At 71.2% G+C, this 228,038-nt stretch carries 198 protein-coding genes, 1 tRNA gene and 1 pseudogene (2 of these 200 running past the window's edge); 100 read left to right on the top strand and 100 right to left on the bottom strand.

Annotated elements, in window-relative coordinates; genetic code table 11:
• Both ABZ434_RS01280 and ABZ434_RS01275 read right to left on the bottom strand, forming a co-directional pair.
• A protein-coding gene (locus ABZ434_RS01280) for a molybdopterin oxidoreductase family protein (RefSeq protein WP_359131183.1) crosses the window boundary here: on the bottom strand, positions 1-1,623 show its 5' portion. 702 nt of this gene lie to the left of the window's left edge; 1,623 of the gene's 2,325 nt are visible here — the first part of the coding sequence; it begins with the start codon at positions 1,621-1,623; its stop codon lies off the left edge, out of view.
• Complete coding sequence (locus ABZ434_RS01275; RefSeq protein WP_359131182.1) at positions 1,620-2,771, bottom strand: MFS transporter; 1,152 nt, start codon at positions 2,769-2,771, stop codon at positions 1,620-1,622. Before ABZ434_RS01275 ends, ABZ434_RS01280 begins: the two co-directional genes overlap by 4 nt.
• Before the next feature lie 374 nt (positions 2,772-3,145).
• Between ABZ434_RS01275 and ABZ434_RS01270 the strand changes: the two genes are divergently transcribed.
• Both ABZ434_RS01270 and ABZ434_RS01265 read left to right on the top strand, forming a co-directional pair.
• Positions 3,146-4,288, top strand: a complete 1,143-nt coding sequence (locus ABZ434_RS01270; RefSeq protein WP_359131416.1) for a P1 family peptidase — start codon at positions 3,146-3,148, stop codon at positions 4,286-4,288.
• Between the two features lie 133 nt (positions 4,289-4,421).
• Entirely contained in the window at positions 4,422-5,192 is a 771-nt protein-coding gene (locus ABZ434_RS01265) for a DUF6227 family protein (protein ID WP_359131181.1), read from the top strand.
• 90 nt (positions 5,193-5,282) lie between these two features.
• Here ABZ434_RS01265 and ABZ434_RS01260 read toward each other — a convergent pair whose 3' ends face one another.
• Positions 5,283-6,824: an MFS transporter gene (locus ABZ434_RS01260; protein ID WP_359131180.1), complete on the bottom strand. Its 1,542-nt coding sequence runs from the start codon at positions 6,822-6,824 to the stop codon at positions 5,283-5,285.
• 62 nt (positions 6,825-6,886) lie between these two features.
• Between ABZ434_RS01260 and ABZ434_RS01255 the strand changes: the two genes are divergently transcribed.
• Entirely contained in the window at positions 6,887-7,867 is a 981-nt protein-coding gene (locus ABZ434_RS01255) for a YafY family protein (RefSeq protein WP_359131179.1), read from the top strand.
• Between the two features lie 122 nt (positions 7,868-7,989).
• Here ABZ434_RS01255 and ABZ434_RS01250 read toward each other — a convergent pair whose 3' ends face one another.
• Positions 7,990-8,988, bottom strand: coding sequence for a sigma-70 family RNA polymerase sigma factor (locus ABZ434_RS01250; RefSeq protein WP_359131178.1), 999 nt, complete (start codon positions 8,986-8,988; stop codon positions 7,990-7,992).
• Positions 8,989-9,135: 147 nt separating this feature from the next.
• Between ABZ434_RS01250 and ABZ434_RS01245 the strand changes: the two genes are divergently transcribed.
• Entirely contained in the window at positions 9,136-9,690 is a 555-nt protein-coding gene (locus ABZ434_RS01245; RefSeq protein WP_359131177.1) for an N-acetyltransferase family protein, read from the top strand.
• 71 nt (positions 9,691-9,761) lie between these two features.
• The gene (locus tag ABZ434_RS01240) at positions 9,762-10,802 is read left to right on the top strand and encodes a questin oxidase family protein (protein ID WP_359131176.1); all 1,041 of its coding nucleotides are present in this window, start codon (positions 9,762-9,764) and stop codon (positions 10,800-10,802) included.
• A 48-nt stretch (positions 10,803-10,850) separates the two neighbouring features.
• Here the strand turns inward: ABZ434_RS01240 and ABZ434_RS01235 are convergent, their stop codons facing one another.
• The gene (locus ABZ434_RS01235) at positions 10,851-11,633 is read right to left on the bottom strand and encodes a class III extradiol ring-cleavage dioxygenase (protein ID WP_359131174.1); all 783 of its coding nucleotides are present in this window, start codon (positions 11,631-11,633) and stop codon (positions 10,851-10,853) included.
• Positions 11,634-11,767: 134 nt separating this feature from the next.
• Between ABZ434_RS01235 and ABZ434_RS01230 the strand changes: the two genes are divergently transcribed.
• Positions 11,768-12,280, top strand: coding sequence for a MarR family transcriptional regulator (locus ABZ434_RS01230; RefSeq protein ID WP_359131172.1), 513 nt, complete (start codon positions 11,768-11,770; stop codon positions 12,278-12,280).
• Between the two features lie 106 nt (positions 12,281-12,386).
• Here the strand turns inward: ABZ434_RS01230 and ABZ434_RS01225 are convergent, their stop codons facing one another.
• Both ABZ434_RS01225 and ABZ434_RS01220 read right to left on the bottom strand, forming a co-directional pair.
• Positions 12,387-13,919: an MFS transporter gene (locus ABZ434_RS01225; RefSeq protein WP_359131171.1), complete on the bottom strand. Its 1,533-nt coding sequence runs from the start codon at positions 13,917-13,919 to the stop codon at positions 12,387-12,389.
• Positions 13,920-14,115: 196 nt separating this feature from the next.
• The gene (locus ABZ434_RS01220) at positions 14,116-14,775 is read right to left on the bottom strand and encodes a TetR/AcrR family transcriptional regulator (RefSeq protein WP_359131170.1); all 660 of its coding nucleotides are present in this window, start codon (positions 14,773-14,775) and stop codon (positions 14,116-14,118) included.
• A gap of 294 nt (positions 14,776-15,069) precedes the next feature.
• On the opposite strand from ABZ434_RS01220, the gene ABZ434_RS01215 reads away from it, so the two are divergent.
• On the top strand, positions 15,070-16,347 hold the full coding sequence (locus ABZ434_RS01215) for a M6 family metalloprotease domain-containing protein (protein ID WP_359131169.1): 1,278 nt from the start codon (positions 15,070-15,072) through the stop codon (positions 16,345-16,347).
• Here the strand turns inward: ABZ434_RS01215 and ABZ434_RS01210 are convergent.
• On the bottom strand, positions 16,334-18,070 hold the full coding sequence (locus tag ABZ434_RS01210) for a class I adenylate-forming enzyme family protein (protein WP_359131168.1): 1,737 nt from the start codon (positions 18,068-18,070) through the stop codon (positions 16,334-16,336). The two genes, ABZ434_RS01215 and ABZ434_RS01210, sit on opposite strands and share 14 nt — an antisense overlap.
• Before the next feature lie 137 nt (positions 18,071-18,207).
• Here ABZ434_RS01210 and ABZ434_RS01205 point away from each other — a divergent pair, with 137 nt between their 5' ends.
• Positions 18,208-18,831, top strand: coding sequence for a glyoxalase (locus tag ABZ434_RS01205; protein ID WP_359131167.1), 624 nt, complete (start codon positions 18,208-18,210; stop codon positions 18,829-18,831).
• A 73-nt stretch (positions 18,832-18,904) separates the two neighbouring features.
• On the opposite strand, the gene ABZ434_RS01200 is transcribed toward ABZ434_RS01205, so the two are convergent.
• Complete coding sequence (locus ABZ434_RS01200) at positions 18,905-19,339, bottom strand: hypothetical protein (RefSeq protein WP_359131166.1); 435 nt, start codon at positions 19,337-19,339, stop codon at positions 18,905-18,907.
• Positions 19,340-19,445: 106 nt separating this feature from the next.
• Here ABZ434_RS01200 and ABZ434_RS01195 point away from each other — a divergent pair, with 106 nt between their 5' ends.
• On the top strand, positions 19,446-20,339 hold the full coding sequence (locus ABZ434_RS01195) for an alpha/beta hydrolase (protein WP_359131164.1): 894 nt from the start codon (positions 19,446-19,448) through the stop codon (positions 20,337-20,339).
• Between the two features lie 98 nt (positions 20,340-20,437).
• Here ABZ434_RS01195 and ABZ434_RS01190 read toward each other — a convergent pair whose 3' ends face one another.
• The 4 genes from ABZ434_RS01190 to ABZ434_RS01175 all read right to left on the bottom strand — a co-directional run bounded on the left by ABZ434_RS01190 (position 20,438) and on the right by ABZ434_RS01175 (position 34,658).
• Entirely contained in the window at positions 20,438-21,517 is a 1,080-nt protein-coding gene (locus ABZ434_RS01190; protein ID WP_359131163.1) for an alpha/beta fold hydrolase, read from the bottom strand.
• On the bottom strand, positions 21,514-23,925 hold the full coding sequence (locus ABZ434_RS01185) for a thioester reductase domain-containing protein (protein WP_359131161.1): 2,412 nt from the start codon (positions 23,923-23,925) through the stop codon (positions 21,514-21,516). The genes ABZ434_RS01190 and ABZ434_RS01185 overlap by 4 nt, the downstream gene beginning before the upstream one ends.
• Positions 23,926-23,960: 35 nt before the next feature.
• Positions 23,961-32,768 (bottom strand): SDR family NAD(P)-dependent oxidoreductase, encoded by an 8,808-nt coding sequence (locus tag ABZ434_RS01180; protein ID WP_359131160.1) that lies wholly within the window; start codon positions 32,766-32,768, stop codon positions 23,961-23,963.
• 129 nt (positions 32,769-32,897) lie between these two features.
• Positions 32,898-34,658 carry a fatty acyl-AMP ligase gene (locus ABZ434_RS01175; protein WP_359131159.1) on the bottom strand — a complete coding sequence of 587 codons (1,761 nt, stop codon included), beginning with the start codon at positions 34,656-34,658 and terminating at the stop codon, positions 32,898-32,900.
• Positions 34,659-34,827: 169 nt separating this feature from the next.
• Between ABZ434_RS01175 and ABZ434_RS01170 the strand changes: the two genes are divergently transcribed.
• The gene (locus ABZ434_RS01170; protein ID WP_359131157.1) at positions 34,828-35,469 is read left to right on the top strand and encodes a TetR/AcrR family transcriptional regulator; all 642 of its coding nucleotides are present in this window, start codon (positions 34,828-34,830) and stop codon (positions 35,467-35,469) included.
• 28 nt (positions 35,470-35,497) lie between these two features.
• On the opposite strand, the gene fabI is transcribed toward ABZ434_RS01170, so the two are convergent.
• The gene (gene fabI / locus ABZ434_RS01165; protein ID WP_359131156.1) at positions 35,498-36,277 is read right to left on the bottom strand and encodes an enoyl-ACP reductase FabI; all 780 of its coding nucleotides are present in this window, start codon (positions 36,275-36,277) and stop codon (positions 35,498-35,500) included.
• The gene (locus ABZ434_RS01160; RefSeq protein WP_359131154.1) at positions 36,274-37,137 is read right to left on the bottom strand and encodes an alpha/beta hydrolase; all 864 of its coding nucleotides are present in this window, start codon (positions 37,135-37,137) and stop codon (positions 36,274-36,276) included. Before ABZ434_RS01160 ends, fabI begins: the two co-directional genes overlap by 4 nt.
• Positions 37,138-37,286: 149 nt before the next feature.
• On the opposite strand from ABZ434_RS01160, the gene ABZ434_RS01155 reads away from it, so the two are divergent.
• Genes ABZ434_RS01155 through ABZ434_RS01115 form a run of 9 tightly spaced genes read left to right on the top strand, consistent with a single transcriptional unit; the run spans position 37,287 to position 46,078 of the window.
• The gene (locus ABZ434_RS01155) at positions 37,287-37,460 is read left to right on the top strand and encodes a hypothetical protein (protein ID WP_359131153.1); all 174 of its coding nucleotides are present in this window, start codon (positions 37,287-37,289) and stop codon (positions 37,458-37,460) included.
• Positions 37,457-38,407, top strand: coding sequence for a hypothetical protein (locus tag ABZ434_RS01150; RefSeq protein WP_359131151.1), 951 nt, complete (start codon positions 37,457-37,459; stop codon positions 38,405-38,407). Before ABZ434_RS01155 ends, ABZ434_RS01150 begins: the two co-directional genes overlap by 4 nt.
• A complete protein-coding gene (locus ABZ434_RS01145) occupies positions 38,404-38,754 on the top strand; it encodes a ferredoxin family protein (protein ID WP_359131150.1) in 351 nt (116 codons plus the stop codon). The genes ABZ434_RS01150 and ABZ434_RS01145 overlap by 4 nt, the downstream gene beginning before the upstream one ends.
• Positions 38,738-40,546 (top strand): fatty acyl-AMP ligase, encoded by a 1,809-nt coding sequence (locus ABZ434_RS01140; RefSeq protein ID WP_359131148.1) that lies wholly within the window; start codon positions 38,738-38,740, stop codon positions 40,544-40,546. Before ABZ434_RS01145 ends, ABZ434_RS01140 begins: the two co-directional genes overlap by 17 nt.
• Positions 40,543-40,809, top strand: coding sequence for a MoaD/ThiS family protein (locus ABZ434_RS01135; RefSeq protein ID WP_359131145.1), 267 nt, complete (start codon positions 40,543-40,545; stop codon positions 40,807-40,809). The genes ABZ434_RS01140 and ABZ434_RS01135 overlap by 4 nt, the downstream gene beginning before the upstream one ends.
• A gap of 6 nt (positions 40,810-40,815) precedes the next feature.
• On the top strand, positions 40,816-41,646 hold the full coding sequence (locus ABZ434_RS01130) for an acyl-CoA thioesterase (protein WP_359131144.1): 831 nt from the start codon (positions 40,816-40,818) through the stop codon (positions 41,644-41,646).
• Positions 41,643-43,385: an acyl-CoA dehydrogenase gene (locus ABZ434_RS01125; RefSeq protein ID WP_359131143.1), complete on the top strand. Its 1,743-nt coding sequence runs from the start codon at positions 41,643-41,645 to the stop codon at positions 43,383-43,385. The genes ABZ434_RS01130 and ABZ434_RS01125 overlap by 4 nt, the downstream gene beginning before the upstream one ends.
• A 9-nt stretch (positions 43,386-43,394) precedes the next feature.
• The gene (locus tag ABZ434_RS01120) at positions 43,395-43,700 is read left to right on the top strand and encodes an acyl carrier protein (protein ID WP_359131415.1); all 306 of its coding nucleotides are present in this window, start codon (positions 43,395-43,397) and stop codon (positions 43,698-43,700) included.
• On the top strand, positions 43,697-46,078 hold the full coding sequence (locus tag ABZ434_RS01115; protein WP_359131142.1) for an acyl-CoA dehydrogenase family protein: 2,382 nt from the start codon (positions 43,697-43,699) through the stop codon (positions 46,076-46,078). Before ABZ434_RS01120 ends, ABZ434_RS01115 begins: the two co-directional genes overlap by 4 nt.
• A 223-nt stretch (positions 46,079-46,301) precedes the next feature.
• Here ABZ434_RS01115 and ABZ434_RS01110 read toward each other — a convergent pair whose 3' ends face one another.
• The 15 genes from ABZ434_RS01110 to ABZ434_RS01040 form a co-directional block, all read right to left on the bottom strand.
• Positions 46,302-46,700, bottom strand: a complete 399-nt coding sequence (locus ABZ434_RS01110) for a PaaI family thioesterase (protein ID WP_359131140.1) — start codon at positions 46,698-46,700, stop codon at positions 46,302-46,304.
• Between the two features lie 55 nt (positions 46,701-46,755).
• Positions 46,756-47,190 (bottom strand): nuclear transport factor 2 family protein, encoded by a 435-nt coding sequence (locus tag ABZ434_RS01105; protein ID WP_359131139.1) that lies wholly within the window; start codon positions 47,188-47,190, stop codon positions 46,756-46,758.
• 78 nt (positions 47,191-47,268) lie between these two features.
• Entirely contained in the window at positions 47,269-48,453 is a 1,185-nt protein-coding gene (locus ABZ434_RS01100; RefSeq protein WP_359131138.1) for an FAD-dependent monooxygenase, read from the bottom strand.
• 1 nt (position 48,454) lies between these two features.
• Complete coding sequence (locus ABZ434_RS01095; protein ID WP_359131137.1) at positions 48,455-55,774, bottom strand: amino acid adenylation domain-containing protein; 7,320 nt, start codon at positions 55,772-55,774, stop codon at positions 48,455-48,457.
• 40 nt (positions 55,775-55,814) lie between these two features.
• Positions 55,815-56,816, bottom strand: coding sequence for an acyl-ACP desaturase (locus ABZ434_RS01090; protein WP_359131136.1), 1,002 nt, complete (start codon positions 56,814-56,816; stop codon positions 55,815-55,817).
• Between the two features lie 109 nt (positions 56,817-56,925).
• Positions 56,926-58,377: a DHA2 family efflux MFS transporter permease subunit gene (locus ABZ434_RS01085; RefSeq protein WP_359131135.1), complete on the bottom strand. Its 1,452-nt coding sequence runs from the start codon at positions 58,375-58,377 to the stop codon at positions 56,926-56,928.
• Between the two features lie 106 nt (positions 58,378-58,483).
• The gene (locus tag ABZ434_RS01080) at positions 58,484-59,344 is read right to left on the bottom strand and encodes an alpha/beta hydrolase (protein WP_359131134.1); all 861 of its coding nucleotides are present in this window, start codon (positions 59,342-59,344) and stop codon (positions 58,484-58,486) included.
• Entirely contained in the window at positions 59,341-60,795 is a 1,455-nt protein-coding gene (locus tag ABZ434_RS01075) for an adenylosuccinate lyase family protein (protein WP_359131133.1), read from the bottom strand. Before ABZ434_RS01075 ends, ABZ434_RS01080 begins: the two co-directional genes overlap by 4 nt.
• Positions 60,792-62,765 (bottom strand): FAD/NAD(P)-binding protein, encoded by a 1,974-nt coding sequence (locus ABZ434_RS01070; RefSeq protein ID WP_359131131.1) that lies wholly within the window; start codon positions 62,763-62,765, stop codon positions 60,792-60,794. Before ABZ434_RS01070 ends, ABZ434_RS01075 begins: the two co-directional genes overlap by 4 nt.
• Positions 62,766-62,832: 67 nt before the next feature.
• Entirely contained in the window at positions 62,833-63,729 is an 897-nt protein-coding gene (locus ABZ434_RS01065; RefSeq protein ID WP_359131129.1) for a prephenate dehydrogenase, read from the bottom strand.
• Positions 63,729-64,646, bottom strand: coding sequence for a phytanoyl-CoA dioxygenase family protein (locus ABZ434_RS01060; protein WP_359131128.1), 918 nt, complete (start codon positions 64,644-64,646; stop codon positions 63,729-63,731). Before ABZ434_RS01060 ends, ABZ434_RS01065 begins: the two co-directional genes overlap by 1 nt.
• Positions 64,647-64,720: 74 nt before the next feature.
• The gene (hppD, locus tag ABZ434_RS01055) at positions 64,721-65,785 is read right to left on the bottom strand and encodes a 4-hydroxyphenylpyruvate dioxygenase (RefSeq protein ID WP_359131126.1); all 1,065 of its coding nucleotides are present in this window, start codon (positions 65,783-65,785) and stop codon (positions 64,721-64,723) included.
• A gap of 17 nt (positions 65,786-65,802) precedes the next feature.
• Positions 65,803-67,068 (bottom strand): beta-ketoacyl-[acyl-carrier-protein] synthase family protein, encoded by a 1,266-nt coding sequence (locus ABZ434_RS01050; protein WP_359131124.1) that lies wholly within the window; start codon positions 67,066-67,068, stop codon positions 65,803-65,805.
• Positions 67,065-68,714 carry a class I adenylate-forming enzyme family protein gene (locus tag ABZ434_RS01045; protein ID WP_359131122.1) on the bottom strand — a complete coding sequence of 550 codons (1,650 nt, stop codon included), beginning with the start codon at positions 68,712-68,714 and terminating at the stop codon, positions 67,065-67,067. The genes ABZ434_RS01050 and ABZ434_RS01045 overlap by 4 nt, the downstream gene beginning before the upstream one ends.
• 177 nt (positions 68,715-68,891) lie before the next feature.
• The gene (locus ABZ434_RS01040; RefSeq protein ID WP_359131120.1) at positions 68,892-69,155 is read right to left on the bottom strand and encodes a phosphopantetheine-binding protein; all 264 of its coding nucleotides are present in this window, start codon (positions 69,153-69,155) and stop codon (positions 68,892-68,894) included.
• Between the two features lie 17 nt (positions 69,156-69,172).
• On the opposite strand from ABZ434_RS01040, the gene ABZ434_RS01035 reads away from it, so the two are divergent.
• Positions 69,173-69,841: a 4'-phosphopantetheinyl transferase superfamily protein gene (locus tag ABZ434_RS01035; protein ID WP_359131119.1), complete on the top strand. Its 669-nt coding sequence runs from the start codon at positions 69,173-69,175 to the stop codon at positions 69,839-69,841.
• A 5-nt stretch (positions 69,842-69,846) separates the two neighbouring features.
• Here ABZ434_RS01035 and ABZ434_RS01030 read toward each other — a convergent pair whose 3' ends face one another.
• Positions 69,847-71,124 (bottom strand): fatty acid--CoA ligase family protein, encoded by a 1,278-nt coding sequence (locus tag ABZ434_RS01030; protein WP_359131118.1) that lies wholly within the window; start codon positions 71,122-71,124, stop codon positions 69,847-69,849.
• A 532-nt stretch (positions 71,125-71,656) separates the two neighbouring features.
• Positions 71,657-72,814, bottom strand: coding sequence for an alpha-hydroxy acid oxidase (locus tag ABZ434_RS01025; RefSeq protein WP_359131117.1), 1,158 nt, complete (start codon positions 72,812-72,814; stop codon positions 71,657-71,659).
• 67 nt (positions 72,815-72,881) lie between these two features.
• Between ABZ434_RS01025 and ABZ434_RS01020 the strand changes: the two genes are divergently transcribed.
• The 11 genes from ABZ434_RS01020 to ABZ434_RS00970 all read left to right on the top strand — a co-directional run bounded on the left by ABZ434_RS01020 (position 72,882) and on the right by ABZ434_RS00970 (position 82,084).
• Positions 72,882-73,526, top strand: a complete 645-nt coding sequence (locus ABZ434_RS01020; RefSeq protein ID WP_359131116.1) for a TetR/AcrR family transcriptional regulator — start codon at positions 72,882-72,884, stop codon at positions 73,524-73,526.
• A 46-nt stretch (positions 73,527-73,572) separates the two neighbouring features.
• Positions 73,573-74,523, top strand: a complete 951-nt coding sequence (locus ABZ434_RS01015; protein WP_359131115.1) for an alpha/beta hydrolase — start codon at positions 73,573-73,575, stop codon at positions 74,521-74,523.
• A gap of 4 nt (positions 74,524-74,527) precedes the next feature.
• A complete protein-coding gene (locus tag ABZ434_RS01010) occupies positions 74,528-75,871 on the top strand; it encodes a PLP-dependent aminotransferase family protein (protein WP_359131113.1) in 1,344 nt (447 codons plus the stop codon).
• A 132-nt stretch (positions 75,872-76,003) separates the two neighbouring features.
• A complete protein-coding gene (locus ABZ434_RS01005) occupies positions 76,004-77,452 on the top strand; it encodes a cytochrome P450 (protein WP_359131112.1) in 1,449 nt (482 codons plus the stop codon).
• Between the two features lie 219 nt (positions 77,453-77,671).
• Complete coding sequence (locus tag ABZ434_RS01000; RefSeq protein ID WP_359131110.1) at positions 77,672-78,274, top strand: TIGR03086 family metal-binding protein; 603 nt, start codon at positions 77,672-77,674, stop codon at positions 78,272-78,274.
• A 79-nt stretch (positions 78,275-78,353) separates the two neighbouring features.
• Positions 78,354-78,614 carry a hypothetical protein gene (locus tag ABZ434_RS00995; protein WP_359131109.1) on the top strand — a complete coding sequence of 87 codons (261 nt, stop codon included), beginning with the start codon at positions 78,354-78,356 and terminating at the stop codon, positions 78,612-78,614.
• Between the two features lie 25 nt (positions 78,615-78,639).
• Positions 78,640-79,605 (top strand): hypothetical protein, encoded by a 966-nt coding sequence (locus ABZ434_RS00990; protein ID WP_359131108.1) that lies wholly within the window; start codon positions 78,640-78,642, stop codon positions 79,603-79,605.
• On the top strand, positions 79,595-79,933 hold the full coding sequence (locus ABZ434_RS00985; RefSeq protein WP_359131107.1) for a holo-ACP synthase: 339 nt from the start codon (positions 79,595-79,597) through the stop codon (positions 79,931-79,933). The genes ABZ434_RS00990 and ABZ434_RS00985 overlap by 11 nt, the downstream gene beginning before the upstream one ends.
• Positions 79,930-80,355 carry an acyl-CoA thioesterase gene (locus tag ABZ434_RS00980; RefSeq protein WP_359131106.1) on the top strand — a complete coding sequence of 142 codons (426 nt, stop codon included), beginning with the start codon at positions 79,930-79,932 and terminating at the stop codon, positions 80,353-80,355. Before ABZ434_RS00985 ends, ABZ434_RS00980 begins: the two co-directional genes overlap by 4 nt.
• Positions 80,352-81,869: an AMP-binding protein gene (locus ABZ434_RS00975; protein WP_359131103.1), complete on the top strand. Its 1,518-nt coding sequence runs from the start codon at positions 80,352-80,354 to the stop codon at positions 81,867-81,869. Before ABZ434_RS00980 ends, ABZ434_RS00975 begins: the two co-directional genes overlap by 4 nt.
• A gap of 142 nt (positions 81,870-82,011) precedes the next feature.
• Positions 82,012-82,084: transfer RNA gene (locus tag ABZ434_RS00970), tRNA-Arg, on the top strand.
• A gap of 479 nt (positions 82,085-82,563) precedes the next feature.
• Here the strand turns inward: ABZ434_RS00970 and ABZ434_RS00965 are convergent.
• The 7 genes from ABZ434_RS00965 to ABZ434_RS00935 form a co-directional block, all read right to left on the bottom strand.
• The gene (locus tag ABZ434_RS00965) at positions 82,564-83,097 is read right to left on the bottom strand and encodes a hypothetical protein (RefSeq protein ID WP_359131102.1); all 534 of its coding nucleotides are present in this window, start codon (positions 83,095-83,097) and stop codon (positions 82,564-82,566) included.
• Between the two features lie 94 nt (positions 83,098-83,191).
• On the bottom strand, positions 83,192-84,997 hold the full coding sequence (locus ABZ434_RS00960) for a hypothetical protein (RefSeq protein WP_359131414.1): 1,806 nt from the start codon (positions 84,995-84,997) through the stop codon (positions 83,192-83,194).
• Between the two features lie 179 nt (positions 84,998-85,176).
• Entirely contained in the window at positions 85,177-86,337 is a 1,161-nt protein-coding gene (locus tag ABZ434_RS00955; RefSeq protein ID WP_359131101.1) for a 5'-methylthioadenosine/S-adenosylhomocysteine nucleosidase, read from the bottom strand.
• Positions 86,338-87,081 carry an NUDIX domain-containing protein gene (locus ABZ434_RS00950; protein ID WP_359131100.1) on the bottom strand — a complete coding sequence of 248 codons (744 nt, stop codon included), beginning with the start codon at positions 87,079-87,081 and terminating at the stop codon, positions 86,338-86,340.
• 1,287 nt (positions 87,082-88,368) lie between these two features.
• Entirely contained in the window at positions 88,369-88,518 is a 150-nt protein-coding gene (locus tag ABZ434_RS00945) for a hypothetical protein (RefSeq protein ID WP_359131099.1), read from the bottom strand.
• Positions 88,487-90,511, bottom strand: a complete 2,025-nt coding sequence (locus tag ABZ434_RS00940) for a hypothetical protein (RefSeq protein WP_359131097.1) — start codon at positions 90,509-90,511, stop codon at positions 88,487-88,489. Before ABZ434_RS00940 ends, ABZ434_RS00945 begins: the two co-directional genes overlap by 32 nt.
• Before the next feature lie 29 nt (positions 90,512-90,540).
• Positions 90,541-90,813, bottom strand: a complete 273-nt coding sequence (locus tag ABZ434_RS00935) for a hypothetical protein (RefSeq protein ID WP_359131096.1) — start codon at positions 90,811-90,813, stop codon at positions 90,541-90,543.
• Positions 90,814-91,860: 1,047 nt separating this feature from the next.
• Between ABZ434_RS00935 and ABZ434_RS00930 the strand changes: the two genes are divergently transcribed.
• Positions 91,861-92,922 (top strand): GDSL-type esterase/lipase family protein, encoded by a 1,062-nt coding sequence (locus tag ABZ434_RS00930; RefSeq protein WP_359131095.1) that lies wholly within the window; start codon positions 91,861-91,863, stop codon positions 92,920-92,922.
• Positions 92,923-93,255: 333 nt separating this feature from the next.
• Positions 93,256-95,343, top strand: a complete 2,088-nt coding sequence (locus ABZ434_RS00925; RefSeq protein WP_359131094.1) for a restriction endonuclease — start codon at positions 93,256-93,258, stop codon at positions 95,341-95,343.
• A 77-nt stretch (positions 95,344-95,420) separates the two neighbouring features.
• Here the strand turns inward: ABZ434_RS00925 and ABZ434_RS00920 are convergent, their stop codons facing one another.
• From ABZ434_RS00920 to ABZ434_RS00905, 4 genes are all read right to left on the bottom strand, one after another.
• A complete protein-coding gene (locus tag ABZ434_RS00920; protein ID WP_359131092.1) occupies positions 95,421-95,645 on the bottom strand; it encodes a hypothetical protein in 225 nt (74 codons plus the stop codon).
• Positions 95,646-95,719: 74 nt separating this feature from the next.
• Complete coding sequence (locus ABZ434_RS00915) at positions 95,720-96,586, bottom strand: adhesin (RefSeq protein WP_359131090.1); 867 nt, start codon at positions 96,584-96,586, stop codon at positions 95,720-95,722.
• Positions 96,587-96,733: 147 nt separating this feature from the next.
• Positions 96,734-98,560 (bottom strand): MFS transporter, encoded by a 1,827-nt coding sequence (locus tag ABZ434_RS00910; protein ID WP_359131089.1) that lies wholly within the window; start codon positions 98,558-98,560, stop codon positions 96,734-96,736.
• 253 nt (positions 98,561-98,813) lie between these two features.
• Positions 98,814-101,432 carry a serine hydrolase gene (locus ABZ434_RS00905; RefSeq protein ID WP_359131412.1) on the bottom strand — a complete coding sequence of 873 codons (2,619 nt, stop codon included), beginning with the start codon at positions 101,430-101,432 and terminating at the stop codon, positions 98,814-98,816.
• Between the two features lie 194 nt (positions 101,433-101,626).
• Here ABZ434_RS00905 and ABZ434_RS00900 point away from each other — a divergent pair, with 194 nt between their 5' ends.
• From ABZ434_RS00900 to ABZ434_RS00890, 3 genes are all read left to right on the top strand, one after another.
• Positions 101,627-102,349: a GPP34 family phosphoprotein gene (locus tag ABZ434_RS00900; RefSeq protein ID WP_359131086.1), complete on the top strand. Its 723-nt coding sequence runs from the start codon at positions 101,627-101,629 to the stop codon at positions 102,347-102,349.
• A gap of 261 nt (positions 102,350-102,610) precedes the next feature.
• Positions 102,611-103,480: a helix-turn-helix transcriptional regulator gene (locus ABZ434_RS00895; RefSeq protein WP_359131085.1), complete on the top strand. Its 870-nt coding sequence runs from the start codon at positions 102,611-102,613 to the stop codon at positions 103,478-103,480.
• 242 nt (positions 103,481-103,722) lie between these two features.
• On the top strand, positions 103,723-103,929 hold the full coding sequence (locus tag ABZ434_RS00890) for a DUF397 domain-containing protein (protein WP_359131083.1): 207 nt from the start codon (positions 103,723-103,725) through the stop codon (positions 103,927-103,929).
• 143 nt (positions 103,930-104,072) lie between these two features.
• On the opposite strand, the gene ABZ434_RS00885 is transcribed toward ABZ434_RS00890, so the two are convergent.
• A complete protein-coding gene (locus ABZ434_RS00885) occupies positions 104,073-104,957 on the bottom strand; it encodes a hypothetical protein (protein WP_359131082.1) in 885 nt (294 codons plus the stop codon).
• A gap of 79 nt (positions 104,958-105,036) precedes the next feature.
• Between ABZ434_RS00885 and ABZ434_RS00880 the strand changes: the two genes are divergently transcribed.
• On the top strand, positions 105,037-105,819 hold the full coding sequence (locus ABZ434_RS00880) for an SDR family oxidoreductase (RefSeq protein WP_359131081.1): 783 nt from the start codon (positions 105,037-105,039) through the stop codon (positions 105,817-105,819).
• 368 nt (positions 105,820-106,187) lie between these two features.
• Positions 106,188-107,768 (top strand): sodium:solute symporter family protein, encoded by a 1,581-nt coding sequence (locus ABZ434_RS00875; RefSeq protein ID WP_359131080.1) that lies wholly within the window; start codon positions 106,188-106,190, stop codon positions 107,766-107,768.
• 93 nt (positions 107,769-107,861) lie between these two features.
• Here ABZ434_RS00875 and ABZ434_RS00870 read toward each other — a convergent pair whose 3' ends face one another.
• Positions 107,862-108,977, bottom strand: coding sequence for an ADP-ribosylglycohydrolase family protein (locus ABZ434_RS00870; protein ID WP_359131079.1), 1,116 nt, complete (start codon positions 108,975-108,977; stop codon positions 107,862-107,864).
• 129 nt (positions 108,978-109,106) lie between these two features.
• Positions 109,107-109,415, bottom strand: a complete 309-nt coding sequence (locus ABZ434_RS00865) for a hypothetical protein (RefSeq protein WP_359131078.1) — start codon at positions 109,413-109,415, stop codon at positions 109,107-109,109.
• 139 nt (positions 109,416-109,554) lie between these two features.
• Here ABZ434_RS00865 and ABZ434_RS00860 point away from each other — a divergent pair, with 139 nt between their 5' ends.
• Positions 109,555-110,379, top strand: coding sequence for a helix-turn-helix transcriptional regulator (locus ABZ434_RS00860; protein ID WP_359131077.1), 825 nt, complete (start codon positions 109,555-109,557; stop codon positions 110,377-110,379).
• Positions 110,376-110,576 (top strand): DUF397 domain-containing protein, encoded by a 201-nt coding sequence (locus ABZ434_RS00855; protein WP_359131076.1) that lies wholly within the window; start codon positions 110,376-110,378, stop codon positions 110,574-110,576. The genes ABZ434_RS00860 and ABZ434_RS00855 overlap by 4 nt, the downstream gene beginning before the upstream one ends.
• Before the next feature lie 78 nt (positions 110,577-110,654).
• On the opposite strand, the gene ABZ434_RS00850 is transcribed toward ABZ434_RS00855, so the two are convergent.
• Positions 110,655-111,383 carry a hypothetical protein gene (locus tag ABZ434_RS00850; protein WP_359131075.1) on the bottom strand — a complete coding sequence of 243 codons (729 nt, stop codon included), beginning with the start codon at positions 111,381-111,383 and terminating at the stop codon, positions 110,655-110,657.
• Between the two features lie 128 nt (positions 111,384-111,511).
• Here ABZ434_RS00850 and ABZ434_RS00845 point away from each other — a divergent pair, with 128 nt between their 5' ends.
• The 4 genes from ABZ434_RS00845 (at position 111,512) to ABZ434_RS00830 (ending at position 115,240) form a co-directional block, all read left to right on the top strand.
• Entirely contained in the window at positions 111,512-112,018 is a 507-nt protein-coding gene (locus ABZ434_RS00845) for a carboxymuconolactone decarboxylase family protein (protein WP_359131074.1), read from the top strand.
• A gap of 62 nt (positions 112,019-112,080) precedes the next feature.
• A complete protein-coding gene (locus ABZ434_RS00840; protein WP_359131073.1) occupies positions 112,081-112,989 on the top strand; it encodes an aminoglycoside phosphotransferase family protein in 909 nt (302 codons plus the stop codon).
• 84 nt (positions 112,990-113,073) lie between these two features.
• A complete protein-coding gene (locus ABZ434_RS00835; RefSeq protein WP_359131072.1) occupies positions 113,074-114,165 on the top strand; it encodes a tyrosine-protein phosphatase in 1,092 nt (363 codons plus the stop codon).
• A 148-nt stretch (positions 114,166-114,313) separates the two neighbouring features.
• Positions 114,314-115,240: an SDR family oxidoreductase gene (locus tag ABZ434_RS00830; RefSeq protein WP_359131071.1), complete on the top strand. Its 927-nt coding sequence runs from the start codon at positions 114,314-114,316 to the stop codon at positions 115,238-115,240.
• A gap of 20 nt (positions 115,241-115,260) precedes the next feature.
• On the opposite strand, the pseudogene ABZ434_RS00825 reads toward ABZ434_RS00830, so the two are convergent.
• Both ABZ434_RS00825 and ABZ434_RS00820 read right to left on the bottom strand, forming a co-directional pair.
• Positions 115,261-115,879: pseudogene (locus ABZ434_RS00825) on the bottom strand (hypothetical protein).
• Positions 115,880-116,095: 216 nt separating this feature from the next.
• A complete protein-coding gene (locus tag ABZ434_RS00820) occupies positions 116,096-118,678 on the bottom strand; it encodes a bifunctional FO biosynthesis protein CofGH (RefSeq protein ID WP_359131070.1) in 2,583 nt (860 codons plus the stop codon).
• 116 nt (positions 118,679-118,794) lie between these two features.
• On the opposite strand from ABZ434_RS00820, the gene ABZ434_RS00815 reads away from it, so the two are divergent.
• Positions 118,795-119,481: an HAD family hydrolase gene (locus tag ABZ434_RS00815; protein ID WP_359131411.1), complete on the top strand. Its 687-nt coding sequence runs from the start codon at positions 118,795-118,797 to the stop codon at positions 119,479-119,481.
• Between the two features lie 87 nt (positions 119,482-119,568).
• Here ABZ434_RS00815 and iolD read toward each other — a convergent pair whose 3' ends face one another.
• From iolD to ABZ434_RS00785, 6 genes are all read right to left on the bottom strand, one after another.
• Positions 119,569-121,425 (bottom strand): 3D-(3,5/4)-trihydroxycyclohexane-1,2-dione acylhydrolase (decyclizing), encoded by a 1,857-nt coding sequence (iolD, locus tag ABZ434_RS00810; protein ID WP_359131069.1) that lies wholly within the window; start codon positions 121,423-121,425, stop codon positions 119,569-119,571.
• On the bottom strand, positions 121,422-122,252 hold the full coding sequence (gene iolB, locus ABZ434_RS00805) for a 5-deoxy-glucuronate isomerase (protein WP_359131068.1): 831 nt from the start codon (positions 122,250-122,252) through the stop codon (positions 121,422-121,424). Before iolB ends, iolD begins: the two co-directional genes overlap by 4 nt.
• Before the next feature lie 11 nt (positions 122,253-122,263).
• Positions 122,264-123,139, bottom strand: a complete 876-nt coding sequence (locus tag ABZ434_RS00800; protein WP_359131066.1) for a deoxyribose-phosphate aldolase — start codon at positions 123,137-123,139, stop codon at positions 122,264-122,266.
• Positions 123,132-124,076, bottom strand: a complete 945-nt coding sequence (gene iolC / locus ABZ434_RS00795) for a 5-dehydro-2-deoxygluconokinase (RefSeq protein WP_359131410.1) — start codon at positions 124,074-124,076, stop codon at positions 123,132-123,134. The genes ABZ434_RS00800 and iolC overlap by 8 nt, the downstream gene beginning before the upstream one ends.
• Positions 124,077-124,141: 65 nt before the next feature.
• A complete protein-coding gene (locus ABZ434_RS00790) occupies positions 124,142-124,999 on the bottom strand; it encodes a TIM barrel protein (RefSeq protein ID WP_359131408.1) in 858 nt (285 codons plus the stop codon).
• Entirely contained in the window at positions 124,999-125,997 is a 999-nt protein-coding gene (locus tag ABZ434_RS00785) for a Gfo/Idh/MocA family oxidoreductase (protein ID WP_359131065.1), read from the bottom strand. Before ABZ434_RS00785 ends, ABZ434_RS00790 begins: the two co-directional genes overlap by 1 nt.
• Before the next feature lie 172 nt (positions 125,998-126,169).
• Here ABZ434_RS00785 and ABZ434_RS00780 point away from each other — a divergent pair, with 172 nt between their 5' ends.
• Positions 126,170-126,913, top strand: coding sequence for a GntR family transcriptional regulator (locus tag ABZ434_RS00780; RefSeq protein WP_359131064.1), 744 nt, complete (start codon positions 126,170-126,172; stop codon positions 126,911-126,913).
• A gap of 45 nt (positions 126,914-126,958) precedes the next feature.
• Here the strand turns inward: ABZ434_RS00780 and ABZ434_RS00775 are convergent, their stop codons facing one another.
• From ABZ434_RS00775 to ABZ434_RS00765, 3 genes are all read right to left on the bottom strand, one after another.
• Positions 126,959-127,594, bottom strand: coding sequence for a DUF47 family protein (locus tag ABZ434_RS00775; RefSeq protein ID WP_359131063.1), 636 nt, complete (start codon positions 127,592-127,594; stop codon positions 126,959-126,961).
• Positions 127,591-128,568 (bottom strand): inorganic phosphate transporter, encoded by a 978-nt coding sequence (locus ABZ434_RS00770; RefSeq protein WP_359131062.1) that lies wholly within the window; start codon positions 128,566-128,568, stop codon positions 127,591-127,593. The genes ABZ434_RS00775 and ABZ434_RS00770 overlap by 4 nt, the downstream gene beginning before the upstream one ends.
• A 72-nt stretch (positions 128,569-128,640) precedes the next feature.
• A complete protein-coding gene (locus tag ABZ434_RS00765) occupies positions 128,641-129,948 on the bottom strand; it encodes a phytase (protein ID WP_359131061.1) in 1,308 nt (435 codons plus the stop codon).
• Between the two features lie 289 nt (positions 129,949-130,237).
• Here ABZ434_RS00765 and ABZ434_RS00760 point away from each other — a divergent pair, with 289 nt between their 5' ends.
• From ABZ434_RS00760 to ABZ434_RS00710, 11 genes are all read left to right on the top strand, one after another.
• Positions 130,238-131,455 (top strand): ABC transporter substrate-binding protein, encoded by a 1,218-nt coding sequence (locus ABZ434_RS00760; RefSeq protein ID WP_359131059.1) that lies wholly within the window; start codon positions 130,238-130,240, stop codon positions 131,453-131,455.
• Between the two features lie 93 nt (positions 131,456-131,548).
• A complete protein-coding gene (locus ABZ434_RS00755) occupies positions 131,549-133,441 on the top strand; it encodes an iron ABC transporter permease (protein ID WP_359131057.1) in 1,893 nt (630 codons plus the stop codon).
• Positions 133,442-133,445: 4 nt separating this feature from the next.
• Entirely contained in the window at positions 133,446-134,657 is a 1,212-nt protein-coding gene (locus ABZ434_RS00750; RefSeq protein WP_359131055.1) for an ABC transporter ATP-binding protein, read from the top strand.
• Complete coding sequence (locus ABZ434_RS00745) at positions 134,645-135,448, top strand: HAD family hydrolase (protein ID WP_359131054.1); 804 nt, start codon at positions 134,645-134,647, stop codon at positions 135,446-135,448. The genes ABZ434_RS00750 and ABZ434_RS00745 overlap by 13 nt, the downstream gene beginning before the upstream one ends.
• Positions 135,438-136,265, top strand: a complete 828-nt coding sequence (locus ABZ434_RS00740; RefSeq protein WP_359131053.1) for an HAD family hydrolase — start codon at positions 135,438-135,440, stop codon at positions 136,263-136,265. The genes ABZ434_RS00745 and ABZ434_RS00740 overlap by 11 nt, the downstream gene beginning before the upstream one ends.
• A 28-nt stretch (positions 136,266-136,293) precedes the next feature.
• Entirely contained in the window at positions 136,294-137,130 is an 837-nt protein-coding gene (locus ABZ434_RS00735; RefSeq protein WP_359131052.1) for an inositol monophosphatase family protein, read from the top strand.
• Positions 137,127-137,939: an HAD-IIB family hydrolase gene (locus tag ABZ434_RS00730; protein ID WP_359131050.1), complete on the top strand. Its 813-nt coding sequence runs from the start codon at positions 137,127-137,129 to the stop codon at positions 137,937-137,939. Before ABZ434_RS00735 ends, ABZ434_RS00730 begins: the two co-directional genes overlap by 4 nt.
• Positions 137,940-138,077: 138 nt before the next feature.
• Positions 138,078-138,782, top strand: a complete 705-nt coding sequence (locus tag ABZ434_RS00725; protein WP_359131049.1) for a VanZ family protein — start codon at positions 138,078-138,080, stop codon at positions 138,780-138,782.
• Between the two features lie 9 nt (positions 138,783-138,791).
• Positions 138,792-139,487 (top strand): response regulator transcription factor, encoded by a 696-nt coding sequence (locus ABZ434_RS00720; protein ID WP_359131048.1) that lies wholly within the window; start codon positions 138,792-138,794, stop codon positions 139,485-139,487.
• On the top strand, positions 139,480-140,586 hold the full coding sequence (locus ABZ434_RS00715; protein ID WP_359131047.1) for a HAMP domain-containing sensor histidine kinase: 1,107 nt from the start codon (positions 139,480-139,482) through the stop codon (positions 140,584-140,586). The genes ABZ434_RS00720 and ABZ434_RS00715 overlap by 8 nt, the downstream gene beginning before the upstream one ends.
• Positions 140,579-140,941: a hypothetical protein gene (locus ABZ434_RS00710; RefSeq protein WP_359131046.1), complete on the top strand. Its 363-nt coding sequence runs from the start codon at positions 140,579-140,581 to the stop codon at positions 140,939-140,941. Before ABZ434_RS00715 ends, ABZ434_RS00710 begins: the two co-directional genes overlap by 8 nt.
• 131 nt (positions 140,942-141,072) lie before the next feature.
• On the opposite strand, the gene ABZ434_RS00705 is transcribed toward ABZ434_RS00710, so the two are convergent.
• Positions 141,073-141,657 (bottom strand): winged helix-turn-helix domain-containing protein, encoded by a 585-nt coding sequence (locus tag ABZ434_RS00705; RefSeq protein WP_359131045.1) that lies wholly within the window; start codon positions 141,655-141,657, stop codon positions 141,073-141,075.
• A gap of 72 nt (positions 141,658-141,729) precedes the next feature.
• Between ABZ434_RS00705 and ABZ434_RS00700 the strand changes: the two genes are divergently transcribed.
• Together ABZ434_RS00700 and ABZ434_RS00695 are read left to right on the top strand one after the other, a co-directional pair.
• A complete protein-coding gene (locus ABZ434_RS00700; protein ID WP_359131044.1) occupies positions 141,730-142,308 on the top strand; it encodes a dienelactone hydrolase family protein in 579 nt (192 codons plus the stop codon).
• A gap of 75 nt (positions 142,309-142,383) precedes the next feature.
• A complete protein-coding gene (locus ABZ434_RS00695; protein WP_359131042.1) occupies positions 142,384-142,839 on the top strand; it encodes a VOC family protein in 456 nt (151 codons plus the stop codon).
• 46 nt (positions 142,840-142,885) lie between these two features.
• On the opposite strand, the gene ABZ434_RS00690 is transcribed toward ABZ434_RS00695, so the two are convergent.
• The gene (locus tag ABZ434_RS00690) at positions 142,886-143,776 is read right to left on the bottom strand and encodes a LysR family transcriptional regulator (protein ID WP_359131041.1); all 891 of its coding nucleotides are present in this window, start codon (positions 143,774-143,776) and stop codon (positions 142,886-142,888) included.
• Between the two features lie 152 nt (positions 143,777-143,928).
• Between ABZ434_RS00690 and ABZ434_RS00685 the strand changes: the two genes are divergently transcribed.
• A complete protein-coding gene (locus tag ABZ434_RS00685; RefSeq protein ID WP_359131040.1) occupies positions 143,929-145,134 on the top strand; it encodes an alpha/beta hydrolase in 1,206 nt (401 codons plus the stop codon).
• Between the two features lie 204 nt (positions 145,135-145,338).
• Here ABZ434_RS00685 and ABZ434_RS00680 read toward each other — a convergent pair whose 3' ends face one another.
• The 3 genes from ABZ434_RS00680 to ABZ434_RS00670 all read right to left on the bottom strand — a co-directional run bounded on the left by ABZ434_RS00680 (position 145,339) and on the right by ABZ434_RS00670 (position 147,645).
• Positions 145,339-146,541, bottom strand: coding sequence for a serine/threonine-protein kinase (locus ABZ434_RS00680; RefSeq protein ID WP_359131406.1), 1,203 nt, complete (start codon positions 146,539-146,541; stop codon positions 145,339-145,341).
• Between the two features lie 58 nt (positions 146,542-146,599).
• The gene (locus ABZ434_RS00675; RefSeq protein ID WP_359131039.1) at positions 146,600-147,214 is read right to left on the bottom strand and encodes a DUF4333 domain-containing protein; all 615 of its coding nucleotides are present in this window, start codon (positions 147,212-147,214) and stop codon (positions 146,600-146,602) included.
• A gap of 296 nt (positions 147,215-147,510) precedes the next feature.
• On the bottom strand, positions 147,511-147,645 hold the full coding sequence (locus ABZ434_RS00670; RefSeq protein WP_359131037.1) for a hypothetical protein: 135 nt from the start codon (positions 147,643-147,645) through the stop codon (positions 147,511-147,513).
• A gap of 219 nt (positions 147,646-147,864) precedes the next feature.
• On the opposite strand from ABZ434_RS00670, the gene ABZ434_RS00665 reads away from it, so the two are divergent.
• On the top strand, positions 147,865-148,776 hold the full coding sequence (locus ABZ434_RS00665) for a helix-turn-helix domain-containing protein (protein WP_359131035.1): 912 nt from the start codon (positions 147,865-147,867) through the stop codon (positions 148,774-148,776).
• Here the strand turns inward: ABZ434_RS00665 and ABZ434_RS00660 are convergent.
• On the bottom strand, positions 148,752-149,516 hold the full coding sequence (locus ABZ434_RS00660) for a MerR family transcriptional regulator (protein ID WP_359131034.1): 765 nt from the start codon (positions 149,514-149,516) through the stop codon (positions 148,752-148,754). The genes ABZ434_RS00665 and ABZ434_RS00660 overlap by 25 nt on opposite strands.
• A 129-nt stretch (positions 149,517-149,645) precedes the next feature.
• Here ABZ434_RS00660 and ABZ434_RS00655 point away from each other — a divergent pair, with 129 nt between their 5' ends.
• Complete coding sequence (locus ABZ434_RS00655; protein ID WP_359131033.1) at positions 149,646-151,145, top strand: hypothetical protein; 1,500 nt, start codon at positions 149,646-149,648, stop codon at positions 151,143-151,145.
• A 39-nt stretch (positions 151,146-151,184) separates the two neighbouring features.
• Here ABZ434_RS00655 and ABZ434_RS00650 read toward each other — a convergent pair whose 3' ends face one another.
• Positions 151,185-152,030 carry an LLM class F420-dependent oxidoreductase gene (locus tag ABZ434_RS00650; protein WP_359131032.1) on the bottom strand — a complete coding sequence of 282 codons (846 nt, stop codon included), beginning with the start codon at positions 152,028-152,030 and terminating at the stop codon, positions 151,185-151,187.
• A 97-nt stretch (positions 152,031-152,127) separates the two neighbouring features.
• Here ABZ434_RS00650 and ABZ434_RS00645 point away from each other — a divergent pair, with 97 nt between their 5' ends.
• Complete coding sequence (locus ABZ434_RS00645; protein WP_359131031.1) at positions 152,128-152,478, top strand: hypothetical protein; 351 nt, start codon at positions 152,128-152,130, stop codon at positions 152,476-152,478.
• Positions 152,479-152,526: 48 nt separating this feature from the next.
• On the opposite strand, the gene ABZ434_RS00640 is transcribed toward ABZ434_RS00645, so the two are convergent.
• The 9 genes from ABZ434_RS00640 to ABZ434_RS00600 form a co-directional block, all read right to left on the bottom strand.
• A complete protein-coding gene (locus tag ABZ434_RS00640) occupies positions 152,527-153,366 on the bottom strand; it encodes a hypothetical protein (RefSeq protein ID WP_359131029.1) in 840 nt (279 codons plus the stop codon).
• A 108-nt stretch (positions 153,367-153,474) separates the two neighbouring features.
• Positions 153,475-154,938: an aldehyde dehydrogenase family protein gene (locus tag ABZ434_RS00635; RefSeq protein WP_359131028.1), complete on the bottom strand. Its 1,464-nt coding sequence runs from the start codon at positions 154,936-154,938 to the stop codon at positions 153,475-153,477.
• Entirely contained in the window at positions 154,935-156,674 is a 1,740-nt protein-coding gene (locus ABZ434_RS00630; protein ID WP_359131026.1) for a D-aminoacylase, read from the bottom strand. Before ABZ434_RS00630 ends, ABZ434_RS00635 begins: the two co-directional genes overlap by 4 nt.
• A 226-nt stretch (positions 156,675-156,900) precedes the next feature.
• Positions 156,901-158,022 carry an LLM class flavin-dependent oxidoreductase gene (locus ABZ434_RS00625; protein ID WP_359131025.1) on the bottom strand — a complete coding sequence of 374 codons (1,122 nt, stop codon included), beginning with the start codon at positions 158,020-158,022 and terminating at the stop codon, positions 156,901-156,903.
• Between the two features lie 126 nt (positions 158,023-158,148).
• Positions 158,149-158,934: a glucose 1-dehydrogenase gene (locus tag ABZ434_RS00620; protein ID WP_359131023.1), complete on the bottom strand. Its 786-nt coding sequence runs from the start codon at positions 158,932-158,934 to the stop codon at positions 158,149-158,151.
• 10 nt (positions 158,935-158,944) lie between these two features.
• On the bottom strand, positions 158,945-159,898 hold the full coding sequence (locus ABZ434_RS00615; protein ID WP_359131022.1) for an LLM class F420-dependent oxidoreductase: 954 nt from the start codon (positions 159,896-159,898) through the stop codon (positions 158,945-158,947).
• Positions 159,899-160,047: 149 nt separating this feature from the next.
• Positions 160,048-160,632, bottom strand: coding sequence for a class I SAM-dependent methyltransferase (locus ABZ434_RS00610; protein ID WP_359131021.1), 585 nt, complete (start codon positions 160,630-160,632; stop codon positions 160,048-160,050).
• Positions 160,633-160,784: 152 nt separating this feature from the next.
• Entirely contained in the window at positions 160,785-162,698 is a 1,914-nt protein-coding gene (locus tag ABZ434_RS00605) for an AMP-dependent synthetase/ligase (protein ID WP_359131019.1), read from the bottom strand.
• 96 nt (positions 162,699-162,794) lie between these two features.
• Positions 162,795-164,063 carry an acetyl-CoA C-acetyltransferase gene (locus tag ABZ434_RS00600; protein ID WP_359131018.1) on the bottom strand — a complete coding sequence of 423 codons (1,269 nt, stop codon included), beginning with the start codon at positions 164,061-164,063 and terminating at the stop codon, positions 162,795-162,797.
• Between the two features lie 85 nt (positions 164,064-164,148).
• Between ABZ434_RS00600 and ABZ434_RS00595 the strand changes: the two genes are divergently transcribed.
• Positions 164,149-165,468: a 3-oxoacyl-ACP reductase gene (locus ABZ434_RS00595; protein WP_359131016.1), complete on the top strand. Its 1,320-nt coding sequence runs from the start codon at positions 164,149-164,151 to the stop codon at positions 165,466-165,468.
• Between the two features lie 5 nt (positions 165,469-165,473).
• On the top strand, positions 165,474-166,346 hold the full coding sequence (locus ABZ434_RS00590; protein ID WP_359131405.1) for a MaoC/PaaZ C-terminal domain-containing protein: 873 nt from the start codon (positions 165,474-165,476) through the stop codon (positions 166,344-166,346).
• Here the strand turns inward: ABZ434_RS00590 and ABZ434_RS00585 are convergent.
• The 6 genes from ABZ434_RS00585 to ABZ434_RS00560 all read right to left on the bottom strand — a co-directional run bounded on the left by ABZ434_RS00585 (position 166,294) and on the right by ABZ434_RS00560 (position 171,717).
• Positions 166,294-166,929 (bottom strand): TetR/AcrR family transcriptional regulator, encoded by a 636-nt coding sequence (locus ABZ434_RS00585; protein WP_359131403.1) that lies wholly within the window; start codon positions 166,927-166,929, stop codon positions 166,294-166,296. The two genes, ABZ434_RS00590 and ABZ434_RS00585, sit on opposite strands and share 53 nt — an antisense overlap.
• Positions 166,930-167,221: 292 nt before the next feature.
• Positions 167,222-168,568, bottom strand: a complete 1,347-nt coding sequence (locus ABZ434_RS00580; RefSeq protein WP_359131015.1) for a dicarboxylate/amino acid:cation symporter — start codon at positions 168,566-168,568, stop codon at positions 167,222-167,224.
• A gap of 419 nt (positions 168,569-168,987) precedes the next feature.
• The gene (locus ABZ434_RS00575; protein WP_148022106.1) at positions 168,988-169,242 is read right to left on the bottom strand and encodes a DUF4229 domain-containing protein; all 255 of its coding nucleotides are present in this window, start codon (positions 169,240-169,242) and stop codon (positions 168,988-168,990) included.
• Positions 169,243-169,400: 158 nt separating this feature from the next.
• Positions 169,401-169,925, bottom strand: coding sequence for a GNAT family N-acetyltransferase (locus tag ABZ434_RS00570; RefSeq protein ID WP_359131014.1), 525 nt, complete (start codon positions 169,923-169,925; stop codon positions 169,401-169,403).
• Between the two features lie 123 nt (positions 169,926-170,048).
• Positions 170,049-171,212 (bottom strand): aminofutalosine synthase MqnE, encoded by a 1,164-nt coding sequence (gene mqnE / locus ABZ434_RS00565; protein WP_266786235.1) that lies wholly within the window; start codon positions 171,210-171,212, stop codon positions 170,049-170,051.
• Between the two features lie 49 nt (positions 171,213-171,261).
• Positions 171,262-171,717, bottom strand: a complete 456-nt coding sequence (locus tag ABZ434_RS00560) for an Lrp/AsnC family transcriptional regulator (RefSeq protein WP_311311891.1) — start codon at positions 171,715-171,717, stop codon at positions 171,262-171,264.
• Between the two features lie 132 nt (positions 171,718-171,849).
• Between ABZ434_RS00560 and ABZ434_RS00555 the strand changes: the two genes are divergently transcribed.
• Positions 171,850-171,984: a hypothetical protein gene (locus tag ABZ434_RS00555; RefSeq protein ID WP_359131428.1), complete on the top strand. Its 135-nt coding sequence runs from the start codon at positions 171,850-171,852 to the stop codon at positions 171,982-171,984.
• Positions 171,985-171,995: 11 nt separating this feature from the next.
• On the opposite strand, the gene ABZ434_RS00550 is transcribed toward ABZ434_RS00555, so the two are convergent.
• The 4 genes from ABZ434_RS00550 to ABZ434_RS00535 all read right to left on the bottom strand — a co-directional run bounded on the left by ABZ434_RS00550 (position 171,996) and on the right by ABZ434_RS00535 (position 175,950).
• Positions 171,996-172,661 (bottom strand): UbiX family flavin prenyltransferase, encoded by a 666-nt coding sequence (locus tag ABZ434_RS00550; protein ID WP_359131402.1) that lies wholly within the window; start codon positions 172,659-172,661, stop codon positions 171,996-171,998.
• Positions 172,662-172,743: 82 nt separating this feature from the next.
• Complete coding sequence (gene mqnP / locus ABZ434_RS00545) at positions 172,744-173,661, bottom strand: menaquinone biosynthesis prenyltransferase MqnP (protein WP_359131013.1); 918 nt, start codon at positions 173,659-173,661, stop codon at positions 172,744-172,746.
• A complete protein-coding gene (locus tag ABZ434_RS00540) occupies positions 173,658-175,115 on the bottom strand; it encodes a menaquinone biosynthesis decarboxylase (RefSeq protein WP_359131012.1) in 1,458 nt (485 codons plus the stop codon). The genes mqnP and ABZ434_RS00540 overlap by 4 nt, the downstream gene beginning before the upstream one ends.
• Before the next feature lie 124 nt (positions 175,116-175,239).
• A complete protein-coding gene (locus tag ABZ434_RS00535; protein WP_359131010.1) occupies positions 175,240-175,950 on the bottom strand; it encodes a lytic polysaccharide monooxygenase in 711 nt (236 codons plus the stop codon).
• Positions 175,951-176,316: 366 nt separating this feature from the next.
• On the opposite strand from ABZ434_RS00535, the gene ABZ434_RS00530 reads away from it, so the two are divergent.
• From ABZ434_RS00530 to ABZ434_RS00520, 3 genes are all read left to right on the top strand, one after another.
• Entirely contained in the window at positions 176,317-176,715 is a 399-nt protein-coding gene (locus ABZ434_RS00530) for a PLD nuclease N-terminal domain-containing protein (protein WP_359131009.1), read from the top strand.
• Between the two features lie 148 nt (positions 176,716-176,863).
• Entirely contained in the window at positions 176,864-178,984 is a 2,121-nt protein-coding gene (locus ABZ434_RS00525) for a hypothetical protein (protein ID WP_359131007.1), read from the top strand.
• Positions 178,977-180,542: a hypothetical protein gene (locus ABZ434_RS00520; RefSeq protein ID WP_359131006.1), complete on the top strand. Its 1,566-nt coding sequence runs from the start codon at positions 178,977-178,979 to the stop codon at positions 180,540-180,542. The genes ABZ434_RS00525 and ABZ434_RS00520 overlap by 8 nt, the downstream gene beginning before the upstream one ends.
• 69 nt (positions 180,543-180,611) lie before the next feature.
• On the opposite strand, the gene ccsB is transcribed toward ABZ434_RS00520, so the two are convergent.
• The 7 genes from ccsB to hemL form a co-directional block, all read right to left on the bottom strand.
• Complete coding sequence (gene ccsB / locus ABZ434_RS00515) at positions 180,612-181,691, bottom strand: c-type cytochrome biogenesis protein CcsB (protein ID WP_359131005.1); 1,080 nt, start codon at positions 181,689-181,691, stop codon at positions 180,612-180,614.
• Complete coding sequence (locus ABZ434_RS00510) at positions 181,688-183,475, bottom strand: cytochrome c biogenesis protein ResB (protein WP_359131002.1); 1,788 nt, start codon at positions 183,473-183,475, stop codon at positions 181,688-181,690. Before ABZ434_RS00510 ends, ccsB begins: the two co-directional genes overlap by 4 nt.
• Positions 183,476-183,482: 7 nt before the next feature.
• Positions 183,483-184,244: a cytochrome c biogenesis protein CcdA gene (locus tag ABZ434_RS00505; RefSeq protein ID WP_359131001.1), complete on the bottom strand. Its 762-nt coding sequence runs from the start codon at positions 184,242-184,244 to the stop codon at positions 183,483-183,485.
• A gap of 4 nt (positions 184,245-184,248) precedes the next feature.
• Positions 184,249-184,857 carry a TlpA disulfide reductase family protein gene (locus ABZ434_RS00500; protein ID WP_359131000.1) on the bottom strand — a complete coding sequence of 203 codons (609 nt, stop codon included), beginning with the start codon at positions 184,855-184,857 and terminating at the stop codon, positions 184,249-184,251.
• A gap of 67 nt (positions 184,858-184,924) precedes the next feature.
• Positions 184,925-186,187 carry a hypothetical protein gene (locus ABZ434_RS00495; RefSeq protein ID WP_359130998.1) on the bottom strand — a complete coding sequence of 421 codons (1,263 nt, stop codon included), beginning with the start codon at positions 186,185-186,187 and terminating at the stop codon, positions 184,925-184,927.
• Positions 186,188-186,682: 495 nt separating this feature from the next.
• A complete protein-coding gene (locus ABZ434_RS00490; protein WP_359130995.1) occupies positions 186,683-187,384 on the bottom strand; it encodes a histidine phosphatase family protein in 702 nt (233 codons plus the stop codon).
• Complete coding sequence (gene hemL / locus ABZ434_RS00485; RefSeq protein ID WP_359130994.1) at positions 187,381-188,697, bottom strand: glutamate-1-semialdehyde 2,1-aminomutase; 1,317 nt, start codon at positions 188,695-188,697, stop codon at positions 187,381-187,383. The genes ABZ434_RS00490 and hemL overlap by 4 nt, the downstream gene beginning before the upstream one ends.
• Positions 188,698-188,826: 129 nt before the next feature.
• On the opposite strand from hemL, the gene ABZ434_RS00480 reads away from it, so the two are divergent.
• From ABZ434_RS00480 to ABZ434_RS00470, 3 genes are read left to right on the top strand one after another with little or no spacing between them, the layout of a single operon-like run.
• Positions 188,827-189,414, top strand: coding sequence for a hypothetical protein (locus ABZ434_RS00480; RefSeq protein WP_359130993.1), 588 nt, complete (start codon positions 188,827-188,829; stop codon positions 189,412-189,414).
• 54 nt (positions 189,415-189,468) lie between these two features.
• Positions 189,469-190,233 (top strand): helix-turn-helix domain-containing protein, encoded by a 765-nt coding sequence (locus ABZ434_RS00475; protein ID WP_359130992.1) that lies wholly within the window; start codon positions 189,469-189,471, stop codon positions 190,231-190,233.
• A 48-nt stretch (positions 190,234-190,281) separates the two neighbouring features.
• The gene (locus ABZ434_RS00470; RefSeq protein WP_359130991.1) at positions 190,282-190,818 is read left to right on the top strand and encodes a DUF3291 domain-containing protein; all 537 of its coding nucleotides are present in this window, start codon (positions 190,282-190,284) and stop codon (positions 190,816-190,818) included.
• A 422-nt stretch (positions 190,819-191,240) separates the two neighbouring features.
• Here ABZ434_RS00470 and ABZ434_RS00465 read toward each other — a convergent pair whose 3' ends face one another.
• Positions 191,241-191,813 (bottom strand): TIGR03086 family metal-binding protein, encoded by a 573-nt coding sequence (locus tag ABZ434_RS00465; protein ID WP_359130990.1) that lies wholly within the window; start codon positions 191,811-191,813, stop codon positions 191,241-191,243.
• A gap of 89 nt (positions 191,814-191,902) precedes the next feature.
• On the opposite strand from ABZ434_RS00465, the gene ABZ434_RS00460 reads away from it, so the two are divergent.
• The 4 genes from ABZ434_RS00460 (at position 191,903) to ABZ434_RS00445 (ending at position 195,700) form a co-directional block, all read left to right on the top strand.
• On the top strand, positions 191,903-192,724 hold the full coding sequence (locus ABZ434_RS00460) for a helix-turn-helix domain-containing protein (RefSeq protein ID WP_359130988.1): 822 nt from the start codon (positions 191,903-191,905) through the stop codon (positions 192,722-192,724).
• 29 nt (positions 192,725-192,753) lie between these two features.
• The gene (locus ABZ434_RS00455; RefSeq protein WP_359130987.1) at positions 192,754-193,284 is read left to right on the top strand and encodes a GNAT family N-acetyltransferase; all 531 of its coding nucleotides are present in this window, start codon (positions 192,754-192,756) and stop codon (positions 193,282-193,284) included.
• Between the two features lie 757 nt (positions 193,285-194,041).
• Positions 194,042-194,881 carry an NAD(P)H-binding protein gene (locus tag ABZ434_RS00450; RefSeq protein WP_359130985.1) on the top strand — a complete coding sequence of 280 codons (840 nt, stop codon included), beginning with the start codon at positions 194,042-194,044 and terminating at the stop codon, positions 194,879-194,881.
• A gap of 63 nt (positions 194,882-194,944) precedes the next feature.
• Positions 194,945-195,700, top strand: a complete 756-nt coding sequence (locus ABZ434_RS00445; protein WP_359130984.1) for a Mut7-C RNAse domain-containing protein — start codon at positions 194,945-194,947, stop codon at positions 195,698-195,700.
• Positions 195,701-195,714: 14 nt separating this feature from the next.
• Here the strand turns inward: ABZ434_RS00445 and ABZ434_RS00440 are convergent, their stop codons facing one another.
• Both ABZ434_RS00440 and ABZ434_RS00435 read right to left on the bottom strand, forming a co-directional pair.
• Positions 195,715-196,203, bottom strand: a complete 489-nt coding sequence (locus tag ABZ434_RS00440) for a MarR family transcriptional regulator (RefSeq protein ID WP_359130983.1) — start codon at positions 196,201-196,203, stop codon at positions 195,715-195,717.
• Between the two features lie 176 nt (positions 196,204-196,379).
• Positions 196,380-196,955: a TetR family transcriptional regulator gene (locus ABZ434_RS00435; protein ID WP_359130982.1), complete on the bottom strand. Its 576-nt coding sequence runs from the start codon at positions 196,953-196,955 to the stop codon at positions 196,380-196,382.
• 107 nt (positions 196,956-197,062) lie between these two features.
• On the opposite strand from ABZ434_RS00435, the gene ABZ434_RS00430 reads away from it, so the two are divergent.
• Complete coding sequence (locus ABZ434_RS00430) at positions 197,063-198,541, top strand: FAD-dependent oxidoreductase (protein ID WP_359130981.1); 1,479 nt, start codon at positions 197,063-197,065, stop codon at positions 198,539-198,541.
• 119 nt (positions 198,542-198,660) lie between these two features.
• On the opposite strand, the gene ABZ434_RS00425 is transcribed toward ABZ434_RS00430, so the two are convergent.
• On the bottom strand, positions 198,661-199,182 hold the full coding sequence (locus ABZ434_RS00425) for a hypothetical protein (protein ID WP_359130979.1): 522 nt from the start codon (positions 199,180-199,182) through the stop codon (positions 198,661-198,663).
• Between the two features lie 89 nt (positions 199,183-199,271).
• Here ABZ434_RS00425 and ABZ434_RS00420 point away from each other — a divergent pair, with 89 nt between their 5' ends.
• Positions 199,272-199,607 (top strand): YnfA family protein, encoded by a 336-nt coding sequence (locus tag ABZ434_RS00420; protein ID WP_359130978.1) that lies wholly within the window; start codon positions 199,272-199,274, stop codon positions 199,605-199,607.
• 54 nt (positions 199,608-199,661) lie between these two features.
• On the top strand, positions 199,662-200,420 hold the full coding sequence (locus ABZ434_RS00415; RefSeq protein WP_359130977.1) for an SDR family oxidoreductase: 759 nt from the start codon (positions 199,662-199,664) through the stop codon (positions 200,418-200,420).
• Between the two features lie 129 nt (positions 200,421-200,549).
• On the opposite strand, the gene ABZ434_RS00410 is transcribed toward ABZ434_RS00415, so the two are convergent.
• Positions 200,550-201,743, bottom strand: coding sequence for an RtcB family protein (locus ABZ434_RS00410; protein WP_359130976.1), 1,194 nt, complete (start codon positions 201,741-201,743; stop codon positions 200,550-200,552).
• Between the two features lie 170 nt (positions 201,744-201,913).
• Here ABZ434_RS00410 and ABZ434_RS00405 point away from each other — a divergent pair, with 170 nt between their 5' ends.
• From ABZ434_RS00405 to ABZ434_RS00345, 13 genes are all read left to right on the top strand, one after another.
• Positions 201,914-202,765 (top strand): DUF3558 domain-containing protein, encoded by an 852-nt coding sequence (locus ABZ434_RS00405; protein ID WP_359130975.1) that lies wholly within the window; start codon positions 201,914-201,916, stop codon positions 202,763-202,765.
• Positions 202,766-202,892: 127 nt separating this feature from the next.
• Positions 202,893-203,684 carry a DUF3558 domain-containing protein gene (locus tag ABZ434_RS00400; RefSeq protein ID WP_359130974.1) on the top strand — a complete coding sequence of 264 codons (792 nt, stop codon included), beginning with the start codon at positions 202,893-202,895 and terminating at the stop codon, positions 203,682-203,684.
• 169 nt (positions 203,685-203,853) lie between these two features.
• Positions 203,854-205,290 carry a DUF2637 domain-containing protein gene (locus tag ABZ434_RS00395; protein WP_359130973.1) on the top strand — a complete coding sequence of 479 codons (1,437 nt, stop codon included), beginning with the start codon at positions 203,854-203,856 and terminating at the stop codon, positions 205,288-205,290.
• 417 nt (positions 205,291-205,707) lie between these two features.
• Complete coding sequence (locus ABZ434_RS00390; protein ID WP_359130972.1) at positions 205,708-206,760, top strand: SMP-30/gluconolactonase/LRE family protein; 1,053 nt, start codon at positions 205,708-205,710, stop codon at positions 206,758-206,760.
• Positions 206,757-208,193 carry an MFS transporter gene (locus ABZ434_RS00385; protein WP_359130971.1) on the top strand — a complete coding sequence of 479 codons (1,437 nt, stop codon included), beginning with the start codon at positions 206,757-206,759 and terminating at the stop codon, positions 208,191-208,193. The genes ABZ434_RS00390 and ABZ434_RS00385 overlap by 4 nt, the downstream gene beginning before the upstream one ends.
• Positions 208,194-208,318: 125 nt before the next feature.
• Complete coding sequence (locus ABZ434_RS00380; RefSeq protein WP_359130970.1) at positions 208,319-209,329, top strand: AfsA-related hotdog domain-containing protein; 1,011 nt, start codon at positions 208,319-208,321, stop codon at positions 209,327-209,329.
• A 9-nt stretch (positions 209,330-209,338) separates the two neighbouring features.
• Positions 209,339-209,995, top strand: coding sequence for an HAD-IA family hydrolase (locus tag ABZ434_RS00375; RefSeq protein ID WP_359130969.1), 657 nt, complete (start codon positions 209,339-209,341; stop codon positions 209,993-209,995).
• Positions 209,996-210,089: 94 nt separating this feature from the next.
• On the top strand, positions 210,090-210,794 hold the full coding sequence (gene fabG, locus ABZ434_RS00370; RefSeq protein WP_359130968.1) for a 3-oxoacyl-ACP reductase FabG: 705 nt from the start codon (positions 210,090-210,092) through the stop codon (positions 210,792-210,794).
• A 79-nt stretch (positions 210,795-210,873) separates the two neighbouring features.
• Positions 210,874-211,308, top strand: a complete 435-nt coding sequence (locus ABZ434_RS00365; protein ID WP_359130967.1) for an ester cyclase — start codon at positions 210,874-210,876, stop codon at positions 211,306-211,308.
• A 70-nt stretch (positions 211,309-211,378) separates the two neighbouring features.
• Entirely contained in the window at positions 211,379-211,645 is a 267-nt protein-coding gene (locus ABZ434_RS00360) for an acyl carrier protein (protein WP_359130966.1), read from the top strand.
• Positions 211,638-212,861 (top strand): beta-ketoacyl-[acyl-carrier-protein] synthase family protein, encoded by a 1,224-nt coding sequence (locus ABZ434_RS00355; protein ID WP_359130964.1) that lies wholly within the window; start codon positions 211,638-211,640, stop codon positions 212,859-212,861. The genes ABZ434_RS00360 and ABZ434_RS00355 overlap by 8 nt, the downstream gene beginning before the upstream one ends.
• A complete protein-coding gene (locus ABZ434_RS00350) occupies positions 212,858-213,982 on the top strand; it encodes a beta-ketoacyl synthase N-terminal-like domain-containing protein (RefSeq protein ID WP_359130963.1) in 1,125 nt (374 codons plus the stop codon). Before ABZ434_RS00355 ends, ABZ434_RS00350 begins: the two co-directional genes overlap by 4 nt.
• Before the next feature lie 91 nt (positions 213,983-214,073).
• Positions 214,074-215,750, top strand: a complete 1,677-nt coding sequence (locus tag ABZ434_RS00345; protein ID WP_359130962.1) for an NAD(P)/FAD-dependent oxidoreductase — start codon at positions 214,074-214,076, stop codon at positions 215,748-215,750.
• Between the two features lie 89 nt (positions 215,751-215,839).
• On the opposite strand, the gene ABZ434_RS00340 is transcribed toward ABZ434_RS00345, so the two are convergent.
• Positions 215,840-216,610 (bottom strand): 3-oxoacyl-ACP reductase family protein, encoded by a 771-nt coding sequence (locus ABZ434_RS00340; RefSeq protein ID WP_359130961.1) that lies wholly within the window; start codon positions 216,608-216,610, stop codon positions 215,840-215,842.
• Between the two features lie 256 nt (positions 216,611-216,866).
• On the opposite strand from ABZ434_RS00340, the gene ABZ434_RS00335 reads away from it, so the two are divergent.
• From ABZ434_RS00335 to ABZ434_RS00300, 8 genes are all read left to right on the top strand, one after another.
• Entirely contained in the window at positions 216,867-217,883 is a 1,017-nt protein-coding gene (locus ABZ434_RS00335; RefSeq protein ID WP_359130960.1) for a Gfo/Idh/MocA family oxidoreductase, read from the top strand.
• The gene (locus tag ABZ434_RS00330; protein ID WP_359130959.1) at positions 217,880-219,094 is read left to right on the top strand and encodes an ATP-grasp domain-containing protein; all 1,215 of its coding nucleotides are present in this window, start codon (positions 217,880-217,882) and stop codon (positions 219,092-219,094) included. The genes ABZ434_RS00335 and ABZ434_RS00330 overlap by 4 nt, the downstream gene beginning before the upstream one ends.
• Before the next feature lie 39 nt (positions 219,095-219,133).
• The gene (locus ABZ434_RS00325; RefSeq protein WP_359130957.1) at positions 219,134-220,417 is read left to right on the top strand and encodes a hypothetical protein; all 1,284 of its coding nucleotides are present in this window, start codon (positions 219,134-219,136) and stop codon (positions 220,415-220,417) included.
• On the top strand, positions 220,404-221,681 hold the full coding sequence (locus tag ABZ434_RS00320; RefSeq protein WP_359130956.1) for an MFS transporter: 1,278 nt from the start codon (positions 220,404-220,406) through the stop codon (positions 221,679-221,681). The genes ABZ434_RS00325 and ABZ434_RS00320 overlap by 14 nt, the downstream gene beginning before the upstream one ends.
• A gap of 56 nt (positions 221,682-221,737) precedes the next feature.
• Positions 221,738-222,337, top strand: a complete 600-nt coding sequence (locus tag ABZ434_RS00315) for a phosphoribosylanthranilate isomerase (RefSeq protein ID WP_359130954.1) — start codon at positions 221,738-221,740, stop codon at positions 222,335-222,337.
• Between the two features lie 186 nt (positions 222,338-222,523).
• The gene (locus ABZ434_RS00310) at positions 222,524-223,936 is read left to right on the top strand and encodes an AMP-binding protein (RefSeq protein ID WP_359130952.1); all 1,413 of its coding nucleotides are present in this window, start codon (positions 222,524-222,526) and stop codon (positions 223,934-223,936) included.
• Entirely contained in the window at positions 223,933-224,655 is a 723-nt protein-coding gene (locus ABZ434_RS00305; protein ID WP_359130951.1) for a hypothetical protein, read from the top strand. Before ABZ434_RS00310 ends, ABZ434_RS00305 begins: the two co-directional genes overlap by 4 nt.
• Positions 224,652-225,923 (top strand): amidohydrolase family protein, encoded by a 1,272-nt coding sequence (locus tag ABZ434_RS00300; RefSeq protein ID WP_359130949.1) that lies wholly within the window; start codon positions 224,652-224,654, stop codon positions 225,921-225,923. The genes ABZ434_RS00305 and ABZ434_RS00300 overlap by 4 nt, the downstream gene beginning before the upstream one ends.
• 23 nt (positions 225,924-225,946) lie before the next feature.
• Here the strand turns inward: ABZ434_RS00300 and ABZ434_RS00295 are convergent, their stop codons facing one another.
• The 3 genes in view from ABZ434_RS00295 to ABZ434_RS00285 are tightly spaced (each overlapping or abutting the next) and all read right to left on the bottom strand, a layout consistent with a single transcriptional unit that may run on beyond the window.
• Positions 225,947-226,612: an NAD(P)H-dependent oxidoreductase gene (locus ABZ434_RS00295; protein ID WP_359130947.1), complete on the bottom strand. Its 666-nt coding sequence runs from the start codon at positions 226,610-226,612 to the stop codon at positions 225,947-225,949.
• The gene (locus ABZ434_RS00290; protein WP_359130946.1) at positions 226,582-227,181 is read right to left on the bottom strand and encodes an aminodeoxychorismate/anthranilate synthase component II; all 600 of its coding nucleotides are present in this window, start codon (positions 227,179-227,181) and stop codon (positions 226,582-226,584) included. Before ABZ434_RS00290 ends, ABZ434_RS00295 begins: the two co-directional genes overlap by 31 nt.
• Positions 227,178-228,038: the 3' portion of an anthranilate synthase component I family protein gene (locus ABZ434_RS00285; RefSeq protein ID WP_359130944.1), read on the bottom strand. The gene runs 633 nt beyond the window's last position; only the last 861 of its 1,494 coding nucleotides appear in the window; the start codon falls outside the window, past its right edge; its stop codon occupies positions 227,178-227,180. The genes ABZ434_RS00290 and ABZ434_RS00285 overlap by 4 nt, the downstream gene beginning before the upstream one ends.

Genomic DNA, 228,038 nt, shown 5'->3' with positions numbered 1-228,038 from the left:
GTCGGCGAAGGCGAACTTCTCGCCCGCGCCGAGCCGCCTGGCGAGTTCGCAGATCACCCAGGTGTCGGTCCGCACGCCGGGGGGCGGGTCCTGGGCCTTGTTGTGCTTGACCACCCGGGCCTCGGCGTTGGCCATCACCCCGTTGTCCTCGGCCCACGTGGTGACGGGGAAGACGACATGCGCGTTGGCCGCGGTCTCGGAGAGGAAGAAGTCGAACTGAGCGTGGAACTCGGCTGTGTCGTACCCCTCCTTGACCACCTTGTAGTTGGGCAGGGAGACGAAGGGGTTGTTGCAGATGCCGATCAGTCCGCGGATCTCGCGGCGCTGCATCTGCCAGACCATTTCCATCATGGAGGTTCCGGCGGGCGGGAGCTCGGACTCCTCGATGCCCCAGATCTCGCAGATCTGCCGGCGGTGCTCCTCGTTCATGATCGACCGGCCGCCGGGCAGGAGATCGGCCTTCTGCCCGTGCTCGCGGCCCCCCTGTCCGTTGCCCTGGCCGGTGATGGTGCCGTAGCCGGCACCGGGCTTGCCGATGTGTCCGGTGGCGGCGCAGAGGTTGATCACGGTGAGGCAGTTCTCGACGCCCTGCGAGTGGTGCTCGATGCCGCGGGCGTGCCAGGCCATGGCCTTGGGCGCGCGGGCGAAGGTCCGGGCGACCTGCACGATCTGCTCCGCGGGGATCCCGCAGATCTCGGCGGCCCGGGACGGCGGGTACTCCGCGACCTTGGCCTTCACCTCCTCCCAGCCGGTGGCATGGGCGGCGAGATAGGCCTCGTCGGTGAGGCCTTCCTCGATGACCACGTTGAGCACGGAGTTGAAGAACGCCGCGTCGGTCCCGGGCTTGAGGGCGACATGGATGTCGGCGGTCCGGGCGATGGCCGTCTCGCGCGGGTCGACGACGATCAGGCTGGCGCCGCGGTCCCGGGCCCCCCACACGTACTGGGTCATCACGGGGAAGCACTCGCCGACATTGGATCCCGCGATCAGGAGGCAGTCGGTGAGCAGGATGTCGGAGAAGGGGTTGCCGGCCCGGTCGATGCCGAAGGCGAGCTTGTTGGCGCCCGCCGCGCTGACCATGCAGAGCCGGCCGTTGTAGTCGACGTGCCGGGTCTTGAGGGCGACCCGGGCGAACTTGCCGACCAGATAGGTCTTCTCGGAGAAGAGGCTCGCCCCGCCCAGCAGCCCGAAGGCGTCGTTCCCGTAGGCCTGCTGGATGCGCTTGATCTCGGCGACGGTGAAGTCGAGCGCCTCGTCCCAGGAGACCTCCCGGAACTCCTCGTCCCGGGACCGGCGCATCAGCGGGGCGGTGAGCCGGTCGGGGTGGTTGACCTGCTGGTAGGCGTTGATGCCCTTGGGGCACAGGCGCATCCGGTTGATGTCGTGGTTGCGGGGTTCGACGCCGAAGACCTTGCCGCCGCGGTCGACGCGCAGATACATCCCGCACTGCACCCCGCAGAAGCAGCAGTGGGTGGGGACGAGCGTCTCGCCGTTCTGGTCGGCGTGCCACTTGTCGGCGGGAATGCCGCCGGCGTCGCGGAAGGCACGGGTGCCGGGCGGGGCGAGGGAGGGGTCTAGGGGGACGAGCGGCCGGGATTCGGCGGCTCGCGGGTCCGTGGTCACTTGAAGCCCTTCTTCACCTGGGAGAGATAGGCGTTGCCGCGCAGTACCCGCTTGCAACGCGGGCAGTACTCGGCCCATTCGTCGAAGTCGAGGCTGAGGTCGCGCATGGTGCCGCGGAGGTTCTCGACGTACGGGGTGGTGTCGATGGGCTCCTCGCAGCGGCGGCAGGCGAAGACCTCCTGGTCCTGCCGGCCGGTGTACTTGAAGAGCTGCATACCGACGGCCGCGGGGCGCTGCACGATGTGGAAGAACTTCCCGAACGGGATGTAGATGAGAGTGAAGACCACCGACACCATGTGCAGGATCGCCAGGAACTCGTATCCGCCGCCGTGCAGGAAGATCGACGAGAAGGTGAGGAGCAGGCCCGTCACCGAGATGACGATCAGCGCGATGAGCGGCACGAGGTCGTAGCCGAACCGCTGGCCGGTGATGGCCCCGCGGTCCTTCATCCGGCGCCACAGGAAGTAGGAGGCTCCGGGGATGACGAGGACGGCGGCGATGTCCAGGCCGTGGAACATCAGCCAGCCGAGGATGTCCAGGGAGTCGAAACCGATGATCTTGAAGCCCCAGATGCGCATCTCGTAGCCGGGCCCGGATCCGGTTCCCGAGGTGAAGGTGAACCAGCCCCAGGTGAGCGGGAAGGTGATCAGTGAGGCGAGGATGCAGCCCCAGAAGATCAGCTGGTGGGCGGCCCAGCGGGCGTGGGACCGGGCGCCGAGGAACTTCTGGAAGCCGAGGTAGGTGGCGATCATCTTCGGCAGGGCTGTGGGCGCCTGGCGGAAGTTGGCGGCCGAGAAGAGGCTGCCCCAGCCCTTCTTGAAGAGCCGTCGGGCGCCCGGTGCGGAGACCCAGACCGTGTAGCGGTAGGCGACGCCGAAGGCGAGGAAGACCGTGGCCACGGCGTACGGCAGGAGCGCGGAGTCGAAGTTCTCCAGGAGCCTGCTGCCGAGCACGATGGCCACGATCAGCAGGAGGGAGACGATCACGCCGGCCGCCGTCGCGCGGGCGGTGACGGACCGGGGGACGGCGGTGCCGGAGCGGGGGGACCCGTCGGCGGACGGCGGCGCGGCGGGCGCGCCGGTGGTACCGGCGCCTGCACCGGGGGCGGGCTGCGCTGCTGCGGCAGAGGCTTCTGGTGGCTCGGTCACCCCGTCAGCGTAGGGCTGTATGGGGATATTAGTCCTGTTTTATGGCCCTACGGGTGAGCGCGTCGCAGTCCGCCGGCTCCCGGGCGACGAGCCGGACGATCGCTCACACGTCCGGCAGCCCGTGCGAGGCGAAGATCTCGCAGGCGGCGACCGCCGGGCTGGACGACGGGGCGTCATACAGGGTGAACGGCTTCCCGGCACCCGCCGCTTCGCCCGGCGAGCTCGCCCAACGGGAGGACGCCGACGCGCGAGAGACTGCCGAGCGGGCCGCGAAGCCCGCGGCTCCGTCGTCGTCGGCGGGGTCCTCGGTCGGCCCGGGTACGTTCACCGCGAAGGGCCCCGCAGTCAGCCACCCGCACCTCGAGGAGCACCGGATGACCGGCCAGGACAGCACAGACCCCACCTCGTCGTCACCGCCGTCCCGCCGCAGGGACGCGCTGACCGATGTCGCAGGGGTGCGCGTCGGACACGCGCGGGTCCCGGGCGAAGGAGCCCTCAGCGGCACCACCGTGATCCTCGCGCCCCCAGGCGGGGCGGTCGCGGCGGTCGACGTACGGGGCGGCGGCCCGGGCACCCGCGAGACGGACGCCCTGGATCCGCGCAATCTGGTGCAGCGCATCGACGCCGTGGTCCTCACCGGCGGCAGCGCGTACGGCCTCGATGCCGCGTCCGGGGTGATGGCCTGGCTGGAGGAGCAGGGGCGCGGCGTGCGGGTCGGCGCCGATCCGGCCCAGGTGGTTCCGGTGGTCCCGGCGGCCTGCGTCTTCGACCTGGGACGGGGCGGCGACTGGCGGGCGCGGCCGGATGCCTCGACCGGCCGGGCGGCGGTGGAGGACGCGGCGCGCACGGAGCCGGGCGCCGCGGTCGCCGAGGGCTGCGTCGGCGCGGGCACGGGTGCGGTCGCCGGGCAGCTGAAGGGCGGGGTGGGCACGGCAAGCGTCCTGCTGCCCTCGGGGATCACGGTGGCCGCACTGGCCGTGGTGAACGCGGCGGGCTCCGTACTCGACCCCCGCACCGGGGTGCTGTACGGGGAGTACGGCAGCACCGAACCGGCCGTCACACCCGCCCCGGAGGTCCACCGGGCGGCGCGACAGCGCCTGGCACAGGCGCACGACGCGAACACGCGCCCCCCTCTCAACACCACGCTCGCCGTCGTCGCCACGGACGCCGAACTCGGTCGCGCACAGGCGCAGAAGCTCGCGGGGACGGCGCACGACGGGCTGGCGCGCGCCATCCGGCCCGTCCATCTGATGAGCGACGGGGACACCGTCTTCTCCCTGGCCACGGGCGGCCGGCCACTGGACCGGGCCGACCCGCTCGCGCTCGACGCCCTGCTGGCGGCGGGTGCGGAAGCCGTGACACGGGCGATCGTGAAGGCGGTGCGGGCGGCCACGGGCGTCAACGGCCGCGCGGGCGGCGGCACATACCTCGCGTACGGCGATCTCTACGGCACACCGGAGCAATCGGCACAGTCGCGGGACAATACGGAACGCCGAGCCGACTCGCCCCAGGAGTAGGCAAGTTGGAGCGAGCCGAGGGAACGTTCTGCGTGCGTCGTACGTTTTTCTCAACCCCGGTCACGATGTCAGACCCAGGGACTACGTTGAGCACGCATCAAGTCACACGCGGCGACGGCCTGGAGACAGCACCTTGAGCGATCCGTACGAGACAACCGAGCAGCACCTCGAGCGAATCCTGCGACGGGCTCTCAACTCGTTCGACCTGCCCGACAGCACGGTCGAGCGGCTTGGCACCGCGCTCGCCCACAGCAGTTCCCTGCACTCCTCGCACCACAGTTCCGCCCTGCACCGCGAGACCTACCGGCACACGTACCTGCTGGCCGACGGCACGCCGCTGACCCTGTGGGAGCTGGTGCACTGCGGCCCGCGCCACGCCACGGACCCGAGGCTCGGCGCGCAGCCCGGCCCGCGCCTGCACGAGCTGTACGACGACGAGGCCGACGCCCACCTCGCGGCGGCCCGGCTGACCGGCGGCTTCTGCGACGGCCCGGTCTTCGGCAACGACGGCACGCAGTCCGATCTGGAGATCATCGACGCCCTGATGGCGGCGCCCCCGGCCCCACTGCCCCGGATGTACGCCCCGGACAACTCCGCGGACCACGCCCGCCGGGTGCTGCGCCGGGCGGAGAACCGGAACGTGCCGGGCGAGGAGACGGCCCTCCTGCTGCGGGCAGCCTTCGCCCACCACATCACGCAGATCTTCGGCCGGCAGTGCCAGGTGGACGGACGGGACGCGGGGTTCACGCTGTACGAGCACGCCTTCCTGCTTCTCGACGGCAGCGAGACGAGCCTGTGGGAGGTCGAGCACACCGCGACGCCGGACGGCCGCCACATGTGCGAGGTGTACGGCGACGAGGAAGCCGCCCGCGGAGCGATGGAGAGCCGCACCCGCATCTGCTGACATGCGGTCCGGCCCGTACGAGCACGACCGTGCCCGCACCCCGGCGGGGGTGCGAGCACGGTCGGTTCTTCCGCTCCGCGTGCTGCCTGATCAGTGCGACAGCAGGGGCTCCTTGACGGGCTCCTCGAACGGCTCGGCGCTCTCGTCGCCGGCCTCCACATGCTGCTTCGGGCGGGCCGGCAGCGCGAACATCACCAGGAAGATCGCCGCGAGCACGCCGGCCACCCACCACAGCGAGTGCTCGAACGCGTCGGCGAACGCCGGGCCGACCTGCGGCGGGGTCAGCTTGTCGCCCATCGTCCCGAAGAAGACGACCGAGACGAGCGCGAGCCCCAGCGCGTTGCCCATCTGCTGCACGGTGTTGAACAGCCCGGAGGCCGATCCCGCGTGTTCCCTGGGCACCTCGGACAGCACCGCGTCGGCCAGCGGCGCCACGATCAGGCCCATGCCGACGCCCATGACCACCAGCGGCAGCGCCATCTGCCAGGACGTGATCGCCATGCCGTAGCGGCCGGACTCCCAGATGTAGAGCAGCAGACCGGCGATCATGAGCAGAGCCCCTGCCTGGAGCACCTTGCGCCCGAAGCGCGGCACCAGCTTCTGTACCGAGATGCCGGCGGCGAAGGAGACGGCGACCGAGAACGGGATGCCGGTGGTACCGGCCCGCAGCGCGCTCCAGCCGAGCCCCTCCTGCATGTACAGCGTCCAGACCAGGAAGAAGATGCCGAGGCCGATTCCGAAGGTCAGCTGCACGGCGATGCCCGCGGCGAAGCTCTTGACCCGGAAGAGGGACAGCTCGACCAGCGGCGAACCGTCCCGGCGCGCCTTCTTCCGCTCGAACAGCACGAGGGCGGCGAAGACGACGATGCTGCCGGCCATGGACAGGTAACCCCAGAGCGGCCAGCCCAGCTCCTCACCGCGGGTCAGCGGGTAGATGAGCATGAGCATCCCCAGCGTCACCAGCACCACACCGACCAGGTCCAGGCGCAGCGCCTTGGGCGCCTTGGACTCGGTGATGAACTTCCGTCCGAGGATCAGACCCGCGATGCCGACCGGCAGGTTGATCAGGAAGATCGGGCGCCATTCGAGACCGGCGATGTTCCACTCGGTGAGCAAGGCGCCCAGCAGCGGGCCGGACACGGCGCCGAGGCCGACGATCGCGCCGAAGAGCCCGAAGACCTTGCCGCGCTCGTGTGCGGGGAACGTGGCGTGCACGATGGACAGCACCTGCGGCACCATCAGCGCGGCCGTGCCGCCCTGGAGGATGCGCGAGGCGACGAGCATCTCCGGGTTGGCGGCGAATCCACAGAGCGCGGAGGCCACGGTGAAGCCGCCGATCCCGACGAGGAAGAGCCGCTTGCGTCCGTAGATGTCACCGAGGCGGCCACCGGTGATGAGACCGGCGGCGAAGGCCAGCGCGTACCCGGCGGTGATCCACTGGATCGAGCTGAAGGAGGCGCCGGTGTCCTCCTTGATGCTCGGGATGGCGATGTTGACGATCGTGACGTCGACCAGGTCCATGAAGGCCGCGGTCATCACGATGGCCAGCGCGAACCACCGTCGGCGGTCCGACGGATCCGGGGACACCGGAGGGGCGTCCGCCGGCGACGGCAGGGATGCGGAAGAAGTCATATGAGGAAGTTAAACGTCGATTAGGTCAGGTCATGACCCAATGGGCGGGCATCCTGAGTGACATGACCGACACCCCGGCACGACTGCTGAATCTGCTGTCACTGCTCCAGACGCCGCGTGAGTGGCCGGGCAGTGAACTCGCCGACCGCCTCGACGTCAGTCCCCGCACCATCCGCCGCGACATCGACCGCCTTCGTGACCTGGGATATCCCGTCGAGGCGTCGCGCGGCTCGGTCGGCGGTTACCGCCTCGTGGCCGGGACGGCGATGCCGCCTCTGCTGCTGGACGACGAGGAGGCGGTGGCCATCGCGGTGGGCCTGCGGGCCGGGGCCGGCCATGCCATCGAGGGCGTCGACGAGGCCTCCGTACGGGCGCTGGCCAAGCTGGAACAGGTACTGCCCTCACGACTGCGCCACCGGGTCTCCACCCTGCAGAACGCCACGATGCCACTGGCCCGGGGTGACGGCTCGACGATCGACCCGCAGACCCTGACCGTGATGGCCTCGGCGGTCACCGGGCGGGAGCGGCTGCGGTTCGCGTACCGGGCGGGGGACGGTGCCGAGACGCGGCGACAGGCGGAGCCGTACCGGCTGGTGAGTACCGGATGGCGCTGGTATCTCGTCGCGTACGACCTGGAGCGGGAGGACTGGCGCACGTTCCGGGTCGACCGGGTGAGCGAGCCGTATGCGACGGGCGCCCGGTTCACGCCGCGCGAGCTGCCGACGGGCGATGCGGCCGAGTTCCTCAGCAGTTCCATGGCGCGCAGGCAGCCGGAGCTGGAGGTCGACGTGAGCTTCGCGGCCCCCGCCGAATTCGTGGCCTCGCGGCTGCCCGCCTCGATCGGTCCGCTGGAACGGACCGGCGAGCACGGCTGCCGCCTGCGCACGGTACTGAGGGACTCGCTGGAGTGGGTGGCGCTGCGCCTGGCGCTGGTCGACTGCGAGTTCACCGCGCACCAGCCGCCGCAGCTGGTGACGTATCTGAACGACCTGGGCGGCCGGCTCACCCGCGCGGCGGCGTCCTCGACGACATCGGCCCCGTAGACGCGAAGGACCTGTCGGAAAAAAGGATGAGCCCCGGCGCCAGGGGGGGGTGGGCGCCGGGACTCAGCTTCAGGGGGCCGCCCATGTGAAGCGGCCCAATTCGGAGGTTACTGGACGCGGGCTCATGCCGCAGCGTCAAAGCCCGTGTCGTGAGCCATTCGCTTCAGTTCGAGCAGCGCGTGCTTCTCGATCTGGCGGATTCGCTCACGAGTGAGCCCGTGCTGCTTGCCCACCTCGGTCAGGGTCCGCTCACGGCCGTCCTCGATGCCGTACCGCATACGGATGATCGATGCGGTGCGGTTGTCGAGCTTGCCGATCAGCTCCTCCAGCTCCTCGCTGCGCAGCAACGTCATCACGGACTGCTCGGGCGACACCGCGGAGGTGTCCTCCAGCAGGTCGCCGAACTGCGTGTCGCCGTCGTCGTCCACCGACATGTTCAGACTCACCGGGTCGCGGGCCCAGTCCAGGACGTCGCTCACCCGCGACGTGGTCGAGTCCAGCTCGGCGGCGATCTCCGAGTGCTCCGGGTCCCGCCCGTTCTCCCGGTTGAATTCGCGCTGGACACGGCGGATCCGGCCGAGCTCCTCCACCAGGTGGACGGGGAGCCGGATCGTGCGCGACTGGTCGGCTATGGAACGGGTGATGGCCTGCCGGATCCACCACGTCGCATACGTGGAGAACTTGAAGCCCTTGGCGTAGTCGAACTTCTCGACCGCGCGCACCAGACCGGCGTTGCCCTCCTGGATCAGGTCGAGCAGGGGCAGCCCCGCCCGCGGATAGCGGCGGGCGACGGCAACGACGAGTCGGAGGTTGGAACGGATGAATATGTCCTTGGCGCGCTCGCCCTCGGCGACCAGCGCCTCCAGCTCCTCGCGCGAGGCCCCGCCGACTTCGCTCTCCACCGCGCCGTCGAGAACCTGCCGCGCGAAAACGCCCGCTTCCAGGGTCTGCGACAGCTCGACCTCCTTGGCGGCATCGAGCAGCGGCGTGCGCGCGATCTCGTCCAGGTACATGCCGACCAGGTCGCGATCGGCGATCTCCCCGCCCACGGCGCGAACACTGCTTGCCCGGTTGGTCCCGCCGGTGGCGGACGAACGACGGGCGACGGCACGGGTTGCCATGCGAGCTCCCTTGCTGAGTAGGTTGCGACACCCTTTCGGGTGCCCTGCATCCGATGGAAACAACGACTGGAATCCGGACAGAATTCCCATGACCGGCATTCACTTTCGCGATCATGCAGTACCCTGTCGCGCCAACAGGGAGGGCACATGACACAGCTGGACACGGAAGTGCAGGTCAGGCCGGGCGTCGAGAACGATCTGAAGGCCCTCACGGACATCTACAACCATTACGTGCGTGAGACCGCCCTCACATTCGACATAGCCCCCTTCGCCCCCGAGCAGCGCCTTCCGTGGCTGCTCTCCCATCCCGAAGACGGCCCGCACCGGCTTCTGGTTGCTCAGGACGTCCGCGATGCGGACGAACCGGGCGGGGGGCGCCCCCGGATCCTGGGCTACGCCACCAGCAGCGCGTTCCGCCCCAAGGCGGCGTACTCCACCTCCGTCGAGGTGAGCGTCTACTGCTCCCCCGACGCCACGGGGCGGGGCGTCGGCACCCTCCTGTACGCGGCACTCTTCGAGGCCCTCGCCGGTGAGGACCTGCGTCGCGCGTACGCGGGCATCACCCAGCCGAACGACTCCTCCGTCCGACTGCACGAACGCTTCGGGTTCCGCCACATCGGTACGTACACGGAGGTCGGCCGGAAGTTCGACCGGTACTGGGACGTGTCCTGGTACGAGAAGCGACTGGGACCGCAGACCTAGTCCCGGCGCCCGGCCCACCCCGGACCACAGCCCGTTACCGGGCGGCGGTGCCGCGCCTAACGTGATCCGGCATGGACCTCACGACGCACTTACCACCCGACACGTCCGGCACGCTGGACGAAGCACTGGAGCGGCTCCACTCCTTCGGCCCCGAGCGCGGCGGCTGGCTGAGCAATCACGCCCCGATGGCCGTCGAGGCCCTGGTGCGGCACGGCGGGGGACCGGGGGTGCACCGGTGGCTGGACCGCTACCGGGAGAAGCTGGAGGACATGCCGGCCCCGGCCGCCGAGGTGACCCCCGAGAACTGGCAGGGGGCGCTGGGCGACCCGCGTCGCATCGCCGACTGGGCGGTGTACTTCGAGCGCGAGACGGCCGGCCGGGCGTGGCGCGAGGTCCTCGCCGAGTGGTGGCCGCGGCTGCTGCCCGGCATCGCGGCCGGGGCCACGCACCCGGTCATCCGCGTCGGCCACAGCGTGCGCACGCTGCTCGGAGCGCCGGAGACCGCGCCCCGCGTGACCGAGCTGGCCCACGCCCTCGGCTACTGGGCTGCCCGCCATCAGCCGCTGCCCCCGCTGTCCTCGCTCGCCCCGGCAGCCGACGCCGCCGCCGCGCTGGACGCGGTGGCGCCGGTGCCCGACCAGCGCGGCGGCATCCGGGGCCGGCTGGATCAGCTGACCGCGTTCCCCCGGTGGCCGGGCCGGGCCTTCACCGACCCGGACGGCGCCCGCGACCGGCTGGAGGAACTGGTACGGGCCGCCACCCATCGCTATGCGGCGTACGGATACGGCGAGCCGATCATGCTGGTGCACGCCGCCACCGCCCCCAATGCCGTACTGCGCGCCCTGCCCGCGCTCCCCCGCGAGCTGTGGGCACCGAGCCTTGGGGCCGCCTGGGCCGCGAGCGCGGCGGTCACGGCCGCGTACTCCCCGCCGCGGCCCTCCGAGCACAGGGCCGCGACCGGCGGCCTGTCCCCCGAGGACGTCTTCGCCCGGGCCGCCGCACACGGCGACGACCACACCATCAAGTTCACCGACACCGCTCTGGACGTCGGCGACCCGGCCGCGCTGGCTGCCGCGGTCCACTCCGTCGAGCTGAACCCTCCGGCGTTCTGACCTGCGCCCCGCGCCCCGCCGAGGCGCGGGGCCGGGGCCGCGTCGGCCTCAGCCGAACTGCACCGAGCGCTTGGCCAGGCCCATCCAGAAGCCGTCGATCACGCTGCGCCCCCGGTCCAGCTCCTGCTCCGCGGCCCCGAGTGTGACGAAGAGCGGAGCGAAGTGCTCGGTGCGCGGGTGGGCCAGCCGGCCGGCCGGCGACTTGTGCTCGAAGTCCAGCAGCGCGTCGATGTCCTGCGCCTGGAGCGCGCGGCGTCCCCAGTCGTCGAACTCGGCGGACCAGCCAGGAGTGCCACCACCCTGGTGCCGCAGCGCGGCCAGATTGTGGGTGAAGAAGCCACTGCCGACGATCAGGACGCCCTCGTCGCGCAGCGGCGCGAGCTTGCGCCCGATGTCCATCAGCTTCTGCGGGTCCAGCGTCGGCATGGAGATCTGCAGCACCGGGATGTCGGCCGCCGGGAACATCTCCACCAGCGGGACGTACGCCCCGTGGTCGAGGCCCCGGTCCGGGATGTCCTGGACCGGCGTACCGGCGCCGCGCAGCAGCTTGCGGACGCTCTCGGCCAGCGCGGGGGCGCCCGGCGCGGCGTACCGGACCGCGTAGTAGTGGGCGGGAAAACCCCAGAAGTCGTAGACGAGCGGGATCGTCTCGGTGGCGCCGAGCGCGAGCGGTGCCTCCTCCCAGTGGGCGGAGACCATGAGAACCGCGGAGGGGCGCGGCAGCCCGGCGGACCAGGCCGCCAGTTCGCCGGGCCAGACCGGGTCGTCGGCCAGCGGCGGTGCGCCGTGGGAGAGATAGAGGGCGGGCATGCGCTCCGCGGTGACTGTCATGACACTCCCCATCCACTGCTACTCAAGGTAAGTCTTCTACCGGGCCTTCGACAGGAACAGTTCTTTAATCTTCAAGTTCCCACCTTCGGAGACCTTAGCTCTATCTAGTTCAACTTTCAAGAAAAGGTCGTACAGTGGAGTACATGACCACGGCATCCACCGGTGGGCCGCGCTGGCTCACCGACGAAGAACAGAGCGTCTGGCGTGCGTATCTGCACGCCACCACGCTCCTGGAGGACCACCTCGACCGCCAGTTGCAGCGCGATGCCGGCATGCCGCACATCTACTACGGGCTGCTGGTCCAGCTCTCCCAGGCGCCCCGCCGCCAGATGCGGATGACCGAGCTGGCCAAGGACGCCAAGATCACCCGGTCCCGGCTCTCGCACGCCGTCGCCCGGCTGGAGAAGAGCGGCTGGGTGCGCCGCGAGGACTGCCCGTCCGACAAGCGCGGCCAGAACGCGGTCCTCACCGAAGAGGGCCACGAGATGCTCCGCCGCTCGGCCCCCGGGCATGTCCGCGCCGTACGCCAGGCCATGTTCGACCGGCTCACCCCCGAGCAGGTGCGCACACTGGGCGAGATCATGCAGGTCATGGCGGCCGGACTCCAGCCGGAGGGCGCCGATGCGGACCTCCCCTGGCTCCGCTGACTCCACACGCGCACACGCCTCTGCCCCGGCTCCGTACGAACGGAACCGGGGCAGAACTCGCTTCACACCCCGTCACAAGCGGTCACGGGACTTCATGCACGGGCGCTCAGTGCGCGACGACCGGGACCCTGAACTCGTCCTCGACGCCCTCGGCGTCCCCGGCGCCGGTGCCCCCGGACGTCGTGGTGGCCGACGGACGGCCGGCGTTGATGAAGGTCCCCGCGATCGCGGCGGCCACCACCAGGATGCCGACGGCCCACCAGATGGCGCCGGTGAAGCCGTGCACCATCGACTGGAGCTTCAGCAGCTCCGGGTCGGTGGCACCGAGCGCGGCGTGCGAGGTGGCGTACGCCGTGGCGGCCGAGGCGGCGATGGTGTTCAGCAGCGCCGTGCCGATCGCACCACCGACCTGCTGCGAGGTGTTCACCATCGCGGAGGCGACACCCGCGTCACGCGGCTCGATACCGTGCGTGGCCAGCGACATGGCGGGCATGAACGCCGTACCCATACCCAGGCCCAGCAGGAGCTGGCCCGGCAGGATGACGGCCGCGTAGGACGAGTCGATCTCCAGCTGCGTGAGCAGCAGCATGCCGACGGCGGCGGTCAGGAAGCCGGGGGCCATCAGCATGCGGGCCGGGACTCGCGTCATCAGCCGGGCGCCGATCTGCGTCGAGCCGGTGATCATGCCGACGATCATCGGCATGAAGGCGAAGCCCGTCTTGATCGGCGAGTAGCCCTTGACGACCTGCAGGTAGTACGTGAGGAACAGGAACAGGCCGAACATCGCGATGATGGCCAGACCCAGCGAGAGGTAGACGCCACCGCGGTTGCGGTCCATGACGACGCGCAGCGGAAGCAGCGGCGACCTGACCTTGGACTCGGTCAGGACGAACGCCAGCAGCAGCACGGCGGAGGCGACGAACGTACCGATGGTCAGCGTGTCCGACCAGCCGCTGGACTCGGCGCGGGTGAATCCGTACACCAGGGAGACCAGCCCCAGGGCGGACAGGACGACGCCGGGGATGTCGAGCGACGAACGGTTGCGGCTGCCGGCCGGCTCGCGGATCACGAAGTACGCGCCCAGGGCGGCGACGATCGCGAACGGGATGTTGACGAAGAACGTCCAGCGCCAGTTCAGCGTCTGGGTGAGGAGGCCGCCGAGGATCAGGCCGACGGCGCCACCGCCACCGGCGATCGCCCCGTAGATGCCGAACGCCTTGGCACGTTCCTTGGCGTCGGTGAACATCACCGCGAGCAGCGAGAGGGCCGCGGGGGCGAGCAGCGCGCCGAACACGCCCTGAAGGGCGCGGGAGCCGAACAGCATGCCCTGGTTCTGTGCCGCACCGCCGAGCGCCGAGGCCAGCGCGAAGCCGATCAGACCGACGACGAAGGTGCGCTTACGGCCCCAGAGGTCGGCGATCCGGCCTCCGAAGAGCAGCAGCCCGCCGAAGGCGAGGGCGTAGGCCGTGATGACCCACTGCTTGTTGGCATCCGTGATGCCGAGGTCGGTCTGGGCGTGCGGAAGCGCGATGTTCACGATGGTGGCGTCGAGCACGACCATCAACTGCGCGAGAGCGATGAACGCCAGCGCCTTCCAGCGACTGGGGTCCGGGAGTCGGATATCAGCTGTTTTTGACATGGGAGTAGCCACCTAAGGACGCGCGAGGCCGCGCGAGGTCGTGAACCGAGCGTTCGGTGAAGGCCGGTGAACCCGGTGGAGGCCGGGCTGGAGCGGAGCGAGGGTGGGGTGGTCGTGGGTTCTGGTCAGGAAGAAGGGGAGGGCGGGGGCGTGACCGCGCGGCCCGGGCGTCCGGTTCGGGGGCCCGGTGCGGTGGTCAGGTCCGCCGCAGGTCCTCCAAGGTCGCCGCCGTTCCGGGCAGCCGGGACCGGGCCGGGGCCTCGAGTCCGTCCAGGAACAGCTGGATGTGGCGGTGGGTGAACCGGTCGATGTTCGGGCAGGCGATGCCTGGCAGCGGCCGGGTGAGCTGGGAGAGGACGACCAGCACGTCGCCGACGGCGATGTCGGTACGCAGGCGCCCCGCGGACATGGCGCGCTCGACGAGCCCTTCGACGGCCTCTTCGAGGCGCCGGCGCTCGGCGAGCAGTTCGGGATGGTCCTTGTCGAAGCCGCCGGACAGCATGGGGCACAGCGCCCCGATCCGTTCGTCGGCTGCGGCGTGCACGAAGCGGCTGAGCGCGACGAAGGGGTCCTGCTCCTCGTTCGCGGCCTCCTCGGCGCGGTCGGTGGTGCGGGAGGTGACCGCGAGGACGACCTCATGGGTCAGTGCGGCACGGTCGGGGAAGTTCCGGTAGAGGGTGGCGTTGCCGACACCTGCGCGGCGGGCGACCTCGTCGAGCGGCACATCGGGCCCGAACTCGACGAACATCTCGCGCGCGGCCGTCACGATCCGCTCCCGGTTGCGCAGCGCGTCGGCCCTCGGACGGGGCGTACGCGGCTGCGCGGTTCCGGCTGCGGGGCGGGCGACGGTGTCCACGGCGGCACTCCTTCTCTTCCTGGTCTTCCGGCTCGTGTCGTTCCTGCGTTCTTCACTCCGGCGGCCCTTGCGTGTAACCGGGGACCGCCTCCCCGTTTCGCAGGGACACCCGTGCAAACGGGGAAATGATCCCCGGTTATTTCCCGCCTCGATGTGACCTGAGTCACACCCCCTGGGCAAGGGAAAAACCCACCGATCGGCGCACCCAACGCGCGGCGCCGCACCGCCCGGCCGAGGCTGATCGACAGAGCGCAGTCAGGGTCGGCCGACTGCCGCGGACCCGAAGGCGCCTCTATGCAGCAGCCCCGCCGCCGGATACGCAAGCACCGCCACCCGGTCGTACTCGGCGCGGCAACAGCCCTGGTCATCTCGGCCCTGGCCTCGGCCAGCAGCACCCTTCCCCTGCCCAGCCGGGCCTCCGCCGGACCGATGACGACCACCCAGGCGTCCGGCCCGGGCCCGTGCCGGATATCCGCGACGATGGGGGTGCAGATGTCGGAGGGCATGCCCACCGAGCCGGGCTACGCCCGTTCCACCGGCCAGGTCCACGCACTGAACCTGATGATCGACTTCCCCGACGCCCCGGGGAAGGAGCCGGCCATGGACCGGCTCGCGGAGTTCTTCCCGCAGACCACGGACTGGTTCCGCACCAGCTCCTACGGGCGGCTCACCTATGTGCCCGAAGCGCCGGTGACGTCCTGGCTGCGGATGCCGCTGCCGTTCTCGGAGTACGGGATCGAGCGCGGATCACCGTACGAACCGGGCTACCGCCACCTCGTCCAGGACATCGTCGCCGCCGCCGACCCGAAGGTGGACTTCACCGCATACGACCTGGTCAACATCCTGGTCACGCCGAACGCCGGGCCCTCGGCCCTGGACACCGTGCTGTCCGTGACCTTCTCGGGCAACGACGACGCCCCGTACGCGGACGGCATCCCGCTCTCCAACACGTCCTTCGTCTACAGCCGCCAGGACGACGGCTCCGGCTCGTACCCCCAGACCGGCTACCGCGTCCTGCCGCACGAGAACGGCCACGTCTTCGGCCTGCCCGACCTCTACACGATGGAGGGCGGGGGCTCGGTCGGGCACTGGGACATCATGTCCGAGGACTGGGGCGCCAACAACGACCTGCTGGGCTGGCACAAGTGGAAGCTCGGCTGGCTGGACAGCAACCAGATCAGCTGCGCCTCCCGGTCCGGCACCAGCGAGCACGTCCTGGAGCCTCTGGCCACCCACGGCGGCACGAAGCTGGCGTTCGTACCGCTGACCGCGGAGTCCGGCTACGCGGTGGAGGTGAGGACCCAGGCCGGCAACGACCAGGAGGTGTGCCGGCCGGGTGTGCTGATCTACAGGGTGAGCTCGGACGTCGACACCGGCCAGGGGCCCGTGTCCGTCACGGACAGCACGAAGGACAGCAGCGGTTGCACCCGGCTGCCCAACGTGCACGCCGAACTCTCCGACGCCCCGTTCCAGCCGGGCCAGTCGTTCACCGACCGGGCCAACGGGATCCGCATCTCGGTGATCGACAAGGACTCCGAGGGGCACTACCGCGTACGGATCACGCGTCCCTGACCGCCCGCCCCTCCTCCCCCGGTGCGCGCAGCTCACGCTTGAGGATCTTTCCGGCGGCGTTGCGGGGCAGCGGGCTGTCGGTCAGCCGCACATGGGCGGGAACCTTGAACGCGGCGAGACTGCGCCCCACGTGCTGCCGCAGTTCCTCGGCCGTCGCACCGGCACCGGGGCGCAGCCGGACGACCGCGGCGACCTCCTCGCCGAGCACCGGATGGGCCACCCCGAGAACCGCCGCGTCCTCCACGTCCGGGTGGTCGTGCAGCACGGACTCGACCTCGACGCAGTACACGTTCTCGCCGCCGCGGATGACCATGTCCTTGATCCGGTCGACGACATCGACCCGGCCCTCCCGGATCACCGCAAGGTCCCCGGTACGGAACCAGCCGCCGGTGAACGCCTGCGCCGTGGCCTCCTCGTCCCGCCAGTACCCCCGGGCCAGCGCCTGGCCACGGAGCCACAGCTCACCGGTTTCCCCCTCCGGCAGCTCCTCGCCCGCCGGGCCGGCGATCCGCACCTCGGTGCTCGGCGTCGGCCGCCCCACGCTGTCCGGATGGAGGCGGTACTCGGCACCGAAATTCGCCAGGACACCGCCGCCGGTCTCGGTCAGCCCGTAGCCGTTGCGCGGCTCGATCCGATCCCCGTAGCGGGCGGTCAGCCGCGCGACCAGGTCCCGCGGCGCCGCGGCCCCGCCGGTGCTGAGCATCCGGAGGCTCTCCAGCCGGTCCCCCGTCCGGGCGGCCGCGGCGAGCAGCTGCAGGGCGGTCGCGGGCACCCCGGCGTAGTGCGTGACGCGGTGTTCCCGAATCAGCCGCAGCGCCTCCTCCGCGTCCCACTTGCGCATCACGACGACGGCGCCGCCCGCCGACATCGCGGCACAGAGGCTGGTGAACGCCGCGACGTGGAAGAACGGATACGTCAGCAGCGTGACGGGGGCGGGCCCCTGCCCCGGAATGATCCCCCGGCCGAGCGCGGAGGCGGCCGCGTAGAACCGCGGGTTGCGCGCGGCACCTGCCTGGGCGAGCTGAGTGGCGACGGCACCCTTGGGCCTGCCGGTGGTGCCCGAGGTGTAGATGATCGTCGCGTCGTCCTCGGGCCGGATCTCCACGTCGGGCGGCGCGGCGAGCGGATCGGGTGCCGGCAGGTCCTCGTACCGCTCGACGCCCTCGGCGTACCGTTCGCCGCTCCCGCCGTGGAAGACGATCACGCGCGCCCCGGCCCTCCCGGCCCAGGCCCCGACCAGCGGCAGCCGTTCCCCGTCGACCAGCAGCACCCGTGGCCCGGAGTCGTCGAGCGCGTACGTGAACTCGCCCTCCGTCCACCAGGCGTTCAGCGGCACGGCCACCAGCCCGGCCAGCTGGGCCGCCCAGAACGCGATCTGCCACTCCGGATGGTTGCGCATCGCGATCACGGCCCGGTCGCCCGGCCGGAGGCCGTACGTCTCGCTCAGCCGGCACGCCAGCGCGGACGCGGCGGCGAAGAACTCCCCGTACGAGCAGCTGCGCTCCCCCGCGATCAGGAACGGCTGGTCGCCGAACGCCCACGTGGTCTCCACGAACTCACGCAGCGTCCTGGGCCCGTCCGCGTACACCAGCGAGCCCGCCTGCGGCCCGTCCTCGGCCCGCACCACGGCGAAGGGACCACCGGGGCCGGTCAGCGCGGCACGCACACGGGCTTGCGTCCCGGACGGCGGAGGGGAGGGCGGGGTCGGTTCTGCATGCGGCACGGACGGCCTTCCTCAGCACTGGCTCACGGTTTCGCGACGCTAGGCCCGCGCCCCCGCCCCGTCAAGGAACGGCCGGCGGCCGAACCGGTCAGGAATCGAGAAGCACCCGCGGCAGGCCCGCATCTAGCGTGAAGCACATGACCTTCATCGAAGCCCTCACCCTCGAAGTGGCCGACACCACGGCCGCCCACCGCTTCTACAGCGCCCTCGGCCTGGACACCCGGGTGGGCCTGCGCGCCTCGGACGCGCCCACCACCGGATTCCGCGGGTTCTCACTGTCGCTCACCGTCTCCCAGCCGGCCGACGTCCGCGGCTTCGTCGACGCCGCCCTCGCCGCCGGCGCCACGGCCCTCAAGCCCGTCACGAAGTCCTTCTGGGGCTACGGCGGTGTCGTCCGGGCCCCGGACGGAACGATCTGGAAGATCGCGACATCCACGAAGAAGGACACCGCCCCTGCCACCGGGCAGATCGACCAGCTGGTCCTGCTGCTGGGCGTCGCCGGTGTGACCGCGAGCAAGCGCTTCTACGTCGAGCGAGGGCTCACCGTGGCCAAGAGCTTCGGCAGCAAGTACGTCGAGTTCGACACCCAGGGCAGCCCCGTCAAGCTCGCCCTGTACGGGCGCCGCGCCCTCGCCAAGGACGTCGGCGTCCCCGTCGACGGCACCGGCTCCCACCGGCTCGCTCTCGTGGGCGACACCGGCGCCTTCACCGACCCGGACGGGTTCGGCTGGGAGGCCGCGTCCCTCGCGTCCGCACCGTGATCGCGCCGCGCGGGCGGGCGGGGCAGGACCCGCCGGGTCGGCTCGCGCGGGCGGGCCGGCGCCCTGCCGGGTGTCAGGAGGGCCACGCGGACCGGCCGGAGAGCAGGGACCGGGCGGCCTCCTGGGTGGCGTCCATGTCGAAGCCCTCGGTCCGCCAGGTGGCCGAGCGCATGCTGCCCCGGTCCCGGTAGGAGCGCACGATCCTCATGTGGTCGTGCCGCGACACGAAGCCCCGCAGGTCCTGCTCCGTACGCCATACGGAGACGGAGCCCGAGCGTGGGCGGAGCAGATCGGGATCCGCCCACAGCCAGAGGCCGACCGCGCCTTCGATGTCCTGCCAGACCCGCCGCAGGGCAATGCCCTCGACGGTGACACCGACGGCGGTCAGGGGGCGGTGCGGGGTGAATTCCGTGACGCTGACGACGGCCGCGCCGTCCGCGCCCCCGTCGGGCGGGGCCTGCACCGCGGGACCGGACTTCCATGGCGTGAACCAGATGGTGGCCGACATGGCGTTCTCCTCGTGAGAGCGGGGCGGTGGACTCCCCCCACCTATAAAAGCACGGTCGTTCGTGCTAACTTATCATGCTCCTGATACCGATCGAGGAGTACTGGGCATGGTCCACACCGAGACACTTGCCAGCACCGCGCTCAACACCGTGTCCCGGTTCTCGGGCGGCCTCGCAGGCGCGGGCACCTACACCCTGTTCCACATGCCGCTCGCCCGGAGCAGGATGCGGAACTCGGAACGGGAGCTGTTCGCCGCAGCGGACACCGAGCGGCTGAAGGTCAACGGGAAACTCGCCGTGACCTACCGCTGGGGCGACGGCGAAAGGCCCGTGCTCCTGGTGCACGGCTGGCAGTCGCGCGGTTCACGCCTCGCCGACTTCGTCCCCGGACTCCTCGACCGGGGCTACAGCGTCATCACCTTCGACGCACCCGGCCACGGGGACGCCACCGGCCGCAGCACCACGATTCTCGAGTACCGCGACATCATCACCGGGCTCCAGGACCGGTACGGCGAGTTCGAGGCCGTGGTCGCGCACTCGCTCGGCGCCCTGGGCTCGTTCTTCGCGCTGCAGGACGGGGTGAGGGCGAAGCGGATCGTCACCATCAGCGGGGTCTGTGACTACGACTACCTGATCGAGGAGTTCTCCTCCGCCCTCAAACTGCGCCCCCGGCTGAAGGCGCAGTTGCACCAGCGCGTCGCGAAGAACCTCTTTCCCGGGATGCCGGCCGAGCTGACGCCCTTCTCCGCCGCGAACACGGTGGCGGACATGGAGCCGCCGCTCCTGATCATTCACGACGAGGGCGACACCCGGATCAAGGTGGACCAGGGACGCCGGCTCGCCGCCGCGTCCGGCGGCCGGGCACGACTGATCATCACGACCGGGCTCGGGCACCGCCGGATCCTGGGTGACGCCGAAGTCGTGCGCTCCGTACTGGACTTCGTGGAGCACGGGCCGGACCACAGCACGGACTCGGACACCGAAACGGCCGCGGCCCAGTGAGCGTGGCAGGGTGGTGCGGCGCCTGAGACCGCCGCCCGCCCTGCCGCTCCGTACGGCAGGGCTCCGGCGGCCCCGGCCGCCGAATCCCTTGCCGGCCGTCACCTGTGTTCGTCGAGGAAATCCAGGATGTGCCCGAACACGTCCAGCGCGGCGCCCCGGCCGACGAACGTGTCGAAGTGGCCGTAGCCCGGGATCTCCTCGTACCGCACGTCCAACTGCGGCTGCCGGGCGGCGAGTACCTCGTGGCAGAGCTTCTGGGAGTCGAGCCACATGCCGTTCTCGCTCCCGGAGACCAGCAGCACGGGGCAGTCGATCTGCCCGGCTCGGTCCAGGGCGTTCTCGGGCAGCGCCCGGTAGCGGTCGTCCCCCTGGTGCCAGCGCACCACACTGCGCGCCAGCGCGACCCGCCGCAGATGCGGCAGGATCCACAGCGGTGCCGGCCCGAGGAGCTGCGCCAGACGTTCATGGGTGGCGGCGGACAGGTTCTCGTGTACGAACAGCGAAGCTCCCACACCCCAGGCCGAGTTGGACAGGATCTGACAGGTGGGGTCGGGGCAGCTCGCCCCCTTCGACGCCAGGGCGAACAGCGGCGTGTAGCGCGACCAGAACCCGACCTTGCGGAAGTCCACCGGGATGTGGTCGAAGCGGGACCGGAACAGCTCGCCGGCCATCGTCATCTTCAACGAGGTACGGGCCGCCAGCTTGGGCGTCAGGAACACCCCCTGCGCGACCACGCCCGCAAGGCCCGGCACCAGGCCCGCGGTCATGCTCATCGACAGCGAGAGCGCACCGATGCAGTGCGCCACCACGAACAGCGGCCGTCCGTCGATCCGTTGACGTATGTACGCCACCGCCGCGGGGATGTCGTGGAGAGCGACGTCGTCGTAGGTGTACCGGCGGCCGGTCTCGTTGTACGGGAGCCGGCAGCTGCCCCGCCAGTCGAGCAGCCACGGCTCGTACCCCGCGTCGAGGAGCACGTCGACCAGGTTGCGGGTCTCGGGCTGCAGGAACATGTCCGAGGAAGCCGTATGGCCGTGCAGGAGCAGCACCGCGGGCCGGGCCCGGTCGCCGCCGGCCCTGACCCGGGTGAGCCCGAGCCGGATGCCGTCGCCCGCCCGGAAGGGGATCTCCTCGATGACCGCCTCGTCGAGGCGTGCGTACAGGGGCCGCAGGATCATCGTTCGCGCTCCGTCAGGGTCGGGTGCCGGCGTAGGTCGAGCAGGTCCGCGCCGACCCGGGCGAACGGGCCGAGCAGTCCGCGGCCGATCTCCAGGCCGAACCAGGCGAGCCAGCTCAGCTTGGCGAGTCGTTTCTCCTGGCTGGAGAGACGTGGATCGACCCGGATGCCGTCGACCTGATCCCGTAGGTAGGTCTCGGAGGGCACGACGATCTCGCCGTGGACGGTCGCCGGCTCGCCCTCGCGCCCGAGCTCGACGGTCAGCGCGCGCGTCTGGCGCCACAGGTCACGCCGTGCATGGGCGGACTTCCTGCCCTCCAGCCACCACACCCCGCCCTCGCCGTCACGCAACCGCAGCCGGTAGCGGAGCAGCGGATGGTGCACACCGTGCTGCACGGGTATGCCTTCCTCAGGACGGACCCACACATCGCCCTGCTCGACCACGAGGGGCTCAGGATGCAGCAGGGGGCACAGGAGCTCGCCCCGGACGTCCACCCGGCGCTCCTTCACCAGCTGGTACATGCTCACGACGGACAGGGTGAACGACGCGGTGCACGGCGTGTCCGCGGGGCCGCCGGCCGGGCCCAGGCTCCCTCGCATCGTCTCGGGGAACCACAGATAGGGCTGATCGGTCCGCTCCGGGAGCCGGGCCAGGCCGTCCCGCGCCAGCCTTTCGAAGGTCTTCAGCTGCTCCTGCATGCCGTACCGGGTCGAGGCCGGCAGATTCTGCGCGGCCACGAACGCGTCGGTGCGCTCACCGGTGGCCGGCGGTCCCATCAGGGTCGCCTCGCACAGTTTCGTGGCGGTGGGGCTCGCCAGTACGCGTGCCAGGAAGTCGAGTCCGGTGACCGGATCGTCCCGAAGGCGGGCCACGGCGGCCAGCCGCCACTCGTCCCAGTCCTGGACGCGCACGTTCATCCCGCCGAGCTTCATGTCATGGACCACGTCCGCCAGCGAGTTCGGCGTACCGCTGAGGTGGTAGTTGTAGCCCCAGGCATCGGGCTCGCAGATCGCGGCCACCGCCACCCGGCTCACCCAATCCACGGGTGCGGCGTTGAGATGGCGGAACGCGGGCACCGTACGGAACCGGCTGAACGCCGACATCATGCCGCTGCTGAGGTCCTGGGGGTTGCAGGCTCCCGTCCTGGTGTGCCCGCCGATGCCGCCCGGCCGCAGCAGCGTGACCACCAGACCGTGCTCGCGGGCGCGCCGGAGCGCGGCCTCCGCGGCCCACTTCGACTTGTCGTACCCGGCGACCAGACCGTCGATATGGGCGACGGGGTCGTCCTCGCCCATCGACTCGATGCCGATCTCGTTGAACACCGCGATCGAGGAGATGTGGTGCAGGGGCTTCGGCCGACCGGTGGCCGCCAGTTCCGCGAGCGTCAGCGGCCCGATCACGTTGCTCTGCCGCAACGACGGGTAGCCACGCAGGAAGTCGACCGCCGCAGCCACGCTCACGACGGAGTCCAGCTCCTCGGACAGCTCGTCCCAACGATCGTCCGCCAGTCCCAGGCGCGGCAGGCGGATGTCGCCCGGCAGGACCTTCACCCGCCTGCGGATCTCGCCGGACCAGGGCAGGGAGAACCGCTTGAGAGCCGCGCCGAGGCGCTCGGTGCCCTCCTCCTCGTCGGCCGCACGGACCAGGCAGAACACCTGGGCGTCACTGTGGCGCAGCAGATCGAGGAGCATGTGGCCGCCGAGGAAGCCGGTCGCCCCGGTCAGCAGGACCTTGCGGGGTACGGCGGCCTCCGGCCGGCGGGCCCAGGGCAGGCCGTCGGCGAGGGCCAGGTCGGCCAGGATCAGGTCGAGGTCGTCGTCCGCGCCGGCTCCGCGCACCGGGACCGGCCGGGCGGTCCCGGCCGCCGGCGGGGCCGGCTGCCCGGCCCCGCCGGCCGAGAGCGCGCGTTCGGCGAGGCGGCGCGGCCTGGCGTCGGCGAACACGTCGTCGAGGCCGAGTTCCAGACCGAAGTCCCGGGACAGGTTGGCGACGAGCGTGACCGCGTCGACCGATGTCCCTCCGGCGTCGAAGAAGTCGGTGTCGGGGCCCATCGATCCCCCCGGCAGCAGGCGGGCCGCTTCGGCCGCGATGGTCTCGGCCAGCCGCGCCGCATCCGCGGTCGCCGGGACGGCCGTGCCACGCGCCCTCTCCCCACCGGCCGCGTCCGCTGCGGCCGGCTCAGGTGCTGCCGGGGCCGCCGTCCCACGTGCCGCCTCCCCACCGGTCGCAGTCGCCGCGGCCGCCGTCCCTCCGGACGCCCCGGCCGTTGCCGGAGCCGCCTGCGGCCGGACCCTGGCCAGCAGGCCGGCCACGCTCAGCCGGCCTCCGCCCCGTTCGACCGCCTCACCCGTCAACTGCTGCCCGGTACTCGGAAGGCGTCGCGGCCCGTCCGTGTTCGCTTCCCCCATGGTCTGCCTCTCGCCGTGTGCGCTGCCTTCTGTCATCACTGCCGCCACGACCGGAACGCCCGCAGCCGGTCCGGAGTGGCCTCGGCCTCCGGGCGACGGCCGTCCGGGGCGCCCCCGCCGAGTGCCGCGACCAGGCGCCGCGCCGGTACGTTGCGAGGGGTGTGGTCCGCCGTCATGCGTACGGTGGTGCAGCCGAGCTCCTCGGCACGGCCGGCCAGCCACTGGAGCAGCCGCTCCTCCACGCCGCGGCCGAGCACCCGACAGCTGAGCAGCCAGGCCAGGACGTCCAGTCGGCCGTCCTCCGGGCGCAGGGCCAACAGACCGATCTGGCCGTAGTCGCCGAACCGGTCGCGCGCGGCGACGGTCCAGACCTCGCCTTCCTGCTGCCACCGTCCGAGGTCGCCTCCGTCCGCCGAACGGGCCCGAAGAGTGAACTGATTGGTGCGCCGCACGAGTTGGGCGGCCCGGGGGACGTCAGGGTCTGCCAGGGTCCGGATGTCGAGGTGCAGCTCCAGCTGTTCGAGGAACTCCTCGAAACCTGCTTGCTCCCGGGCCGCGTCCCTGGCCCGCTCCTGCTGGTAGAAGTCCGCGCGCACCGCGTCCTCCGCCGTGGCCGCGTCCGGCACCAGCGGCCACAACCGGGCGAGGAACGCTTCGAGTTCGTCGGCCGGGGGGCATGTGACGGAGAGGACCTCGGGCAGGGCGGACCGTACGGCGGCGATCTCGGCCGGGTTGTCGTCGAGGTAGAGGAAGCTGTCGAGGCCGAGGTTCAGTGCCTGTGCCGCAGCCTCCAGACGGCCGGCCTTGCGGCCCCATCCGGCGTCGAGCACGCTGAAGTGCTCCGCTCGCAGGACACTGTCCGGCCGTTCGAGCACGGCGCGCACGGTCGCCTCATCGTTGTTGCTGACCAGGACGATCAGGACTCCGGCGGCCCGCCACTGCAGCAGCCTGCGGCCCAGGAGTGCGCGGGCGCCGCCGAGGTCCACGCGGTCCGGCCCCTTCTCCCCGGCCACCCCGCTCCACAGGGTCTCGTCGCCGTCCACCGCGATCACCTTGGGCGGTGGACGGCGTACCGCCGTCGCCGCCTCGGCCACGGTGAGAGCCACGGCCGCCTGGAACTCGGGGCTGAACGGAAGGTGCGCCAGCTCGTCCGTCCTGTCGTCGAACCACTCCTCGACGGCATGGTGCCGGGTCCAGTCGCCTGGGCGCAGGACCGCGATGCCAGGCAGGTCCGACAGCTGGGAGGCGACCTCGCGCTCCCACCGCTCGTGGCGGTCGTCCGGTCGTGCGGACGGCAGGAACCCGACGATCAACGGCAGCCGCTTCCGCTCGGACAGCGCCCGCAGGGCTGCCGTGAAATCCGTGCGGAGTCCGGCAAGCAGTTCGTCGTCCACCGGCCCGAACCGTTCCAGGTCGGATGCCCGTAGCAGGACGACACCGATCTCGGTCGAGGCCTCGGTGAAGACCCCGGAAGGGTCCTTGAGGGCGGCGAGCACATGGTGGTAGGGCGCCTCGACGACCTCCGGCGCGGTGGCCTGCGCCTCGTCGGCCACGCTGTGGGCCAGGGCCGCCCCGCACAGCAGGGGCAGGTCGCCCAGGGCGAAGGTGGCCGCGACGGCGAGCGACCAGGGGCGCACCGGCAGCGCGGCGCCGGGCACGGGTGCGCCCAGGGGCGGTGACGCCGGGCCGGGTGGGGCCATGAGGCGGGTGTCGTCGGACTCGCGGACGCGCACGGGTGCGCCCAGGGGCGGTGATGCCGGGTCGCGTAGGGCCCCGGTTGTCGCCGCACCGGCCGCCGGGAGCGCCGCCCGGGCCGGGGCGGCAGGATCCTTGGCCGCCTCGTCGAGCAGCTGGAGGTAGTCGGCGGCGAGCCCGGCGCAGGCCGCCTCGTCGATGATGTCCAGGTTGTGGTCGAAGCGGAGCCGGCCGGCGTCCGGCATCATGATGATCATGAGGTCGAGGTCCGAGTGGCCGGTCCCGGCCGGGAGGACCTCGAGGCGGCCGAGTTTCCTGGTGGAACGTACGTAGTTGAAGTAGACCTCGACCATCGGGGCGTTCTCCCGGTGCAGCCCCTGCGCGGCGAGCGCCGCCAGGGTGTCGGAGAACATGGCGCCCTTCGCGAGGACCCTCTCGAGCCGGCCGTCGGTGCGGCGCAGCACCTCGTCGATCCGTTCGCCCGGCAGTGCCTGGGCGGGGAACGGTACCGGCACGCCGAAGAAGCCGATCGCGTCGGACGCGTCGACGTGGATACGGGTGTCGACCGGGACGGCGAGCACGAATTGGTCCCGCTGCTGTCTGCGGGCAAGAAGCACTGTCAGGGTGCCCAGGCAGAAGGCGGCCGGCGTGATCCCGAGCTGTCTCGCCCGGGACGCCACCCGCTCCATGAGCCCTTCGGGAATCGTCAGGGTCAGGCTGCCCGCCCGGAAGGAGCGCACGGCCGGACGGCTTCGGGTGAGTGCCAGGTCGAGCCGCCGGCTTCCGGTGAAGGCATCCCTCCAGTCCGCCGCCGCTCCGTCCCGGCCCCCGCCGGACCGCGAGGCGTCCGGAGACTCCGGCTGCGCCGCGAGCAGCAGGTCGATGTCGCGGTTGGAGACCGCGTCGCCGAGTGGCGTGCCGGACAGTTCGGCGTCGATCTCGGCGGCCACGAGCAGCAGGGACTGCAGATCGCTCACCGCGTGGTGGGCGCCCAGGAGCAGGGTCTGCCCCGCATCGGCGCGGTCGACCAGCTCGAAACGCCACAGCGGTGCGGCCGCCAGTTCGAAGGGCCGGCCCAGCAGTTCACTCAGCCCGCGCCCGGCTTCCCACTCCGCGCCCGGCGCCTGCTCCGACCAGTGCAGCAGAGGCCGGTCCGGCGCCCGCTCCACCTTCAACTGCCGCTCGCCCGCCTCACCGAGGACGATGCCGGTACGCAGCGCGGCATGTCGTCCCGCGAGGCGCTTCAGGATGTCCGTCAGTTCCCGACGGGTGACCGGCTCGACGAGCCGGAACGCGAGGCCGATCGAAAGCGCCGCACTCGGGGTGCCGTGCTGCGCTGCGCGCAGGAGCCGGACCACATCACGGGTGACCGGCCTCAGTTCGGCCTCGGGCACCGCCGGGTCGATGCCGAGCGGCGGCCGCCCATCGCGCCCGGTACCGTCGGCGGACTCCGGGGAGGGGCTCCGCCCGGCCAGCGCCGCGTGCAGTTCCCTGGCGAGATCACGGCTGTCGGCCGCCGAGAACACCGCCGAGGCGGACAGTTCGACACCGGCCTCACGGCCGAGTGTGTTGCGCAGCCGCACGATCATCAGGGAGTCGAGTCCGAGTTCCTTCAGGCCCGCAGCCGGGACGTCGGCCGGGGGATGGCCTGTCAGCTCACCGATGCGGGCCCGTACATGGGCTTCGAGGAAGCTGATCTGCTCCTCCTCCGACCCGGCGGCCGACACCTGGTCGAACAGTCCGGCGGTGGCTCGCACGCCGGCGGGAGGCGCGACGAGGCCGTGCAGGAGCGGACGGGAACGTGCCAGGTCCGGGTCGCGGGTGAACGCCTCGCGGTCGAGGGCGAGCGGCACGAGCTGACGCCTGACCGTGGGCAGCACCCGGTCGAACAGCTCGCCACCCTGCTGCGGGGTGAGAGGAACGAGACCCGAGCCGCCGGTCGCCGCCGTACGCGTCGCGGATTCGGCGACCAGGCCGGCCTCCGCCCAGGTGCCCCAGTCGAGACTCAGGGCGGGCCGGCCGACGAGCGCGAGATGATGCGCCCAGGCGTCCATGAAGGCGTTCGCCGCGGAGTACGGGCCCTGTCCGGCCGAGCCGAGCAGGCCGGCGGCCGACGAGAACAGGACCACCGACTCCGCCTCGGGGACCAGCTCGGTCAGCAGCGCGGTGCCGAGCACCTTGGGTGCCAGCACACGCCCGATGTGCTCGGGCGTCAGATTGGGCAGCGTGGCGTCGTCGAGCACTCCGGCGGCATGGATGACGCCGGTGACCGGACCGCAGTCCGCGCGCAGGGCGTCCAGGGCCGCCCCCAGCCCCTCCCGGTCGGCGACATCGGCCCGTACGAGCCGCGTGGTGACCCCGCCCTCCCGCAACGCGGCGATCCATCGCAGCGCGCCCGCGTCGGGTTCGCTGCGGCTCAACAGGGCCAGCCTGCGGGCCCCCTGACGCACCAGACGCTCGGCCACGACCCGTCCGAGACCGCCGAGTCCGCCGGTGATCAGATAGGTGCCGTCGGGCCGTACGGCTCCTGGGCCGGTCTGGTCCGGGCCCGTGTGCACCAGCCGGGGCACGAGCCGGCCGGTGTCACGCAGGGCGACGAGGCGCTCGTCGTCCGCGTGCCACAGCTGGGTCCACAGCGCGTCCTCGCCCCCGTCGGCCGGCAGGTCGATCAGCGTGGTGTCCAGCTCCGGATGCTCCTGGGCCACGGTGGTGCCGAAGCCCCAGCCGAGCGCCTGCTGAGGGCTCGTCACATCCTGGCTCCGGAGCGCCGGCTGGCTGCCTCGGGTCACCAGGAAGAGGCGCGGGGACCGGCCGTGCGAACGTCCGGCGAGTGCCCGCACCAGGTTCAGCGTGCTGACGCAGCACAGCAGGGCGGCCTCGTCGGCCGTCCCGGCCGATGCGACCGGTGGGGCGTCCAGCCCGAACAGATGGACCACCCGCTCCGGCGCCTTCGCGACGAAGGCCTCGTCGAGCAGTCGTGCCAGATGCCGCGGATCCTGTGGATCGACCGTGTAGCGCCCCGGCGACTCCATGGCGTAGGTCCGGCCCTTACGGGCCACCACGTGCACCGTCGCACCGAGGCGGCGGGAGATGTCGTCCGCCACGCCCGAGTCGTCGGCCAGGATCAGCCAGGCACCCTCGACGGGCTGTTCCTGCGGGGCCGGCCGGGACTGCCAGCACACCTCGAAGAGCGCTCCGTCCAGCGGGGACAGCGCAGCCAGCTCGAACCCCTCCATGTGCAGCACCGGCCGTCCGTCCTGGTCGAGGAGCTGCAGATCCAGGGTGACGGTGTCCCCGGCCACGGAGCGCAGCCGGCACGACGCCCACACCGGCGCGGTGCGCAGCCCGGTGAGGCGCAGCCGCCCGGCTCGCCGTGGCACGAAGGCCCGGCCCGAGGGGGCGTCCCCCATCAGCGCGGCGGTGTGGAAGGCCGCGTCGAGCAGGGCCGGGTGCAGCAGGTGCCCCGGGCCGGGTGCCCTGGCCAGTCGGCCCAGCGCCCGCGACCGTCCGCTCCAGCCCTCCTCGAGGCAGCGGAAGGACGGTCCGTAATCGATCCCGAGAGCCGCGAGACGGGCATACGCGCCGGGCACGTCCGCCGGTTCGGTGCAGTGTTCCCGCAGCTCGGACAGGGTGGTGACGGCGTCGGCGTCGGCGTCGGCCGCCGCGGCCGGGGGGAGGACTCGGCCGCCGACATGCCGCACCCAGGGCGCCCGCCGGTCACCGTTCCGCCGGGAGGCGATGGTGAAGCCCCGGATGCCGTGCTCGTCCGGGGGCCGCAGGACCAGCTGCAGCCGGACGGGGCTGTCGGGGGCCAGCCGGAGCGGCTCCTCGAACACGACGTCCGCCAGCCGGACGTCCGCCGCCTCCTGGAGCGAGGACGCCGCTTCGAGCACCATTTCCAGGAAGGCGGCGGCGGGCAGCCGGACCGCCCCTGCGACCTGGTGGCCGGCCAGATAGGCGAAGCGCCGGTCGCGCAGGTCGACGATGGTGTCGAAGAGGTGCCGGTCCGGTTCGTCGCTGGACTCGACGTGCACGTCGACGAGCGGTGTCCCGCGCCGCCCGGCCGGAGCGGACGGTGCGGTCTCGGTCCAGTGGCGCCGCGCGTCCCACGCGTAGGTCGGCAGGTCCGCCCAGGCCCCGTCGGGCACGAGGCGCCGCCAGCTGATCTCGCCGCCCGCGGCGTACAGTTCGGCCGCGGCCCGGTCCAGGCAGTCGGGTCCGTCCTCGTCGCGCAGCAGTGATCCGACGGCGATCAGGTCATGGCCGGCGCCCTCGGCGACGGCCTGGGTGGCGTTGATCAGCGCCGGGTGAGGGCTCAGCTCGACGAACCGGTGGTACCCGTCGGCCGCCATGCGTTGGACGGTGCGGGCGTAGCGGACGGGCTCGCGCAGGTTGCGGTACCAGTACTCGGCTTCCAGGGGCTCGTCGGGGACGGGTCCGGCGAGGACCGTGGAGTACCACGCGACGGACGTGGGGCGGGTGGTGATGCCTTCCAGGTCGGCGAGGAGGGACGCGTGCACGGGCTCGACCTGCGCGCTGTGCGAGGCGTAGTCGACGGCGAGCCGCCGGGTGAACACCCGCTCACGGTCCAGCGCGGCGAGGAGGGCCTCCAACGGCTCGGTGTCACCGGCCACCACCGTCGACGTACCGCTGTTGACCGCGGCCACGGACAGCCGCCCGCCCCACGGCGCGAGGCGTGCCTCGACGTCTGCCTGCGACAGGGTCACCACCGCCATCGCCCCGGTCCCCGCGATCGACGTCAGGGCCTGGGCCCGCAGCGCCACAACGGCCGCCGCGTCGTTGAGGCTGAGCGCTCCGGCGACGCAGGCCGCGGCGGCCTCGCCCTGGCTGTGGCCCACGACGGCGTCCGGCCGTACGCCTCGGGCCCGCCACACCGCCGCGAGCGACACCATGACGGCGAACAGCGCCGGCTGGACGACATCGACCCGGTCCGGGGACGGCGCTCCGGCGTCGCCCCGCAGCACCGCGAGGACGGACCACCCGGTGTGCGGGCGCAACGCCGCGTCGCACCGGTCGATCTCGTCGGCGAACAGCGGGGACCGGTCGAGCAGATCACGCGCCATCCCGGTCCACTGGCTCCCCTGACCGGGGAAGACGAAGGCCACTTTGCCCGGGGCAGACGGCTGCCGAGGCCCCGTGACCAGCTCCGGCGCGGGCTGTCCGGCGGCCAGTGCGCGCAGCCCGGCCAGCAATTCCTCGCGCTGTCGCGCCACGACGACCGCGCGGTGCTCGAAGTGCGTACGGTGATGCGCGAGGGTACGGGCCAGGGCCGGCAACGGCAGCTGTGGGTCCGCTGCCAGAGCGTCCAGGAGCCGCTCGGCCTGGCCGCGCAGCGCGGGCAGGGTGCGGGCCGATACGGGGAACAGCGTGACGGACCGCTCAGGGGCCTTCGGCTTCTCGCCGGACGGGGTCAGGTCCTCCGGTGCCTCCTCGACGATCACATGGGCGTTGGTGCCGCTGATCCCGAAGGCGCTCACCCCCGCGCGGCGGACCCGGGTGCCGCGCGGCCATGGCCGTGCACGGCCGCACAGCTCGAGGCCGCCTGCCGCCCAGTCGATCTGCTCGGTCGGGGTCTCGGCGTGCAGCGAGGCCGCAAGCCGTTCGTGCTGCAACGACAGCACCGTCTTGATGACGCCTCCGATGCCCGCGGCGGCCTGCGCATGGCCGATGTTGGACTTCAGCGACCCCACGGCGAGCGGCCGGCCCGCGGGGCGGTCGGAGCCGAAGACCCGGGCCAGCGCCCGGCCTTCGATCGGGTCGCCCAAGGGGGTGCCCGTGCCGTGCGTCTCGACGTAGTCGAGGTCACCCGGCCGCAGGCCCGCGGCGTCGAGCGCGGCCCGGACCACTCGCTCCTGTGCCGGGCCACTGGGGGCGCTCAGCCCCTGGCTGCGACCGTCCTGGTTGACGGCGGTTCCCTTGACGACAGCGAGCACCCGGTCGCCGTCGCGCCGGGCGTCGCTCAGCCGCTTCAGGAGCACCAGACCACAGCCCTCACCCCACACGACACCGTCGGCGTCGTGGGCGAACGGCCGGCACTCCCCGGACGCCGACAGCCCGCGGAGCCTGCTGAACTCGACATGGCCGCGCGGGCTGACCATCAGCGTCGCACCACCGGCCAGGGCCAGGTCGCACGAGCCGTCGAGCAGCGCCCGTGCCGCCAGATGCAGGGCGACGAGCGAGGAGGAGCACGCGGTGTCGACCGTGAGGGCCGGCCCCTGCAGGCCGAGGTGGTACGCGATCCGGCCGGAGGCCACGGCGGACGACGTACCGGTGCCGACGTACCCGTCCAGGTGTTCCATCCCGGCCCCGCCCAGATATCCGCTCCCGTACAGGCCTGCGTAGACGCCGGTGGAGCTGCCGTTCAGGGCCGCGGGCAGCATCCCCGCCCGTTCGATCGTCTCCCAGGCCGTCTGCAGCAGAAGCCGCTGCTGGGGGTCCATCGCGGCCGCTTCCCGGGGCGGGATCCCGAAGAACTCCGCGTCGAAGCGGTCGATGCCGTCGAGGAATCCGCCCCGCAGGGAGTACGCCTTGCCCGGGGCCTCCGGGTCCGGGTCGTGGAGTGCCTCGGCGTCCCAGCGGCCGGCGGGCACGTCCGCGACGGCATCCACTCCGGCGGTCAGCACTCGCCACAGGGCCTGCGGATCCTCCGCCCCGGGAAAGCGGCAGGCCATCGAGACGATCGCCACCGCGTCGGCCTCGGGCGACCCGGCGGCCGGCCCCGCCCCGGGGGTCTCCCGCACCGTGGCCGGCACGGCCGTGGCCGGCACGGCCGTGTACGGCCCCGGCGGCGGGCCGGGCCCGTCGAGCGACACCGCCCGGGCGATCGAGGTGATGGTGGGGTGGTCGTAGACGAGTGTCGGGTCCAGCGGTCGGCCCAGAGCCCGGGAGAGGCGCGCGCCCAGGGTCACCAGTTCCCGTGATCCGAGACCGAAGTCGGCCATGGGCCGGTCCCGCCCGACCTGTGCCGGTTCGATACCGGCCGTACGGGCGACGGCGTCCGCCAGCCATGCCTCGATGCCTTCGGGCGTGGAGTCGGCGAGGGGGCGTACGTCCGGACCGGCCGGACTCTCGGACGGTGTGCTCAGGGGTGCTTCGGCCGGGGACTCGACAGGCTTCTTCGCAGGCATGGGGGCAACCGTCTTCGCAGGCTCGGTCTCAGGATGCTCAGGCTCGGTCCCGGGATGCTCAGGTCCGGTCCCGGGATTCTGCGGTGCGTGCCGGACGTCGCGGGCCGGGTGAGACCTCGCGGACCCGGCCTAGGACATCGGACCGGCGGCCGACGGCGGCTCCGCGGCGGCTTCAGCGGCTGCGAGGGTTCCCTCGGCATAGGCCGCCCTGCAGGCCTTGCGCTGGATCTTGCCGCTGGATGTCTTGGGGATGGTGCCGGGACGGATCAGGACCACCTGCCGGAGCGAAAGGCCGTGGGCCTCACCGACCGCGCCGCGCACCGCCGCTTCGACCTCGGCGCACCGGGCCGCCGTCGTCGCCGTCGTCTCCGCGACGACGACGGGGTGTTCGCCGCCCGTCCCGTCCTCGACGGAGAACGCGGCGATGCAGCCCGGCCGGATCGCGGGATGGGCCGTCTCCGCCGACAGTTCCAGGTCCTGGGGGTAGTGATTGCGCCCGTCGATCACCAGCAGGTCCTTGAGACGGCCGGTGACGTACAGCTCCCCGTCCCGCATGAAGCCCAGATCGCCGGTGCGCAGGAAGCCGCCCCTGCCGTCCTTCAGAGCGGCCTGGAACACCTCGCGGGTCGCCCGCACATTGCGCCAGTAGCCGTCGGTGACGCTCTCCCCGGCGACCCAGACCTCGCCTATCTCGCCCTCGGCGCACTCCAGTTGCCGCTCGCCGTCGGCGATGACCACGGTCAGGCCCGCGCCCGGCGGACCGCAGCTCACCAGCTCCCCGCCTGCCCCGCCACCCGACGACGCTCCGGAACCGGGCCGTCCGGCCGTCCTCGGCTCCCGGCCCACCGGTCCTCCGCTCACCATCAGTGTCGCCTCCGCGAGCCCGTAGCCCGGGTGCAGCGCCTCGGGCCGGAACCCGGCCGCGGCGAAGGTGTCGGCGAAGCGCCGCAACGTCGTGGCCCGTACCGGCTCGGCGGCGTTGAGGGCCACCCGCCACCGGCTCAGATCGAGGCGGTCCAGGAGCGCGGGGGTGGCATCGCGCAGACACAGCTCGTACGCGAAGTTGGGTCCCCCGCTGGTGTGCGCCCGGTACCGCGATATCGCGGTCAGCCAGCGCTCGGGCTGCTGCAGGAAGTACAGCGGCGAGAAGAGCGTGGAGGTCCCGCCCATGTAGAGGTTGTTCAGTACGGGAGCGATGAGCCCGAGGTCGTGGTAGACGGGGAGCCAGCTGACGTAGAGCTCCCCTCCCCACTCCTCGACCGTCTCGGGTGTGTGCCCCATGCCCTGGGACAGGATGCGCTGGTTGTCCATCAGATTGCCGTGGGTCACCATCACTCCGCGCGGCGCGGTGGTGGAGCCCGACGTGTACTGCAGGAAGGCCACCGAGTCCGGCGCGAGGTCGCACGCGCGCCAGGAGTCCCCTGCCTCGTCCGGGATGTCCTCCGTGGCGATGCAGAGAGCGGCGTCCAGCTCCGGCAGATGCTCGGACATGGCACCGAGCCCGGCGATGATCTGCTTGGTGCCCAGGATCACCTCGGCGTCCGCGTCGGCGATCATGCGCCGTACGCGCCTGAGGGCACGGTGGTTCTGCGACCGCCCCTGCGGCGGCAGCCCCGGCACCGCGACGACCGCGGCCGACAGGCAGCCGAGGTAGGCGCCGATGAACTCGAGGCCGGGCGGGTAGAGCAGAACGGCCCGGGATCCGGCGAGGCCACGCTCCTGCAGGTAGCCGCCGATGGCCCGGGCACGCCGGCCCAGGCGGCCATAGGTCCACTCCTGGACCTCACCGTCGCAGTCGCCTGTGGCCAGGAAGCGGAAGGCAACCTTCTCGGGCTGCAGCGAGGCCTGCGAGAGCAGCACGTCGACCATGGAGCGAGCCGGCCCAGCCATCCGTTGTTCCTTCCCCCAGCACGGCACCACGGACAGCGAACTGACCGCACGATCGTTCGTCCATCTACACCCTTACATACTGACCGCACGGTCGTCTACTTACTCGGTACACTGAACTCTCGGGCGGCGGCACCATGAGGGTCTGGCCCAGGGGATTGGCAGGCAGGGCATGGCAGAGACACACACCGACGGGCGGATCGCGCGCGGGAACCAGACGCGTCAGCTGGTCCTCAAACGCGCCGTGGAGATCGCCTCCGTCGAGGGCCTGGAGGGCCTCTCGCTGGGACGGCTCTCGACCGAGCTGAAGCTCAGCAAGAGCGGCGTGTTCGCCCTGTTCGGCTCCAAGGAGGACCTGCAGCTCGCCACGGTCCGGGCAGCCATCAAGGTCTACCTGGAGCATGTCGTCCAGCCGGCCCGCGACCTGCCACCGGGGCTCGATCGCCTGTGGCGGGTCTGCGCCGGCTGGCTCGACTACTCACGAGAGCGGGTCTTCCCGGGCGGCTGCTTCTTCTACTCGGTCTCGGCCGAGTACGACGCCCGCGAGGGCAAGGTCCACGACACGCTCGCAGCCGCCCGCACCAACTGGTTCACCTTCGTCGAACAGACCGTGCGCGAGGCGCAGCAGTCGGGCGAGGTCGAGGAGGGGACCGACGCGCCCCAGCTCGTGTTCGAGCTCGTCGCGCTGATGGAGATGGCGAACGCCGAGTCCGTCCTGCACAACGAGTTCACCTGCTACGACAAGGCGGCCAACGGCATCCTCAGCCGCCTGCGCGGCGTGGCCACCGACGCGTCCCTGCTCCCCGCCCCCTGACCCGGCGGAGGCCGGGACGCCCTCCGGCTCACGCCCCCATGGCGTGCACCCCTCCGTCGACGTGCACGATCTCACCCGTCGTGCGGGGGAACCAGTCCGAGAGCAGCGCGACGACCCCACGGGCCGCCGGCTCGGGGTCGGACAGGTCCCAGCCGATGGGCGATCGCGTGCTCCACACTTCGCGGAAGGTCTCGAACCCGGGGATGGACTTGGCCGCCATCGTCTTGACCGGCCCGGCCGCAACCAGGTTGCAGCGGATGCCGCGCGGCCCGAGATCCCGGGCGACGTAGCGCGAGGTGGACTCGAGGGCCGCCTTGGCCACGCCCATCCAGTCGTACGCGGGCCAGGCGGTCTGCGCGTCGAAGTCCAGCCCCACGATCGACCCGCCCCGCTCCTCCATGAGCGGCAGACAGGCCACGGCCAGGGCCTTCAGCGAGTACGCGGACACCTCCACAGCGGTCGCGACGGAGCCCCAGCCGGTCTCCAGGAAGTTGCCCCCCAGCGCGTCCTGCGGCGCGAAGGCGATGGAGTGCACCACGCCGTCGAGGCGGGCGTCCTGACCGACGCTCTCCCTGATCCGTTCCGCGAGGCTCTCCAGGTGCCCCTCGTTCTGGACGTCGAGTTCGATCAGCGGCGCCGGCCGGGGCAGCCGCTTGGCGATGCGTTCGACCAGGCTGAGCCGGCCGTACCCGGTGAGTACCACCTCGGCGCCCTGCTCCTGCGCGAGCCGGGCCGTGTGAAAGGCGATCGAGGACTCCATCAGGACCCCGGTCACCAGAATGCGCTTGCCCGCGAGTATTCCGCTCATCCCGCTCCCACTTCGCTCTTGCGCCCGTCCTCCGTGACCCCGGAGGTCATGAACTTCGCTATCTCCGCGACGACCTGGGGGGCGCCGAGGATGCGCCGGTGCCCGAATCTGCGGGTGGTGACCAGTCGGGCCCGGTCGCCGAAGGCCTCGGCCACCCGCCTCCCCTGGCCGGCGTCGACCATGCCGTCCTCCTCGTCATGGATGACGAGGAGCGGGACCCGCACGCTCGCGGACTCGTGGAAGACCGAGAAGCGGGTCCACATGTCCGCCTCCCCCGGATACACATCCCGTTCGATGCGCCCTCGCAGCTCCTCCTTGATGTGCGCTTCGAGGCCCATCCCGGCGCTGAAGGCGTCGACGAGATACGTGAAGTCGGGAACCGTGCTGATCGCCACGATCCGGCCCGCGCGCACCCCGTGCTGCAGGGCGAAGAAGGTCGCGGTGGCCCCGAACGAGTGCGCCACTATGGCCTCGAACTCCCCATGCACACGATGGAGTTCCGTGATGATGTCGCGGTACTCCAGCAGGGTGGTGGAGTCACCGGTCGCCTCCCCGTGCCCCGGCGCGTCGAAGGACACCGGGCTGTACCCGAGCTCCAGCAGCCGGGCTACGGCCTTCGCGTAGCGCGATGCCCGCGACTCCCATCCGTGGACGAGCAGCACCGGGCGCTCGCCACTGCCCCAGCGGTAAACGACCGCGACCTTGCCGTTGACGGCCAGCTCGCTGGTCCGCGCGCTTTCGATGGCCGTCCGCTCGTCGGGCCGGGTCCTGCTGCGCCCCTGCGGCCGGCGGAAGAGGTCGAACACCTCTTCACCCCGGTCACTCAGGGCCGCACTGACGGTTGCCGCAGCGGGATCCATTCCACGCCCTCCAGATCGATCACCATGCCGCGAGATGTTAGCACGATCGTTCGCTCACATTTAGCCTCCACCGCCCTCGCCGGGACTAGAAAACTATACGGACGGTCGTGCTAACGTCTGCTCAGTCAACTCTCCCCCTGGAGGTCGGTATGACGCTCACGCACCCCCCTTCCCGCACGGGCGAAGTGGTCGACACGGGCCCCGGCCCGAACCAGTGGATCAAGGACCATCTGGACGGCCTGATCGACGCGCAGCTCCTGACGGACTGCTCCACGGCCGCGCCCGCCGCCGCACCGAAGTCCGAGGAGGGGCTGCTGCCATGACCGACGCAGACACCACGGAGCGCATCGGGATCGCCGTCGCCTCCGGAATGCTCAAGGGCGTGTACGGCCACGGGGTGCTGTCCGCCTTCGAGGAACTCGGACTGCGCGCGCACGTGTACGGCACCGCCTCGTCCTCCGGGCTCTCCGGCGGCCTCGCCGCGACCGGCCGGGCGCGGGAGGTCGGCGTGGACTACTGGCTCGGCGCCGCCGCTGCTGCCGCCGAGAAGGGCATGAGCACCGTCGCGCTCGACAGCATCAAGGAGTACGGCCCCGGGCTGCGCGAGGGCCTCTTCCGCCCCGGGGCCCCCGAGTTCCTCCTGGCCACCAGCAAGGTCACCAACGCGGAGGCCGCGAAGGTCACCCAGGGGCCCGAGGCCAAGGCGCTCGGCAAGCAGCTCCTGCGCAACATCTTCACCGGGGACCGGAGCTGGGTCGAGGAGAACCTGGCCGCGACCGTGTTCTCCTCGCACGCCGTGGCCGGGGGTGGGGAGCCCCGGCTGACGCCGGACAACTACGACGCGGTCTCCTACGCGTCGACCCGGATGCTGCATGCCTGGGCGGTTCCCGCCGAGGTCGACGGAGAGGCCTACGTCGACGCGTCGTACACCTGCGCCTGTCCGGCGCGCGAGGTCGCGGCCAAGGGTGTGACCACGCTGATCGCGATCGGAAGCGACCCCTTCCCGCTCTTCCGTGACCTGTACGCCTCCGAGGAGATCGCCGACGGCTCCGTCCTGGCCGGGGCCCGGGTCCTGGTGGTCAAACCGGACGACGACCTCAAGCCGCTGGGCGTCGACTATGCCGCGGCAACCCCGGAGGGCCTGGTCAAGGCCTATGAACTCGGTCTCGACGCGGGACACCGCTTCGTGGACCGGCATGCCGAGCAGCTCGCGGCGGCCCTCGCGGGGCGGACCGGGACACCGGACGAGACAGTGAAGGACCTGCCGTGACACACGTGGTCACCGAGCAGTGCGTCCACTGCAAGTTCACGGAGTGCATCACCTACTGCCCCGTCGCCTGCTTCCGCGAAGGCGGGACGTTCCTCGTCATCGATCCCGAGGAGTGCATCGACTGCGGGAACTGCGTGGAGGCGTGCCCCGCCGACGCGATCTACCCGGAGGACGAACTGCCCCCCGAGCTCGCACCGGCACTCGAGTGGAACGCCCGGCTCTCGGCCGAACTGCCCCTGGCCACCACACGCGTGGCGCCGTTGCCCGACGGCGAGGATTGGCTGGGGAAGTCCGGCAAGTGGGCGTCGCTCCCGGCGGAACAGGCTCCCGGTGTCTCCTGTCGGTGACCCCGATCTCGCGTCGCTGCTGCACGAACGGGCCCTCCGGCAGCCCGATGTCGTCGCCTACCGATTCGTCGGTGAGGACGAATCGGCCGAGGAGATCACCTACGCCGAGCTCCACCGGCGTGCGCTGATAGTCGCGGCCCGCATTCTGGCCACCACCCAGGGGCGGCCCGATCCGGCGCTGCTGCTCTTCGCGCCGGGCCTCGACTACCTCGCGGGCCTGTTCGGCTGCTTCTACGCGGGCGTGCCCGCGGTGCCCGCGTTCCCGCCGGATCCGACCCGCCTGGCGCGCACCCTGCCGCGGCTGGCCGCCATCATCCGGGACACCGGCTCCGATGTCGTCCTGACCACCTCGGACCTCGCACCGCTGATGGCGGACTGGCTGGCGACCACGCTCGACGGCCGGGCTCCCCGCCTGATCGCGACCGACGCGCCGGCCGGACCGGACGCCGGCGCCGAAGGGCCGGTTCCGGGGATCCGTCCCGGCCGGCTCGCACTGCTCCAGTACACCTCCGGTTCGACGGCGCTGCCGCGCGGCGTCATGCTCAGCCATGCCCAGTTGCTGAGCAACTGCCGTGACATCGCGCGCGGGTTCGGGATCCACCCGGGCAGTTCGGGAGGCCTCTGGCTGCCCCCGTACCACGACATGGGTCTGATCGGCGGCATCCTCACCCCGCTGTACGCCGGCATACCGGTGACACTCATGTCGCCGGTCACCTTCCTGCGCCGCCCCATGGCCTGGCTGCGCATGCTGTCCCGGTACGGTGCGACGATCACCGGCGCCCCGGACTTCGCGTACGCCCTCTGCGTACGCCGGGCGACGGACGCCGATGTGGCAGGCCTCGACCTGTCGGGCGTCGAGCTGTCCTTCACCGGCGCCGAGCCGGTGCGCCCCGAGACGATGGCCCGGTTCGCCGAGCGTTTCGGACCGAGCGGCTTCAGGGACAAGTCCTTCTGCCCCTGCTACGGCCTCGCCGAGGCCACCCTGTTCGTGACCGGCAGCAAGCCGCTGGACGGCTGGCGCTCGGTGGACGTCGTCCGGGACGAGCTCGAGACGCGTGGCACGGCGACCCCCGCCGGGCCGGCCCAGGGCTCCCGGTCGGTGGTGAGCTGCGGCCACCCGGGCCCCGACACCCGGCTGCTGATCGCCGACCCGGTCACCCACGAGGCGCTCGATGACGACGCGGTCGGTGAGATCTGGGTCGACTCCCCCGGTGTCGCCGACGGCTACTGGCAACGGCCGCGGGAGAGTGCCGAGACGTTCGGCGCGAGGACGACGACCGGGGACGGGCCGTATCTGCGGACCGGTGACCTCGGGTTCGTCCGGAGCGGTGAACTCTTCGTGGCAGGGCGTCTGAAGGACCTGGTCATCGTCAACGGCCGCAATCTCGATCCGACCGACATCGAGCGGGTCTGCGAGGCCGAGGTACCCGGAATCCGCCGCAACTGCGGTGCCGCGTTCGCGGTGGAGGACGCCGCGGGAGGCACCGAGCGCCTGGTGGTGGTCTACGAGGCCGACACCGGCGACGAGGAAGGGCACCGGGCCGCCGTCGACGGCATCCGGCGGGCGGTATCACGGGAGTTGAGCGTTCCGCCGCACGCCGTCGTCCTGACGGCGCCGCGGAGCATCCCCAAGACCTCCAGCGGAAAGGTACAGCGCTGGCTGGCGCGCCGGGACTACCTCGCCGGCGACCTCCAGGAGCTAGCCCGGTGGCAGGCGCCCGACCGGCACGGACGGACGCCGGACTCCGGCGGCAGACAACAGGACCGCATCGACGAAGGGACCGGCCGGTGATCATCAAGGTCAGGGGCGTCCTGCTCCGCTTCACGGAGTACGAGAACGAGATCGAGGTCGGCGGAAAGACCGTGCGGGCCGGACTGACCGCGCTGACCGAGCGCTACCCCAACCTGGGCGAGGTGCTGCTCGACCGGATGGGAGAGGTGCGCCCGACGCATCTGATCGCCCTCAACGGCGAGCGGCTCACGAAGAGCGAACTGGACCGTACCGCCGCCGAGGACGACCGGGTCGACATCGTCACCGCCGTCTCCGGGGGCTAGGCCGCGATGCCGCGCAGCTCCACCTACGAGGCCGTACTCGACGCGAGCCTCTTCACCCCGGTCCAGCTGCAGCCCACCGCGGTCGGGCGGCTCGCCTTCCAGGCCGGCACCCGCTGGATGCGCGACCACGTGTGCAGCCACCGCACCCTGGTGCACGAGCACCAGGTGGGGTTCGTGCTGTGGTCATGGCAGTTGGAGTACGTACACCCGCTGCGCTTCCTCGACGCCGACGAGGTGCTCGTCGATGTGACCGCGCGCGTCCGCGGCCCGCGCGCCTCGCAGCTGGAGGTGGAGATGACACTCGAAGGCCCGGCCGGTGTCGCGGTGCGCACACGGGCCGCGTCGGTGCCCCTGCGGCTCAGCGGCGACGAGGCGCTCTCCGGCGCACCACGGTCACTGCCCGAGGCACTCGTCACCGCCTTCCACGACGACGAGATCGAACGCACTCCCCACCGCTCGCAGGTACGCGCGCTGGGCGCCGGGTTCGAACGGGAGGACGATCAACTCGCCGTCGGTGAGACACAGTTCCGTGTGCACCGCCATCACTGCGAGGTCGCCGACCAGTGGTACTGGGCCGAGACGCTCGGGTTCGCCGCCGGGGCGCGCGAGGAACTCGTCATGCGGCACGGCAAGGCAGTCCCCGGGCTGCGTCGCGCACTGGCCGCGCCGCTGCGCCGAGTGGACGTGAGCTGGCTGCGGGCCGGACAGCTGTGGGATCTGATACAGGTCCGCACCACCGCCCACGGGACCGGCGAAGGGCTCGCGTTCGTGCATGAGCTGCGGCTCGCCGGGGACGAGGACGGCGGACCGTACGCCGTTGTGGTGGAACAGATATGACCCTCCTGGACGCCCCACCGGCTCCCGGGCCCGAGGGCTCGCTGCCCACGTTCGCCGCTGCGGCACGGCTCGAGCAGGCGCTCGGCTGTCCCTTCGACCCGGGCGGCGGATTCTCGCTCGCCGAAGGGGTGCGCGCCGACGAGCTCGACGCGGAGCCCACCGCGGCCTACGAGGCAGCCTGGGCGGCCGGCCTGCACCGGCATCTGGTCCCCGTCTCCGAAGGCGGACGTCTCGGCTCCTTCGAGTCGCTGATGGCCGTCGTGCGCGCGACCTCGCGCCGTGATCTGGCGGTCTCCGTCGGCCTCGGGTCGACGCTCCTGGCCGCGACACCGGTATGGGTCTGGGGCGACGACGCACAGCGGCGCAGGGTCGCCGAGCTCGTCCTCGGCCGCGCCTGGGGCACGGCCGGCATCAGCGAGGAGGCGGCGGGCAGCGATCTGCTCGCCACCGGCACCCGTGCCGTCCCCGCTCCCGGCGGGTATGTGCTCGACGGAGAGAAGTGGCTGGTCGGCAACGGCCGGCGCTCCTCGTTCGCCACCGTCCTTGCCGCGTCCGACCCCTCGTACGGACTCTTCCTGCTCGACTTCGACGCCCTCGGCGGCGACGCGGTGAAGCGGCTCGAGAAGGTGCGCACCCACGGTCTGCGCGGCCATGACCTGAGCGGCTTCGCGCTCAGCGGCTGCCGGGTCGGCGCCGGGGCCCTGCTCGGCCGGCCCGGCCGCGGCATCGAGATGGTCTCCGGAATGCTGCAGTTCACCCGGACCCTGGTCGGTGCGAGCAGCCTCGGCGCGGCCGACACGGCACTGCGGATCGCGCTGCGCCACGCCCGTGGGCGGATGCTCTACGGCCGGCCGGCCCTCGCGATGGCCCCGGTGCGCTCCCTGCTCGCCCGTGGCTTCGCCGATCTGCTGGTCGCGGAGTGCACCGGGCTGGCCGCCGCGCGCGGGCTCGATGTGGCACGACAGCGCATGGCACTCTGGTCCGCGGTGGCCAAGTACGTGGTGCCGGGTCTGTGCGTGGACACCGTGAACGCCTGCGCGGAGGTCCTCAGCGCACGGGCCCACCTGCGCGAAGGAGTGGCCGGCGGCGCCTTCCAGAAGCTGCTGCGCGATGTGGCGATCACCCCGGTGTTCGAGGGCACCGAGCTGGTCCAGCTGGATACGGTCAGGGCCCAGTTGGCCGGCGCGGCACGCCGCCGCAGGGCGCCCGCGGCGCTGCCGCTCCCCACGCTCTTCGGGTTCGGCGAGCCGGTGGTGTCGCCCGCACCGCGGGAGCTGCGCCCCTCACTCACCTTCGGCGGCGCCGACGAGGTCGTCGACCTCCTCGACGAGGCGGTCGAGGAGCTGGCCGGCGACCCTGAGCTCGCCGGCCTGGCCCGGACGCTCCTGAAGGTCCGTGACGAGACCCGGACGGCCTTCGCCGGTCTCGGCACCCTGCGGACGGCCGAGGCCTACGAGGCTGCCCGCAGGCACTGTCTGGTGCACGCGGGGGCCTGCTGCGTGCACACCTGGCTCCGGCGCCGTTCGGCGCTCGGCGGCCTGGCCACCGAGCGGGCCTGGCTCTCGCTCGCACTGCGCCGCGTCGTGGCCCGGCTCGGCCTGCCGGTCCCTTCCGACCCGGCGGCCGAGGAACTGCTGGTGCGCCGGCTCGGCGAACTCGACGACGACGACCTGGCGTTCTCACTCGTGCCGCAGCGGCTCGCACCGCAACACCGTGATCCCACGCCCGAGCGACGCTAGGAGTACGCCATCACCACCGCGCGCATCGACCCTTCGGACCCCTCCGCCGAGCCCCTCGGCATCTGGCTCTCGTCGCTGATCGCAGACCTGCTGGGCCTCGACGGACCGTTCCCGGCCGACCAGCCGCTCGGCGAGATGGGCATCGACTCCCTCACCGCGGCCCAGCTCTCCGTGGAGGTCGAGGAACACACCGGTGCCTATGTGCCGCTGGAACGCTTCCTCGGCGAGGACACCGTCGAGGGCCTCGTCCGTGCCTTGGAGCACGACGCGACGGCCACGCCGGTCCCGGACGCCGTGGCCGGGGCGTCCGCGTGACGGCCCGGGCCCGCGCCGCCGATGTCATGAACCGGGGCGGCGAGGAGCGCCACGGGCCGCACAGCACGCTCGACGCACAGGTGGAGCAGGTCCGGCGCGAGGCCCGGCGCAGGTTCGCGGGCTTCGTACTGGACAACGCCAACCCCGGCTCCCACTTCCGCAACCACGGGCGTCGGCCGCTCGACAAAGGCGTGTTCGAGCAGGCGGGCGATCTCGGCCTGATGCGGTTCTCGCTGCCGGTCGACGCAGGGGGCGACGGACGGGACAAGCTCGCCTGGGGTGTGGTGGTCGAGGAGATCGCCCGCCTCTCGCTCGATCCCGGCTTCGCCGTACTGCTCGACATCACCGTCGAGATCACCGAGCTGATCCTGTCCAGCGGCACACCGGAGCTCATCGAACGCTACGTTCCGGACCTGGTGGCCGGCCGGCGCTTCGGCGTACAGGGCGCCTACGAGAGCCGGGACCCGTACGACTACACGTCCACGGCACGCCTCGAAGGCGGCACATGGGTGCTCAACGGCGCCAAGCGCTTCCTCGCCGGGGCCGCCTTCGCCGACCTGTTCATCCTGTTCCTGCGCGACGAGGCGTCCAACGACATGCTCGCCTTCGTCGTCGAGAAGGACGATCCGGGTGTCACGCCGGTCCCCATGGACACCATGGGGCTGCACACGATGGGCCTGGGCCAGGTGCTCCTGCACGACGTGCGGCTGCCTCAGTGGCGGCTCGTGTGGCGCGCCGACGCGCTCAGCGAACTCAACACGTACGCGCGTATCCGCCGCACGATGAGTGCGTGCGGGGTGCTCGGCGCTCTGGACGCGGTGGTCGAGAACTGCGTGGAGGCCCTGGCCACACGCAGGCGCGGCGGGCGCCCGGTCCTGGACCACACCAACGTGGAGCGCTCGGTCGGTGAGATGCACATGCTGCTGCAGAGCGCCCGCGCGAGCGTCTACCGGGCGCTCGACGGCACCCGCTCGGCCGACCGCGACCCGCACTTCGACGAGCTCGCCACCGTGGCCAAGCACCAGACGGCCGAAAGCGCGCTGCGCGTGGGCCAGTTGGTGATGGGTCTGCAGGGCGGCGAGGCGTACATGGCCACCTTCCCCTGGGAACGCTTCATGCGTGACGTCCTGGGCCTGATCTCTGGCCAGGGATCCCAGGAGACGCTCCTCATCCAGCTGGGCCAGCGCTCGATCGTCGGCCTGGAGGGGAAGCGGGTGCGCCAGGAGGCCGCCGAGCGCGCCGTCGCCCGGCTGGCGGATTCCTGGTGGGCCCTGCACGCCGCGGCCGCGTACGACGGTGCCGGCGCATACGCGGGCCCCGTGGGCGAGGTGCTGTCGGCGGCCGGCCTCGCATCCGCCGGGCCGGGCCCCCGCGAGCAGCTCGCCGCGCTGCTCGGCCGCGCCCACACGCTGTGGACAGCCGTCGGTCACGGGACGGCACCCGAGACGATGCCGCGGGGACCGGCGGGTCTCCTCGACGGGCAGCTCGCGGAGGCGGCAGCCGGGGCGTGGGCGTTCCTGGCCTGCGCCGTCGCGTGGCGGACCGGGCTGTTCGCCCGGCTGCTCCGACCGTGCACGGCGAAGGAGGCCGCCGATGGGCTGCCCGTCGGTCTCGCCGAAGGGCTGCTGGAGGTTCTGGCGGACACCGCCCTGGTGAGGCGGGACGACGAGGGCCGCTACGCGGCCGCCGAAGGCCTGGAGCGTGTCCTCGTCGGTGGCCCGCGCGCCTCCGCGTTCGCCGCACGCTTGCTGCGCGCGGTGGACGGTGGTGACCGGCTGCGGTCCGGGACGGTGACGCGTGCGCCGGCGCCCGGATGCGGCGGCGAGGCGCCGATTCTTGCGGATGTGCTCGTCAACTCCCTGCTGGGACAGCTGGAAGGGCTGCCGGCGATGCTCGATCTGCCCGGTGCGAGGATCGGCTGTGCGGCCGGTGACGGCGCCCGGTCCGCCGTCGAACTGGCGCGTCAGATCCCCTGGGTACCGATACTCGCGCTGGAACCGGAGCAGTTGCCGCTGCCCACGGTCGACGGGCAGGTGCGGATACGGCCCGGCGACCCGGACGGCTTCGAGGAGGACGACCGGCTCGCTCTCGCCTGGCTGCCCCTCGGCGGGCTGCCGGGCGATGATCTGCGCCGGGCTGTCGGGGCCGCGGCCGCTGCGCTGATGCCCGGCGGCTGGATCGTCCTGCCGTGCCCGCTCGCACCGAAGCGCCCCCTCGGGGCCGCCGTGGCACGCCTGGGCCTCGCCGTCGCGGGCGGGACGGCACTGGCGGACGGGGAGGTCGAGGGGCTGCTCCGGGCTGCGGGCCTGGGCCATGTGCGGTCCGCGTGGGAGGACCCCGCCCTCGGCATGCGGCTGATCGCGGCGCGGCGACCCTAAGGGCTGTCCCGCAATTCTTGGTGGATCAGCGCGCGGCGTCAGATGCGGTGCGTCGCAAGGCGGAGAGGCGCCCGCATACTGGACGTATTCGGGCGTTGCGACAACGCGGAGAGGTGCCGTAGCTGTCGTCGCGCGCCCGCCAGGAATTGCGGGACAGCCCTTGGCCCCGCCCCGCTGGGCGGCGGTGGGCGGCCGGAATCCGCGCCACCGCCGCCGGCCGGGGTCATCGCTGCGCGGCCGTACCCCTGCGCAGCAGGCACGTCAGGCGTGCGGTGCAGACCGGCCGCCCGCTGTCGTTCGTGATCGTCACCTGGTAGGTGGCGATCTGGTTCCCCTGGTGCAGCGGTTCACAGACGCCCGTGACGAGCCCCTCGCGGACCGCCCGGTGGTGCGTGCAGTTCAGTTCCACGCCGACCAGCATCCCGTCCGAGCCCACGTAGGCGGCAGCGGCGAGCGAGCCGAGCGTCTCGGCGAGCGCGGCACTCGCGCCCCCGTGCAGCAGACCGAACGGCTGGCGGTTCCCGGCCACGGGCATGGTGGCGACCACCCGCTCCGCGGACCACTCCTTGACCTCGATGCCCAGCCGGTGCGTGAGCTGCTCCGGCGCCAGGTCACCCGGCATGCCCGGAATCGGCCCGGCCCCGGACGGAGCGGTCCGGGGCCGGAGCGAATCCACCTCAGACCTCGCCGAAGAGAGTGCGGGCGAAGTACTCGGTGTCGAAGTACTCCCGCATGCTCCGGATCCTGCCCTCCCTGACGGTGAACTGCGCACTGATGTCCAGGACATACGGGGCCCCGCCCCGGGTCGTGGCCCTGGTGACGCACTCGACCGAGACCTCGTCGCCCTCGGCGATGACGTGCAGGACGTCGACCGCGTACTCGGCCGCCGGATCGAAGCGCTCGCCCATGGGGATCAGGAACTTCTCGGCGATCTCCCCCAGTCCGGTCCAGGTCCCTGCCACCGGATGGTTCCCGGGTATGCGGTAGACGGCATCGGCGGCGACGACGTCGGCGATCATCCCCGCGTCGCGTTCCCGCAGCCCCTGGAGGTAGCGGTGCACCACGCTCCTGGCATCGAGGTGCTCCTGAGTTCGTGCGGCGGTCGGGGTCATCGGTTCTCCTCGGGTGGTCGGACGGCCCGGGCGGGCCGGGATGCGGCTTATCGGGTCCTGCGCCGGACGAGAGCTCCGTCAGCCCGCCGGCGCGTCATCGAGCAGCTGGGGGGTCAGGGCCCGCTGGAAGGGCTTGAACAGAACGGACTGAGGCGCGTAGCGCAGATACATGTCGCGCACGACGCGCAGGGCGGGGTTCTCCAGCTGCTCGAACCCGCCGAACTTGCGGGAGACCTCGACCATTTCCCGGGTGCGCTCGCGTCGCATGCCCTCGTACCTGCGCAGTGCCGCGACGGCGTCCGTGTCCGCGGCCAGGCACTGAGCGAGCACCACGGCGTCCTCGATGGCGGTGCTGCCGCCCTGGCCCAGGCTGGGGAGCATGGGGTGTGCGGCATCGCCCAGGAGGGTCACCGGGCCCTCGCCCCAGTTCTCCAGGAACGGGCGGTCCTGCGCCGGTACGGCGACGATGTCCTCGACCGGGGTGGTCGAGATGGCCTCGCACACCTCGTCGGCCCATCCGGAGTAGGCCCGCACGATCTGGTCCTTGTCCCCGTCCCAGCGGCTCGCCGCGTCGGCCGGCATGTTCAGGGTGCCCCACCAGTAGGCGCGGCCCTGGCCCACGTCGTGGATGCCGAAGCGCTTTCCGAGACCCCAGTAATGGGCGTTGAACCCCTTGGTGATCTTCGGGTGGGCGAAGGGGGTGACGGAGAGCCAGCAGAGGAATCCGCCGTACTGCGGGCCGCTGTCGTCGCCGGTACGCCGGCGGCGGACCGCGGAGTTGATGCCGTCGGCGCCGATCAGGATGTCGCCGGTGGCTTCCCTGCCGTCCTCGAAACGGACCCGCGCCCCGTCCCCGGTGATCTCGTAGCCGCTCGCGGCCGCTCCCACCGAGATGGGCAGCCCTCCGAGGGCGTCGAGCAGCGCTGCCTGCAGGTCGCCCCGGTACATCGCGACGCTCGGGGCACCGAGCCGGTCACCGGCGGTCTCGACCGGCAGGGAGCGCAGGGTCCGGCCCCGGTCGGTCATGATCCCGGTGTGGAGGATGGTCTGTCCGCGCTTCTCCAGACCGAGGTCGATCCCCAGCGCGCGCAGGGCCGCCACGGCGTTGCTCATCACGGAGATGCCGAATCCGGCGGGGCGCAGCTCGGGGGCGCGCTCGTAGACCTCCACCTCGACGCCGACCCGGCGCAGGGCCACGGCGGTCGCGAGCCCTCCGATGCCGGCTCCGATCACGATGGCTCGGGGGCTGGTTCGCTGTGACACGTCAGTGTCCCTTCTTGGCAGTGCGGGAAGAGGGCGGGAAGGCGGTGGGGGACGGGTTCCCGTCCCTCTCGCCCCGTGCCAGCTCGGCCACGAGGCGGGCGACGCGGGCCACGTGCGGCTCCTCCATGAGGGAGAGGTGGTCGCCGGACACCTGGATGACCTCCACCCGGCCGGTGGTCATGGTGCGCCAGCCGTTGGCAGGGTCCTTGTGCTGCGTGCTGCCCGCGCCGTGCATCGCGTGCAGGACCTGCGGCAGCGGTTCACGGGCCCGGATCAGGGTGACGTCGTCCGCGACCGGTCCGGGCCGGTAGTGCTGTGTCGCCCGCCAGTTGGCCTCGTACACCTTGAAGAGGCGTCCGACGAGGGAGCCCTTGCTGCCTGCGGGCAGTACACCCTCGTCGGCGGCGACCCCTGCGATGAAGTCGAACTTCTCCTCGAGGGTGCGGAGTTCGGCCGGGATGGCTTCCAGGGGCGAGTCGCCGCCACGGCCGAGCAGCAGCAGTTCCCAGAAGAACCAGCCGAGCAGCGCCTCGTCGGTGAACGCCCTGTGCTGATCCGCCGGCCCCAGGGCCACGGTGTCCAGGAGGATCACCTTGCCGACCTCCTGTCCGGCTGCCCGCAGCTGTCGCGCCATCTCGAAGGCCACGAAGCCTCCGAAGGACCAGCCGCCGATGACATAGGGACCCTCGGGCTGGGCCCGGCGCATGGCGGCGACATAGTGGGCGGCGATCGACGCCATCGTGCGCAGGGGTTCGGTACCGGGGTCCCCGCCGGCTGCCTGGAAGGCGTACAGCGGCTGGTCGTCCGGCAGGTGGCGGGCGAACGGCAGGTAGCACAGGACATTGCCGCCCATGGGGTGGACCAGGAAGACCGGTGGTCTGCTGCCACCGCGGCGGATCGGCACCAGGGGGTCGAAGCCGGGTGTGGCGCCGCCGGAGCGCAGCAGCGCGGCCACGGCGGCCACCGTCGGTGCCGTGATGAAGCCGGATATCGGGACCGAGACGCCGTACCGCTGCTCGATCAGCACGACGAGCCGCATCGTGGTGAGGGAGGTGGCACCCAGCGTGAAGATGTCGTCATGGACACCGATCCGTTCAAGACCGAGGAGGTCACCGAGCATCTCCACCAGAGTTCGTTCGTACGCGTCCCGGGGCGCCGCGCCGTCGCCGGCGGTCCGCCGGGTCAGCGGGAGGGCCCGCAGCGCTCCGTCGTCACGCTTGCCGCTCGGGGTCAGGGGCAGTGCGGCCAGCCACTCGTAGTGCTGCGGGACCATGAACTCCGGCAGCGCTGAACGCAGTTCGGTGCGCAGGGCTTCCAGATCGGTCCGCTCGGCGTCGCCGACCAGGAAGGCCACCAGGCCGGTACGTCCGTCCGCCGCGCTCCGGGCCACCACCGCGGCCTGCTGGATGTCAACGCGCGGGTGGCGTGCCGCGAGGCCGATGAGGGTGACCTCGGCCTCGGCGGGCTCGACCCGGTAGCCACGGATCTTCACCTGGGTGTCGGCCCGGCCCGCGTAGGCGAGCGCGCCCCCGGGGAGCATGCGGCCCAGGTCACCGGTCCGGTAGGCGGTGACCTCCCCCTCGGGCCCGGCGATGCGCACGAACCGCTCGGCGGTCAGTGAGGCGGCGCCGAGGTAGCCGTCGGCGAGGGCCGGCCCGGTGAGGAACAGCTCACCCTTCACCCCCAGGGGGACCGGACGCCCCAGCGGGTCGAGCACCCGCACCCCGGCACCGGTGACGGGGGTGCCGATGGGGGCGAGTGCCGGGAAGCAGGCCGGGTCGCCCGTCATGGTGTGGCTGGTCACCACGTGCGACTCGGTGGGCCCGTACTGGTTCTCCAGGATCGCCCCCGGCAGCGCGGCGACGAGGGCCCGGATCTCGTCGGTGACCCTCAGCTGCTCGCCGGAGGACACGATCACGCGCAGCCCACGCGGGGCGATCCCGAGCGCCCCGGACGCCTCCGCGAGCTGCTGCAGCGCCACGTACGGCAGGAAGATCCGCGCCGCGTCCGCCTCGTCGAGCAGGCGCAGCAGCATCGGCATGTCGCGTCGTTCCTCCTCCGTGACCAGGCGCAGGGTGCCGCCCGAGCAGAGGGTGGAGTAGATCTCCTGGAAGGAGACGTCGAAGCTGAGCGGTGCGTACTGCACGGTGGTCCGGCCGGCGCACGCGCTCGCTGCCCGGATCTGCCAGCCGATCAGGGCGGCCAGGGAGCGGTGGGGCATCACGACGCCCTTGGGCCGGCCCGTGGAGCCCGAGGTGAACAGGATGTACGCGGTGCTGTCGAGGCCGATCGCGTCCGGCAGGGCGCCCCGGTCACCGCCGTCAGCGGTTCCCGGCGACGGGCCGAAGAGGGACTCCGCGGCCAGGAGCAGCCCGGGATCCGGCAGGAGTGCGGCGTCCGCCGTGCGGGCGATGATCCGGAAGGGCTCGGCCTGCTCCACCATGGCGGCGATCCGCGCCTCGGGGTAGGCGGTGTCGAGCGGTACGCAGGCGGCGCCGGCCTTGGCGGTGCCGAGGATGGCGGCAACGGTCTCGGGCGAGCGGTCCATGGCGATGCCGACGCGGGCGCCGGGGCGGGCCCCGAGGGCGGTGAGCCTGCGGGCCACCTGCTCGGCGGCCTCACGCAGTTCGCGGTACGTCCAGGTGCGGTCCCCGGTGGTGACGGCGTACGCGTCGGGGGTGCGGTCGGCCTGCCGGTCGAAGAGCAGCACGACGTCGTCGGTGAACGCGTCGGCGGCCGCGGTGAGCGTGGCAGGCGGCTGTGACTCGGCCAGGAAGGCGAAGTCGGGCGTCTCCCCGGGCCCGGTGACGAGTCGGCGCAGCACCTCGGTGTACGTGTCCCCGAACAGCTCCGCCTGTGCCGGGGTGATGCTGCGGCCGTCGCCGTCGACGCGCAGCCCGATCGTGCCGTCCTTCGGATGCATGAAGGCGTTGACCAGGAGCTGGAAGTCGGTCTCCTCCCACGTCGTGAACTCCTCCAGGCGGACGTCGGGAAGACGCAGCACATCGGAGAGCACGTGGAAGTGGACGTAGTTGAAGGCGGTGTGCAGCACCGGCTTTCCGCCGTGGTCCGCCTGCATGGCGCTCAGCGGGTAGCGCTGGTGGGCCTGGCCCGCGGACTCCTGCCGGAAGAGCTCGCGGGCGACATCGAGCAGGCTGCCCCCGGTCGCGGCCGCGCCCACACGCACCGGGACCGTGTTGAGGAACAGGCCCACCATGCGCTCCGCGTCCGCGCACTCCGGCCGGCCGTGCGTGATCACGCCGGTGGTGAAGTCGTCGAGTCCGGAGAGCAGCCGCAGCGTCAGGCAGTGCGCGGCGAGCAGCACGGACTTCAGCGGAAGCGCGTGCTCCCTGGCCAGGGCCCGGGCCTGCCGGGTCAGTCCGTCGGGCAGCACGAGCTGATGAACCACCTGCGCCTCGTCGCGGGGCGCTTCGGCCGGCGCGAAGCCGTCGAGCCGCAGCACCTCCGTGCCCGCCAGGCGCTGCTGCCAGTGCGCGCGTGCGGCGGGGTCGTCCTGTGTCTCCCGCTCGGCCCGCACATGGCGGGCCGGGGTGGGAAGTTCGCCGTCCGGGACCGCGGGGATGTCCGCGCCGAGCGTGTGCAGATAGTCCTGGAGGAGCTCGCGCAGCAGGTTCGCGACGCTGCCTCCGTCGAGCAGCGCGTGGTGGAAGCTGAGCACCAGGTCCACGGCCTCGTCGCGCACGTGGGCCCGGAACAGGTAGAGCGGGGGCCGCTCGAAGTCGTACCGGTGGAACCGGCGTTCCTCGATGTGCCGGCGGATCTCCGCTTCCGCGTCGTCCGGGCCGCGCCCCCGCAGGTCGGCGATCTCCAGGCCGGCCGGTACGCCCGGGTGCACGATCTGCAGCGGCTCGCTCAGGCCGCCGAGGTCGAAGGAGGAGCGCAGCGCGGGATGGCGGGCCGCGAGACGCTCGAAGGCGTCCTGGAAGCGGGCCTCGTCCCAGCGCATCGCCAGGCGGTACCGGAAGACGTCGTGGTAGACGGCGGAGCGCTCGTCCCGGCGGCTGTGATAGACGAGCCCCAGCTGCAGCCGGGTCAGCGGGAAGGCGTCACAGGCGTCCCCGAGGCGCGCCCGGTCCACGTGCGGGACGAGCCCGAAGGGCGGGAGTGTGTCAGCGGGCCCGGAGGCCTCGGTGGACCGCGCCGCGAGGGCCGCCACCGTCGGGTGCCGCACGAGGTCGCTCAGGGCGAAGTGGATGCCCTGCCGTTCGGCCAGCGCACGGATGCGGAGCATCAGGAGCGAGTCGCCGCCGAGGGCGTAGTAGTCGTCGTGGATGCCGACCCGCTCGACGCCGAGCACCTCGGCCCAGATCCGGGCGAGCAGTGCCTCGGTCCCGGTGCGGGGCGCCGCACCCGGCTCCCCGGCCGGTGCGGCGTCGGGGGCGGGGAGCCTGCGCCGGTCCAGCTTGCCGTTCGGCGTCAGGGGGATCGAGCCGATCCGCCGGAAGTGCGCCGGGATCATGACGTCGGGGAGCTCTTCGGCCAGTTGTCCGCGCAGGTAGGCCGCTTCGAGGTCGTCGTCGGACACGTAGTGGCCGACCAGGAACGTGCCGCGTCCCGGGGCCGTGTGGTCGACGACGGCGGCATCCCGCACCCCGGGTATTCGGGACAGGGCGTCCTGGACCTCGCCCAGCTCGATGCGGTTGCCGCGGATCTTCACCTGGCCGTCGATCCGGCCGAGGTACTCCAGGGTGCCGTCGCCGAGCCAGCGGGCGAGGTCGCCCGTCCGGTACATGCGGCCGCCGTCGACGAAGGGCGCGTCGACGAACTTCTCCCGGGTCAGCTCGGGCCGGCCGAGGTAACCGCGGGCCAGGCCGACGCCGCCGATGCACAGTTCACCCGGTACGCCCACGGGCTGCGGCTCGCCGCCCCGGTCCAGGACGTGCAGCTCGATGTTGTCGATCGGCCGCCCGATGGGGACCCGGGTGACGGCCTGTCCGTCCGGGGCGGGGCACACGTGGACGGAGACGTCGACCGTGGCTTCGGTGGGCCCGTACAGATTGACCAGGAGGGGTGCCCCGTCGCCGCCGAGGACCCGGTGGAACTGGTCCACGCGGCCGGGCGTCAGGGCCTCGCCGCTGCAGAAGACGTGGCGCAGCGACCCGGCCCGGGCGCGCAGCCCGGGGGACTCCTCGATCAAGTCGAGGAAGGGTCCCAGCATCGAGGGCACGAAGTGCAGCACGGTGACCCGCTGTCGGGCGATCGTGTCCAGGATCTCCCGCGGGTCCTTCTCGCCGCCCGGTGGCAGCAGCGCCGCCGAGGCGCCCTCGACGGCCCACCAGAACAGCTCCCACACCGATACGTCGAACGAGATGGGCGTCTTCTGCAGCAGTACGTCGTCCGCGCCGAGCGGGAACGCGCGCTGCATCCACGCCAGCCGGTTCACCACGGAACGGTGCTCGACCATCACTCCCTTGGGCCGGCCCGTCGATCCCGAGGTGTAGATGACGTAGGCGAGGTCCCGTGCGCCCGCCTCGGCCGGCACCGGATCCGCCGGGCCCCGCAGCAGTTCGCCGACCGGGCACACCGCGGTGCCTTCGGGCACCGGCACGGGGCTGCCCGCGGAGTCCGTCACGACGGCCTTGGCCGCGCTGTCCCGGAGGATGTGGGCGATACGCCGCGCCGGATGTCCCGGGTCCACCGGAACGTAGGCCGCGCCCGCCTTGAGGATGCCGAGGACGGCCACCGGCATCCGCAGGCCGCGCTCCATCAGCACGGCGACCCGGTCACCGACGCGCACCCCCCGGGCCCTCAGTGACCGCGCCACCTGATTGGCCCGGGCATCGAGCTCGGCGTAGCTGAGCACGCCCTCGCCCTCCGCTCCGTGCACGGCGGTCTGGCCGGGCACCCGGGCCGCCTGTTCCTCGAACAGGGCGTGCAGGGTCCGGTCATCGGCGAACGGGATCCACGGGCCGCGGGTGAAGCCCTGGAGCTCGTCCTGCTCGCGCTCGGTGAGCATCAGCAGCTCATCCGCCGGCCGCTCGGGCTTGTCGAGCCCGTGGGTGATCAGTGAGGTGAGGTGCTCGACCAGCGACGAGATGGGCAGGTCGGCGTCGAACACATCGGTGGCGTAGCGTAGTTCGACCTGGAGATCCGGCCTGCCCCGGGTGGCCACGATGCTGACGACCAGCGCCTCGTCCTCGTGCGGAGGCGCGGTGAAGGCCGCTCCGCCGCGTACCACGCCGTCGAGGTCCAGAGGCTTGCGCAGGGTCATGTAGGTCAGGGTGACGTCGAAGAGCCGGCGCTCCCGGGAGCCGTCGGCCGGCAGTTCCCGCAGGACGTCCCCGATCGGCAGCCGCTGGTGCTGCTGCAGCAGGCCCACCGCTTCCTGTACACCGTCCGCGATACCGGCCAGGGGCTTGCCGTCGGGCACTTCGATGCGCAGGGGCAGCGTGTTGGCGTACTGCGCGACCGCGGTCAGCTCCGTCCTGCTGCGCCGGTTGAGCAGGGGTACACCGATCACCGCCTGCTCGGTGCGGTGAACACGGGCGAGCCAGGTGCCGAGTGCGGCGGCGAAGTAGGGGAAGGGAGCGCTGCCGCTCTCCTTGATGCGGTCGGCCACCGCACCCGGCAGCGTGAACGAGTGGAGCCGGGTCGCGGGCTCGCCGACCTGCGGACGCCGGCTGAAGAAGTGCGGTTCCATCGACGCCAGTTCGGCGCGGTGGAAGGCCCGGTCGCCCTCCTGCTCCCGGGAGCCGAAGTAGGCGTCCCGGCCGGTGACCGCGCTCAGCACCGACGGGGCGGGTCCCCGGTCGCGGGGCTCCTGGCCCCGGGAGCGCCTGGCGTAGTCCTCCATCACCTCGGTGTGCAGGATCTCCGCGCCCCGGCCGTCGACCAGCAGGTGGTGCCCCATCAGGAACAGGTGGAGCGCGTCCTCGCCCTCCCGCAGCAGCGCCGCGCGGAAGAGCCGCCGGCCACGCAGCTCGAACGGGGTGGCCATGGCCCGCTCGCGCCAGGCCCGGCACGCCCCTGCGGGGTCCAGCTCGGCGGAGAGGTCGATCAGGTCGACGGCGGGCCCGGAACCGTCCGTCAGGGTCTCGGCCGGCCACTGCATCGGTACGCCGTCGAACTCGTCGAACCTGAGCCGGAAGGCGTCGTGGCGTTCCAGGGCACGGATGAAGCACTCCCTCAGCAGCTCACCGTCCATGGCGCCCGTGAACCGCTCGTGGACGGCCCCGTTGAACTGCGGGGTTCCCGGCGTCCGGGACTCCGCGAGCCAGATGTCACGCTGATACGGCGACAGCCGCACGTTCTCGGTACTGATGACTTCCCCCTGGTATCGAGCGGGTACCGCGCCGGGCACACCGCCACCTTCCGGACGCATCCGGTCCGGATCTCCCCCGTCAGGCAGCGGCGGCCGCCGCTCGCTTGGCCCGTGAGGCACGGATGCCTTCACGCCGGTCGGTGAAGGACGTCGCCTGGGTGTCCAGCCGGGCCACGAATGCGGCGAGTTCCTCCCGTGCCGCCTCACCGGCCGGGCCGAACCCGCTCCGCTCGAACACGCGCAGGTTGCGCAGGACCGGCATCACCACGCTGTCGTGGTGCAGCCGGAGGTCGTAGATGCCCGCGATCGCGATCTCCGCGGACTTGCGCCCGAAGTCCTTGATCGTCGAGCCCGGCATCTCGAACCCGGTCACGACGTCGCGTACGGCCTCCATCGCACTGTCGGGCGCGAGCTCGAAGGCGGCGTCGACCAGGTTCCGGTAGAAGACCATGTGCAGGTTCTCGTCCGCCGCGATCCGGGCGAGCAGTGCGTCGCAGACCGGATCGGCGCTCATGTGACCGGTGTTGCGGTGCGAGATCCGGGTGGCGAGCTCCTGGAAGGAGGCGTACGCGATCGCGTGCAGGGCGCTGTAGCCGTCGGGGCGGTCGTATCCCGTCGACATGTGCGTCATCCGGGCCCGCTCCAGGGCCCTCGGATCGACGGCCCGGGTGGCCAGGAGGTAGTCGCGCAGGGCGGTGCCGTGCCTGGCCTCCTCGGCCGTCCAGCGGTTGACCCAGGTCCCCCAGGCCCCGTCCCTGCCGAACTCGGCCACCGCGAAGTGGTATCCGGGCAGGTTGTCCTCGGTCAGGAGGTTGACCACCAGCGAGATCCGGGCCACCTCCGGGAGTTTCGCCTCGTCCTGGGTCCACGCCTCGCCACCGAGCGGACCCTCGAAGTCCCGGGCCCCGCCCCAGGGGATGTACTCGTGGGGGAACCACTCCTTGGCGACGTCGAGATGGCGGTGGAGATTTCTCTCCACCACCGGCTGGAGTTCGGTCAGCAGTGAGCGCTCCGCCCGGGCAGCGGAACGGTCGGAGGGGTCGGGGCGGTCAAGGGCGTCGGAACGGTCGCTGGAAGGCATTGCGCTCTCTGTCTCGTTTCATCGGGGAAGGGAGGGAGTCGGACAAGAGGCCCGCGGCGGGCTCGCTCCGTGGCCCTCGCCGCGGGCCTCTTGCCATGGGTCCGGCGTCCTACGAGGTCTGCCGGGCCCGCGACCGGATCACCGGCGCGACCACCGCGGCCGCCACGGAGCCGATGGCACACGCGAGGAACACCTGCAGGTACCCCTGGTCGTCGAGCACGTTGTGACGCTCGAGGATGGCCGCGAGTGCGGCGATGCCGAGCGCGCCGCCGATCTGGCGCGTCGTCATGAGCAGACCGGTCCCGGAGGCGAAGCGTTGCGGCTCCAGCGAGGCGGTGGCCGCGTTGGAGATCGCGGTCAGGGCCGCGCCGATACCGACACCGGCCACCACGCCGATGGGCAGCCACACCGCCGCGTACTCGCGCTCCGTGCCGAGCAGCAGATACATCGCGGCGCAGGAGATGCCGAAGAGGCCGGCACCCACGGCCACCGCGGCCCACTGGGCCCGCGGAGCGACCCGGCGCCCCACCACCAGGGCGCCCACCGCGGCGCTGAAGGCCCCCGGCGTGACCGCCAGGCCCGCCTTCAACTCCGAGTAGCCCCATACCGCGTTCAGGAAGAGCAGCGAGCCCAGGAGGTAGGAGTACATGGCCGCACCGAAGAGCAGTGAGGACACGTTGGTGGCGGCGAAGGCCCGGTTGCGCCACAGGTCCCATTCGATGGCGGGCGCGGAGTGCCGGCGGGAGAGCAGCAGGGCCACCAGCACGAGCACGGCACCGCCGGTCAGCAGCGCGAGGACCCGTCCACTGCCCCAGCCCCAGTCCGTTCCCTGGGTCACGCCGAAGACGACACCGCCGATGCCCAGGGCGAGGGCCAGGGTGCCCACCGGGTCGGGAAGCCTGCGCCCGCTCGGCGCGTCACCCGAGAGCCGCGCCGAGATCGCCACGATGGCCAGGCCGATCGGCAGGTTGATCAGGAAGACGCTGCGCCAGCCCCACACGTCCACCAGCAGACCGCCGAGGCTCGGCCCGACGGCCGCCGCCATGCTGCCGACCGCCCCCCAGACACCGACGGCGACCTGACGACGGGCCGGGGGCGTGTGCTGCAGTACCAGCCCGAGCGCCGAGGGGATCATCCCCGCCGCCGCCACCCCCTGAAGCGCACGGGCGCCGACGAGCATCGGCACACCGGTGGCGAACCCGCTCAGCACGGAGGCGAGGGTGAACAGGAGCGTGGACCAGAGGAAGAGCCGCTTGCGCCCGATGACGTCGGCGACCCGGCCCGCGACGGCGAGCAGTGCGGCGAACACCACCGTGTAGGAGGTGACGACCCAGGTCAGCTGGGACAGCGAGGCGTCGGGGAAGTCGACGCGCAGGTCGGAGAACGCGATGTTCACGACGGTCGTGTCGAGCACCGCGAGGAACGTCGCCCCGGACGCGACGAACAGTGCCAGCTTCGAGGCGGCCGATGCCTCCGGTGAGCCGTGCGGCGCCTGCTCTTCGGCCGACGCCGCGACGTCAGCCGGGCCCGCCCCGGGTGACTGCGGTGAAGCGGTGGTCATGCGTGGTCCCTTCGTCGATGGATCCACGTCGTTGGACCCACAGGCAAAACTAAACGACCGTGCGTGCATTTAAAAGGCCGATACGGCGGACGTGGCCCCCAGGCGGTCACTCCCCCGGCGACGGACGGGCGATGAAGTCCATGGCGGAGTCGATCACCACCGCTTCACCGAGGACCTTGCGGTGGCCGAGCCCCGCCGTGACGACCAGCTCCGCACGCTCGCCGTAAGCCGCCTTGAGCGCGTACGCCTGCTCGACCGGGACCATGTCGTCGTCCTCGTCGTGGATGATCAGCATCGGCACCTTGATCTCGTCCGGACTGCGGGTGGCGTCGAAGAGCTCCCACGGGCGGGAGACCTCCGCGAACAGCCGGTGCTCGATCCGGTGACGCAGGTCCTGCCGCAGACCGGTCCGGAGTCCCAGGATGTCGGCGAACTTGTCCGGGAAGTGGTCGAAGTCCTTCACCGCGGCCACCGTGACCAGGCGGCCCGCCTCGACGCCGCCCCGCAGGGCGAGCAGCACACTGGTGGCGCCGAGCGAGTGGGCGATGACCGAGTGGAACGCGCCGTATCCGTCCTGGAGCCGGCGGATGATCTCCCGGTATTCGAGGATCGTCGCACCCCGTCCCCCCGAATCCCCGTGCCCCGGGGCGTCGAAGGAGACGGGCGTCAGCCCCAGCTCCTGCAGACGCGGCACGAAGCCGGCGTACCGCGAGGCCCTGGACTGCCACCCGTGCAGCATCAGGACGGGACGCTCGCCGCCACCCCAGCGGTAGACCCGTACCTGCTGCCCGTCGACGGTCAGTTCCTCGGTGACGGCTCGCTCGTGGGCGGCCCGCTCACGGGGCAGGACCTTGCCGCGCCGGACCGGATTGCAGAACAGGGAGAAGACCGCGCTGCCCGCGAGACCGGGCGCCGGCCCGGACAGCGCGTTGAGAGCGGCACCCGCCCACGGCGCCCCGCGGCTCATGCGCCGGCCCCGCGCGGCCGGCCCTCGTACCACCGCAGCGTCTGCTCCGTCAGCTCCTCGGCGGCGCCCGTGTAGCCGGCCGGGTCGAGCAGTTGGCGAAGGGCCTGCGCATCGAACCGGTCGGCGATCGCGTCCTCCTTGGAGAGAACCTCCGCGAGGGACAGGCCTGAGGCCGCCGCCTCGCGTGCGGCCCGGCTCATGACCTCCTTCGCGGCGGCCTTGCCGAGCACGGGCGCCAGCACGGCCGCCAGCCGCTCCGAGACGATCAGGCCACCGGTCAGGTCCAGATTCGCCCGCATGCGTGCGGGCGACACCTCCAGACCGGCCACCAGCTCGCGTGCCGTGTGCGCGGCCCCTCCGGCCAGCCGCAGACACTCCCGCAACGGCTGCCACTCGGCGTGCCAGGCACCGGCCGAACGCTCGTCCTCGGACAGCATCGCGTGCGTCAGCACACCGGCGTACGCCGGAACCTGCAGGGCCGCCGAGCGGATCAGCGTGGCCAGTGCGGGGTTCCGCTTCTGCGGCATCGCCGAGGAGACCCCCCGGCCCGCCGCGGCGGGCTCCGCGACCTCCGCGGTCTCGGTCCGGGCCAGCGACTGCACGTCCACGGCGATCTTCCCCAGCACACCGGTGGTCAGGGCCAGTTCGGCAGCCAGTGCCGCGACGGGGGCACGGTGACTGTGCCAGGGCAGCACCGGGACGGACAGGCCCGTCTCCGCCGCGAACCGCTCGGTGAGCCGCGCCGCGTACCCCTCGGCCACCGTCTCCCGCCGCGCACCCCGGTGCGGCTTCCCGTATTCGGCGTAACCGGCCAGCGTCCCTGCCGCTCCCCCCAGTTGGACGACCAGCCCGTCGGCTCGCACGCCGCGCAGCCGGTCGGCCGCCCCGCACACCGCCGCCAGCCAGCCGGCCGCCTTCAGGCCGAAGGTCGTGGGCACGGCGTGCAGCCCGAGGGTGCGGCCGGCCATGAGCGTCCGCGCGTGCTCGTCGGCCAGCGCGCTCAGACTCTCCGCGATGCCCTCCAGATCCGCCACCAGGAGATCCACGGTCCGGCCGGCCACGAGCATCAGCGCGGTGTCGAAGATGTCCTGGCTGGTCGAGCCGCGGTGCACGTAGTCGGCGGCCTCCGGGGCCCTGGCGGCCACCAGGGCGGTGAACGCCTGGACCAGGGCCACCACCGGATTGGCCGCTCCCCGGCCGAGCACGGCGATCTCACGCAGGTCCAGCGCGTCGGCCCTGGCCAGCGCGGTGATGGCCTCGGCGGCCTGCGCCGGTACGGTGCCGAGGCCCGCCTGGGCGCGTACCAGCGCGGCTTCCGCGTCGAGCAGCGCCTGGAGCCAGGCACCGTCGGACGTGGCGGCCTCCGCCGGCGTGCCGGCCCGCACCGGACTGAGCAGCCCGGCGTCCAGGACGTCCGGCAGGGGCGAAGTGGGCGGGGTGGTCGTGCTCACCGTGTCAGCTCTCCCATCATCTCGGTGTCCGGCAGAAGGCCCCGGCCCAGGCCGAGTACGGCGTGCGCGATGGCGTCCGAGTCCTGAAGGGTCACCGAGTTCACCCCCGGCCGTATGCCCGCGGCCGTCGCCCAGTGCACGGATTCGGTGGGGACGCCGAAGGCGAAGCGCCGCGGATGGGCGCGGCCGGCGGCGTCGATCAGGTGGAACGGTGCGTCGGTGACGGCGAGTCCGCCTGTCTCGTACACCGAACCGTCGGGGTCGGTGACCTCGTAGCTACGGCACTGCCCGGAGGCGAGGAGCTGGAGCAGCAGCGGATCGGCGGTCACCCGCAGGTCGATCTCCGGCAGGCGAGCCTCGATCAGTGTGGTGGCCCGGGTCAGCGAGCCCGGCACCGAGGCCGACTCGATGGTGAACGCCCGGGCCTCCTCGTCCGTGCCGGACCGGACATCGGGGCCGAGCACCCGAAGCACCCCGGCCTCGATCAGGGCGATCGCCTCCTCGATCCGCCGGGCGGGCGGGCCGATGGAGAGGAACGCGTTGAGAGGTGTGTACCAGCCGTCCAGGTGCTGCCGGTGCGAACTCCCCGTGAGGCCGCCGTGATCGAGGATCAGCCGGAGCTCGTTGCGCAGATCGCGCAGGACGTCGAGGGCCGCCTTGAGCGGCCCGTCCACGTTGCCGTCGCGTGCCGCACGCAGATCCTCGTGCAGGTGGCCGAGCAGCCAGTCCTGGAAGTCCTGCGTCGAGGCGAAGTCCCGGTCCGCGTACGGGCGGGCGATGCCGGCCCAGTCCCAGTGGTCGCGCGGGGCGATGCCGAACTCCGCGAGCACGTCCTGCTCCTGGCTGCTGCCCGGCTCGGCCTCCAGGTAGCGGCCCCGCAGCCGTCGCGCGTCGCCGCCCCGTCCTTCGGTGGTGAGCAGGGTCGTGTAGTAGACCATCTCCACCTCCTTGGAGACCAGCGGCCACAGCGTGGCGTGGAAGTCGATGCCGTCCTGCCGCCGGGACTGCTCCTGCAGCTCCCGGATCACTTCGGCGGTCAGCACGATCGGCAGGTGGCGGCCGTGGGCACCCTTCTGGTTCTCCCCACGGGAGTGGAAGGGCAGCCCTCTGCGGGAGCCCGCCACCAGGCGGGGTTCGCGGCCCGACGGCAGATAGACGAGCCGGTCGGAGCGCCGGACGAAGCGACCGCCGCGGCCGAGCGTCAACAGCGCCATGTAGTCGAAGAAGTTCAGGCCCAGGCCGAGCAGCGCGACGGTCTCACCCGGCCGCACCGGCGAGAGGTCCACGTCCGCCGGGTTGGCGGGCACCACGTAGCCGAGGCCGTTGGCCCGCGCGAAGCCGCCGAGCTCGCGCTGCCGACGGGACCGGCGCACGGGCAGATGTCCCTGGGCGAGGACGACCGCGTCCAGGCCGTCGATGAGCGTGCCGTTGTCCAGGAGCACGCTCTGCGTGCCGTCCGGTTCCTCGCCGGTGGCCGGCTCCTCCTCGATCGACACCGCGCGGGCGCGGTGCACGACGGTGGTCAGCCGGCTCGGCGCCGTCTTGGTGACGCGCTGGAAGACCCATTCCAGGTAGTGGCCGTAGAAGGCACGGGACGGATAGGAGTCGGGTCCGAGAGCACGCGCCTCGGCCAGGACCTGCTCGTCGTAGTGCTGGTCGTCCATCGGCCCGATGAGGATGAGGAAGCGCGCCCATTCGTACAGGCTCGGCCCCGGGGCGACCACGCCTTCGACGTCGACGCTTTCGTCGGTGAACATCGTGACCTGGGACGCCACCGTGTTCATCAGGAGGTGTTCGGACTGGTCGGTGCGCCACACCTGCCCCGCCCCGGGGGGATAGGGATCGACCACGTGCACGGTGATCGGCACCCCCTGCGGCGCCGACCCGGCGTTCGTACACAGCCGTTCAAGCAGCGAGAGCCCGCGGGGCCCGGCACCGATGAGGCAGACGTCGAGCTGTCGGCTGGTCATAGTCAGTCTCTCCACTGAATCGGAAGTCGTCGTGGGCCCACCACCCGGCACGCGAAGCGGTCGCTCCTCACTTGCCGGCGGCCACACCGCTCAGCCGCAGCCCGCCCGTCGCCCGCCCGGGGATCCGGCCGTGGCCCTGTACGCCGCGGGCCAGGGCCGTGGTCAGGTGCGCCCTGCTGGCGCGTTGCCGCTCCGGTGCGTCCGTGCCCAGGTCGCGCAGGGCGTCCACGACCACATGGAGATCCGAGGCGATCTCCGCGAGGACGTCGGCGACCGCTGTCGCGTTGGAGCCGAGGATGTCGGTCCACAGCTCGGCGTCCCCCGCGGCGATCCGGGTCGCGTCGCGCAGCCCCTGCCCGGCGAGCTGAAGCTGGGACTCGTCCCCGTGCAGCAGCCGGGCGGCCAGCAGACTCGCCACCATGTGCGGGGTGTGCGAGATGAGTGCCACCGCCCGGTCGTGCTGGGCATGGCTCATCACGACCGGCCGGGCACCGCAGAGTTCGGCCAGTTCCGTCACCCGGTCGACAGCCTGCCTGCGGGCGCCCGCGGCCGGCGTGATCACCCAGGGTTTGCCCTGGAAGAGGTCGGCCTGGGCCGCGAGCGGCCCCGACCGCTCCCGTCCCGCCATGGGGTGTCCGCCCACATAGCGGCTCAGATCGCAGCCCAGCTCCGCCGCCTCCTCCTGCGGCCTGACCTTGACGCTGGCCACGTCGGTGAAGTCGTGTGCCAGGTCACGCAGTTGGTGCTCGCGCAGTGCCGAGGCCACGTGCTGCGGCGGTACCGCGAGGATCGCCAGGTCCGCAGGCCCCGGCGGGACGGCCACCACGCCCGCACCGAGACCGGCCGCGGTGCGGGCCGCCTCCGGGTCACGGTCGAGGAGGTAGGTGGCCACGCCCCGGCCCCGCAGGGCCAGGGCTATCGACGTACCGATCAGGCCGGTACCGACCACCGCGGCACTGCGCATCAGCGGCTGGTCCACAACACCGGCAGATACTCCGGGTCGCTGTAGTCGGGCGTGCCGTCGGCGGTCCTGCGCACCAGCTCGTCGTGGTTGTACGCCACCTGGGTTCCGTCCGAGCGACGGAAGTCGCGGTAGCGGTTCTCGCCGTCCTGCAGGTGGAGGGAGATGGCGCGGCGCGGCCGGTCACTGACGTTCGCCCCGCTGCCGTGGTAGGTCCGGCAGTGGTGGAAGTTGACGTGCCCCTTCGGGATGTGGACGGGGATCTTGCGCACCTCGACGCCGTTGTAGTGGGCGTTCTCCTCGAGCATCAGGTCGAGTTCGCTGCGGTCGCGTTCGGCGAAGTGCAGCGAGGTGGCATCGTTGTCCGCGGTCTCCTTCCAGCGGTGGCTGCCGTCCACCATCGTGATCGTGCCCATCTCCTCACCGCAGTCGTGGAAGGGGATGAACGCGGTCAGCATCCGCTCGGAGGTGGACGTGGACCAGTAGTGACGGTCGAAGTGCCAGGGCACTATGTTCGACTGCTCCTCCGCGACCGGCGGCTTGAAGATCAGGGTGGACTGGAAGACCCTGATCTCCTCGGCCTCCGCGATCCGCGCGGCGACGGCGCCGAGCAGGGGCTTGCGCAGGATGCGGCCGATGGTGTCGTCCTCGTAGTGGATGTAGTCGTTGTGCCGCTGCACATCACCGTGCTCCGGCTCCCAGTACGCGAGCTTGGCGGGGCGCACCGGCAGTGTGCGGTCACGGTGGCCGGCGTAGAAGCGCTCGCTGGCCGACTCGAGGAGATCCACCTCTTCGTCGGTGAAGAGCTTCTTCGAGAGGTACCAGCCGTGCTCGGCGTAGAAGGCGACGTCTTCGTCGGTGGGGAGGAGCTCCCGCTCCTCCTCGGTCAGGGTGAACAGAGTGGCGTCCTGAACAGTCACGGTCTTCCTTCGGTGCAAGTGAGACGAATCGTCCGGGAGTGGCGGCTCTGCGCGCGGCAGACCACGCCCGGTGGTCAGGCGGTCGCCTTCTCGCGGGCCACCGCTTCGTAGAGGGCCTTGATGTTGCCGCTGCCGAAGGTGCGGGCGCCGTGCCGGTCGATGACCTCCCAGAAGAAGGTCTTCCGCACGAAGACGGACTGGGTGAAGATCTGGAAGACCTGGCCCCAGTGGTCCTGGTCGACCAGGACGTTGGTGCGCTTCAGGTCCTCGATCTTCAGTTCCGGACGGCCGAGGCGCTCCTCCAGCTCGTTGTAGTAGGCGTCGGGCGTCCCGAGGAACTTCACCCCGCGGGTCTCCAGCGTCGGCACGGCCGCGACGATGTCGTCGGTGAGCAGGGCGAGGTGCTGCACGCCGGCGCCGTTGTGACGTGCCAGGAAGCCGTCGATCTGGCCGGGCTTGCGGTCGGCCACCGGCTCGATGAGGGTGAACGTGACCTTCCCCGACGGGCTCTGCACCACCTTCGAGTCCATGGCCTGTTCCCCGACCTCGATGAACTCCTCGAAGATCTGGCTGAAGCCGAAGACCTTCTCGTAGAAGGCGACGGTGGGCCGCAGCTGGCCCGCGGGCACGCATATCGCCGCGTGGTCCACCGTGGTCAGCAGCTGCTCGCCCTCGTCGGGGTCGGCGGCGAAGATGTCCATCACGCCGGGCAGGAACTGCTCCCGGTCACCGGTGCGCTGCACGAACCGGTGGGCGACGTCACCGAAACCGAGCACGGACGCGGTGACGACCTCGGTGCCGTCCTTGCTGTGCGTACGAGGCTCCTCGACCGCGGTGGCGCCCCGCTCGACGGCGAGCGCGAACGCCTTGGCGGCGTCGGTCACCTCGAACGCGATGTTGGCCACCCCGTCCCCGTGCTGTGCCACGTACGCCGCCGCCGGATGCTCCGAGGTCAGCGCGGAGGTCAGCACGACCCTGATGCCTCCCTGCCTCAGCAGCAGGGAGCGCCGGTCGGCCTGGCCCGTCTCGGGACCGGCCTGGCCGCACACCCGGAATCCGAACGCGGTGCAGAGGTAGAACGCCGACTGCTGAGCGTCTCCGACGTAGAACTCGACATGGTCCACGGCTCCGATATTCACGCGTTATTCCCTTTCCTCTAGCGCTTCTTACGCGTACTTGCCGCACCGAGCAGGAGGCTGACGTTGTGGCCCCCGAAGGCGAACGAGTTGGAGATCGCGGCCTCGATCCGCTGCTGCCGGGCCTCGCCGCGCACATGGTCCCCGTCGCACGCCGGGTCGACCTCGTCGAGGTTGTGGGTCGGCGGCATCCGGCCCTGCGAGATCGCGAGGGCGCAGATGGCCGCCTCCAGCGCGCCGGAACCACCGAGCAGATGGCCGGTCATCGACTTCGTACTGCTGACGGCCGGCGAGTTGTCCCCGAAGACGGCACGGACGGCCTTCGTCTCGGCGACGTCGCCCAGCTTGGTCGCCGTGCCGTGCGCGTTGATGTAGCCGATGTCCTGCGGGGAGAGCCCGGCCGTGGCGAGTGCCCCGCGCATGCTCATCGCGGCGCCCTCGCCGTCGGGGCGCGGTGCCGTGGGCTTGTACGCGTCGGTGGTGGCGCCCCAGCCGAGGAGGTCCGCATAGCCCGCCGCACCGCGTGCGTCCGCGTGCCCGGCGCGCTCGACGACGAGCACACCCGCTCCCTCGGCCAGCACGAAGCCGTTGCGGCGCCGGTCGAAGGGGCGGCTGGCCGCCTCCGGGTCGTCCCAGCCGTGGGACAGCGCCCGGGCATGTGCGAACGCCAGCGCGGACGTGGGGTTGAGCGGGGCCTCGGCGCCGCCGCAGACCACCACGTCGGCCTCGCCGTACCGGATCAGCCGCGCAGCCTCCGCGACCGCGTGGGCCCCGGCCGCGCACGCCGTGGCGATGGCCGAACTCCAGCCGCGGATGCCGTACTTGATGGCGATGCGGGCGGCCGCCATGTTCGGCAGCATGCCCGGGAGCAGATAAGGGCTGACGGCGGTCGGGCCGCGTTCGGCGCGTGCCTGCGCCTGCGCCTCGTAGGTCGTCAGACCCCCGGCCCCGCTGGAGACGATCACCGCGACCCGGTGCGGGTCCACGTCGCGACCGACGACCAGGCCCGCGTCGGCCATCGCGTCACCCGCCGCGGCCAGGGCCATCAGGGCGTAGCGGTCGACGAGCCGGCCCTCACTCGGCGGCAGCACCTCGGCGGCATCGAGGTCCGGCGCGATGCCGGCCACATCGACGGTTCCGTCGAGGAGGTGCCCCGCCGGCGGCCGGACCAGCCCCGACTTGCCGTGACACAGCGCGTCGAAGGTGTCCGCCGCGCCGCGGCCGAGCGAGGTGAAGGTGCCGAGCCCCGTGACGACGGCGCTCGACTCCGGAGCGCGCGCGATCATGCCACCACCTGCTGGGCGGCGGTCTCGGCACCGAGCAGCTCACCGTCGAGGAAGCGCTGACGCAGCAGGATCTTGCGCACCTTGCCGGTGGCGCCGAGCGGAATGCGGTCCGGGCTGACGACGACCACGCGCTCGACGGTCCGGGCCACGTGGGGGTCGAGGGCGGCGAGGACCTCCTCGGTCCGGTCGGCCTCCTGATCCGCCTGCGGGTCGAGCATCAGCAGGACGGAGGTGGCCACCCGGTCCTCGGTCCGCACGGCGACGACGGTGCACTCGCGCACCTCGTCGCACTGGGCGAGAACCTGCTCCTCGCAGAGCATCGTGAAGAGCTTCCTGCCCTCGCCGAGGTCCACGGCGTCCACCGCGCGGTCGACGTGGTAGTAGTACCCCTCCTGGTCCCGGAAGACGAGGTCGCCGGTGAGGAAGTAGCCGTCCCTGCGGGTGCGGTAGGTGGTCACGGAGTCGTTCCAGTAACCGGGTGACAGTGTGGGAGCGCTGATGGCGAGCTGCCCCACCTGCCCGGTGCCGAGCTTCTCCCCGTCGTCGTCGATGACCGCCACGTCGGAGAAGGCGTGCGGCTTGCCGATGCACCGTCCGTAGCGGGCGGTGTCGGGGGTGTGGGTGATGAAGAACTGGGAGTGCCCCATCTCCGTCGAGCCGAGACCGTCCACGAAGAACGAACCGGGACGGCGGACGCGGCCCTGCGAGGTGACGGACTCACGCATTCCGACGGCGATGAGCTTGCGGATGTGTGCCTCGTGCGCGCAGTCTCCGGTGTTCCACCAGGTGCGTACGGAGTCCAGGTTGCGCGTCGAGAAGTCCACGCCGGCCAGTTCCGACCAGGTGGTGGCGAAGCCGAGGACGCTGTGCGCCTGCCAGGACTCGATGGCGTCGAGCACCGGGCCGCCGGTCTGCTGCGAGAGGACGGCCAGCTGTGTGCGGTTGGTCAGGGCCAGGTTCACGGCGATGACCGTGGCCGCGTGCGCGGACGGGAGGGCGCCCAGCATCCGGTCGACACCCTGGCCCTTGGGCAGCGACAGGCGGTGGCGGATGGCGGCGAAGAGGCTGTGGTGGGTGTGGGTCACGGCCTTGGGCAGGCCCGTGGTTCCGGAGGAGTGGGTGATGACCGCGGGCTCGCTGCCGTGGTGCCGGTAGGGCTTGGGGGCCGCGGCCGGGTCTCCCTTGCCGAGGTCGGCCGGGTCCGCGAGCAGCGGGGTCTGCGAGCCGAGGGCGGACAGCGCCTCCCAGTGCGCGCCGTCGGCGATGACGCCGACCGCCCGCAGCCGCTTGATGTACTCGGCGGCGAGCTCGACGGGGACCTTGCCGTTGACGAGGGCGGGGATCGCGCCCAGCCGCGCGAGGGCCAGATAGCTGAGTACCTGATCGGCGCCGGTCGTGACGAAGACCGCGACCGGGTCCCGGGGCTTGACTCCGAGCGCGTCCAGGGCGGCCGCCCGGGCCGCCACACGGTCCCCCAGCTCGGCGAGCGACAGGGCCTGCCAGGCCGGGTGCCCGTCCACGTCCGTGTCGAAGGTCAGGGTCGGCGCGTCGAGACCGGTGCCCCGCTCAAGGAGTGTGGTCAGCACGTTGCCGACGCCCAGCCCTTGATCGGCCGCAAGTTCCGCGCGCTCGTTCTTCGGATTCATTCCTCGGTGTCTCCACTTTCTGAATCAGACTCTTTGCGTACGACGCCCTGCGGGCGAGGTGGGCGGGGCGCGTCCTCGCGCCCTCGCCTCACCGGTCCGGTGCCGCCCCCTCCCGCCCGCGCCCGGAGGCTGTCGGGCAGGGAGGGCTCGCCTTCCGGGCCGGGACCGGCCGTCGACTCACTTGGCCGCGGCAGCGGCGGACGTCCGGTCGACGATCTCCTTGACCAGGCCGGCGACCGTCAGCAGTGCGACGGTCTCCATCTCGTCCTCTTCGAACTTCACGCCGTACGTGTCTTCCACCTGAATGGCGATCTCGGCCACGGAGAGCGACTCCAGATCCAGTCCGGCCGGGCCCAGCGGGGTGTCGCCGGTCACGTCCGAAACGTCGTAGTTCATGTTCGCCAGGGCCTCGATGATGAACTTCTCGACCTCAGTGGACATTTGATTGACTCCTCTTCATGGACAGGCACCCGGGAACGGCCCCGGACACGGTGACGGTGCTGTGGTGCACCACGGATGGGGATGAACGTCGGAAGGCGCACACCCTGCTGGTGCGAACCGCAGCCGACATGCTCGATGTCCCGCCATCCGAGCTGTGGTTGGCGCATGAGGAAGGCGGCCGGCCGTTTCTCGGCGGCGCCGGCGGGGCGCTGGAGGTCAGCGTCACTCATGCGCGTGGGGCCCTGGCTGTCGCGCTGACCAGCGGGTCCCCGGTGGGGGTGGATGTGGAAGTCGTGCGTCGGCTGAGGGCCGAGGCATTGGCCCGGGCCTGGCTCGCCCCGGTCGAGGCGGACTGGGTGGCCGGTCTGCCCGAAGAGGACCGGTCAGCCGCCTTCCTGTGGTTGTGGACGCAGAAGGAGTCGGTCGGCAAGGCACTCGGCCGGGGGCTGCGCCAGGGGGGCATGAGCCGCCGGGTGCCACTGCCGGAGTCCTGGCCCCCCGGCGACGGCGCCCCGCCGGTGCTGCACCCCCTGCCCGGTCACCGGGAGACAGCGTCCGCGGCCACCGTCGTCGGGGGCGGACGCCTCGTCATCGGTGTCGCCCGGCACGACGGCCACCGGCCCGAACCGCGACTCGGGGAAGCTGATCTGAGGGTGCACCAGGTCGGCCCCGGCGCGTACGGCTGAGGCGGTCACACAGCGGCCGCCGACCGTACCGCGGCACGGAGGATCTCCGTGTTCCGCACCGGTTTTCCCGTCGCGGTACGCGGGAGTTCCGGAAGCAGGTTCAGTGAGCGGGGCCGCTTGTACGGCGCCAGGCGGGAGGCGAGACAGTCGGCGAGGCCGTCGAAGGCCGCCTGCTCGTCGACCGTGACGAACGCCTCGATACCGGTGCCGTGCACGACCACGGCATCGGTGACGCCCGGCAGCGCGGAGATGGACGCCTCGATCTCGGAGAGGTCCACCTTGAGTCCGCCGATGGACACCTGGGAGTCGAGGCGGCCGTGGACCGTCAGCAGGCCCGTTGCCTCGTCGAAGCTTCCCGCGTCCTTCGTACGCAGCCAGCCGTCCACGAAGCGGCTCGGATCGGCCAGGCCTACGTACGGCGTGGCCGGCAGGCCGATCAGGATCTCGCCCTCCTCGACCCGTACCCGCAGACCGGGCGCCGGAGTCAGGCCGGGGCGGTTGTCGCCGGTGAGGTCCGTGGCGATGACCCCGGCCTCGGTCATGCCGTACATGACGCCCAGTTCGGCACCGTATCCGTTGGTGAACCGCTCCCAGACTTCCGTCTTGACCAGCTCACCTCCGGTGATCATGCGCCGCAGCTGGGGCAGGCGTGGCGGCGCCTGAGCCGCGGCGAGCACCGCCGCCTGGGAGGGGACGCCGAGGACGGTCGTCGGCTCACCACCCGCCGCCACGGCCTTGAGGATGCCGTCCACCGTCTGCCGCCTGGGCAGTACCACCTGGGTCCCACTGGCGAGTCCGTAGAGCAACCCCCCTACCAGGCCGAGCACATGGATGATCGAGGCCAGCACCACGGTGCGTTCGCCCCTGCGCGGGAATCCGTCGAGCCGTCCGTACCGGTCGATCTCCGCGAGGAGGCTGGCGGCGGTACGGCCTATGACCTTGGAGGGGCCCGTGGAGCCCGAGCTCAGCTGCAGCAGAATGTGCTGTGTGGAAGCCGGCCGGCCGCCACGCAACGGAGTGACGCGGGTGTCGATCTCGAAGAATCCGCGCAGCGTTCCGCTGACCTCCGCAACCGGTTCGACGACCAGTTGCGGCGTGAGCCGCGCGATCGCCTTTCCGACCTCATGGGTCGTCAACCGGTAGTCGAGCAGAATTACCTGGGCGCCTGTACGCCACCCGGCGAGCATCGCGACGATACAGCCCAGCGAAGGCGGCAGCCGTACGGCGACCGTGCCTCCGGCGACCAGGCCGGCCGCTTCGAGGCCCTGCTGCTGTTCCGCCACGAGCCGCCGGAGCTCCCCCCGGCTCACCGGTTCCCCCAGATGGAGGGCGATATCCCGCCCCTCCCCCTGAAGTAATATTTCATCGACCCAGGCGCCCTCGGCGCAAACGGGCCCACTAGGCACCGTTCCCCCCACAGGAATCCCCACCTATCACAGATTGCGGAACGACCCGACTCGCCATCGGACGGCTCTGTCCATCGACATATCGGACGTGCAGTGCCACCACATTCCCCTTGGCGACACATTCATGCTTGCGGACTACCAGTGAGTAATCAAGTAAAGCCTGATGCGAATTAATACTCACGGGTAGCCGCCGCCACGGCACCGGAAATCTATTTCCGGGCACACCAAAATCCCCATTCATTTGATGAACAAAAGATGAATGGGGTCGGACTGGATCGTCATATACGTTTGCCCCGACCGGAGCGATGGAACGGGACGCGATTCGGTGAGGCCGGACCGATGGGACGGGGCGCGGTCAGGTGAGACCGGACCGATGGAACGGGACGTGATTCGGTGAGACCGGACCGATTCAGTGACGAACGATTCCCGAACGCTGGAAATCACTGACCCGAGGAGCGCCCATCAGCGCCATCACCTCGGTGAACTCGTCCAGCAGCGTCCGAAGGACGGCCGCGACTCCCTCGCTCCCGGAATGCGCCAGTCCCCAGAGTGCGGGTCGCCCGACAAAGACCGCATCCGCACCCAGGCACAGCGCCTTGGCGATATCGGCTCCATGCCGGACCGCCCCGTCCAGGATCAGCCGGCATCGGCCGCCGACGGCATCCGCGATCTCCGGCAGCGCATCGGCGGCGGCCCGGGCGAAGTCCAGCTGCCGCCCTCCGTGGTTCGAGACGACGAGCCCTTCGATTCCATGCTCGACGGCCCGCTCGGCATCTTCGCCCGAGAGCACGCCCTTCAATACCAGCGGCAGCGCGGTCTGCTCCCGGAGCCATTCGAGATCCGCCCATGTAATCGAAGGATCAAATTGCTCCTTCGAATGCCGCGCGATCGCGGACTCCCCCGCCTCCGCACTGTGCGAGGCGGACATCACGGAAGGGTCGACATTCACCGCACGAATTCCCGCCGGAACGGCGAACCCATTGCGCACATCCCGCGGCCGACGCGCCACCAGCGGAGCGTCGACCGTCAGCACCAGCGCCCCGTAGCCCGCGTCCTCCGCCCGACGGATCAGGTCGATCATCGACTCGCGCCGCTTGAGCCAGTAGAGCTGCAGCCACAGGGGGCCGGTCGCCGCCGCCGCGATGTCCTCGATGCTGCGGCTGGCGAACATACTGACCGTGAAGAGCGCACCCACGGCGCCGGCGGCACGCGCGGTGGCCACCTCGCCCTCGGGGTGCGCGAGTTGGTGGTAGGCGACGGGCGCCAGGCCCAGCGGAGCGGCCAGACTCGCCCCGAGCAGCGAGGTGGCAGGCTCGCACGCCGATACGTCGACGAGACACCGGGGACGGAGCCGGATCCTGTCGAGCGCCTCACGGCCCGCCGACAGCATCGACTCGGTGCCGCTGCCGCCCTCCAGGAAGTCCCACACAGGGCCGGACATCCGCTCCCTGGCCGAAGCCTCGTACTCACGTAACGCCAACGCCGCCACTCTGCATCCCCCCGTTACAACTAACCGCACGGCCGTACGGTAAATGTACTCTCGCACAATGACCGCACGGTCGTCCACTTAGTACAGTGGGCGGGCCCGCCGCACGGGGACGTGTACCCCCGCAGGGAAGATGAGGAGGTGTCGCGTGACTCTGGCGCGCCCCGATGGACGGATCGAACGCGGCAACCAGACCAGGCAGTTGATCCTGCAGCACGCAGTCGGCATCGCATCGGTCGAAGGCCTCGAAGGCCTGTCACTGGGCCGACTGGCCAATGAACTCAAGCTGAGCAAGAGCGGGGTGTTCGCCCTGTTCGGCTCGAAGGAGGAGCTGCAGGTCGCCACCGTGCACGCGGCCATCAAGGTCCTCATCGAGCACGTGGTGCAGCCGACCCGTGAACTGCCCGCCGGCCTCGGCCGGGTCCTGCTCCTCTGCAGCAGGTGGCTCACCTATTCCGAACAGCGCGTCTTTCCCGGAGGCTGCTTCTTCTACTCGGTCTCGGCCGAGTACGACGCCCGCGAGGGCAAGGTGCACGACACGGTCGCCGGAGCACACAGCAACTGGTTCTCCTTCGTCGAGCAGACGATCGACGACGCCCGGCAGGTGGGCGAGGTCCGGGACGACACGGACATCCCCCAGCTCGCGTTCGAGCTCGTCGCCCTCCTGGAGATGGCCAACGCCGAATCCGTGCTGCACAACAACTTCGCCTGTTACCGCAGGGCGGCCGACGGCATCCTGACGCGCCTGCGAGGCGTGACGACGGACCCCTCACTGCTGCCCGACAGACCCTGACACGGCCCGCGGTCACGCGGTCCGTGAACCATGTCCCGGAGGCACCATGCCCTTTGACCCACAGTTCCAGGCCCTGTACGACCAGCGCGCGGCGCAGGGCGTCCGGCCGCTGTACACCATGACGCTCGACGAGGCCCGGGCAGCCGACCTCGCCGCCATCCAGGCCGATGCGGGAAACCCCGAGCCGGTGCGGGAGGTGATCGACGAGTCGATTCCCGGTCCGGCCGGGCCGCTTCCCGTGCGGATCTACCGGCCCGCCGGCGAGGGCCCGCTGCCCGTTCTCGTCTACTTCTTCGGCGGCGGCTGGACGCTGGGATCCATCGAGACCAGCGACGCGATCTGCCGGAGCCTGGCCAACGCCGCCGGCTGCCTCACCATCGCGGTGGGCTACCGGCTCGCACCCGAGCACACGTTCCCCGCCGCGCCGAACGACTGCTTCGCGGGCGTGCGCTGGGCCGTGGAGAACGGCGGCCGGTTCGGCGGCGACCCCACCCGCGTAGCCGTCGGCGGCGACAGCGCGGGGGGAAACCTGGCCGCGGCGGTGACCCTCATGGCCAAGGAGGCACAGGGCCCCGACCTGCTGGCCCAGCTGCTCGTCTACCCCAACACGGACCACCTCGCAGACACGCCCTCGCGTCGCGAGAACACCGATCCGCTGCTCTTCAACGACAAGTCCGTGCAGTGGTACTGGGACAACTACCTGGCATCCCCCGAGGACGGCAGCCACCCCCTCGTATCGCCCCTGCGGGCGCCCGACCACTCCGGGCTGCCGCCCGCTCTGGTGATCACCGCCGAGTACGACCCGCTGCGCGACGAGGGCGAGCAGTACGCCGGCCGGCTGCGGGACTGCGGCGTCCCCGTCGAACTGACCCGCTACCCGGGCGTGGCCCATGGCTTCTTCGCGATGGGCGGCACCCTGGACGCGGGGCGCCGCGCCCTCGATCAGGCCGCCGGATATCTGCGCAAGGCCTTCGCCGGCGCCGTGACGAGAGGCTGAACCCATGGGCGACACCACTGCCCCCGCGACCGGGACCGCCCGGGCCCTCGACCTCACCGGACTGCACGCGTCCCTCACCGACCCGGTGCTCGACGCGATGAACTTCCTGAACGAGGTCGTCTCACGCTTCCCCGAGGCCCTGTCGTTCGCCCCCGGCAGGCCGTCCGAGGGCACGTTCGCCACGGACGACCTGGTGCGGTACCTCCGGGCCTACACCGGCCACCTGGAGCAGGAGCTCGGCTGGTCCGAGGACCGGGTGCGCACCCAGCTCTTCCAGTACGGCCGGACCAACGGCATCATCCACGACCTCATCGCCCGCACCCTGGCCAACGACGAGGGATTCCACGTCAGTCCGGAGTCGGTGGTCGTCACGACCGGCTGCCAGGAGGCGATGCTCCTCACCCTGCGAGCCCTCTTCGCACGCCCCGAGGACACCCTGCTCGTCAGTTCTCCCTGCTACGTGGGGGTCACCGGCGCAGCCCGGCTGCTCGACATCGCGCTGTGCCCCGTACAGGAGGGTGCCGACGGCCCGGACCCGGAGGCGATCCTGGCGGGCGTGCGGCGGACACGGGCGGCAGGCGGGCGGCCCCGTGCCCTGTACGTCGTGCCGGACTTCGCCAACCCCTCGGGTGCGAGCATGACCGTCGCCGCCCGCGAACGGCTCCTGGAGATCGCCGCTCAGGAGGATCTGCTGATCCTGGAGGACGACCCCTACGGCTTCTTCGTGCGGGAAGGATCCTCCAGACCCACGCTCAAGGCCCTGGACCGCGAGAAGCGGGTCCTGCACCTCGGATCGTTCGCGAAGACCGCGCTGCCCGGTGCCCGCGTCGGCTATGTCATCGCCGACCAGGAGGTCATCGGCCCGACGGGCGGGCGGACACTGCTCGCCGACCAGCTTTCCAAGATCAAGAGCATGACCACGGTCAACACGTCGGCCATCAGCCAGGCCGTCATCGGCGGGCTGCTCATCGAGTCCGGCTGCCGGCTCCGGGCGGCCAACGCCGAAGCCATCGCCTACTACCGCACCAATCTGAACACCCTCCTGGAAGAGCTGGAGCGGCACTTCCCGGACCGTTTGCGACGCGAGCTCGGGGTCGACTGGAACCGGCCGGAGGGCGGCTTCTTCCTCGTCGTCGACGTCCCCTTCCTCGCCGACACCAAGGCACTCGAACACTCGGCACGGAACTTCGGCGTGCTGTGGACCCCGATGAGCGACTTCTACCTCGACGGCGGCGGAGGCAGCCAACTGCGCCTGTCGTGCAGCGCCCTGAACCCGGCGGAGATCGCCGAGGGCGTCCGCAGACTGGCCGCGTTCATCACCGAACAGGCCGCCCGGGCAGACCAGTAGGGATCAGCGGACCCACGTGAAGGCGGGGCCGTCCCTGCGGCAGCTTCCCGGCCGGAGGGGCGGCCTCTCCTTGGCGACCCCGCCCGCGACAGCGACAGCGACAGCATCAACTGCGACAAGGAGCCGAACCGCATGAGACACCAGGAGCATTCGGTCCCCTCGGGCGCCCCCGCGCGCCCGGAGACTCCCAGGCCGGCGGAGCCGGGCACGGGCGCCGGTACGGACATCCCGCAACTCGCAGGGGTCCCCCTGCTCGGCTCCCTCTTCGACCTGAAATCGGACTCGCTCGGCACGTACTTACGCGCGATGCACGCGCACGGCGACGTCGTACGGATCACTGCGGGCCCGCCCGGCCTTCGCGCCGAGATGCACTGCGTGTTCTCCGCGGAGGGTGTCCACCAGGTGCTGGGGTCCGATGCGGCCAACTTCCGCAAGGACAACCACTTCTACCAGGAGATACGCGACTCCTTCGGCAACGGGCTGCTGACCAGCCAGGACGACGACTACCTGCGCCAACGGCGGCTGGTGCAACCACTGTTCACCAAGCGCCGGGTGGACGGGTACGCCGGCGCCGTCGTCACCGAGACCGAGGCGACCCTCGCCTCCTGGGAGCAGGCGCCGGACGGCGTCGTCGAGCTCTCCCACGAGATGATGCGCCTCGCGCTGCGCGCGGTGGCCCGGATCCTCTTCGGCGCCGACGTGGAGGCCACCATCGACGTCGTGGACCGGTGCTTCCCGGTCATCACCGAATACACGATGCGCCGCGGATACTCCCCCGCGAACCTCCCCCGCAACTGGCCCACCCCGAGCAACAAACGGGCGGCAGCCGCGGTGCACGAGCTGTACGGGGTGTGCGACCGGATCGTCGCCGAGCGGCGCAGCGGCGCAGCCCCGTCGGGAGACGATCTGCTGTCCCTGCTCGCCGCCGCCACGAACGAGGAGGACGGGGAGCTCGACGCCACCGAACTGCGCGACCAGATGCTGATCTTCCTGCTCGCCGGGCACGAGTCGACCGCCACCTCGATGGCCTTCGCCCTGCATCTGCTGGCCACCCACCCGGAGATCCAGACCCGGGCCCGCGACGAGATCGGCCGCGTCCTGGGGGACCGGACTCCCGACGCCGCCGACTTCGACCGCCTCCCCTACCTCATGCGTGTGCTCAAGGAGGCCATGCGGCTCTACCCGGCGGCTCCGGTCACCGGCCGGAACGCGGTCGCCGCGAGCGTGGTCGACGGCCACACCATCCCGGCGGGCGCCGACGTCATGCTGGTGCCGTGGGCCACCCACCGGCACCCGCGCTACTGGCCGGACCCGGAGCGCTTCGACCCCGACCGGTTCACCCCGGAGGTGGAGGCGACCCGTCCGCGCTACGCCTACTTCCCCTTCGGCGGGGGCCCGCGGGCCTGCATCGGGCAGCACTTCTCGATGCTGGAGGCGGTGATCGCCCTGGCGATGGTCCTGCGCGCCTACGAGTTCGAAGCCGTGGACACCGATCTCGCCGTGGCCGCCGGGATCAGTCTCCGCGTAGCCGGTACGGCACGCTGCCGCATCCGTCCCGTGGGCCGTCAGGGCCTGTCGTAGGGACTGGGGAGCCGGCCGGCCGGCAGCCACCGCGACCGGCCGGCTCCCGCAGCGGACGGCACGTCTTCGCCTCGGCTCCATCGATTCGAACCTCTGAATGAACCTCCGAATCACGTCGCCGCCACACTAACTAAACGTACGGTCGTGCTATTGTTTTTCTGCTCGCGCACTCCACCGCGGGGACGGCTGCGTGGGCTCCCACTCGCTGAAAGGATCCGTATGGACATCCGGAAGCTGGACCGAGCGGCTGTGCTGGAGACCGTGCGCATCCTGGAGCAGGCGGGCCCCGCTGACTGGGACCTGCCCACCCCGTGCTCCGGCTGGACACTGCGTCAACTGGTGGCCCATATGACCGGCCAGCACCACGGCTTCGCCGCGGCCGCCGCGGGTACCGAGACCGACCTCTCCGCATGGCGGCCCGGCGCCCTCGGCGACGACCCGCTGAAGACCTACCGCGCGGCGGCCGAATCGGCCCTCGCGGCATTCGCCCCGCAAGGCGTACTGACCCGGGAGTTCACCCTCCCGGAGATCAGCGACACCCGGCGCTTCCCCGCCACGGTCGCGATCGGGTTCCACTTCCTCGACCACGTGGTCCACGGCTGGGACCTGGCCCGGGCCCTGGGCGTGAGCCTGGACCTGGACGGCGAGACCGCCGAGGCAGCCCTGGTGATCGCCCTGCGCGTACCGGACGACGAGCGAAGGCTCGGCCCGGACGCGCTGTTCCGCCCCGCCCTGCCCACGGCACCCGGTGCGCGCTCACTCGACCTGGTACTGACCACGCTCGGGCGGTCCCCCGACTGGACGGCTCCGGCGGCTCTCTAGGCCCCCGCGTCCCTCCGGGGCCGGGCGACAGGCCGTGCCGCCGCCCCGCACACACACCGACATCTACAGGGAGACACGCATGCTCGCCGACCTCAGAACGCATGTCGCACGCCGGCTCGGCCTGACTCAGGAGGAGGTGTTCGCCGGCCAGCCGCTGTCCGCCGTCCTGGTCGCCTCTCCGAACGCCATCAACTCCATCGACCTGCTGGACGCCTTCGCGGGGGCGCTCGCCGACGTCGGTGTCGACGACGACGTCGAACTGCCGACGATGACCCTCGATCACACCGCCGAAGAGGTCGTGTCGGCCCTCGGCAAGCAGCTCGCCACCACCTCCTCCTGAACGGAAGGCGCGAACCGTGCTGATCATGACCGACATAGCCAAGGAGCTCCGCGCCGGGGCCACCATCACCGATGTGCTGCGCGTCCAGCAGAGCTACCACGAGCAGCGGCGCTGGGGGACGGACAGCCTCTTCGACGGCCGCCGCCTCGACCGGCCCCGCGCCGGCGACAAGGCCGCACTGTGGCACGCCTCCCGCGCCGAACTGACCACGCAGCCGGCCGGCCTCCGGCTGGCGGTCGACGGCGTCAAACTGGCCAACGAGATCCGCGAGTCCAACCCGCTCGGCTCCGACGTGCTGCACATCGCCGCGGCCTGGTCGGCGCGCTACTGGCTGGAGGAGGAGGCCCACCACGAGATCGCCTTCGGGCGTCTCATGGAGATGGCGGGCGTCGACCCCATCGACCAGGACGAAGTGGTCGAGTGCCGGGGCGAGCTCCCGATGGACAACTACGTCCGCGTCTGCATCCTGCAGGCGTGTGTGGAGATCGAAGCCTGCGTGTCGTACGGATGGCAGTCCCGCGCCACCCAGGACGGCCTGGTGCGTGACGTCTTCCACACGGTCATGAAGGACGAGGTGCAGCACCGGCAGTACTTCGCGTCCTTCGCCAAGGCCCTGGTGGACACCGGCGTCTACCCCGTCAAGGACGTCCTGTCGATGGCGTACAGCTGGGTCCGCCCCGACGGGGGCGAGACCTTCGGTGCGGCGCGTGAGGCCCAGACCGAGCGCCAGGGCCACGTCAACTGGTGGGAGCGGACCCGCTCCGGCGACGAGGAGTTCGCCCTCGCCGACGACGCACTGCACGAGGGGTCGGTGCACGCGAAGAAGCTCACCAGCGTGTTCGCCCTGGTCCGCGAGGTGACCGGCGTCCAGACCCAATCGTATGAGGACCTCAAGCGTGCCTACTTCGCCAGCCTCCGCACGAACGATGTCGACCGGATTCGATCTGCAGTCCGTAACGGAGCTGCGCGCGAAGCCGCACTTGCTCAATAGCGGCGCGCTGTTCACGGCCGGTGAACTGGCGCACTGCCACTCCCGCCCCGACCCCCACGCCTCCCTGGCCGGGCTGTTCTCGGCCAAGGAGGCCTTCGTCAAGGCCCTCAGCTCCCTGGGCGGCGCCCCGGCCCACACCTTCCCCGAGATCGAGGTGGTGCACGGCCCCGCAGGGCAGCCCCGCATCCAACTGCACGGGCAGATCGCCCGGTGGCACCGGCAGCAGCACCTCGCCATGGACCTGTCGATCAGCCACACCGGCGATCTCGCCGGTGCGGTGGTCGTCCTCCTGGCCGGGCCGACAGGGAGTGAGGGGCAGGCCCCGTGAACACCGTCACACCGCAGGAGTTCGAGCACACCTGTGAAGTCGGGCTGCGTCCCAACGACTTCGACTGGGCGGGGCACCTGAACAACAGCGTGCACGTCCAGCTCCTCGAGTCGGGCCGCTGGCAGTGGGGGCTCGCCCTGGGGGCCGACCTGCGGGACAGCTCACTGGTGGCAGTGGTCCTGCAGCTCCAGCTGGACTATCTGAAGGCGGTCGACTGGGACCCCGTGGGCCGTCTCGTCATCCGTACATCGCTGGCAGGCCAGTCCGCGTACAGCTTCACGCTGACTCAGGACATCGAGCGGACCGACGGCACCGTGGTCGCCCGGGGACGGGTCCGGCTGGGGCTCGTCGACCGTGACACCAAGCGGATTCACCGGGCCGACCTGGAGGCACTTCTGAACACGCCAGGGAGGGCGGCATGACCGCAAGCACACTGCAGGAGGCCGTCGCCGGCCAGGCCCACCGGCACGACGCGACCGTCACCTTCGGCACGTCCGCCAAGCGGGAGTGCCTGACATACCCCGCCTTCGCCGAACAGATCGCGGCCGCCGCCGGTGGTTTCACACAGCAGGGGGTCCGTCCCGGGGACCGGGTGATGCTCCGCATCGGCAGTTCCCGTGAGGGCGTGCTCGCCCTCCTGGGCCTCATGCACATGGGCGCGATCCCCGTCTCCGTGAAGCCACGCGTCCCGGGTGCGATCACCGGGCAGTACTTCGCGATGGTGACGCAGCAGCAGCACGTGCGCCACGCCTTCCGCATCTCCGGGCACGGCCTGAACGAGCTCCGGCTGGTCCTGCGGGCCGGGGCCACCCCCGAACCCGCTCCCGCGGGCCGGGACGACCTCGCCTTCATCCAGTACACGAGCGGCTCCACCGGGATGCCCCGTCCCATCCCGCTCAGCCACCGGGCCGTGCTCGGCAACATCCAGGCCATCCGCATCGTCGCGGGCATGAAGCCCGGCCACGCCGGTCTGATCGCTCTGCCGCTCCATCACGACATGGGTCTCATCGGGGTGCTGACCTCCCTCGTCCAGGGCATCGACCTGGTCGTCGAGGAGCCGGGCACCTTCCTGCGCAGGCCCATGGCCGCACTGCGGCTGATGCGCGACGCGGAGAGCGTGCACAGCGCCCTGCCCGACTTCATGCTGCGCTATCTCTCGGCCCGGATCGATGAGGCGGCGGCCGGACAGGACGCGATCGACCCGCAGCTGCTCAGCGTCTGGCGCACCGTGTTCTGCGGGGCCGAACCCATCCGCCCGCAGTCCGTACGCACCTTCCTCGACGCCGCCGAGCCCTGGGGATTCGACCCGACGGCCCTGGTGTTCTGCTACGGACTGGCCGAGGCGGCGCTGATGGCCACCTCGCACCGCTACGTGGACGCCGCCACCAGCTTCCGGGCGGACGGGCCCGCCACCTCGGCGTGCCTCGGCAGCACCATGCCCGGCCTGGACCTGCGCATCGTGGACGAGGCGGGCCTCGACTGCGCGGAGGCGGAGGTCGGCTCGGTACAGCTGCGCGGGGCCACGCTGTTCGACGGCTACGACGGGGCCACCGACCACCGCACCACCTGGTTCGACACGGGCGACCTGGGCTGCCTGCGCTCGGGCCGGCTCCACCTGAGCGGCCGCAGAGGCGACCGCATCTCCGTCAGCGGCGTGAACATCTTCGCCACGGACATCGAGCAGGTGGCGGCAACCGTTCCCGGCGTCGCCGAATGCGTGGTCCTGCCGTCCGGCGAGTCGTTCGCCGTGGTCGTCGTACCGGAGCGGGCCCAGCACATCGACACCGCCGAGGTGGCCACCCGCATCGCCGCCGACTTCGGCATGTCCCCGGAGCGCGTGATGGAGGTGCCGCACAGCGCGGTGGCCAGGACGGCGAGCGGCAAGCCCGCCCGTACCCATATGGCCGCGCAACTGGAGCAGGGGACGCTGGGATGACCGGCCCGGCGCCCGCCGGCCCCGTCCACCCAAGAGGAAACTCTCCAGGTCAGAGGCCCTGCCCCGAACCCGGACAGCGCCCAGCACCAACGGGGGCGACCGCCGCAACCCCTATCCGCTAGGCTGTCAGCGATTAAGCCCCGCCTTCGTAGCTCAGGGGATAGAGCACCGCTCTCCTAAAGCGGGTGTCGCAGGTTCGAATCCTGCCGGGGGCACAACGCGTTGCCGCTCTGACCTGGGGTTTATCCCCCAGGGAGGGGCCTGCTCGGCCTCGGACTCCTCGTCCGGGGCCGTTTGCGTGAGCGGACGGGGCGCAGACGTGCCCTCACGCAGTTCCGCAGCGTCCCGGGGTTGGTCCCCAGATTGGTTGCGACCGACCTGATCGTCGCTTCGGGCCGCGACTCGTACCGCGCGACCGCGGCCGCCTCGAACTACGGCGGGTAGTACGGAGGGTGGGGCCGCTCGCCTGGGGATCCGTCTTGTGCAGCCCTGATCACAGCTGTTCGGGCGAGGCCTGGAGATCGGACGAAAGGCCGGCCGACAGGCATGGGCGTGAACGAGATCAGCTCGCTGGGCGGTCGGCAGCCAGTACGCTCATCACCCGCCCGCGCCGCCCGCGGCCGGTTCAGCGCCGTAGGGGCGGATACTCGGCCCCACCGGTCGGGACGGCACACGCGGCGCGCCCCTGGACGCACTACCGCTCCGCATATCGCAGGAACTGCCAGCCGAGTACGGCCAGGGCCACCGTCTGCGCGAGGGACACGATCATGAGGAGGGGCTGAACGGCCGGAGAACACCAGAACGCGGTGATGCAGATCATCGGCAGGGCCAGGAACGTGAACAGGTCCACCGCGGTCTGCAGTCGCTTGCGCATACTGCGGCTCGCATCGTCACGGTGGTAGATCTCCCAGCCGAACACCGCGCCGCGGGCGCCGCTGAGCTCGGCCAGCCGTGGTCCCAGCCGGTCACGGATGTAGCAGCCGACCGCCGAGATCTTCTCGTCGTTGACCAGGTAGGTCCAGCCCAGGACCAGGCAGATCACGGGCACGGCCAGCTGCAGTTGGGCCAGCCCGCTCTGGACGGCGATCGCCGTCACCGTGGTGGACGCCGCGAGCGTGAAATAGAGCAGGTTGTCACGGAAACCGATCCGGGTCTTCTGCTCCTCCTTGATGCGGTCATACTCGGTAAGCAGCAGTCTGCTCTCGGTGACGTCTTCTGTAGCGGCCATGGCCCTTCCTCAGTTCGTTTCCCGGCCGGGCTGACGAGTGGGCGGGCAGGGTTGCGGCGCTCCGGCACCCTGCCCACCCCGAAACCCGGAGGACTCAGGTGGCGGCGCGGAAGGACGGCAGGTTGTTGGGGTTGTTTCGCTCGATCCAACCCTTTCCGTCGGCCGCGATTCCTTCCAGGAGGCGGAATGTGTGAATGAAGCCAGCCGCGTTGAGGTCGATTTCGGCGATCTCCTGGGCGTTCTCACCCGGCGCCAGTTGATGGCTGTCGGCGTCCTTGACACGGATGTTCCTGGCCGGCCCGTTGGTCAGGACGAGTTCCAGGTCATAGCCGACATGGGTGCGTTCCGTGACTTGCACGGAGGACAGGGCATCGAAACGGTAGTTGCTCCGCTGCTCGTCCCCGCGTTTGGCGTCGGCGAAATCGAACTCCGTGCTGATTTCACGCACGCCATCCTGTGTGACCAGGAACAGACGGAAGCTGTAGCGCGAGTATCGCCAGGGCCCGGCCTTCACGCGTCCGCGCTTGTAGGGGCGTGCGGGTGTGACCAGGATGGTGTGGGTGATCAGGTCTCGCCACGTGAGCTGGTAGTGGCGGAGTGCTTCGTCGACGAAGAGCGTTTTGTCGCAGGTGAGCCAGGTCTCCATCTCCAGCTCGGTGGGTCGCGTGGTGTCCAGGAAGGACTTCCAGTTCTGGTACGCGGCCTGCCGCGCGGCCAGCCGCTCATGGTGGTCCCGGGTTTCCTCGGCCAGACGGCGTTCTTCGCTTCGCGCCTCCAGCCACAGGGCCGAAGACGCGCGGCCGGACCAGACCGCACCGGCCGCGGCCAGGACGGCCGCCGGCATCCGCGACGCGTCGTCACCTGAGGCCACCGTTCCGAGGAGGGCCATAGCGGCCATGCCGAGAACGATGAGGGCAACCACGCAGAGCGCCTGCGCCCCTACGGACGCCCGGCTCCGGTGGCGTTGATCGAACAGTGTGCCCTCGTTGTGGCGGTCTCGGGCTTCCTCGGCGAGAAAACGGATCAGCCAGTTGACCCGGTCCACGCTGATCCGGCTCTCACGGTAGAGAAATGCGATCTCGGCTACGAGGCCGTCCCGGATGTAAGCGGTATGGCCCATCCACTCGTGCGCACCGAGTCCGTGGGGCACGCGGGTAATGAAGTAGTGGTCGAACGAGTGGCGGACGCGACGGGTGAACCCGTCCCCGTCCGGGGCTGGATCTCCTGCGTACGGAAAGGGGGAGGCGGGGTTCCCGGCCTTGAGCTGATGTCGCTGGTACCACCATCGGCGGCCGAAGTGTGCCGCGGCGAGGCCCGCACCGAGCCCCACCAGCAGTTCGAGGACCGCCATCACCGGATCCGTGACCAGCGCCAGGATCCAGAGGAATACGGTGACGACGACGAACAGGCCGGCTCGGACGAAGAAGGCTCCGGTGCGAACGGAAGCGGTGCTCGGACGGGGCAGCAGGGCCCGCGGTCCGATGGGGTCGGGTTCGAAGTAGGCCCAGACCCGTTGGACCCGGTCATTGCCGTAGCGAGCCGCCTCGGCCTGCTCGCGGTTCTCGGCCCAGAGGCTGTCCTTCAGCGCTCCGGTGATGACGAGATCGAGGTGGCGGAGGATCGCGTTGCGCCGACGAGGCGGCAGCGCCCGCAACTTTTCCAGCACGGGTTGCTTCTCGCCATCCGTGGTGCTGAGCATCTCCAGCAGTTCGAAGGCGACGCGCAGAGCATCCTTCCATTCTCCCTCGGCGTAGCTCGGCACGAGCCCGAAGGCACGGTGCAGCCGCTGTACCTCTTCGGTGCTGAGGTCGTGATAGGCGCGCCCGCTGAGCATGGCGAGGACCCAGTGGAAGCGGACCTCCGCGTTGTCGTGCCCGTGGGCCATCGCGTCGCTGATCATGTCGCGAGCACGGCTGGCGATGCCGTCCTCCAGGGACCGCACACCGACCTTGTATTTCTCCTGCGGCGACGCATCCGGCTGGACGATGTAGACACTGGAGTTGTGTACGGTCTCTGCCTGGATTCCGACAGTCGAGTCGAATGCGGCCGAACTGTACGAGCCGCTGCTGCCCTCGTCCCTCACAATTCACCCGCCGCGACGACGAGGGGGGCCAGTCCGGCCACCAGTTCGGGGACCTCGGCGATCAGGCCACGTAACCTCTTGAGCGCCATGGTGGCCCTCTTGGACGATTCGGGGGTCGCCTCCTGGGCCGCCCCGTGGGCAGAGCCCAGATCGGCCAGCGCCTCCTGGTAGGTGTCGTCGTCCAGGGCGCCCGCGACGTGGTGACGCTTCAGTTGCTCACGGAAGCCGTCCAGTTCCGCGACCAGGTCTGCCGGGCCCATCACCTTGGCGTCCGCGTACACGTGGACGCTGCTCTCCTTGACCGAGCCGGCCATGATGCCAACGGTGCTGTTGTGGGCGGTGTTGCTGACGTACTTCTTGAACCCGTCGGCCGTAGGGACCCCGTCTATATGGGACATGGCGATCTGCTCCTGTTCTGCCACAAGTTCCGCGGCCAGCCGTGCGGCGAATGCCGCCGCGTTCGCCGCGGCCCGTGGTTGCCCGTCACGGTCCTTCGCGCTGGTCTTCGTGCCGTCCGCCCGGTCGCTGATTCCGCGGATGATGGCCACCGGAGCCCCGTTGAGATGACCGGCCTGTGCCACACCGGCGGCCTCCATCTCGATCGCGAGCGCGTCGTTGTAGTGCTGCCTGATCCACTGCGCCTCAGCCGAGATCCTTGAGTTCTGCACGACCTCGCCGGCGGCGATCGCACCGAAGCGAACCTGCGGCGCGCGCCCCCGAGCGGGCAGGTCGTCGGCCCAGTCGTTCACACGGGCGAGGTGCGAGCCCAGCTGGCTGATGCCGTGTTCCGCCTCCCACACCCGCGGGCGGGCCTTTAGTCCGTCGTCCTCGCTGGTCCCCCCGTGATAGGCGTACACGTGCGTCGCCATCACTACGTCGCCCAGCCGGGCGGTGTCCCACAGGGCGCCTGCGACACCGACGAACAGCACGGCCACCGGCGAGAACTCCTGTATCGCGCGCTCGGCGATCACCGCGGCGGAGTGGTTGCCCTTGTTCGTCAGACCGAGTGCGACGCGGCATGAAGTGCCCTGCACGGTTCCCACCTCGAACCGCGTCCCGCGCTCATGGCGGTGCACCTGCGGTCCGGCCAGTCTCCGGCGTACGGCTTGGTACTCGAGATTGAGGGCGGTGAGAATCACCACCAGGTCCCTCGACATCTATTCCCCTTCCCCTCTCGTGTCCTCGTCCGTCCTGGCCTGCACAGGTCGGATCAGTGGTGTGAGCAGAACCGTCTTCGGCCCCGCCCGGTAGAGCCGCGCGGGCCGGCCTCCGGTACTCCTGCGTTCCGAGTCGGTGGGAATGATGAACCCCTTGACGGCCTGTACCTTCCGGTAAAAGTTGCGGGTGTCGAGTTCGACGCCCCAGACCGCCTCGTACACCTGCTGCAACTCGACGATGGTGAAGAGTTCTCCGCAGAACGCCGTGGCCAGCGCCGAAAATTCGATCTTGGTACGGGCACGTTCGATCCCGTCGGTCACGATCCGGCGGTGATCGAAGGCCAGCTCCACCTCGCCGGACAGAACCGCTTCCGCCGGAACCCAAGCAGCAGCCACGGCGTCCGTTCCCGCGACCGGTTCGGGAAGTCCCGGCGCGATCGCCAAGTGGGCCACGGACACGACTCGCCCCCGTGGATCACGGCCCGCTTCGCCGTAGGTGGCCAACTGTTCGAGATGCACCCACCCGGCGACCAGAGCGGTTTCCTCTCTCAACTCACGGTGGGCGGCGTCCAGGATCTCCTCACCGGCGTGATTGAGGAACCCACCGGGCAGGGCCGCCATGCCCTTGAACGGATCTTCGCCTCGCTCGACGAGCAGGACGCACAGCCGCCCCTCCAGCAGCGTCAGGATGACGAGATCGACTGTCAGCAACACGGCAGTCGGTGACCATTCCTCAACTTCCATGACACTGACCATACTTGGGTTTCTGTCACTTTAACAAGAACCAGGCCGCGGAGATCGCTGCCGCTGCGCGCCGGAGACAGTCACGGCTGCCAACTCGCCCTTATGGAGGGCAGACCGGGTGGCAGCGCATTCACTTCCCGACCAACTGACGTCTGCGGCCCACCCGATGCCCGCCTCGGCAACACGCTTCACGGCACGCCGCTCGCCGGTCACCGCCGGACCCCACCGGACCCTGCCGTGTGCCGCGCGGGGCGGGGTCGGACACGACGATCAAGGAGGGCGACTCGCCACCGCCATCGCCATCGCCATAGCCATAGCCATCAAGGGAGCGGCGCACATAGTCCTCCAGTTCCCGTCCGACCCACAGCCGGCTGTCGGCCCGGTGGTCCCACAGGAAGATGCCCGGACGCTAGGGCGTGACCACGAAGGCGAACTGGTCGCCCCCATCGCTGTCACCGCAGCACAGCAGCGGGTCGAAGGGGATGTACATATTTCGCTGTCGCCCCGCCGGACCGGCTCGCACTCGAAGGCAGCGACGATCGGACTCGGTGTGCGGGAAATCGCCAGCAATCGCCACCCCGAACTACCCGTCACGCCATTACGGGGCGGTATACCTTGCAGAGAGTTTGATGTCTCTCTCCCCCGCACGCCCGCCTGACCACGGCGGGTCCCAACCCCGTTGGGGACATTGAGAGATGGGAGATCAGACGAGATGGAGCGATCGACAGCCCGGGGGCGCTGCCGCAGAAGAAGCCCCGTGTCCGAGTGGGTGCAACTGGCGGCACTGGTTCTCTCGGCGGTCACTGCCATCGCAGGGTGCGTCGAGCACTTTGTGTAAGGGGGCGAAGGTGGTCCGGACGGCTGGTTGGGTGGCGAGCGAGCCCGGCCGCAATCTACTCGGCCGGACTCGCCCATAGCCCCGCATGCGGGCCTGGCTTCGGGGTGCATCCCGGGGCCAGGCCTTATGCATGGCCGGGAACCTCTCGGTTCCAGGACGAGGAAAGCGCAAATCAACCGGTGCTTCAAGGTTCACGCCCGACACCAAGATCAAGAACTTGGCGAAAACCCGTGGCTGACCGTGGCGCTGAGGGGTGGCGCGATGCAGGTCACCGTAGATCAAAAACGAAGGCCCTGGTCAGCGCGTTGCAAGGGGTGGCGAATCCTGGCGAATGGCGACCTGGCCCCTCAACGGCCCCGAACCGTGCCTCCCGCCGGGCGGCTTGGCGGCCGCCGCAACGGCGCTCCTGGCCTCACCGCCCGGTCAACGCCCCTTGTTCCTAGGATGGTTCAATTGCCGGATCCTTCGGGGAGCAGGCTGGTGCACGTGTCCGACGTGGTGGTGATCGAGGAGTGACCGAGCACCTGCCTGGTGTCGTAGGTGATCGCATGGGCGCCTGCGGCGGCTTCACCGCCCCAGGCGCTCCTGCAAGCGGGCATGGCGAAACTCGTACACCGGGCCGACCGCGCGCAGGAGGTTGCGGCGGTGAGCGTCCTCCAGGAAGGCCATCAGGCGTACGGGCGAGCCTTCCGTGAACGAGAGTTGTACGGCGGCCAGGGCCGTGGCGATGGCCAGGTTGCGGAGGAGACAGGGGACAAAGATGATCCAGGAGCCGGCGGCGAGGCCGACCACAGCGCCGTATCCCCACCCGTAAGTGCGGGCTGTGATCGGGATGTACCACAGCATGAACCCGGCTCCCGCCGTCAGGCCGAGGACCAAGCGCAGTCCGATGTGATGTCGCCACACCTCACGCGGGCCGATCGACCGGGTGTCCGCCACACGAGGCCGGTCACTCTTCCTGAGTGGGGCGAACGACGGGCCCGATCCGAGGCCAAGGAACGTGCCCTGGACAATCCCGAACCCGCTGCCACTCACCATCGTCGCAGCGAAGCCCCAGACGAAGGCCAGTATGCCGCAGAGCCAGAAGGGGATCGGGTCTTCTTGGAGCCGGTAGCCATACCAGAGCCCGCAGGCCGAGACAGCCCAGATCAGAAGGCCCACCCCGAGGGAGAACCGTGTGAAGACGTCACGCCATCCCGCGCTCGGCAGTGGCTGACGCTCGCTGAACTGCACGTGCAGTCGACCGGCCACGTACGCGCCACCGATCGCTGCGAAAAGTCCGAGCAGGGTGGCGCGTACGGGCCCCCAGCCATACGACCCCGCCAGGCCGGAGAGCGCACCAAACGTCGGGCCGACGAGGGCTGCCAGGAATACCGCACGGGGTCGCGGTGCCACCCAGGTGGGGATGTGCCACCACCGCAGCTCACGGGTGCCCTCCTCGTTGAGCCGGGCAGCCAGGTGGCGAAGTGTGCGCTCGGCCGTCTCGGGCGAGTGGCGCGGGCGGCGGTGGGGATACGCGGCCCGCGGGGTGTAAGCCGCGGTCACCACGTGGTCGAGCAGGTGATTCTCGATGTCGAGCGGGCGGGGGAAGCGGGCTGTGTCGAGCAGTTCGTCGACCGGGTCGTCGTCCCCGTAGACGTCGTGAACCAGCGAGATCCACAGCGGCCTGCGCAGCGCCTGGGCGACGACACTGCCCGGCTCGTCCAAGAGCCGACGGGTGAGCGCCTGCCAAGCGGGCGGGGGCTGTGCGGGGACTGCACGGAGCAGGTAGGCGGCTGCCTCCCGCGGGGCCACCTCTGGCAGCTCCACGGCGAGAGCGCCGGAGAGCCGGGCCTTCTTGGAGGTCAGCTGGGCTTCTCCTTTCCGGGACAACAGCACCAGTCGACAGGGCAGGGACTCCAGGGCGCTGACCATGGCGGCCCGAAGCCGACCGGTCACCTCGTCGAGCCCGTCCAGGAAAAGCGCTATCCGGCCGGCCTCCAGCAGTTCGCAGGCGAGTTCACGCCCCTTGCGGCCATGGAACAACGTGTATGCGTGAGAGATTCGGCCGGCTGCCCACTCCACCGCGCGCTCCCTGGGGTCCCAGCCGTCAAGCGACAGCAGCAGCGGTACGGGGATGTGCTCCCGGACGTCCAGGTGGCTCGCGCGGTACTTCAGTGCCTCAAGGAGCAGCAGTACTGCGGCGGCCGTCTTGCCGGCCGCGGGAGCGCCGATGAGTAGCAGACGGCCCGAGGCCAGTCCGCCGTACACCTCGTGCAGCCGGTTCAGGTCGCCGCCGTCCCGCAGGCTCTGGCGCGTGATCGGCTTCAGGCCGGGCAATGGCGCGAACCGGGCGCGTGTCCCTTCAGCGGTCGCGCCGGCCACCGGGCCCGCCACGTTGCGCCCGGCCACCTGCCAGCGCACCGGCAACGGAGCCGGCGACAGCAGCCGCCGGTACCCGGCCTCATCATTCCAATAGCCGTGAACGACCCGCGCCAGTTCGTCTGCCGCCGCGTCGAACCGTGACAGGGGCCTGGTGTGGTGATGGATGCTGAGAGGGCTGTGATCGCCCGTGGTGAAGGCGGTCAGCCCGTTGAAAACGTTGCCGAACAACCCCCCGGGGCGCTCGGGTCCCGGGCCACTCATCCCTCGCGCCCGAAGCGGACTTCCTGGGGGCTGTGGTCACCGGTGGTGAAGGCGGTAGGTCCGTTGAAGGTGTTGCCGGACAGCACACCGCCGGAGGAGCCGCGCGAGTCGCCGAAGTCCCGCGCCAGTGACTGCAGTCCGGCCATGAGGCGCTCGCTCTGCTCCGGCTGCTGCCGCATGCTCTCCAGCAGCAGGGCGAACTGCTCCTCCCACAGGCGCGCGTGATCGTCTCGGACGCGCTCCCGCTCTCCGTCGTCAGCGTCCCGCAAGTCAGCGGCCGTCCGGTCCAACTGGTCGAGGGCGTCGCTCTCCCGACGGGGATCGCCCCTCCCGATCAGCCGCGCACACCGAGTCCGGAACCCCGCCCACAGATCCGATCCCGCCGCTTGCACCACGGCCCCGCCTCCGGCCGCCGCTACTGCCATCGCCGCTTCCGTTAACACGGTCACTCGCCTCCCGTCGTCAGGTGACCCCGCACGCGAACCGCACGGTCTTACCCCCGGACAGCCAGGAACCACCCCGTTAGCGGTCCGCAGCGCCCGATCGAGTGAGTCCAGAGTATGTTCCATGGGCAGTAACTTCCATGGTATGGAGGTCAATTGGGCCTTTCAGTGCGGCGCCCCCTTGCCTCGGATCCACCGCAGCCTGCCGCAGGACAACACCGTGCAGAGACAGTTCGGGACGTGCCGTACAACATCTGCGGCGAGCGCCGCCCGGCACACCACCTCCGCCCGAAGCCGCCTCCCGGCAAGCCCCCACCCCCCTCCTCCGGTGTACAGCCATGTTCTCCACCCCGCGACGAGAACCTACGGACGGAGACGTGTTCACCGGCGCCCTCAAGGTGGCGGCCCCTTCCCGGTGGAGACCGCCCTCAGCCAGATCTGACCCACGCGCCGCTCGACAGGCGGCAGCGCGTGAGCGATGCGTGAGCGATCGGTCCGTCGCGGGCGGCTTGAGCCGGATCACGGGGCTCGCCGCGCGATCCCTACCAGGACACCGGCACCGCAGGTCACGCCGGCGACAGGCTTGACCAGGCATTGCCCCTGAAGCGCGGGCTCCCGCCGGAGACACCCCACCAAGGGCCATTTCGGAGGCTTGCCCCTCTCCGGCCGGCCCTTTCGCATCGGCGTTCTCCGACGCACGCCCGAGCGCCGATCCGCAGCGGCCCGGGACCATGAGCCGCACCCGCACCCCGCACCCCTTATTGACGTGTCACAGCCAATCGTGGGTTGATGGTGGCGCGCAGCGTGGGAGCGCTCCCACGCTGCGTATGAATCCGCACTCCCGCTTCCGGCCCCTTTCGGGAAGGACACCCCGTGCGCAGCAGACGTCACCCCCTCCACGCCGCATTCCTGGCCGCCCTGTTCGTTCTAGCCGCCGGCCTGGGCCTGGTCGGAGCACCGCCCACCGCCGCCGCGGCCACGGCCGCGGCCCCGGTACGGATCATGCCGCTCGGTGACTCCATCACCGGGTCTCCGGGCTGCTGGCGCTCCATGCTCTGGGACCAACTGCAGAAGGCCGGTTACGCCGACATCGACTTCGTCGGCACACTGAACGCCCAGAGTTGCGCCCTCACGCACGACGCCGACAACGAGGGCCATGGGGGCTTCCTGGCCACCACCACCGCCGACCAGAACCTGCTGCCCGGATGGCTGGCGACGACCGCGCCGGACATCGTGGTGATGCACTTCGGAACGAACGATGTGTGGAGCAGCATCGCGCCCGACACCATTCTTGCCGCGTACACCAAGCTGGTCGGCCAGATGCGGGCCGCCAACCCTGCGATGAAGGTGCTGGTCGCCCAGCTCATACCGATCAATCCGAGCAGCTGCGCCGAGTGCGCCGCTCGTACGGTCGCCTTCAACGCGCGCATTCCGGCCTGGGCCGCGGGCATCACCACCGCGCAGTCGCCGGTCACCGTCGTCGACCAGTGGACGGGCTTCGACACGGCCACCGACACCTACGACGGCGTCCACCCCAACGCTGCCGGTGACGCCAAGATGGCGGCCCGCTGGTTCCCGGCACTGTCGGCCCTGCTCACCCCGGGAGTCCCCGAGGAGCCCGGTGAGCCCGGGAACGGAGGGTGTTCGGCGGTCTTCCGGGCGGTGTCCGCGTGGCAGGGCGGGTACCAGGGCGAGGTGACGGTCACCAACACCTCTGCGACGGCGGCTACTTCGGCCTGGGCAGTCACCCTCCAGCTCCCGGCGGGCAACCGGCTCACCCAGGTCTGGAACGGCGCGCTGACCGGGGCGACCGTGCGCGACGCCGGGTGGAACGGCACGCTGGCGGCGGGGGCGAGCACCACGTTCGGCTTTCTCGCGAGCACGTCGGACGCGGCGGGCGCGCCCTCGCCGACGGCCTCGTGCACGGCCTCCTGACCTCCTGAAGGATGTGGTCGGCTGCGGCCGCACGTCAGGTGCTCCTGCCGCCCGATCGGGCGGCAGGAGCGCCCCCGGGTGTGCAGGACGTGCACGGCGCCAGGAGGTACGGAGGGGCAAGCCCTTCCGGGCCCGGGGCGCCTCCCGACCGGCGGACAGCCCGGCCCTCCCTCGGCACGCGGCCCGCCGCCTCAACCGCGGAGTGGCTGCTATCTGCGGCAAGAGCATGGGCGCAACGAGGGTTGCGCACTAAAGTCGCCTCATCACTGATGGTTACGGGGCCAGTTCCCGGCGGGCGAATGCCGGGACGCTGGTGGGGAGGGCCTGTAGAGCATGAGCCGTCGCTCCAATGGGTTGGTCGGTGTCTGGGCGGAAGCGCAGCGCCAACAGCAGCGTCAGCATGAGGCGCAAGCCAGATACGTAAAGGATCAGGAAAGGCAACAACGCGCCTACCAGCGTGAGCTCGCACGCAGCCATCGCGAGCAGAAGGCGGCCTACCGGGAGCAGCGTGAGGCCGAGGCCCGGCGGCGTACGGCGGATCTGGACGCGCAAGTGGCGGCGCTGCAGAGGTTGTTGACGGCAGGGTGTCGTGCACCCGCGTTCAGGGCCTCGGCCCTGACCCGCGTGGAGCAGGTCGAACCCTTCTCACCGGGGCAACTCGCGCAACCCGTGCGGATGCCGGATCAGAACGATCCCCGGTACCAGCCGCAGGGCGGTGGCTGGACCGCCGCCAGGCGGGCTCAGGCGCAGGCGGAGGCCCGGGCCGGGTTCGAGCGTGACTGGCAGGCCGCGGAGGTGCAGCGGCAGCGCCAGTTGGCCACGTACCGGCTCCAGTACCAGCAGTGGGCCGACAACCAGCTGGGCGAGATCCGCCGGCACAACGCAGGCATCGCGGAGATGGCCGCCGGGCTGCGCAACGGCGACCCCGAGACCGCCGTGGAGTACTTCTCCGCCGCCCTCTACGCCTCGACGAGTTGGCCGGAGGGCCTGCCCCGCCAGGTGTCAGCGGCCTACGACTCCGGTGCCCGCCAGTTGGTACTGAACTGGGAACTGCCCCGGTACGACGTCGTCCCCGAGGCGAAGTCGGTGCGCTACATGATCAATGCCGATCAGGAGAAGGAGTCGCCCCGGCCGGTGACACAGCGCCGCGCCCTGTACCGGGACGTGCTCGCTCAGTGCCTTCTGCTGGTTCTCCGTGATCTCTTCGCGGCGGATGAATTCGGGGCGCTGGAATCGGTCGCGCTGAACGGGTTCGTGGACGATCACGACCCGGTGACCGGCAGACGTGCGCCCATGTTCCTCGGCACGGTCATGGCCCCGCGTTCGGCTTTCGCCGCGCTCCACCTGGAGCAGGTGAACGCCGTCGACTGCCTGGTGGAGGGGCTCCGGGGGCAGCTCTCGTCGCGACCCGATCAGTACGCGGCCGTGCGGCCCGCGCGGGTGCCCGAAGACGTCGGCAACGGTGTCGTCACCCACGGCGGCGACGAGGACCCGGATCTGTACGAGATGGATCCCCTCGCCTTCGAAGCCCTGGTCGCCGAACTGTTCCGGGCCATGGGCATGCAGGCCGTGACCACGCAGCGCTCGAACGACGGGGGCGTGGACGTCGACGCACTGGACCCGGCCCCGATTCGCGGCGGCAAGATCGTCGTACAGGTGAAGCGGTACCGCAACACCGTGCCTCCGACGGCTGTACGCGATCTGTACGGCACCGTCCAGGACGCCGGAGCCAACAAGGGTGTACTCGTCACGACGTCCGGGTTCGGACCCGGCTCGCACACCTTCGCCAACGGCAAGCCCCTGGAGCTGGTGGCAGGATCCGAACTGGTCGATCTGCTGCACCGCCACGGACTGCGCGGGCGCCTGGGCACCGGCGAACGTCCGGTGCCCGCCCAGCGGACAGCGCCGGACGAGGAGACCGGTACGGGTGCGGACGACCACAACGTGCTGGGCATGTACTGGTCGGGCAGTACCGCCCTGGATGTGTGCGCGCTGGTGTGCCAGGGCAGCCGGGTGCTGGACGACGACCACTTCGTCTTCTTCAACAACCCCCGGACGCCCGACGGCGTGGTCCGGTCGCTCACGCCTGTCGCGCCGGACAGGGCCGCCATCCAGGTCTCCTTCGACGCCCTGCCGGCGCGCGCCGACCGCCTCGTCGTCATTGCGGCTGTCGACCCCGTCACCCATCCCACGGCCGACCTGTCCGGCTTCACCGACGCCGGCATCCGGCTGCTGGACTCCGAGTGGACTCCGCTCGACCAGTTGGAGGTCTCCGACGGCCGTCCCGGCGAAACCGCGCTCGTGCTGGGGTCCTTCCGGCGCCGCGCGAACGGCGACTGGGAGTTCGTCACCGGAGGCAAGGGATACCGGGGCGGTCTGGAGGAACTGATCCGGGAGTACGGCATCGACGTCGTGGAGTAGCGCCACGGCCCGCCCGGCCGGGAGGGTGAGGGTGCCGCCGTCGGATGGGCGGCGGTCCCTGGACAGCTCCGGCCCGGTCAACGCCCCTTGTTCCTCGGATGGTTGCGAGCCATCCGCTCGTTGCCGAACTTGTACGCGCCCGTCCAGCGGGCCATCACGGCCTGCGCGTCGCCGGACTCCGCCTCGGCCACGAACTTGGCCGCCCGGTCGCCGCGCAGCGTCGTGGCCTTGCGGTCCCGGTGGGTGATGACGACGGTGCCGTCGGCGTGGGACTCGTAGCTGAAACCGGAGGGTGCCGGCATGGTCGGGCCTGCCTTCTTTCGTTGCTGTGCGTGCTGTTCCGGGCGGATCGGCCCGGCTCCGCGGACGGGCCGCCTCACCGGCACGACGCCTTCAGCTGCGCCGAAGCGTGGTGCGCGCCCACCAGTTGCGTGCTGCCCCAGTCCCGGCCCCGGTCGATCAGCTGGACGGCGAAGGTGTCGCCCTTGACCGGGTAGCTGTTCACGTCGACCGCGCTGCCCCGGTGCACGGTCTGGCGTACGGCGAATCCCGTGTACGCCGAGTCCGCGTCCTCTGGGTCGGAGAGCACCCGGTACACGGTGGGGTCCCCGGCGACGTCCCGGTCCCGGTCCGAGCGGGGGACGAAGACGGTCAGCGCGCACTCCTGGAACCCCGGCCCCAGGTGCCAGGACCAGGTGGCGGTGCTGTCCCCGTCCTCGTCCGGGCTGCCGGACATCGGGACGGCGCTGAACCGGCCGTCGCACGAGCTGCCGTGGAAGCCGCCGGAGGCGACGGTGTACCAGCCGGCGTCGCCGTTCTCGAAGCGCCCGTCCTCGCGGTACTCCCCCGTCGAGCAGCCGGGGCCGGCCCACGCCGTGTAGCGGTAACCGGGCGGACCGGACGGGGCGGGAGGCGTGGCCGGCGAGGAGGACGCGGCGGAAGGGGAGGCGCCGGTATCCGGGCCGGGGGCCGAGGGGCTGATCCGGGTGGGGGCGCCGCCGGCCCGGTCTCCGGCCCCGGTGCCCGCGCGGCCGACCGCCCCGGTGCGGGTCTCGCCGCCCGCCGACGCGAGGAACGACACCGCCGTCACCAGGGCGCCGGTCAGCACCACCACTCCCGCCGCCAGCCAGGCCTTACGGCTCCCCGGCAGGGTGGATATCCGGCCCGCGAGCGTCTCCCTCGCGATCCACGCGCCGTCACCGCCGCCCGCACGCGTCACGGAGTCGCAGTCGGGACAGCTCATACCGGGCAGCGCCCCACGTCGCTCGCCACCGCACTGTTGGCACCTCATGGCTGCACACCATGCCAGTGCCGCGTCCCCGCAGGGAGGGAACGTACGGAATTGGTCCGGCCGGTCCCCGCACCGCCGCGCGGGGTCCGGCGGCGGGCGTCAGCGCAGTTCGTCGGGGCACGGAGTCCCCGGCGGCAGTTGGTAGGGGGCACCCAGCCGGTAGACGCCGGGGCGCGGGGCGAGCAGTTCCGTCCACTCGTCGCCGTACTCGTCCTCGTCCATCCTGATCAGGCAGCCCTTCGTGTTGACGAAGGACTTCGGGGTGTCCTTGTCCGCACGCTGCTTGGACGCCTCGGTCTCCTGCGGCCGCTCCAGGCTCTTGCCGTTCTCGTCGACGACGGCGAGCCAGGGCGAGTACGGGATACGGATCAGTACCCGGCCCGCCTCCTTCACATGGATGGTCAGCTCCTCGGCGCCGGCCTTGTCCACCGTCGCCGGCGGATCCGCCATCGGCACAGGGCTGTCGACCGCGAAGAGCCGCCAGTTCTCGTCGGACCAGATCGCCTTGAGGTACGGCAGCCCCTTGTCGACCAGCTCCGTCTCCTGGGCGGCCCCGCTGGAGTCCGGCTCGCCCTTCGGCAGCACCACGTAGTGGACAGCCCAGCGGTCGAGCCACTGGCGGTAGTTCACGGGGTTCAGGGTGTCGTCGTAGAAGAGCGGGTTGCGCTCCATGTCGGCCTGCCGGTTCCAGCCGCGGGCCAGGTTGACGTGCTGCAGCATCGCCGCCGCCTCCCGGTGGCTGCTCGGGGGGACCACCTCGACCCGGCCCCGGTCCGCACCGACCTGCTGGAGCTGATCGACCAGCGGCGCCAGCGCCCGTGCCCAGGACGCGGTGGGCGCGGTCCGGACGATGTCGTCGACGCCCTTGAAACCGATCCAGAAGTTCAGTCCGGCGAACGCGATGACCAGTGCGTACCACTTGCGGGAGCGGGGCACGGTGTACGGCAGCGCGGCGAGGAGCACCACCCCGCCGAACAGCATCGCCATCCGTGAGACGTTCGAGCCGATCTGCGAGTCGATCACGTACGTCAGCAGCGTCCCGATGCCGTACACGGCGGCCGCGGTGCGCACCGTCCTCCAGTCGCCCGGCACCAGGAAGAAGACGAGGCCTGCGAAGAGGAACGGCAACGACAGTGTCGCGACGGACATCGGCTGCGTGCCGGAGAACGGGAACAGCCACGCGGACAGTGCCACCACCACGACCGGCGCCAGCCCCAGGGCGTACGCGCCGGGGCGCCGCTTGTTCAGGAACAGGGCGGCCGCGATCACGCCGAGGAAGAGCCCGGCCACGGGGCTGCCCGCCGTCGCGAGCGCGGCGAGGGGTGCCGCGACGCCTGCCTTCGCCCAGCGCTTGTACCGCCAGCGGTACGGCCAGCAGAACACCGCCGCCGTCGCGCCGATCGCGAACATCATGCCGAGCCCGAACGTCACCCGGCCCGACAGCGCGTTGCACAGATACGCGAAGACACCGGCCATCGAGCAGGCCAGCGGATTGCGCACCGCCTTCACCCGGTACAGGATCAGCGCGGTCAGCCCGGACGAGACGGTCCCGACGATCATCATCGTCGTGCGGACTCCGAGCAGGGACATCAGATACGGCGAGACGACGCTGTACGAGACGGGGTGCATGCCCCCGTACCAGGCCAGGTTGTACGCCGTCCCGGGATGCCGGCCGACGAACTCGGCCCAGGCGTCCTGGGCCGCGATGTCGCCGCCGCTGTTGGCGAAGAAGAGGAACCAGAGCATGTGGGCGACCGCTGCGACCGCGGTCGTCAGCAGGACCGGATGCCTCAGGCAGCGCTCCTTGAAACCGTCGAACCGACCGGTGAACCGACGGGTCCCGTCCGGTCCGTCCGCCCCGCCCGTGCTCCCTGCGGAGCTTGCGGAAGCCGTGCTGCTCGCCCGTGTCGGCTCGGCAGTGGTCACTGCGACTCTCCCCGTCCCTCCCCGGACGCGTTGGAACCGCCGGCTTGCCTGCTCGGGTCTCATGGGCGGAAAGACGCGTTCCAGGGTCCACGCGTTGCCCCCGGGACGCTAACACGCACATTCTCGTCGCCGCCCGGATAAAGGCCCGTGAAGGCCCGTGAGGTGCCTCGCACTCCGGGGCCGGGATGCGGACGCCCCGCGGGAACCGGATCCCGCGGGGCGTCGTCGGCGCCGGGCCGGCGCGAGGGCGGAGTCAGCTGATCCGGGTCAGCTTCTGACCGAAGCCGGGATCCTTCAGGTCCTCCTGGAGGGCGACCGGCGTGCTGACCTTGCCGGGGCCCGTCCCCACGGTCACGACGCCGACCTTCGTGCCGGCCGTCATGCTGCGCGAGATCTCCTTGCCGTTGCCCTTCACGGAGAGCTCGATCCTGAGCCCCGCCCAGCCCTTCGCCTTGAGGTCACCGGTCGCGACCAGCGGGGTGCGGCCGCCGAACCCGTCGTCGACGTACCCGACGACGTCGCCCTTCTTGACGACCGTGGCGGACGTCACGGCCTTCTGCGCGTCCCTGATCAGCTTGAGGCTGTTGTTCAGCGACATCACCAGGCTGTCGTACGGCTGGCCCGTGCCCGCCTGCTGCCCCATGACCGCGCCGTAGATCCAGAGCTTCTTGCCGTCCACGACCGTGTTGGCGGACCAGACCAGGTTGCCGCCGGCCGGCGTGGAGGAGCCGGTCTTGATGCCGCTGACACCCGGCTCCAGCAGGATCGTGTTGTTGTTGTAGATCGTCGTGTCGATGCCGTCGATCTTGATCTGCGGAGTGTCGACGATCTCCCGGAAGATCTCGTTCTGCATCACTGCCTTGGCCAGCTTCAGCTGGTCGGCGGCGGTGGAGACCGTCGTCTTCTTCAGACCGCTCGGGTCCGTGTACGTGGTGCCGTCCATGCCGAGGTCCTTGGCCGCGGCGTTCATCTTCGCGATGAACTCGGCCTCGGAGGAGTCCCAGCGGGCGAAGAGGCGTGCGGCGTTGTTCCCCGACGGGATCATCAGGAGCTGCAGCAGCTGCTTCTCGGTGAACTGCTGCCCCTTGCTGATCGGGGCGGTGGACTCGTCACCCAGCTTGGACTCGTCCTCCGCCTGCTGGTCGACGGTGATCTTCTCGCCCTGCTGCTTGCCGGTGAGCGGGTGTTCCTTGAGCACCACGTACGCCGTCATGATCTTGGCGACGCTGGCGATGGGCGCCGGCTTCTGCGCCCCTGCCGAACCGAGCGAGCCGACGCCGTCCACGGTGACCGCCGACTGCCCCTGCTCCGGCCAGGTGAGCTTCAGGTCGCCGCCCTTGAACGTGTACGCGGACTCCGCCGTCATCGTCAGCGCGGGCGCGGGCAGCGGGCGAACCATCTGCACGACTGCAAAGACGATCAGCAGCAGGAGGACCAGCGGGGTCCAGATCTTGACCCGGCGCACGGCGGTGCGGACCGGGGTCTCCGGCGGCGGCGGGGTGTTCGTGAGCTCCGCCAGGAGGTCGAGCGGCGGCCGGGGCGGCATGGGCTGCTGCCGGGTCCGCTCGGCGCCGCTGAGCGAGGCGGCGGGCGGCTGCTGACCGGCACCGGAGGGCGCAGGTGCGGGGGCGGGCGCCTCCGGGGTGCGCGGTGCCGGGGCGGGCCGTACGTCGTCCGCGCGCAGCGGTACGAACTTGCTGGTCCGCTCGGCAGGGGTCTCCGGCCGGGACCCGGTCTCCGGCTTCCGCACAGCCGGGGGCGGGGTGATCTTCAGCGCGGTCGTCGGCTGGTCGACGCGGGGCAGTTTCGGCGCCTTGAAGACGGCCGTCGCCTGATCGATTCCGCGCACGTCCCCAGCGGGCTGCGCCTCGTCGCCGGACTCCTCACGGGTCCTGGGGACGCGCGCCTCGGAAGCGCTGTCCGGGACGTCGCGGTCGGAGGCGGCGTCGGAGGCGGCGTCGGAGGCGGCGGCGGCGTCATCGGGGGCCTCGTCGCCGTCGGGCGCCACGTCGCCGTCGGAAGCGCTCGGCGTCCCGTCGTCGGGCGCCGCGCCTTCATCGGTCGATGCCACAGGCCCCTCGGGGCCGGCGGGCTCCGAAGCGGCAGCGTCGTCGGCGTCCGAAGCGGCCTCGACATCGGCGGCGGGCGCGTCACTCTTCGCGTCGTCCCCCTTCGCGTCGTCGCCCTTGGACACCCAGGCGGCGACGGCGGCACGCAGTCGCGCGTCGCCCTCCTCGGGACCGGCGGCCTCCGTCGGCTCCTCGACCGGCTCGCCCTTCACAGGCTCCGCGGACTCCTCGGGCACCGCGGACTCCGTGGACTCCTCGGACTCAACGGACCCAACGGACTCCTCGGACTCAACGGACTCAACGGCATCCGAAGGCTCGGCGGCATCCGAGGGCTCCGCGGACTTCACGGCCTCGACCGTCTCCGCAGCCTTCTCGGGCCCGTCGGGCCCCTCCACGGCGTCCGTACCGGCCTCGGGGGCCTCTGCCGGGCTCTCAGCGCCTTCTGCGGCCTCCGTGGCCCCTTCGGCGCCCACAGCGGCCCCGGGCTCCCGCGCGGTCGTCCCGTCCGGTTCCACGGCGGCGTCCGCATCGGGCTCGTCGGCCCCGGCGCCGGCTTCCACGTCAGCGACGCCGGCATCGGCGTCGGTGCCCGTCGCCGCCTCGTCCGCGGCCCCGCCCTCGGCGTCCTCCGCCTCCGGGGCGGACCGCCGGGTGCTGAAAACGGCCGTCGCCGTGTCCGTACCGCTTCCGGACTTCTCCGGAGAGGCGGGTTCGCGGAACACGGCAAGGCGCGGATCGGCCTCGCTCCGAGTCGTTCCCGACGACTTCTGCTGCTCCGACTTGTCGGGGGACTCGCCCGCCACCGATGCCTCCTCCATGCGGCGCGGGGACATCCCCGCGCTGTCCGAACCATCTACCAGTGTCCCGTGTGAACCCTTGGCCGGGCTGCTAGACGAGAACGACATACCTACTGGTTCCCGTATAAAGCACCCAGGCGCTCTCGACAGACAGATGTGAGAGGGGTCACCCTGTCACTCATCCACGCGGGGAGGCATGGATGGGCAGGAGCCGCAGAACAATTCCGGAGGAGCTTTTGCTGCTCGCTCTGGACCCGACCACGGGTACCACAGCGCAGCCGCAGTCGCTCGACCTCGGCCTGGCCGGGGCACAGCTAGTGGAGCTGGCTCTGGCAGGACGGATAGCCCCTGATGGGGATCGTATCGCCGTGGTGATGCCACGGCCGACAGGAGATCCGACTCTGGACTCCGCACTGGAACTGCTGCGCAGACGCGGCAGCCCGGTCCGGGCCGTCCACTGGATCGGCGGACCCCGGCTGGGGCTCCGCCAGATTTACCTCGCTCATCTGGAGCGGTGCGGCATGGTGCATGCCGTGGCGGGCCAGATGTGCGGAGTGCTGCCGACGACTCGCTACCAGGCGACGGACACGGCAATCAGCCGGGACATCAGAGCCAGGCTGGACAGTGCGATCCGCACCGGCGTACCGCCGGACCCGCGGACCGCGGCGCTCGCCGCACTGGCCCACGCGGTCGGACTCGGCAAGCACCTGTACCCCGGGAACGAGGGGCGCTCATCGCGCTCCCGGCTCCGGGACCTGATCAGACACGACCCGATGGGCGGCCTCGTGGCGCACGCCGTGATGGACGTCCAGAACGGGGCGGTCGCACAACCGCGCCGCAACCCGGCGGCCGGAGTTCCGTTGCAACAGCAAGTGCAGTCGCAGTCACGTCGCGACAGCATGGCGCACACCGCGGTCCATTAGGGCGCACGGGCGTCGACGCAGCACCCGCACCACCGCACGTCCAGCACCACATGCACCGCAGGGCACCACCGCAACAACCGAATACCGCCGCGCCGTCGTCCCCAAGACCCGGTTCGGGAGCCGCACCAAGCGCGGGGCATCCGGTACCACCGGATGCCCCGCGCCGCTGCGTGTGGCCGTTTTCCAGCGCGGCCGGGGGAACGGGTGGCAATCTGCTGAGCAGTAGATACGCACAGCTACATAGCCGGAGGTGCCGTTTCCGTGCCGTCCAACGTCAATCCCACCGTCAGGCGACGCCGGTTGGGTCAGGAATTGCGCCGACTGCGCGAGATCAAGGGCATGACGGCCGAGGAGGTCGCGGAGCGCCTGCTGGTCTCGCAGTCCAAGATCAGCCGCCTCGAGAACGGCCGCCGCTCCATCAGCCAGCGCGACGTGCGCGATCTCTGCGGGGTGTACGAGGTCGAGGACCACCGGGTCGTCGACTCGCTCATGCAGATGGCCAAGGACTCCCGCCAGCAGGGCTGGTGGCACGCCTTCGGCGACATCCCGTACAGCGTCTACATCGGCCTGGAGACCGACGCCGAGTCGCTGCGGGTGTACGAACCCCAGGTGGTCCCCGGCCTGTTGCAGACGCGGCAGTACGCCGAGGCGCTGATCAACGGCGCCCTGCCGGAAGCTCCGCCGACGGACATCGACAAGCGCGTCAGCGTCCGTTCGCGCCGCCAGGACCGGATCACCGACCCCGAGCACCCGCTGCGGCTGTGGGCGGTCATCGACGAGTCCGCGCTGCGCCGACTGGTCGGCGGCAAGCAGGTGATGATCGAGCAGCTGGAGCGCCTGGTGGAGCTGTCGCACCTGCCGCACGTGACCGTCCAGGTGCTGCCGTTCGACATGGGGGCGCACCCCGGCATCAACGGGCAGTACGCCATCCTCGAATTCCCGGACGCCGCGGATTCCAGCGTGGTCTACATCGAGGGCGTCACGAGCGACCTCTACCTGGAGAAGGCGAATGACGTGCAGCGGTACAGCGTCATGTACGAACACCTGAGGGCACAGGCCCTGAATGTGGAGCAGACCCGGCATTTCATCGACGGGATCGCCAAGGAGTACACCCGCCTGAACACGGCGTGAACCCCGGCCGGATGGCGCGTAAACCAGCCAGCCCACAAAGTCCGGTATGAGAGAAATAAAGCGATGTTACGTGTGGGGCGACGGCACGGTACACCGTCGCCACCTCGTAATGGAAGACCTGCATGGTATATACCATCCGGTCGAGTGAACGGCCCCTTCACTCGGGGAGCTTGGCGAGTAGCGTCGATCACGCCACCGGGCAAACCGCTGGCGCTCACACAACTCTCTGAACCGGAGTGAACATGGCCATTCGTCAGGGTGCTACGGAAAACTGGACGAAGTCGTCGTATTCCGGGGGCAACGGCGCCTGCGTCGAAGTCAAGTCCCCTCTTGTGCAGGCGATCGCCGTACGTGACTCGAAGGCCCCCGAAGGCCCTTCGCTCACCTTCGTCCCCGGCGCCTGGAACACGTTCGTGCGCGATGTCGCCAAGGGCTCCATCGACGCCTGACCGGTGTTTCCCGTACGCCGTACCGCCGCACCGATTCAGGTGCAGCCGGTAGCCCTCTCGTCCGGTTCGCCGTCCTGGCCGAGGGGGCTCCCCGATCGATTCCGGGGAGCGGAGACACCGCACGGCACCACCCGCCGCCCGATTCAGCGCAGCTGATCGACGTACCGGTCCGTTCCCGGCACGGTCGGAATGAACGGCGCCACCAGCTCCACCCGCCCCAGACCCGACTCCGCCACCGTCGCGTCGAGCCCGGCGAAATGCTGCGCCCAGCACTCTCGCGGATCCTCCTGGAGGAACCAGAGCAGGGTCAGCCGGGTGTCGACGCCCTCGACCTGCTTCACATAGGTCATCCGGTCACCCGGCAGCGGCGTGGGCCGGAACACGGTCACCATCGCCGCGGGCGACCCGCTCAGCCTCTTCGGCAGATGCCGGGAGCGCAGCCACTCCAGCAATTCGGCCCGTTCTGCGGGCCCTTCGGCGTCGATCACCTCCAGGACCAGCCCGCGGTAGGGGTGGTCGAGAGCGTGGAAGTCCCGGGGCCCCGCGGCCCCGTCCCGGTAGACCGTCGCCTCGTGGTCCTGGAACGCCGTGAAGACGTGCGTACGGTCCTGGTAGACCCGGCCGTCGCGGTTCAGCCGCTTGTTGATGCCGACGGTCCACTTCATGTGGTCGTCGTAGCGCCCGTCCGTCACCCAGTAAGTGGACAGATAGCACCCGGCGCCGACCGGCTGCGCGATCGCGGACCTGTCCGGGTAGCGCAGCTCCTGGAGCTCCCGCGTGGCCACCCAGCGCCGGCCGGAGAACATCCAGGGCATCGCCATCGCGCCCGCGTAGTAGTGGTCGTCCTCGTACCACCGGTTGTAGGCGAACTCATGGCCCGGATGCGGTTCCACCATGGTGATCAGCGCGTGGCCGGGGTGAACCCCGTACGGCCCCAGCGCGGCCAGCTCCGCGTACGTGCCACTCCGTGTCCCGCCGCCCTCCGTCCCCTCGTCCGCCGCTCCCTCGCTCCTCGCCCGCCCGCCCATGCCGTTCCCCTTCCGTACTCCGCCGGAGGCACCTACTCTGACGCCCCGTCAGGAGAACTGCCAGAGCCGGGAGGCGCCGATGTTGCTCACGGGGAAGACCGTCATCGTGTCCGGAGTGGGCGCCGGGCTCGGGCACCGGATCGCCGCCACGGTCGTACGGGACGGCGGCAACGCCGTCCTCGGGGCACGCACCGCGGCCAATCTCGCGAAGTCCGCCGCCGAGATCGATCCCGAGGGACGCCGCACCGCTCACCTCGCCACCGACATCACCGACGAGGCGCAGTGCGAGGCGCTCGCGGCGCTGGCCGTCGAGCGGTTCGGGGGGATCGACGCGGTGGTCCATGTCGCCGCCTGGGACAGCTACTTCGGCGGGGTGGAGGACGCCGACCTGGACACCTGGAAGGGGGTCGTCGACGTCAATCTGCTGGGCACCCTGAGGATGACGCGCGCCTGCCTGCCCGCCCTCAAGGAGCGGGGCGGCTCGGTGGTCGTCATCGGCACGCAGTCCGCGGTGGCGGCGCCGTCCCAGGTGCGGCAGGCGGCGTACGCGGCCTCCAAGGGCGCGCTCACCTCGGCGATGTACTCCATGGCGTGGGAGTTCGGACCGCACCGCATCCGGGTGAACACCGTGCTGCCGGGCTGGATGTGGGGGCCACCGGTGCAGGCCTACGTGCAGTTCACCGCACACACGGAGAAGGTGCCCGAGGCCGAGGTACTGGGGAGGCTCTCCGGGCGCATGGCGCTGCCGGAGCTGGCGACGGACGGCGATGTGGCGGAGGCCGCTGTCTTCCTGGCCTCCGACCGGGCACGGGCGATCACCGGGCAGTCCCTGCTCGTCAACGCCGGCGAGCTGATGCGCTGACGCGCGGACGCGCCCCGCAGGGAGTTCGGCAGGGTCAGTTCTCCTCCTTCTCGGCCGCACGGGACCCGCATCCCGTGCGGTCTTTCGGCGTTCCTGGACGTTCCCTTGTTCTCTGCACAGCCTGACGAAGTGCCCGCTCATCGTGTGGCCGCCGTCACGTGCACGACAACGCTTTCGTGGGTCAAGAACAAGTAAAATCGTTCGACTTACTGATCCGCGTTCACATTTCTGACCGCTGGAGACCTTGACCGAGGAGCCGAACAGACGGTTCAATCCCCGAAGTCCCCGCTCCCGCACGGGGGCCCCGCTGAGCGGCCGTACTGACGAAGTGCGTTCCCGTTCACAAGGCGGACCCCAGGAGGGGGCACATGAACAGTCTCGACTGGGTCGTGCTCATCGGCTACTTCGGCGTGATGATCGCGATCGGACTCTGGTCCCACAAGCGTGTCGACAACGTCAGCGACTTCTTCACGGCCGGCGGCAAGATGCCGTGGTGGCTTTCCGGCATCTCGCACCACATGTCCGGCTACAGCGCCGTGATGTTCACCGGCTACGCCGGCATCGCGTACCAGTACGGCGTCACGTCCTTCGTGACGTGGTCGCTCCCCATCGCCATCGGCATCGGGATCGGCGCCAAGCTCTTCGCTCCCCGGCTCAACCGGCTGCGCTCGCGGCTGCACGTCGCCTCGCCGCTCGAATACCTGAAGAACCGCTACAACATCCAGACCCAGCAGGCGCTCGCCTGGTCCGGTCTGCTGCTGAAGATCGTGGACGTCGGCGCCAAGTGGGCGGCCATCGCCACTCTGCTCTCCGTCTTCACGGGCATCACCCTGACGCAGGGCATCTTCATCACCGGCATCATCACGGCGGTCTACTGCACGGTCGGCGGTCTGTGGGCCGACGCGCTCACCGAGCTGGGGCAGTTCGTCATCCAGCTGTTCGCCGGTATCGCGATGCTCGTCACCGCGATGAGCAAGCTCGACGGCTTCAGCACCCTGTGGACCGTCTGGGACAAGCTGCCCGAGGGCCACACGGACCCGACGGCCGGCCCGTACACCGTGACCTTCCTGCTCGCGTACCTGTTCATCAAGACCTTCGAGTACAACGGCGGCATGTGGAACCAGGCCCAGCGCTACATGGCCACGGACTCCGCAGCCTCCGCGACCCGCTCGGCCCGGCTGTCCGCCATCCTGTGGCTGGTCTGGCCGACGGTCCTGTTCTTCCCGATGTGGTGCGCCCCGCTGCTCGTGGACGCGCAGAAGCCGGACGCCTCGGACAGCTACGCGCTGATGACCGAGCAGCTGCTGCCGCACGGTCTGCTCGGCCTGGTAGTCGTCGGCTTCTTCTCGCACACGATGGCCATGTGCTCCTCGGACGCCAACGCCATCGCGGCGGTCTTCACCCGCGACATCGCCCCGGTCTTCTCCAAGGCTGCCCGCAACTGGAGCGACCGGGCCGGCCTGATGGCCGCACGGCTGTCCACGCTCGGCTTCCTGGGCCTGTCCATGGCCCTGGCGACCCAGATCAACTCGCCGACGTTCAAGGACATCATCTCGGTCGTCATCAAGTGGGTCGCCGGTCTGATGGGTCCGATCGCGATCCCGTTCATGCTCGGTCTGCTGCGCAGGTTCCGTAAGTCGGGACCGACGGCGGCGCTCACCAGCTGGGCGGCGGGTCTGCTGGCGTTCTACTTCACCAACTACAACTTCGACGGTTCGGTGAAGACGGATGTCGCCCTGCAGTACCAGGTGGCACTCCCGCTGGCGATCTCGCTGGTGCTCTACATCGTCATCGGCTTCATCAAGCCGGAGGACACCCCGGAGCGCGACGCGATCATCGAGCGGATCAACACGGACGGCGACGGCCCGGCGACCGGTGCGACCGTGCCGGCCCAGGCCGGTCCCGAGGACGTGGCAGCCGCGGAGGGCGTCAAGGGTGTGAAGGACTGACGCCTGCGGCTGTACGGGGGTGAGGGGCGGGTTCACGCACGGTCGCGGCGGCTTCCGTACGTGGCCCGCCCCTCTTCTCCGTTCCCCGCCGGCTCAGCCGCGCGGGTAGCGGGCCAGCCAGCCCGGTGCGGCGGCGGCCGGACCGTGCAGGGCGGGCCCCTGCGTCATCTCCATGGCGAAGTCGTCGGCGAGCTCCAGGAGGGTGGCGCGCCCTTCCAGCTCGGCCAGCCAGGCCGGGGGCAGGGCGGTCTCGCCGTGCAGCGCGCCGAGCAGCGCCCCGCACAGGGCCCCGGTGGCCGCGGACGGACCGCCGTGGTTCACGGCCAGCCGCAGCCCCTGCCGGATGTCCTCGCCGACCAGGGCGCAGTACACGGCCACGGAGAGGACCTCCTCGGCGGAGTCCGTGTCGCCCAGCGACTCGATGAGGGCGGGACCCGGGATCCCCTGGCGCACGGTGCCGAGGGCCCGCTGGAGCGCCTCGGTGACGGGTTCGTGGCCCGGGCGTTCGGCGAGCAGGGCCAGCGCGTGCTGCACGGAGCCGTCCAGCGTCTCGCCTCGCGCCAGCCCGTGCACGATCACGGCGAGGGCGCCGGCGGAGAGCAGGGCGGTGGGGTGGCCGTGGGTCTGGGCTGCGCACTCGACGGCCAGCTGGAACACGAGCTGCGGCTCCCAGCCGACGAGCAGCCCGAAGGGGGCGGAGCGGGTGAGCGCGCCGGAGTCGTGCGCACCGGGGTTCTTGGGCCGGTCGAGAGTGCCCATGACGGTGTCGCCGAAGCCGCCCAGGCACTCGCGGGTGGGGGCACGGCGGCTGTAGAGCCACTCCTGCGCGGCGAGCCAGCCGTTGTCCTTGCGCCGTTCGTCGGGCCCCCAGTCGTGCTGGGTGGCGGCCCAGCGCAGATGGGCCTGGTGCACGTCGGTGGGCGGGTGCCAGGCACCGGTGTCGCGGCGGACCTGGGCACGGATCAGCCCGTCGACGGTGAACAGGGTGAGCTGGGTGACGGCGGTGACGCAGCCGCGTCCGCCGTGGGCGGGGACGAAGTCGGTGACGGCGTCGGCCCCGTGGGCCTCCCGGATCTCCTCCAGCGTGAGCCCGCTGACGCCCGCGCCGAGCGCGTCACCGATGGCGCCGCCGAGCAGTGCGCCGCGTACCCGGCTGCGGAAGTCCTGCTGCTCGGCACGGCCCCAGACAGCTGTGGTCGCTGAGCTCACCGTGCCCCTTCCCGTCGGTCCTTCGGTTTCGTTCCCGTGTGCGACTGTGCGGTAACTGCGCAGCACTGTAATCGAACGGGTACGGGGCCGACGGGGCCGGAACGGTATGTACGGAGTAGCTGGTTCGGTTCAGTTTTGCGCGGCATTCTCCGGAGATTGCCACTGCATCCGCTGCCCCCGGCTGTGCGCGATCCGCAGCAGATCACCCAGCGATTCCGTGGCCCGCGTGAGCGCGAACCGCACCGCCCGCTCCCCCGCCGCCCGGTCCGCCAGCACGGCCCGCGCCCCGGCCCACACCTGCTCACCGCACTCGATCTGCTCGTCCTCCAGGTCGTCGGCCAGCCGTGACATCAGGCTCCCGGGATCGTCGGTGCTGAGCCAGCACGGTTTGCCCTCCGGGGAGGCCCAGGGAAGGAGACGGGGAGGAAGGTCGGCCATGACTGCTCCTGACGGCCGGCGGGCGCTGCGTCCCACCGACGGGTGACGGTGACGGATCGTGCCCCGATGATTACGTGCCCGCCGTACGCTCGGACAGAGAGACGCGATTGCCCGCGCGCAGGACAACGGAGGGCCGCCGATGACCGAACTCACGCCCACGGACGAGGAGTCGGGCCGCGCCGCGCTCGGCCGTGCCCTTCGGTACTTACGCGAGAAGGCGGGCCTCTCGCTGGGGCAGCTCGCCGAGGAGACCCGCTACGACAAGAGCTACCTCTACCGCCTCGAGGTGAGCCAACGCCTCTCCAAGCTCGCGGTGATGGAGGACCTGGACCGGTTCTACGATTCCGGGGGCCTGCTGGTGCAGCTCTGGAAGGTGGCCCGGAAGGAGGTCTTCAAGGACCGGTACAAGGAGTTCATGCGGCTGGAGCCGACGGCTCGCATCATGCACCTGTTCACGCTCGGCATCCCCGGCCTGCTCCAGACGGAGGAGGTGGCGCGGAAGCTGCTGTCCGGCGCTCAGGAATCCGACGCCGAGGCCGAATTGGTGGAGGAGCAGGTCATAGCCCGCATGGGCCGCCAGCAACTGCTGCGCCGCAAACCGGCTCCGTCCGTACGGATCATCATGGACGAGTACGCGCTCCGCAGGCCGGTCACGGATCCCAAGGCGTGGGACGAACAGCTGACGCATCTGATCGACATGGGCGAGACGTCCTCCGTCGTTCTCCAGGTCCTGCCGTTCGCCGCTGGGGCGCACCATCTGATGGACGGTTCGCTGACGTTGCTGTGGCAGGACGACGCGAGCGCCGTTGCCTATACGGAAGGCAACGGGTGCGCGGAGCTGATCGAGGATCCGGCCGCCGTGACGCGATACCGGCTGTCCTACGATCGGCTCCGGGATCTGGCGCTGCCCCCGCCGGAGTCCACCGCGTTCATCAGGGGTGTCCTGGAGGAGCACAGATCATGAGCCGAACCCCCGACCTCTCCACCGCGACCTGGCGCAAGTCCAGCTACAGCGACGGCGGCGCCAACAACTGCGTCGAGGTCTCGGACACCTTCCCCGCCCTCGTCCCGGTACGCGACAGCAAGATCCCCACCGGGCCCGCGCTGGTCTTCGGGCCTGGTGCATGGTCCGCGTTCGTGGAGTACGCGGCCGGTCGCTGACACCGGGCAGCCGGCCGGACGGCTGAGCAGTGGCTTCCCTGCCGCCCGCGATCACCGTCGCGCGGGCGCCGGCAGATGTCACCGTCCCGGCAGGTTGACGCGGTACTCGCCACCCGAGTCCCCGCGCAAGGAGCCGGCCAGTTCGGCCACGTGTTGCGCCTGGGCCGCCGACAGGGCCCTGGCTGCCCACAGCAGAGCCGCCGCGTCCACGGCCTCCTGGGCCGGAGGCCGTGACGGCTCGGGCAGAACGGCTCCGGCGAGCACGGCCAGTTGGCGGGCTTCGAATCCCAGGAGAGCGGCGAAGTCCGTCACCAGGCCGGGTGTCAGCTCCTTGCGGCTCGCCCCGATCATTCCGTACGTGGATGCGGACAGGTACGTGGGCGTCATGACCGCCAGGGTGTGCGCCAGGCCCGTCCGGCTCAGGTTCCGGTACTGGCACATGCGGATCAGCCGGCCGCCTGGGCCGTCGGCGACGGGTCCGAGCCGCTCCGGGGCGAAGGGCGAACTGCGCCTCTCCCGCGGGAGCGAGTGGACGTACTCCAGGAGTTGACGGCGTTCCGCCGCGGGGCAGTGAACGGCGTCCATCACGATGTACGGAACCCACTGGGCAGCCCCGGCATCCAAGGGCGCCAGGTCGTCCGGGACCGCCAGTCCCGCGAGGATGAACAGGTCGGCGGCGTGGAGTCCCAACTCGGGCGCAAGCCGTCGGAGCGACTCCTCGCCGGGGCTCTCCCCCGCGAGCAACGCCCGGACCTCTTCGGCGCTCAGCCGGCGTGGCATGCGGCTCGGGCCGGCGGTGGCGGACATGGCTCCAGTCTGGCAGTCGCGCTCGCCGCCCGGGGGCCCCGGCCCGTCGGTCCCGGTCGTCGGTCACACTTCTCTGTCGCGATCCGTCAGGCGTGTGAAAGCAACGCGATGACCCGGAGGAGACGGCGATGGAGACACGTTCGATCACGGCAGAGATCCCGAGGGTGCCGCGGATGCCCGAGGACCCGGCGGAGCTGGTCCCCGAGCTGGCGGAGGTCTCGGCGGCCCTGTTCAAGGTCACCGGCAATGGTTCCGTACCGCGTTCCACGATCGGTCTCGTGCATCTGCGTGCGGGGCAAATCGTCGGCAGCACCTATCTGACCGTTCTGCACACGGGCTTCCTGCGCAAGGGCGGGCAGTCGGAGGAGCGGATCACGTCGGTGGCGTCCTGGCAGGACTCGCCGTACTTCACTGCTGCCGAGCGCACCGCACTGGCGCTGGTGGAAGCCGCGCTTCAGCCGTCCGCGGACGGCGAGCGGGTCTCCGACGAGTTGTATGCGCGGGCGGCCGGGCACTACGAGCCCAAGGCGCTCGCCACGCTCATGTTCGCGATCGGCCAGGTCGGATTCTTCAGCCCGGTGGCGCTCATCGCCAAGCCGGTGCCGGGCCGGTCGTTCAGCGACCCGTGGAAGTGAGGCCGCCGGGCGACGGATAAATCTCGTTGTGCCGCGCGGCCGTCCGGAGCGATGATCGTCCGATGTCGTCCCCCCACTCCGACGGTCGCGCCGGAATCGACGCCGCGCTCGTGAGGCGCCTGATCGACGCCCAGTTCCCTCGGTGGAGCGGGCTGCCCGTGACTCCGGTGGAGGTCGACGGCTGGGACAACCGGACCTACCGCCTCGGCGACGCCATGACGGCCCGGTTGCCCACCGCCGCCGGGTACGTCCCCGCGGTGGAGAAGGAGCACCACTGGCTGCCGCGCCTCGCCTCGGCGCTGCCGGTCGCCGTTCCTCCCGTGCTCGCCCTGGGTGCTCCGGGCGAGGGCTATCCGTATCCGTGGTCGGTCCGGCGCTGGCTGCGGGGCGAGACCGCGGCTCGGGGCCGTATCGACGATCTTTCACCGTTCGCGGTCCAGGTCGCCTCGTTCCTCCTCGCTCTCCAGCGCTGCGATGCGACGGGCGGCCCGCTCGCCGGGGAGCACAGCTGGTACCGGGGCGCGTCGCCCGGCCACTACGACGAGGAGACCCGGCGCTGCCTGGCCGCGCTGGAGGGCCACGTCGACACCGGCCGGGCGCGTGCCGTCTGGGACGCCGCCCTGGCTGCCGAATGGCACGGCGAACCCGTGTGGTTCCACGGCGACATCGCCTCCGGCAACCTGCTGGTCGAGGACGGCGAGCTGTCGGCCGTCATCGACTTCGGTACGTCGGGCGTCGGTGACCCGGCCTGCGACCTGGTGATCGCGTGGGGATTCTTCGACGGCGACAGCCGGGAGGCGTTCCGGCGTACGGTCGGCCAGGACGCCGGCACCTGGGCGCGGGCCCGCGGCTGGGCCCTGTGGAAGGCGCTGCTGAACCTGACGGGGTACGTCGGCACGGATCCGGAACGGGCGGCGGGCGAGTTGCGTGTCATCGACGCCGTGCTGGCCGATCACGACCGGTTCGGCTGACGCGACTCCCCTGTTGGACGCGCCTTCGTCCCCCGTTCACCCGGGGTTGTGCCGCTCCACGTGCGGGCCTTCGAGCATGCACGCATGACGCAGATGACTCGTGTCAGGGCTTCCTCCTACGCCCTGGCCGCCGCCCTCCTGGCCGGCCTCGCAGTACCGGCGACCGCAGCCGCCGCCCCGCACGCTCCTGCAGGGCACAACAACGCCTCCTCCCACGGACGCGTCCCGTTCACCGCGGCCACGGTGACCGCGCACGACGACGGTTCGTACACCGTGGAGTGGAAGGCCCCCGGCACACGGCACGTCGCCGTCCGGGCCAACGGCCGTACCGTCGCCTCCGGTGGCTCCGCCGGCCAGGTCACCGTGCGCGGGCTGCCCGCCGCCGACCGCCAGTGGTTCGATCTGGTCCCCGAGCGCGGCGGCTCGCTGCACCTCGCCGACCGGCTGATCCGGCTCCAGGGCGCCGTCAACTTCCGTGACGCGGGCGGCTACCGCACCGCGGACGGCCACTGGGTGAAGATGGGCGAGATCTACCGCTCGGACGCCCTCGACAAGCTGACGTCCGCCGATCTGGCGAAGCTGCGACGCCTGTCCGTCACCACGGTGTTCGATCTGCGCATGGAGTCGGAGCGCGCGGCCGCCCCGGACCGGGTACCGGCCGGTGCGACGCACGTCGTCGCGGATGTGCTGGCTGGGTCACCGACGTTCACCGCGATGCCGGCCACCGCGGCCGAGGCCGAGGCGATGATGGTCGACGGCGAGAAGTTCATGGTCAGCGGAGCCACCGCCAAGAAGGCCTACCGCACGGTGTTCTCCGGCATCGGCGACGACAGCGCCCGCGGTGTCGTCTTCCACTGCACGGCGGGCAAGGACCGCACGGGCTGGGCGAACGCCGCCCTGCTGACGGCCCTCGGCGTTCCGCGCTCCACCGTGATGGCCGACTACCTGGCCTCCAACGACTACCGTGCCGAGGCGAACGCGGCAGCGCTCGCCTCGATGCCGGCGGCGCAGGCCGCCGTCTACAAGCCGCTGCTCGATGTCCGGCCCGCGTACCTGAACTCCGGATTCCAGGAGATCTCCGAGACGTTCGGCTCGTTCGGCGCGTACGAGAAGCAGGCACTCGGCCTGGACTCCAAGGACGTGCGCGCGCTGAAGCGGGACCTGCTGGTCGGCTGACGCCGCGGAGTTGCCCGCGCCGCGTGAAGAAACGCGAAGAAATAGGACACGCGTTGTCGGGTTTCGCAACGAGCATGGGGCCACCGGTCCTCATCGACGAGCTGCACGGACCGGGGCACAAGAGGCAGCACGAACCTCTGGAGGACCCATGTCCGACACGACGAAACCCGCACTCCACGGGAAGATCGCCCTGGTCGCGGGTGCCACCCGCGGCGCCGGGCGCGGCATCGCCGTCCAGCTCGGCGCGGCGGGCGCGACCGTCTACGTCACCGGTCGCACGACCCGGGAGCGGCGCTCCGAGTACGACCGGCCGGAGACGATCGAGGACACCGCGGAGCTCGTCACCGCCGCCGGAGGAACCGGCATCGCGGTGCCGACCGACCACCTCGTGCCCGACCAGGTCCGCGCGCTGGCCGAGCGCGTCGACGCCGAACAGGGCCGGCTGGACGTGCTCGTCAACGACATCTGGGGCGGCGAGCGGCTGTTCGCGTTCGACAAACCGGTGTGGGAGCACGACCTCGACGACGGGCTGCGGCTGCTCCGGCTGGGTGTGGAGACCCACGCGATCACCAGCCACTTCCTGCTGCCGCTGCTGGTGCGCCGCCCGGGTGGACTCGTAGTCGAGATGACCGACGGGACGGCCGCGTACAACAGCGCGAACTACCGCAACTCGTACTTCTACGACCTGGTCAAGAACAGCGTGCTGCGCATGGCGTTCGTGCAGGCACACGAGCTGAAACCGCACGGCGGCACGGCGGTGGCACTCACCCCGGGCTGGCTGCGCTCGGAAATGATGCTCGACGCCTTCGGTGTGGCCGAGGAGAACTGGCGCGACGCGCTGACCACGGTGCCGCACTTCTGCATCTCGGAGAGCCCGTCGTACGTCGGGCGGGCGGTCGCCGCCCTGGCCGCGGACGGCGACCTCGCGCGCTGGAACGGCCAGTCGCTGTCCAGCGGACAGCTCGCCCAGGAGTACGGCTTCACCGACCTCGACGGCTCCCGTCCCGACTGCTGGCGCTACCTGGTCGAGGTGGATGCCGCCGGGAAGCCTGCGGACGCGGCGGGATACCGGTAATCGTAGGGCCGATGGGCCTTCTACTCCCCGGCGAAGACGTCCTCGACGGACTGGGCGGTGGGTGCCCGCAGGAGCCAGCGGTTGAGGGTGTCGAGATCGCCGCAGGTGGTGATCCGTTCGCGCGCCTCGTCCGGTACGTCGACGCCCGCCCGGGCGAGGAAGAGCAGGATGCCCTGCGCGATGCCCTCGGCACGGCCTTCCGACCGGCCTTCCGACCGGCCTTCCGACCGGCCTTCGTCCCGGATCTCTTCGGAGATGGCGGACTTGTAGAAAGAAAGGTCCACGGCCACCAGGTTCCTCCACTGTTGCGCGGCCGGGCGGCTGCCCAGACCCTGTGCGGTGAGTTCGACTAGGGGATCGGCGATGATTTGGGTAGTAGGCCCAGCTCGCGGGCTTGTCCTCGTCCCTCTTGCCCTGGGCCTCGACGGCCAGGAGAAACGACTCGTCGCCCTCGACGTCAAGGCGCAGCAGCGTGTCCACGCGCCGTTCGACGGGGCGGTTCTCGGTGAGGTCGGTCGGCATCACCGAGACGGAGGTGGGGGCTGTGATGGGGACACCGAGTAACTCCGAGACGCGGGAGAACAGCCCCGGGTACTCCTGAAAGATGCGATGCATCGCCTCGTGCGGCGAGCTGACCATGCGGAGTCCCTCCGGGCAGTGCAGCGGTGCGAGCCCCGTGCAGATCCACGCACACCCGGGGCCACTTCTTGCCGGGAGCATATGCAGACCAGGAAGTTCGGGTAACGCGGTACGGGAGACCCCTCACCCGTCCGAGTGGCGCGACGCGAACGCGCACGCGAACGGACCGCTTCCGGAGCCCCGATGTCCGCTCCGGAAGCCGTCCGCGTCCGCCCCCTACTGCGGCAACACCGGCAGCAGCTCCGGCAGATGCCCGTCCGAGGCCGCCGCTGCCGTCACCCGCTCCTGCGGCACCTCCCCGTACAGCGTCGTACGCGGCTTCGCCGGGCGGCCTGCGGCATCGGCCACCGCGACCAGGTCCTGCACGGACTTGTACGAGCCGTAACTCGACCCGGCCATCCGGGAGATGGTCTCCTCCATCAGCGTGCCGCCCAGGTCGTTCGCACCCGAGCGGAGCATCTCGGCCGCGCCCTCCGTGCCCAGCTTCACCCAGCTGGTCTGGATGTTGGTGATGTGCGGGTGGAGCAGCAGGCGGGCCATCGCGGTGACGGCCCGGTTGTCGCGGTCGGTGGGGCCGGGGCGGGCGATGCCGGCCAGGTAGACGGGGGCGTTGGTGTGGATGAAGGGCAGTGTCACGAACTCCGTGAAGCCGCCCGTCTCCTGCTGGAGGCGGGCCAGCGTGCGCAGGTGGCCCAGCCAGTGACGGGGCTGGTCGACGTGGCCGTACATCATCGTGGAGGAGGAGCGCAGGCCCACCTCGTGCGCGGTCCTGATGACCTCCAGCCAGGTCGCCGTCGGCAGCTTGCCCTTGGTGAGGACCCAGCGGACCTCGTCGTCCAGGATCTCAGCCGCCGTGCCGGGGATGGAATCGAGCCCGGCCTCCTTCGCGGCGAGCAGCCAGTCCCGGATGGACATGCCGGTGCGGGTGGCGCCGTTCACGACCTCCATCGGTGAGAAGGCGTGGACGTGCATGCCGGGGACCCGCTCCTTCACCGCCCGCGCGATGTCGAAGTACGCGGTGCCGGGCAGGTCCGGGTGGATGCCGCCCTGCATGCAGACCTCGACGGCGCCGACGTCCCAGGCCTGCGCGGCCCGGTCGGCCACCTGGTCCAGGGAGAGGGTGTACGCGTCGGCGTCGGTGCGCCGCTGGGCGAAGGCGCAGAAGCGGCAGCCGGTGTAGCAGACGTTGGTGAAGTTGATGTTGCGAGTGACGATGTAGGTGACGTCGTCACCGACCACGTCGCGGCGCAGGGTGTCCGCGATCCGGCAGAGTTCGTCGAGCGCGGGCCCGTCGGCGTGGAGCAGGGCGAGTGCCTGGTCGTCGGTGAGCTTCGTCGGGTCGGCGGCGGCCTGGCTCAGGGCGCCCTTCATGTCGGCGTCGACGCGCGACGGGACCATGCCGGGCGCCGCCGCCTCGCGCAGCGCCTCCCAGTCCCCGTACACCGCGTCGAAGTCGTCGCGGCGGTCGCCGGTGCGGCCCTCGGTGTCGATGGTGCGGTGCAGGTCGGTGCGGCCGGAGGCGTTGAAGCCGTCGTCGGGCTCCTGCCAGGGCACGCCGACGGGGATCGCGCCGTCCTTCGCGAGCCCGGTCTCCGGGTCGGCGAGAGCGCGGACGTGGGGGAGGAGGCGGGGGTCGAGCCAGGGTTCGCCGCGCTGGATGAACTCCGGGTAGATGGTGAGGCGTTCACGCAGCGCGAAGCCGGCCTCGGCGGTCCTCGCGGCGAGGTCGTCGATGTGCGGCCAGGGGCGCTCGGGGTTCACGTGGTCCGGGGTGAGGGGGGAGACGCCGCCCCAGTCGTCGATGCCCGCTCCGACGATCAGCCCGTACTCCGCGTCGACGAGGTTCGGCGGGGCCTGGATGCGGGCGGACGGGCCGAGGATGTGGCGGGCGACGGCGATGGCGGCGGCCAGCTCCTCCAGCTCCGCGTCCGGCATGGCGCGCATCGCCGTGTCGGGCTTGGCGCGGAAGTTCTGGACGATGACCTCCTGGATGCCGTGGTAGGCGCGGGCGGTCCGGCGCAGCGCGAAGAGGGAGTCGGCGCGCTCCTCGTACGACTCGCCGATCCCGATGAGGATGCCGGTGGTGAACGGGACGTTGGACCGCCCCGCGTCCTCCAGCACCCGCAGCCGCACGGCCGGTTCCTTGTCCGGGGAGCCGTGGTGCGGGCCGCCCGGCTCGGACCACAGCCGGGTCGCGGTCGTCTCCAGCATCATGCCCATGGACGGGGCGACGGGCTTGAGGCGCTGGAGGTCGGTCCAGCTCAGCACGCCCGGGTTGAGGTGCGGGAGGAGGCCGGTCTCCTCGAGGACGCGGATCGCCATGGCCCGTACGTACGCGAGGGTGTCGTCGTACCCCTCGGCCTCCAGCCACTCCCGCGCCTCGGGCCAGCGGTCCTCCGGCCGGTCGCCCAGCGTGAACAGCGCTTCCTTGCAGCCCATCGCCGCACCCTCGCGGGCGATGGCGAGGACCTCGTCCGGGGAGAGGAACATGCCATGGCCCTCGCGCCGGAGCTTTCCGGGGACGGCGACGAAGGTGCAGTAGTGGCACTTGTCGCGGCAGAGCCGGGTCAGCGGGATGAAGACCTTGCGGGAGTACGTGATGACACCGGGCCGGCCCGCCGCCGCCAGGCCCGCGTCCCGCACCCGGGCGGCGGACGCGGCGAGATCCGTCAGATCGTCGCCGCGCGCCTGGAGCAGGACGGCGGCCTCGGCCGCGTCGAGGGCGACACCGTCTCTGGCACGCTTGAGGGCACGTCGCATGGAGTTGCTGGTGGGGCGTCCGCGCTGAGGATCGGTCATGAACCGAGCATACGAGCGAGCAGCCGGGCGATGACGGGCCGGATCTCCCGCAGGTCACCCACGTCCCTGGCGCCTCGGCCGCACAGCGGGCCCCGACCCGTAGGCTCGGCCCGGTGATGGAAACGATCGTCTTCGACATCGGCGAGACACTCATCCGCGACGACCGCTACTGGGCTTCCTGGGCCAACTGGCTCGGCGTCCCGCCGCACACGCTGAGTGCGCTGGTCGGGGCCGCGGTCGTCCAGGGGCGGGACAGCGCCGACGCGCTGACCATGCTGCGTCCCGACATAGACGTCACCGAGGCCTCACTGGCCCGCACCGCCGCCGGACGCGGCGAGCACCTGGACGAGTCGGACCTCTACCCGGACGTCCGGCCGGCGCTGGCGGAACTGCGGAAGCTGGGCGTACGGGTGGTGGTCGCCGGCAACGGGACGGCGAGGGCCGGGGAGCTCTTGCGGGCGCTGGACCTGCCCGCGGATCTGGTGGTCACCTCGGACGAGTGGGGCGTCGCGAAGCCGGACCCGGCGTTCTTCGCCCGCGTCCTGGAGGTGGCCGGCTCGGACCCGCAGTCGACGCTGTACGTGGGCGACCACCCGGCGGGCGACCTGTTCCCGGCCAAGTCCTCGGGGCTGCGGGCGGCGCACATCCGGCGGGGTGCGTGCGGGTACTGGTGGGCGGATCACCCGGATGTGGTGGAGACCGCGGACTTCCGCATCAACGCGCTGACGGACCTGCCGGCCCTGCTGAGCAAGGTGCCGGACGCGCCGGAGCCGCCTCGCCCGAGGGCGCTGCGCGCGCTCTAGCCGCGCCCCGGCCGTCCGGGGCGCGGAGCCGCCGCTGCCGGGCCGGGCACCGCCACGAACGGGGCACCCGGCCATCGGCGCGGCCCCTCAGAGATACGGCCGCTGACCGGACTTGGCCGTCACGTAGGCCGCACGGGCGGCCCTGGTCTCCGGGGCGTCGGAGACCTCCGCGACCGGCACGTCCCACCAGGCTCCGGAGGACGGCGCGGGCACCAGCGGGTCCGTCTCGATGTGGATCACCGTGCAACGGTCGGAGGCCCGGGCCTCGGCGAGGGCCTTGCGGAGTCCGGCGATGCCGTCGACGCGCAGGACGTCCGCGCCCAGGCTCGCCGCGTTGGCCGCCAGGTCGACGGGCAGCCGGTCCCCCTCCAGCGCCCCGCTGTCCGCGTCGCGGTAGCGGTACCAGGTGCCGAAGCGTGGCGCGCCGACCGTCTCGGAGAGCGCCCCGATCGATGCGAAGCCGTGGTTCTGGACCAGCACCACGATGAGCTTGACCCCTTCGGAGACGGCCGTCAGCAGTTCCTGCGCCATCATCAGGTACGAGCCGTCGCCCACCATGACGAAGACCTCGCGCTCGGGGGCGGCGAGCTTCACGCCGAGCCCGCCGGCGATCTCGTATCCCATGCAGGAGTACCCGTATTCGACGTGGTACTGCTTCGGGTCCGCCGCCCGCCAGAGTCTGTGCAGGTCGCCCGGGAGGGATCCGGCCGCGCAGACCACGACGCCGTCCTCGCCGGCCGCCTCGTTGACCGCTCCGACCACCTCGGACTGGGCGGGCTGCGGGGTGTGCCCCAGGTGGTGGGCGGCGTCCACCACGGCGTCCCAGTCGCGGGCCAGGGCCGCGGTCCGCGCGCGGTGCTCCGGCGGCACCTGCCAGTCGGCCAGCTCGGCCGTCAGCGCCTCCAGGGCGGTCCGGGCGTCGGCGACCATGGCGAGTCCCGCGTGCTTGACGGCGTCCAGCCGCGCGACGTTGATGTTGAGGAACCGGACACCGGGGTCGGCGAACTGGGTGTGCGAGGCGGTCGTGAAGTCGCTGTAGCGGGTGCCGATGCCGATCACCAGGTCGGCCTCCCGGGCCAGCGCGTCGGCCGCCGTCGTGCCGGTGTGCCCGATGGCGCCGGCCGAGGACGGGTGGCCGTGCCGGAGCGACCCCTTGCCGGCCTGGGTCTCCGCGACCGGGATGCCGGTGGCGCCGGCGAAGGCGTCCAGCGCCTCGGTGGCGCCCGCGTAGACGACGCCTCCCCCGGCGACGACGAGGGGGCGGCGGGCGGCCCGGATCATCCGCACGGCGTCGGCCAGCACCTGGGCCTGCGGGGCCGGCCGGTCGATGCGCCAGACCCGGGGTGCCAGGAACTCCTCCGGCCAGTCATGGGCCTCGGCCTGCACGTCCTGCGGAAGGGCGAGCGTCACCGCGCCGGTGTCCACCGGGTCGGTGAGCGTGCGTACGGCCGCCAGGGCGGCGCCGATCAGCTGCTCGGGGCGGCCGATCCGGTCGAAGTACCGGGAGACGGGCCGGAAGGCGTCGTTGACGGTCACGTCGCCCGCCCACGGCGTCTCCAGCTGCTGGAGCACCGGTTCGGCGACGCGGGTGGCGAAGGTGTCCCCGGGCAGGAGGAGCACCGGGAGCCGGTTGATCGTGGCCCCCGCCGCCGCGGTGATCATGTTGGTCGCCCCGGGGCCGACCGAGGCGGTGCAGGCGAACGTCGAGAGGCGGTCGGACATCCGGGCGTAGGCGGCGGCGGTGTGCACCATCGCCTGCTCGTTGCGGGCCTGGTAGTACGTCAGGTCGCGGTTCTCCCACAGCGCCTGGCCCAGGCCCGCCACGTTGCCGTGCCCGAAGATCCCGAAGCAGCCTGCGAACAGGCGCCGGCTCTCCCCGTCCCGTTCGGTGCGCTGGGCGACGAGGAATCGCACCAGTGCCTGGGCGACGGTCAGCCGGATCATGCTGTCCCTCCCGTGGACGGTGTGGCCGGAGCGGCGCTCCAGGTTTCGCGGATCCAGGCGTGTGCCGGGTCGTCGGTGATCCGCCAGGCGCGCTCGTCGTGCGGGCCGGCCATGACGTTCAGGTAGTACATCGGGTAGCCGGGCAGGGCGGCGGAGGGGCCGTGCCAGCCGTCCGGGACCAGCACGACGTCACCGGTGCGGACTTCGGCCGTCTCGCCGGCGGGGCCCGGCGGGCTGCCGCCGAGCCGGTGGTGGCCGAAGCCGCCGCGGCCGATCTCGAAGTAGTACACCTCCTCCAGCTCCGACTCGGTTTCGGTGTGCTCGTCGTGCTTGTGCGGCGGATAGCTGGACCAGTTCCCGTCCGGGGTGAGGACCTCCACCACGATCAGCCGGTCGCAGGCGAAGCCGTCGGCGGCGGCCAGGTTGTTGACCTGCCGGCGGCAGGAGCCCGCCCCGCGCGTCTCGACCGGCACCCCCTCGGCCGGTCCCCGGCGGAACGGCAGGTCCCGCCGGGCGGTGCCGCTCGCCAGCGCGAAGCGGCCGCCCCCGGAGCTGCTGATGACGGCGTCGCTCCGCCGGGGGACGTACGCGAAGTCGCTCACGCCCTCGAAGACGCCGGGGCGGCCGGCCAGTTCGAACTGCTGCGCACCGCAGCGTACGGAGCAGGAGCCGGACAGCGGCAGCACGATCACCTCGCGCTCCTGCGTACCGAAGGACTGCGAGCCGCCGGGTTCGAGTTCCAGCACCCTGAGCCCGGTGTGCCGCATGCCGGTGTCCACGGTCCAGGGTCCGTGTGCGGTGCTGCCCGCGGGCTGATGGCCGTCCATGGCGTCTCCTCTCACAGCAGGCCGACGGCGGTGTCCACCGCGGCGGCCACGTCGTCGTCGGGCGGGTAGAGCAGTGACCGGCCTGCGACCAGGCCGCGCACGGTGGGGAGCCGGAGCGCCTTCTCCCAGGAGGCGTACGTCTCGTCGGGGGTGCCCGGCGGGTCCCCGCCCAGCAGCAGGGCGGGAAGCGTCGACGCCTCCATCACCGCCTCCATGTTGTCCACCACCGGCACCTTCAGCCAGGTGTAGGCGGAGGTGCGGCCCAGCCCCTGGGCGATGGCCAGCGCCCGGACCATGGCCTCGGGCCGAAGGTCGTTGACCGCTCGTCCGTCCTGCCCGCGCCTGACCCAGAAGGGTTCGACCAGGGCCGTCAGCCTGCGGTCCGCGAGGGCGGAGACGGCGCCGGCACAGCCCGCCAGGGTGGAGGCGGTGGCGGCGTCGGACGGATCGATACGCAGGAGCATCTTCCCCGCGTTGAAACCCATCTCCTCGATCGAGGCGGCGTCGTAGGCGGTGAAGCGGTCGTCCATCTCGAAGACGGTCTCGGGTACGCCACCGCGGTTCATCGAGCCGATGACGACCTTGTCCTCCAGGGCGCCCAGCAGCAGCAGGTCCTCCAGTACGTCGGGGGTGCCGAGCACGCCGTCCACCCCCGGGCGTTCCAGCGCGGTCAGCAGGCGGTCGAGCAGCCCGGCGCGGTTCGCCATGGCGTCGGGGCGGCCGCGGACGCCGAGGGCGCCGCGGGCCGGATGGTCGGCGGCCACCAGCATGAGCCGGCCGGACGGCTGGATCATCGGACGCCGGCTGCGCCGCTGGGCCGCCTCCAGGATCGCCTCGGGCCGCCGGGCCCGGGTCTCCATCAGGGTCTGCAGCACTCCGTCACGCATGCGGTGCCGCTTCGGGGGTGTGGGCGTGTTCCATCATGTCCTCCACCTGTGGGGTAGTCGGCATGTCGGGGGCGCAGAAGAGCCGTCCCGCGACGAAGGCGCCCGCGGCGTTGGCGAAGCGGAGGGTCCGCTCGAGTGGCCAGCCCGCGAGGAGGCCGTGGCACAGGGCGCCGCCGAAGGCGTCGCCCGCTCCGAGGCCGTTGACGACCCGGACGGGGTGGGGGGCGACCACCACCCGCTGCTTCGCGGTGCGTGCCAGCACCCCCGCGGGCCCTTGTTTGACCACGGCCAGCTCGATGCCGGTGGCCAGCAGGGCGTCGGCCGCGGCGTCCGGGTCCCGTTCGCCGACGGCCGCCTCGCACTCGTCGAGGTTGCCGACGGCCACGGTGGCCCCTGCGAGGGCGGCCCGCAGCGCGGGGCCCGCTGCCTGGGGGGAGGGCCAGAGCCCCGGCCGGTAGTCGAGGTCGAGCACGGTGATCCCCGACCGGTCCCGGGCGGTCAGGGCGGCGAGATGGGCGGCCGCGCTGGGCTCGGCGGAGAGCCCGGTGCCGGTGATCCACAGCAGTCCGGCCGCGCGCACCTCGTCCAGGTCCAGTTCGTCGGGGTGGATCCGCAGGTCCGGGGTGCCGGGCGGGCGGTAGAACCAGATGGGGAAGTCGTCGGGTGGGAAGACCTCGCAGAAGGTGACCGGGGTCGGGGGCCCTGCGACGGGACGGACCCGGGCCGCGTCGACTCCGTACCGGCCCAGTTCGGCCCTGAGGTAGTCGCCGAAGGGGTCCTGTCCGGTGCGGCTGATCAGGGCGGTGCGGCGGCCGTGCCGGGCGGCGGCGACCGAGACGTTGGCGGCGCTGCCGCCCAGGTGCTTGCCGAAGGTTTCGACGTCGGCCAGGCCCACCCCCTGCTGGAGGGGGTAGAGGTCCACGCCGAGCCGCCCCATGACGAGCACGTCGGGAGCACCGGACGTGGCCCTCGCCGGGCCCTGCGCGGCGGGGCGCGGGGCCGTCACGACGTCACCTCGCGCAGATGGGCCAGGGATGCCACGACGTCGGCCAGCGGGCCTTCGCCGTCGCCGGGTTCGGCGTCGAGGACGGTGTCCTGTTCGAGTACGTACCACCCGGTGTAGCCGGCCGCGTCCAGGGCCGTCGTGATCGCGGAGATGTCCACGTCACCGCGCCCGAGGGGCTGGTAGAGCCCTTTCCGGACGGCTTCCGTGTACGTGACCTCCCCGGCGCGGACGCGGGCGGCGAGCGCCGCGTCGACGTCCTTGAGGTGGACGTGGGCGATGCGCCCGGCGGCCCGGCGGGCCAGGGCCACCGGGTCGTTGCCGCCGGCCAGCAGGTGTCCGGTGTCCAGGCAGAGGGGGACGGAGCTGCCGGTGAGGACGCGTTCGACCTCGTCCGGGCCCTCGACCATCGTGCCGATGTGCGGGTGCAGGGTGGCGGTGACGCCCTCGGCGAGGGCGTGTGCGGCGATCCGGTCCAGGTTGGCCAGCAGGGCGTCCCATTCCCGTTCGGAGAGTTCGGGGCGGGCGTCGTATCCGTCGGACCCGGTGGCCGCGGCCAGGACCAGGGTCCGGGCGGTCCCGAACCCGGCCAGGGCGCGCCGGACCTCGGGCAGCGGGTCGCGGCCGGGGTCGTGGAGGACGACGGGGACGAATCCGCCGACGGCGGCCAGGCCGTGCCCGGCGAGCAGGGCGGACCGGGCCTCGGGGTCCTGCGGCAGGAAGCCGTCGGGCCCGAACTCCGTGGCGGCGAGACCGGCGGCCGCCATCTCGTCGAGCACCCGCCCGGGAGCCATCTGGTGTCCCCAGCCGGGCACTTCGCACACACCCCAGGAGATGGGGGCTCCGGCGACGCGGATCATCGGCCCGCCTCCTCTACTCGTACGGGTCGGCCGGTGCGGCACGAACGGTCGGCGGCCTCGGCGACCAGCAGGGCAGCCAGCGCGTCGTCCCCGGTGCAGGGGCTGGGGCGGGTGCCTGCGGCCACTTCGGTGAAGGCGGTCAGCTCGGCGACGTACGCGTCGCGGAAGCGGCTGAGGAATCCGTCGTGGGAGACGGTCCCGGGCTGCGGTCCGCCGGCGGTGAAGCGGACCGGGGCGTGCGGGTCGAGGCCGGTGGCCAGGGTGCCGGTGGAGCCGGCCACCTCCATCCGCACGTCGTAGCCGGCGCCGTTGTAGCGGGTGGCGGTGCACGACACGAGGGTGCCGTCGTCGAGGGTGAGGACGGTGACGGCGGTGTCGACGTCTCCGGCGGCGGTGAAGCAGGGATCGCCCCGGTTGGCGCCGGTGGCGCTGACCTCGACGGCCTCGCGGCCGGTGACCCAGCGCACGATGTCGAAGTCGTGCACGGCGCAGTCGCGGAAGATGCCGCCCGACGCGGGCAGGTATCCGGCCGGTGGCGGCGCCGGGTCGGCGGTGCAGGCCCGGACGGTGTGGAGCCAGCCCAGTTCACCGGCGGCGACGGCGTCGCGCAGCGCGGTGTAGCCGGCGTCGAAACGGCGCTGGAAGCCGACTTGGAGCGGGACGCCGGTGCCGTCGAGTTCGGCCAGCAGGGTGCGGGTCCCGTCGAGGGTGCCTGCGATCGGCTTCTCGCAGAAGACCGGCACTCCGGCGCCGGCCGCGGCCCGCACGAGGTCCGCATGGACGGCGGTGGGGGCCGCGATCACGACGCCGTCCAGGCCGGAGCCCAGCAGGCCGTCGAGGTCGGGGGCGTGCTCGGCGCCGAGTTTGACGGCCAGTTCGTGTGCCTGGCTCTCGTGGGCGTCGTGCAGGACCACCCGCGTCACGGCGGGCAGTCCGATCAGGGTCTCGGCGTGGAACGTGCCGATCCGGCCGGTACCGATGAGTCCGATGCGCATGCGCAAATGCCTCCGGTTCGAGGAGGAGTGGATGCTGTCCTGATTCGTCTCCCCGATTTGTATCCCGGCACTCACAACGCGTCAAGCATTTGTTCTGACATATATACGTACAGAGCTTGAGTCGAAGTGTGCGGCATACTGAACGCCTGGTACTACGTTTCGAGGAGTCCCCGTGGAATCGATCACCAGGCTGATAAGCATCGACCGCAGCAGTCCGGTACCGCTGTACTTCCAGGTCGCGCAGCAACTCCAACAGCTCATCGAATCCGGCACGTTGGCGCCCGGGACGCGGCTGGAGAACGAGATCGCCCTGGCGGACAAGTTCGGGCTCTCCCGCCCGACGATGCGTCAGGCCATGCAGCACCTCGTCGACAAGGGCCTCCTCGCACGCAAGCGCGGGGTGGGCACACAGGTCGTCAACAACCGGGTGCGCAGGCAGGTCGAGCTGACCAGCCTCTTCGAGGACCTCAAGCGGGACGACCGCCGCCCCCGCACCGAGGTGCTGTCCATGCAGACCGTGCCGGCCGCGGGCACCGTCGCGGCCGCGCTCGAACTCGAGCCGGGGACGCCCACCGTGGCCCTGCGCAGGCTGCGTTACGCGAACGACGAGCCCATAGCCGTGATGCAGAACCACCTGCCGGCGGACCTGCTGACCCTGACCGAGGACGAACTCACCCAGTACGGTCTCTACGAACTGCTCCGGCGGGCCGGCGTCTCCCTGCGCACCGCCCGTCAGAACATCGGGGCGCGCAGGGCCACGGCGGCGGAGGCCCGCCTGCTGGGCGAGGGCCGCAGCGGCACCCTGCTGACCATGGAGCGTACGGTCCAGGGCGACGCGGGCCGCCCGGTCGAGTTCGGGTCCCACCTCTACCGGGCGTCCCGGTACTCCTTCGAGATGACGCTGACCGCGCACTGAACGGACGGCGGGCAGCAGCGGGCGGACGCGCGCCGGACCGCCCGCTCAGTGGCTGCGCTTCAGCATGGCGTCCGACAGGGCCGCCACGGACTCCCCCAGCCGCAGCCCCACGACATCCAGCCGGCGCAGCAGTTCGCGCCGGGTGAGGGTGTCTGTTCCGACCTCCTGCCGCAGCAGCTGGGCCATCGCCAACTGGTAGTGCCTGCGCACCTGTCCGGCGGACTTGCGGGCCGCCTCGGTGGCCGCGTCGACCTCCCCGGGCCGGTCCGCCAGCCCCTGGACCGCGCCGCGCAGCATCGCCAGCCCCTCCGCCACTCCGGCCAGCGCGGGCAGGTCGGCCGGCTCGCCCACGGCGCCGTAGAGATCGGTCTCCCGCACCAGGTCGCGGAGGTTGTCCAGGACGTCGTCGACGCTCCGGGAGAAGCGGTAGAGGTCCTCGCGGTCGATCGGCGTGGTCAGGGCGACGGCGAGTTCGGCGACCAGTCCGGCGCGTCCGGTGTCGCCCCGGTGCTCGACGTCGACCATGGCCTCGCGTGCCTCGGCAGGGGTGAGCGTCCCCTCGGCCATCGCGGAGGCCAGCCCCACCCCTTCGATGGCCGCGTCGAGTTGGGTGGCCAGCAGATCGGTCAGCTGATGGTGCGAACGGCCGGTGAGGTCGTCGACGATTCTGCGGAAGGTCATGCGGTCACTCCTCTGGCGAGAAGACCGGCCAGCAGGCCGGCCGCGTAGGCGGCGGGCAGGGTCACACCCCAGGCGGTGACGAGGGGGACGGCGAACTGCCAGCGCACCCGGCGGCCGCCCTCACTGGCCCCCGCGCCCACCAGTCCGCCGATCACCGTCTGGGTCATGCTCACCGGTGCGCCCAGGGCGGCGCTGGAGAGCACGGTGGCGGAGGAGGCCATCTCGGCCGAGGCGACCTGCCAGGGGCGGGCGGCCAGCAGCCGGACCGCCGCTCCGCCGGACACCCTCCGCAGACTGAGGACGGCCCCCGCCGCGAAGACGAGGGCCACCGCGACGACCGGCGCGAGCCCGGGTGGTGTGTCCAGGCTGCCGCCGACGTGGCCGGCCGATGCCACGGCAGCGACGGCGAACATCTTCTGGCCGTCGTTGGCCGCGTAGGCAAGGCACTGGCAGCCGAAGGCGGCCATGTGCGCCCCGTGCACCAGGCGCGGCATCCCCGCAGACGTCGGCATCCGGCGGGCGCCGCGGCCCAGGGCGAACCCGGCGGCGGCTCCGATCAGCGGGGCCGCCGCCGCGATCCCCAGCACCAGGCCGAGCCTGGCCCATTGCGGCCGCTCCCCCAGTCCGGAACCGGCGCCTGCCAGTCCGCCGAGGACGGCCAGGGTGATCGAGGTCGGGATGCCCCGCCAGGTGAGCAGCAGCACGAGCACGAGGGCGGCCGCGGCTCCGCACAGGAAGATGAGCGCGGGATGCACGGCGTCCCCGGGTATCAGCCCGTCGGTGAAGGTACGGGCCACCCGCAGACCGAACAGGGCGGGCCCGGCCGCCACGGCGGCGGTCAGCATCAGCAGTACGGGAACGGCCGAACCGCTGCTGTGGCGTAAGGCCATGGCCAGCAGCGAGGCACCGTCGTTGGCACCGCAGACGAGGACGAAGGCCAGGGCGGTGATGAAGAGCGCGATCGTGGTGGTCAAGGAAGGTACTACCTCACGTGGTGGGGGCGGCGCACACCCGGAGAGCCGGGGTGCGCGCCGCCCCTCGGGCCGTCAGTCGTCCAGCGCGTCGTCCACGTCGTCCCAGTCGACGAACTTGAAGTTCGTGTCGGTGCGGACCTCTCCGTCCTCCCCCGTCACGTCCGGGGCGTTGAAGCCGTCGTGGACCACGAGCAGGCCGTGGGGGTACGCGTCGCCCAGCGGGGCGTTGAGCACCGCCGCACCGTCGCACTCCTCGGAGCCGTCGATCGCGCCGGCGCCGGCCGCCGGGGCGACGCGGAAGTTGCCGACGTAGTCGTTGTCGCCCTCGCGCTCGTAGGCGACGAAGGTGTTGTCACCCTGGCTGGAGGCGAGCAGGTACCCCTCGCCGTCGTCCTCGCGGTAGATCGTCAGCCCCTCGACGTCGGCGGTGATGCGCTCGCCGCCGACTCCCGGATCCGCGCCGGCGGTGCACTCGTCGGCCACCGGGTCGTACGTCCCGGGGATGCCGAACTCGCGGACCTTGTCGACCATGTGGGGCGATCCGGTGAGGTCCGCCCGCATCCGCCAGATGCCGACGTCCTCCTGGGCCGCGTAGAGGACCCCCCGCTCGGCGTCCACGACCATGCCCTCGACCTGGGGGGTGCGGCCGGGCTCGTCGCACGGGGTCCAGCTGGTGCCGTTGCCGATGTCGAACGACGAGGGCAGGGCCAGGGTACGGATCCGGTGGTACGTGACCGTTCCGGTGGCGGTCGCGGTCAGCTCCATCAACGCCAGGCCCGTCGTGTGGCGCTGGCTGGCGAGCGCGTAGTAGCGCCCGTTCGCGGCGTTGCGCCAGGTGGCGAGGCCGTAGGCGGTCTGCTGGTCGTCCACGTCGGCCTCGGTGGCGCTGAAGACCCGGGGGGCGGCGGGGTCGGTGAGGTCGGTGAGCGGCGCGTCGGGGTGGTGGCGGTTGATCCCGTAGATCCGCAGCCGGTCGCGTCCGCGGTCGGAGACGACGGCGATGTCGGTGCGGTTGCCCTTGATCTTCAGGCCCGAGAGCAGATCGACGTTGTTGTACCGGCCGGGTTCGTTGTCCGGACCGGGGGCGGCGGGCGCCTGGATCGACTGGATCTCGTTGCCGCCGAGGTCGTGGACGCGCAGTCCGCCCTGCTTGGCCGTGGCGATCACGAGGCTGGCGTCGGGGTCGGCGGCGTTGAACCAGATCGCCGGGTCGTCCGCGTTGGCGTCGCCGCCGGCGGTGTCGTCGAACAGGGCGGGCGTCTCGCTGACGGCGTATACGGAGGGGGTGTTCGCGGCAGCCGCGGGGTTTGCCGGTGTCGCCATCAGTGCGGCGGTCGCCGCCGCCAGACAGGCCGTGGTCAAACGTCTGGACAGGTGCATCGTGCCTCCCGGAGTGGGTTGGGCGGTGCGGGATGGCCAGGACAGTACATAAGTATGTGCTGACATAAAAGGCTGCGGACGTAAGCACCTCACGGAAGCGTCAACCTCCGTGCTTTTCCACAGAGTTACATCAGCATGTCTTGACATAGTGAAGAAAGCGGGCGGAAGCTGCTCCCCAAGTCGCCCCGCCCGCCTTGCGGATGGGACCGGTCCCGGTGTGCCGGGCGGTCCGAGGCCGACCCACTCAGGAGCAGCCCGGCTCCGCCGGGCCCACGCAGGAGGTCAGGCATTGTCCAGCAGCACTCGCGGCACCGGTGGCGCACAGCGGCCGGTCCCAAGAATCGCCCTCGCAGCCCTGGTCGCCGTGCTCGCCGGCGCAGCGGCCTGCGCACCGTCCAGCCGAACGGGCGACGACGCCGCCGCCCCCGGCGGTGCGGCCCCGACCGCCGTCATCGACGACCCCGCCGATTTCGACCTGGACGCCCTGGTGGCGGCCGCGAAGAAGGAGGGATCGATCACCGTCTACGACAGCTCGGGCGACATCACCAAGGTCGCCGAGGCGTTCACCGCCAAGTACGGCATCAAGGCGACCGGCGTGAAGAACAAGGTCGGCGACACCCTGGAGAAGATGACCAGGGAGGCGCAGGCCGACAACGTCACCATCGACATGACGCTGTACGAGGACGGCCCCAGCCTCGTCGGCGAGCTGCTGCCGCAGAAGGTCGTCCGGACCTGGATACCCGCCGACCTGGTGGAGCGGATCCCGGTGGCGAACCGCAGTCCGCTGCTCGTCCTGCAGAAGGCGAACGTCTGGGTGTACAACCCGAAGCTCTTCCCCAAGGGCTGTCCGGTCGACAACATCTGGGACCTGGTCGGTCCCGAGTGGAAGGGCAAGGTCGCCCTCCAGGACCCGCTGGGCAAGCCGAACATCGTCGAGTGGTTCAACCAGCTGTCCAACGGAGCCGATGAGGCCCTGCGCGACGCGCACAGCGCGGCGAACCCCGGCGAGGAGCTGAAGACCTCGCAGAAGTCGGCCGGCGAGGAGTGGGTCGTCAGGCTGGCGAAGAACTCCCCCGTGCTCACCTCCGCCGACGACGACGTGGCGGCCGCGGTGGCCTCGCCCAAGCAGACCCAGCCGCGCATCGGGCTCGTGTCCAACGCCAAGTTCCGCGACATCGAGGAGAAGAACTACTCGATGCGCGTCTGCGACACCCTCCAGCCGTGGAGCGGATACCTCTACCCGAAGTACTCGGCGATCGCCACGAAGAGCAAGCACCCCAACGCCGCGAAGCTCTTCACCCACTTCATCCTCACCGAGGAAGGCATCACCCACGAGATGGGCGCCGGCGGCATCCCCGGCAGCACGGCGGTCAAGCAGGGCTCCTTCACCCCGGACGGGCTGAGGGACTGGAACAAGGAACTGTTCGCCTTCGACCCCAAGTACCTGGCGAAGGACTTCGCCGACACCGAGGCCATGCAGGACCTGTGGCGCATCAGCCACAGCTGACCTCCCCGGCTCCTCTCCCGTAACCCCTCCCCGGCCGGCCCGGCCTCCCCCGACGGGCCGGCCGGACCACGCAACCTCTCCTGGAGAACGCCCATGGCCGTGGCCGACCCCGACACCGCCCCCGCACCCGACCCGCCCCGCCCCGAACCCGCCCCCGCCGGGGGAGGCGGCCCCGCCGGCAAGCGCGGCTCCGGACGGCTCAACCGGCTCCGCTACCGCCTGAACGTGCTGCGCCACGAACCGACCTACGTGGTCGGGGGCGTACTCGTCCTCCTGCTCGCCTACCTCGTGGTGGCACCGCTCGTCGCGGTGCTCTCCGACGCCGCCCGGGTCCAGGTCGGCGACGACGGCAAATCCGGGCAGTCCGTCGGCGCGCTCACCGGCTACTACCTGTGGCGCGTCTTCCGCTCGCCGGTCTCCGACTTCCTCTTCTGGGAGCCGCTGCGGCACACCGTCGTCGTCGCCCTCGGCGTCACCCTGCTCGCGGTGGTCCTCGGCGGCACCGCCGCCTGGCTGCTCACCCGTACCGACATACCCGGCCGCAAGTGGCTGTCGACCGCGCTGGTCGTCCCCTACATGCTGCCGTCCTGGACGTTCGCGCTGGCCTGGCTCGCGCTCTTCAAGAACGACAGCTCGGGCGGACAGATCGGCCTGCTGGAGGCCTGGGGCGTCCACACCCCCGACTGGCTCGCCTACGGGGCCGTACCGATCATCATCTGCCTCGGCCTGCACTACTACCCCTTCGTCCTCCTGCTGCTGGGCAACGCGCTGCGGCGCATCGACAGCCAACTGGAGGACTCCGCGCGCATCCTGGGGGCCAGGCGCCGCACCGTGGTGGGGCGGATCACCCTGCCGTTGATGCTGCCCGCCATGTCCTCGTCGGTCCTGCTGGTCTTCGGCCGCATCCTCGGCACGTTCGGCACGCCGTACATCCTCGGGCTGCCGGTCAACTACGAGTTGCTGTCCACCTCGCTGTTCCGCGCGGTCCACGACCACCAGCAGGGCGTCACCGCCGTTCTCGCCGGCGTCATCGTGGCGATCGGCATCGTCGTGATCATCATCGACACCCGGCTGGTGCGGGAGCAGCGCAAGTTCGTGACGGTCGGCGGCAAGGGCGCGATGGACCGCGTCAGCCCCCTCGGCCGCTGGCGCCCCGCCGCGCTGGGCGTCGCGCTCAGCATCTTCGCCATCGGCGTGATCGTCCCCGTCGCCACCCTGGCGCTGTCCACCGTCAGCAAGACCCCCGGCGTGTTCAGCCTCGACAACTTCACGCTCAAGTTCTGGATCGGCGAGCACATCTCCGGCGCCCCCGGCTTCCCGCACGGTGTGCTGCGCGGAACCCAGCTGTGGGACGCGGCGTGGAACAGCCTGCGCATCGTCGGCCTGGCCTCACTGATCTGCGGGGCCGTCGGACTGCTGATCGGCTACGTCGTGGTCCGCTCGAACGGCAGCAGACTGGGCGTCGCCCTGCGTCAGATCAGCTTCCTCCCGTACATGGTGCCCGGCATCGCCTTCGCCGCCGCGTTCCTGACGCTCTTCGCCGTGCAGCGAGGGCCCGTCCCGGCCCTGTACGGCTCGATCACCCTGCTCGTCATCGTGCTCGCCGTGACCCATCTTCCGTACTCCTCGCGGTCGGGCATCAGCGCCATGATGCAGCTCGGACCGGAACCGGAGGAAGCCGCTCAGGTGACGGGTGCCGGCTGGTTCACCCGCATGCGCAAGGTGGTCGTCCCCATCCAGCGCGGCGCCCTGGTGACCGGCGTGGTGCTGCCCTTCATCTCCGGTCTCAAGGAACTCAGCATCGTGATCATGCTGACGACCACCGGCACCCAGCTGCTCACCACGCTCTCCATCAATCTCGTGGACTACGCCTACGACCAGATGGCGAACGCGGTGGTCCTCGTCATCTCGCTGATCTCCTTCCTGGCCACGTACCTGACCCAACGCCTGACCAAGACGAACCTGTCCTCGGGACTCGGAGGCTGACGCCATGCCCACCATTGCGCTCACCGCGGTGCGGAAGAGCTACGGCTCCAATCCCCCCGCCATCGACAATCTCGACCTGGAGATCCCCGACGGGTCCTTCACCTGCCTGCTCGGCCCGTCCGGCTGCGGAAAGACCACCACGCTCCGCATGATCGCGGGCCTGGAACACCTCGACTCGGGCTCCATCGAGGTCGGCGGGCGGGTCCGGGACAGTGTGGAGCAGGGCGTGTTCGTGCCACCCGAGGAACGCGGCATGGGGCTGGTCTTCCAGAACTACGCCCTGTGGCCGCACCTGACGGTGGCCCGGAACGTCGAGTTCGGCCTGCGGGTCCGCAAGGTCCGCGCCGCCGAGCGGGCCGAGCGCACCATGAAGGCCCTGAAGATGATGCAGATCGACTGGGCCGCCGACCGCTATCCCGCGCAGCTCTCCGGCGGCCAGCAGCAGCGCGTCTCCCTGGCGCGCATGCTCGTCATCAATCCCGAGGTGCTGCTCCTGGACGAGCCCTTGTCCAACCTCGACGCGCAACTGCGCCTGGAGATGCGGGCCGAGCTCAAGCGGCTGCACGACGAGACCGGCCACACCATCGTCTTCGTCACCCACGACCAGCTGGAGGCCATGACGATGGCCACCCACGTGGTCGTGATGAACAAGGGGGAGGTACAGCAGCTCGCACCTCCGCTGGAGGTCTACCACCGCCCGGCCAACACCTTCGTCGCCCAGTTCGTCGGCAGCCCCCCGATGAACCTCTTCGACGCCGGAACCGACGACGACGGCCCGTTCCGCGGCGCCGTCCACGACCGGATCGTCGCCGAACGCCCGGAGCTGAACGGCAGGTTGCGCACGGTCGGTGTCCGCCCGGAGGCGATACGGCTCTCCACCCGACCCCTGACCGGCGGCCCGGCACCGGACGGCGTCCTGCAGTTCGACGCCACCGTCACCACCGTACTGCCGACGGGCTCCAGCACCACGGTGTCGCTGGACGCGGCGGACACCGAGCTGTACCTGGTGTCCTTCCAGGCGGTGACCGCCCGGCCCGGCGAGACGGTCCACTGCTCCGTCGACCTCAGCGACCTGCACCTGTTCGACGGCGCCCAGGCCAGGCTCCCGGAGCCTTCGGCCGCCCCCGCGGCCCCCTCCGTTCCCGCGCCCTCCTCCACCCCCCGGCCTTCCGGCACCCGGCCCAGCAAGGAGAACACCGCACCGTGGACCAGCTGATCCGCCCCGCAGCACTGCTGCTCGACTTCGGTGGAGTCGTCGTCGCCACCACCAACCGCCCCTCCTGGCCGGAGGAACTGGCGACCGAACTGCACCACGACCTCGACGCCGCGGGCTGCCACGAGCTGAGCCACGACGACATCGTCAGCGACCTCAGGGCGGCGGCGGTCGCCGACTCGCACTGGAAGAACGCCATGTCCCGGCCGGCCGCGCCCGTCGAGATGACGGCCCACCGCTACTGGACGGAATTCGTCGCCGCCGACTGGCCGCCGGCCGCTCGCGCCTTCGTCACCGCCCACGCCCTGGTGCTGTGCCACCGGCAGGGCGAACTGCGCCAGGACCGCGAGACCCGCCCCGGCATGGGCGAACTCCTCGACGCCGCCGACCGGTTCGGCCTCCCGGTCGCCGTCGTCTCCAACGCGCTGAGCGGCTCCGTGCACCGTGACTACCTGCGGAACACCGGCCTGGACAAGCGTTTCGCCCTTCAGGTCTACAGCGACGAGGCGGGCGTCCGTAAGCCCAACCCCGAGATGATCCACCTCGCGGCACGGGCCCTGGACGTCCCCGCCGCCCGGACCTGGTACGTCGGTGACAACTTCGACCGCGACGTGCTGTGCGGGCGCCGGGCCGGGGTCGGGGCGAGCGTCCTGATGGAGGCCCGCGGTACGTACGAGCGCCCGTACGTCGTCCGGGTCGAGCCGGACGCCGTGGTCGCCGACCCGTACGGCCTCCGCGACCTGCTGATCGCCACGTTCGCGCAGCCGGGCCGGGGGGCGGACGATGCCGCGTGACCCCTGGGCGCGGACCGGCCGGCCCGGCGCCCCGCACCCTCCCCGTGCCCTGCTGCTGGACCACGGCGGTGTCCTGGCCCGGTCGGTGAAACACCCCGAGCGTCTTCCCGCGTTCGCCGACCACGTGCTCACCCTGGCCGGCGGCCTGACCGGCCTCGACCGCGGCCGCGTCCTCCACGACATCCGCGCCGGCCGGGCCGCGTACGGGAACTGGAAGAACGGCACCGCCCGCTCCACCGCCCCCCGCGAGGTCACCCACCGCGAGCTGTGGGCGGAGTTCATCGCGGCCGACTGGCCCGAACCGGCCCGCGCGGCCGTGAGCGCCGAGGCGACCGGGCTGTGCCGCGCCCTGGTCCTCGCCGAGAGCGACAGGGCTCACGACCCCGCCATGGTCCACGTCCTCCGCCTCTGCAAGGAGCACGGGATCCGCACGGGCGTGGTCAGCAACACCCTGTCCGGCGCGCTCAACCGCGAGATGGCGGTGGCCGGAGGCCTCGCGCCCTACCTCGGCGTGCAGGTCTACTCGGACGAGACCGGACACCGCAAGCCCGGCCCCCAGCTGATGCTGCTGGCCGCCCGGGCGCTGGGCACGGACCCTGCGGACTGCTGGTACGTGGGCGACAACTACGACCGCGACGTGGTGTGCGGGATACGGGCAGGCATCGGGCGCACGGTCCTGATGCGCCCCGAGGACCGCCTCGACCCCACCGCACACCCGCAGCCCGACGCGATCGTCCATGACGGCGAAGGACTCCTGGCCCTCCTCCGCTCCGCGCTGACCGGGCCCGACACGGCCGACCGAGGAGCACACGCGTGACCCACACCGCCGACCGAGGAGCACACGCATGAAACGCATGGACGAGACCGAGGAACTCTCCGCCCACCTGCGCACCGTGGCGGTGGAGGCCGCGCTCGCGGTCGCACCCGACCTGCGGGCAGCCTTCCGCGGCCGGATGGACGTGGAGTTCAAGCGCGACGAACACGACCCGGTGACCGAACACGACCGGCGGGCCGAGGAGCGCATCCGCCACGCCCTGCTCGGCAAGGTCCCCGACAGCACGGTCATCGGCGAGGAGGGCGGCCGCCGGGACGGCAGCGGCAGGATCTCCTGGTACGTCGACCCGATCGACGGCACCGCGAACTTCGCCCACGGCCTCGCGTTCTTCTGCACCGCGATCGGCGCCGTCATCGACGGCCGGCCGGTGGCCGCCGCCGTGGTCGACCCGATCGCGGGCCACGTCTTCTCCGCCGACCTCTCCGGCGCCCGCCTCGGCGACGACCCACTGATATCGGCCGGCACGACGGACGAGGCCCGCGCCCTCCTCATCACCGGCTTCCCCAACAGCAGGGAGCTCGCGTCCGGCGACCCCGAGTCCCCGGTACGGTTCGCCGGCCTCGTCTCCCGCTACGGCACCGTCCGCCGCACGGGCAGCGCCGCGCTCACCCTCGCCCATGTGGCCGCGGGCTGGTGCGACGCGGCCCTGGGCACGACCGTCAACGCGTGGGACATCTGCGCCGCCCACCTGATCGTCGAGCGGGCGGGCGGCACGTACCTGCCCTTCGGCGGCGACCCCGGCTGGGACCAGCCGTGCTACGTGGCGCACACGCGTGACCTGGAGCCCACCGCGCTACGGGAGTTCACGTCCTGGTACACCTCCCGGCTCGCCGGGACGGACCGATGACCGCGCACACCGGGCTCAGCCACGCCTGGATCGTCACCGACCTCGACGGCACCCTCGTCGACCGGGACCTCCGCCTCGTCCCCCGCAGCGTCGAGGCGCTGCGCCGCTACCGGGACCGCGGCGGCACGGTGTTCATCGCAACCGGCCGCAACGAGGAGTCCGCCACGCCGTACCACCGCGAACTCGGCCTGGACACCCCGATGATCCTCTACAACGGCGCCCGCATCACGGACCCCGGGACCGGCGCCCACCTCCTGGACCTGGACCTGGGCCCGGTCTGGCCCCACCTCCGGGACCTGGTCGTCCCCGCCCTCCCCGAGGGCGTGGGCGCGGTCGCCTTCAGCGGCGGCGACGCCCACATCCTGCGCCTCGCCCCCGCCTTGACGGACTACGCCCGCCGCGACCGCATCGCCCTGCTCCCCGCTCCTCCGGACCGCCCGCCCACCAAGGTGATGCTGATCTCCGACGGCCGGAACCCGGCCTCCCTCGCCGACCTGGTGACCCACCACTGCCCGCAAGCCCTGCTCGTCCAGTCGGAGGACACGTATCTGGAGGTGCTGCCGCCCGGCGCCGGCAAGGAGGCCGCACTACGGGAGCTGGCCGCCCACTACAGCATGGACACGACCCGGATCGCCGCCATCGGGGACAACCCCAACGACACCGGCATGATCGGCCTCGCGGGCCTGGGCGCGGCGGTCGGCGACGGCCACCCGCAGGTCCTGAAGGCCGCGGACATCGTGGTCGCGGCCTGCTCCGCGGGCGCGGTGGCCGACTTGGTGGGCCGCATCCTCGACGGGCCCCTGCCATGACGGGCTGAGCCCCGGTCGCCGGGGCGGCCGGGGCACGTCACTCGGGGCCCGCCGCCCCGCGGAGACGACCACCGCGTATCGCGGGCGTATCAGAATCCGCATACGCCCGCGCAACGGCAGCCCGTCTCCCATGGGTACATGAACCACAACGCCGCCCCACCCGTACCGCCCCGCCGCGTGCGCCGGTTCGTGCTCGTCGGACTGGCGGTGCTCGGCCTGGCGGGAGCCGGGTTCCTCATCCGGGGGCCGCTCATGATGGCCGCGCCGCGGTGCGCGGCGGGGCGGTGGCACGGCTGTTACGACACGTTCAACGGCATCGTGCTCATGACGCTGGTCGCGCTGCCGTTGTCCTTCCTCGTGGTGTGGGTGCTGGCACGGAGCCGGCGTACCGCCGACGGCACATCGCCGTGGCGGATGTCGCTGGCCGAGGTGGCCATGGTCCACGGGACGACGCCGTTCCTGTGGATGACCCTGATGCCGGGCGCGGCGCCCGGCGTGGCTCCCGCCCGGGTGAGCCTGGTGCCGCTGCGGGACCTGGTCACGATGGGGCCGCTGGGGATCACCGGCAATCTGCTGGTCTTCGCGTCGCTGGGCTTCTTCGCCCCGATGCGGTTCGCGGCCCTGGCATCCGTGCCGCGGGTCCTGGCGCTCGGGGCGGGCTGCTCGGCCCTGGTCGAGAGCGCGCAGTACGTCCTCCAGCTGGACCGGGTGTCCTCCGTGGACGACGTCCTGGTCAACGCCACCGGCGCCGTGCTGGCCGGGCTGGCGTCGCGCCGCTGGTGGCGTACGGAGGCGCAGGCGCCCACGGACCGGCCGCGCCCCGCAATGGCCGGCCGGTCGTAGGCTTCGCCCATGCGCGTACTGATCGTGGAGGACGAGCCCTATCTGGCCGAGGCCGTCCGTGACGGTCTGCGGCTGGAGGCGATAGCCGCCGACATCGCGGGCGACGGCGACTCCGCCCTGGCGCTGCTCGGCGTCAACTCCTACGACCTCGCGGTCCTCGACCGCGACATCCCCGGCCCCTCCGGCGACGAGGTCGCCCGGCACATCGTCGCCTCCGGCAGCAACATCCCGATCCTGATGCTGACCGCGGCCGACCGGATCGACGACAAGGCCTCCGGGTTCGGACTCGGCGCCGACGACTACCTCACCAAGCCGTTCGAGCTGCGCGAGCTGGTCCTGCGGCTGAGGGCGCTCGACCGCAGACGCGTGTACGCCCGCCCCCCGGTCCGCGAGATCGCGGGCCTGCGGCTCGACCCGTTCCGCCGGGAGGTCTTCCGCGACGGCCGGTACGTCGCGCTGACCCGTAAGCAGTTCGCCGTACTGGAGGTCCTCGTCGCCGCCGAGGGCGGCATCGTCAGCGCGGAGGAACTGCTGGAACGGGCCTGGGACGAGAACGCGGACCCCTTCACCAATGCCGTTCGCATCACCGTCTCCGCCCTGCGCAAACGGCTCGGCGAACCGTGGCTCATCGCCACGGTGCCCGGCGTCGGCTACCGGATCGACGCCGGCACGGCCACCGCCGCCCCCGGCAGCCCGCATGCGTAGAAGACCGGGGCTCAGCGTCCGGCTGAAGCTCGCCCTCAGCTACGCCGGATTCCTCGCCGTCGCCGGCGCTCTCCTGCTGGCCCTGGTCTGGGTCTACCTGCTGCGCTACGTGCCGGACAATGCCCAGGGCCTTCTCGGGGTCTCGCCCAACCGCTACCTCCTCATCCACATGTTCGCGCCGCCCGCGGCCATCGCGATGGCCGCCCTGCTCGTGTTCGGCCTCCTGGGCGGATGGCTCCTGGCCGGCCGGATGCTCGCCCCGCTCACGCTGATCACGGATGCGGCACGGCGGGCCGGGACCGGGTCGCTGTCACACCGGATCCGTATGGAGGGCCGTCAGGACGAGTTCCGTGAGCTGTCGGACACGTTCGACTCCATGCTCGGACAGCTCGAGTCCCACGTCGCCGAGCAACAACGGTTCGCCGCGAACGCCTCCCACGAACTGCGCACCCCGCTGGCGATCTCGCGCACCCTCCTCGACGTCGCCCGCAAGGACCCCACACGGGACCGGGACGCACTCATCGGCCGCCTGCACGAGGTGAACACCCGGGCGATCGACCTCACCGAGGCACTCCTGCTCCTCAGCCGCGGCGAAGGCTCCACCTTCACCAGGGAGAACGTCGACCTCTCCCTCCTCGCCGAGGAAGCCGCCGAGACACTGCTCCCCCTCGCCGAAGGCCGCCGGATCACCCTCGACGTCACCGGCTCCGCGGCCCGGACCGACGGCTCCGCGGAGCTCCTGCTCCGGATGGTGACGAACCTCGTCCAGAACGCCATCGTCCACAACGTCCCCAGCGGAGGCACGGTGACGGTCCGCACCGAGGCGCACGGCGACATGAGCGTGCTGCGGGTCGAGAACACGGGCCGCCCGCTCCCCCCTGAGCTCGTACCGACCCTGACCGAACCCTTCCGACGCGGAACCGAACGCGTACGCACCGACGAACACGCGGGCGTCGGCCTCGGCCTGGCCATCGTGAACAGCGTCGTCCGCGCCCACGCCGGAACGCTCGACCTCGCGCCCCGCCCCGCGGGCGGTCTCCTCGTCACGGTCCGGCTCCCCGGCGCCCGGCCCCGGACAGCTCGGAGCACACATGCGTAGCCGCCGCAGAGTCGGATGGTCCGGTACGGCACTCGCACCGGCCACGGCCCTTCTGACGGCCGCGCTGCTGGGAAGAGCGTGGAACGCCTGCGACGCCGGTGTGAACAGCTCGGCCAACAGCACGTTTCTCCTCGTGCTCTTCGTCCCCGTGCTCACGATCGTCCTGCTGGCCGTCTGGCTGAGTGCCGTGGCCCTCCTGGGCCGGCGCCCTCTGGTGGCCGCCGCTGCCGGCGCAGCGCTCGTACTCACCGCGTCCTGGGGCGCCGTCTCGCTCTTCCTGGGGGACGCCACCTACTACTGCCCCGACGGCGTGCCGCCGTGGTGGCCCGACGCCCTCCCCGCTCCTGGCTGGTAGGCCGCCATCGAGCCGATCCCGGGACGGCGACCGGACTGCACCGGACGGCACCTGATACCGGCTTCCCACCCGGCCGCGTCGGCCGAGGGGAAGGGCTGACCGGGTGGGCCGGAGGAAGCGGGCGTACGACGTCAGCCCTGTTCTCCGGTGTGCGACGCGGGCGGCAGGGTCGGGTAGTCGGGGATCGGATACACCCCGACGGCGAAGCCGTGGACCGTGTCACCGGTACGCGGCAGCTTGTCGAACTCGTGGATCATCTGCTCGATGCGCTCCCAGAACTCAGCCGCCTGTTCTTCGGAGATCCGGGCCCGCCGGATGAACTGACGCAGCCGCCCGAGCTCGTACGCCGCGGCTGACTCCCTCGCGGCCACCTCGAAGTCGTTGAAGTCGGGCGGCAGCGCTCCGCCGGACGCCTGCCGGCCGAGGCCGACGAAGAACATCCGCGCGGTACGGCCGTAGAAGCGCTCCTCGATCGCCCGGACCTTGCGGGTCCGCACCACGCGCAGCAGACCGGCCTTGGTCAGGACCGCGACATGATGCGCGACGGTGCTCTTCGGCCGCTTGACCGCGGCGGCGAGCTCGGTCACCGTCGCGGCGCGCTCGTGCAGCAGGCCGAGGATGGTGGTGCGCAGGGGGTCGCCGATGGCCCGCACCTGCTCGGCCGTGGTGAGCTCGATCGTTTCGTCGAGGTCGTAGTCGGGAGTATTGCTCGACATAATTCGATTAGACTAGCATCGCCGATTGTTCCAAACATTTGGATCGTTCAGCGAGATGAAGGCGGGCAGGCCATGGCCGAAGTTGTGCTGTTCCATCACGCTCAGGGGCTGACCCCCGGAGTCGAGGCTTTCGCGGCCGAACTCCGCCGGGCGGGCCACACCGTCCACGTCCCTGACCTCTACGAGGGGCACACCTTCGAGACCCTGGAGCAGGGCATCGGCTACGCGAGCAGGACGGGATTCGGCAACGTCATGGAGCGCGGGATCGCCGCTGCTCAGAAGCTCGGTGGCGACGTGGTCTACGCGGGCTTCTCCCTCGGGGTCATGCCGGCCCAGCGCCTGGCCCAGACCCGCGCCGGCGCCAGGGGCGCGCTGCTCATCGACGCCTGCCTGCCCGTGTCCGAATTCGGCGAGGCATGGCCGGCCGGCGTCCCGGTGCAGGTGCACGGGATGGACGGTGACCCGTTCTTCGCCGACGAGGGGGACCTCGACGCCGCCAGGGAGCTGACCGCCGCCACCGACCAGGCCGAGCTCTTCCTCTACTCGGGCAAGCATCACCTGTTCGCGGACTCCTCGCTGCCGGCCTACGACCGGGCCGCGGCGGAGCTGCTGACCGGGCGGGTCATCGAATTCCTGAACGGCCTGCGGTAGCCGGGCAGTCGCCGGCCCAGCCGGGCCCGCTGCGCAAGAGATCCGTCTGTCGGTCCTGCCTGGGATGCTCCGCGTATGGAGATGACCGTGCAGCTGACGATCGACTGTTCCGATCCGCAGAGAATGGTGAGTTTCTGGGCCGAGGCCCTGGGCTACGTCCCTGAGCCCCCGCCCGCAGGGCACGCCACGTGGCGTGCCTACTGGGCGGCGGCGGGAGTGCCCGAGGCGGAGTTGCCGGCCGGTGCCGGCGACGTCCCGGAGTCGATCATCGATCCCGCGGGACGTGGGCCGAGGGTGTGGTTCCAGCAGGTGCCGGAGCCGAAGGCCGCCAAGAACCGGTGGCACTTCGACCTGAAGGCCGGCGGGGGCCGCGACGTCCCGCTGGACGTTCGCGCACAGCGGGTCAACGCTACGGTGGAGCGGCTGGTCGAGGCCGGTGCCACCGTGCTGCGGATCAAGGACGAGCCGGAGACGGGGCTCTACGCGGCCGCCATGCAGGACCCCGAGGGCAACGAATTCGACGTCGTCTGAGGGAGGTTGCGCCGGTTCGGGGCAGGGCCCCCTGACAACCGTCTGCCTACTGCCCCGCCCGGCGGTCCGCGTCGGCGGCTGCCCCGGCGAAGGCACGAATGAGTGGCGTCTCGCTCGCGGTGCGCCACACGAAGGCCCACCGGCAGGGCGGCGCGTCCCGGATCGGAACGAAGGCCAGGCTCGGCCAGGTGTAGAACTCGGCCACCTCGCCCGTGACCCCGGCCGTCGCCTGGCCCGACGAGACGACGCTGAGGGTCTCCTGCCAGGTGGAGACCTTCGGGCCGCGACGGACCGGACGCCCGGAGGGCGTGTGCCAGGGATTGAAGATCTCCTCCATGGAGGACGGGATGGTCTGGCCTCCGACCACGGCGCAGTCGCCGAGATCCTCCAGGCAGATGGACTGCCGTGCCGCGTAGGGGTGTTCGGCGGACATCATCAGCAGCACCTCGGAGGCGCACGAGGTCGGGCTGACCGTCAGACCGGGTTCGTCGACCGGCAGCCACAGGTACGCCACGTCCACGTCGCCTGACCGCAGCAGGTCCAGCGGCGAGGCGGGCTGGATCTCGCGGTGCTGGAGAAGGGCGTTCGGGCAGCGGTCCCGGAACAGGTCGAGCGTGTCCTTGATCTGCACGGAGTACGGGCCGAGCGTGCCGAGGGTCAGCGTGCCGGACGCTCCCTCGGCTGCGGCCCGGGCCGTCGCGATCCCCTGCATGATCTGCCGGTGCCCGTCCTTGAGGGCCTTGTACAGGTCCTCACCGAGAGGAGAGAGACGCACGGCGCGGGTGGTCCGGTGGAACAGGGGGCCGCCGATGCGCCGCTCCTGCTTCTTGATCGACTGGCTGATGCGGGCCGGGCTGATGCCCAGCAGCTCGGCCGTACGACTGAAGTGCAGCTCTTCCGCCAACGTCAGGAAGATCTCGATCTCTCGCATCTCCATGCGCGCGCCCCGGATTCTTTATCTCAGAGTTAAAAGACGTTATCAGGACCGTCGTTGATGGAGCGCCCGCCCGGCGGGAAGACTGGGCGCACACACCTGAGCGCGTGAGACCCGATCGGCGCAATGCTCACCTGAGTTGACGGGGAACATCAATGGCCTTGCCGATGGGATACATGGCGTCGACGGCGCTCGTCGCCTGGTGCACGTTCTTCGCCGTCGTCGCACCGCGCCGGCCCCGGCCGCTGGCCCACATGAGCTTCCTGTTCGGCATGGTCCTCAACGAGGTGCCGTTCCTGGGCATCATCGTCCTGACCGCCTCCACGGCCCTGGCCGCCGCCCAGGGCGATCTGGGCTCGACGGGCGCCAGGGCGACGGTCGCGGTGGCAGCGGTCGCCGCCGCCGACCTGGCCGTATCCGCGTGGCGGGGACTGCACGCGGATGCGGCCGTGACGCGCGCACTCGACGAGGGGCTGGGGGCCGGCTGGCGGAACCGGGTGCGCGTACCGCTGCGCCGCCACCGGCCCTGGGTCCGCATCGTGCTGCTGCCCGGCTTCATGCGGCGGCGCGGCGTGAGGCGGATCCCCAACATCAGCTACGGGGAAGCCGGACGCCGGAATCTCCTCGACATCTACCGCCACCGCGACGCACCGCAGGACGCGCCGGTCCTCATCTACTTCCACGGTGGCCAGTACCGGAGCGGAGCGAAGAACCGCGAGGCCCGCCCGCTGCTGTACCACCTCGCCGCCCAGGGCTGGCTGTGCATCAGCGCCAACTACCGGCTGCGGCCCCAGACCACGTTCCCCGGCCACCAGATCGACGCCAAGAAGGTCATCGCCTGGGTCCGCGAGCACGGCTCCGAGTACGGCGCCGATCCGTCGAAGCTGTTCGTGGCGGGCAGCTCCGCCGGCGCCAACATGGCCTCCCTCTGCGCGCTCACCCCGAACGACCCGGCGTTCCAGCCCGGTTTCGAGTCGGCCGACACCTCGGTCACCGCCGCGATCTCCCTCTACGGGTACTACGGCCACTTCTTCGGCACCCCGCCGGACGAACCGCCGCCCCCGCCCCAGCCCCAGGGATACCTCCGCCCCGGCGGGGCGCCGCCGATCTTCGTCGCTCATGGCACCAAGGACGCGCTGGGGACCGTGGAGGGCGCCCGGAACTACGTCACCCAACTGCGCCGGGCCTCGGACAGTGCGGTGGTCTACGCCGAACTCCGCGGCGGGCAACACGCGTTCGACATCTTCCACTCCGCTCGCTTCGACGCGGTCGTGGACGGGGTCGAGGCATTCGCCGCGTGGGTCCTGGGAGCACGGCAGCACACGCAGGACCCTTCCCGCCAGGACCCCTCGGACCACTGATTCCACGCCGCATCACGGCGCTCCGGCCCCTGCGGCCCGTTGGCCGCGCCGCGCCCAGTTGACGCCGCAGGTGATCAAATCGTTGCCGCCCCACGTGCAATCGTCCAGCTCTCCGGCAGCTCGCCGAATGCCGCGACGGGCAGGCGGACATCCTGATCGCCTGCGATCCCGCGCACATGCGGTACGTGGCCGCGGCTCTCCGCGCTACCTGAAGTACTCCAGGATCAGCGGCAGGTCCTCCAGCCACTCCCGCAGCCGGGCCCGTTTCCGGGCGGCGATCACGCACGGGTAGGCGGCGCCGTTGCGCAGCCGGACCGTCACCCCGAGGTGTTTCGGGCTCGTGGCCGCGTACTCGACCGTGCTGATGTCCGCCCAGGCGAACCGCACTTCACCGAGCGGCGTTCCGAGCTGGACTCCCACGGCGTCGACCAGGACGAAGCTGTCCGCGCTGACCGCCATGAAGTCCAGGTCGGCCCGGGGGTCGGGCCCCACGTAGTTCGGCGGCCCGAAACCGACCGGCGCCTGCTGGAACGGGACGGCTGCGGCGGACGGCGCGTAGGAGGGCGGAGGCGGCGGTACCGCCACCGTCGGGGAGTACGTCGCTCCACCCGGCGCGAACAGGTCCAGCAACCGTTCCGGTGTGGGCCGTTCTCCGGGCTCCTTGGCCAGACAGGACGCCACGATCGGCCGCAGGCCGTCCGGCACCACGGCCAGGTCCGGCGCCTCGTGGACCGACCGGTACATCAGCCCCATCGGCGTACCCGCCCCGAACGCGGCTCCGCCCGCCGCCGCGACGAGCACGGCCCCGAGCGCGAACACATCCGCGGCGCCCCTGACCTCCAGCCCTTGCGCCTGCTCCGGCGCCAGGAACCCGGGCGTCCCGAAGGCCACCCCGGTGGCCGTCAGACGGGTCGATTCCAGCGCCCGCGCGATGCCGAAGTCCAGGACTCTCGGCCCGTCCGAGGCCATGATGATGTTCCCGGGCTTCAGGTCGCGGTGGACCAGCCCGCAACCGTGGATCGCCGCCAGCGCCTCCGCGAGCGCCGCGCCCAGCTGCCGCAGCCGTTCCTCGTCCATCGGCCCCTCGGCCTCGATCAGCGCACCGAGCGTCGGCCCCGGGATGTACGCCGTGGCCAGCCAGGGCGCCGCCGCTGCCGGGTCCGCGTCCACGACCGGCGCCGTGTGGAAGCCGCCCACGCTGCGGGCGGCCTCGACCTCGGCGCGGAACCGCTCCCGGAAGTGCGGGTCGGTCGCGAGCTCCGAGCGCGCCACCTTCACCGCCACCGCACGCCCGCCGCGCGAGCGCGCCAGGTAGACGACGCCCATCCCGCCGGCGCCCAACTCCCGTTCCACGGCGTACCCGCCGATATTCGCCGGCAAGCCCGCGCCGCCCGCCCCGTACTCCATGCGCTGCACGCCCCCCTGTGTTCCGGCGGCTCAGTATGACGCAGACATGGTGAAGGGATCAGCCGGTCGCGGTGTCGTCGACCTCGAAGTCCATGCTGACCTTGCCGTTGACGAGGGACTTCGCGGTGACCGTCACGCCGTACTGCTTGCCCTCCGATGCCAACTGGCAGCGGATGGTGGCACCCACCTCGGCCGGAAGGTTCTCGGGGCAGGAGAAGGCATCGGGCGCCTTGCCGACCTGGGCCGTCAGCGCGGCCTTGCCCTGACGGGCGACCTCTGCCTTGTCGACCGACCGGCCGCCGGTGCCGGCGCTCGCCGCGTCGGTCGGCTCCGCCGAGTTGCCCGCACCCGCGGCCTCGTCGACCTTGAAGTCCATGTCGACCTTGTCGCCGTCGACCGACTTCGCGGTGACCGTCATGCCCTGCTTCTCACCGCCGTCGGTGAGCTCACACCGTATGGTCGCGCCCACCTCGGCCTTGAGGTCGTCCTCGCAGGTGATGTCGTCGGGCTCCCGTCCGACCTGCTTGCCCAGGGCCGCCGAGGCCTGCTTCGCGACCTCGTCCTTCTTCACTTTCTTCGTGCCCACGCTCGCCGAGCAACCCGCCGCGACCGCCACCGTCAGCAAGGCCCCTGCCGCTCGCACGACGATCCGGCTTCCGGTGGACAGCTGCATGGGGTCTCCTAGGTCAAGAACGGTTCATGCCAAGCTACGCGACGCGCAAATTCACCGACCCGGTTCCCGGCTCCGGCCGACCTCCGCCCGCACCGCCTTCCCGACCACGCCCCACTTCGCCGCCGGTGCCTCGACCAGGCAGCTCCTACGAGTGGGCCGCCTGTGAACCGTCGAGATCCAGGTGATGCGGACCGACCGCGAAGAACACCCGGCCGTCGACGGCACGTTCACCCTGTTCACGCCCAGAGGACGGTCGCCGGCTGCTCGCACAGAGCTGTACGGCAATCCGAGGCCGGTCACAGAAGCGGCGTCGACGAGGCCCTGGCCGCCTGGTCCGCCTTCGCCGCCCACGCCTCCCGGGGCTGACCCGGATCGCACACCACCGGGTCGCGGGAATCCGCGATCCGGTCCGCCGCGTCGCGGGGGCCCACGACGTAAAGGCTTTCAAAGGCTCTTGGAGAGAACTGAATACCCACCCGACCCCACCGGCGTCCCCGTCACCCGCACGGGTGAGGTTCGCCAACTGGGCTGGATTTCGACCGGGTTGCCTGGCATATGCTCGCCGCACCAAATCAAGACTTCTGACGGCCCCCGCCGGGACACCAATCCCGAGGCGGGGGCCTGACCAACGAGGAAGAAGCACCTTCCTGATGGATGCCTCGCAGGTTATCGCGGCCCCCTACACCCCGCCACGCGGTGTACAGCATGTCAACATTCGTCACGCCGACCGCTTCACCGTCGTCGGCAACCACCTCAGCCAGCACCGCGAACTCTCGCTCGCCGCCCGAGGCCTGGCCGTGCACATCCAGTCGCTGCCGCCGGGCGCCAGGATCGGCATCAAGGCCCTAGCAGCCCGTCTGCCCTCCGACAGTGAGCACCGCATCGCGGGTGCCCTGCGGGAGCTGGAGCAGCACGGCTACCTCGAGCGGACGCGGGAGCGTTCGCCGGACGGGCGGATCTACACCCGCACCGTGTCGTACAACCACCCGGACCCCGCCGCACGCGGCAAGGCCCAATCGGTCACGCCACGCAAGCCCCGCCCGGCCCCGGCACCGCCCCCCACCCCGACCCCGGCGCCTCCCCCGGCGCCTCCCGCCGACCCCGCTCCCCTCCCCCGCGTCCCCGCGCCCACCGCCAGGAAGCCGCCGCGTCCGCCGCTTCCGCAGCCGCTGAATCCCCTGCCGCAGCTCCTCCGGGCCGCCGCGCTCCTCCTCGCCGGGCTGAAGCATCAGGATGCCGAACTCCGCCTGACCGACGCCCAGATCGCTTACCTCGCGCCCGGCGTCGCCGCCTGGTTCGAGCGGGACGCGTCGCCCGCCGACGTACGCAAGGCCCTGACGGAGGAACTGCCCCGGCCCGTGCGGTTCCCCGCGCAGTTGGTGCGGTACCGGCTCACCGATTCCCTGCCGTCCGGGCAGACCCTTCCCGCCGCCTACCGGCCCGTGCCGATGCAGAACTGCGACGGCTGCGACCGAGGGTTCAGGGCGCCCGAACCCGGCAGGTGCGACGACTGCGAGAGCGGCGCGCAGCACGGCGGTCAGCTCAGACGGGCCTCGGCGTAGGCCACCATCGCGTCACGCTGGTACGCGGCCAGGCCGTCGGCGATCCGGTCGAAATTGGCCCGCATGCGGGGATCGTCGACGTAGGTCCGGCCCAGGCCCACGTAGGCCTCCGCGTTCGGCGTCCAGAACCGGCAGATGCCCTGGTAGTGCGCATCCGTCTCCGCCTGCACCGCCGGGTCGTCGGGCGGTGTGCCCGCCACCATGAACTCCGCGAAGCGGATCATCTGCGCGGTCGCCTCGCGCTGCCACGCCTCCTGGTCCGCCTCCGTCATCGTCTCCCTGGACCGGCGGGCCTCCTCCCACGCCTGCGGCCAGCGCTCGCGCACTTCGGCGTCTTCCTCGGCGGTGTGCTCAAGGCCTTCGAACAGGTTCTCCGGCCTGCTGATCTTCGCCATGTCGTTGTCGCCCTTCCCTTCCTCCAGTTCGGCGATGGTCCGCTCGACGGTGCTGACGAGCGTGTCCAGCCGGTCACGCTCCTCGCACAGCCGCCTGTGGTGCTCACGCAGTGCGCTCACCGGGTCGGTGCGCTCGTCCAGCACGCGCCGGATCTCACGCAGCCCCAGGCCCAGCTCCCTCATCAGCAGAATCCGCTGCAGACGCAGCAGGTCGGCCTCTTCGTAGGAGCGGTGCCCATTGCTGCCGAATCCCGCAGGCGGCAGCAGGCCGATCTCGTCGTAGTGCCGCAGCGTCCGGGACGTCACCCCGGACATCCGCGCCACCTCCGCGATCGACCAGGCCATGGCCGCGCCTCCCTTCACCGGGCCGGTTCCTCCGGCCACACTCGACGGTAGGAGTTGACGCAACGGAAAGCGCAACCCGGACACGGCGACGGGCCGCTCCTGCGTGGAAGCGCGTGGGAGCATTCCGCCGTGACTCCTGAAGAGATATGGGAAGCCGCCGGGCCGGCCGAGCGCCTGTTGGCCGGTGTGGCGCGCAATCCGGCCGCGCCCGTCGACGTACTGCTGCGGATCCTCGCGGACGGGCCGGTAGCCGCGCGGATGGTGCTGGCCCGTGACCGGGTGCTGCCCGGTCCCGTGGTGGACGCGGTCGTGGCCCACCCCGACCCGCGCACACGCAGCTTCTTCGCCCGGAACCCGTACGCCGATCCGGAGCAGCGGGCACGGCTGGTGGACGATCCGGACCATCTCGTACGGGGGCATCTGTCCCGCGAGCCGCAGGCCGACGACGTGTGCATGCCGCGGCCGTTGCCGGACCGGACCATCGTGCGGATCATCGAGACGTACGAGGACGACCACCTGTGGGAGCTCAACCGGCTGGTCTCGCCCGGTCTGCAGCGTGCGATGACCACTCATCCCTCGGCGAAGGTCCGCTGCATGGGGATCGGCCGCCTGTCCTGGGAGTCCCTGACACCCGACGTCCGGGACGCCCTGCCGGCAGACCCGGACCCGGAGGTACGGAAGGCGGCCGAGGCGAGCAGGCGCCGCTACGAACGGCTCCGCGACCCCGACGCGGTGCGGGAGGACCTTCCCGCGCACCCCTGCCATACGCACACGCACCTGTTGATGTACGGAGCACTCGCCCCGGACGTCGTGGCAGCCTCCCTGCCACGGCACGCGTGGCTGATCGCCCGCAATGCCGGTGTTCCGCCGGAGACCGTGGCCCTGCTGGCCGCACACCCCGACCCCAAGGTGCGCACCCGCGTCGCCGCCCGGCCCGACCTGGTGCCTGCCGAGCGCCGCGCGCTCGCTGTGGACCCCGACCCCGGGGTGCGCCTCGCGCTCTCGGTGCATCCGGCGCTGAGTGAGGCGGAACGGGCCGCGATCGACTACGAGGTGACGCAGGACAGGTCGTACTGCCACAATCCGCCGTACGACCCGGAGTTGCTGCCCGACCCGGAGCAGGTCCGTGCACTCGCACTGTCCGCCCACCCGCTCCTGCGCCGACGGGCCGCTCGCGAGCCGCACCTCCCCGCCGACCTCGTCGCCCTTCTCGCGGACGACTCCGACCTCGGCGTCCGGGTCCTGCTCGGCCAGAACCATCCGGACGCCCCGGCCGCGCTGCTGCTCCGCTGCTTCCTGGAGTACACCGGCTGCGACCGTTGGCATCTGACCGGGCACGGCAACTTCCCCCGGACCGGGCTCGCCCGGTTCGCAGGCGACGAAGACCCCGCGGTCCGGCGGCTGGCCCTCCTCGACCCCGAAACTCCGGCCGGCACCGCCGACCGGCTCACCCGCGACCCCGACCCGCAGGTCCGCGCGGACGCGGCAGGCCACCCCCGACTGCCGCAGGACCGCATCACGGCACTCCTCGACGACCCCGAGCTCGGCCACCGGGCCGCGGCGAATCCGGCGCTGCCGGTCGCGACGATGTACGAGCTGACCGCCGCGGCCGGGCAGCAGGCACCTTAGGGCCTGAGGGCTGTCCCGCAATTCCTGGCGGGACAGCCCTCAGAGGTACTCGGCGAACGCGTCGAGCGTCCGCAGGACCTCCGGTTCGGCAGCGGGGGGCAGTTGGAGGACGACCTCCTCGATGCCCAGGTCCGCGTAGTGCGCCAGTTTGCCCGGGCTCGGCAGGACCGCGTAGGGGATCACCTGGAGGTCCTTCGGGTCGCGGCCCGCCGACTCCCAGACCGTGCGGAGCCTGGGCACCGACTCCGTCAGGCCCCGGCCGCCGATCGGCATCCAGCCGTCCGCGTACTCCGCGATGTGCGCGAACAGCTTCGGTCCCGCCGCGCCGCCGATCAGGGTGCGCGGGCCGATCACCGGACCACGCGGCTCCTGGACCGGCTTCGGGTAGGCGTGACTGGCCCGCACCGAGCCGAACTGGCCTTCGTAGGCGGTTGGTTCGGGACTCCACAGCGCGCGCATCAGCGCCATCCGGTCACGGCCCAGCTCCCGGCGCGTCGACCACGTGACTCCGTGGTCCGCAGCCTCCTCGACGTTCCAGCCGAAGCCGAGGCCCAGCGTGAAGCGGCCGCCGGAGACGTGGTCGAGGGTCGCGATCTGCTTGGCCAGATCGATCGGGTCGTGCTGGGTGATCAGCGTGATGCCCGTACCGAGGCTCAGCCTTTCGGTCACCGCGGCGACCTGGCCCAGGGCGACGAACGGGTCCAGGGTGCGGCCGTACTCGGGCGGCAGGTCGCCGCCCCCCGGGTAAAGAGTTTCCCTGCTCACCGGGATGTGCGTGTGCTCCGGAAGATAGAGCCCGGCGAATCCCCGCTGCTCAAGCTCGTGCGCGAGCCGCACCGGCGTGATCGTTTCGTCGGTGAGGAAGATCGTTGTGGCGATCCGCATACGAAGACACCTCCGTCGTTGTCTGGTGGCGGCTCAAACGTATGCCGTACGGTGCGCAAAGCCGAGACTTCGGCGACTTCGGGGGAGGTCATTCACCATGGTCCGCAAGCGCACCCGTGCCGCTCTCACCGCTCTGTTCCTGACGGGCGTGCTCGTCGGCGGCGCACCCGCCGCGGCATCCGCCGCCGCGCCCGCTTCCGTGTCCGCGTCCGCCGCCTCCCGTACCGCTTCGGTACAGGGTGTGGGACATGCGGACGGGGTGACGTCCGTCCACGCCGGTGCGCGCGAGGCCGCGCACGCGTACAAGAGCAAAAGCAAGAGCAAGAAGCGGCGGAAGCACGGCTCCGGCGGGTTCGGTGGCGGGCTGATCGTGGGGATCGTGCTCGCCGTGATCGTGGTCGGCATCATCGCGTTCGTGCTCATCGCCCGCGCACGGCGCAACTCGTAGACGCCGCGCCGCTCGCCGCCCGGTTCGAGCGGCGAGCGGCGCGGTCCTTCACTGTGCCGAGACGTTGTGCACGGGGGGCATCGCCGCACGGGAGCGCATGACCGGTGTCCCGAAAGAGACGGTGTCGCCCGCGGACGCGGTCTGCGAGGTCGTGGACGTGCCGGGGTAGAACCAGCGCCAACTGCCCGGGGCTGACGCGGTCACCGTCGTACTGACCTGGCCGGAGCTGTTCGTCTTCACCGTCTTCACCGTCGTGTACGAGGTGGCGCCGGCCTTGCGGAACTGCAGCTTCACGCTCTGGCCGCCGTAGCCGCGGTACTTCAGCGCCTCCCAGTCGGCGCGGGCGAGCGTGCCGGTGACCTTGACCTGCTTGCTGGGACCGACAAGGTAGGACCGCATGGCGGACACCTTCAGCGTCGCGGCTCGCTTCAGCTTGAACGGGGCAAGCGCATCGAAGATCCAGTAGTCCCTGTCGTTGGCGTTGACGATGCCGTAGACGTTCCAGTCACCGGCCCCCTCGTTGGCGTTGCGCTCGCTGTACCCCGGAAACCAGTGGGGATCGATGCGCATCGTCGCCGTGCAGTCCGAAGTGGTGCTGCTCAGCTTCTTGCAGGTGACCCCGACCGTCTCGGCCGGAACGCCGTAGGTGGTGTTGGCGCTGCCCGCACGGATTTCCCCTAGCCCCTTGACACCCGAATTGTCTTTGATGGTCAGCTTGACCGGAAAGGTCACCACCGCACCGGTGCCGACGACGACGCTCTTGCCGTTGTTGGCCACCGCCTTGACGACCCGGATGTCGCCCCGCCCCTCGGCGTGCGCCGGTGACGCCCCCAGCACGGCCATGACCACCGAAGCGGCCACCGTGCCCCACAGCACATGTCTTCGCATGTCCCCTCCTCCTCACCACCCGCACCGAGTCCGGCGCGAAGGCGTGGGCACAGCGTAGAACCGGCCCCACGGGGGCCCGCACGCGGGGACGGGCCCGCCCGCAGGCCCTCAGCCCGGCCAGACGATCGACTGGAGTTCGCTGTACGCGTGCAGTGCGTACGAGCCGACGTCCCGGCCGACACCGCTGCGTTTGAACCCGCCGAACGGGGCCTCCATGTTGCGGCCGATGGTGTTCACCCCGACCCCGCCGGCCCGCAGCCGGCGGGCCGTCCGGAAAGCGCGGGAGACGTCGCCGGACCAGACGTAGTCGATCAGTCCGTAGTCGCTGTCGTTGGCCAGCGCGATGCCTTCCTCGTCGTCGTCGAAGGGGACGACCACCACGACCGGGCCGAAGATCTCCTCCCGCACCACCCTCATGTCGTTGGTGCAGTCGGCCAGCAGCGTCGGCGCGACGTAGAAGCCGCGGCCGGTCGGGTCCGGGCGTTCGCCGCCCGTGACGACCCGGGCACCCTCCTTGCGCCCCAGTTCCACGTACGACTCGACGCGGTCGCGGTGGGCGGCCGAGATGACCGGGCCGACGACCGTGCCCTTCGCCCTCGGATCGCCCACCGTCAGGTACCCGGCGTACGCGGTGAGCCTCTCGACCAGCGCGTCGTGCACGGCCCTCTGGACCAGGACGCGGGTCGGAGCCGTACAGATCTGCCCGCTGTAGAAGGAGAACGTCGTCCCGATGCCCGCGACCGCCGAGTCCAGGTCGGCGTCGTCGAACACCACGGCCGCGCCCTTCCCGCCCAGCTCCATCAGCTGCCGTTTCATGCTCCGGCCGCAGACCTCCGCGATGCGCTGTCCGACCGAGGTGGAGCCGGTGAAACTGACCATGTCGACGTCCGGCGAGTCGACCGCGGCCTCGCCCACGTCCGGGGCCGAACCGCTGACGACGTTGACGACGCCGGCCGGCACACCCGCCTCCGCGAGCGCCTCCGCCATCCGGTAGACGGAGAGCGGGTCCTGCGGGGCCGGCTTCACGAGGACCGTGTTGCCCATCGCGAGCGCCGGAGCGATCTTGCCGGCCGGGTTGGCCCAGGGGTTGTTGTACGAGGTGATGCAGGTGACGACGCCGACCGGCTGCCGGACGGCGAGCGCCCCGAAGATCCCGGCCCGGCCCATCGGCCCGGCCTCGTTGATCTGCGGCGGGACGGCGTGCTCGACCGGTTCCAGCGCACCCTTCGCATACCGCCGGAAACGGGCCGCGCCCACGGCTACCTGCATCCCGCGGGCCGTACCGGTGGTCGCGCCGCTCTCCGCCTGAGCGAGGGCGGCGTTCGCCGTGAAGTCGCGCTGCATCAGGTCCGCGGCGCGGTCCAGGATCGCGGCGCGTTCCTCCGGGCGGGTGCGGGACCAGGGGCCGAAGGCGTCGCGGGCCGCGGCGGCCGCCTCGTGCACCTGCGCGCGGGTCGCCTCGGGGGCGAGGCCGACGACGTCCTCCGTGGCCGGGTCGATCACCTCGTAGTGGCCGCCGGCAGGCTCGGTCCACTCGCCGCCGATGAAGAGCCGCTGGGGGTCCGTGGTCACAGGGTGCTCACCGTCCGGGTGTCGCGGCCGGAACGGAGCACCGTCCCGGGGACCGCGCCGGTCACCTTGTCGTCGCGCAGGGTCTCCACCCCGTTGACGCGGACCGACACGATGCCGAGGGCCTTGGAGTCCAGCCGGGGACTGTCGCCCGGCAGGTCGTGGACGAGGGTGGCGGGGCCCGCGTCGATGCGTTCGGGGTCGAAGAGGACGAGGTCGGCGTGGAAGCCCTCCTCGACACGGCCGCGCTCGCGCAGGCCGAAGAGCCGGGCCGGGTCGTCGGTCAGCATCTTGACGGCTCGCTCCAGCGGCATGAGCCTGCGGCCGCGCAGGCAGTCGCCGAGGAAGCGGGTCGTGTACGGGGCGCCGCACATGCGGTCCAGGTGGGCGCCCGCGTCGGAGCCGCCGAGCATGACGTCCTCGTGCTCCCAGGTGCGCCGGCGCAGGGCCCACGAGTCGGGGTCGTTGTCGGTGGGCATCGGCCACAGGACCGTACGCAGGCCGTCGGCCGCGCAGATCTCGACGAGGCAGTGGAAGGCGTCCTGGCCGCGCTCGGCCGCGATGTCCTTCACGACGCGGCCGCTGAGACCCTCGTTCGCCGCGCTGTAGGTGTCGCCGATGACGTACCGGCCGAAGTTCGCGAGGCGGCGGAAGACGCCTGCTTCCTTGCTGTCGGCGCGGCGCAGCATCTCGGCGCGGGTGTCCGCGTCGCGGAGCCGCTCGATGCGTTCGGGTACGGGGAGGGCGAGGATGTCGCCCCAGCCCGGGATCAGGTTCAGGGCGCAGAACGTGCCGAGCGACATGTTCATCGGGGTGAGGATCGGCATCGTCAGCGCGACGACGCGGCCTCCCGCACGGCGCGCGCGTTCGCTGGGGATCAACTGGCGCGGTACGCGTTCGGGTACGGCGGCGTCGATGGTCAGGACGTTCCAGTTGAGCGGGCGTCCCGCGGCTGCCGTCATGTCGACGAACAGGTCGATCTCCTCGTCCGAGAACTGGTCGAGGCAGCCGGCCACGATCGCCTCGATCTGCGTACCCTCGTGCTCGCCGACGGCCCGGGAGAGCGCGAGGAGCTCCTCGGGCAGGGCGTGCCGGGAGGCGACCGGCTGCCCGTCGCCGTCGGAGTGCGTGGAGGACTGGGTGGTGGACAGGCCCCATGCCCCCGCGTCCATCGCGTCGTGGAAGAGGGCGAGCATGGCGTCGAGTTGGGCGGGCGTGGGCTGTCCGCCGACGGCATCGGCGCCCATCACGTGGCGTCGCAGGGCACAGTGGCCGACCATGAATCCGGCGTTCACGGCGATGCGACCGTCGAGCGCGTCGAGGTACTCGCGGAAGCTGGACCAGCTCCAGTCGACGCCTTCCTCCAGGGCCTTGAGGGCCATGCCCTCCACCCGCGACATCATGCGCCGGGTGTAGTCGGCGTCCTCGGGGCGGTCCGGGTGGAGCGGGGCGAGGGTGAACCCGCAGTTGCCGCCGGCGACGGTGGTGACGCCGTGGTTCATCGACGGGGTGGCGTACGGGTCCCAGAAGAGCTGCGCGTCGTAGTGCGTGTGCGGGTCGACGAATCCGGGGGCGAGGACGAGGCCGGTGGCGTCCTCGGACGTCGCGGCCTCCTCGGCGACGGTGCCGGGCTCCGCGATGACGGCGATACGGCCGGCCCGGATGCCGATGTCCGCGAGGTAGGAGGGCCCGCCGGTGCCGTCCACGACGGTCGCTCCGCGGATGAGGTGGTCGAGCATGACGGGGTCCCTTTCTCCGTGTGGTGTGTCGCGCCGGGGTGCGTACGGCCGCGGTACGCACCCCGGCGCGCGGAGCGGCGGTCCGGGAAGACGCCGCCCGTGTGCGGGGGAAAGCCCCTGGGGGCCGGATCAAGCCCTCGCCGGGCACGATCAAGCCCCTCCGGCGATTGCGGAGCGGGGGCACGGGGGCAGCGCCCCCGAAAACCCCGTACCGGGGGCCGGGCGGCTACGCCGCGTCGCGGAACCGCGTCGTCCGGTGGACCGGGTCCGTGTCGATCTTCGGGATCACGTGCTCACCGATCAGCTTGATCGAGTTCAGCGTGTCCTCGGGACTGATCCCGATCGGCAGCCCGAAGCTCAGCTGGTCCGCCCCGGCCTGCTCCCACCGCCGGCACTGACCCAGCACCTCGTCCGGGTCACCGCAGATCATCAGCTCCTCGGCGATCAGGAGCTCGATGATCTCCTCGGAGTACTCCGGCAGCAGTTCCGGCCACTCCGGGATCCCTTCCGGCCGGGGGAAGGTGTCGTGGTAGCGGAAGAGCAGCGACTGCAGGTAGTTCAGCCCGCCGCCCACCGCGATCTCGACGGCCTTCTTGTGCGTCTCGGCGCAGATCGCCGTGGAGGTCACCATCACGTTGTCGTTGACGAAGTCACCGACCGGCTCGGCGTCCTTGACCGCGTTCTTGTAGGACTCGACGACCCACTCCATGTCGGAGACCTTCTGCACGCTGAAGCCCAGCACGCCGAGGCCCTTCTTCCCCGCCATGGCGTACGAGGGCGGTGAGCCGGCCGCGTACCACATCGCCGGGTGCGACTTCCCGTACGGCTTGGGCAGGATCTTGCGCGGCGGCAGCGACCAGTGCTTGCCCTGGAAGCCGACGTACTCGTCCTGGAGCCACATCTTGGGGAACTCCGCGATGGTCTCTTCCCAGAGTTCCTTCGTGTGGTTCATGTCGGTGATGCCCGGCATGAACCCGAGGATCTCGTGGGTGCCCGCCCCGCGGCCGGAGCCGAACTCGAAGCGCCCCTCGGAGAGGTGGTCCATCATGGCGACCTTCTCGGCCACCTTCACCGGGTGGTTGACCGGGGCGAGCGGGTTGAAGATGCCGGAGCCGAGGTGGATGCGCTCCGTGGCGTGTGCGAGATAGCCCAGGTACACGTCGTTGGCCGAGAGATGCGAGTACTCCTCCAGGAAGTGGTGCTCGGAGGCCCAGGCGTACTTGAAGCCGGACTTGTCCGCCTGGATGACGTACTCGGTCTCCTCGATCAGCGCCTTGTGCTCTGCCCCGGGGTCGGCCTTGGCCCGCGCGGCGGGCACGTACCCCTGTACAAAGAGCCCGAATTCCAAGGGGATTCACCGTCCTCAATCGTTTCTGACACACCGTCAGATTATGATGCGTCCGACTGTTCCACCGACACCCCGACCCGTCAATAGCTGACGCCCCGTCAGGCTCGGCCGCCGGGACCGGCACAGTCAGAACAGGCTGACGCCCGCCAGCCACCCGCCGTCGATGACGAACGGCTGACCGGTGATGTACGAGGAGTCGTCCGAGGTCAGGAACAGCGCGAGCGCCGCCACCTCCTCGGGCCGGCCGATCCGCCCGAGCGGCACGAGCTTCTTGTAGAGGGCCCCCACGGCCTCCGCCGTCTCCTCCGGGTCCGCGTCAGGGTCCAGGGCCGCCGGATTGGTCATCGGGGTGTCCACGGCGCCGGGACACATGGCGTTGACCCGGATGCCCTTCGCGGCCAGCTCCACGGCCGCCACCCTGGTCAGCCCCAGCACGGCGTGCTTGGTCGCCGCGTACGCGCCGACGAACGCCATGCCGGTGAGCCCGGTGTACGAGGAGGTGTTGACGATGGTGCCGCCGCCCGCCGCCGCGATCTCGGGCGCGACGTTCCTGATCCCCAGGAACGCCCCCACCTGGTTGACCTGCACCACCTGCTGGAACTCCTCCAGCGGCGTGGACACCAGCTCGTTGAAGCGCAGGATCCCCGCGTTGTTGACCAGCCCGTCGATCTTCCCGAAGGCACCCTTCGCGGTGGCGACGGCCGCCTGCCAGTCCTCCTCCCGGCTCACATCCAGGTGCACGAAGAGCGCCGCATCCTCCCCCAGCTCCTTCGCGAGGGCCTCACCCTGCTCGTCGAGCACATCGGCGATGACCACCCGCGCCCCCTCGGCCGCGAAGAGCCGCGCCTCCTGCTCACCCTGTCCGCGCGCCGCGCCGCTGATCAGCACGACCCGCCCGTCCAGCTTGCCCATGGCCTGACTCCTACCTGTCGACGTTGTCGAGGTGAGGTGCGACGTCGGCGGCGAACGCCGCCATCTGATCGGTCAGTTCACTTCTGCTCCGGCTCCGGAAGCGCACCTGGATCTGGTGCACCCCCATCGCGCCGTACTCCCGCAGCGACTCCGCGAGGGCCTCCGGCTTCCCGCTGAGCGTCCGCCGCCCCACGGGCCAGTCCGGCTCCCCCACGTACAGGGGCTCGGTGATGGCCCCGACGACGACCGGCTCGGCGACGCCCGCCTCCTCACGGAGCGCGTACAGCCGGCCGATCTGCGCGGGCAGCTTCTCCCGCGGGTCACCCTGCGGCAGCCAGCCGTCCCCCCGCACGGCGGCCCGGCGCACCGCCGCGGGAGAGGAGCCGCCCACCCAGACCGGCACCCGCGCCTGGGCGGGCCGGGGCAGCTGCCCGAGCCCGCTGAAGGAGAAGCGCTCCCCCGCGAACTCCGGATACTCCTCGGGCCCGAGCGCGGCCTTGAGCGCGTCGATGCTCTCGTCGAGCACGCCGCCCCGCCCGTCGAAGTCCGCCCCGAGCGCCTCGAACTCCTCGCGCACGTGCCCGGCCCCGACCCCGAGGATCAGCCGGCCGCCGCTGAGGTGGTCGAGGGTGGCGTACTGCTTGGCCGTGGCCAGGGGGTGCCGCAGCCCCACGACGGCGACATGGCTCATGAGCAGTACGCGCTCGGTGATCCCCGCGAGGAAGGCGAGCGTGGCGACGGGGTCGTACCAGACGGTGCTCATCGCCCCCGCGAGCCTGCGGGGGACGGCGACATGGTCACAGCTCGCCAGATAGGTGAAGCCGGTACGGTCGGCGGTGCGTGCGATCTCGGCGAGGTCGGCCGGGGTGGCCCCGGCCTCCCACGGCTCTGCGTATATGGCGCTCTGCGACTGGATCGGGAGCTGCATCCCGTACGACAGCGGTCCGGCGGGCAGTATCGGCACCGAACGGCCTCCTTCCCCTGGAACGACCTGGCATGACGCTGCGCGTATCTGACGGCACGTCATATCGCGAGCGGAGCCATAGTCGTACCTGACGCACCATCAGGCAAGGGGTGGTGAAAGCCGGTCGGCCGTCGCGCCCTTGATCGCTCTCAGGACCGGGCCGACCGCACCGCCATGAGGAGCCCGCTCGCCCAGGCCATGCGCACGGACCGGAAGTCCTGGCGTTCCTCCAGCTCGGTCAAGAGCCGCTCGACCGAGGCACCGTGGCCTTGTGGCCAACCAGGCTGCGGGTCGAGGTCGTCGATCAGGTACGTTCCGCCAGGGGCCACGAGTTGCAGGGCTCGTTCCAGGTGGGTGAACTTGCCGGGCCAGGTGTCCGCGAACACCAGGTCGAAGGGTTCCCCGTCATAGTTCTGCAGCCACTCGCCGCCGTCTCCGGCCGCGAAGGTCACCCGCGGATCGGACCCCAGCTGCTCGCGGGCGACCTTCTGCACGGCTTCGTCGAGTTCGATCGTGACCAGCTGAGAAGCGTCGTCCATCCCGCTGAGAAGCCAGGCGGCGCCCTCGCCCACACCCGTGCCGAGTTCGAGGATGCGGCCACCGGGACAGTGGGCCGCAAGGACCGCCAGCAGGTTGCCGGTGCGCTCCTCGCAGGACAGGGTGAAGCCCGCTTCGCGCGCTGCGGCGCGCAGAGCCGGCAGTGAAGTGGGGAATGTGCTCGGTCTGTCGTCCATCCGGGGATCATGCAGCCGCCCCTCCGGGCCCGCAACACCCTGTGCCACCCCCACAGCGGCTCGCCGACGTCCGTGGGCGGCTCCCCCGTCCGCTCGAGAACGAGGGAGCCGCCGCTCGGCCGGCGCAGGACGGGCAGCAGCCACCGCCCTCCCTACTTCCGGTACAGCTCCTCGATCTCCGCCCCGAAGTCCCGGGCGATCGCGTCCCTCTTCAGCTTCAGGGACGGCGTCAGATGGCCGCCCTCCTCCGTGAAGTCCACCGGCAGGACGGTGAACTTGCGGATCGACTCCGCCCGCGAGACGAGCCGGTTGGCCTCGTCGACCGCGCGCTGGAGCGCCGCGCGCAGTTCCTCGTCGTGGACGAGATCACGCATCGGGATGTCGCCCTTCTTCTTCATCTGCCGCCAGTGGGACAGCCCGTCCGGCTCCAGGGTGATCAGGGCCGTGATGAACGAGCGGTTGTCGCCGACCACCATGCACTGGCTGACCAGCGGGTGGGCGCGCAGCCAGTCCTCCAGGGGGGCCGGCGTGACGTTCTTGCCGCCCGACGTGATGATGATGTCCTTCTTGCGGCCGGTGATCGTGAGGTAGCCGTCCTCGTCGAGCGCACCCAGGTCGCCGGTGGCGAACCAGCCGCCGTCCAGGGCGGGGACGGCTTCGCCGCGTTCGGTGTCCCAGTAGCCCTGGAACACCTGGCCGCCGCTGAGCAGTACCTCGCCGTCCGGTGCGATGCGTACGGCGGTGCCGGGCATCGGCCAGCCGACCGTGCCCAGGCGCGGCCTGAGCGGCGGGGTGACGGTGGCGGCGGCCGTGGTCTCCGTCAGGCCGTAGCCCTCGAAGATCTCGATGCCGGCGCCCGCGTAGAAGGCGGCGAGGCGGTGGCCCAGCGGGGAGCCGCCGCAGATCGCGTAGCGGACGTGGCCGCCCAGCGCGGCCCGGATACGGCGGTAGACCAGCGGGTCGTACAGCGCGCGGGCCGCCCGAAGGCCGAGCCCCGGACCGGGTCCCGTGCCGTGTTCGGCGGCCTCGACGGCCTGGCCGTAGCGCTGGGCGATGCGTGCGGCCCGGTCGAAGGACGAGGCGCGGCCCATCTTCTCGGCGGTGGCGCGGCCGGTGTTGTAGACCTTCTCCAGTACGTACGGGATGGCCAGCAGGAACGACGGTTTGAAGCCGGCCAGATCGGCGAGCAGGTCCTCGGTCCGGATCGACGGGGCGTGGCCGAGGCGGACCCGGGCGCGCAGGCAGCCGATCGCGACCATCCGGCCGAAGACGTGCGACAGCGGCAGGAACAGCAGTGTCGAGGCGGGGTACTTGCTGACGGACTTGAAGACCGGGTGCAGCAGTTCGATGGCGTTGTCGACCTCGGCGAAGAAGTTGCCGTGCGTCAGGACGCAGCCCTTGGGGCGGCCGGTGGTGCCCGAGGTGTAGATGAGAGTGGCCGGAGTCTCCGGTTCCAGGGTGGCGCGGCGAGCGGCGACGACCTCGTCCGGGACGTCCTTGCCGAGCTTCTTCAGCCGGCCCAGCGCACCCGTGTCGAACTGCCAGAGGTGGGTGAGGTCGCCGAGCTGTTTGCGTTCCTGGCTGATGATCCTTCCCTGTTCGGCCGTCTCGACGGCGCAGGCGACCGCGCCGGAGTCCTGGAGTATCCAGCGGGCCTGGAAGGCGGACGAGGTCGGGTAGATGGGGACGGTGACCAGGCCGGCGGCCCAGGACGCGAAGTCGAGCAGGGTCCACTCGTAGGTCGTACGCGCCATGATCGCGATGCGGTCGCCGCCCCGCAGGCCCTCCGCGATCAGGCCCTTGGCGACGGCGAGGACCTCGGCACCGAACTCGGCAGCGGTCACGTCCTGCCAGGTGCCGTCCGGCTGCTTGCGGCTGAGAACGGCGTCCGTGGGCGCCTCACGGACGTTGTCGAACGGGATCTCGGCGAGTGACCCGCGGCGCACCGGTCGGGCGAACGCCGGTACGGAGACCTGCTGGACACTGCCGTCGGCGGCCCTGACCTTCGTCGGCTCGACCAGGACGGGCGTGGAGGGTGCGGGGGAAGGGGCGGATGGCGTGGACACGTGCGGCTCCTCAGCATCGGGGTCGGGCGGTTCACCTGGGTCCGCCCGGCGGCAGGCCCGGGGCCTTCGTCGGACAGTGCGCAACTGTTCTGCGGCTCACACGCGTTCGAGGATCGCCGTGACCCCCTGGCCGCCAGCCGCACAGATGGAGATCAGCCCGCGGCCCGGCGCGTCGCGTTCGGCGAGGAGCTTCGCGAGGGTCGCGACGATCCGCGCGCCCGTCGCCGCGAACGGGTGCCCGGTCGCGAGGGACGACCCGGCGACGTTGAGCCTGTCCCGGTCCAGCGGCTCGAGCCCCTGCTTCTCCCAGGCGGCCAGCGTGGCGAGCACCTGGGAGGCGAAGGCCTCGTGGACCTCGAAGAGGTCGAAGTCCTCGACGCCGAGTCCGGCCCGCTCCAGCATCCGCGGCACGGCGTACGCGGGCGCCATCAGCAGCCCGTCCTCACCGCCCACGTAGTCGACCGCGGCCGTCTCGTACAGCGAGAGGTACGCCTGCGGCTCCAGCCCGTGGCGCTCGGCCCACTCCTCGCTCGCCAGGAGCACGGTCGCGGCGCCGTCGGTGAGGGGCGTCGAGTTGCCCGCCGTCATCGTCGCGTCCGGGTGGTCCGCGCCGAACACCGGCTTCAGCGTGGCGAGTTTCTCCACCGTGGAGCCCGGACGCAGGTTCTGGTCGCGGTCCAGGCCGAGGTACGGGACGACGAGGTCGTCCAGGAAGCCCCGGTCGTACGCGGCGGCGAGCCGCTGGTGGCTGGTGGCGGCGAGGAGGTCCTGCTCCGCGCGGCCGATGTCCCACTTCCGGGCGGTGACCGCCGCGTGGTCGCCCATCGAGAGACCGGTGCGCGGTTCGGCGTTGCGCGGGATGTCCGGGACGAGGTGCCGGGGACGTACGCCCGCAAGGGCCCTGGCCCTGCCGCCCGTCGACTTCGCGCGCCGGGCCGAAAGCAGCAGCCTGCGCAGTTCGTCGTTGACGCCGAGCGGCGCGTCGCTCGTGGTGTCCACGCCGCCCGCGATCGCGGAGTCGACCGCCCCGAGGGTGATCTTGTTCGCGGCGGCGATCACCGCCTGGAGACCGGTGCCGCACGCCTGCTGGATGTCGTACGCGGGCGTGCGTGGGTCGAGCCGTGAACCGAGCACGGCCTCCCGGGCCAGGTTGAAGTCCCGGCTGTGCTTGAGGACCGCGCCCGCGACGAACTCGCCGACCTGGTGCCCCTGGAGCCCGAACCGCTCGACCAGCCCGTCCAGCGCGGCGGTGAGCATCTGCTGGTTGGAGGCCTGCGCGTACGGCCCGTCGGAGCGCGCGAAGGGGATACGGCTGCCACCGATGACCGCGACCCTGCGGGGCTGCGGGAGTGCGAGGGGGATCATCTCGACCAACTCATCTCGACCAACTCCTGACTCTTGAGTAACCTTACTCCAGAGTAAATCTACGACCGAGCAGGGAGTCTGGACAATGGCCGACCGCTATCTGCACCTCACCGGCACAGCAACCGGCCGATTTCTGACCCGGAATCTCGGCCTCCCCCAGCCGGAGCGGCTGCGCCGCTGGACCCTGGAGACCCCGAACCTCCCCGGCCCGGTCATCCACCTCACGGCCGGGGACTCGGCCGTGACGGACGAACTCGGCGCCGTGCTCGCCGTATGCGGCCCGGAGGTCGTGGCCCGCGCCGACCGGCCGGCCGGAATCGTCCTGGACGCGACGGGCGTCGACACCGCCGCCGGACTCGGAGCCGTGCACGCCGCACTGCACCCCGTCGTCCGCTCGCTCGCACCGGGCGGCCGCATCGTCGTCCTCGGCACGCACCCTTCGCCCGACGACCACCACCAGGCCGCCGCCCAGCAAGCCCTCGAAGGGTTCGTGCGCTCACTGGGCAAGGAGATCGGCAAGGGCGCCACGGTACAGCTGGTGCGCATCGCGCCCGGTGCGGTCACCGGCGCCGAGTCCACCCTGCGCTTCCTGCTCTCCCCCCGGTCCGCGTACATCAGCGGCCAGGTCATCGAGGTGAACGACGCCGCCCCCGACCCCGTCGCCGACTGGGCCGCACCACTCACCGGCCGCACCGCACTGGTCACCGGCGCGGCCCGCGGCATCGGGGCCTCGGTCGCCTCCGTCCTCGCCCGGGACGGCGCCCACGTCATCTGCCTGGACGTCCCGCAGGCCCAGGAGGACCTGGTCCGCACCGCCGACCGGCTCGGCGCCACCGCCCTGCCGCTCGACATCACCGCGGACGACGCCGCCGAACGGATCGCCGCCGCGGCCCCGGACGGCCTCGACATCCTCGTGCACAACGCCGGCATCACCCGCGACCGGCGTCTCGCCAACATGGCCGCCGACCGCTGGGCCTCCGTCATCGACGTCAACCTCGACAGCGTCCTGCGCACCACCGACGCCCTGCTGAAGGCCGGCACCGTCAACCGAGGCGGCCGGATCATCGCCACCGCCTCCATCGCCGGAATCGCCGGGAACAACGGCCAGACGAACTACGCGGCCAGCAAGGCCGGCATCATCGGCCTGGTCCGCTCGCTCGCCCCGCGCGCCGCCGCCGGCCACGGCGTCACGGTGAACGCGGTGGCCCCCGGATTCATCGAGACGAAGATGACCGCCGCCGTCCCGCTCCTCATCAGGGAGGCGGGCCGCCGGATGAACTCCCTCTCGCAGGGCGGCCTCCCGGTCGACGTGGCCGAAACGGCCGCCTGGTTCGCCCAGCCCGCCTCCGGCGCCGTCAACGGCCAGATCGTCCGGGTCTGCGGCCAGAGCCTGCTGGGAGCGTGACCGGAATGCCGAGCCTGCTGCTCTCCCTGGCCCGCGGCGCCCTCACCTCGCCGTTCAAACGGGCGGGCAGGCCGGACGCCACCCTGCCGGCCGGCCGCCTCCACCTGCCCGCCGCACCGGCCGCCCCCGGCCCCCTGGCCGCGTACCGCAGGATCTGCTCGTTCGCCGAGGCCGGCCCCCTCCCGGTCACCTACCCGCACGTCCTGGCCTTCCCGCTCGCCATGCGGCTGATGACCGGGCGCCACTTCCCGCTCCCGGTCACCGGACTCGTCCACACCTGGATCGAGATCACCGCCCACCGGACGCTGCACCCCACGGACGCACTCGAACTGACGGTGTACGCGGAGACGTTGACACCCCACCGGCGCGGCACCGAGGTCACCGTGGTCACGGAGGCGAGGCTGGCCGACGAGCTGGTCTGGGAGTCCCGCAGCGGCTACCTCTCCCGCCATGCGACGCGTACGGATACGGCGCCGGCCGCCGCTCCGGAACCGCCCCTCCCCGCCGTCACCGAGTGGCGGCTGCCCGCCGGCATCGGACGCCGCTACGGCGCCGCGTCGGGCGACCGCAACCCGATCCACCTGTACCCGCTGACCGCCCGGCTGTTCGGCTTCCCCCGCGCCATCGCCCACGGCATGTGGACCGTGGCCCGCTGTCTCGCCGAAGCCCCGCAGCCGCACCTGATCCGCTCGGTGCGGGCCGCCTTCAGGGCCCCCGTCCTGCTGCCCGGCACCGTCACCTACGCCTCGGACGGCACCGCCTTCCAACTGCGCGGCGCCGACGGCCGCGTCCACCTGACGGGGACGACGGAGGCGGAGCCCGGCGCTACGCCCGGCCGGCGCCCTGCCCCGGGGGCAACCAGGGACGGCCGTTCATAAGGTTCTCCAGGCCCGCCCAGGAGAAGTTCATCAAGGTGGCCGCGGCCTCCTTGGCCGAGACGCCCGGGGTCTCGTTCGCCCATCCGGCGAGCGACTCCGCGGCGCCCACCAACGCCTGCGCCAGCCCCGCCACATCGCGGTCGGCGAGCGCCTGATCGCGGTGCACCTCGCGCGCCGCCGCCCCGATCAGACCCGTCACGAACGCAACGATCTCCTCACGCATCACGTTCACCTCGCCGGCGAACGGCTCCCCGTGCGTGCGCGCCTGCCGGTACAGCACCGCCCAGCCGTCCGGGTTCTCCGCGGTGTGCGTGAAGAACGCCCGCAGCCCCTCCCAGAGTTGCCGGTCCGCCGGAAGCCCCGGCTCCACACCCGCCTGCACCGCCTCGACCAGCGCTCTTGCCTCACGCCCGATACAGGCGGAGAAGAGTTCGTCCTTGGAATTCAGGTAGAGGTAGACCAGGGGCTTGGACACCCCGGCCAGCTCGGCGATCTCATCCATCGAGGCCGCACGGAAGCCGCGCTGCCCGAAGATCCGCACCGCGGCATCCATCATCTGCTGCTCACGCACCGCACGCGGCATCCGTTTGCTCTTCACAGCACCCACGTCGACTTCCTCCCGCCCCCGATGCCCTACTCCTCGGTAAGCGTACGGCGCGGGGCCGGTTCGCGCCGGGTCACCGGACCACCCGATGGCCGGATACCCCGCGTTCCGGCCCGGCGCGCAGCGCGGTTCCCGGGCGTCACCGCGGCGCGGCAGTGGGGCAGCCGGGTCACCTCCGGTCCCGGACCGGTACGGCCCGGACACGCGCGTGGGCCCCTCCTCCGGGTCGGAGAAGGGGCCCATGCGTACGCCGGACCGTGCCGGGGATTGATCAGGCGGCGACCGCCACCCGCTCCGGCTCGGTGTCGCGCACCTCGGCGTCGTCGATCGGGGAGGCCGCGGCCGAGTTGTACGCGTCGTGGTCGAGGATCTTCTCGCGCGCCGAGACGATCACCGGGACGAGCGCCTGGCCGGCCACGTTCGTAGCCGTCCGCATCATGTCCAGGATCGGGTCGATGGCCATCAGCAGGCCGACGCCCTCCAGCGGGAGGCCCAGCGTCGACAGGGTGAGGGTCAGCATGACCGTCGCGCCGGTCAGACCGGCGGTGGCCGCCGAACCGATCACCGAGACGAACGCGATGAGGATGTAGTCACCGACACCCAGCTGCACGTCGAAGATCTGCGCGATGAAGATCGCGGCGAGCGCCGGGTAGATCGCGGCGCAGCCGTCCATCTTGGTCGTCGCACCGAACGGGACCGCGAAGGACGCGTACTCCTTCGGGACGCCGAGGCGCTCGGTGACCTTCTGGGTGACCGGCATCGTGCCGACCGAGGAGCGGGAGACGAAGGCCAGCTGGATCGCGGGCCAGGCGCCCTTGAAGAACTGGAGCGGGCTGACCTTGGCGACGGTGGCGAGCAGCAGCGGGTAGACGCCGAACATCACCAGGGCGCAGCCGATGTAGACGTCTGCGGTGAACGTCGCGTACTTGCCGATCAGGTCCCAGCCGTAGTCGGCGATGGCGTAGCCGATGAGGCCGACGGTGCCGAGGGGGGCGAGGCGGATGACCCACCACAGAGCCTTCTGGAGGAGCTCCAGGACGGACTCGCTGAGGGTGAGGATCGGCTGCGCCTTCTCGCCGAGCTGGAGCGCGGCGATGCCGGCGACGGCGGCCATGAAGACGATCTGCAGGACGTTCAGCTCGGTGAACGGCGTGATCACGTTGTCCGGGATGATGCCGGTCAGGAAGTCGAGCCAGGAGCCGGAGTGCTCCGGGAGCTTGCCGTCCTTCGGCGTGAGGCCGGTGCCGGAGCCCGGGTTGGTGATCAGGCCGATCGCGAGGCCGATGGCGACCGCGATCAGCGAGGTGATCATGAACCAGAGCAGGGTGCGGGTGGCCAGCCTGGCGGCGTTGTTGACCTTGCGCAGGTTGGTGATCGACACCAGGATCGCGAAGAAGACGAGGGGCGCGACGGCCAGCTTCAGCAGCTGGACGAAGATGTGGCCGACCTTGTCGAGCGTGGTGTAGAGCCAGTTGATGTCCTGGCTGCGGGCGAGCCACCCGAGCAGGACGCCGAGCACGAGGCCGGCGACGATCTGGGCCCAGAACGGGACCTTGGGTATGCGGAAACCGGAGCCGGAGGGCTCATCGGTCGTGGTGGACGCGGGGTTCGCGGACACGGACACACTCCAGATGTGACGCATCGGGACGCACGGGGACGGTGTGCGGGGGACGGGGGTGCGGCGCCCGTGTCAGGACGGCGCCGCTGCATGATGCCGGTATCAGACGTTGCGGCAACAGACCGCGGACATACAGCGGCAGAGATCGACATGAAGGCGCTCCACGAGCGGGATGCTCGTGGCAGGTCGGAGGCGCACAGCTGTCTTCATGTCGAACACGTTAACACTTGAACTTTGAGAACCTCAAAGGTCTTCTTTGGGCTCCTGCGGACCTGCGGGGTGGGCAGCCGAGGGCCCGCGGGCCCCTGGGACGCGAAAACCCCAGTACAGGAGCGCTCGCTCCGGTGCTGGGGTTTCGAGAAGAAAGGGGGCGGGTGTGAGGAAGCTTACAAAGCCCTTACGCCGCTCTCACCGAACCACTACTGCGTGACGCTGTCCTCGCGGGTGCGGTTCGCCTCGAGGCGGGCCTTGGCACGGTCGACCGAGGACACGATCTGCTCGGACATCTCGTCGCGCTGCTTGCGCAGGAGTACGTAGCTGAGCGGCGCGGAAAGCACCAGCGCGAGCAGGACGACCCAGACGATGTTGGATCCCCCCGCACCGGAGGGAATGAGACCGAAGTTGACGGCGATGGCGGCGACGACGAGGCAGCCGACGAAGATGCTGAGACGCATCGCGGTGTACCGGATCGTTGCGCTCGGCTTGGCAGCGGACACAGCTGGCCTTCTCTCTACGTACGACAGTCCTGCCCGACCAGTGAAGCATGCCCCACAATCGGCCGGTCAGGAGGGCCGCACCGACCATGCGCCGGGCATGGGTCCACCGGACGTGTTCAGCCGAGCGGGAGCAGCATGATGACGTCGTCGCGATCGTCGCCTTCGGCCACCCGGATCGCCCCCGGCACCCGTCCGACCTCCTTGTATCCGCAGGCGCTGTAGAAGCGGTCGGCGCCCGTGCCGCCGCGGCAGGTGAGCCGGATCGCCTCGATGCCGTCGATGGTGCGGGCGGCGTCGGCGGCGGCGGCCATCAGGTCGCGGCCGTAGCCGCGGCCCTGGTGGCGGGGGTGGACCATGACGGTGTAGATCCAGAGCCAGTGCGCCATCAGCCGGTGCGTGTTGTGGGTGAGGAAGGCCGTCGCTGCGACGGCGCCCCGGTCGTCGTAGCCGACGAGGAGCCTGGTCCGGCCCTCGGTCATGGCGGCGAGATGCTTGACCAGCTCGGGCCGGATGTCCTCGGTCGTCACCGGCGGCACAAAGCCCACCGCGCCGCCCGCGTTGGACACATCGGCCCAGAGCTCGGCTATACCGTCCCGGACCGACCGGTCGAACGTGGGATCCAGCTCAAACGTAAGTGCCATGGCCGCAGATTAACCATTACTCGCGGTCGGCTCAACCAGCGTCCGGAACGCGAGAAAGCTCCGGCCGGGGACGGCGGCCGGAGCTTTCGCACTGCACTGCGCGCGCGACGGGCGCGCGCCGGGTCAGACCCGCATCGGCTGCGGCGACTCGCGCCGCTCCGCGTCCGGGCCCGGGTACTCGCGGATGATCTCGTACCGGGTGTTGCGCTCCACGGGCCGGAAACCGGCGTCGCGGATGAGGTCCAGCAGATCCTCACGGCCGAGCTTGTTGGGCGTGCCGTAGTTGTCCGCGTCGTGCGTGATCTTGTACTCGACGACCGAGCCGTCCATGTCGTCCGCACCGTGCTGGAGCGCAAGCTGGGCGGTCTGCACGCCGTGCATCACCCAGAAGACCTTGACGTGCGGGACGTTGTCGAACAGCAGACGGGACACCGCGAAGGTCTTCAGCGCCTCCGCGCCGGTCGCCATCGTCGTCCGTGCCTGGAGCTTGTTGCGGACCTTGCCGTCCTTCATGTCCACGAAGTCGTGCTGGTAACGCAGCGGGATGAAGACCTGGAAGCCCCCGGTCTCGTCCTGCAGCTCGCGCAGCCGCAGCACGTGGTCGACCCGGTGACGGGGCTCCTCGATGTGCCCGTACAGCATCGTCGCCGGGGTCTTGAGACCCTTCTCGTGCGCGAGCCGGTGGATGCGCGACCAGTCCTCCCAGTGGGTGGCGTGGTCGACGATGTGCTGGCGGACCTCCCAGTCGAAGATCTCCGCGCCGCCACCGGTCAGCGACTCCAGACCGGCTTCGATCAGCTCGTCGAGGATCTCGGAGGCGGACAGCCCGGAGATGGTCTCGAAGTGGTGGATCTCGGTGGCGGTGAACGCCTTGAGGGAGACCTCCGGCAGCGCTTCCTTCAGCGCGCTCAGCGAACGCGGGTAGTAGCGCCACGGCAGGGTGGGGTGCAGCCCGTTGACGATGTGCAGTTCGGTGAGGCTCTCGCCCTCCATCGCCTTGGCGAGACGGACGGCCTCCTCGATGCGCATCGTGTACGCGTCCTTCTCCCCCGGCTTGCGCTGGAAGGAGCAGTACGCGCACGAGGCGGTGCACACGTTGGTCATGTTGAGGTGGCGGTTGACGTTGAAGTGGACGACGTCGCCGTTCTTGCGCGTACGCACCTCATGGGCCAGCCCGCCCAGCCAGGCCAGGTCGTCGGACTCGTAGAGCGCGATCCCGTCCTCGCGGGACAGCCGCTCACCGTCCCGGACCTTCTGCTCCAGCTCGCGCTTGAGTCCCGCGTCCACTTGGGCGCCTCCCATATCTCTCCGAAACAGACTTCAGCTCACCGTACGCCTAGCCCTCTTCGGGAAGGTCTCCGACCCGGTTCTCCCACTTGGTGGAGAGCACGATCGTCGTACGCGTCCGGGAGACGCCCTTGGTGCCGCTGAGCCGGCGGATGGTCTTCTCCAGTCCGTCCACGTCGCCGACCCGGACCTTGAGCATGTAGGAGTCGTCACCCGCGATGAACCAGGCGTCCTCGATCTCGGCGAGGTCCTTCAGCCGGCGGGCCACGTCCTCGTGGTCGGCGGCGTCCGAGAGCGAGATGCCGATCAGGGCCGTGACCCCGAGTCCGAGCGAGGCCGCGTCGACGGTGGCGCGGTAACCGGTGATGACACCGGCGGTTTCCAGCCGGTTGATGCGGTCGGTGACGCTGGGCCCGGAAAGCCCGACGAGCCGCCCCAGCTCGGCGTACGAGGCCCTGCCGTTCTCCCTGAGGGCCTGAATGAGCTGCCTGTCCACCGCGTCCATATGACTGAAACCTTCCATTGTTCAGCAGTACCGCGAGTCTATGTGTAGAATCTAAGGCATACAGGCGTCACGGCCTGCAAATCTTTCCGAACTTCCAAAAAATGCTTTCGAATCTTCAGGAGTGAGAACACCGTGTACACGATCGAGATGGCCTACGCCCGGATGCGCGAGCTGCAGGACCAGGCCAACCGCTCGCGTGCCCACCAGCCCGCCGCGGCCAACCGGGGCGGCAAGACGCGCAAGCCGCGCACCCCCAAGAAGCGCTGACCCCGACCGGATCAGCCGCGAGAGCCACCACCGAGCTCTCCCTCCCAGCGGCGGTACAGCTGGTGCGGCACCCCTGCCGCGTCCAGCACCCGCCCCGCGACGAAATCCACCAGATCCTGGATGTGCGTCGCCCCCGCGTAGAACGCCGGAGAGGCGGGCAGCACGACTGCGCCCGCCTCGTCCAGGCTCACCAGATGCCTCAGCGTCGCACCGTTCAGCGGCGTCTCGCGCACCGCGACGACCAGCTTCCGCCGCTCCTTGAGCGTCACGCTCGCGGTCCGCTGCAGCAGGTCCTTCGAGAGCCCCAGCGCCACCCCGGCGACGCACGCCGTCGACGCGGGCACGATCAGCATGCCCTTCGCCGGATACGACCCCGAGGACGGCCCGGCGGCCAGATCGCCGGCCGCCCAGTGCCGCACGCCGGACACGTCCGTGTCGAAGGTGTGGGGCTTCCCGTCCGCTCCCCGTGCGAGCCAGCCGGCCAGGTCCTCCTGCCAGTGCGCGTCGCGGAAGGAGATCCCGGTCTCGTCCAGCAGCGTCAGCCGCGAGGCCCGGCTCACCACCAGATCGACGCTCTCGCCCGCGGCGAGCAGACCGCGCAGCACAGCGGCGGCGAATGGGGTGCCCGAAGCGCCCGAAACCCCGACAATCCAAGGCGTTCGCTGCTGCTGACTCACTGAAGTCCCGGAATCCACATCCCCGAGCCTATCCGGCACCCCGAGTCGGCGGCGCGTCAGGAGTTCGTCCCCGCCGGGGGTGCTACACCGTCAGACCGCGTACCAGCAGGTCCAGCAGGGCACACGCGAAGAGCGCGATCCCGATGAAACCGTTGACCTGGAAGAACGCCCGGTTCAGCCGGGACAGATCGTGCGGCCGCACCACCCGGTGCTCGTACACGAAGGCCACGGCGACGATCACCATGCCGATCCAGTAGAAGAGCCCGGCCTCCGTGGCCAGACCGAACCAGACCAGCAGGCCCGTCGTGACGACGTGGCTGACCCGTGCCCCCCAGAGCGCCGCCGGGATGCCGAAGCGCGCCGGGACGGACAGCACCCCGTGGGCGCGGTCCGCCTGCACGTCCTGGCAGGCGAAGATCAGGTCGAAGCCGCCGATCCACACGCCGACGGCCAGCCCCAGGATCACCGCGTCCCACGACCAGGTGCCCGTCACCGCCAGCCAGGCCCCGACCGGCCCCATGGCCTGCGCGATCCCGAGGATGGCGTGCGGGTAGTTCGTGAACCGCTTGCCGTACGGGTAGACGACCATCGGCACCACGGCGAGCGGCGCCAGCGCCAGACAGAGCGGGTTCAGCAGGGCCGCCGCGCCGAGGAACACGACGACGGCGACGAGCGCTCCCGTCCACGCCGACTTCACCGACACCGCGCCGGTCACCAGTTCGCGGGTCGCGGTGCGCGGATTGCGGGCGTCGATCTCACGGTCGATGATCCGGTTCGCGGCCATCGCGAACGTCCGCAGCCCCACCATCGCGACGGTGACCAGCAGCAGCGTCACCCACTGGACCGACCCGTCGTCCAGGAACATCGCGGTCAGAGCGGCGATGTAGGCGAAGGGCAGCGCGAAGACCGAGTGCTCGATCATCACGAGCCGCAGGAACGCCCTGACCTTGCTGTTCGGTTGCGCGGGCCCGGAGCCCAGGGTCGCTTCGGCGGCGCTCACAGTCCGTATTCCTTCCACCGGCGGTCGACCTTCGCCGCCGTGTCCGGGTCGGACTCGACCATGTCCGGCCAGCCCCCGTCCCGGGTGTAGCCCTCCTCGGGCCACTTCTTCGTCGCGTCGATGCCCGCCTTGCCGCCCCAGAACTGCTGGTAGGAGGCATGGTCGAGATGGTCGACGGGCCCCTCGGCGACGGTGAGGTCGCGCGCGTAGTCGGTGTTTCCGAGCGCCCGCCAGGAGACCTCGTGCAGATCATGGACGTCGCAGTCGGAGTCCACCACGACGATCAGCTTCGTCAGCGACATCATGTGCGCGCCCCAGATCGCGCTCATCACCTTCTGCGCGTGCTTCGGGTACTTCTTGTCGATCGAGACGATCGCGCAGTTGTGGAAGCCGCCGGACTCGGGCAGGTGGTAGTCCACGATGTCCGGGACGATGATCTTGAGCAGGGGCAGGAAGAACCGCTCGGTCGCCCGCCCCAGCGGACCGTCCTCGGTCGGCGGGCGGCCGACGACGATGGACTGGAGCAGCGGCCGTTTCCGCATGGTCACACAGTCGATGGTGAGCGCGGGGAACGGTTCCTGCGGGGTGTAGAACCCGGTGTGGTCGCCGAAGGGCCCTTCGGGGAGCATCTGGCCGGGCTCCAGCCATCCCTCGATGACGACCTCGGCGTTGGCCGGGACCTGGAGCGGCACGGTCTTGCAGTCGACCATCTCGATGCGCTTGCCCTGGATGAACCCGGCGAAGAGGTACTCGTCGATGTCCCCGGGCAGCGGTGCGGTGGAGGCGTAGGTGACCGCGGGCGGCGCACCGAAGGCGATGGCGACCGGCAGCCGTTCACCGCGCTTCGCGGCGACCTGGTAGTGGTTGCGGCTGTCCTTGTGGATCTGCCAGTGCATCCCGATGGTCCGGCGGTCGTGGCGCTGGAGGCGGTAGAGCCCCAGGTTCCGGACGCCGGTCTCGGGGTGCTTGGTGTGGGTGAGCCCCAGGTTGAAGAAGGAGCCGCCGTCCTTGGGCCAGGTGAACAGGGCGGGCAGCCGGTCCAGGTCCACGTCGTCGCCGGTGAGGACGACCTCCTGGACGGGGGCGTTCTCCGACTTCACCTTCTTCGGCGGTACGTGCACCATCGTGCCGAGCTTGCCGAAGGCTTCCCGGACGCCGACGAAGCCGTGCGGCAGCTCGGGCTTGAGCAGTCCGCCGATCTTGTCGCTGATGTCGGCGTAGGACTTCAGCCCCAGCGCCTTGAGGAGGCGCTTGTCGGTCCCGAAGACGTTCATGGCCAGGGGCATCGAGGACCCCTTGACGTTCTCGAAGAGCAGCGCGGGTCCGCCGGCCTTGTTCACCCGGTCGACGATCTCACCGACCTCCAGGTAGGGGTCGACCTCGGCCTTGATGCGCTTGAGCTCGCCCTCGCGCTCCAGAGCCCGGAGGAGGGAACGAAGATCGTCGTAAGCCATGCCGTCCAGTCTGACATCCCCCCTGGCGTCGGCCGCCGGGGCTCCCCCGCGTCGGCCGCCGTACCTCTCCGCGGTGTCCCGCGGAGAGGCGGCTCCGTGCCGGGGCCCGGCCGGGGTGACGACGTCAGCAGGCGCCGAGGTCCTCCCAGACACCCCAGTCGCCGGTGGTGCCGGGCCGCTCGCCCTGCGTCCACCACTTGGCCCGCCAGGTGTGGTCGTTCAGGGAGGTGGTGTCCCCGGCGTTGTAGACCCGTCCGGCGTCCCAGGCCGACGCCGCGCAGTCCTCCGGGTCACCCGGGTCACCCGGGTCACCGCCACCGCCGCCGATCTGCACGTCCACGCAGGCGTAGAACGCGTTGGCCGTGTCGGCGATGTTCCAGACGGCGAGGACCTTCTGGCGGCCGGTGAGGGCCCCGAAGTTCACCCGGTGGGTGACCGTGGCCCCGGGCTGGGCGCCGCCGTCGTTGAACTGCGCCACCTTCGTGCCGCCGACGAAGTACTGCCAGCTGCTCGTGGCGTGCCGGGCGGTCAGCTGCCAGGAGAAGTCGGCGGAACTGCCGACGGGCGTGACCTTCCAGCCCTTGCTGTTGTCGTCGAGCTCCGCGAATTCCGCGTGGCCGCCGCTGCAGCTCTGCAGCCCCTTCGGCCCCTCGACGCTCTGCGGCTCGTACTTGATGGAGCCGCAGGCGACGACGCCCGTGGCGCACTGGGCCTGACGGCTCGGGGGCGAGGACACGTATCCGTGCGCGCTCGCGGTGGTGGCGGGGAGGGCCACGGCGATGAGGGGGGCTATCCCCGCCCCGATCACTAAGGCCAGTCTGCGCTTGGTGTTCATGCCGACTCCTTCGCTGAAGGGGCTGCCGGGGGCGGCAGCATCAGGACGCGCCCGCACCGGCGCGGTCCCGTGGCGTGGTGCGTACCGGGCACGGTGAACACGCGGGTGCGGCCGGTGGCGAGGGGGGCGCCGCCCCGCAATCCCTTCGCGCGCCTCGGTCACGCACGGCAACCGGGGCTCACCTATAGGTCTGGACCATACTCGGAGCCGGGCCGCCGTCAAGAGAGCGCACCGCCTTGCCACGGCCGGCCGGGCCCGCGTCCGCACCGGCTCGCCGGGAGCACATAACGGGCCACCCGCTACCCTGGGCCCGTCACCGGGGCGGGGCATTGCCCCGCCAACTCTCCTCGGGGGGACCTTTCCACCATGCTCCGGGCCCTGATCTATCTCCTGCCTCTGGCGCTGACGATCTACGCGTTCATCGACTGCCTGAACACCCCGGAGGACGAGGCCAAGCACCTGCCGAAGGTCGCCTGGGTCTTCATCATCCTGCTGTTCTGGATCGTCGGTCCGATCGTGTGGCTGGCCGCGGGCAAGCAGCGCCAGGTGCCCGCCGGGGGCCGTACGCCGTCCGAATGGCACCGCGGCCACCGGCACCAGTGGGTGGCACCCGACGACAACCCCGACTTCCTGAAGTCGCTCAAGGACGAGAACGAGAAGGACGAGGCCGTCCTCAAGGACTGGGAGGCGGACCTGCGCCGCCGCGAGGACGAGCTCAAGCGGCGGGAGGGCGGGCCGGAGGGGTCGCCCCCGCCCGCTTCCTGATCCGGACCGGATCACGCGCACGGCCGTCCCCGTCCGACAGCACCCCGTAACCGATCGTTCGAAAATCTTCACCCCCCTCCAACACCCGGCCGATATCCTGGGGTTGACGGTGTGACAGACCGGGCTGGGCGGCGGCGCTGGGGGTGCTGTGGAGCGAGAGCTGTACGGGCGCGAGGCAGTTTTCGGTGACGACGGACTCGCGGCGCGCCTGACCGGTCTCACTCCGCACGGTTCGCGGCGGGCCGGTTACGAGCACGGCGACGACCCGCCCGTCGCGGTGCTGACCGGTGGCCGCGGCATGGGCAAGACGGCCGTGCTCAAACAACTGCGCCATCTCTACCGGGAGATCACCCCGGTCGCCCTGGTGGACTGCGAGGCCGTGCGGCCGCCCGCGGATCCGGGGCCCGGCTGGACGCCCGTGACGGGCGTGCTGCCGGAACTCGCCACCCAGCTCACGGCACGGGTGCACGCGGCCCGCCCGGTGCAGTTCCCCCGGCTGAGCCTGGGGCTGGTGGCGGTGGCCTCGGTGTCCTGGCGCCGGGAGGACGAGTCACGGGCCCAGCGCGATCTGCAGTCGCTCGGGCCCGTGCTGGCGACGCTCGACACCCGGGCCGACACCGCGACGGGCTGGGTCACCAAGGTGTTGACGAAGCTGGCGGCCGGGGCGTTCGACTCGATGGCTCCGATGGCCGGCATGGTGGCGGAGGCCACCGTGGAGACGGTGCTGGAGGAGACGTTCAACCGGTTCCAGCGGCGCTCGGCGGACTGGTACGGGACGTACCCGCACGCGGGCGGCAACGGCCGCATCGGCCTGCGTCAGCTCGCGGTCGACTTCGAACGGGGCGGGGATCTGCGCCGCCGCGCCGAGGACCACCTGGTGCTGGCCCTGGTCACGGACCTGATGCGGGCCTACCGCGGGATGGGGCGCGGTGCCCGGCGCGGACGCCCGGTCCTGCTCCTCGACAACGCGCACACCGCGCTCGGCCGGCAACTCGTCGAACCGCTGCTGCGGCAGCGCGCGGGCGGGGTCCGGGACCGGATCGCGGTGTTCGCGTCCTCGCGCGTCCATGACCACGCGGGGCTGAGCCACGCGGTGCGTCGGCGGCTGCCCGAGGTGGCGCACGCCTCGCACTGGGTGCGGGGCACGGAGGTGACGTCCGGGATCCTGGCCGTCGGGCTCACCCCGCTGGACGCCGCCCACGTGCGCTCCGCGCTCGACCGTCACGATCCGCACGGCCGCACCCCGGCCGGGCTGGCGCGCGGGCTGCACCGGCTGACGGGCGGACGGCCGCTGGGGGTGGCCCTGCTGGCGCAGGCGGCGGGCGAGTCGCCGGACCCGGGTGCCCTGGTGCCGGGGTCGCTGCTGGAGAGCACGGTGGAGCTGCGGGAGGACCGCCCGCCGGTCCGGGTCGCCGAAGAGCTGCTGCAACGGCTGCTGCCCGGGCAGCGTCCGGACGTGCTGAGCGTGCTGGCCGCCGCACACGGCGAGGACTCGGCGCGGCTGCTGGCCACGACCCGGCTGCGCGGGGAGTCGCTGGACGGCGATGTGGCCCTGCGGGTGCGGGACGCGCTGCGGTCGGAGGACTGGCCGGTGGGGCCCGAGCACTTCGTCGCCGATCCGCTGCTGCGGTCCCTGCTGCTGCACCGGCTGCGGTTCCAGGACGACGACCCGCCGTACTACGCGGTGTGGCGCGCGGTGCACGAGACGCTGCGCTCGGCGTACGCCGCCGGGGGCAGCTGCCCGAGCGAACCGCATCGGCTGCACCAGGAGCTGGTGCTGGGCGGGGCGGAGGACTGCGTGACGCATCTGCGGGTGCAGTTCGCCCGGCCGGACGTGCTGAGCTGGCTCGACGCGCTGCGCTTCATCGCCTCGGCCCCCTGCCCCCGCCCGCCGGGTAGTTCCGGTCCCGATCCCCGGCGGGCCGTCGCGCTGGGGCGGGCCGCCGCCTCCGAGGAGGAACGGGCAGCGCTCGCCGGGCTCGACGAGCGGGCCGCCGAGCTCCAGTTGCAGCTGCGGCGGCTGCTCCACGCCGTCTGGCTGCTGTCCGATCCGCTGGCCCTGCCCGACGAAGAGGTGATCGACAAGATGGCGCACGAGCTGCGGCAGCTGTCCGGCAGGCATCCGACGGGGCACGCGGTGCTCTGGGACGCGGCGACGCACTGGCCGCGCGACCTGCGGGACTGGCGGTCACTGTCCATGCCGCCGGGCGCACCCGTGCCGGCGCGGGTCGGCCCGCACGGTCCGGGGGGCGGTGGTCCGGATGCGTAACCCGCTGCGGTACCGGCTGTGGTGGACCACCCGGCAGAAGATCGTCACGTCCCTCGTCGTGGGCGCCCTGCTGGCCACGGGCGGCTGGTACGGGGTGGGCCGCCTGACCGCGCCCGAGGACCGCTCCTGCGCGACGGGGGTCGCCCGTCCGCAGGGCAGTGACGAGTGCGTCGGGGTGTCCGGCGACGGTTACGACTTCGGGCAGTCCCAGCTGACCTCCGTGGCCGCGGCGATCGGCCGGGAGAACAGTTCGCTGAAGGCCGGGCGGTACGCGACGGTCGCGCTGCTGCTCCCGCTGACCTCGACCGACGCGTCCATGCGGACGAAGGTGCTGCACGAGCTCCAGGGCGCGTTCGCCGCGCAGTACCGGGCCAACCACCACGCGAACGGCCAGGTCCCGCAGATCCGGGTGGTGCTCGCCAACATCGGGAACAACAGCCTGCTGTGGCGGCCGGTGGTGGACCGGCTGCGGACGATGACGGGGGCCCCGCACCGGCTGCGCGCGGTGTCCGGGGTGGCGATCAGCAGTACGCAGGCCAAGGAGGCGGTGAAGGAGCTGACCGGGGCCGGTATCCCGGTCGTGGGCTCCACCATCACCGCCGACGACATCGCCAACGGACCCTCGGGGGATCCGTTCCCCGGCCTGGCCCGGGTGTCGCCGACCAACCGCGACGAGGCCCGAGCCCTCGCCTCGTTCGGTGAGGTGAAGGCGGACAGGGCCCTGCTGGTGCAGGACACCCGCAGCGGCGACCACTACACCGACACCCTGAAGGCCGCGTTCAGCACCCTCCTCAAGGGGTCCACGTACGAGCCGGAGCTGTTCACCTCGCGGAAGGATCCGTACGACGAGGGCACCACGGCCAACACCTTCGAGCAGATCACCCACCTCATCTGCGACACGGACGCGGACACGGTGTTCTTCGCCGGGCGTCATGTCCAGCTCCGCCAGTTCGTCAACGCCCTGGGTGCGCGCGGCTGTCAGAACCGCCGCTTCACGGTGCTCACCGGCGACGAGGGCTCGTACCTGGGCGACGACAGGAAGCTCGACCGGAACGCGCTGCGGCGCAAGGTGACGGTCCGCTACGCCTCGCTGGCGCATCCGGACGCCTGGCCGGCGGTGGCCGCGGGGGGCAGGACGCCGACCGGCGGTTCGGCGGAGGACTACCGGGCGTTCACCGGTCTGCTGGCCGAGGTGGGGAAGAAGCCGGTCGGTCCGATCGGGCCGACCGCGCACGACGACCTGACCGACGGGCAGGTGATCATCGCCCATGACGCGATGACGCTCGCGGTGGCGGGGATCCGGCGGGCGACCGCCGACGGGAAGCAACTGCCGGGCCTGGAGGACGTGGGCGGCCAGTGGCCCCGGGTGAAGGGGTCGCTGCGGGTACGGGGGGCGAGCGGCTGGATCTGTCTGGACAACCACGGCAACCCGTACAACAAGGCAGTACCGGTGGTGGAGCTGGCCCCGGACCCGCCGCACCAGCGGTTCGCGGAGCTGGCCTGGCCGGAGGGGGCCCCGCCGAAGGAGCAGTGTCTGCCACCGTCGTCGGCGCCCTGACCCGCAGGACGGAAAACGGCTGCCCGCCCCCGCCGGAGCGGGGACGGGCAGCCGTGGTGGTTGCGGGGCTCAGACGCCGGCGTAGGAGTGCTTGCCGGTGACGAAGATGTTGACGCCGTAGTAGTTGAAGATCCAGCAGCCGAAGGCGATCAGCGCCAGGTAGGCGGCCTTGCGGCCCTTCCACCCCGCGGTGGCCCGGGCGTGCAGGTAGCAGGCGTACGCGACCCAGGTGATGAAGGACCAGACCTCCTTGGGGTCCCAGCCCCAGTAGCGGCCCCACGCGTCACCGGCCCAGATCGCGCCCGCGATGATCGTGAACGTCCACAGCGGGAAGACCGCCGCGTTGATGCGGTACGAGAACTTGTCGAGGCTCGACGCGGACGGCATCCGGGAGAGGACGGAATGCGCGAACGTGCCGGGCTCCTGCCCGTTGGCGATCTTGCTCTCGTAGCTGTCGCGGAAGAGGTAGATGAGGGTGCCGATGCCGCCGATGAAGAACACGGCCCCGCAGATGATGGCGGTGGAGACGTGGATCCACAGCCAGTACGAGTGCAGCGCGGGCACCAGCTGGTCGCTGGAGGTGTAGAGCACGGTGGTCGCGAGGCCGAGGTCCAGCAGGACGGCGGTGACCAGGATCAGGCCCATCCAGCGGACGTTCTTCTTCAGGGCGAGCAGGGCCAGGTACGCGCCGACCGCCACCGTGGAGAAGGTGATGGAGAACTCGTACATGTTGCCCCAGGGGGCGCGCTGCACGGACATCGCACGGGCGATCACCCCGCCCGCCTGGACGAGGAAGGCGAGCACGGTCATCGAGACCGCGATCCGCCCGTAGAGGTCTCCCTTGAAGGTGCCGCCCGCTGCCCCGGGCCCGTCCGGCACGTCACGCGACCCGGCCGCTGAGCGGGTGACGATCTTCGGCCGCTCCAGGACGGCGGTGGTGCCGCCCTTCTGCGTGACCTGGACCTTCACCGTGCCCGTGGCACCCTCGGTGGTCAGCTCGGCGGCGGTGCGGCCGACCTTGCTGCGGGACCCGAACACCCACTCCGCGATGTGCGCGAAGAAGGCCAGGGTGTAGACGGCCATCGACGAATAGATCAGCACATTGCTGGTGTGTGCCAGATTCTCGTTGGTTGCGGCGGCGAGATTCACTTCTCAGCCCCTTCGGAGGGTTCTGCGGAGGACGCGGCGACGACGTGGGTGCCGGAATCCGGATCGGTGTCGGGGTCGGTGTCTGGGCCGGGCGCGGTGGGCGCGACGGCGTTGAGCGTGACCGCGAGATCGGCCAGCTCCTCGGGAAGCTTCGCGGACTCGCTGCGGCCGAGCCCCGCCATTTCGACGACCGTGACACCGTCCGCGCCGCGCACGGCACGGATCCACACCCGCCGCCGCTGGATGAACAGCGAGCCGGCCAGTCCGGCGATCGCGCCGATGGCTCCGGTGAGCGCCCAGCCGCTGGCGGGCTGCTCGGAGATCTGGAAGCTGGCCCATTCCTGGAGGCCCTCGAAGGTGATCGAGCCGGCGCCGCCGGGCAGCTTCATCGTCTCGCCGACGAGCAGCCGCTCCTTGAGCTGGTTGCCCTCGGAGTCCTTGAACTCCGTCATCTTGGACTTGTCCAGCTGGTACACGTTCTGCGCAAGCCCGGAGTCGACGCCGAGCGAGCCGTGATAGCCGTTGAGCGCGAGGACGGGCATGTCGGCAGCCGGGAACTGCGACCACATCGTGCCCTTGCCCTTACCGGCGAAGGTCGGCACGAAGAAGGCCTGGAAGCCCAGTTGGTCCTTGTCGCCGTTCTTGTCGCGGTAGCCGTCCATCACCTTGATCGCGCCGGAGGACGTGACGTTGTTGTCGAGGGGCAGCAGCGGCACGGCGGCCTTGTAGACCTCCTTGCCCCGGCCGTCCTTGACGGAGACGACGGGCGCGTAGCCGTGAGCGTTGAGATAGACCTTCGTACCGTCGACGACGAGAGGTTCGTTGACCTTGATGACGGTCTTCTTCGGCTTGCCGTAGGCGCCGTCGGAGTACGTCACGTGCGCCTCGTACGTCCGGGGCGTGCCGATCTGCGGGCCGCTGCGCTCGTACGTGCCGATGAAGTCGTCGAGGGTGAAGCTGAAGGGCGCCAGCGAGTCCTCGTCGAAGAGCGAGCCGGACTTGAAGTTGTCGTACTGGGTGATCGTGTTGGAGAACCCGTCGCCCTCGACGACCAGCTTGGCTCCCTCGGACTTGAAGAGCTGGCCCCAGGCGAAGGCCACCAGCATCAGGATCAGCGCGATGTGGAACATGAGGTTCCCGGCCTCGCGCAGATAGCCCTTCTCGGCCGCGACGGCGTCGCCGGCGACGTGGGCCCGGAAGCGGCGCTTGCGCATCATCGCGAGCGCGGCCTCGTGGACCTGCTCGGGCTCGGCCTCGGTGCGCCAGGTCGTGTAGGCGGGCAGCCGGGTCAGCCGCTTGGGGGCGCCCGGCGGGCGGCTGCGCAGCTGGCCGATGAACGTGCCGGTGCGCGGCACGATGCAGCCGATGAGCGAGACGAACAGCAGGATGTAGATCGCGGAGAACCACACCGAGCTGTAGACGTCGAAGAACTGGAGCTTCTCGTAGATCGGCGTGACGGTGGTGTGGAGCCCCTTGAACGTCTGCACCTTGAGCTCGTCGACGCTGTTCTGCGGAATCAACGAGCCGGGGATGGCGCCGAGCGACAGCAGGAAGAGCAGGATCAGGGCGACCCGCATGGAGGTGAGCTGGCGCCAGAACCAGCGCGCCCAGCCGATGACACCCATGGCGGGAAGACTCGCCAGGGCCTCCTCGCGCGGGGCGGTGGAGAGCTGGGAGCCGGCGGCGCCGAGCTCACGGGCGGTCTCCCGGTCCTGCTCCGCGCGCACCTCCCGCTCGTCGGGGCGCTCGCGCTCCTGGGACGGGTTGGACGTGGTGTTGCTCATTCGGTACTCAGATCCCCACCGTGAAGCCGGCAGACCAGCCCTGCAGTTCCTGCATCATGCTGCCCCACGCGCCGGTCAGCAGGAGCAGCCCGGTCACGATCATCATGCCGCCGCCGATGCGCATGACCCAGGCGTAGTGGCGCTTGACCCAGCCGAAGGCGCCCAGTGCCTTGCGGAAGGCGACGGCGGCGAGCACGAACGGGATGCCCAGGCCGAGGCAGTAGGCGACGGTCAGTATCGCCCCACGTCCGGCGGTCCCCTGGTCCATCGCGAGGATGCTCACCGAGCTGAGCGTCGGGCCGAGGCACGGCGTCCAGCCGATCCCGAAGAGCGCGCCGAGCAGCGGGGCGCCCACCAGGCCGGTCACCGGCTTCCTGTGGATGCGGAACTCCCGCTGGGTCATCCACGGCATCAGGCCCATGAAGAAGACCCCCATGAGGATCATCAGCACGCCGAGGACCTTGGCGAGCGGCCCGCTGTTCGCCTGGAGCGTGTCACCGAAGTAGCCGAAGAGCGCGCCGCCGGAGACGAACACGGCGGTGAAACCGGCCACGAAGAGAGAGGCACCCGCGACCATCCGCCCCCGTCGTGCCTCGGCCAGGTCGGCGCCGCTGACGCCGGTGACGTAGCTCAGGTAGCCGGGGACGAGGGGCAGGACGCACGGGGAGAAGAAGGAGACGAGTCCGCCGAGCAGGGCGATGGGCAGGGCGACCAGCAGGGCCCCGCTCAGGACTGTCTCGTTCTGGGTGGCGACGGCGAGGGTGATCACCTGATCACTTCTCCGCGATCAGCGGGTCGAGCATCTTGCGCAGCCGGGTGTCGTCGAGCGGGCCCACGTAGCGGGCGGCCAGCTTGCCCTCCCGGTCGATGACCACCGTCGACGGGATGGACTGCAGCTTGAACGTGCCCTTGGGGAAACGCAGCAGGAGCTTTCCGGTCGGGTCGTAGAAGCTGGGGTAGGTGACCGCGAAGTCCTTCTCGAAGCTGATGGCCTGGGCCCGCTCCGGGTCGCGGGTGTTGACCCCGACGAACTGGACTCCCTGGTCCTCGGTGGCCTTGGCCACCTTGGTGAAGTACTTCGCTTCCAGCCGGCAGGGGGCGCACCACGAGCCCCAGGCGTTGAGGACGACGACCTTGCCCTTGTAGTCGGCGAGGTCGAGCTTCTTGCCGTCCAGGCTCTCGCCGTCGAGCTTCGGAGCGTCGGCGCGCTCACCCTTGGCCGCGGTGGAGATTCCGCCGGTGCCCGTCACGAAGTTCGTGTCGCCGCCGCCACCGGTCTTGTTGCCCGAACCGCACGCGCTCAGCGTCAGTGCGAGCGCGACGGCCGCCGCGGGTGCGGCGAGCAGGGTGAAGCGGCGTCGGGATGCGCGGCCATAGCTCATGTGAAAAGTTTCGCATGGCGGTTTCGGGGATCTTGGGCACCCCCCTCGGTGCCCGTAAAGCCCGTTGTCAGGCTTGTTTAAAGAACGCGTTCCAGCCGCCCTCGGGCGCCTGTCCGACCTCCAGCGTACGGAGCTTCGCGAGCACCGCCGGATCCTGGACGTCGAGCCAGTCGACGAACTGCCGGAACGAGACGAGGCGCACATCCGGCTTCCCCGCGATGTGCTTGAGCGCGTCCTCGACCGCATCCATATAGATGCCGCCGTTCCACTCCTCGAAGTGGTTGCCGATATAGAACGGCGCCCGGTTGGTCTCGTACGCACGCTGGAAACCGCTGAGGTACGACTGGGTGGCCTGGTTGCGCCAGCCCGGATACCGGGAGGGCATTCCCCTGGTCGAATTCTGCGACTGGTTGGCCAGGATGTTGTAGTCCATGGAGAGGACCTCGAAGCTGTGCCCGGGGAACGGGATCCCCTGGAGCGGCAGGTCCCACACGTCCATGCGCTTGGTGGGCCAGACCTGGGTGCCGCCGGGTGAGCTGGCGTCGTAGCGCCAGCCCAGCTTCTTCGCGGTGGGCAGGAGATTGTCCTGTCCGAGCAGACAGGGGGTGCGGCCGCCGACGAGTTCCTTGCGGTAATCGAAAGGCAGCGGATCGAGGTCGGTCCAGCCGGTGTTGGTCCGCCATTCGGTGACGAAGGAGATCGACTGATCGATTTCGCTCTGCCACTGGGAGGCCGACCAGTTGCCCACCGATCCGGAGCCGGCGCAGAAATGCCCGTTGAAGTGCGTGCCGATCTCATGGCCGTCGAGCCAGGCCTGGCGCACGCCCTTCAGCGTCTCCTTGATGTGACCGTCGGTGAGATAGCCGATGTCGGAGGCGCCGATGGGGTTGTTGGGGGGACGGTAGAGGGATTTCTTCGATTCGGGCAGCAGATAGATCCCGGAGAGGAAGAAGGTCATCGTCGCGTCGTGTTCCCTGGCGAGTTCCAGAAAACGCGGGAACAGCCCGTTTCCCACCTCGCCGGCCCCGTCCCAGGAAAAGATCACGAACTGCGGCGGCTTCTGGCCGGGTTCGAGCGGCACGGGCGCGGACGGCTGGCGCGGCTGCTTCCCGGTGTCGGCGGTGGAACCGTCCCCGATGGCACGGACGTCCTTCTTCGCGGGTCCATTGCCCTTGACCGAGCCGTCGGTGCCCTTCTCGCCCTTGGCACCCTTGTCCGGCCCGGCCCCACCCGTATCGGGCCCGCCGGAGGAACTGCAGCCCGCCATACCGATGGCGGCCGCGGCCCCGAGCCCGGCTCCGATCAATCCCCTTCGGCTGATGTCGCGCATGCCGTTCCCATCTGCGGTCGTTTTGCCTCAAGTCCATACAAACTGCCAAAGGCTTAGATGGGTGAAGCAACACGAAGGTTCCTCGAATTAGCACACAATTCTTTACGGAACCAGCCCCCGGACTTGACCGAACGCAAGATCGACCCCTGAACCCCCTCAAAAACCGCATGCCGAAACCCCGGACGGCTGAATTCCGCCCGGTCGGCCTACATCGCGGACCGCGGCGGGCGAAATCAAGCCTGTCCGGCGTTTGAGGACAGAACGACCACCGGGCCGCACCCGGGCTCACTCAGAGGTCACCCGGCCCGAGAAACCCCCGGCCAACGGCCGGCTACGGGCTGTCCCGCAACTCCTGGTGGATCAGCGCGCGGCGTCAGATGCGGTGCATCGCAAGGCGGAGAGGCGCCCGCATACTGGACGTATTCGGGCGTTTCGACAACGCGGAGAGGTGCCGTAGCTGTCGTCGTGCGCCCGCCAGGAATTGCGGGACAGCCCTTAGGCGCCGAACCCCTTCGAGGCTCCCTTCACCGGCTTCGCCCCCGCCAGCAGATGTGCCGGCACCAGGTCCCGCGCCGGCTCCGAGTAGCCGACCGACACGATCTTGTCGCCCTGGTACGTGAAGCTGGTCAGCGAGGCGAGCGTGCACTGGCGCTTGCGCGGGTCGTGCCACAGACGTCGCCGTTCCACGAAACTGCGGACGATCCAGATCGGCAGCTGGTGGCTGACGCACACCGCCTCGTGACCACGCGCCGCGTCGCGCGCCGCGTCCAGCGCGCCCATCATCCGTACGACCTGCTCGATGTACGGCTCACCCCACGACGGCCGGAAGGGGTTCGTCAGGTGCTTCCAGTTGTCCGGCTTGCGCAGCGCCCCGTCGCCCACGCCGAAGGTCTTGCCCTCGAAGACGTTGGCCGCCTCGATGAGCCGCTCGTCGGTGGCGAGGTCCAGGCCGTGCGTCTTGGCGATCGGCGTCGCCGTCTCCTGGGCGCGCTCCAGCGGGGAGGCGACGACATGCGTGATGTCGCGCCTGTCCAGGTGTTCGGCCACCCGGTCGGCCATCTGCCGGCCGAGCTCGGAGAGGTGGTATCCGGAACGGCGCCCGTACAGCACGCCCTCCGGGTTGTGCACCTCTCCGTGGCGCATCAGGTGGACGACGGTGATGTCCCTGCGTCCGGCGTTGCTGCTGGTCTCGCTCATGCGGTGGCCTCCGATGCGGCGCGGGCGGCGGCGGGCAGCGCGGCGGCGATCCGCTCGACCGCCCGGGTGTCGTGGGCCGTGGAGACGAACCACGACTCGAAGGCGGACGGGGGGAGATAGACGCCCTGCGCCAGCATCGAGTGGAAGAACGCGGTGAAGCGGAAAGCTTCCTGCCGCTTGGCGTCGTCGTAAGTGCGGACCGGCCCGTCCGTGAAGAAGACGGAGAACATGTTGCTCGCGGCCTGCACGGTGTGCGCGACGCCCTCCTTGTCCAGGGCCTGGCTCACGAGCCCCCGGATCTCCGCGGAGACCGCGTCGACCTTCGCGTACGCGGCGTCGTCCAGCAGACGCAGCTGAGCCAGACCGGCGGCGGTGGCGACCGGGTTGCCGGAGAGGGTGCCCGCCTGGTAGACGGGGCCGACGGGGGCCAGGTGCGCCATCACGTCGGCGCGACCGCCGAACGCTGCGGCCGGGAAGCCGCCGCCCATGACCTTGCCGAACGTCATCAGGTCGGGCCGCACCCCGTCGATGCCGAACCAGCCGGCCTTCGAGGTACGGAACCCGGTCATGACCTCGTCGGAGATGTACAGCGCCCCGTTGGCGGCGCAGATCTCCTTGAGCCCGGCGTTGAAACCGTCCAGCGGCGGTACGACGCCCATGTTGCCCGGCGAAGCCTCGGTGATCACACAGGCGATCTCGCCGGGCTGCGCGGCGAAGGCGGCCCGTACGGCCTCCAGGTCGTTGTACGGCAGCACGATCGTGTCGCCGGCCTGGGCGCCGGTGACCCCCGGCGTGTCCGGCAGGCCGAAGGTCGCCAGCCCGGACCCGGCGGCGGCGAGCAGCGCGTCGACGTGACCGTGGTAGCAGCCGGCGAACTTCACGATCTTCGCCCGGCCGGTGAAGCCGCGGGCGAGACGGATCGCGGACATGGTCGCCTCGGTGCCGGACGACACGAGCCGCACCTGCTCCACGGGCTCGACCCGGGCCACGATCTCCTCGGCGAGTGCGACCTCGCCCTCGCCGGGCGTACCGAAGGAGGTGCCGCGGGCGACGGCCTCCTGGACGGCGGCGATGACTTCGGGGTGGGAATGGCCGAGAATCATCGGCCCCCACGAGCACACGAGGTCGACATACTCACGACCATCGGCATCGGTGAGGTACGGACCGGTACCGGAGACCATGAAGCGGGGCGTACCGCCTACGGCCCGGAAGGCACGTACAGGAGAGTTCACGCCACCGGGCGTCACGAGGGACGCGCGGTCGAAAAGCGTCTGCGAAACTGGGGCGTCATAGGGAAAGCTCACACATGCCATGGTGTCAGAGCCACGGACGGTCTTGCGGACAGGTGTTTCACCGCACGTTCGTGGGGGAGGTCACTGACACGATGATCGGGTTGCGCGGCGGGGGCTACGTCTCCTAGTTAGTAGTCGGGTGGATGAGATATGCATCGCGGTGGCGAAGTGGGCGAAGGCACCGACGACCTGGGGCCCGAGCCTGCCCGGCGGGGTCGGCACCGGCGCGAGGCTGAGCGCAAGCAGGGCATACAGGCCGGTGGTGCGCAGGTCGGAGCTGGAAGCAGGAGTGGTGGCCGGGTGGGGGTGACCTACAAGTACTTCGGGGCCCCCGACGGGGCCACTGCCGCACGCGTGCCCATTTCCATGCGCCCCGAGGAACTCGGCGGCGACGAGCTGGGCATGGGCGGCATGTTCACCAAGATCAAGCCGGAGACGGTGGCGGCGATGGTCCTCACCGGCATACAGGGCATACCCCTGCACAAGGTCCCGCCGCTGGAGCTGGTCGTGCTGCACCCCGACTACGCGGTGGTCAAGCTCCCCATGACCGTGGTGGACCCGCTGCGCGGTGTGGGCGAGGAGTCCGTGGGTGCCGCGGCCTTCATCTGGTCGACGGTGCCGGACCGCGGGGGCCCGCGTGACGCGTTCAACGTCTACCAGTTGCTGCACGAGTGGCAGGACTTCAGCCATCGGCTGCACGACGCGGGGCACCAGGCGTACTGCCTGGTGTGGCCCTGACCGCCCCTCCCGAGGGGCCCTGTCGTCAATCACCATTAGTTATAGAATTGCCGCGTGAGCAGCGAGGATGCCGCCCTGGAGGCGTTGGTCGCACTGGGGGATCCGGTGCGGCGTGGACTGTATCGGCACGTCACCGGGACACCCGGCGAGGTGGGGCGGGACGCCGCGGCCGAAGCGGTGGGGGTCTCCCGTTCGCTGGCCGCGTTCCACCTGGACAAGCTGGTCGAGGCCGGGCTGCTCGAGGTGTGTTTCCGGCGCCTCTCGGGACGCAGCGGGCCGGGTGCCGGGCGGCCCTCGAAGCTGTACCGGAGGGCCGAGGGGGAGCGCACGGTATCGGTGCCGCCCCGGTCCTACGACACGGCGAGCCGGCTGCTGGCCGAGGTGGTGGAGCAGGCCGGGCTCGACGGAGAACTGCAGGCGGCGGCGCGAGCGGCCGGGAAGGCGTCGGGGAGCGCGTCGGACGCCGCGGCGGATCCCGTCGAGGCCCTGCGGTCACGCGGTTACGAGCCGTTCCGGGACGGGGCGACACTGCGGCTGAACAACTGCCCGTTCCACGCGCTGGCCGATCAGTTCCCCGCCCTGGTGTGCGGGATGAACCTGGCCGGGATCGAGGGCCTGCTCGCGGGGCTGCCGGACGGGGCGAACTGGAGCGCGGCGATGGATCCCCTTCCGCAGGGATGCTGCGTCGCACTCCGCGCGGCAGAGGTCACGCCGGACGTCCCGCCTGAGGCCGCGCCCGATGCCACGGCTGCAGCGGCACCCGATGGCGCACCGGGAACCACACCCGAAGCCGCACCCGACGTCACACCCGAAGTCTAAAAAAGCATTCGTTGACTTTAGAAGGTTCACCCGGGCATGCTTGGCCCCGTGAGCGACTTCCACCTTGCCCAAGTCAACGTCGGGCGCATGCTTGCCCCGCTCGACAACCCTCAGCTGGCCGACTTCGTCGCCCAGCTCACGGAGATCAACGCCGTTGCCGATCAGGCTCCCGGCTTCGTCTGGCGCATGGTCGATGACGGCGGAGCCGACGCGACGAACCTGCGCCCCCAGCGCGACGACGACCTGCTCCTGATCAACTGCTCGGTCTGGGAATCGGTCGAGGCGCTGCGGAACTACACGTACCGCAGCGACCACCTCAAGGTGCTGGCGCGCCGCCGGGAATGGTTCGAGCGCCTCTCCGACTTCTACCTCGCCCTGTGGTGGGTCCCCGCAGGACACCGCCCGAGCGTCGAGGAGGCGATGGCCCGCATCGCCCTCATCCGCGAAGCGGGCGAGGGCCCCGGGGCGTTCACCTTCCGGTCCCCCCACCCGCCGCCGGCCGGGCCCCCCGGCACGGCCGGAAGCACGCGCCACGACGGCCTCTCCCCCACTGGACACACACCCGCCGAACACGCGCCCCGCTGAGCGGACCGCTGCCGAACACACGGTCCAGCCGACGTCACCCCCGGCGGCCACCTGCACGAAGGGTGTCCTTCAGCCAGCCCTATCCGGCCATTCATTGGCCGAAGAATGATCTTCAGTCGACCTGTCGTACCTGCCGATGCAGGAGGGGCATCGACACTGAAGGAGGCCTGCCGTGGGCGACGCTCTGCCGGCTCTGTCCATCCCCGTGCTGGTCTTCGCCTCCGGCATCTACGCGGCATGTGAGACCTGGTGGCGGCGCCGGCACCCGGCGCCGCCGTCCCCGTACACCCATCAGGCGGCCCGGCTGGCCGAGCGCGCGATGCTCGTGGAAGCCGAGCGGATCGTGGACGGGGCCTACGAGACGCTCGGCACTCTCTACGACGGCCAAACGGCGACGGAAGCGCCATTTCCGGCCACTGGCGTCACGCCCGGGGCGGCTGCCAGTCCGGGTCACGACCGGTCAGCGCCAGCACCCGCGCAAAGGGGCTAGCACCCTTCGGTACGGGGAACGGCTCACCGAACATCTTCGCCTCCCGTGCCTTCGGCGCCATCCCCTGCATGGCGGGGCCGATCTCGTTCACCACGTCCTCGTGCGGCACGAACTCCTGGCCGGTGGCCCGCGCCAGGTCCCACGCGTGCACCGTCAGATCGCCGAGCACCATGTGCCCGACCGTACGGGCGGGGAACCCCATGGAGCCCGCCGTACCCTCATCCGCGCCCGGCGCTGCCCACGCCTCGACCAGCGCGGCCGTCTGCTCACCGAAGCGCTTCCGCCAGTCGCCCGTGACCGCGTCCGGGGTCACGCCGAAGTCCGCGTCCCGCCTGGCCGCGAGTGCCGTGAAGTTGACGACCACCTGGGCGAGGTGGCTGATCAGGGCACGGACGTCGTACTCCGCACACGGTGTGGGGTCGCCCAGTCGGTTGTCGTCGATGCCGCGCACCACGGGCAGCGCGCTGCCGGCGGCCGCGTCCAGCAATTCACTGATCTTCTTCATGCTTCGACCATGCATCCGGAGGCGGCCCAGGTCTTGAAGAAACGCGCCAACCGCGACACGGAGGCGAGCGCGTCATAGGATCGGCAGCCATGTCCGGCTCCCGAGGTCCCCGACGCGACACCCGGGGCATCGTCGACGCCCCCGAGCTGTTCACGCACGTGCGCTTCCGGCGCCGCGAGCCCGCCCCCGCGCTGCGCCCGTACCTGGAGCACTACTGGCTGATCGACTGGGACCTGCGTGAGCCGTACGCCTCCCATCTGGTCCCGCACCCCAGCGTCAACCTGGTCTTCGAGCGGTACGCGGGCTGCGGCGACGAGGACGCCGGTTTCGCCGAGGTCTCGGGCATCGGCCTGGAGCTCTTCACCCAGAAGCTGGAGGGGCGGGGGCGGGTCTGCGGCGTGCAGTTCCGGCCGGGCGGCTTCCGGCCGTTCGCGCCGGACCGGCCGGTGTCCGAGTGGACGGGCCGCCGGGTCCCGGCCACCGACGTGTTCACACCGCCCGCGCCGCCGTCGGCCGTACTGGACCCCGGTCAGGAGGACGCGCGGGTCGCGGCGCTCGACGCGTACCTGCTGGCGCTGGATCCGCGGCCGGATCTGCAGGCCGACCGGGCCATGGCCCTGGTCGACCTCGTACGCACCGATCGCACGGTCCGCCGCGTCGGCGAACTGGCCCGCGCCGAGGGGCTGTCGGTGCGGTCCCTGCAACGGCTGTTCGCCACGTACGTGGGCGTCGGCCCCAAGTGGGTCATCCTCCGCTACCGCATCCACGAGGCCCTGGAACGCGCCGAATCGGACCCGGCGGTGGACTGGGCGGGGCTCGCCGCGGATCTCGGTTACAGCGACCAGGCCCACCTGGTCAGAGACTTCACCGCGACGGTCGGCGTCCCGCCGACCGTGCTGGGTGCCCGCTGACTGTCAGTGGCCCGCCCTACAGTTCTGGCATGGAGCGCACCGAAGCATCGTCCGTACGAATCGAGCCCTGGTCGGACAGCGACCTGGAGCTGCTCCGCCGCGCCAACGCACCGGAACTGATGGACCATCTGGGCGGGCCCGAGACGGAGGAACAGCTCATAGGGCGTCATGGCCGTTACGTGGCGCTGAGCGCGGACCGGGAGGGCCGGGGCAGGATGTTCCGCATCGCACTGCCCGGTGAGGCCGAGGCCGTGGGCACCATCGGCTACTGGGAGCGCACCTGGCAGGGCCGGAAGGTGTACGAGACGGGGTGGGCCGTCCTCGCCGAGTTCCAGGGCCGGGGCATCGCGTCGTCCGCCACGGCAGCCTTGGTCGGGCAGGCGCGCGCCGCGCACAGGCACCGCTATCTGCACGCCTACCCGTCCGTGGACAACGCCGCGTCGAACGGGGTGTGCCGCAAGGCGGGTTTCACCCTGGTCGGCGAGTGCGAGGTCGAGTACCCGCCGGGCCACGCACTGCTGACCAATGACTGGCGACTGGACCTCCACCCGGGTCGCTGACCGGGCCGTGCGGTCTCTTCGCCCGGTGACCCGCGCCCGGCCCCCCACCCGTGACAACTCGCACCACGGGACACGGAACGGGGTGCATGGCTTCAACCCGAGCCCTGCGCAGACCTGTTGTGTCCGGATCTCCAGAACATCGGCGCCGGGAAGATGCTCGGGACGCGTGTGACCGTTCATATGGTGCGCGAGGGCGAGCCGGCGTTCTGCGCGACCTCTGCCGCCGGCTGCTCGCCGACGAGGGAGCCCCCGAGACTGGTCCGCCGGCCTGCACGAATACGCGGAGTTCACCCTGCGCCTCCGCGCGGTGGATAGGGGGCCCGAGATGACGGCCGAACTCGCCCACCGGCTGCGTATCGATGTGGAACTTCCCGAAGAGCTTCCCGCCCCCGCCCGCGGTGGGTTCATGGAGCGGCGCCGCCGGAACCGGAAGACAGGCCGGTAAGGGGCACGCGAGGCGGGCCCGCGGTGGTCCGCCGCGCCTGCGACCGTCAGCCCCCGCCGCGAAATACGCGCGGGACCGGGGCATCGCGAGGCGGGCCCGCGTTCGTCGACCGCGCCCGTGACCGTCAGCCCCCGCCGCGAAATACGCGCGGGACCGCCCGGCCACCTGCCTCCGAAGCAGTTGACGGGTGCAGCCGAGCCCTCGGATAACTATCTGCGCGACGCAGCTTATGTGTGTCACAGTTAGCTGTCCAGGGTCACAGCGCCCCGGACACCCACCGCACCTCCACCCCCGTTCGAGGAGAACCCCTCCATGCCCACCCTTGTCACCGGCTGCCGCGGCCGCGTAGGTTCCGCGCTCGTTTCACTCCTGCACCAGGGCGGCCACCCCGTGCGTGCCGGCTCCCGCCACCCCGGCGAGCTCTCGCTGCCGACGGGCGTCCCGGCCGTCGCCTGCGACCTCGGCGACCCCGACACCTTCGCGCCGGCCCTGGATGGCGTCGACTCCGTCTTCCTCTACGCCGAGCCGTCCCACGTCACCGAATTCCTCACCGCCGCGCAGACCGCCGGCGTCGCACACGTCGTCCTGCTCTCCTCCAGTTCCGTCCTCGACCCCGACGCCCGGTCCAACCCGATCGCCGCCTCCCATCACGCGGTGGAGCAGGCGCTGAACGATTCGCCCCTCACCGCGACCCTGCTGCGCCCCGGCGCCTTCGCGGGCAACGCCCACCAGTGGTCGGAGTCCTTCCGGTCCGGCCGCCCCGTCGAGCTGCCCTACCCGCACAGCGCGACCAGCCCCATCGACGAGGCCGACATCGCCGACGTCGCACACGCCGTCCTCACCGACGCGCGACTGCGGGGCTCGGCATACCACCTGACCGGCCCCGAGTCCCTCACCGCCGCCGAGCAGGTAGGACTGCTGGCGGCGGCGTCCGGCAGCCCCGCCACCGTCCGCCCCGTGAGCAGGGCGGCCTGGAAGGATGCCGTGTCGCCCTTCGTGCCCGAGGAGATCGCCGAGGCGCTGCTCGACCACTGGGCCGCCACGGACGGCTCTCCGGCCGAAATCACGGGTGAGACCGAGAAACTGACCGGCCGTCCGGCGCGTACGTTCGCGGCGTGGGCCGCCGAACACGCTGCGGCCTTCCGCGCCTGACGCCCCGCACCCGCCCATCCGAATCCCGTGGCCGGCGCCTCGCCCCGATGGCATCCTGACCAGGTGAACGGACCCGAGATCCACCTCGAAGTCGCCCCCGAACTGCGTCTCTTCGTCGCGCATGACCGCCGCCGGGGCAGGACGGCCGTGACCACCGACGGCTCGTCCACCCTCGGTCACGTCGTGGAGTCGCTCGGAGTCCCGCTCACCGAGGCGGGCCGGCTGCTCGTCGACGGCACCCCCGTACCGGTGTCACACATCCCCGCAGCGGGCGAACTGGTCGAGGTCCGGGCGGTTCAGCGCCCGCAGCACGTGCCGGGCGCCCCCCTGCGCTTCCTGCTCGACGTCCACCTCGGCACGCTCGCGCGCCGACTGCGGCTGCTCGGGGTCGACGCGGCGTACGAGAGCGAGGACATCGGCGACCCCGCGCTGGCCACCCGCTCGGCTCAGGAACGGCGGGTCCTGCTCTCCCGGGACCGGGGGCTGTTGCGCCGGCGTGAGATCTGGGCGGGGGCGTACGTGTACAGCGACCGGCCCGAGGCGCAGTTGCGTGACGTACTGGAGCGGTTCGCACCGGCCCTCGCCCCGTGGACGCGGTGCACGGCGTGCAACGGCCCGCTGGCGGCGGCGGACAAGGACTCCGTCAGCGGGCAGCTGGAACACGGCACGCAGCGGTCGTACGACGTCTTCGCCCAGTGCACGGAGTGCGACCGGGTGTACTGGCGCGGCGCCCACCACGCCCGCCTGGAGGCGATCGTCACCGAAGCGGTCCGGGAGTTCGGCAACGCCCTGGCCGGGCCCGGCCCGTCGGGCGGCTGAGCCCGCGTCCTGCGTCAGGGCATGTCGCCGTCGCGCAGCCTCTCGATCTGCGCCGTACTCAGCTCCGCCGTCCGCCGCATGTGGGCGATGAGGAAGGCGACCTCGTCGTCGTCGTACGCGTCGAACAGGGCCGCCCAGCCGCCGTTCAACCGCTCCCAGACCGCACCGAACTCCGCCATCCGCTCAGGCACGGTCGCGACGAGCACCCGCCGCCGGTCCGCCGTGTCCCGCGCACGCGTCACGTAGCCGGCCCGCTCCAGCCGGTCGACGAGCCGGGTCGCCGAGCCGGTGGTGAGCCCCGTCAGCTCCGCGACCCGGCCCGTGGTGACGGGTTCAGCCTCCAGACCCAGCAGGTTCAGGCACTGCAGATCCGTGGGGTGCAGCCGCAGATGATCGGCCACAGCCTGGTTGAACAGGGCGTAGGAGGCCATGTAGCGGCGTGAGGTGACGGCCAGCTCGGCCAGCAGCAGGCTGCGGCGCGGGGCGGATGGCTTCTGCGGCATGCAGAGAGTGTACGGAGCAGACGTCATCGGGAACGGCCGCCGAGGCCGCTGCCCCGCCGCCTCGCCTGCCGCCCCAGCCGGACCGCCGCGACCGCTCGGCCCCACCCTCACGGAGCCGGGATCACCGCCACCGCTCGGACACCATCCTCACCCCTCGAATCTCCCGAGGGTCGGCGCTACGGCTTCTCGGCGGTCAGATAGCGCTGGACGGTGGGCGCGAGCCACGCGATCACCTCTTCCCGGTCCATCGACACCGCGGGCGGGATGCGCAGGACGTAGCGCGCGAGGGCCATGCCCAGGATCTGGGAGGCCGCGAGCGCCGCCCGGCGCGGAGCGTCGGCGGGGTCGGGGCATACTCCCGCGGCTATCGGGCCCAGTTGCTCGGCGAAGACGGCCCGCATCCGCTCGGCACCGGCCTCGTTGGTGACGCCGACCCTGAGCAGCCCGGTGAGCACGTCGTCCTGCTCCCAGCGGTCCAGGAAGTGCCCTACGAGGACGGCACCGATGTGCTTGCCGGGCATTGCCCCGAGCGCGGGCATCCGCAGGTCGATCACGGACGCGGCGGCGAACAGCCCCTCCTTGTTCCCGTAGTAGCGCATCACCATCGACGGGTCGATGTTCGCGTCGCGCGCGATGGACCGGATGGTGGCGCGCTCGTAGCCATCGGCCGCGAAACGCTCGCGGGCCGCTTCGAGGATCGCGGCCTTGGTGGCATCCGAGCGGCGATGGGATCCGGGGGCTCTCGTCGTCATGCCAACAACTGTAGGCCAACACCTGTTGACATGCCAATGGGGCCGCTCTACATTTGCCAACAAGCGTTGACCAACAAGCGTTGGCATTCGACATCAGGGAGACCGCCATGAACAGCAGCCCCGACTCCGGCACGACCTCGAACCGCGACATCACACCCACCGTCGACGTACTCGTCGTGGGCGCGGGCCCCACCGGACTGCTGCTCGCGGGCGACCTTGCCGCCCAGGGCCTGTCGGTCACCGTCGTCGAACGCCGGCGTCACGAGGCGGGGAACGTCACCCGCGCCTTCGCCGTACACGCCCGCACGCTCGAACTGCTCGACTCCCGCGGACTCGCCGACGAACTGATCAGGACGGGAACCACCCTCACGGCCCTCCGCCTCTTCGACCGGCTCGGCCTCGACCTCTCCCGGCTGCCCACCCGGTTCCCGTTCCTGCTGATCACCCCGCAGTACGAGGTCGAGCGCCTGCTGGAGCGCCGGGCCCGCGCCGCCGAGGTGGACCTGCGATACGGAGCGGAGCTGACGGCCCTCGACCGGGCTTCGAGCACGGACACGGTCACCGCGAGCATCCGCCAGGCGGACGGCACGCAGACCACGCTCACGGCGCGCTATGCCGTGGGCACCGACGGGGTGCGCAGTTCGGTGCGCCAGGCGCTCGGCCTCCCCTTCCCCGGCGAGTCCGTGATCCGGTCCATCGTGCTGGCCGATGTCCGGCTGGCCGAGGAGCCCGCCGCCCTTCTGACGGTCAACGGCGTGGGGGACGCCTTCGCCTTCATCGCACCCTTCGGCGACGGCTGGTACCGAGTGATGGGCTGGGACCGGACCCGCCAGGCAGCCGACGGCGACCCGGTCGAGCTCGACGAACTTCGCGAGATCGCCCGCCGCGCCTTCGGCACCGACTACGGGATGCACGACGCCCGATGGATCTCCCGCTTCCACAGCGACGAGCGCCAGGTGCCCGCGTACCGCACCGGACGGGTCTTCCTCGCCGGCGACGCCGCGCACGTCCACTCGCCCGCGGGCGGCCAGGGAATGAACACCGGCCTCCAGGACGCCGCCAACCTCTCCTGGAAGCTGGCAGCAGCGCTGCGGGGGCACGCGGCAGACCCCGAGGCGCTTCTGGACAGCTATCACGCCGAGCGACACCCGGTGGGCGCCGACGTGCTCCGCGCCAGCGGCGCGATCGTCCGCCTCGCCATGGCCCACAGCCCGCTCCAGCGCGCGGCCAGGGCTCTGGTCACCCGGGCACTGTCCGTCGTCCGTCCAGCCTCCGACCGGGCCATCGGCATGATCTCCGGCATCGGGATCGGCTATGCGGCGCCACGCGGCTCCCACCGGCTGACGGGGAGGCGCGCTCCCGACCTCAGCCTGGCGGAGGGGCGCCTGCACCAACTGCTGGGCGAGGGCGCTTTCGTGCTCATCACCCCGGCCGGAGTACCCACCCCCACGTCACCGGCGCCGGTCCTGCACGCCCACTGGGCAGGCGACCGGGCGACGGCCCTGCTGGTCCGCCCCGACGGCTACATCGCCTGGGCGGACGACCGGTCCGACCCGGCGGCCCTCAAGGCCGCGCTGGCCCGGTGAACCCACCCGAGGCGACCGGGACGGCGCAGACATCGACGACGCCCGAGCCGACCGGGAGGGCGAGTACACCCTCGGCACCCGCGCCCGCCGAGGCACGGCCGGACACACGCCCAGCCGGCTCAGAAGACGTACTCGTCCCCCGTGGCGGGAGCCAGCACCTCGTGTCTGCTGTTCTTCGCGTTCCGGTCCGTCGCCCCGCCGTTCCACACGGTGTCGATCCGGACGACCACTTCGGCCGGCCGGCCCGCCAGCTGCAGTTCGAGGGCGAGCTGCCGCTGCTCGGAACCGTCCGCACGCAATCTGCCCGTCCGGCACAGCACAGTCGACCGGTCGGCCCGCAGACACTCCTGCGGCAGCTCCTGGCGGCCCGCCAGCGGCACGGAGATCCGCAGCCGCACGGTCACTCCGTCCAGATCCGCCGGCCCACGGTTCTCGCTCCGCAGCCAGATCCCGAGCCCGGTGCCCCACAGCGAAACATGCCCGTGGTGCGATACATCGGCCTCCGGCGCGATCTTCCACGCCGCAGCCGTCCCGACGGGCGTGCCGACGGCCGCGGCCGTCCCGCCCACGCCCAGCGCCACCGTCGACGCCATCGCCGCCGCAGCGGCCACCCCCAGCAGAGCCTTACGCGTCACTACCATGCCCTGAAGATACAGATCATCACGAATTATCCATATTTACCCACTGGTTCGGCGCGTCCTGGAACACACGCTCATGGCAGCCTGCCTCCATGTCTGTGATCCGGTCCATCGCCCTCTTCGTCATCGCCGCCCTGTTCGAGATCGGTGGCGCCTGGCTCGTGTGGCAAGGGGTCCGGGAGCACCGCGGATGGGCCTGGATCGGCGGGGGCATCGTCGCCCTGGCCACCTACGGCTTCGTCGCCACCCTCCAGCCGGACGGCGAGTTCGGCCGGGTGCTCGCCGCGTACGGCGGAGTCTTCGTCGTGGGGTCGATCGCCTGGGGCATGGCCGCCGACGGATACCGCCCCGACCGCTGGGACGTGACGGGTGCGCTGATCTGCCTGGCAGGCATGGCCGTCATCATGTACGCCCCCCGCAACCACTGACCGCACTCCTGCCTATCCTGAGCCCGTACCGATCAGCTGTCCGAGGAGCCCGCCATGGCCGCATCCCCCATCGCCGTCATCACCGGAGCGAGCAGCGGCATCGGCGCCGCTACCGCCCGGCAGCTGGCGGCCGCCGGCTTCCGCGTGGTGCTCACCGCCCGCCGCAAGGACCGCATCGAGGCGCTCGCCGCCGAGATCACCGAGGCGGGCCACGAAGCCACGGCCTACGCCCTGGACGTCACCGACCGCGCCGCGGTCGACGAGTTCGCCACCGCGTTCCGCACCCTCGCCGTCCTCGTCAACAACGCCGGCGGCGCGCTCGGGGCCGACCCCGTGGCCACCGGGGACCCGGCGGACTGGCGCCAGATGTACGAGACCAACGTCATCGGCACGCTCAACGTCACCCAGGCCCTGCTCCCGGCCCTCACCGCGGGCGGTAACGGCACGGTGGTCATCCTCTCCTCGACCGCCGGCCTCTCCACCTACGAGGGCGGCGGCGGCTACGTGGCCGCCAAGCACGGCGAACACGTCCTGGCGGAGACCCTGCGACTGGAGATCGTCGGCACCCCGGTCCGCGTCATCGAGGTCGCGCCCGGCATGGTCAAGACGGAGGAGTTCGCGACCACCCGTTTCCGCGGCGACGCCGAGAAGGCCGCCAAGGTCTACGCGGGCGTCGATGCCCCCCTCACCGCGGACGACGTGGCCGACACGATCACCTGGGCCATCACCCGCCCCAGCCACGTGAACATCGACCTCCTGGTGGTCCGCCCCCGCGCCCAGGCCTCCAACTCGAAGGTGCACCGCACGGCCTGAGGCCGACGGGGACGAGGGCACGGAGCTTTCGGCGGGACCGGGCGCCCCTTATGCGGAATCGCCGTCCGGGACCACCATGAGGAGCGGAGCGTGGGCGGATGCCGCCGCAAGACGGACTCCACCCACGCCTCACCCCTTGACGCAGATGATCTGCTTCAGCTTCGCCACGACCTCGACCAGGTCCCGCTGCTGGTCGATGACCTTCTCGATCGACTTGTAGGCGCCCGGGATCTCGTCGACGACGCCGGAGTCCTTACGGCATTCCACGCCCCGCGTCTGGTCCTCCAGGTCCTGCGTCGAGAAGCGCCGCTTGGCGGCGTTCCGGCTCATCTTCCGGCCCGCTCCGTGAGAGGCCGAGTTGAAGGACTTCTCGTTGCCGAGACCCTTCACGATGTACGAGCCGGTACCCATCGAGCCAGGGATGATCCCGAAGTCACCGGAGCCTGCCCGGATGGCCCCCTTCCGGGTGACCAGCAGATCCATTCCCTCGTACCGCTCCTCCGCCACGTAGTTGTGGTGGCAGGAAATGACCGGTTCGAAGGTCACCTTGGCCTTCTTGAATTCCTTGCGGACCACTTCCTGAAAGAGCGCCATCATGACCGCACGGTTGAGCTTCGCGTACTCCTGCGCCCAGAAGAGGTCGTTGCGGTAGTCCTGCATCGGCGCGGTGTCCGCGAGGAAGACGGCCAGGTCACGGTCTACGAGGCCCTGGTTGTGCGGCAGTTTCTGCGCCTGGCCGATGTGGAAGTCGGCGAGTTCCTTGCCGATGTTGCGGGACCCGGAGTGCAGCATCAGCCAGACCGAACCTGCCTCATCGAGACAGAACTCGATGAAGTGGTTCCCCGCTCCCAGCGTTCCCATCTGCTTCGTGGCACGTTCCTGCCGGAATTTGACCGCATCGGCCACCCCGTCGAATCGCGCCCAGAAGTCGTCCCAGCGGGTCGTCGCGAGGCCGTGCAGGCGGCCCGGGTCCACCGGGTCGTCGTGCATCCCGCGGCCCACCGGAATGGCCTGCTCGATCTTCGACCGGAGCGGGGACAGGTCACCGGGCAGGTCGTTGGCGGTCAGCGACGTCTTCACCGCGGACATGCCGCAGCCGATGTCCACACCCACCGCCGCCGGGCAGACCGCCCCGTGCATCGCGATCACCGATCCGACCGTGGCGCCCTTGCCGAAGTGGACGTCCGGCATCACGGCCAGGCCCTTGATCCATGGCAGGGTGGCGACGTTGCGCAGCTGCTGCATGGCGACGTCCTCGACCGAGGCCGGATCGGCCCACATACGGATGGGGACCTTCGCACCCGGCACCTCTACATACGACATAACCCCTCGATTCCCCCGAAAAGACTGAAAGCGCAAAACCGGTGCCAAGGTCGGCAAATGAGTCGGTCGACCGGCAATCACGGCGGCGCGTGCGATAGACATTGTGTCCACCGGCCGCCATCGAGCGGCAACCGCTTTTCGCGCGAAGGGAGCCCAGGACCGTGCGACGAATGGCGTACGTACCAGGCGCCGTGCTGATCGCAGCACTCGTCGCCGGCTGCAGTGCCGGCACCGAAGGCGACGCATCCGCCACCGACAGCAAGCCCGGCACCCTGGCCGCCTCCGCCCTGCCCCCGGGGAAGTACCGCACCCTCCCCGAGGCCTGCCGCGCCATCCCCCTCGCCACCTTGAGGGACCTTCTGCCGGGCGCCGCGCAACTGCCCGAGGCCCAGCAGGAGAAGGTGTACGAGGGCATGCCCGCCGGCACGTTCGACACGGACCGCCGCGTCGGCTGCAGCTGGAAGTCCGACGCACCCGACGCCTCGCGCAGCATCACCATCGATTTCGAGCGAGTCGTCTCGTACGACCCCGCCGTGAGCGACGACGACCGTGCCCGCGAGGTGTACGCGAAGAAGGAGGAGGCCGCCGACATCCCCTCGGTCTCCCTCCCGTCCGGGGACGCGGACAAGGAGACGGCCTCGCCCGAGGGCTCACCGACGGGGGACAAAAACACCGACGGGAAGACCGACGCGACGCCGGACGCCGACGGTGCGACGGGCAGCGCGGATGACACCGGGGGTGATGCCGCGGACGGCGGCACGGCCGGCAGCCCTGCCGAGAACCTTCAGCCCCGCGTCCTCGACAGGCTCGGGGACAGCGCATTTCTGGACGATCTGCTCACCCGGGCAGGTTCTGCCGCACAGCACCGCACGGTGAGCGTGGTATTCCGCACATCGAACGTCATCGTCACCATCGAGTACACCGCACAGCCGGCCCTCCCCACCGAGGTACCCGACAGCAAGGAACTGCAGGAGAAGGCCCAGGCACTGGGCGAGAAGCTGGTCGACGGACTGAGCGAATAACCCCGTCCCCGGCCTGCCGGGGCCGCCCACGGGACTTCCCGGCCGAGGCGGCATCCGGAACCCGTCCGTCGTACCGTGGCCCTCCGGACCACCCGCCCGACCGCCGCGCCACCCGAGTGAAGGAACCATGCACCGATCAGCCCCGCGACTCACCCGCATACTCGCCTGCGCCGCCGTCCCGGTGATGCTCGTCGTCGCCGGCTGCTCGTCGGACTCCGACAGCGCGAAGGACGACGCCTCCTCGTCGTCCGCCGCACCGGACGCGACGAAGACGGAAGCGGCCGTCGCGCCGGCGAAGTTCGCCGAGCTGCCCGACCCGTGCAAGTCGATCACCGCGAAGACGGTCAAGTCCCTGGTCCCCGCGGCCAAGAACAAGAGCGGCACGCGCGGGAAGTCCAGCGACACCGCCGCCCGCGGTGGCTGCTCGTGGAACGGCCTCGACGACAACGGCGTCAAGGGCTCCCAGTACCGCTGGCTCGACGTCGGCTTCACCCGCTTCGCGTCCGACCAGTCCGTGGGCAGCGGCTCCGAGCGCGCCGGGGCGGACTACACGAAGCAGGTCGCCAAGGCCCAGGCGGCCGAGGGTGCGAAGAAGCTCGCCACCGCTCCCGTCGGCTCGATCGGCGAAGAGGCGACCAAGGTCACGTACGACCTCACCAAGACGGGTGAGGACTTCAAGTACGTGACGGTCATCGCCCGTACGGGGAACGTCGTCGTCACCGTCAACTACAACGGCGCCGGCTACGCGGGGGCCAAGACCCCGTCCGCCGCGGACATCCTGAAGGGTGCCGAGAAGGCCGCCAAGGAGGCGGTCGCCGCGGTGTCCGCCGCCAACGACGGCGGACAGCCGACCGGCTCGCCGAAGCCCTCCCGGTCCGCCGAGGCCTCCGCCTCCGCCTCGGCCACGAAGACGGGCTGACCGCCCCCGGCCCCCCACTTCCGACGGAGCCCGATCCTCACCCGGGGACCGGGCTTCGCCCCTCCCCGCGCAACACCCCGCTCCGGCATGTGCCAGGCTGTGCCCGCCAGAACTCGAAGTCGTCCCGCCGGACCGGACGTCGAGACAAAGAATTGGGGAGGGGTCGCGGGTGGCCGCGATGCAGCTGACACGCACTCACCGGATACTCATCGGGCTCGTGGTCGCCGGTGCGGTGCTCATCGCAGCGATCGGTTTCGCGGGCTCGTACGCGGCCGTGCGCGAGCTCGCCCAGCAGAAGGGCTTCGGCAACTTCTCGCTCGTCTTCCCGATCGGCATCGACGCGGGGATCTGCGTCCTGCTGGCACTGGACCTGCTGCTGACCTGGCTGCGCATCCCGTTCCCGCTGCTGCGTCAGACCGCCTGGCTGCTGACCGCGGCGACGATCGCGTTCAACGGCGCCGCCGCCTGGCCCGACCCGCTCGGGGTCGGCATGCACGCGGTCATCCCGGTGCTGTTCGTCGTGTCCGTCGAGGCGGCCCGCCACGCGGTGGGCCGGATCGCCGACATCACGGCCGACAAGCACATGGAGGGTGTCCGCCTCACCCGCTGGCTGCTCTCGCCCGTGCCGACGTTCCGGCTGTGGCGGCGCATGAAGCTGTGGGAGCTGCGCTCCTACGAGCAGGTCATCAAGCTCGAACAGGACCGGCTGATCTACCAGGCCCGCCTCCAGGCCCGCTTCGGCCGGAACTGGCGGCGCAAGGCCCCCGTCGAATCGCTGATGCCGCTCCGCCTCGCCAAGTACGGTGTCCCGCTCGCCGAGACGGGACCCGCCGGACTCGCCGCGGCCGGCATCGAACCCGCCCTGCTGCCGCCGGCCCCGGCCGCCGCCGTGGACAAGGCCACGCAGCCGGAGCTCGCGTACGCGCCTCAGCGGAGCCTCCAGGGCCTGCAGAAGCAGGAGCAGCAGAACCCGCAGGGACAGCAGCCGGCTCAGCAGGAGCAGTACACCGAGACGGTTCCGGGCGAGTGGGCCGAGGAGCAGCAGCCGGTTCAGCAGCCCGCGGAGGGCCCCGGCTCGCATGACAGCCCGTGGTTCGCGGCGCAGGTTCCGGACGGGGCGTACGAGGGTTCGTACAACCCGATGTACGTGGAGGGGCTGGAGCCCACCCCGGTGATGATCCCGTCGGGACCCGGGGGCCGCACCCGGCCGCTGGGCAACGTCGGCACGATCGGTGCGGTGCCCGGTCCGCGTACCGAGCAGATGCCGTCGGCCCCCGGGGCCGGCGGGGCGCAGGACCCGGGGCAGGGCCAGGCGCAGGAGCAGTTCCCCGTGCAGGAGCAGCAGCCGGTGCCTGTCGTCGAGGCTGCCGACGAGTGGGCCGAGGAGTGGGCGCAGGAGGACGCGGAGTTCAGCGAGATCGCCTACGAGGTCTTCGCCGCGTTCGTGACCCAGCACAGCACCTACCCCAGCATCGAGGTCCTCGACATACACCTGTCGGACGGCCACAACGTGCGGCACCCGCGCAGCGCGGCGCTGCTCCGCCAGTTGATCCAGGGCTTCAAGAACCGCTACCACGCCGAACTCGAGGCCGACCACATCGCCTGACCGCGCCGGAGAACGGCACCGTCCACGGCTGAGGGCCGTCACCCGCATCACCGGGGTGACGGCCCTCAGCCGTACGCGTGTGCGCGCGTCACGGCGGTCCGGGAATGTCTCGAAGGAGGCATTCCCGGTACGTCCTAGGTCCTCTACATATCGCGCGGTGGCCGACCTAGATTCGATGGTGTGCCGCAGTGGACGCGCCCCCCGGCGAGTCGCGGCAATGCAACGCAACGCAATGCAATGCACCGCCCCTGCACCGACCGTCGCGCCGGCGGAATTCGATTTCTCCGTGCACATCATTTCCCCTCACTTCACGGAGTCCGGATTCCGCCGGCCCACCATGAGAGGAACACCGTGTCCCGCGCCCTTCCGCTAAGAGCCGCGCTCGCCTCCGCAGCCGTTCTCACGGCGATAGCGCCGATGGCCCTCCCGGCCCCCGCCCTGGCGAATTCGCCCGCCCCGGCGGCTGCTGTCGCCGGCCGTCACGCCGGGCCGGACGTGATCGACACCCGGGCCACCGACGTCTATCCGGAAGGCGTCGCCTGGGACCCCACGCGCCGCGCCTTCCTGGTCGGCTCCGCCCTGGAGGGCACCCTCTCGGTGATCCGGCTGGACGGCACCGTCGAGGAGCTCGCGCCGAGCATCGGCATGGTTTCCACCCTCGGCGTCCGGGTGGACACCGCACGCAATCGCATCCTCGTCGCGTACAGCGACTTCTGGATCCGCCAGCGCCTGGACGTCGGGGATCAGCCCCCGACCTCGGGTGTGGCCGTCTTCGCCCTGGACACCGGCAAGCTGCAGCGTCGTATCGACGTCGCCCAGGGGCTCCCCCGGACGTTCGCCAACGACCTGACCTTCGACCCGCAGGGCAACATCTACGTCACGGACTCCGTGTCGCAGACGTTGCAGCGGATCGACCTCGCGGGCCACGTCAGCCCGGTGGTGAGCGACCCCCGCTTCGCCGCGCAGATCGTCGGTCTGAACGGCATCGTGTGGCACCCGGACGGCTACCTGCTGGCCGTCCGATACGACGACGGCCGGATGTTCCGGATCCGCCCCGACGCCCCGGCCGGCCGCAAGGTGGCCGAGGTGGACCTCGCTGAGCCGCTGGTGGGCACGGACGGCCTGGGGCTGCGTTCCGACGGCTCGCTGGTCGTCGTCACCAACTCCATCGGCGAGGCCGTCGGCGCACCGGGCGGAGTGGACGCCGTCAAGGTCGTGGGCTCCCGCGACGGCTGGCGCAGCGCCACCGTCCGCTCCCGGGTGGAGCCGTGGCCCGTCGGCGGCCCCACGACGGTGGCTGTCACGCCGTACGGCGACTACGTGCTCAGCGGTGAGGTGGGCACGGTTCTGGTCGGCGAGACCTCGGACCGGATCGTCCTGCGCCGCCTTCCGTGCTCGGGCCCCGGGCACCGGGCCACGGGCCACTCCACGAGCAGCACCTCGACGAGCAGCAAGGGGAACATCCGATGACGACAACCAAGAGCCGAGGCGTTCTCTGGGCGTTGGTCGCAACGTCCCTGCCCATGTTCATGGTCTCGCTGGACAATCTCGTCGTCACCAACGCGCTGGCGGAGATCAGCCAGGACTTCGACGTCAAGCAGTCGGAGCTGCAGTGGGTGATGAACGGCTATGTGCTGGCCTTCGCGGGTCTGCTGCTGGCCGGTGCGGCGCTGGGTGACCGGTTCGGCCGGCGCCGTGTGTTCCTGGGCGGCATCGCCCTGTTCACCGCGTCCTCCGTGGCTTGCGCGATGGCCGGTTCGGTCGTGACGCTGGTCATCGCCCGGGTGTTCCAGGGCGCGGGCGCGGCAGCCATCCTTCCGGTGTCACTCACCCTGGCCGTCGGCGCCGTGTCCCGCGCGCAGCGGAACCTGGCCGTCGGTGTGTGGGGCGGCGTCAACGGCCTCGGTATCGCCGCCGGTCCGCTCGCGGGCGGCCTGGTGACCGAGAAGATCGAGTGGAGCTGGATCTTCTGGATCAACGTGCCGGTCGGCGTGATCGCCCTGCCGCTCGCCCTGTGGGCGGTCAGCGAGAGCCGCGGCAAGGAGCGGAGCCTGAACGTCCCGAGCATGGTGCTGGTGACGGCGTCGGTCGTGTCGGCCGTCTGGGGCATCGTGTCGGCCGCCGACCACGGCTGGACCCATCCCACCACCCTGACCGGGCTGTCCCTCACGGTCGTGCTGGCCGTGGCGTTCATCCTGTCCGAGCGGAACAGCAAGCACCCGCTCATCCCCGCTCACATGTACCGCGCGCCGGCCTTCGTGCTGAGCAACGTGGTGTCGATCACGATGTACTTCGGTGTCTTCGGGTCCATCTTCTTCCTCACGCAGTTCCTGCAGGGGCCGATGGGTTACTCCCCCTTCGAGGCGGGTCTGCGGACCATCCCGTGGACGCTGGCGCCGATGTTCGTGGTGCCGGTGGCCAGCCAGTTCGTGGACCGGATCGGCGGCGGAGTGCTCCAGGCCGCGGGCTGTGCCCTGCAGGGCATCGGGCTCGGCTGGATCGCCCTGGTCGTCACGCCCGACGTGGGTTACGGCGCCCTGGTGCCGGCGCTGGCGCTGGCCGGCATCGGTATGGGTCTGGTCTTCGCGGGCAACCCCGCCACGGTCATCTCGGCGGTCCCGGAGAACGAGCAGAACAAGGCCTCCGGTGCCAACAACACCAGCCGCGAGTTCGGCGGTGCGCTGGGTGTCGCCGCGCTCACGACCGTCTTCAGCCGTCAGTTCGCCGACAACACCTCGGGCAATCCGGCCGCGGCGTTCACGGACGGTCTGGAGGCCGCCCTGTGGATCGGTGTGGCCGTGGTGATGATCGGCACGGTGAGCGGCCTGTTCATCAGGCGGAGCGCGGAGCGGGCCGGCGACGACGCGGCCGAGGAGAACCCGGTGTCGGTCCCGGTCGGCTGACCGGACCGAGGAGAACCCGGGGTCGGTCCCGGTCAGTTGACCGGACCGAGGAGAACCCGGGGTCCCGGTCGCTGACCGGACCGCCGCCCGGCTGACCACTGACGAGAACTGGTTCGGAGGAACCGATGACCACCCAGGTGCTGGAAGACGCCACGACGTCCGTGGCTCCTGCCATCGAGTACGGACGCACGATCGAGCGCTCCCTCGCCCACCGCTCCGCGATCTCCGAGGTCTTCGTCACGGACGTCAGGAGCCTGCGGCCGATGGCGGTGACGGCCGGTATCCATCTGCCGCTCACCCACCTCTACTACAGCGACCACCGGCAGCAGCCGAAGCTGCACGACTCCCTGCTGCTGCTGGAGGCGGGGCGGCAGGCGGCGATCGCCGGTTCCCACACCAACGCCGGGGTTCCGGCGGGAACGATGGCGATCGTGCACGCCTTCCAGTTCTCCTTGCGGAACCTGGACGCGCTGCGGATCGGCGGCGAAGCCGGTCCGCCGCGCGTGGACACCGATTTCTTCGGCAAGACCGCACGGCACAGCGGGCGTTACCGCAAGGGCCGGCTGGAGCAGCGGATCTACATGGGTGACGTGCACGTCGGCGACCACTCCATGGACGTGCTCTTCCTCAAGGGGGACGAGAACGAGATCCTGCGGCACGCCCAGCGCGGCACGCCCGCGCCGCTCAGCTCGGACTTCACCGAGGAACCGGGTGCGGTCGGCCGGGTCGCCCCGGAGCTGGTGGGCCGTGACAACCCGTTGAACGTCGTGCTCACGGAGCCGGAGTTCGGCGCGGACTCGGTCACGGCCCGGGTCGCACCGCGCTTCGACAACCCCGCGCTGTTCGACCACGTCTACGACCATCTCCCGGCCATGACCCTGGTGGAGGCGGCGCGCCAGCTGGCGCTGCTGACAGCGGGGGCCGCGGGGGCCGGCTCCGGATCTCTCTGCGCGGTCGGTTACGAGGGCGGGTTCGAGCGCTTCGCCGAACTGGACGTCCCGCTGACCGCGACCGCGACCCCGGCCTCGGCCGGTTCCGGGCAGCACGCGATACGGGTCCGTTTCCACCAGGACGCGCAGGAGATCGCGGAGCTCACCGTCACCGTCGCCGACGTCTCCCACCTCCACGGATCCTGAGGACCTGGCATGCCTGACACGACACCACCCCGACTGGCCGTCTGGTCGGACTTCGGCGGGGTCCTCACCCCTCCGCTCGCCCACACCATGAAGACGTTCTGCGCCTCGATGGGCCTCGACCAACAGGTCCTCGCGCGGGCCCTGGCCACGGTCACGGCCCGGTACGGCACCAGCGACATCATGGAGCCGATCGACACCCCCGTGGTGACCGAGGAGGCGTGGCTCCAGGAGATCGGCGACGTGCTGGAGGCAGAGCACGGCGTCACACTCCGCCTCACCACGATGGCGGACGCCTGGTTCGACGGCCGGGAGACCAACCACGACTGGCTGGCCCAGCTGCGCAAGGCACGGGACCGCGGGGCGTTCGTCGGGATGCTCTCCAACATGGTGCCCGCGTGGGACCCGTACTGGCGGCGCATGATCGAGCCCGACGGGCTCTGGGACGACGTGATCCTGTCGTTCGAGGTGGGCCACCGCAAGCCGTCACCCGGCATGTTCGAACTCGCCGCCCGGCGGGCCGGAGTTCCCGCGGAGCGCTGTGTGCTCGTGGACGACCTCGCGCAGAACTGCGCCGGCGCCGAGGCGGCCGGCTGGCAGTCGGTGCTCTTCCTCGATGCCGAGAGCGCCGGCGAGCAGCTCGCAGCCCTGTGGGACGGCGTCTCATGAGGCGCCCTTCCCCGAGCCCTTCCACGAACCCGACCCCGACCGCGGTCCGGCCCCGGCCGGCAGGTCCGCGGCACTCCACCAGGAGGAAGTGCACATGAGCCGCTCCGTACTCGTCACCGGCGGAAACCGGGGCATCGGGCTCGCCACCGCCCGGGCCCTGGCGGCCGAGGGCCACAAGGTCGCCATCACCCACCACAGCAGCGAAGCCCCGCCCGGCTTCTTCGCCGTACGGTGCGACGTGACCGACCCCGAGCAGGTCAAGGCCGCTGTCGAAGAGGTGTCCATCCAGCAGGGGGCCGTCGAGGTCCTCGTCTCCAACGCGGGGATCACCCGTGACCAGTTGCTGATCGGCATGCCGGAGGACGACTTCCGGGCCGTGATGGAGACCAACTTCCAGGCCGCCGTCACCGTGACCCGCGAGGTCGTCCCGGCGATGATCAAGGCCCGCTGGGGCCGGCTGATCTACATGTCGTCCATCAACAGCATGTCCGGCGCTCCGGGGCAGACCAACTACGCGTCCGCCAAAGCGGCGTTGATCGGTTTCGCCCGTTCGCTCGCCATCGAGCTGGGCCGGCGCAACGTCACCGTCAACGTGGTGGCCCCCGGAATGATCGAGACCGACATGGTCGAGCACGTCACCGACGCCCGCCGGAAGGCGGCCCTGGCCAGGACCGCACTGGCCCGCACCGGCACCCCCGAGGAGGTGGCCGCGGCCGTGCGCTTCCTCGCCGGCGAGGACGCCTCGTACGTGACCGCGGGGGTCATCCCGGTCACCGGCGGGCTGGGCGCCGGGCACTGAGCGGTCCCGCCGGGCCCGCGACCACAGATTTCCGGGGTCTCTCCCCGGGTTCCCTCCCGACCGTTCGAGGAGCAATCAGATGAGCACCGAAGCACTCGACCTCTCCATCAACATGGGCCTGATCTTCAACGACCTGAGCGAGGAGGCCGCCCTGAAGTACGTCGCGGACGACTTCGTCGACCACGAGGCGCAGGCCGGCGTCCCGAACGGCCCGTACGGCTACCTCGGCACCGCGCGCTGGGTGCACAGCGCCTTCGCCGGCGCCAAGTGGGAGCACCTGGACAGCTTCTCCGACGGTGACCGCGCCGTCCTGCGGCTGCGCTTCACCGGCAAGCACACCGGCGACTTCCTGGGCATCGCGGCGACCGGCCGCGACGTGGACGTCGAGCAGAGCCACATCTACCGGATCGAGAACGGCAAGGTCGTCGAGCACTGGGGCTTCCGCCAGGACCTGCTCCTGCTGACGCAGATCGACGCCATCACCCTCACGCCGCCGACCCCGGCCGCCGTCTGATCCGTCCACCCCGATCCCTGAGACCTGTCGCGTTACCCCTTCACGTTCTCTCCTTACGAAAGGACCCATCATGACCGTGCAGACCGTGGAACTGGATGCCGAGCTGCGGATCCGCGTCATCGACATCGTCAACGAGGAACTGGAACTGGAAGACGGTGAACTGACCGAGGACGGCCTGTTCATCGAGGACTACGACAGTGACTCGCTCACGCTGATAACCGTGGTCTCCCGAATAGAGAAGGAGCTCGGCTTCGTCCTCCCCAAGGAGGAGCTGGAGTCCCTGACCACGCTCCGCTCGCTGCTGCTCGCCGTCGAGGGATGCGCGCGGAATGCCTGAGTCGACCTTGCGCCGAGTCGTCATCACGGGGCTCGGAGCGGTCAGCCCGGTCGGAATCGGCGTGCGCGAGTTCGCCGATTCCCTCCGGGCGGGCCGGGTCGGCATCGGGCCGGCCCGCAGCTTCGACGCCACCCCCTTCCCCAGCCGCAAGGCAGCCGAGGTCGACGACTTCGACCCGGCCGCCCTCCTGCACCACCTCGATCCCGACCGCTGGGGCCGCAGCGCGCTCCTGGCCGCCGCCGCCTCCCGGCTGGCGGTCGAGGACTCCGGTATCGACCCCCTGCTGCTCTCCGCCGGCCGGTCCGGCTCGATCATGGGCACCACCAGCGGCGAGTCCGCGGTGGCCCAGAGCCTGGGCGGCCAGTGGGTCAACCAGGGCCTGAAGGGCCTGGAGCCGCGCCTGGTCGGACAGCTGCCCGCCGGACAGATAGCGGGCGCCGTCAACGCCGAACTCGGCCTGAGCGGTGATGCGCAGACCATCCCGACCGCCTGCTCGGCCAGCAACTACGCGCTGGGGTACGCCTTCGACATGGTGCGCCTGGGTGAGGCCGACTTCATGCTGGCCGGCGGTGCCGACTCGGTGAACCGGCTGACCCACGCCGGGTTCTACGCCCTGGGCGCCATGGCCAAGGACCTGCCGCAGCCGTTCGACGCCAACCGCTCGGGCATCATCACCGGCGAGGGCGGGGCCGCGCTGCTGCTCGAACCGCTCGACCACGCACTGGCCCGCGGGGCCCGTATCTACGCCGAGGTGCTCGGGTACGCCGCGAACTGCGACGCCTCCCACATGGTGCACCCGGACGCCACGAGCATCGCGGACTGCATCAAGGCGGCGCACCGCAACGCCGGGGTCGTCCCCGACCAGATCGACTACATCTGCGCCCACGGAACCGGCACACCGACCAACGACGCGACCGAGGTCCGGGCGGTCCGCCAGGTCTTCGGCGACCGGCTGCCGCCGATCAGCTCGATCAAGTCGATGCTCGGCCACACCATGGGCGCCGCGAGCGGCTTCGGCGCCATCGCCTGCTGCACCGCCCTGGAGCAGGGCTTCCTGCCGCCGACCGCGAACCTGGTCGAGACCGACCCGGAGCTGGGCCCCGGCGTGGACTGCGTCCCGGGCCGGGGCAGGGACGCCCGGGTCGAGATCGTCCAGAACCACGGTTTCGCCTTCGGTGGCAACAACGTCATCACCATCCTCGGGAGGTACCTGTGACCACGGCCGCGCCCGTGCAGCCCCTGCCGGTCGTCGGCGTCGGAGTGGTCTCCAGCGCGGGCTACGGGCTGGCGCCCCTGGCCGGGCCGGCGGCCCGGGACTCGGTGCCCGAGCCCGTCGCCGGAGCGGACGCGGCGTACCCGCCGCGTCCGGTGCGGCCGGTCCCCGGCTTCAAGGCCGCCGACCACCTGGGGCGCAAGGGCACCAAGAACCTGGACCGGCTCGCCGGTCTGAGCCTGGTCGCCTGCAAGCAGGCGCTCGAAGCGGCGGGGCCGGCCGCGGCCGGTACGGACCCGGCCAGGACCGGCGTGGTGCTGGCCACCAACACCGGCAGCATCGCGGGCTACTCCGACCTGCTGTACGAGACGCTCACCCTGGACAAGCCCTACCTGATCAACCCGGGCAAGTTCGCGGGCAGCGTCATGAACTGCAGCGCCGGGCAGATGGCCATCCGCCACGGGCTCAAGGGCCTGAACGCCACGGTGGCCGGCGGCCGCAGCGCCAGCCTCTACGCCTTCCGGCACGCGAGGCTCGCCATGGCGGCAGGACGCGCCGAGGAGCTGCTCGTCGGTGGTGCCGAGGAGCTCAGCGCCCCGACGGCCTGGGCGTGGCACCATGCCGGAACGCTGCGGGAGGCCGCTCCGGTCGGCGAGGGCAGTGCCGTCTTCGTCGTCAGGGCCGAGGAGTCGGCCGGGGAGCCCGTCCTCGCTGAGCTGCTGGCCTGCGAGGTCGGCTTCTTCGGCTGGACCGGGGTCAAACGGCGGGCCGGGCTCGACCGCGGTCTGACGAACGGCCTGGTCACCGCCATCAACCGGGCCCTGGAGCGCAGTGGGGTCACCGCACAGGACGTGGCCGACGTGTCCCTGGGCGCCGGTGACCACATCGGGCTCGACCGGGTGGAGGAGCGAGCTGTGCGGCTCGCCCTCGGACACCTGCCGGAGCCGGTGCGGGTCACCGAGGTGCTGGGCGAGACGTACAGCGCGGGCGGTGCCCTGCAGCTCGCGGCACTCCTCGCCCGCTGGCAGAGCTCGCCGGGCAGCCGGGGCCCCCGTATCGGCCTGGTCACCTCGGTCGGCCACGACGGCAACGCCGGTGCGCTCGTCGTACGCGAGCGGGTCTGAGCCCGGCCGGCAGGAAGCCGGCAGCAACCTGAGGGGCCCCGGCAGCCGGGGCCCCTGAGTCCCGCCTACAAGAACAGGACGGTAGAGCCGCATGGTGAAGCGGGATGAGTGGGACGCCATCGTCGTCGGAAGCGGCATGGGCGGCCTGGTGTGTGCGGCGTACCTGGCCGTGAGCGGCCGCCGCGTCCTCGTGCTGGAGCAGCACGACGTGGCGGGGGGCAACAGCCATGTGTTCCGCCGCCGCCGGGCCTACGAGTTCGACGTGGGCGTCCACTACCTGGGCGACTGCGGTCCGGGCGGGCTGCTGCCGGCGATCTTCTCCGGGCTGGGGCTCGACGGACGGGTGACGTACCGGGAGATGGACCGGGGCGGCTTCGACCGGATCGTCCTGCCCGGCCTCACGGTGGACGTGCCCGTGGGGTGGGAGGCGTACACGAAGCGGCTGACGGCTGCCCTGCCGGCCCAGCGCGAGGGCATCGAGCGGTTCACCCGGATCTGCGCGGCCGTCGCCGCGGAGACCCGTTCGATGATGCTGTCGGACGGTGAGCCGTCGCTGGCCGAGCTGCTCGCGCGCACTCCGGTCACCGCCGAATGGGGCCGCCGTACGCTCACCGAGCTGTTCGACCACTGCGGGCTGACGCCGCGCGCCCGTACGGTGCTCGCCGCCCAGTCGCCCAACTACGGGATGGGGCCGCGTCAGGCCACCGTATCCACCCATGCGGCCGTCACCGATCACTACCTGCGGGGCGCCTACTACCCCGAGGGCGGTGGCCAGGTGCTCGCCGCGGCGCTGGTCGAGGCACTGGAGGCGCACGGCGGGGAGCTGCGGACCAGGAGCCGGGTTGAGCGCATCCTCGTGGAGGACGGCAGGGTCACCGGGGTGGGGATGAAGGACGGCGACGTTCACAGCGCCCCCCTGGTGGTGTCCAACGCGGACTACTCCCGGACCGTGTTCGACCTCGTGGGCGAGGAGCACTTCGGCCGCAGGGTCGTGTCGAGGACCCGGCAGGCGAAGATGGCACTGCCGCTGGCCACGCTCTACATCGCGACCGACAAGGAGCTTCCGGCCCGCCCGAACGCCAATCTGTGGTGGTACCGGGACGACGACATCGAGGCCTACTACGAGCAGGTGGCGAAGGAGTCCATCAGCCCGGTGCCCTTCCTCTTCGCGTCGTTCGCCTCGCTGAAGGACCCGGGCACCGCGGCCGTCTGCCCGCCGGGCCACAGCAACTTCCAGGTGATGACGCTGTGTCCGCCCGGATACGACTACTGGGGCGTGAACACGGGCCCGGCGGCCGGCGAGCGATACCGGCGCAACGACGGCTACCAGCGGCGCAAGGCCGAGCTGACCGAGTCGATGCTGAGCGCGGCGGAGGAGGCGCTGGGCCCGTTCCGCGAGCACATCGTGCACCTGGAGACGGCGACGCCCATCACCCACGAGCGCTACACGCTCGCCACCGGCGGGACGCCGTACGGACTGGCCGAGTGGGGTGGCACGGGCAGCCGCCCGGACACCCGCACCAGCATCGAGGGGCTCCACATGGTGGGGACCAACACCCGGCACGGCACGGGCATCACCGGCTCGGCCGCGGGCGGCATGGCCCTGGCCGGACAGATCCTGGGCCGCGGTCTCATGGCCGAGGTCCACCGGGGCGCACTGCTGGGCGACCCGGACCTGCTTCCGGAGCGCGAGAAGGGCTGGGACCCGCTGGCCGTCTCCCGCGGCTCCGGCCGGCGCAACGCCCGCGGGCTGGCCCGGATCGGCTGATGACGCGAGGTACGGAGGAAGCCCCGGGGAGCATCTCCCCGGGGCTTCCTCCGTACCTGTGCCGACCGCCGTGTGCGGGGCCGGCAGGTCTACTTGGGCCGGCCGAGGCCCAGCTGTCCGGCCCAGCCGCCGTCCACGCGCAGCAGCTCCCCGGTGATGTACGTGGAGTCCTCGCCGGCCAGGAAGGAGACCGCTCCGGCGACCTGCTCGGGCGTCGCGAACTCGCGCAGCGGCAGCTGCCGTTTGATGGTCCTGCCCCCGTCCTTCTCCAGCAGTCCGCCGATCAGGTCGGTGGTGGTGAACCCGGCGAGGACCGCGTTGACCCGGACCTCGAAGCGCGCCAGCTCGACGGCGGCGGCCCGGGTGAAGGCGTTGACGGCGCCCTTGGAGGCGGAGTAGTTGGACTGCCCGACCCAGCCGCCCTCCCCCATGACCGAGGAGATGTTGATGACGTTGCCGTCGCGCTGGGACATGAAGTGACCTGCGACGGCCCGGGTGCAGTGGTAGACGCCGCCGACGTTGACCTTGAGCACCTCCCACCAGTCCTCGGGCGACTGGTCGAATATGAGCCCGTCCTGCGCCACTCCGGCGTTGTTCACCAGGATGTGCAGCCCGTCGAGGCCGGCCATCGCCTCGTCGACCAGTCGCTGGGCCGCGTCCGGGTCCGACACGTCGGCCTGCAGGGCGATCGCCCGCCCTCCCAGGGCGGTGATCTCCTCGACCGTGCGCTCGGCCTCGTCCTTGCGGGAGCGGTAGTTCACGGCGACGGCGGCACCGTCGGCCGCGAGACGGAGCGCGATGGCCCGCCCGATGCCGCGGGAACCACCGGTGACCAGGGCGGACCGGCCTTCGAGGCTCATCGATCGACTCCTTCTGCAGGTGAATTGAATGGGTGCCGCAATTTCCGAATACCTCGGAGAAGCGTATCCACCAGCCCTGTTGAGAAAGCGGTCCTGCCGATACCACCTCGGCGGCCGGGCGTGTTTCCTTCGAGGCATCACCGACCGGAAAAGTCCCTTCCAAGTGGTCCGCCAGGGGCCCGGAGAATTGGCCTGGAAGTCTCTCCCGGCCCGCTGCGAAGCTCCTTTCACTACGACAGCGAAGGGCGGTAAACAGATGAGGAAGAAAGGCAATTCACCTTCCGTCATCGTCGGATACGGACACGCGGGCCGCGATCTGCACCATCGCGCGCTGCGGGACATCACGGGCGGCCGGTCGACGGTGATAGCCGTCGATCCGCGCCCCGCCGAGGTGGCGGGAGGAGAGTGGGTGCCGGACGTCCGCGGCGCCGTGACGGCGCTGTGGGCGGCAGGCCACCGGGTGGCCGACGCCGTCTTCCACGTGGCGGTGCCGCCCGACGCCCACCGGGACTGCCTCGAGCAGCTCCTGCACGCCGGGGCCCAGCACTTCATCCTGGAGAAGCCGATCGCGCACACCGTGCAGGAGGCCGCCCATCTGGTGGACCTCGCGGAGGCCACCGGGGCCGTGGTGCTGCCGATGAGCGTCTGGCCCGCCAGCAGGGTCACCGAGGCCGCCGAGGAGCTCGTCGCCTCGGGGACGATCGGTGAGCCGGTCTCGTACCACATGGAGCAGAGCAAGCCGCGCTTCCGCCGTTCGCTGCAGACCCAGGGGCACGGCAGCGCGTTCGAGGTGGAGCTGCCGCACCAGCTGCTGCTCGCCCTGCACCTCGCCGGGCCCGTCGCGGAGGTCACCGGCTCGCGCGGCTGGGACCTTCCGCTGCCCTCCGGCCGGCTCGCCCGGCTGGGCGGCGCGGAGGTCACCCTGCGGCACACCTCCGGCGTACGGACCACGCTGTACACCGATCTGGCCTCGCCGGTACGCCGCCGCCGGCTGCACATCCACGGCACCGAAGGCACCCTCGTGGCGGACTACCCCGTCTCGGGCGACGACGACTTCGGCCAGGTCCGCATCGCGGGACGACCGGTCCGCAAGGTCGTCCAGGATGCCCCGCTGACCCGGTTCATCGAGCAGGCGTACGCCCACTTCCGTGGCGAGTCCCCGGCACCGCGCAGCGACCTCGCCCTGCACCTGGAGTCCATGGAACTCCTCGACACCGCGCGCGCCGCCGCGTTCGCGGACTCCGGCACCCCGGCCCCGCAGGAAGCAGCATGAGCACCGTTCTGATCATCGAGCCCCGCTCCTCCGGACTGGAACTGGTCACCCGGGCTCACGAACTCGGGCACACCGCCCTCGTCCTGACGGCCTTCGCCGGGCCAGACACCGTCCCCGCGAAGGCCGACCGGGTGATCACCGCCGACACCTCGGACCAGGCCGCCGTACTCGACCTCATCCGTACCCTGCACGCCGAGACCCCGCTGGACGCGGTCCTGCCCGGCTTCGAGCACTTCGTCTCGCTCGCCGCGCACGCCGCCGCCTCACTCGGCCTGCCCGGCATCGACCCGGCGGGCGTGGAGTCCCTGCGCCACAAGCACCGGATGCGCCGGGCCGTGGACGCGGCGGGGCTCGACCAGCCGCGGTACCGGATCGTCTCCGGCGCACGGTCGGCGGCCGCCGCCTACGCGGAGCTCGGGCCGGTGTGCGTGGTCAAGCCGGTCGACCAGTCGGGAAGCCTCGACGTCCGCAGGGCCGGTTCCGAGGCGGAGGCGGTGGCGGCGTTCCGCCGGGCGCTGCGCTCCGGCCGGGCCGACGGATCGCGCGGCGGTCTCGGACTGGTGCTGGTCGAGGAGTACGTCGAGGGGCCGGAGTACAGCGTCGAGGGGTACGTCGAGGACGGCCAGGTGCACATCCTCGGCATCACCGAGAAGATCCTGGGGGCCGAACCGCACTTCGTCGAGGTCGGGCACATCGTGCCCGCCCAGCTGAAGCCCTCGCCGGCCCAGGAGATCCGGACGTACATCGCCCACGTCCTGAAGGCCGTCGCCCTGGGCATCGGCCCGTTCCACGCCGAGCTGCGGATGTCCGCCCGCGGCCCGCTGCTGATGGAGGTCGCGGCGCGACTGCCCGGCGACCGCATCCCCGACCTGCTGCGACTCGCCTGCGGCCACGATCTGTACGAGATCATGCTGCGCTGCTACCTGGGCCTCCCCAACCCCGAACCGGCCGCGCCCCGTTCCGGCACCCGGGCCGGCATCCGCTACTTCCTGCGGCCCGGCCTCGACACCTACCGCGAGTTCCGCGTCGACCCGGTGATCGAGTCCGACCCCCGGGTGCGCGAGATAGGTGTCCTCCTCCCGCCGGGCAGCGCGCTGCCGGACCCCGGCAGCTCGGCGGGGCGGCTCGGTTACGTGCTCGCGGCGGGGGCCTCCTACCGCGAGACGGCGAGGGTGCTGCGACGCGCCGAGCGTGCCGTCACCTTCAGCTGAGCCATGCGCAGGACCGTCCACGAACCATCCGGAGACCCGATGAACCGCCATATCCTCATCATCAACCGCTGGAACAACTCCTTTGCGGAGTACCACCGTTACGTCGACCACAGCGTCGACCGCGTCGCCTATCTGACCACTGCGGCGGGCCGGGCGCCGCTCGACGAGGAGCTGGCCGAGGACATCCGCGTGCTGTCCGACCTCTCCGACACCGGAGACGTCCTGGCGCAGACCGCACAGCTCATCGCGCTGTACGGCCCTTTCACGCACGTCCTCGCCCTCTCCGAGTTCGACCTGGAGCCCGCGGGCGAGATCCGCCGGCACTTCGGCATCCCGGGCCGCGGCCCGAAGGAGGTCGCCGCCGTACGGGACAAGGTCGTGATGAAGGGTCTGGTCGCGGCGGCGGGCCTTCGGGTGCCCGCCTTCCAGGAGACGCCGACGGCCGGGCAGGTGCGGGAGTTCGCCGCGCGCCACGGCTACCCGTTCGTACTCAAGCCGCGTGCGGGCGCCGACAGTCAGGGCGTGCACGTGGTGCGCTCCGAGGGGCAGCTGGACACCCTGCTGGACGGCGCGGGCCTCACCGACGCCCAGTGCGAGGAGTTCATCGACGGGGCGCTCTACCAGATCGACGGGGTGGTGCAGGGCGGCAGGCTGCTCACCTCGCGGTCCTGGCGCTGCGGGGGCAGCTGTCTCGACTTCGCCACCGGAACGGCCTTCAGCTCGGTCGCCAACGACGACCGGGACTTCGAGGAGCGGGTGACCGACTTCGCCGAGCGCGTGTGCGCCGCCCTCGCCCTCACCGACGACGTCTTCCACCTGGAGGTCTTCCGCTCCCCGCGGCCCTCCGGCGACGGCGACGACCTGGTGTTCCTGGAGATCGGGGCCCGGGCCGGCGGCGGTCAGGTCCGGGTCATCTGGGAGGAGGTGTACGGGGTCGACCTGGTCGCCGCCTCCGCCCAGGTGCAGCTCGGCGAGGACATGACGATTGCGCCGATGGACCTGGACGGCCCGGTCGCCGGGTACCTGATGATGCCCGAGCCGCCTGTGCGCCCGGCCGTCGTGGACGCGGTGACCTCGCTGGTGGGCCGGGTCCCGGCGCTCTGCTCCGAGACGCTGCCGCCGCCCGGCACGGTGCTCAGCGGCAACGGCGGCGCCGTGCACACCGCCGGCACCTTCCGCTACCGGGCGGACCGCTCGGCAGACGTCGAGGCGGCGATCGCGCGGACTCTCGCCGCCTACCGGCTCGACTGGCACCCGCAGGGCGAGCAGCCCGCGGGCGCCGGGGGGCCGACCGCCCGGGAGGCCGTCCATGTCGTCGGCTGAGCTCCTCGACCTGGCCGGTCCGCCGGCTCCGCAGCCACCACCCCGCGGTCTGTGGCACCACCGGGAGTTCCGCAGGCTGTGGGCCGGACAGACGGTCTCCCTACTCGGCTCCCGGGTCACCGAACTGGCCCTGCCGGTCACCGCGATCGTGCTCCTCGACGCGAGCCCCGCCCAGCTGGGGCTGCTGAACAGCGCCCAGTACCTGCCGGTGCTGTGCGTCACCCTGCTCGCCGGGGTGCTGGCCGACCGGGTGCGCCGCCGTCCGCTCCTGATCACCGCCAACCTCGGACGGGCCGCGATCCTCACCGCGGTACCGCTGCTCGCCTGGCTCGGCGGGCTGGGCATCTGGGCCCTGTGCGCCGTGGCGTTCGCGACCGGGGTGCTCACCGCACTGTTCGACGTGGCGTACCAGGCGTACGTGCCCTCCCTCGTGGCCAAGGAGCAGCTGGTCGAGGGCAACAGCAAGCTGCAGGCCAGCCGTTCGGTCGCGGAGACCGCCGGGCAGGGCCTCGGCGGGACACTGATCCAGGTGCTCACGGCCCCCGTGGCCATCCTGGTGGACTGCCTGGGCTATCTCTTCGGCGCGGCCATGCTGCTGCGGATCCGCACCCCGGAGACGCGGCCGGTCTGCCCGGCCGGTGCCCGGTCCTCCGTACGCAAGGACATCGCCGCGGGGCTGCGCATGACGCTGAACAGCAGGCTGCTGCGCGTGATCATGCTGCACGCCTCCTTGTACAACCTGCTCTGGGACGTCGTCCTGGTCGTCTTCCCGCTCTATGCCATCCGGGTCCTGCACCTCGGCCCGGCCGGACTCGGCATCGTCATCGCGGTCGGCAGCGTCGGGGCGTTCGGCGGCGCACTGTCCGCGGGCCGGCTCGGGAAGCGGCTCGGGGTGGGCCGCGCCATGGTGACCGGCATGGTGGTGGCCTCCTCGGCCACGCTGCTGCTGCCGCTCGCGGCCGGAGCCGGCAGCGGGCTCGGATACGCGCTCCTGGGCGCCGGCTACGTCCTCAACGGCTACGGGATCGCGATCTTCAACATCCACTCGATCACGTTGCGCCAGGCGACCGTGCCCCCCGAACTCATCGGCCGGGTCAGCGCCACCTTCCGGTTCCTCACCTGGGCGGTGATCCCGGTGGGCGGCCTGCTCGGCGGGCTGCTCGCCTCCGCGGCCGGTCCGCGGACCGCGCTGGCCCTGACGGCGGGCGGGCTGACCGCGGCCGCACTGGTCTTCCTGTGCTCCCGTACCGCGGTCCGGTCGTGAGTGCCGGCCCTGACAGCATTGCTGTTCCCGTTCCCGTTCCGGATCCAGGAGAAGACATGTACGTCAAGGTATGCGGTCTGAGCCGCCCGCAGGATGTGGCGGCCGCGGTGGACGCCGGGGCCGACGCGATCGGCTTCGTCCTCACGCCGAGCCCGCGCCAGGTCGCCCCCGCCGACGTCCGCGCGCTGGCCGCGCTGGTGCCGGAGGGGACCGCGACGGTCGCCGTGTTCCGCGGAGAGCCGCTCGACGAGGTGCGCCGGGCCGCCGCCGAGGCGGGCGTCGACACCGTGCAGCTGCACGGGGCGGAGCCCCCCGAGGCGTTCGCCGCGCTGCGCGCCGACGGGTTCCGGCTGATCCGGGCCACCTCCCCGCAGGGCGGGGCACCCTTGGAGACCGGTGCGTACGGCGAGGACCTGCTGATCATCGACTCACCCCGGCCCGGCTCCGGCGAGCGGTGGGACCCGGCCGCCCTCGGCGTCTCCCCCACCGGCCCCTGGCTCCTCGCCGGCGGGCTGTCCCCGGACAACGTCGCCGGGGCGGTCACGGGCCTGCGGCCCTGGGGGGTGGACGTCTCCAGCGGGGTCGAGCGCACCCGCGGCGTCAAGGACCCGGAGCTGATCAGGCAGTTCGTGGCCGCGGCCAGAGCGTCCGCGTGACCGGTGCGGGCGGCGAGGGCACTGCCACCAAGAGCGAACGGACTGTTTCCTAAGGCTAATTGAGGGCGCATCGGTGCGGCCCGCAGTATCGGATAGCCGCTTCCCGGACGCGTACGGGCGCACCCGGGCCTGCGCCCGGTGCACGGCACTCCGTCCACCGCACCCGCCGAATCACCTGGGGGATCCATGTGGCTGCCCGCATCCGGGAAGCACCGCGACTTCATCGAGCGCTATCTGACGCTGCACGACCGGTACACCGCGGGTGAACTCGGCGACGACGAGTGGGAGGTGTGGGCGCAGCGGCAATTGCGTGACGTCGTCGCGCTCGCGCAGGACGGCTCACCCTTCTACGCCCGGCATCTGGCCGGCGTACCGGCCGCCCGGCTCACCCTCGACGACGTGCGCTCGCTGCCCTTCACCACGAAGGACGATCTGCGCACGGCCATGTCCGACGTCCTCAGCCGTGATCTCGACGAGGCCTGCTTCTTCTACGAGACCACCGGCACGACCGGACCGGCCACCCCCTGCCCCCGCGACCCGCGCGAGGTGATCGCCTCCAACGCCCATGTGACGGAGAGCTGGCGGAACATCTTCGCGGACGTCTTCGGCGACCGGGCTCCCCGCGTCGGCGTGATGGGCCCCACCGAGGTGCACTCGCTCGGCGACACCCTCGGCGACGTGGCCCGCAACGTGGGCTCGGCCGTCGCGAAGATCTGGCCCTACTCCCCCGTCATCGGCTTCCCCAAGGCCCTGCAGCTGATGCGGGACCTGGCCCTGGACGTGGTGTTCTGCACGCCGAACGTGGCCCTCTCGCTCGCCCGGGCCGCCCGTGAGCAGGGGCTCGACCCGCGCCGCGACTTCGCCGTGAAGGTCTTCCTGGTCACCGGCGAGATGTGCACCCCCGACCTGGCCCGCCAGATCGACCAGGCCTGGGGCGCCCGGACGTACAACGCGCTCTACGGCTCCCAGGAGACCCTGGTGATCGCCTCGGCCTGCGCACACGGCCGGCTCCACCTGGCCCGGCCCAACTACATCGCCGAACTGGTCGATCCGGACACCGGCGCCGCACTCGGCGACCGGGGCACCGGCGAACTGGTCGTCACCATGCTGATCGACGGCATCAAGCCGCTGATCCGCTACCGCACCGGCGACCTGGTCGAGCTCTACGACAACACGTGCGGATGCGGGATCCGGGGCCCCGTCATGCGGGTCGTCGGCCGCACCCGCGACCGGATCGTGCTCGGTGGCCACAGCTTCCAGGCCTGGCAGATCGAGCAGGCCGTCCTGCGCCGGATCGACCACAGCTACGGCTACCAGGTCGTCATCGACCGGGCCGAGGACGGCGAGGACCTGATCACCGTCCGGCTCGACCTGCCCGAGGGCCCCGTGCCCGGGCTGGAGGCCGCGCACGCGGCGCGGGTCGCCGACGCGCTCGGGGTGCGCTGCCGGGTGGAGCTGCCGGACGAGCTGGACCCGGTCACCACGACCGGCGCCTTCGTCAGCTGGAAGGCGGCACGCATCCACGACCGGCGTACCGCCGTCGACCACGAGACGGCCGCCGCCCGCCGGCTCGCCGGGGCCCGGGGGCACCGCGCATGACCGAGCCCCTGCTCCGCGCCCAGGGTGTCCTGGGCGGCGACGCCGACGCCGACACGACGCCGTTCCCCATCCTGTGGGAGCCCGCCCGGATACCCCACTCACCGCTGCTGCGGCCCGGCACCCTGCGGGTCGGCACCCTCGGCCCGGAGGGCACCACGTCGATGGTCGCCCTCGCCCGCCTCGGGCACCGGTTCGCCCACCTCGGCGGTCCCGTGGTGGAGCCCGTACCGTACGACTCCTTCGAGGAGCTGCTCGCCGCCGTCGGCAGCCGCAGCGGTCCCGCCTACGCCCTGGTGCCGGGGGCCGCCGAGTGCGCGACCCGCTTCTTCTGGTCGCCCCGGCTGCGGCTGGACGCCACCTTCTCCACACCGACCCCCGAGTACGGCATCGCCACCGGACCGCAAGGTCTGCGCGAGGGGATACTGCGGCTGGCGACCCTGCACGAGACCCGCCGTCTGGTGGAGCTGCTCGACGGGGCCGAGGGCGGCCGGGGCGGCTACGACATCGCCTGGGTGCCCGCCGAGTCCACCATTCACGCCGCACAGCTGGTGGCCGAGGGACGCGCGGACGCCGCCGTCACCAACGAGCCGGGCCGCGCCGCGCACCGCCTGGAGTTCCAGGTCTCGCGCCCGGGCGTCCCCATGGTGTGGATGGTGTTCGGGCCCGCGGTACTCGCCCGGTCCGAAAGCACCCGACTGCTTCTGGGGAGCCGACCGTGACCACTGACCGCCGACTGCTGCTGCACGACGTCACCGTTCAGGAGGGTCTGGGCCGCGCGTCGCTGCCCGCCCGCTCCGTACTGGTGGCCGGGGAGCGCATCGAGGCCGTGCTGCCGGCCTCCGAGGCCCCCGCCGAGGGCGACTTCGTCCGCTGGGACCTGGCCGGGGCGACGGTGCTGCCCGGCATGACGCTGGGCCACACCCACATCGCGTACGTCAATGTCACCACCGGCCGCGAGACGCTGTTCAAGTACCGGGTGCCCGAGGTCGCCCTGCACGCCGCCCGGCACGCGGCGGACCTGCTGGGCTGCGGGTACACGGCGTTCGTCGGGGCGGGATCGGTGGCAGGGATCGACATGGCCCTGAAGAACGCGATCGAGGCCGGTGTCATCGCCGGTCCGCGCATCACCCCGTGCAGCCGCGACCTGATGGTGTCGGGCCCGCCGGGGCGGCGCTCACCCGAGCTGAAGGAGCGGATGCCGCGCGAGCTGATGCCGGTCGTGGACGTCCTCGGCGATCTGGTGAAGTACACCGAGGAGGAGATCGACGAGGGCGCGGAGATCATCAAGGTCTTCTCCTCCGGCGACGACACGTTCCCCAACGCCCGGTCCGACGAGCTCCTGTTCACGCGGGAGGAGTTGTCCCTGGTCGTGGAGACCGCGCACCGGCGCGGGGCCCGGGTGCGGGCCCACTCCCGGGGCCTGGCCGGCATCCGTAACGCGCTGGCCGCCGGGGTCGACGTCATCGACCACGCCACCTACGCGGACGACAGGGCGCTCGACGAGATCGCCGAGCGGGGCGTGTTCGTGGTGCCGAGCCTGTTTCAGCCCGACCGGCTGCTCGCGCTCGGGGAGCGGTTCGGCAAGGCCCCGGACTATCTGGAGTCCCTGGACTTCCAGGACGAGATCGAGAACACCCTGCGCTTCCTGCCGCTGGCCGAGGGCCGGGGCATGAAGATCGTGCCGGGCGACGACTTCGGCTTCGCCTGGACCCCGCACGGCACGTACGCGGACGAGCTGGTGATGTACGTCGAGCGGGCCGGCATCGCGCCCGAGACGGTCCTCAAGTGGGCCTGCGCCCACGGGGCCGAGCTGGCCGGGCGCGGTGCGGACGCCGGGGTCGTCGCGCCGGGCCGGCTGGCCGACCTGGTGGTGTGGGACCGCGACCCGGCGGCGGACATGACCGTGCTCCAGGACAAGGGGGCGCTGCGGTCGGTGCTGGTGGGCGGGCGGCACGCGGCGGGCCCGGTGGCACCGCCCGCCGGCTGAAACGGCTGTCCTGGCCGGGCTGTTCACCCCGTGGGGCTGAGCAGCCCGGCCCTTTCGTTGCGCGGCAGCGACAGCAGCCGCGCGGTGTCCCCGCGGCCGCCGTGCGGCAGCAGCAGGATCCGCAGCAGGTCGATCATGCGCTCGATCAGCCCGCGCGCGGCGGCCAGGCCCTCCTGGTCCTCGGCCGGTGCGAACTGGTCGTGCACGAAGGCGGGGAAGCCGCTGCCCGGGACGATCATCCGGTTGAGCAGGACGTTGTCGATGAGCTGCCCGTAGACGCGGTCGTGGCTGTAGCGGCGTCCGGTGACCACCACTCCCGCCACCTTGTTGGCGAGCGGGCGGTCGAAGCGCAGGTGCCCGACCCCGGCCCGCTCGATGAAGTTCTGCATCACGCCGGCCAGTCCGAACCCATGCACCGGCGCCGCGTACAGCACCCCGTCGGCCCGGACGAGGCGGTCCACCAGGGCCGGGACGTCGTCGTTCAGTGCGCACGGCAGAGGCCGTACATTGCAGTCGCCGCACGGGCCGCAGGGCGTGATGTCGTACTCGGCGAGCGGGATCACATCGAGGTGCACACCGTGCTCGGCGGCCTGGGCGGCCAGCATGCGCAGCACCCGGCCGGTGAGCCCGTCGGGCCGTTCGGAGCCGTTGAGGGCGGCTATCGACGCCCAGGGACCGTGGTCGACCATGGCTGTATCCCTTCGAGGAAGTTGGCGATGAACGTGGATCCGGTCTGCGTGGTGATGCTTTCGGGGTGGAACTGCACACCTTCGACGGCCAGCCGGCGATGGCGCAGCCCCATGACACAGCCGTCCTCGCGGGCCCGGGCGGTCACCACGAGCTCGTCGGGCACCGGGTCCGCCACGGCCAGTGAGTGGTAGCGGGTGACCTCGGTGCGATCGGCGAGGCCCGCGAAGACCCCGGAGCCGTTGTGGTCCAGGCGGCTGGTCTTGCCGTGCACGATGCGTGCCGCCCGTTCGATCCGGCCGCCGTAGGCGAGCCCGATGGCCTGGTGGCCCAGGCAGATCCCGAGCAGGGGCACCCGGCCGGCGAAGTGGCGTACGAGTTCCGGGTGGCCGGAGTCCGCCGGATGTCCGGGGCCGGGCCCGAGGACCACCGCGTCCGGACGGCGGGCGTCCAGCTCGGCCGGGGAGTGCGCGAGCGCGGTGACGACGTCCGTGTGGGCGCCCTGCTCCCGCAGATAGTGGTCGATGATGTGGACGAAGCTGTCGCGTGCGTCGACGAGCAGGATCCTCATGCCGTCAGCACCTCGCCCGTGAGAGCGGAGTACACCGCGCTCATCTTGATCAGCGTCTCGCGCCATTCGCCGTCGGCCGAGGAGTCGGCGACCACCCCGGCGGACGCCTGCAGCGCGTAGGTCCCGGTGTCCGGGTCGTGGACGGCGGTGCGGATGCACAGGGCGAGGGTCGCCGCGTGGCCGCGTACGTCGATGAGGCCCAGGGCGCCCGCGTAGGCGCCGCGCGGCCGCCCCTCGATCTCCTGGATCAGCTCCATGGCGCGGACCTTGGGCGCTCCGGTCATGGTGCCCGCGGGAAAGGTGGCGCGCAGGGCGGACCACACGTCCGCGCCGTCGGCCAGCTCGCCGCTGACCGTGGAGACGAGGTGGTGGACCTGGGCGAAGTGCTCGACCGCCATCATCTGTTCGACGGCGAGGGTGCCCGGCACGGAGACCCGGGCCACGTCGTTGCGGCACAGGTCGACCAGCATGATGTGCTCGGCGCGTTCCTTCTCGTCGGCTTGCAGCGTCGCGACCCGGCGGGCGTCCTCGGCGGGCTCGGCGGCCCGCGCGATCGTGCCGGCGATGGGCCGCATCGCCAGGGTCCGGCCCTCGATCCGCAGCAGCAGCTCGGGGCTGGCCCCGACCAGGGTGCGGCCCGCCCACGGCACCAGGTACATGTACGGCGACGGGTTGCTCCGGCGCAGCCGGCGGTAGGCGTCGATGGCCGGAAGCGGTGTCTTCACCTCGATGCGGTGGCCGATCTGGATCTGGTAGACGTCGCCCGCCCTGATGTGCTCCAGGCAGCGTCGCACCCGGTCGGTGAACTCCTCCCGGGAGACGGTGCGGCGCACGGAATACGGCCGGGGGTCGGGCTC

This window comes from Streptomyces sp. NPDC005761 (assembly GCF_040630635.1).
GTDB lineage: Bacteria > Actinomycetota > Actinomycetes > Streptomycetales > Streptomycetaceae > Streptomyces.
The sequence above is the reverse complement of the archived record's forward strand: the minus strand, read 5'-3'. Positions and strand labels throughout refer to the sequence as shown.

What these genes read in the sequence shown, in the direction of transcription:
- ABZ434_RS00695 (WP_359131042.1), top strand. Translation starts at nt 142,384, where the DNA reads ATGGAGATGACCGTGCAGCTGACGATCGACTGTTCCGATCCGCAGAGA.
- ABZ434_RS01105 (WP_359131139.1), bottom strand. Translation starts at nt 47,190, where the DNA reads ATGACCCCGACCGCCGCACGAACTCAGGAGCACCTCGATGCCAGGAGC.
- ABZ434_RS00685 (WP_359131040.1), top strand. Translation starts at nt 143,929, where the DNA reads ATGGCCTTGCCGATGGGATACATGGCGTCGACGGCGCTCGTCGCCTGG.
- ABZ434_RS01045 (WP_359131122.1), bottom strand. Translation starts at nt 68,714, where the DNA reads ATGAATCCGAAGAACGAGCGCGCGGAACTTGCGGCCGATCAAGGGCTG.
- ABZ434_RS00490 (WP_359130995.1), bottom strand. Translation starts at nt 187,384, where the DNA reads ATGAGCGAGACCAGCAGCAACGCCGGACGCAGGGACATCACCGTCGTC.
- ABZ434_RS00855 (WP_359131076.1), top strand. Translation starts at nt 110,376, where the DNA reads ATGAGCCGAACCCCCGACCTCTCCACCGCGACCTGGCGCAAGTCCAGC.
- ABZ434_RS00520 (WP_359131006.1), top strand. Translation starts at nt 178,977, where the DNA reads ATGCGTAACCCGCTGCGGTACCGGCTGTGGTGGACCACCCGGCAGAAG.
- ABZ434_RS00820 (WP_359131070.1), bottom strand. Translation starts at nt 118,678, where the DNA reads ATGACCGATCCTCAGCGCGGACGCCCCACCAGCAACTCCATGCGACGT.
- ABZ434_RS00380 (WP_359130970.1), top strand. Translation starts at nt 208,319, where the DNA reads ATGACCACCCAGGTGCTGGAAGACGCCACGACGTCCGTGGCTCCTGCC.
- ABZ434_RS00995 (WP_359131109.1), top strand. Translation starts at nt 78,354, where the DNA reads ATGCTCGCCGACCTCAGAACGCATGTCGCACGCCGGCTCGGCCTGACT.
- ABZ434_RS01000 (WP_359131110.1), top strand. Translation starts at nt 77,672, where the DNA reads ATGGACATCCGGAAGCTGGACCGAGCGGCTGTGCTGGAGACCGTGCGC.
- iolD (WP_359131069.1), bottom strand. Translation starts at nt 121,425, where the DNA reads ATGATCCGGCTGACCGTCGCCCAGGCACTGGTGCGATTCCTCGTCGCC.
- ABZ434_RS00450 (WP_359130985.1), top strand. Translation starts at nt 194,042, where the DNA reads ATGCCCACCCTTGTCACCGGCTGCCGCGGCCGCGTAGGTTCCGCGCTC.
- ABZ434_RS00955 (WP_359131101.1), bottom strand. Translation starts at nt 86,337, where the DNA reads ATGTCGAGGGACCTGGTGGTGATTCTCACCGCCCTCAATCTCGAGTAC.
- ABZ434_RS00610 (WP_359131021.1), bottom strand. Translation starts at nt 160,632, where the DNA reads ATGGACGACAGACCGAGCACATTCCCCACTTCACTGCCGGCTCTGCGC.
- ABZ434_RS00975 (WP_359131103.1), top strand. Translation starts at nt 80,352, where the DNA reads ATGACCGCAAGCACACTGCAGGAGGCCGTCGCCGGCCAGGCCCACCGG.
- ABZ434_RS00430 (WP_359130981.1), top strand. Translation starts at nt 197,063, where the DNA reads ATGAACAGCAGCCCCGACTCCGGCACGACCTCGAACCGCGACATCACA.
- ABZ434_RS01080 (WP_359131134.1), bottom strand. Translation starts at nt 59,344, where the DNA reads ATGAGCCGCGGGGCGCCGTGGGCGGGTGCCGCTCTCAACGCGCTGTCC.
- ABZ434_RS01205 (WP_359131167.1), top strand. Translation starts at nt 18,208, where the DNA reads ATGACCTTCATCGAAGCCCTCACCCTCGAAGTGGCCGACACCACGGCC.
- ABZ434_RS00570 (WP_359131014.1), bottom strand. Translation starts at nt 169,925, where the DNA reads ATGGCACTTACGTTTGAGCTGGATCCCACGTTCGACCGGTCGGTCCGG.
- ABZ434_RS00925 (WP_359131094.1), top strand. Translation starts at nt 93,256, where the DNA reads ATGAGCCGTCGCTCCAATGGGTTGGTCGGTGTCTGGGCGGAAGCGCAG.
- ABZ434_RS00575 (WP_148022106.1), bottom strand. Translation starts at nt 169,242, where the DNA reads ATGCGTCTCAGCATCTTCGTCGGCTGCCTCGTCGTCGCCGCCATCGCC.
- ABZ434_RS00340 (WP_359130961.1), bottom strand. Translation starts at nt 216,610, where the DNA reads ATGAGCCTCGAAGGCCGGTCCGCCCTGGTCACCGGTGGTTCCCGCGGC.
- ABZ434_RS00800 (WP_359131066.1), bottom strand. Translation starts at nt 123,139, where the DNA reads ATGCGTGACGGAGTGCTGCAGACCCTGATGGAGACCCGGGCCCGGCGG.
- ABZ434_RS01015 (WP_359131115.1), top strand. Translation starts at nt 73,573, where the DNA reads ATGCCCTTTGACCCACAGTTCCAGGCCCTGTACGACCAGCGCGCGGCG.
- ABZ434_RS00425 (WP_359130979.1), bottom strand. Translation starts at nt 199,182, where the DNA reads ATGGTAGTGACGCGTAAGGCTCTGCTGGGGGTGGCCGCTGCGGCGGCG.
- ABZ434_RS00440 (WP_359130983.1), bottom strand. Translation starts at nt 196,203, where the DNA reads ATGCCGCAGAAGCCATCCGCCCCGCGCCGCAGCCTGCTGCTGGCCGAG.
- ABZ434_RS00840 (WP_359131073.1), top strand. Translation starts at nt 112,081, where the DNA reads ATGTCGTCCCCCCACTCCGACGGTCGCGCCGGAATCGACGCCGCGCTC.
- ABZ434_RS01200 (WP_359131166.1), bottom strand. Translation starts at nt 19,339, where the DNA reads ATGTCGGCCACCATCTGGTTCACGCCATGGAAGTCCGGTCCCGCGGTG.
- ABZ434_RS01090 (WP_359131136.1), bottom strand. Translation starts at nt 56,816, where the DNA reads ATGCCTTCCAGCGACCGTTCCGACGCCCTTGACCGCCCCGACCCCTCC.
- ABZ434_RS00920 (WP_359131092.1), bottom strand. Translation starts at nt 95,645, where the DNA reads ATGCCGGCACCCTCCGGTTTCAGCTACGAGTCCCACGCCGACGGCACC.
- ABZ434_RS00535 (WP_359131010.1), bottom strand. Translation starts at nt 175,950, where the DNA reads ATGAACACCAAGCGCAGACTGGCCTTAGTGATCGGGGCGGGGATAGCC.
- ABZ434_RS00630 (WP_359131026.1), bottom strand. Translation starts at nt 156,674, where the DNA reads ATGCTCGACCACCTCATCCGCGGAGCGACCGTCGTGGACGGCACCGGC.
- ABZ434_RS00645 (WP_359131031.1), top strand. Translation starts at nt 152,128, where the DNA reads ATGGTCCGCAAGCGCACCCGTGCCGCTCTCACCGCTCTGTTCCTGACG.
- ABZ434_RS00415 (WP_359130977.1), top strand. Translation starts at nt 199,662, where the DNA reads ATGGCCGCATCCCCCATCGCCGTCATCACCGGAGCGAGCAGCGGCATC.
- ABZ434_RS00815 (WP_359131411.1), top strand. Translation starts at nt 118,795, where the DNA reads ATGGAAACGATCGTCTTCGACATCGGCGAGACACTCATCCGCGACGAC.
- ABZ434_RS00945 (WP_359131099.1), bottom strand. Translation starts at nt 88,518, where the DNA reads ATGCCCGCTTGCAGGAGCGCCTGGGGCGGTGAAGCCGCCGCAGGCGCC.
- ABZ434_RS01040 (WP_359131120.1), bottom strand. Translation starts at nt 69,155, where the DNA reads ATGTCCACTGAGGTCGAGAAGTTCATCATCGAGGCCCTGGCGAACATG.
- ABZ434_RS00740 (WP_359131053.1), top strand. Translation starts at nt 135,438, where the DNA reads ATGCCGCGTGACCCCTGGGCGCGGACCGGCCGGCCCGGCGCCCCGCAC.
- ABZ434_RS00435 (WP_359130982.1), bottom strand. Translation starts at nt 196,955, where the DNA reads ATGACGACGAGAGCCCCCGGATCCCATCGCCGCTCGGATGCCACCAAG.
- ABZ434_RS01005 (WP_359131112.1), top strand. Translation starts at nt 76,004, where the DNA reads ATGAGACACCAGGAGCATTCGGTCCCCTCGGGCGCCCCCGCGCGCCCG.
- ABZ434_RS00345 (WP_359130962.1), top strand. Translation starts at nt 214,074, where the DNA reads ATGGTGAAGCGGGATGAGTGGGACGCCATCGTCGTCGGAAGCGGCATG.
- ABZ434_RS00330 (WP_359130959.1), top strand. Translation starts at nt 217,880, where the DNA reads ATGAGCACCGTTCTGATCATCGAGCCCCGCTCCTCCGGACTGGAACTG.
- ABZ434_RS01085 (WP_359131135.1), bottom strand. Translation starts at nt 58,377, where the DNA reads ATGACCACCGCTTCACCGCAGTCACCCGGGGCGGGCCCGGCTGACGTC.
- ABZ434_RS00680 (WP_359131406.1), bottom strand. Translation starts at nt 146,541, where the DNA reads ATGGAGTACGGGGCGGGCGGCGCGGGCTTGCCGGCGAATATCGGCGGG.
- ABZ434_RS00850 (WP_359131075.1), bottom strand. Translation starts at nt 111,383, where the DNA reads ATGTCCGCCACCGCCGGCCCGAGCCGCATGCCACGCCGGCTGAGCGCC.
- ABZ434_RS00700 (WP_359131044.1), top strand. Translation starts at nt 141,730, where the DNA reads ATGGCCGAAGTTGTGCTGTTCCATCACGCTCAGGGGCTGACCCCCGGA.
- ABZ434_RS00455 (WP_359130987.1), top strand. Translation starts at nt 192,754, where the DNA reads ATGGAGCGCACCGAAGCATCGTCCGTACGAATCGAGCCCTGGTCGGAC.
- ABZ434_RS00735 (WP_359131052.1), top strand. Translation starts at nt 136,294, where the DNA reads ATGAAACGCATGGACGAGACCGAGGAACTCTCCGCCCACCTGCGCACC.
- ABZ434_RS00660 (WP_359131034.1), bottom strand. Translation starts at nt 149,516, where the DNA reads ATGGCCTGGTCGATCGCGGAGGTGGCGCGGATGTCCGGGGTGACGTCC.
- ABZ434_RS00915 (WP_359131090.1), bottom strand. Translation starts at nt 96,586, where the DNA reads ATGAGCTGTCCCGACTGCGACTCCGTGACGCGTGCGGGCGGCGGTGAC.
- ABZ434_RS00620 (WP_359131023.1), bottom strand. Translation starts at nt 158,934, where the DNA reads ATGGGCAAGCTGGACGGGCGGGTCGTGCTGATCAGCGGCGCGGCGCGC.
- ABZ434_RS00755 (WP_359131057.1), top strand. Translation starts at nt 131,549, where the DNA reads ATGGCCGTGGCCGACCCCGACACCGCCCCCGCACCCGACCCGCCCCGC.
- ABZ434_RS01235 (WP_359131174.1), bottom strand. Translation starts at nt 11,633, where the DNA reads ATGACAGTCACCGCGGAGCGCATGCCCGCCCTCTATCTCTCCCACGGC.
- ABZ434_RS01195 (WP_359131164.1), top strand. Translation starts at nt 19,446, where the DNA reads ATGGTCCACACCGAGACACTTGCCAGCACCGCGCTCAACACCGTGTCC.
- ABZ434_RS01050 (WP_359131124.1), bottom strand. Translation starts at nt 67,068, where the DNA reads ATGATCGCGCGCGCTCCGGAGTCGAGCGCCGTCGTCACGGGGCTCGGC.
- ABZ434_RS00675 (WP_359131039.1), bottom strand. Translation starts at nt 147,214, where the DNA reads ATGCAGCTGTCCACCGGAAGCCGGATCGTCGTGCGAGCGGCAGGGGCC.
- ABZ434_RS00875 (WP_359131080.1), top strand. Translation starts at nt 106,188, where the DNA reads ATGAACAGTCTCGACTGGGTCGTGCTCATCGGCTACTTCGGCGTGATG.
- ABZ434_RS00730 (WP_359131050.1), top strand. Translation starts at nt 137,127, where the DNA reads ATGACCGCGCACACCGGGCTCAGCCACGCCTGGATCGTCACCGACCTC.
- ABZ434_RS01130 (WP_359131144.1), top strand. Translation starts at nt 40,816, where the DNA reads ATGCCGCGCAGCTCCACCTACGAGGCCGTACTCGACGCGAGCCTCTTC.
- ABZ434_RS00725 (WP_359131049.1), top strand. Translation starts at nt 138,078, where the DNA reads ATGAACCACAACGCCGCCCCACCCGTACCGCCCCGCCGCGTGCGCCGG.
- fabI (WP_359131156.1), bottom strand. Translation starts at nt 36,277, where the DNA reads ATGAGCGGAATACTCGCGGGCAAGCGCATTCTGGTGACCGGGGTCCTG.
- ABZ434_RS00835 (WP_359131072.1), top strand. Translation starts at nt 113,074, where the DNA reads ATGACGCAGATGACTCGTGTCAGGGCTTCCTCCTACGCCCTGGCCGCC.
- ABZ434_RS00590 (WP_359131405.1), top strand. Translation starts at nt 165,474, where the DNA reads ATGCCGAGCCTGCTGCTCTCCCTGGCCCGCGGCGCCCTCACCTCGCCG.
- ABZ434_RS00830 (WP_359131071.1), top strand. Translation starts at nt 114,314, where the DNA reads ATGTCCGACACGACGAAACCCGCACTCCACGGGAAGATCGCCCTGGTC.
- ABZ434_RS01215 (WP_359131169.1), top strand. Translation starts at nt 15,070, where the DNA reads ATGCAGCAGCCCCGCCGCCGGATACGCAAGCACCGCCACCCGGTCGTA.
- ABZ434_RS00375 (WP_359130969.1), top strand. Translation starts at nt 209,339, where the DNA reads ATGCCTGACACGACACCACCCCGACTGGCCGTCTGGTCGGACTTCGGC.
- ABZ434_RS00480 (WP_359130993.1), top strand. Translation starts at nt 188,827, where the DNA reads ATGCATCGCGGTGGCGAAGTGGGCGAAGGCACCGACGACCTGGGGCCC.
- ABZ434_RS00290 (WP_359130946.1), bottom strand. Translation starts at nt 227,181, where the DNA reads ATGAGGATCCTGCTCGTCGACGCACGCGACAGCTTCGTCCACATCATC.
- ABZ434_RS00410 (WP_359130976.1), bottom strand. Translation starts at nt 201,743, where the DNA reads ATGTCGTATGTAGAGGTGCCGGGTGCGAAGGTCCCCATCCGTATGTGG.
- ABZ434_RS01160 (WP_359131154.1), bottom strand. Translation starts at nt 37,137, where the DNA reads ATGGATCCCGCTGCGGCAACCGTCAGTGCGGCCCTGAGTGACCGGGGT.
- ABZ434_RS01255 (WP_359131179.1), top strand. Translation starts at nt 6,887, where the DNA reads ATGACCGACACCCCGGCACGACTGCTGAATCTGCTGTCACTGCTCCAG.
- ABZ434_RS00785 (WP_359131065.1), bottom strand. Translation starts at nt 125,997, where the DNA reads ATGCGCATCGGACTCATCGGTACCGGCCGGATCGGCACGTTCCACGCC.
- ABZ434_RS01125 (WP_359131143.1), top strand. Translation starts at nt 41,643, where the DNA reads ATGACCCTCCTGGACGCCCCACCGGCTCCCGGGCCCGAGGGCTCGCTG.
- ABZ434_RS00595 (WP_359131016.1), top strand. Translation starts at nt 164,149, where the DNA reads ATGGCCGACCGCTATCTGCACCTCACCGGCACAGCAACCGGCCGATTT.
- ABZ434_RS00420 (WP_359130978.1), top strand. Translation starts at nt 199,272, where the DNA reads ATGTCTGTGATCCGGTCCATCGCCCTCTTCGTCATCGCCGCCCTGTTC.
- ABZ434_RS00390 (WP_359130972.1), top strand. Translation starts at nt 205,708, where the DNA reads ATGGCCCTCCCGGCCCCCGCCCTGGCGAATTCGCCCGCCCCGGCGGCT.
- ABZ434_RS00585 (WP_359131403.1), bottom strand. Translation starts at nt 166,929, where the DNA reads ATGCCGCGTGCGGTGCGTGAGCAGCAGATGATGGATGCCGCGGTGCGG.
- ABZ434_RS00530 (WP_359131009.1), top strand. Translation starts at nt 176,317, where the DNA reads ATGCTCCGGGCCCTGATCTATCTCCTGCCTCTGGCGCTGACGATCTAC.
- ABZ434_RS00465 (WP_359130990.1), bottom strand. Translation starts at nt 191,813, where the DNA reads ATGAAGAAGATCAGTGAATTGCTGGACGCGGCCGCCGGCAGCGCGCTG.
- hemL (WP_359130994.1), bottom strand. Translation starts at nt 188,697, where the DNA reads ATGGCATGTGTGAGCTTTCCCTATGACGCCCCAGTTTCGCAGACGCTT.
- ABZ434_RS00320 (WP_359130956.1), top strand. Translation starts at nt 220,404, where the DNA reads ATGTCGTCGGCTGAGCTCCTCGACCTGGCCGGTCCGCCGGCTCCGCAG.
- ABZ434_RS00540 (WP_359131012.1), bottom strand. Translation starts at nt 175,115, where the DNA reads ATGGCTTACGACGATCTTCGTTCCCTCCTCCGGGCTCTGGAGCGCGAG.
- ABZ434_RS00900 (WP_359131086.1), top strand. Translation starts at nt 101,627, where the DNA reads ATGGGCAGGAGCCGCAGAACAATTCCGGAGGAGCTTTTGCTGCTCGCT.
- ABZ434_RS00640 (WP_359131029.1), bottom strand. Translation starts at nt 153,366, where the DNA reads ATGCGAAGACATGTGCTGTGGGGCACGGTGGCCGCTTCGGTGGTCATG.
- ABZ434_RS01175 (WP_359131159.1), bottom strand. Translation starts at nt 34,658, where the DNA reads ATGGCTGGGCCGGCTCGCTCCATGGTCGACGTGCTGCTCTCGCAGGCC.
- ABZ434_RS00845 (WP_359131074.1), top strand. Translation starts at nt 111,512, where the DNA reads ATGGAGACACGTTCGATCACGGCAGAGATCCCGAGGGTGCCGCGGATG.
- ABZ434_RS00880 (WP_359131081.1), top strand. Translation starts at nt 105,037, where the DNA reads ATGTTGCTCACGGGGAAGACCGTCATCGTGTCCGGAGTGGGCGCCGGG.
- ABZ434_RS00665 (WP_359131035.1), top strand. Translation starts at nt 147,865, where the DNA reads ATGGATGCCTCGCAGGTTATCGCGGCCCCCTACACCCCGCCACGCGGT.
- ABZ434_RS01010 (WP_359131113.1), top strand. Translation starts at nt 74,528, where the DNA reads ATGGGCGACACCACTGCCCCCGCGACCGGGACCGCCCGGGCCCTCGAC.
- ABZ434_RS00885 (WP_359131082.1), bottom strand. Translation starts at nt 104,957, where the DNA reads ATGGGCGGGCGGGCGAGGAGCGAGGGAGCGGCGGACGAGGGGACGGAG.
- ABZ434_RS00705 (WP_359131045.1), bottom strand. Translation starts at nt 141,657, where the DNA reads ATGTCGAGCAATACTCCCGACTACGACCTCGACGAAACGATCGAGCTC.
- ABZ434_RS00990 (WP_359131108.1), top strand. Translation starts at nt 78,640, where the DNA reads ATGACCGACATAGCCAAGGAGCTCCGCGCCGGGGCCACCATCACCGAT.
- ABZ434_RS00510 (WP_359131002.1), bottom strand. Translation starts at nt 183,475, where the DNA reads ATGAGCAACACCACGTCCAACCCGTCCCAGGAGCGCGAGCGCCCCGAC.
- ABZ434_RS00460 (WP_359130988.1), top strand. Translation starts at nt 191,903, where the DNA reads ATGTCCGGCTCCCGAGGTCCCCGACGCGACACCCGGGGCATCGTCGAC.
- ABZ434_RS00720 (WP_359131048.1), top strand. Translation starts at nt 138,792, where the DNA reads ATGCGCGTACTGATCGTGGAGGACGAGCCCTATCTGGCCGAGGCCGTC.
- ABZ434_RS00690 (WP_359131041.1), bottom strand. Translation starts at nt 143,776, where the DNA reads ATGGAGATGCGAGAGATCGAGATCTTCCTGACGTTGGCGGAAGAGCTG.
- ABZ434_RS01260 (WP_359131180.1), bottom strand. Translation starts at nt 6,824, where the DNA reads ATGACTTCTTCCGCATCCCTGCCGTCGCCGGCGGACGCCCCTCCGGTG.
- ABZ434_RS01245 (WP_359131177.1), top strand. Translation starts at nt 9,136, where the DNA reads ATGACACAGCTGGACACGGAAGTGCAGGTCAGGCCGGGCGTCGAGAAC.
- ABZ434_RS00365 (WP_359130967.1), top strand. Translation starts at nt 210,874, where the DNA reads ATGAGCACCGAAGCACTCGACCTCTCCATCAACATGGGCCTGATCTTC.
- ABZ434_RS01150 (WP_359131151.1), top strand. Translation starts at nt 37,457, where the DNA reads ATGACCGACGCAGACACCACGGAGCGCATCGGGATCGCCGTCGCCTCC.
- ABZ434_RS00295 (WP_359130947.1), bottom strand. Translation starts at nt 226,612, where the DNA reads ATGGTCGACCACGGTCCCTGGGCGTCGATAGCCGCCCTCAACGGCTCC.
- ABZ434_RS00950 (WP_359131100.1), bottom strand. Translation starts at nt 87,081, where the DNA reads ATGGAAGTTGAGGAATGGTCACCGACTGCCGTGTTGCTGACAGTCGAT.
- ABZ434_RS00600 (WP_359131018.1), bottom strand. Translation starts at nt 164,063, where the DNA reads ATGATCCCCCTCGCACTCCCGCAGCCCCGCAGGGTCGCGGTCATCGGT.
- ABZ434_RS01270 (WP_359131416.1), top strand. Translation starts at nt 3,146, where the DNA reads ATGACCGGCCAGGACAGCACAGACCCCACCTCGTCGTCACCGCCGTCC.
- ABZ434_RS00960 (WP_359131414.1), bottom strand. Translation starts at nt 84,997, where the DNA reads ATGATCAGCGACGCGATGGCCCACGGGCACGACAACGCGGAGGTCCGC.
- ABZ434_RS00500 (WP_359131000.1), bottom strand. Translation starts at nt 184,857, where the DNA reads ATGAGCTATGGCCGCGCATCCCGACGCCGCTTCACCCTGCTCGCCGCA.
- ABZ434_RS01225 (WP_359131171.1), bottom strand. Translation starts at nt 13,919, where the DNA reads ATGTCAAAAACAGCTGATATCCGACTCCCGGACCCCAGTCGCTGGAAG.
- ABZ434_RS00765 (WP_359131061.1), bottom strand. Translation starts at nt 129,948, where the DNA reads ATGCACCTGTCCAGACGTTTGACCACGGCCTGTCTGGCGGCGGCGACC.
- ABZ434_RS00965 (WP_359131102.1), bottom strand. Translation starts at nt 83,097, where the DNA reads ATGGCCGCTACAGAAGACGTCACCGAGAGCAGACTGCTGCTTACCGAG.
- ABZ434_RS00315 (WP_359130954.1), top strand. Translation starts at nt 221,738, where the DNA reads ATGTACGTCAAGGTATGCGGTCTGAGCCGCCCGCAGGATGTGGCGGCC.
- ABZ434_RS00865 (WP_359131078.1), bottom strand. Translation starts at nt 109,415, where the DNA reads ATGGCCGACCTTCCTCCCCGTCTCCTTCCCTGGGCCTCCCCGGAGGGC.
- ABZ434_RS01180 (WP_359131160.1), bottom strand. Translation starts at nt 32,768, where the DNA reads ATGCCTGCGAAGAAGCCTGTCGAGTCCCCGGCCGAAGCACCCCTGAGC.
- ABZ434_RS00305 (WP_359130951.1), top strand. Translation starts at nt 223,933, where the DNA reads ATGACCGAGCCCCTGCTCCGCGCCCAGGGTGTCCTGGGCGGCGACGCC.
- ABZ434_RS00860 (WP_359131077.1), top strand. Translation starts at nt 109,555, where the DNA reads ATGACCGAACTCACGCCCACGGACGAGGAGTCGGGCCGCGCCGCGCTC.
- ABZ434_RS01170 (WP_359131157.1), top strand. Translation starts at nt 34,828, where the DNA reads ATGGCAGAGACACACACCGACGGGCGGATCGCGCGCGGGAACCAGACG.
- ABZ434_RS00890 (WP_359131083.1), top strand. Translation starts at nt 103,723, where the DNA reads ATGGCCATTCGTCAGGGTGCTACGGAAAACTGGACGAAGTCGTCGTAT.
- ABZ434_RS00385 (WP_359130971.1), top strand. Translation starts at nt 206,757, where the DNA reads ATGACGACAACCAAGAGCCGAGGCGTTCTCTGGGCGTTGGTCGCAACG.
- ABZ434_RS00495 (WP_359130998.1), bottom strand. Translation starts at nt 186,187, where the DNA reads ATGCGCGACATCAGCCGAAGGGGATTGATCGGAGCCGGGCTCGGGGCC.
- ABZ434_RS01190 (WP_359131163.1), bottom strand. Translation starts at nt 21,517, where the DNA reads ATGATCCTGCGGCCCCTGTACGCACGCCTCGACGAGGCGGTCATCGAG.
- ABZ434_RS01065 (WP_359131129.1), bottom strand. Translation starts at nt 63,729, where the DNA reads ATGCGCAGTGCCGCGGTGGTCGGTACCGGCCTGATCGGTACGTCGATA.
- ABZ434_RS00750 (WP_359131055.1), top strand. Translation starts at nt 133,446, where the DNA reads ATGCCCACCATTGCGCTCACCGCGGTGCGGAAGAGCTACGGCTCCAAT.
- ABZ434_RS00335 (WP_359130960.1), top strand. Translation starts at nt 216,867, where the DNA reads ATGAGGAAGAAAGGCAATTCACCTTCCGTCATCGTCGGATACGGACAC.
- ABZ434_RS00560 (WP_311311891.1), bottom strand. Translation starts at nt 171,717, where the DNA reads ATGGACGCGGTGGACAGGCAGCTCATTCAGGCCCTCAGGGAGAACGGC.
- ABZ434_RS01110 (WP_359131140.1), bottom strand. Translation starts at nt 46,700, where the DNA reads ATGCCGGGTGACCTGGCGCCGGAGCAGCTCACGCACCGGCTGGGCATC.
- ABZ434_RS01155 (WP_359131153.1), top strand. Translation starts at nt 37,287, where the DNA reads ATGACGCTCACGCACCCCCCTTCCCGCACGGGCGAAGTGGTCGACACG.
- ABZ434_RS00775 (WP_359131063.1), bottom strand. Translation starts at nt 127,594, where the DNA reads ATGACCTTCCGCAGAATCGTCGACGACCTCACCGGCCGTTCGCACCAT.
- ABZ434_RS00710 (WP_359131046.1), top strand. Translation starts at nt 140,579, where the DNA reads ATGCGTAGCCGCCGCAGAGTCGGATGGTCCGGTACGGCACTCGCACCG.
- ABZ434_RS00325 (WP_359130957.1), top strand. Translation starts at nt 219,134, where the DNA reads ATGAACCGCCATATCCTCATCATCAACCGCTGGAACAACTCCTTTGCG.
- iolC (WP_359131410.1), bottom strand. Translation starts at nt 124,076, where the DNA reads ATGGGGCGGCTCGGCGTGGACCTCTACCCCCTCCAGCAGGGGGTGGGC.
- ABZ434_RS00310 (WP_359130952.1), top strand. Translation starts at nt 222,524, where the DNA reads ATGTGGCTGCCCGCATCCGGGAAGCACCGCGACTTCATCGAGCGCTAT.
- fabG (WP_359130968.1), top strand. Translation starts at nt 210,090, where the DNA reads ATGAGCCGCTCCGTACTCGTCACCGGCGGAAACCGGGGCATCGGGCTC.
- ABZ434_RS00405 (WP_359130975.1), top strand. Translation starts at nt 201,914, where the DNA reads ATGGCGTACGTACCAGGCGCCGTGCTGATCGCAGCACTCGTCGCCGGC.
- ABZ434_RS01035 (WP_359131119.1), top strand. Translation starts at nt 69,173, where the DNA reads ATGGACAGGCACCCGGGAACGGCCCCGGACACGGTGACGGTGCTGTGG.
- ABZ434_RS00715 (WP_359131047.1), top strand. Translation starts at nt 139,480, where the DNA reads ATGCGTAGAAGACCGGGGCTCAGCGTCCGGCTGAAGCTCGCCCTCAGC.
- ABZ434_RS01250 (WP_359131178.1), bottom strand. Translation starts at nt 8,988, where the DNA reads ATGGCAACCCGTGCCGTCGCCCGTCGTTCGTCCGCCACCGGCGGGACC.
- ABZ434_RS00650 (WP_359131032.1), bottom strand. Translation starts at nt 152,030, where the DNA reads ATGCGGATCGCCACAACGATCTTCCTCACCGACGAAACGATCACGCCG.
- ABZ434_RS00400 (WP_359130974.1), top strand. Translation starts at nt 202,893, where the DNA reads ATGCACCGATCAGCCCCGCGACTCACCCGCATACTCGCCTGCGCCGCC.
- iolB (WP_359131068.1), bottom strand. Translation starts at nt 122,252, where the DNA reads ATGGACGGCCATCAGCCCGCGGGCAGCACCGCACACGGACCCTGGACC.
- ABZ434_RS01070 (WP_359131131.1), bottom strand. Translation starts at nt 62,765, where the DNA reads ATGACCAGCCGACAGCTCGACGTCTGCCTCATCGGTGCCGGGCCCCGC.
- ABZ434_RS01185 (WP_359131161.1), bottom strand. Translation starts at nt 23,925, where the DNA reads ATGGGGGAAGCGAACACGGACGGGCCGCGACGCCTTCCGAGTACCGGG.
- ABZ434_RS00355 (WP_359130964.1), top strand. Translation starts at nt 211,638, where the DNA reads ATGCCTGAGTCGACCTTGCGCCGAGTCGTCATCACGGGGCTCGGAGCG.
- ABZ434_RS00360 (WP_359130966.1), top strand. Translation starts at nt 211,379, where the DNA reads ATGACCGTGCAGACCGTGGAACTGGATGCCGAGCTGCGGATCCGCGTC.
- ABZ434_RS01240 (WP_359131176.1), top strand. Translation starts at nt 9,762, where the DNA reads ATGGACCTCACGACGCACTTACCACCCGACACGTCCGGCACGCTGGAC.